Here is a 230,686-nt window from a genome sequence, read left to right on the forward strand (position 1 = left end):
TCGCCGACCTCCTCGGTCTATCTGGTGCAGGCGCCGGGGGCGAGCAATCCGCGCAGCTATAGCCCCGCCGCGCCGATCGGTGGGTTTGGCGGCGTGCGCGTGACGTTCTGACACCTGCCCGCAGGCCGGGCGCCTGTCGGCACCCGGCTGCCCGTGCCGGTGGCGGGCTGTCAGAAGAACCCCAGTTTCTGCGGGGCGTAGCTGACCAGCAGGTTCTTGGTCTGCTGGTAGTGGTCGAGCATCATCCGGTGGTTTTCGCGGCCGATGCCGGACTGTTTGTAGCCGCCGAAGGCGGCATGCGCGGGATAGGCGTGGTAGCAGTTCGTCCAGACGCGGCCCGCCTTGATGGCGCGCCCGACGCGATAGGCGCGGGTGCCGTCGCGGGTCCAGATGCCCGCACCCAGGCCGAACAGCGTGTCGTTGGCGAGTTTTACCGCTTCGGCATCGTCGCGGAAGGTGGTGACGGAGACGACGGGGCCGAAGATCTCTTCCTGGAAGATCCGCATCCGGTTGTCGCCCTTGAAGACGGTGGGCTGGATGTAGCAGCCGTTCGCCAGGCTGCCGCCCAGATCGGCCCGGCCGCCGCCGATCAGTAGTTCCGCGCCTTCCTGCCGCCCGATGTCGATATAGGACAGGATCTTGTTCACCTGGTCGACCGATGCCTGGGCGCCGACCATGGTCGTGAGGTCCAGCGGGTTGCCCTGCTTGATCGCCGCGACCCGGCGCAGCGCGCGCTCCATGAACCGGTCGTATATCGATTCATGGATCAGGGCGCGCGAGGGGCAGGTGCAGACCTCGCCCTGGTTGAAGGCGAACAGGACGAAGCCTTCGATGGCCTTGTCGAAGAAATCGTCATCTTCGGCGGCGATGTCGGAAAAGAAGATGTTGGGAGATTTGCCGCCCAGTTCCAGCGTGGCGGGGATCAGATTGTCGGCCGCCGCGTGGGCGATCATCTTGCCGGTCGGTGTCGATCCGGTGAAGGCGATCTTGGCGATCCGGGTGTTGGAGGCCAGTGCCACGCCGGCTTCGCGCCCGAAGCCGTTGACGATGTTCAGCACGCCGGCGGGCAGGATGTCGGCGATCAGTTCGGCCAGGACCAGGATCGAGGCCGGGGTCTGCTCGGCCGGCTTCATGACCACGCAATTGCCCGCCGCGAGGGCCGGTGCCAGTTTCCAGGCGGCCATCAGCAGGGGGAAATTCCAGGGGATGATCTGGCCGACCACGCCCAGCGGCTCGTGGAAATGATAGGCGACGGTGTCGTGGTCGATCTCGGACAATGCGCCTTCCTGCGCGCGGATGCAGGAGGCGAAATAACGGAAATGGTCGACGCACAGGGGCAGGTCGGCGTTCAGCGTCTCGCGCAGCGGCTTGCCGTTGTCCCAGCTTTCGGCGCGGGCCAGCAGTTCCAGATTCTCGTCGATCCGGTCGGCGATGCGGTTGAGCAGCAGCGCGCGCTGGGCCGCGCTGGTCTCGCCCCAGGCGTCACGTGCGGCGTGGGCGGCGTCGAGCGCCCGTTCGACATCCTCGGCCCTGGAGCGCGCCACCCTGCACAGGATGCGTCCGTCGACGGGTGACGGATCGTCGAAATATTCCCCGCCGAAAGGGGGAACCCAGCGTCCGCCGATGAAATTGTCGTACTGCGCCTTGAACGGTGACGACATGTCGATTCGATGGCTTTCCAGCGAGTCCATGGTCATTCTCCTTCTTGGTCGCCGCGGATGAAGCGCGGTCAACGTTCGGAAGGGTGGCGATGGGGACTGGATTTGTCAGCCGGTCGCGGTCGGTATGCCGCCCGATCTGTCGCAGTTCCGCGACAGATCGGGGGATGGCCCTGGGATGGCGGCGCCAAGGGGCCTCAGGGGGCCTCAGTGGGCCTCGTGCCGCTTCAGCCGGCGATGCAGCGTGGCACGGCTGACGCCCAGTTCCCGCGCCGCCGCCGAGATGTTTCCGTTGCAGCGTTTCAGCACCCGTTGCAGGGCGGCATGGGCGGCGCGTCCGGGATCTTCATGGCCGGTATCCGACAGCAGGTCGGGCAGCGTCACGGGTTTGCCGGCGCGCAGGCCGAACAGGGCACGGGCGGCCTTGTTGGTGCCGACGATGACCTCGTTCTCGTCCAGGGCCAGGAGGGCCTGGGCCTCGTTGCCCAGCGAGATGATGCGATGGCCGGCGAAGGCTTCGCCGAACAGGCGGGTTTCGATCCGTCGGGCGGCGTCTTCGACCACCAGCGACAGGAAGGACAATGTCGACGTGTCGCAATCATTGCGGCATGAGGAAATGTCGATCCCGCCGATCGGGCTGCCCGCAGGGTCGTGGATCGGCGCCATGGTGCAACTGAGCCCCGCGTTGCGGGAAAAGAAATGCTGGTCGCGATGGATCGTCAGCACCCTGTCCTCGGCCAGGCAGGTGCCGATGCCGTTGGTGCCCTCGTGGGCTTCGTCCCATATCGCGCCCAGGTTCAGGCCCCAGGAGCTGAAGATCTCCTCGTCGCCAGCCATGCATCGCTGTTCGAGTGCGACGCCGTGCGCATCGCTGAGCAGCATGCAGAATCCGCCGCGGCGGACCGCCGAGGCCAGCCGGTCCAGAACGGGTTGGGCCGCGTGCAGGAGCAGCGCGCTGCGTTCGCGGGCCTCGCGGTAGGCCTGGGCGTCCAGGCGGTGCGGGGGGTCGTCATGGTTCGGGTTCAGGCCGTAATGACGGAGCGAGCGCGACCATGAGGCCGCGAGCGCCGAGCGGCCGGAGGCGGATTCGTCCTTCAGCATGCTGTAGATGCGATCCGCGTGATGGACATTCACTGACGCGTGATGATGATCGTCGAGTGATCTTGTTTTCGTCACTCTTGGCCTCTGCACTTCCGGCATATGTGTTATGCTTGAACGCTAATCATTTCCGGACCATCAGGGCAATCATGCCGTGTTCACAAACGCGCGGGACCGGGTCGCCGCGCCCTGTCCGGGGGCCATCGGGAAACCCATGTGGGCGGATGCGGTTCAATCGCCGTAGCGGTGGAAAGGTTGCGATATCCATGCGTGAACACGACCATGCGGGGCCCAGGCGGCCGATGCCGACCCCGGCTCCGGGGCCGTTCGATCCGAATGACCCGATTCCCGGTGATGTCCCGGACGAAGATCCGTTCGAACCCGACGATGATGACGAGGGGCCCGTCCTGTAATCGATCCGGCCCCGAAGACTGCTGAGGAACCGGACGGGCTCTCTCAGATCATGCGGATGCCGACGACGGTGAGTACGCCGGCGAGGACCGCGCGCTGGACATTCTCGCGGACCATGCCCACGAACAGGCTGCCCAGGATGATCCCGGGGATCGAGCCGACCAGCAGGGACAGCAGCATGCCGCCGTTGACCGAACCCAGGAGCCAGTGCCCCAGGCCGGCGACCAGCGTCAGCGGCACGGCATGCGCGATGTCGGCCGCGACGATCCGGGCGGTCGACAGCCGGGGATACAGGACCAGCAGGACCGTGACCCCGATGGCGCCTGCCCCGACCGATGACAGCGAGACCAGGAGGCCGAGCAGCGCCCCGACCGCGACCGTCAGGAGGTGGGTCTGGCGGTCGGACAGGCTGGCGGAGAAGCCGGCCAGGCGCTGCATGATGGCGGCGCGAAACAGGATGCAGGGCGCGGTCAGCAACAGGGCGACGCCCAGGCTGCGGGTGATCACATGCGTGGTGATCAGGGACGGGGCGCCCATCGTGTGGAGTAAGAGGAGCGCCAGGGCGGAAGCGGGGATGCTGCCGCTGGCCAGGCGGCGCACCACTTTCCAGTCCACTCCGCCGGAAAACCCATGCACGCCCGTGCCGACCGCCTTGGTGATGGCGGCGTAGAGCAGGTCGGTGCCCACCGCCGTCTGGGGATGCACGCCGAACAGCAGGATCAGCAGGGGCGTCATCAGCGATCCGCCGCCGACGCCGGTGAGGCCAACCAGAAACCCCACGCCCAGGCCGGACAGCGAATATAACGGCTGGATCGTGTCAATAAGCGTCATTACGGGAATTCCCGAGGTTAAAATCGTCATTTACGGTCGATATGCGGCAAACAGGTCGGCCTTCGAAGTGGGGTGCATCATAATGCGGTATTTCTTTTAATCAACGATCAAATATGGTGATAATGGTCCCCTGCCGATCCGGGGCGGGCATGAGCGCATGCTTGTCCGTCTTATTGTTTCGATGCCATTATCATTTGCGGCCGGCCGGAGCAGGGGGGGGGGACCTGGCGACGGACACATGAAGGCCGTATCGTTCCGGCGCGGGGGGGGGGGGCCGTGATCATTCTGCTTCCGCTGCTGGTGTTGGGCGGCCTGTTGGTCTCGGCCTTCTTCTCCGGGCTGGAACTGCCTGCCAACGGTCCGTTATGGGATATCGCCATGGCCTGCGGCTTCATGGCCTATGTGCTGGTGGCCTTTCTGTTTCTTCTGACCGGCCGCCCTCTGCGGATTCCCTTCAATGACGGCAAGTTCTTTGCCGTTGCGCACCGCCTGTTCGGATGCCTGGCGGGTGGGCTCGTCGTTCTGCATGTCGGCTTGTCCCTGTGGGCCGAACCGCTGACGGCCCGTTACCTGCTGCCAGGTGGCCCGGGATATATGCTGGCGGGACTTGCCGGGCTGTTGCTGGCCGCTCTGGCCGTCATTCCGTCCTTCCACGCCGTGCGGGGCCGGATCTGGCGGAAGGCGGTCCGCTTTCGGCAGGCGCATGGGGTGGTGGCGCTGGGCCTGCTCGGCATGGCCAGCTTTCACATCATGGGGGCGGGGCTGCATGTGCGGGGACGGAATCAGATGGTCACCATTGCGGTGATTGCCGGCTTCTGCGCCATCCTGCCGTGGATAGGGCGCCACGGAAGGTTGCCACGGCCTTCCGGGTATCGGCGGCGCAATACCGCGCCTGTCGCCGTCCGGCTGGCGGCAATGGCCGGTGGTGCCGCGCTGGGTGTCAGCATTGCCTATGGACTCTATTTCAGCCGGTGGCTGGCGCCATGAAGGGCTGGCTCCCCGCCTGCATGCTGGCCGCGGTCCTGGGCATCGGGGGCGGGGCGGTCTGGTGGTGCGAATCGGGTGTCAGCCGGGCGATGCCAATCCCGGTCGTGTTCATGCATCGCGACCATGCGGCTTATAATTGCGTGCAGTGTCATCATGACGTGCTGGAACCGGCACTGTCATCATCCCCCAAGCGGACATGCATCGGTTGTCACCGGACGCGGCCGGATCAGGTGGGCCTGGCATTGTCGACATTTCACGATTTCTGCGAAGGCTGCCATCTGGCGCGTCGTCGGGAGCATGCTACCGCCGGCCCGATCCGGCTATGCCATGATTGCCATGTCCCGCCGCACGGCAGCAAGGGACAGGATATTTTCTGAGCCGGGTGGCCGCCACGCGGGTTGGTGGGTCGTTGTTATCGTTTTATTCCCCGTAATAACAAGCGATGCCGGTTGCTGCATGCTCTGGCATTCGGATCGCATTGTACTGAGACCGGGGGCATGGTCGGCTGATCTGATCGAATTAAAATTACTATAAAACAAAAAGATAGATTGAAGTTCGTGGTTGGCCTGACGGTGGAATTCTGGAAGCCGCTGGGGAAGGGGCCCATATCGTGCTGGCCGATGGAGGCCCGGGACCATCAGCCGCTTGTTGCAACTTTGTCACGCGCAATGGATTTTTTGTTCTTTTTTAAAAATGAGTTTGAACAATTAATGAAATTTCTGACGCTCTCTATACAGAACCAGACTATTCGGTCAGTTTCCGCGAAAAATGGCCTGGGGGGGTCATATTTCATCAATGGAGATTGTATGACAAACTATATCAGATCGACGATGTTCGCTCTGGTGTCTTCGACTGTACTGTCGTCGGGGGCGTTGGCGCAGGAGATGGGCACTTCATCGGCGACAGGACAGGCGAACCCGGCCAAGGCCAAGGTCGAAGCGCGTCCGTCAATGCTTGGTGCGACGTCGCCGACCGACGAGCAGGTGGAGGTCACGGCCCATACCTATGGCGATGGCGTGACGCGCCGTGCACTGGGCGGCGGCCTGATGGTGAACCAGGACGCGCCGAAATCGATCTCCGAGGTGACACGCGATTTCATCGCCAAGCAGAACCCGGGCCAGAACCCGATGCAGTTGATCGCCCTGCTGCCGGGCGCCAACGTGTCGGATACCGACCCGCTGGGCATGACGGGCGGCCACATCTCGGTGCGCGGCCTGACCGAAAGCCAGATGGGCTTCACGCTGGAAGGCTTTCCGATCAACGATATCGGGAACTTCGCCGTCTATCCGCAGGAAATCGTCGATTCCGAGAACCTCCAGAGCATCCGTCTGGCGCAGGGTTCGGCCGATCTGGACAGCCCGCATATCAGCGCTTCGGGCGGTGTGGTCGACATGTACATGATCGATCCGAAGAAGCAGATGGGCGGCAAGATCGACATGTCCTACGGGTCGTTCAACGCCACCCGTGGCTTTGCGCGCTTCGATACCGGCTATATCGGCCATACCAATCTGCGCGCCTATTTCTCGTATTCCCAGGGGCGGCAGGACCATTGGCGCGGCCCCGGCTATGAGAACAAGAAGCACGGCGAAATGAAGATCGTGAACGACTGGGGGCAGGGCAATCGCATCTCGCTCGCGGTCGTGGGCAACTCGCTGCAGAACGATGCCTATCCCAGCGTCACCAAGGCGAGCTGGAACCAGTGGGGCTACGGGTTCGACAACCCGGTCGGCAGCAGCGGCCTGGCGAAGACCGATGCGCCGAACACGGTCTACGAGCGGCATTTCGTGCGGGGTGACAATAACTACTACAAGCTGCATCCGAATCCGTTCACCAACATCTACGCCAGCATGCCGTCGACCTTCACGCTGACGGACCACCTGACGCTGACGGAAACGCCTTATTTCTGGTATGGTTACGGCAACGGCGGTGGCGCCTATGCGACCAGCCTGACCGGTTACCAATATGGCGCGCATAAGATCGGCGGAACGATCGGCGGCCTCTCGTCCGGTTCGCCGCTGTTGTATAACCCGTCCTTGACGGAGACTTATCGTCCGGGTGCCACGACGAAGCTGACCTGGTCCTACGGGCCGAACCGGCTGATGATCGGCTACTGGTTCGAATATTCGAAGCAGCGCCAGACGGGCCCATATGCCCAGGTCGGGCCGGATGGAACGCCGCTGGATGTCTGGGGTGGTGGTCCGAACCTGGTGCTGAACAACGGGGTTACGGCGCAGTACCGTAACACGACTACGCAGACCGAGGTCCATACACCGTTCATCGGCGACAGCCTGTCGCTGCTGCACGACCGGCTGACGATCGACGCTGGACTGAAATATTCGATCGTGACGCGTCGCGGCACCAATTATTTGCCCGACGTCTCGCAGAAATATGTCAACACCGATTATGCCAAGGCCCTGCCGACGGCGGCCGTTCGCTACAAGATCAATAACGAAAACCAGGTCTTCGTCTCGGTGGCGACCAACTACCGTATGCCGACCAATTATGCGCTGTATGATTCGGGTGCGTATAATGTGGTTACGGGTTATTCGACCAAGGCCAGTCCCAACCAGCAGCCTGAAGTCTCGATTTCCGAGGAGGCCGGCTGGCGTTACCAGGGGAGCCTGATTTCCTCGTCGCTGACCTATTTCCATTATAACTTCACGGATCGTCTGTTCACCCAGACGCTCGTCGATCCGATTTCGGGTGCGTACTGGACGAGCAACGCCAATGGCGGCGGTGAGCATTCGGACGGTTTCGATTTCGAAATCGGCACCCGGCCGTTCCATAACATCCGTCCCTATGTGTCGGCTGAGTATCTGCATGCTGTGACGGACAGCAATCTGCAGTCTTCCTCGGGCAAGATTGTCGATTATCTGCCGACCAAGGGTAAGATCGCGCCGCAGGCTCCGCCGTGGCAGGTCGGGTTCGGCCTGGATTACGACGACGGCCACCGGTTCGGCAGCTTCAACCTGAAATATGTGGCGAAGCAATATTCGACGTTCATGAACGATCAGAAGATCCCGGGTTATACCCGCATGAACATTGCGGTCGGCTATCGCTTCAGCGATTTCGGCCTGATGAAGAGCCCGAGCATCCGCCTGAACCTGCAGAACATCACCGACAGCAAGAACCTGACCTGGATCAACAGCGTCCAGACCAATGCGACGGCGATGAAGGGGATCAACGGCAACCTGATTTCGGCCAAGGCCCCGACCTATTCGATCGGCATCCCGTTCTCGGCACTGGCGACCTTCAGCAGCGATTTCTGATCGTTGCAGTCGCTTTGGGGTCATGCCGTCGGCATGACCCTATCGGGTGAGATCCGGCGTGGTGGCTTATGCCATCGCGCCGGATTGCTTTTGAGGGATGGCGGAGTGCGCTGCGAGAACGCGCAGATCGGTGCATATGCGGCGGATCGGGTCCGACCAGTCGAGGGGTGCGGCCTGCTGGTACAGGCGCAGGCTGTCATACCAGGGGGAATCGGTGCGGCCGGAAAGCCAGCGCCAGCACTGATCGTAGCGGGACAGCATCCAGACCGGTTTCCCCAGTCCGGCCGCCACGTGAGCCGTCGAGGTATCGACGGCGATCACCAGATCCAGGGCCGCAACCATCGCGGCGGTATCGCTGAAATCCCGCAGCAGGGGCGTGTGGTCGATCAGATTCATCCCGGCGGGCGGGGTTCTGGCCTGCGCGGATTTGTCCCCGATCTGGAGACTGTAGAACAGGATGCCCGCATCTATGTCGGCAAGGGGTGCGAAAGTCGAAAGATCGGTCGAGCGCCGCCGGTTGGCAAGTTCGGCCGCCTGGATCTCGGGATGAGGAGCGCCCGCCCATACGAGGCCGACACGAAGGGCGTGCCGCCCGCTCGCGGCAACATCCTGATGGAGTCGTTCGCGCCAGAATGATGTTTTTTGGGCGTTGGCCCGAAGGAAGCCGCCGGCGGAAGGAATGGTTTCCAGAGTCGTGCCCAGCGCGAAAGGGAGGCTCAGAATCGGGCATTGAAGATCGTGCGGCGGTACCTCGTCATCTTCAGAAAAAAAGATCTGTTCGGGAAAGGATTGCCGGAGCAAGGTCAGCAATTCCTTTCTTGCCCGGACGATCACGCGCCCTCCGCGTTGCGCGGAAAATGGAATGAAACGGGAGAACTGGATCATGTCACCGAAGCCGCCTTCGGTATGGATCATGAGGTTAAGGTCTTGGAAATCCTCACCTTTCCATTGTGGTACGGTCATGCCGTAGCTGCGGGAACTGTGCGTTGTCCAACGCCATTCATATTCCCGAAAACCCGCCAGATAATCGCCATGCGACAATAGCGAGATGGCATAATTGGTGCGTGTCTTTGCGTTGTCGGGTGTGAGCTGTACGGCAACCTGATGAAATTTCTGCGCCAGGTCATGCGCGCCGCGATGGTCAAGGACCACGCCGAGATTGCTCAGGGCCAGGGCATGCGCCGGGTTCTGTTGCAGGCAGTTTCTGTAGGCCGCGGTCGCGTCGTCGTAGCGTTGCAGGTGCAGAAACGTATTGCCCAGGTTGGACCATGCATCGGGCTGGCTCGGGTCGAGCGCGAGAGAACGGGAGAGGACGGCACACGCATCGTCGAAACGGCTGAACTCGTTTAACAATCCGCCGTAATTGCTCAAAGTGATGGGATCGTCCGGGGTCGCTTCCAGTCGGGTCCGATAGGCGGCTGCGGCTTCATTCAGGCGTCCGGCGAGTTGGAGTGCTTCGCCACTTTCCTGGGGATGAAGCGTCTGTTCCGCGGAAGGCCCGATTGGTTGGGACATGACGTGCAAACCCTTATCGTCTTGTGAAGGGGGAAACCCGGCCGGGGATACGCGGGATTTTTCACGAGGCCGAACGTGCGGCACGATACCCGCCGGCCAATGGGGCAGGATGTACGCCGGGGCGATGAAAGCCCACAGAATACCGGATGTGTCCGGAAGGCATTTTTATGGACGCGGCTTGAGATCGATCCGCCACGTACGGGAGGGAAAAGCAGGATAACGGGCGCCTGCGATGGCAGATACGCGCTTGCGAGGAAGGTGCTGCGCCCGGAAAGGGTCTCAGATATAATTGGCTAGCGTCATGCCCTTCATATCGGCAACCAGCTTGTAGGAGGTTTCAAGCTGCAATTTGACGGCTGCCATCTGTGTGGCGACGACCGCAGGATCGGCGTCCATCGCGCCGCTAAGCTGATCTTCCAGCGCGGACCGGACACTGGTCAGCAAGCCCGATTGTGCCGTCAGACTGTTTTGTGTGGAACCGACCGCAGATTCCAGTTCGGTAAGCTGGCTGATGGTGGTTTGCAGGGACGAATAAAGCTGCTTGGCCATGTCGGAGAAGCCCGGTGTCGAGGATGACATGCCGCCCATGGCTGACGCCATCATCATGTCGCGCATCATGTCGCGAATGGGCGAACCCGTCGATGTTGACGACGCGGCGGATGTCGTCGAGCCTTGAGTTGCGACAACGCCGACATTCGTCGTCGAATTGCTATTCGTCGCGGTGACGCGTTGAAGGCTCCGGGCGGAATCGGGAGCAACGGACTGGGACGCCGAGAATACGCTGAGGGGATTGCTGGAGGAGGAATCGTTCGTTGCGGCGGCTGTCGTGGCCTGTTGCAGGACCGATGTCGCCCCCGCCATGTCGAGCGAACTGACGATGTTCGAGATCGTCGTTGCGAGCTTGCTGTTCGCGAGCGAGTCCGTGCCGGGGATTGTCGGCGTGCTGCTATCGGTTCCGGAAAAAACGTAGGTCGATCCGCTGGTCGTATTGAGGACGGTCTTCAGTGCCGTCAGGGAGCCTTTTGCCTGTTCGGCAACGGCTGCGACCGAACTGGTATCGCTCGTGCCCGAAATGCTCAGCAGGTTCGTTGCCATGGATTGCGCCTGGGAGACGAGCTGGGCCAGGGCGCTGGCCGTGACCGACAGATCGGTCTGGGCATTCGTGATGTTGGATTGCCAGGCCTGGATCTGGGTGAGTTTCGGCGTCAGGCTGATTGCCGTCGATCGTGTCGAACCTATCCCTGCGAATGTCGAGGCCAGCGTGCCGTTGCCGGCCTGCCAGGTCAGCGTTTCCTGCTGCACGGACATGGACTTGATGCCCGCGGCAAGGATCAGTGATGCAGCGCCACCGCCATATTGATTGATTGCCGAGCTCATCTGTTCCCTATCCCTATCCTGCGTTAATTGATGGCGTTCAGAAGCGCGGTAAACATCGTCTGCACTGTGGATACGATCTTGGCGTTCGCCGTGTAGGCGTTCTGCAAGGCAACGACCTTCGCCAGTTCGTCGTTGACGTTGACGCCCGATACATCGGCAACTTTTGCCTGCAGGACGGTCTGGACCGAGGTGCTGGCTGCCAGGCTGTTGCTGTTTGCTGCAATGGTCGCACCCTGGTCCGATGTCAGCGCGGTGGCCAGTTGGAGCAGCCCTTGATTCCCGGTGTACCCGATTGAGATATTCCCGGTTGAGCCGAGATTGTCCGTCGGTGCTTCGAGATCCGAGCCGCCCGAACTTGTCGGGCCGGTGACATATTGGGCGCTGGTGCCGAATGTCTGGCTGAGTACATTCTGGATGACTGTCGTATCGCCAATCGTCGTGCCGCCGCTTGCCGTGCTCGTCGACAGGAGAGACGGGCTGCTCACATACGTTGTGTTGACGCTGACTGCCGACGAAAGGCCCACAATACCGGGAGGCGTGGCTGGAGCCGTCGATGGAGGATTGGCCGGATTTGAAAGATTGCTATGGGCGGTCGCCAGATAGCTGGATGGGTCGGTCGAGCTGGCACTGTTCGTGAACAGGGAAAGACCCGCGCTATTGAAGCGGTTGATCAGCGTATAGGAAAACGAGTCCAGCTGCGCCTGCATCTTCGGATACGTCACGTCGCGCAGGGTAATATTCGCGCCGAGCGTGCCGCCGGTCAGATGCGTGGTGATGTCCTGTCCTGCCAGCATGATGCCGGGAATCGGTGACGTGCTGCTCGTCGGATCGTAGCTCATATCCGGCGTAATGGTCACGTTGCCGGTACTCAGCGGCCAGGTGGTGGAAGGGAGCTTCCGTGTACTGTCGTTCTGTCCGATCTGGTCGGGGCGGGTCGGAAGCTCCGTGCCGTCCGCGGTCCGGACGACCATGTCGCCGTTTGGCGTCTTGGAGAACGTGACCGAAAGATTCGACGACAGGTCGGACATGACCCCGAGGCGCTGGTTTTCAAGATCGGCGGTGTCGGAGCCGAGCGCCTTGAGCTTTATGATCTGCTGCGAGAGAGCGCCAATCTGCGTCAGGTCGGAATTGATCGACGGGATGGTCGCGGCGATGCTGTCTTCCGCATTCTGGCGCTGGGTTGTGTAAGTCGATGCCAGTGTGTGGATCGTATCCGTCAGGGACTGGGCGCTCGTCACCACGGCCGTTTGCGAAATACTCTGTAGCGGTGTGGAAATCAATGACGTCAAGGCGCTTTGCACGTTGCCCAGTTGGTCGGTCAGCGTATTGGTGGTGCCGGAAACGGCGTCCGTCGAAGCCGCTGCGGTCGTGCCCTGGACCGCCGAGACCGCGGCCAGCGAATTGTCCATCGTGGTGTAGGAAGAGACCTGAGCATTCTGCGCATACAGCGCGGATTGCAATGCCTGATTGATATTGAGTTGCGTCGCGCCGATATGGACACCATTGCCCGTGCCGCTCGTGACGGCACTCGTGACGGTGGCCGTCTCGCTCACATAGCCTGCCGTGCTCTGGTTCGAAACGTTCTGGGATGTGACTGAATATTGGTATTCAATCGCATTCAGTTCGCTGGTGGCTATCGAGAGAGAGGATAACAGACTCATCGTTCCAAGTTTCCTGTACCTAGCCACCGTCCATGGAGCATACGCGTTTGCCGCCAGAAGCAGGACGGACCCCGAGACTATGTTATGGATTTGTTATCCATTAATGGTTTCTAAAAGGTTACTCGCTGTGCCGCACTTGGAACAGGAAGTGGCCTTTCTTCAAAACGGTCGGTCTCAGACTGACGGCTCGGCTGTGATCTTGTCGACCGCGTTCATGTTGCGTGTCGACTCGGTCTGTATAAGCTGGAACGTCAGGTCGTAGTCGCGCTGGATTTCGACCATTCTCGTCGTTTCCGAGACGGCATTGACGTTGCTCGATTCCAGCATGGCCTGCCGGATTTCCGGACGGGCGACCGTGTGGGTCTGGGTGGTCGGCCGAAGAAGAAAATGACCTTCGGGAATCAAGGTCTGGGTATTGTCGACCGTCACCAGTCCCATCATCCCGATGACGCCGTTCTGGGTGGATATGGTCCCGTCAGCGGAGACCGACAGCAGGTCTTCTTCGTTCTGCAGAACCAGATTCCGGCCGGTATTGTCCAGAACGGGATTGCCCGACCCGTCGACGATCGTACCGTCCATGCGGCGATGGAACGCGCCGTTGCGCGTCAGCCTGATCCCTTGCGTCGTGCGGACGGTAAAATAGCCTTCGCCGTTGATGGCGAAATCGGTCAGGTTTCCGGTCTGCCGAAGGGAACCCTGAAGCTGGTCGCGATAGGTCGCCTGATCCTGCGAGTAGGATTCCTGCTTGTCGCCCGGCAGCGTGTTCGGCCCCTTCTGTTTGACAAGATATTCGGAAAACAGCTGCCTGTTCGCCTTGTAGCCATCCGTATTGGCATTGGCGAGGTTATTGGCCGTCACGTCCAGAGCGCGCATCAATGTATCGACGCGAGACAGGGCAATATAGATCGTATTGTCCAATGTCGTTCTCCAGAAGGAACCGGGCGAGTGCGGTCAGGCCAGCGCCCATCCACTCATTTCATCAGCCTGTCCCGCCGAGGGGAAATAGCTGTAAAGCATGCATGCCCAGATTAACGAACTGTTCATGCAACAGCAACAGGCGAGACCAATCGACCGGAATGCCCTCTTCCCGCGGGGTAATGTCACCGCCGGTCCGCCCCGCCTTATTTCATCAGGTTGATCGTGCGCGTCATCATGGACCGCGTGATCTGCATGGTATTGAGGTTGGCCTCGTACGAACGTTGCGCTTCGTGTGTGTCCATGATTTCGACCATCGCGTTCACATTCGGCATCTTGACCAGGCCGTTGGTGTCGGCAGCCGGATGCGATGGATCGTACCGCGTTTCGAAAGGGGTCTGGTCCTGCCCGACCTCCTTGATGTCCACGCTGGAAACGCCGGAGGTACGATTCAGGACTTCCTTGAACGTGACCGTCTTGCGGCGATAGGGGTCCGATCCGGCTGTCGCGCCGGTGGTTTCCTTGTTGGCGAGGTTTTCGGCCGCTATCTGAAGGCGTTTTGCCTGCGCGCGCATTCCGGCGGCAGAGATGCCCACTGTGTCGGAAAAATCCATGATAGACCTCGTGCGATTAGGCTGAGGGTGAGCCGAGGGCTATCGAGAACATCGACATATAGACACTGTAGGCATTCGTCGCGAGACGTTGCTGGTCATTGGTATCCGCGATCTTTTCCAGTTCGCCTTCGATATTGACCTGGTTTCCGTCGATGGACGTATTGATCCCGGTCCGTGTCGCACTGCCGCCGCTGTTGCGGCCGGTCAGATGACCGGGCTCGGTCTGTGCCAGCGTCATGGCCATCTGGTTTTGCAGTACACCCTGAAACGACGTGGTGTCCTTGGGGACATAGCCCGGCGTGTTTGCGTTGGCGACATTGCCTGCCAGAACGGACTCGCGGTTCTGCAGCCATTGCAGGCGGCGCCCGGCCAAGTCCAGCACATCGGTGCCATTATGGGCCTGGGATATCTGGGATGACAATGCTTCCAGCATACGCTGTCTATTCCGCTGGTTTCTGTTTGCGCCCGACCTGTGGCGCATGCTCTCCGTATATAGGGCGTATCGGGGCCTGAATAGCGTGCGCTTGTGGCGCGAGCGCAGTTTTTTTTGGAGTGTGGCAATCTGCGCGACACGTGCCCGATGTAAGGCCTAGTTCGGCCTTCATGAGCGGTGGAGTGGAGGGCGACGGGCGCGAGGTAACCCGATGCCCGCCGTGGAAACTGGCCGAGCGACTGACTTTCCAGGTTGCCTTTCGGGTGCGGACCGAAACCGCGTGTCGGACTCCTGCCCGCGCACATTTTCGGCCGGGTTCTCAGAGGGGGGCGGATGTCTGCGAAGCCGTCAGCGCGGCGCCCGACGGCTTGGTCAGCAGTTTGAACATGCGTCCTCGATCCCCGTCCGAAATCCGGTCACCGACGCGATCGGCAACCCAGCCCAACAGGCGTTGATCGGATGCCTGAGAAGCATCCGATGCCAGGCGGAGGGCGAGAATCTGCTGGCTTTCCGTCAATGGGCCGGTCGGTGGGATAATGTCATCGGCCATTTTGCGTATATCGCCGGCAGCGGCCGCCCATTCCCCTTTCTCTTCATGGATGCGAGCGGTGAGGTCGAGAGCGGAAGCGTTCGGGCTATTGTGCAGAAGGGAGAGGGCCTTGGCCTGGTCGCCCGTTGCCAGGGCGACGCGGGCGGCGATCACCTGCCTTGCGGTCCTGATATCGTCAGGAAGAGAAGGATTGTCCGTGATCGCCAACGCTTGGGCCGCATCCTGGGGAAGCTTTCTTTCGATATCAGTTTCCGCCAGCGCCGCGCCTGCCATTGCGCGAAGATCGGGGGCGGTGAGCATGGGGATTGCATCGGAAAATGCCTGGGCGGCATCATCCGGCAGGCCGAGGGCGAGAAGCATCCTGCCGTAGGAGACGAGGACGTTACCCTTTTGTGCGCCCGGCGGCAGATCGGGCAGATGGACCTTCAGCATCGCCGTGTCGTGCAGAAGACTTTTCTTATCCGATCCGGGGGAAGAGGAATCGGCAAGGCCTGTGAGGGCCTGGGACACCAGCGGCGCCACCATGTTCTTCGACGCCATGTCGGGATATGTGCGAGCCGCGTCGATTGCCTGGAGTGCGTCGCTCCAATTATGCGTCTGCATATAAGCGTCGGCCTGCATCAGGCGAACCGTGGCCTCGCGCCCGGCCAATCGCGCGTCAGGCATCATGGTGTTAAAGATCTCGGCGGCCGCGTCAGGCTTGATGCGGCCATCAGCGAGTTCGAACGACGTTTTCTGTTCGAGCGCCTTCTCGGCGACCTGGGGGTTGGGGTCGTCGGCAAGTTTCTGGAATGACGCATAGGCAATGTCTCGCTTGCCGGAGCGCATCTGCCTGAATGCGTTGGCAAGCTGATAGCGTGATCCGGGGGGCAGGTCGTCCAGCACCGCGAGATCCTCCGGTGTGCCGTAACGGCCGATTTCCTCTGCGGCTGCCGGCAGAAGCGCATCACGAATCGGGGCCGGGTAGGATTTTAACCGCCCGAAATCCAAGGCCAATTGATGTGCCGCAGTCGCATCGTTCTCGCCGATGGCGGCGAGATAGAGCCCCTGCCAGAGCTGAGTTGCGCGCTTTTGGCTGCTCGGCCACGGGCCGTTGAGCATCGAGGCGCCGTCCATCGTGCCGCACAGCAGTTCCGATGCGGCCAGAAGGAACCTCACGTCGGGCAGGGCGGCCTCTTCAGGGTCGTCCTGGAGGGCGACGGTCAGGATGCCGCGGGCCTCGACAAAGGCACCGAGGTTGAAGGCGGCCTTGGCTGCGTCCAGTCGCCGCGTGAATCGATGGAACGGATCCGAGTCCGCGGCGGCGAGAAGAGAGGTGCGATAGCGCTGGATCAGGGCATCAACAGGCAGGTTCTGCAGCCCCAGCCATTTCAGATCGACATCGTTGGCATAAATGGCTCTGCCATGATCGGGAAAGGCCCTGCCGTCTTCGGTCAGGAGGATGCCGTTAGGGACGGGTTTCAGATCGATGCGCGGAGAGTGGGCCGCGATTACGATACCTTCCGTTGTCGGCCAGACGTCATAGCCATCGCCGTTCCGCAAGGAGAGAATGCCGCCATCATCCATGGCTGACGTGCCGACCAATAGCCGATCGCCGGATGCGGGGTCCGAGATTGAGAGCACGCGGCCGGACCGGCGCATCGGGTACAGGACGCCACTGTCGGTATATTGCGGATTGATGACGCGTCTATCGTCGTAATCACCGCCCGGAGGAGGTTTGTCACCCAGTACCCATCCTTCCGCCTGCTGTGAAAGATAGAGGCGCCGTGTGTCCGGAAGACGGACCTGGATCAGCGTCGCATCGGGAAGGGTATTCACGGACAGCGTCGAGAAAATGCCGTCGCCACGCAGGGCGCTGGTATCCATCGGTTCAGCATTGTCGATGACAATGATGAACCTGTCGCCGCTCTGGAAGGCGGCGATCCCCATGCGCGGCGGCACCGGGAGTAGAATACGATTGGTGGACGCCACGCCCGGCTGGGAATCCCCGCCACCTAGCTGGAGCGTGTTCGTCGATGGCACCCGGGATGCCTCTTTCATGCCATTCTTGCCGGTGGTCACGCCACTGGAGGGCGTCGCCGCAGGCGATTGGGGGGCGCCCAGGATCGTTGCCCGCCAGGAAGAGGGCAGCCCCTTGAGCAGGATCGAATCAGGCAGTTCGACGTCCCGCGACGGGTCCGGTGTTGCGTTCGCGGCCGGCGTGGGAGGAGCCGGAAGCGGTTTTGAAGGTGAAGTTGCGGTTCGGGAGGTATGGCGAGGTGCTGCCCGGTGCGATTCTGCCGCCATGGTGGACGTAATGGCGGAACAGGACAGACAAGCGAAGACTGAAAGCGTGACACAGTGTCTTACGCGGGGAGGTCTGCTGAAAGGCACGTGTCTTTAATCCTGACGGGGCTCATATCCCCGTTGTCTCGAGGTCATCGTCTCTGAACGGATCTTCATCGCTGATGTCTGCGAAGACAGGATTGCAGTGGCCATGTCGTCGGACGGGAAGCTGTGGATCGGTCGGAAAAGAAAAGAGCCGGGCAGCGCGCATCTGCCAGCAGGCCGACCATACGAACTGGCGTACGAAAAGGCATGCTTGCGGAAATGTGCCGCCCGACCGCGGTCGATCAGGCGAAGAGATCAACGGCGCTCGCGGTCGCGGATTCCTTCTTGTTCGTCGTGCCAGTGGGCACGATCTGGCCGCTGGCATCGAACTTCATGGATGAAGACGAACCATCGATACTGCTGGAGGTGATAGCGATGCCTGTCGCCGCTGCATGTCCGGGGCGGGCGCCGTGATAGGCGGCTTGAGAGGCCGCCGAGGTCATCTGACGGAGGCTGGACGCGAGAAGCGAGGCAGCCGTGGTGTCAACCATTTCGTTATCCTTCAAAACCAGAAAGCAGAATAAATAAGGGCCGAAACGTGGCCGCGGGATATTTCAATTCTGGAACCTGCCGGTTCCCCACTATCATGTCATAGAGTCCGTTCAGGACCGGCCAGGGCAGATTTCCCTGATAGGCGTTCTCTCTCAGACAAATCGCATCTTTCCCGGACCCAATCCAGATATGTGGCCGCGCCCCCCGGCTTTCGTTTCGAGGAAGCGCGGTATGAAGGCTACAGAAATGATTCCGTCATATCTTATAATATAACCGAACTATGCTCCGTTCAGTTTATGAGATAGATCCGACTTCGCCAAGGTGCTTTTTTCCTTTTCAGGTCTTGTCACCGGCCTTTAACGGATGAAGCGCCTGTGCAGGCGCCGCCGTCTGTGGCAGGTATGTAAAGACTTGAGGTCAGGGTGGCTTTCTATCGATGATAACGCTGCTATCACGGAGCGTCGGCCCTTGACACTTTCAGCCATATAGGGATTTTTAGACGCTCGATCCATTCCGGAATTGAACAGGCATCCCTTCCTGGTGGGAATAGAAAAAATAGATAGAGGACAAGTATAGTCCTGTATTCCTTCGCGATTAGCGACCATACACTTTTTGGCGGAAGTAGATATGCGCGTACTTTGCGTTGGCGAAGATTCGGGTCGGAATGACGGTCGACCCTACGAGGGATTGTCCAAGGCGGCGGTGGGCGGATCGGTCTCGATAACGACATCTGGTTCCGCTGGGGTTGTGGAAACGTTGCGGCGGTCCCATTACGATATCGTCGTCATCCAGCAGACGACGCCGGACATGAAGCTGTTGCGTCATATCCGGAACAGCCGTGTTCCGACGCCGGTCATGGTCATTGCCCGGACGTCCACCCCGTCGGAGGTGGCGGAGTTGCTGTCCACGGGTGCCGATGATTGTGTGTCGGCTTCGGTCGATCCCGCGGAGCTCCTGGCCCGGCTGCGTGCTATCGTCAGACGAGTCAGCGGACATGACAGCCTGACTCTGCATATCGGCCGCTTGACGGTTGGGGTCGACAGGCGAGAGGTCCATGTCGACTCCAAGCCTGTGCCCTTGACGCGCAGGGAATATGATCTTGTGGAATTGCTGGCCCTGCGCAAGACACAGGTTCTGAGCAAGGAGACGGTTCTGGATAGCTTGTATGCCGGAGAGAGCGAGCCCTACGGCAAGGTTATCGACGTTATGATCTGTAAGATACGTAAGAAAATGCGTAATTTCGGTATTGATGAGCCGTTTACGACGCTGTGGGGGATTGGCTATCGCCTGAATGAGGTGGCTTTTACCCCGCTGGGAGCAAAGGCAAGCGTCACCGAAAGCAGGACTGACCGGCAGGCGAAGGAATCCTGTATCCCGGTCATGTCGGGGATCAACATTCTGAATTCTTCGACGACGCTGGACCTTGTCTGATTCCATGTCCTGATCTGCCCCGGAGTGCCGGGGTCAGGTCCGGGCGGCTGGCACGATCTCAAAACCGTACTACGCAAGGCCGGAAAATCCGGCGCAGGTGCATCGCTGACGCTATGCTGCCCCAGACCGGTATCAGGGCAGGGCTGCTCCTCCTGGCCCTGATGCCGGAGGAGCAGTATTGTCAGGAACTGGCGCTGTTCGCGCTGGTGCTGCCCGTCCTCGTTCCGGAAGAGATGTTGGTAATATCGGACATCGGGATAGTGGCTTTGCCCATCTCGACTTCCATGTCGGAAGCGCCTTTTTGTATGCCGGTGATCGTGCCGGTGACAGTGAAGGGCAGGCTGGATGTGGTGCCCGAGGAACTGATCGTCTGGACAGAAACGCTATAGGCGCCATCGGACAACTGGTTGCCGTTATTGTCCGTTCCGTCCCACGTCCAGGTATTGGTGCCACTGGAGGCGGTGGCGACAACATCCTTGACAATGGTGCCGGCGGAGTTGGCCACGGCGATGGCGACGGTGGACCCGGATGTGCCCGAGAAACTGAGCGAGGCGGAGCTGCTTTGAAGCGGCAGCGTCGTTGTGTTCGCGGTTGCCTTCTGGCCGACCAGGTTGGAGTCGTTGCTCATCTGCCCGCTTTCATTCAGCGAAATCAGTGAGCCGAGCTTCGAGTTCGTCTCGACCTGCTGTTCCACCCCGGCAAATTGCGCGAGTTCCGACGTAAAGGTGTCGGTATTCATCGGGCTGCTCGGGTCCTGATTCTTCAACTGCGTGGTCAGAAGGGACAGGAAGGTGGTGTAGTTATTGGCCAGAGAGGACAGGGCCGATGTTGCGGTGCCGCTGCTTGAACTCGAACTGCCGGAAGAAGACGTGTTCGCAGCACTCTTGGCGGCGGCTTCTGCTGCCTGGATAAGCTGGGCCTCGTTGCTGACACTCGATGTCGTCGTCATTTGCCTGTTCCCTTTCTCTCCGCGACAGCCATCGGGGTCATGCGGTAATGTTGATGCCGCTTCCGGCATATGGACCGGAAGATCTTCTGGAATGTGAACCGTCTTGCGTCTCGGCATCACCTGTTGCCGGGGCGGAGATCACGCCATCGGCGCGCCAGGTGCTTCCACCATAGGTTTGCTGACCATTCTGTCCAGAACTGCTGCCGGACATGTTGCCCGAAAAATTGCTATTATAGGCTGTGCCGTCAGCATTCTGATTTTGGCCCTGGTTCTGAAAATCGTGGTTGCTGCTGCTGGCAGCGACAACGTCAATTTTCAGGTTGCTCACGTCCACACCGGCAGCGGTGAGTGCCGCGACCAGTTCATGCTTGTTGTCGGCCAGGTGGCGTGCCGTCCCAAGGTCTTCGCTTTGGAGAACCACGCCGGTTGTCAGGCCGTCCGTTCCTTCGAGGCGCACATGAACGGGTGTGGAATCGTCGGTCAGAATGGTCATGGAAAGAGATGTCGATCCGTCAGCGGATTGCGCCATGATCGAGGGTGAGACGGTCTGCCCGTCCGTTCCATGCGACGCGCCGGCCGCCTTCTGGGTCTGCTCCGCGCGGCTTGCCGATGCCGCGTCGTTCAACATGGCCGCAAAGGAACTGGACGGGGAGACGCCTGGGGCCAAATTGAGGCCGGTCGCCATCTGCAGGTCAGTCTGGGAACTCGTCCTCTCCTGATTGCCATCAGCGGAATCGGAATGTCCCATCATGCTGCCATGGGCGCCTGACTGCGCGAGGGAATCGTTTGTAGCGTCGGGGAGGGGCGCGAGGCCAGAGGTGGGGGATGCCGGCTTGTCGGTCGACAGCGCTGGCGCTGGGGGCGAGGCGCGGCGTTGATCAGTCTGATTCGCCGAAGCGGTCTGCCGGAGCGAAGGGGCCGACGTGCTGGCAGCGGACGCGGTCATGGCGGTCTCGGCCGCTTTCAGGACCGAAGGCGCGTCCTGCGACGCGTGGCTTTCGTCCTTTGCCGCTTTCGCGGTGGTCGGGAACGACGATTGCGCTGCCGCTGTTGTCGGGACTGTTCCTGTGCCTCCAGCCTGGCTGACGCCGCCTGTCCCGCCTGCCGGCGATAGCGCCACGGTGGAGGCCAGGATCTGCGTGCTGCCAGGCGTCTGTGCCGAGACGGCCGAATTGTTCTGGTCGGTCGCCGGCCCTGGCTGAGATGAGACGAACACTCGGACATGCTGGCTGTCGGACGTCTGCCCCGAGGGGGGCATGGGCGTATTCTGGCCGCGCGCCGATATCGTTCCTGCTGCTGGCTGTGAGCCGGCGCCTGCCAGGATCTGCGTGCTGCCAGGCGTCTGTGTCGAGACGACCGAATTGTTCTGGTCGGTCGCCGGCCCTGGCTGCGATGAGACGGACACTCGGACATGCTGGCTGTCGGACGTCTGCCCCGAGGGGGGCACGGGCGTATTCTGGCCGCGCGTCGATATCGTTCCTGCTGCTGGCTGTGAGCCGGCGCCTGCCAGGATCTGCGTGCTGCCAGGCGTCTGTGTCGAGACGACCGAATTGTTCTGGTCGGTCGCCGGCCCTGGCTGCGATGAGACGGACACTCGGACATGCTGGCTGTCGGGCGTCTGCCCCGAGGGGGGCATGGGCGTATTCTGGCCGCGCGCCGATATCGTTCCTGCTGCTGGCTGTGAGCCGGCGCCTGCCAGGATCTGCGTGCTGTCAGGCGTCTGTGTCGCCGTGGCCGTGGGGGTGTCCTGGCCGGCCATGGCCTGCTGGCCACCTGGGAGCTGGGTCAGGGCAGTCGCGAAGGTGTTCTGGTCGGTTGTCGTTGGGCCGCCCGGAGCCACGATGTCGGCTTGGAGAACCGACGAGGCCGTCGGTGCCTGCTGGAGTGCGGTCTCGGCCGTGGTGGAAGGCAAGGACGCCGGGTTCGCTGTTGCGGACGTGTCCGCATGGCCGACCGCACCGTCCTGGCCCTGTGACGCCAAAGAAGGAAGGCCCTGCTGAATCCCGAGGACCTGGGACAGGATATCCGTGAGCTGGCTCTGGGTTGTCAGGTCGGCTTGCGTGGTGGCATCGCTGGTTGAGGTGTCCGAACCGGATGCGGCCTTTTTTGCCGGGCTCGACGCAGAGGGATCGATCGTGGCATCGACCGTCTGGACAGTTGGTGCAGAGACCGTGTCCGTGGCCGGTGGCGGGGCGGTGTTCTGGGGCGCCGAATGTCTGGCAGGGCTGTCGGTCGGGTCCTTGGAGGCGGTTTGGGAAGCGTGCGCAGCCGCATCGTGAACGTCCGTGCGGTCGCTCCGTGAGCCGTTGGCCTGCTCGTCGTGCGCGGTCTTGAGATGGGCGTCGAAGGAGCCCTGCCTATTGGGGGGGCGCCGTGTTGCATGGGACTGTGCGGCCGCTGTTCCGGAGATCGCGGTGCCAGGGGAAACCGGCAGGAGCGAACTGGATGACGAAGAAGAGAGCGCCTGACCCGTTTTCGCCGAAACTTTCGACATTGTAATACTCATTCGGACGCCCCGTGTTTCCTGTCGCTATTCCGCTCCGTCAGGCCGCGGCAGCCGTCGATGGCTGCGACACGGATAATGCCGTATCGAGTTCGCTAAACGAAGGCATAAAAGCAGGTGGAATATCCTTACGCCCGATTTCGGCACTGACCTGAGGCGGATTGCCCTGGAGATGCGCCACTAAGACAACCCGAATGATGTCCTGGTAGCGGCCATCCTGCGTTATCACAGCCCGCATGCGGGCCGCCAGAGGGGCGACGACGCCATAAGACAGCAGCACGCCGAGAAAGGTGCCGACGAGGGCGCCGGCGATCATTTCGCCCAGGACGGCCGGCGGCTTGCTGATCGAGGACATCGTCTTGATAACGCCCAGAACTGCAGCCACGATGCCAAGCGCCGGCAGGGCGTCTGCTATGCTCGACAGGCATTCCGCGATATGCAGCTTCTCGGTCAGATTCTTCTTCAGCTCGCGGGACATGACGTCGTCAAGCTGATAGGCATCGTCGAGATTGAGGCTGACCAGCCGCAGATAGTCGCAAATCAGGTTGCGGGTTTCCAGATCGTCACGAATGGTGGGCGATTGCGCGAAAATGCTGCTTTCGGTCGGATTTTCGACATGCTCCTCGAGCGCCATGCTTCCCTTCGCATGGGCTAGGCGCATGAATCGGAACAGCGTGACCAGAAGGTCGAGATAGGCCGTCTTGTCGTAACGGGGGCCCTTCAGCGTCAGCTTCAGATCATGGGGAAGCTTTTTGAGCGCGTCGGCGGAATTTGCCATCGCGAAGATGCCGGCCGCCGAGCCCATGATGGTCAGCAATTCGAAAGGCATGGAGGCGAGCAGAGGGGCCAAGACACCCCCGGAGGCCACGAACGAGCCGAAGACGCAGAGCAGCGCAAAGACGAGGCCCCCGATGAAGAGCATTGAGTTGTCTCCGTTTTCACCCATATGTGCCGGCCGGCATGCGCCGGTCGCGGTCGTGTGCAGTTCTCTATGCCCGGCGAGAAACCGAGGTCCTTGGGGCCTGTTCTGATTTCGCCGGGGGGCGCTATTCCGGCCGTGCCGCTCCGGATGTCTGTTGGTTCATGGCGGTACCGGCAGGGCCGGCCGGCACGGTGCCGGTCGTGTTCGGCAAGGGAACGATGGGAGGTGCCGCGTCTGCGTACAGCTTGTGCATGACAATCACGATTCGTCGGTTCGCTGCCGCCGACGGAGTCGAGGGAATGGCCAGCGACCGGTCGGCTCTTCCGGATACGTCGAGGATATTGGTGTCCGGATAACCAGCCTTGACCAGTGCCTCCCTGGCGTAATCCGCACGCAGCGCGGATAGGGTCCAGTTGGACATGCTCCAGTTCCTGCCGGCGCGGTAAGTGTCGGCGTCGGTATAGCCGATGATCGAAATACGTTCCGGCATGGGGGCGAGCCATCTGGCGATTTCGGCCAGCATCTGTCGGCCCATGCGGTTGGGCGCGGGAGATCCGGAATCGAACATCGGCGTGTTGTTCGCATCCCGAAGCTCGATCCGGATGTCGTTTCGGCTGAAACTGACAGCAACGTTGGGGGTCGCGTTGTGCAAAGCGGGGTTTTGCCGGATGGCCTGCCGAAGGCTGGATGCCATATGTTCGATTTTGCCCTGTTCGTCGGCCGCATCGTTGGCGCCGACATACGCCGTGTTCTGGCCGCCACCGCTCTCGGGCCCGCCGATCGGGATGATGGTGGGGGCCTGTGGGATAAATTGTGTCCTGATCCCGTAGGTGATGTCGTCGGGAGAGCCGCCCCGCGTGGACGTGACGGGGTTCCGTTCGGCGCCGTGCTTTCCGGATTGCGGTGCGTTCAGGGATGCGTCGTCCTTGATCAGCTTGAATGACTTTCCCTCCGTGAGAGGGGAGGGCGCGGTGTCGAGCGCCCCATCCGTTGGTGGCACAATGGTCTTCGTATCCGCCATGGGATTGAAGAACTGCGCGATGCCTTTGCGTTGCTCGTCCGTTGTCGCATTGAGGAGCCACATGACAAGAAAGAACGCCATCATGGCCGTCATGAAGTCGGCGTAGGCGATCTTCCACGCTCCCCCATGATGGCTCTGCGTATCGGACTCTTCGCTACGCCTGATGAGGATGGGAGCTTTGTTGTTTCTCGCCATGAGGGATTACCGTGACCTTACAGGCCCTTGTGATGGACCATGCCGACGCGGCTGGACGGGTCTCCGCGATAGGCTGCGCGTCCTGCATGCGTCAAGGAAAGAGAGGTATCGAGCCAGACTTCTCCGCCGAGTTCGCGCCAGCGCCGGCAGAAGGTGAAATCCTCGCTGAGATAGGTTCCGGTCTCGGGATCAATGCTGGCGTCGAACAGTGCATGGTGCGGGCTGCCGTCTCCGCTGCCCGCGGCGTCGATCCGGCGGTATGCGGTTTCGGGATGGTGCTTGATCATGCGGGCGATCGCCTTCCGGCTGATCATCATGAAGCCGGTACCGGCGTAATGCGTCCGGATGAGCGGCCCTTTTTCCCATGTCTCGTGCATGGCATCGGTCTCTCCGACATAACGAAGGGAGGCCGATTCCTGCGGTTCGCCACGCAGGATGTTTTCTTGCGTGCCTTTGTCCCAGAACCGATCCTTGATCGGATACATGCCCGCGATCAGGTCCTTGTCGGCCGCGAGAAGGCGTGCCGGCGCTTCTGCGGCGAATCCGATATCGGCATCGATGAAAAGCAGATGCGAGGCGTCGGACCGCGTGAAAAACTGGTGAACCAGGGTGTTGCGTGCCCGGCTGATCATCGCATCGTCGCCGAGCAGGGAGAGAGTCATCGGCGTCCGCATGACGCCGGTGCAGGCGATAACGGACTCCATGTATTCCTGCGTTACCTGACCGCCGAAACAGGGCGTGGCAATGAATATCTTTGCGGTCTGTTGTTCTGTCTGTTCCATGCGCTTTCCTGGTCGCTTATGTCCATGGAGATGATCGTATCGTATCGTATCAGGCACCGTCATGTGCCGACCTCGATAAATAGCGATAGCGGGGGCATTCCACTTACTCAAGGATGAAACATGACAAAACCGACGATCATTTTGTTGGAATGATGCATGAACATTGAACGTCAACCTGGGGTCATGCGAACGCGGCGCGACAGATCGTCGATTTCGGCCAGTTCCCGGCGGGTGCGGATCTCTTTTTCCTCTTCCACCCGACGGTCCAGAATGGAGGTAGCCGCCTTCAGGTCCGCGTTGGCCTGCATGAGGGTTTGGCGCGCCTGGTCGGAGGTCCGGCTGGCGGCATGCAGGGCACTCCGGGCGCGTTCAACAGCTTGCTGTCCATAAGGCAGCCACTGACGGAAATCGTCCAGTGACGCGTGCCCCGACGTGGCTTCCAGCCGTTCGGTTTCGATCGCCGCCTGGCTGCTTTCCACCTGGCTGCGTGCCGCGTGCTCTCTGGCGAGTGCCTCGGCCATGATCGCCTTTGCCTGGTCGACCTTTGTCTTGTGAAGGCGGATCAGGGACCGTAATGCGCGTGTCCGGGAATTCATCGCGATGTGCCGGTGGTCGAGAGCGCGCCACGCAGGGCATCGAAGCTTTCGGCGATCGTCGCGCTTTCATTGCGTGACTGCTTCAGGATGTTTTCGATTGCGGGCGCGACGCGGATGGCCCTGTCGGTTATGGCGTCGTTTCCCGCCCGGTAGGCGCCCAGGCGAACCATGTCCTGAATATCGTCCCAGGTTGAAAGATCGGTGCGCGCTTCCAGGACCAGGGCGTTTTCCTCCGCGGCGTTGCAGCCGGGAACCGTGCGCGAGAGAGAGCGGAGGACATTGACGGCCGGATATCGTCCGCCTTCGGCGATCCGCCGTTCCAATACGACATGCCCGTCGAGAATGCCTCGGACAGCGTCAGCGACGGGCTCGTTGTGATCGTCGCCTTCGACGAGGACTGAGAACATGGCGGTGATCTGGCCGGCCTTGCCATCCGGGCCGGCCAGACCGGGGCCTGCCCGTTCCAGCAGGCGTGGCAGTTCCGCGAAGACGCTGGGCGGATAGCCCCGGGTGGCGGGTGGTTCGCCGGAAGACAGGCCGATCTCTCGCAGGGCCTGGCAAAAGCGGGTGACACTGTCCATGAGCAGCAGGACCGATTTGCCCTGATCCCTGAAATATTCAGCCACGGCCATGGCCGAATAGGCGGCTTCCCGGCGCATCAGAGGGGAGGTGTCCGAGGTGGCGACCACGACGACCGATTTGGCCAGGCCTTCAGGGCCCAGATCGTCCTCCACGAACTCGCGGACTTCTCGGCCTCGTTCCCCGACGAGCGCGATAACAGCGACGTCGCAGTCGGTATTGCGCGCCAGCATGCCCATGAGGGTCGATTTTCCGACACCGGAGCCAGCGAACAGACCGAGCCTCTGCCCCTCGCGGCACGTCGTGAACAGGTTGAGCACCCGTACGCCCAGATCGATGCGTGGCCCGAGGCGGGCCCGCAGCCCGGCTTCCGGAGGTGGAGCATGCAGTCGGCATGGTTCCCCGCCCGGGGGCAGTGGGCCCTTGCCGTCGATGGGACGCCCCATCGGGTCGATGACGCGTCCCTGCCATAGGGGATTGACGACCAGTGTGCCGCCCGCCCGACGCTTTCGCTGTTCTGGGTCGTATAGCCGGAATGCTGCACGGCAGCCGGACCCTATGCCCGCCAATGCCCCGAAAGGCATGGCAACGGCCGTGTCACCTCGGAACGCGACGATTTCCGCATCCGTCTCACGTCCGTCCAGTCCGAAAATACAGACCCTGTCCCCGACTCCGGTGAAGTCGCGCATGCCGCTGAGGGAGACGGAAAGGCCGGTCAATCCGGTCACTCGGCCTTCCAGCACGCCCACGGGAATATCGTGAAAGGGGCCGGCCACGACATTGCGGATCGCATCCAGGGTGCGGGCCATTCCGGTGCCAAGCGTATCATCGTCGGACGCTCTTGCTGTCCCGGTAGTCGATTCGGCAGGTTGCATATTGCGCTTACCCTGTCAGACAGGTTGCGCCTGCGCAAATCGCGAGGCTCGGAGACCGATGTCCTGGGAGTGGCATCGAGGTTTCTGCGTCCGACGTTCCGCGGTGCATTTTCTGTAATTCTGCGACAGCCTCCTCAAAACATGCCGGAATAAAGATTTCCGCTCGACGAGGATGACGATGTATTGACACCGAAGAGTGCGGCAATGCCCGCTTTGCTCGAATCGCCACCATACAGATCCATCATGGTTGCCGGTTTGTCCGGCGTCTGCGGAGTGATCTGGAGCATGGCCAGATAACGTTCCGCATATTGCTGGATCTGCTTTGGAGTCCGCAGCTTGGTGAAATCTACCTTGCTTTTCAGCATCCGGATCTGCTGGTCGTAATCCAATGTGCCGAATGTCGACGGATCGTAGCCGGAGACCGTTTCCGCGACTTTCAGCAAGATGGGATCGGACATCAACTGCGCCAGGGAGGTGATGCTGCTCATCTTGCGCGTGAAGTAGAGGGCGTTGCCGACCCCGTTATCCTGGAAATCGTTGCTATTTTCGTACTGACTCAATTCGAACTGCGACACGACATCTTTCATGTTGATCTTGGTCACGGTGTTCGTGACTTTACTGTCGGTCGTCAGGGTTGAATTCTGGCTCGGCGTCGAAGTCGAAAGATTGGGGGGCTGAACATCGACGGTGTAGGTGACGCCGTTCATCTTCGCTTGCAATGCGGGGATAGTATGCGAATACTGCCCGTTGACTTTTAGAAGATTGCCGGTGCTGTCGAATGAAGTCGTAAATGTCGTGCTGGTGACCTGCGCGCCGTAGGGATCGATGATATAGGCCTGCCAGGTCGAGGGCGAGGCGGAGTCCTGAACCCATTTGACGGACAGGGTGGCCCGGTTGGCGGCGGCGACGCCGTTGGCGTCGTCCGATGTTTCGTTGGGGTCGAACGGTGCCGTGACGTAGGTCTGGTTCGTGCCCGAGAGGGTACCCAGCGTAATGGAGGGAAGTGTCAGGCTGATGCTGGAGCCTGACGGTGATGTCAGGCTGGCGACCTGGCTTTTACTGATGGTGCTGGACGTGCTGGACGGAGCCATGGTGACGCCGCCGGTTCCCCCAAGCGTCCCGAGATCAAGGCTGATGGATTGATGCGTGGTGCCGGTGCTGCCGGATGGGGTGATATTCAGGGTAATGGGCAATGACACGGTGCTTCCGGCTCCGCCGGAGGTTACGGCCTTGCCGGTCGACATGTCGGTAGCGGACGCCAGGCTACCGTCCTGGTTGAAGACGACCTGATAGGCGTTCGTATCGATTGTGGCATTGCCGTCCGCGTCATAGGCATTAACGGTCCAGATCCGCGGATTGCTTGAATCCTGGGTCCATTTAAGGGCCACCTGATGGGCGTTGGATTGCGAATCATAAGTCGTGACGGGTGCCGTCGTATAGGTCTGGCCGGTCGCGTCGGCAGCGGGAAGGGTGGCGTTTACCGAAATGGTCTTCGTCGCGCTGTAGGTCTGGCTGACTACGGCGGAGGTTGCGTCGGGAGCAAAGGGTGACACGGAGGACGTGCCTTTGTTTTGCCCCCACATCTTGAAGGCATCGGCAAAGGCCAGCCATGCGGCGTTATTGGATGATTTGGCGAGGGACTTGGATGATGTCGGGTCCTGCGTCAATAAGTCCTTGATGATGGCGGTTGCGTTGGACAGGGAACTGAGCCCATAGGCGCCCAGCACCACCTGCAGGACCGAATAATCCTTCAAGAGTCCATCAACGGACGTAATCGACGCCGCATCCTTTTCGAACTTTGCGACTTCCTGCTTGGTGGTGGCGTCGGTCTTCGCGTAGGTCGCCGAGGCCGTCGCCTCGTTCTTGATCGCAGAAATGTATGTCGAAATCGGAGAGGCGTTGGAGATGGACATCAGCCCGATCCTTGATACACTGCCATGGCATGGAAGACGCGACTATGATCTTGATCGCATCTTTATAGGGCCTCCAGCCTGGCATGACCATACGTTCATTCTTGCAAGAGCGAGAAAGATTGTGGGGTGGCGTGCAATTTCTCCTGCCCCGATGTCATGTAATGGTTGCGATCGTCTTGATTCGGGCGCGTGGATATATTTCGGATTGTGCAAGGACCGATACGCTGGGTCGTACGCGTTCCACGATCGAGCGCATGGAGTCCCGGACCGGCGTCGAAACGACGATGACCGGTACCTCGCCGGTGGAAGAGACGGTATTGAAGACCTCTCGGAGGCGCGCGACGAAACGGTTCAGCAGGGACGGCGGCATGGCCAAGCGCCGTTCCTCGCCCTGTCCCGCGATGTGGTTCATGAATTCCGCCTCCCATTCCGGAGACAGGGTGATCATCGGAATATAGCCGCCCGGACCTTCCAGCGTGCTGCAGATCTGCCGGGAGAGGCGGACGCGCACATGGTTGGTCAGATTCTGGATGCCACGCAGGCCGAGGCCGCTGCCTTCCTGGATGCTTTCGAGAATGGTCGGAAGGTCGCGGATCGAAATGCGTTCGGCCAGCAACGATTGCAGGACGCGCTGGACCGTGCTGAGCGTCACCTGGGATGGAATCAGGTCGTTGACGAGCTTCTGCTGTTCGCGGGGCAGGTCGTCGAGGAGTGACTGGGTGGCGACATAGGTCAGAAGGTCGGGAAGATTTTGCCTGACCAGCTCGCTGAGATGCGTCACGATGACGCTGGCGGGGTCGACCACGGTGCATTTCAAGGCAATGGCCTTGGCCTTGAGGGAGGGGTCGATCCACACGGCGGGCAGGCCGAATGCGGGTTCGGTCGCCTTGTCGCCGACAAGGGGAGGTGTGCCGCCGGACGGGCTCATGGCCATCAGCTTGCCGGGCTTCGCCTCGCCCGAACCGATTTCGATCTCCTTGAGCTTGATGATGTATTTGTCCGACGGAAGCAGGATATTGTCCTGTATCCTGATGGGCGGCGTCACGAAGCCCATTTCGGTCGCGATCGCCCTGCGCAGCGCCTTGATCTGCTCGGTCAGTTGGGAATTCTCGCCGCTGGTCAGGGGCAGCAGGCCGAAGCCGAGTTCGAGACGCAGCAGGTCGAGCTTGAGAACGTCGGAAATCGGAGCCGTCGTCGGGGCTGGCGTGACTTCGGTCACGTCCCCGTCACTATCTTGGGTGGGCGTTTTGTGGCGCCACCAGGCTCCGGCGCCGGCCAGGGCGGCAATGGTCAGGAAGGGAAAGGCCGGCAGGCCGGGGAGCAGCGCGAAGCAGGTTGCCAGCACCGCGGCCATGGCCATTGGTTTGGGATTGCCGCCCAGTTGCCGAACCAGGGTGACGTCGGCGGACCCGTCCGTACCGCCCTTCGTGACGACGATGCCGGCTGCGGTCGAGACCAGGAGGGCGGGAATCTGCGATACGAGCCCGTCGCCCACGGTCAGGGTCGTGAAGGTGCTGGCGGCCTCGTTCACGGGCATGCCATGGCGCAGCACGCCGATGGCCAGTCCGCCGACGATATTGATGCCCGTAATGATGATCGCCGCGATCGCATCGCCGCGCACGAATTTGGCGGCGCCGTCCATGGCCCCGTAGAACGCGCTTTCTTCTTCCAGTTCCTTGCGCTTCAGGCGTGCCGTCCGGTCGTTGATCGCGCCGGAGGAGAGTTCGGCGTCGATCGCCATCTGCTTGCCCGGCATTGCGTCGAGGAAGAAGCGCGCCGCGACTTCCGCGATGCGGCCCGAGCCCTTGGTGATGACCATGAAATTCACCACCAGCAGGATGCAGAACACGATCCCGCCAATGACGACGTCCCCGCCCATCAGGAAGCCGCCGAACGCGGCCACCACATGGCCGGCGGCATATGCGCCTTCATTGCCGTGGCTGAGGATCAGCCGCGTGGTTGCGATTTCGAGTGCCAGTCGCAGGAGGGTCGTCAACAGGAGAAGGGTGGGAAAGGAGGTGAACTCGACCGGCTTCTCAAGGAACAGCGACACCATGAGGACCAGCGCGGAGGCGGTGATCGACAGCGACAGCCCCATGTCGAGGACAAAGGTTGGCAGCGGAACAATGAGGATGGACAGAAGCAGCAGGACACCGATCGCGAGGCCGATGTCCGTTCCCGGGATCAGGGACCGCCAGGAAAGCGAATTCAGGCTGCCGCGCAGCACATTGTTCGAAAGCGCCATGCCGCGGGAAAGCGACAGGAACCGCCGCACGGAGCGGTTCCTGTCGGTCAGCTTACCGTCGCCGGGCTGTGCGATTGTGCTGCCATTGACGGGGTCCAAGATGCCGCTTTTCCTTTCGTATGCCGGCTGTGGTTATGACGATCTCGGCATGATCGCCATGGCCGGGAAGCCTGGGCGGCTGTTCTGTGGCATGGAAGGGTACAGACCCGGTTTCTGGGCCTGATAAGTACCGCTATAGTCGGCTTTGAGCAAGGCGCGAAAATGGTGCCGGCGGGGAATCGGGACTCTTTCGGCCGATATATGCGCCGGGTGGCGCGAGGCAGGGGCTGGGGGGATGCGGCTCCGGACAAGGTAGGGTGGGATTTGTGACGGAAGCAGACATGAAGGTACGCACGGAGTCCGGCGCGGGGGAGGCCGGGCGGCTCCTGACGGTCGCGTTCGCGAAGGAAAGCCTGTCGCAATCGCCGACGCCGGCCAATCTGATCGAATTCTGCGATAGGCTGGCGGCCCAGGGGCAACTCGTCGAGGTCTTCCGCCTGGTTCTTGAGATGACGTCGCTGCGCATGGATGACTGGCAGCTCAGCCTGGCCGGCGCGACGGTGATCCTGCGCTACAGTTCCAATTACGATATTGTCGAAACATTGTTGCGTAACGTGCTCCGATGCGAACCGGACAATGTCGCTGCGCAGGCGTTCCTGGCGCATATCCGAGTGGCCTCTGGAGACGTCGCCGGAGGGTGCGCCCTGTTCTCCGGTATGATGCAGCGCTACCCGGCCGAGCATGCGAATATATGCGAATATATATCGATGTCTCTTCTCGAAGCCGGGTATCCGGAGGAAGCGCTGAAGATCCTGCTGTCTCATCTCCAGGGCGGGAATGTGACCGCAGCACTTCTGAACAATGTGGGGTGCGCCCTGGAACGGCTCAATCGCTCCCCTGACGCTCTGCCCTGGTATGAAAAGGCCCTGGCGCTTGCGCCGTCCTCGCCCGCGATCAGCTTCGGCTATTCCTGCACGCTGCTGAAGGCCGGGAGACTGCGTGAGGGATGGGAAGCTTATTGCAGGCGCGATTTGATTGTCAGTGACAAGTCGGCATGGTTCCTGTCCCTGCCGCGTCTGCGGCCCGGAGATGACGTGTCGGGACGGAAGGTCCTCCTGTTCGACGAACAGGGGTTGGGCGATACGATCCAGTTCATTCGCCTGGTCCCTTACCTGCTGGAAAGGGGGGCCGAGATCACCATCGTCGTGCCCGGAACGCTGGTCCGTCTTCTGACCCTGTCTTTCCCGGGTGTGTCCGTGCGGAACAAGGAGAATTTTGGCAGGGAGGACGGATATAGCTTCGCTGCACCTATTCCGGACCTGCCCTACATCGCCGGCGTGATGTCGGTACGGGATATTCCGGATGGCATTCCGTATCTTCGTGCCGATGACGGGGATGTCGCGCGGTTTGCGTCTCGCCTGCCAGGCCGGCGGCCGCGTATCGGCCTGGTCTGGGCGGGTGACCGGAGGACGCAGTCCGAGCATGTGCTTGCGGACAAGCGCCGTTCGGTCACGCTGGCGGACATGGGGAGCGCTCTGATGCCCGTCGAGGCGACGCTGGTTAGTCTTCAATTCGGCCCGCCGCGTGCAGAAATTGAGGCGTGGCACGGTCAGGCGCTATTCGACCCGATGGGCGATGTCCGGGACATGGCCGACACGGCCGCGATCGCCAAAAATCTCGACTTGGTCATTTCCGTCGATACGGCGCCGCTGCATCTCGCGGGGGCTCTCGGCTGCCCGGTGTGGCTGGTCAGCCGTTGGGATGCCTGCTGGCGATGGGGCGATGAAGGAAGGAGCTCTCCCTGGTACCCGAACATGCGCGTGTTCAGGGCGAAGGAGCGGTCGTTCACAGCTGTCCTTCAGGAGGTCGGGCTGGCCCTGCGTAACTGGCTATAGCCAGGCGCCTGTCGGGGGCAGAGGCGTCAGCCTGTCGGGCCTGCCAAGGCGATGGGGTTGGCGCGGTACGAGGCCAGGGTGCGCCCCCGCATGCCTGCAGAGGAGGGCCGGTGCATCGTGGGTTGTGTGAAATGCGCGAATCCCTGGAACGGGTGAAAGACCTTGGCCGGAGCAGGGGCCGCGCCGCCGGCGGCGTCGGGTTGCGCGTCGGCCGTGAGGGTCGGTTGCTGTATCGTCCTGGGCGCGGCGGGATGGGGGAAGAACGGGGTGGAAAGGGCGGGCGCGTGTGAGGACTGGCGTGATGGGGGCTGCTGGTCCCGTCCATCCTGCGGGATCGCCCAGGCCTCGAGCACTTTCCATTGGTAGGGTGTGCCGATGCCCGGCGTCTGGGAATGGTACGCGGCGGCGGCCCTGGGCCAGCTTCCCGTCTTGTCATACATCTGGAGCAGGAACCGGCCGGCGTAGAGCGCATTGGTCACCGGGTCGAATGCCATGTCGAGCGAGGCAAAGGCATCCGGATGCTGTTGCAAGTTGACCTGCATGCAGCCGACATCGATCGACTGGATGCCTTGCTGACGAAATGCCTCCACGGCCGCGACAGCTTTGGCGCGCGTTGAATAATAATGGCCGATTCCTGCGGCTGTGATCGTCCACGGCCATGCGGAAATGGTGCCGTCCGGACCAGGCTTGCCGCTTTCGACACGGCTCATGGCATTGAGGAAGCCATCCGGGACATGTAGATCCCGTTCCGCTTGTGCCGTTGCCGCGATGCAGAGCGATGCTTCGGGTGGTCGGGCGAGCGCCATTCGTGCCGGCAGAAGCAGGGCGATGGCGACCACTGCCACCCGACATGCCTGACGTCGCGGAGCATGGTAGAGCAAGGCCGGTGTCGGGGCTGGACCTGTCACGGGCCGTCTCTCCCTGTATCGTGGCCGCTCGGTCCTGCGTAGGAGCAGGAAAGCATCGCCGGACGTATCGAACCACGAAAGTCTATGAAGTCTATGCAGCGGTTCGGCTTTACCTCATTTCCGCGATGGTCCACAACCTGGCGGAACCTGCAAGGCAGAAGGCGAACTGCCCTTCCTATTTCGCGCCGGTGGGCCATTGAATGTCATGGTCCGGCGGCGTATTCTCCAAAACCGCCATGGTCACTTCGCGGAATGCCATGGGCCGAAGTGCAAAAGGTGACCAGTGTCTATGAGGACTTGCCTCAGGGTGGCCAGCCTCTATCGCAACCATTTCGGTAAAGGCGATGGAATGAGTGCCGCGTTTTTCAGCAGGGAGAGCAGGTGGGCGCCCCGTTTTCGACGGATTGTGGCGTTTGTTTCGACAGCGTTTCTTCTGGCAGGGCTGTTCCCGTTTCCATCGGCCAATGCCGCGATGGTCAGGGTAAAGGATATCGTCGATTATGAGGGCGTGCGTGACAACCAGCTTGTCGGCTATGGCCTTGTCGTCGGCCTGCGCGGTACGGGCGATCGTCTGACCAATACGATTTTCACGCGCGAAACGCTGATCAGCATGCTGAACCGACTCGGTGTGAATATTCGTGACCGCGAGGTGCAGCTTCAGACGCATGATGTGGCCGCCGTCATGGTGACTGCGACCCTGCCGCCTTTTTCTCATGGTGGCGGACGGATCGACGTGACAGTCTCCGCCGTCGGTGATGCGCGCGACCTGGCCGGCGGGACGTTGCTGGTTACACCGCTTCAGGCCGCGGACGGCGAGGTTTATGCCGTTGCCCAAGGATCGCTGGTTACGAACGCGTTCGCGGCTGGCGGTGCCGGGGCTGCCATGACGCAGAACATTCCGACCAGTGGCCATATCGCCAATGGCGCGGTAGTTGAACGTGAGGTGCCGGTTAATCTGGGGGCGAGCGGCATCATCCATCTCTCCTTGCATAATTCCAATTTTACGACCGCGAACAGAATTGCCGATGCGATAAACCGCCATATCGGGCGTGGCATGGCGCGGGTTGACGACCCGCGTACCGTCGCCATCGACTTGTCCGGGCGGGGTACGGCGGAAACCCTGTACCGTATCGGCGACCTGAGCATTGAACCCGATACGATGGCCAAGGTTATCGTCGACGAAGCCAGCGGAACGATCGTCATGGGGGACAATGTGCGCATCAGCACGGTCGCGATCGCGCAGGGAAATCTGACGATCCAGGTCACGGAAGCGCCTATTGCATCGCAACCCGGTCCGTTTTCCAACGGAACGACCGCTATCCTGCCGCGAACGCAGATCACCGCGAATACTGATAATTCCCACCGTCTGGGGATATTGCGCGAGGGGCCGACTCTTGCCAGTCTCGTGTCCGGCATGAACGCTCTGGGCATGGGGCCGCGGGATATGATCAGTATCCTTCAGGCGATCAAAGCCGATGGCGCTCTTCAGGCCGATCTTGAAGTAAGGTAGCGAGGCATGAGTGGTGTAGGCAGTGTCGCGTCTTCGCTGTCGGTGATCGGCCGGCAGCAGATGTCGGCTGGGCAGCCGGATTCGACCCAGACGGAGCAGGCCCGCAAAGCAGCCGTTTCGTTTGAAAGCGTGACCATCGGCGAACTGTTGCAACCGATGTTCGATACGGTCGATACCTCTGATGGCATGTTCGGAGGCGGCGCGGCGGAGAAGCAGTTCCGCTCGCTCCAGGTGCTGGAACTCGGCAAGCAGATCGCCAATAACGGCGGTATTGGCATTGCCGACAGTGTCTATCGCCAGATCCTGGCCATGCAGGAACAAGCTCAGGCCCAGAAGGAAACGAGCCAGTCATGAGCAGCGCCCCGGCCAGAACCGCGGATTCTCTCCTGGCCAGCTTCCAGGCGGTTTGCACCGTTCTCGAGGCTGAAAACGATCTTCTGAAAGTGGGCAAGCTGCAGGAGGTCGTGGACATGCTTCCAGCGAAACAGAGAGAAATGGACACGCTGGAGAGCATTCTCTCGGTCGACGGGACGGATTCACTGCTGGCCGATCAGCCGCCTGTCCTGATGACGCCGGAAACCGAAGAAGCGGCTGGTCGCTTCGGCGCATTGATCCACGCCAACCGGGCATTGCTGAAAAACGCGATCGACGCGCAGAACGTCCTGATCCGGCTGATCGTCGTGGATGCGGTGCAGGACGTAGGCGTCGGTTATGGTGCGTCGGGTCAATATATGCCGAGCACAGGCGCGCAGGCGGCACTGACATTGCGCAGCGATGTCTGACGCAGGTTGTCGTTCCTTTTTTCCGTGTCGTTGGTATGCGATCGGACGGTATGCCGCATAGAGTGAAGAGCCCACTTCAGGCCCTGGGGCGTCCAGAAAAATGGGGTTCGAATTGTTCGGCTTCTCGATACCCGGAAAAGAGAATTCATGAATCTACGACGTCATTTCGCGGCCCGGCTGCCTGATATCCGGCAGCATGCATTTCGGGTGGGTGCAGTGGTCGTGGCATCCGCCGGGTTGGCGGGCTGCCTGTCGCCGGCCAAGCCCTATCTGGATATGGGCCGGCGCCTGGCAGATGTTGGCTTCGTTGCGCATAAGGCGGACACCACGGCGCGCTATGCCATGATGAATACGCTTCCGCCCGGTGAACTCACTTATCGACCGTCTTCGGTCGGCCCGGTCTATCTTTATGCCGATCCGATCGGTTGTGGGTGTGTGTATATGGGGTCGGCGACGGCATACAGCTATTATGTGTCGCTGGTCGCTGCTGGGAAGAATAAACGGACATCGCCCTCCGCCGTGTCGGAGATCCCGGCGATGGCGGCTGAGAACAGGCGTGATACGGCTTTGTGGGACTGGAGCGCGTGGTCGCCCAATGCCGACCCCGGCCCCACCCAGCCCCGGCATGTCATTGGCGGATACTGGTAGAAGCGGGGGTTCCTACCGGGAGGGCCGGCTGAGAAAGGTGTTCTCAAACCTTTTCAACTGCTGATTTTTCTCCCGGGCTGAGCCCCTGGTTCTGACATTCTTCGATCCGTCATTTCCCTTGGTCGGGGCGGGAGTGGCGGTGCGCTGTGCCGATGGTGCGTCCGGGCTCCAATCCCGGGGTGTGTCGCCTTCTTCGCGGGTTGCCCTGAGTGGCACGTCATTGGTCGAAGACAGGGTATTTGTGGGCGCCGTGTCCTGTGGGAGTGAGAGGGCGGATTCGGAGTTGCTTTCCCCTGCGTCCACTGGAGGCGTGATGGCAGCTTCTCGCTGCGTGCCGTCGGCAGCAAGGCCGTTTCGTGCTTCGGCATTCTGCTTCAGCTCAATTTCGGATGCCTTTTCGAGCAGTCGTTCAAGCCTCTTTTCGTGGGGGGATGCCTTGATCGTTGCTGTCTCAAGGCGATCTGCCGTCGCATCCGCCTTGCCGACCATGGTGCCCAGCTCGGTGCTTGTCACCTTGGCCAGTTCGATCATGCGGTTGAGTGGGCGGCCGCTGACTTCCCCGGCCACGCGCAGTTTCTCCACGCCCTCTTCCGCACTCTTCACGCTGGCTTCGAGTTTATCGACCAGTCCCATCAGGCTTTCGCGGTCGTGCTTCAGATTGGAGAGAATCCGACTGAGATAAAAGCTGTAGATAATCCCCAGGAGAAGGAAGAACGATAAGACGATCTCGATGATCAGCTGGATCTGAGTCAGCATTTGCCAGATGTCTCCAGTCTGGCCCGATTGTGAAGCGACGGGCGGATAAAGAAGGAAGGAATTGGGGTTGTCCTGTTCTCTTATTCGCGGGATGCGAGGGAAGGGGGGGTGTGAGGATGCGGACTGTCGGGTGGCACCAGTCGTCGTTCGATTTTCACGGCTGCCTTGCCGTGCAACTGGCCGAGTCGTCCTTCGAACAAGGAGTTCTGCCCGCATTGCAGCGTGACATGAATCGGGGTGTCGCTCCGGTAGGGAAATGCGATCTGCGTACCGGGGCGCAGATTGAGGACCTGGGAGAGGGGGAGAAAATTTTCCTCGAACACGGCGGATACTTCAACATCGGTCTCGAGAATCTCGGACATCAGATGGTTTTCCCAGATCGAGTCTCGGCCGAACCGTTCGCCCATGAATTGCTGGGACAGGCGGTCACGCACTGGCTCCAGGGTTGCGTAGGGGATGATGAGGTCCAGGTTGCCGCTCTTGTCCTCCATATCGATATGCAGCTTCGTCATCACTACGGCATTGGATGCTCGCGCGATTGCCGCGAAACGGGAACTGACCTCGAGCCGTTCGAACGTGAGATCGATCGTGCAGACGGGATTGAACGCCGCCGAGAGGTCGTTGAGGGTCAACGTGATCAGTTTTTCGATCAGGGAACGTTCGATCGCCGTATGTGGGCGGCCCTCGGTCCCTGCGTGGCCTACGCCGCGGGGGCCGCCCATCAGGATATCGATAATGGAATAGGACAATCCGGAATCGACGACGACAAGGCCATAATTCTCCCATTGGACGGCCTTGAAGACCGCGAACAAGGAGGATGACGGTACGGTGTTCATGTAGTCGCCGAAACACATCGAGCGCGTGCCCTCCATGGTGATTTCGACGTTGTCGTTCGTGAAGCTGCGTAATGTGGACGACAGGAGTCTGACAAACCGATCCAATGCGATTTCCAGCATCGGCAGGCGCTCATACGCGACGAAGCCGGCCTTGATGACGCGTTCCATGCCGGTCTCTTCCCGGTCGGGAAGTCCGGCGAACGTATTGCCCAGAAGGCTGTCGATTTCAGATTGGTCCAGCATGTGACTGCTGATCATGCTGTCTTCAAACCCCGTGAACGCATCTTCCCGTGCGTCATGGCTCGTCCCTGACGCGTGGCTCTGCGCTTCGGGCGGCGCCTCGGTACTGGTTTCGTCGGACTGGCCAGCGTCCGGTGTGTCGTTTACGTCCTGCATATTGTTTTCGCCGCGGTTTGAACTGTATTTGGTCTGAATATCACGTAAAATTCTTTGATTACTGAATCAGGAATTCAACCAGATACAGATTCGTGACCTGCAAGGGCAACAATTCCGCCCGGAGACGACGCATGATCGCCTCGCGCAGCCGGTATATTCCGTCGCCCCGGATGTCCTGCGGACGTGTCTCGTGCAGGTAGGTCTGAAATATGTCCTGAACATGCGGGATCATGTTCTGGAGCGACGCCTCGTCGCGTGCGCCTGATATTTCGACCTTGGCCGTCAGCTTTACATAGACCGGCCGGCCATCGCCATTGTCGAGATTGGAAACGATCGGCGGAATGCCCAGGATGATCGGCGGATGCAGCACCTGATCCGTGCGGGTTACCACCTCGGTTCGAACCGAATGGAACAGATGGCCCCTCTTCATGAACAGGGTGCCACCGCCGACAGCGAGAAGAAGAGCCAGCAGACCGATGAAGAGGAGTTTCGTCGGGGAACGCCGGGGGGTCGTTTCCGTAGCCATGGATCGCCGCTTTTCGTCTCGGGAAGAGGGTTCGGGTACGCCGCCGGTTGCAGTTTCGCTCATATGCAGGTGGCTCCCCGGGGGTAGGTAAACGATTTATTGATAGTGTAGCTACTGGAGGGTGCATGCTCAATGGCATGGGTGGGGCGTTTGTGACGATAGAGGGAAGCCGCCGCCATCAATCGGGCCGATAAGCGGTCTCGTGTGACGTTGTCATGATATCGCGGGGCGCCTGGGCAGCTTCTCTATCGCGGGCAGGTCGGTATACGGATCGCCGATCCGTTGCTCGTGCCATCATGGAGCATGGATGAAACGCGCAGGACGTCTTGCGAGGAGGCTGGTGTGGTCGATCTGTATCGGGAGAGGCGCCCGGCCGAAGGTCGAGGCCATGATCGCCCCGGTTCGCGGGCCAGGGGACGCGCAAATGTCAGGACTGCATCCGTTCGTCTGCCGGAGAGGGACAGAAACCGGACGCCCGGCAGTCGATTTTTTCGGATCGCAATGCCGGATCGGCGGGCGGCGATTGGCAGGTCGCGCCGGCTGGCCTGTGTCTGCCACAAGCCAGCCGCGGGTCAAGCTCGTTACTGCTTCATGGCGATCGTGGTCTGCAGCAGCTGGTCTGCGGTCGTGACGATCTTGGTATTGGCGGAGTAGGCCTCCTGCGCGACGATCAGGGCGGACAGATCGCTGGTCAGATTGGTCGTGGAAGACTCGACATATCCGACCGACAGTGTGCCCGTGCCATTTTCCCCGACATTGCCGATTTTGGCGTTGCCGGATGATGCCGTGGCTGTATACGCCTGACCGTCGACGGCATTCAGCCCGTCGACGTTGGCGAAATTCGCCATGGCGATCTTGCCCACGAGCTGGGTGTCGCCGTTATCGAAAATGGCCATGATAGAGCCGTCGCTCTGGACCGACACGCCCTCGTAGGTGCCGCTGGTCACGCTATCGCTGGCCAGGGACGGAGTCGCTGTGGGGGTGGTGCCGGTCGTCATGCCGGTTGTGCCGCCGATTGTGCCCAGGTCAAGATTGACGGTCTGCTGCGAGCCATCCTGATACGACACTGTGATCGGAATGTTGGCGGTGGCACCGAACAGAGTCGAGCCGACGGGCGTGGCGCCGTTCGTGATGGAGGCGATGGAGCCGTTGGCATCGAAGGTTACGGTATATGGACCGGCATTGGTCAGCGTCGCGGTGCCAGCGCCCGCAACGGCTGTACTCTGGGCTACCACATTCCAGGTGTTGGGGGCCGTATTCGTCCATTGAAGTCGAACGCCGCCCGAATTGTGGGTCGGGTTGGCGCTGGCGTAACTGCCATCGTACACTGTTGCTGCGGCGGTGGTAACCGTGTCGCCCACGGCGGCTGTGGATGACAGCGTCCCGGTTGTCGAAAGGGTGGTGCTCTGCGTGGGACGGAAAGCGACATTCGCGACGTTGAGCTGGGTCAGGTTCGTGTTGAGCGTCCCGCTCGGATCGACCATATAGCCATCAAGATAGTAGCCGCTGGTGTTGACCAGGTAGCCGTTCTTGTTTTCATAAAATTCACCGTTTCGGGTGTAATACTGCGCGTTCTGGAACTGGGTCTGGGCAGCTGTGGACGCGCCGGTTTCCTTGGACACGACGTACAGGCCGTTGCCGGAGATCGATGTCGCCAGGCTGTCGGCGCTGCTGGCTGCCGTACCCTGGGTGTCCACATGCTGGATGGTGACGGCGGAGACGGAGTCCGAGATATCGGCCGATGCCGCGTTTCCGACGAGTGAACCGGCAACGAAATCCTGGAATGCCGTCGTGGTGGCCTTGTAGCCGACCGTCTGGCTGTTGGCGATGTTGTTGCTGAGGTTCGTAAATGCGGTCGACTGGGCGTTGATACCGCTGACAGCCGTGGTAAGGGCATTGAAAACTGACATGTGCCGTCCCTGCCTGTGCGCGCAGCTATCTGTTCCGCCTACCGTCAAGCAGGAAAATCACAACCCGATCATGGCCTGGGAGCTCATGACGTCATGCCCGTCAGACCATTTCCGGCGTGACGCGATTTCGGGTCAGTGATCTTACGGACATGGAATGGCGGCTGAAACATTCCCCGCGCGACATCTGTGCCTTGCTGGCTTTCTGAGTAGCATGCGCGGCGTGAAACGCAAGGACTTCATGTGTCGTTTTTGTACTACGGGTACATGAAAGATGTTACTGAATTGTTTCCGCCGGTGGATTCAGTGGCTACGCGGTCGATGCGGTTCCGGATGACGGACCCGCCGGGAAGGATTCCTATCCGATCACGCGATACGGAGAGGCGGCGATTACTGTCGAGGCACGCGTGAACCCGGTGTCTTGAGTTTCATGACGTAGGCGATGATCGCGGCAACGGGCTGGAAATATTCCGGCGGTATTTCGGAATCTACCGGCAGGGTATAAAGGGCGCGGGCCACGGGCGGGTTGGAGACGATCGGGATCTTTGAATCCTCGGCTGCCTCGCGGATGCGGGTGGCGAGTTCGTCCGCGCCCTTGGCGACGATTTTAGGCGCCGCGTCCGTACCGTTTTCGTAAGACAGCGCCACGGCATAATGGGTCGGGTTGGTGACGATGACGGTGGCCTTCTTCACGGCCTGGAGCATCATCTGCCGGGCGCGCCGCATGCGGATCTGCTTCTGTTTGGCCTTTACCTTGGGGTCGCCATCGTCCTGGCGCACTTCCTCCTTGATCTCCTGATGGCTCATGCGCAGCTTTTGCAGCCGATGGTATCGTGTCCATACTTCGTCGAGGACGGCGATCACGGCCTGGACCGTCAGGACGGTCAGCGTGGCGTACACGAACCACGATATGAGTTCCGAGGTCAGGTGGTGAAGGGTCCAGCGTTCGGCCTCGGGTGCGACGTGCAATGTTCCTTTTGCCACATCGTAGAGCACTGCGCCGAAGGCGACGAACTTGACCAGGCTTTTCAGCATCTCGATCAGGTTGTTCGTGCTGACCACGCGCTTGATCCCCGACAGGGGAGACAGGCGCCCGATATCGGGGATGAGGGCCTGGGGGCGGAACAGCAGACCCGTCTGAAGCATGGCGCAGGCGATGACAACCGCCACGCAGACGAGCACCAGGGGCGCCACCAGCAGGATGCCTTCGCGTACAGCCTGCTGGAAGACCAGGAAGAGCGATCCTCCATCTATCGAGATGGTATCGAAATGCTCCATCAGTCCGCGCATGTGCCGGAGAAATGTGCCGCCTGCGGAGGTCGTGGTCGCGGTGAAGACGGTCAGGAACGCGCTCAGGACCAGGAGCATCTGCGTTTCGCGGGATTGCGCGACGTTTCCGTCCGTGCGCGCCTTCTGCAGCCGTTTTCCGGTCGGGGCCTGCGACCGGTCTTCGCTGCTGGATCCTTCTTCTGCCATGGTAACTCAGTGCAGCGACGGCGGGGCGCCTACGCCGGGCAGGGCGACAAGCAGGTCGCTCATCCTTTCCTGCCAGACGCCGGTCATGATCTGGATCAGCATGGCCAGCAGGAGGACGCCACCCAATAATTGGGCCGGCATGGCAATGCCGTAGACTTGGATCGCCGGCATCAGGCGGTTCAATACTCCCAGCATGGCAGGCCACAAGGTGCCGATCAGGATAAAGGGAGCGGCTAGTTGCAGCGCCAGGACGAATGTCTGCGCCGTGGCGGTGACGATGCTTTTTGTCATGTCGCCGAGCATCGGCATATGGCCCGGGGGAAACAGGTGGTACGAGCCCGTCACCGCAGCCAGGGGGAGGACATAAAGGCCGGTCGAGAGAAAGATGACCGGCGTGAGGGAGGAGGCCATGTGGCTGATGGCCGTGCTGGATGCCCCGAGTTCCGGATCCGGCTGGAGGATGCTGGCCAGGCCCGCGAGGATGGCGATGATCTGCATCGCAATAATCATTGCCATGGAAACGAGTCGGGCCAGCAGCCCGATGAATGCACCGGATAAAAGCTCGCCCGCGATGACGGCCAGCACCATGAACGGGTGATGAAGCGCCGGCCCGGATATGGCTGCCAGATGATCCTGCACCACTGGCAGGATGGTGATGCTGATGACAAGCGCAATTCCCGCCCGGACCATCATGGGGGACGTGGTTTCGCCAAAGCCGGGGGCTGTCATCACCATGGCACTGACCCGGCACAGGGTCAGCAGGAACATCGCGGCCAGTACGGGGATGGAGCCGCCGGGAAAGGCCAGATCCCCGGTCATTCCAGAATGGTCGCCGCCAGAGTGCGGCCTGTCTTCACGAACCGCCCACCATGATCATCTGGTCGAAGATGGTCTGCGCATATGTATGGAGCGTGGCATACATGAACGAACCCGTCAGCATGAGGGCGGCTGTCGCGGCCATGAATTTCGGCACGAAAGACAATGTCGCCTCGTTCACCTGGGTTACGGCCTGAAGTAACGAAACCAGGATGCCCGCGCAGAGGGACGACAGAAGGGAAGGTGCGCCCATCTTGACTGCAACGAGCAGGGTCTGACGAAGTATTTCGTGAACATCGACCGTATGATGCATGTGCGAGGGCTTAGATCGACATCTTCATGACGTCCTGATAGGCCTGCACCATGCGGTCCCGAACCGTGGTGACGGTTTGCAGGGTCAGTTTCGCTTCTTCCACGGAGGTCGCGATATCGGTGAGGCTGCCTTTGCCGGAGAGGCCCTGGGCCGTCATCGTTTCGGCCGTCTTGCCGGTTTGAATCGCGTTTTTGAGCGCGCCGTCCAGAACATTGCCGAAGCTGGACACGCTGTCGGTGGGGAGGTCGTTCTGCGTGTCGTCGGTGGAAGGCTGCAGGGCCTTCTGTGTCTGCCCGTAGGCATTGAGCGCATCGAAGCTGCGTGTGGTGATGTCGCTGATCATCGTGTACGTGCCGCGCCCCTTCTGCCTTGCAGGATATCCCTGGCAGGCTATTGCGCCTCATTGCCTAACCCACTCTAGTCATGACGGCAAGATCGGTATTTTTACCTTTTATTAAAATATCATGACTGATCTGAACCGCTTTGACGAGGCGGAATCGCTGGTTGAACGATTGAGGGATGGGCAGATCTTCGTGGGAATCGAGACTTGTCTGGTGCTGTGCTGCGGATATGTATCGTGATAGAGGGTGTTTACGTGCGCGCCAGTATATCGTGGGGCGTCGAAGCCGTCGTGGCATGGCGACAGAAGATCGTCGGGCTGCATGTGCATGGAGTACGGCGTTGACAGGTCATATAGAGTCGATATGCGACGTTTGGTGAACGGTGCCCGCGCCGGCTCCGGCAGGGGATTGCTGGCCTGTGCGACCGCCTTGGTTGCCTTGCTGGGTGTGGGTGGTTGCGGGGCAGCCATGGCTCGGGGCAGCAGCGGTGGCAGCGCGACCGCGCATATTGGAGACGACGGTCTCCGCTGTCCATCGGGGCCGGTCCGTATCGCCGAAATTCAGGCGATTACACGACAGAATAATGAAGCGGATCCGAACCTGCCGATCGGCGCGGCCTCGGTGGAGGTCTGCTCGACGGACGCAACCAAATTTACCGATGTCGTGACGCGTGGCGCGCCCGATGAAGCGGTGACGGGCGGTTCGGTAGGACAGAAGACAGGTGTCGACGGAACGATACAGATTCGTGGCCGCACCGCGCAGATGGACGCCACCGTCTATGTTCCGCTTGCCGCGGCGGATATCGCGCAATGTACCTCAAGGGATGACGCCCCGCAGCAGGATGGCACGGGCGGACCATGCCGGCCGCATGGATTCGTGGCGAGTTTTGCCGGCACATGGGTGTTTTCGGCGGGAAAATGGCAGAGTTTTCAGACCGGCACGGATTCTGCCGGAAACCCGATCGTCCTGGCCGTCAGGATCATGAACGGACCTGTGGAATGACGGTCTGATGCCGGTCGGGAGCGCGACCGGACATGTGATGCGCGCGCTGTCCCTTTTCTCAACTGGCCCTGACAAGGCATAAATAAAAAGTGCCCCCGACGATTGCCGGGGGCACTGACCATCTTACGCCGTGAGCGTAGGACGGGATTACTGGAACATCGACAGAATGTTCTGCGACTGCGAGTTCGCGATGGTCAGCGACTTGATGGCCAACTGCTGCTTGGTCTGCAGCGAGGTCAGCTTCGCGCTGGCAGCCGCCATGTCTGCGTTGGTCAGCGCGCCGATGCCGTTGCCCAGGTTGTCGGAGATGGTCGAGCCATAGGTGCTCATGTTGGTGATGTTGTTGGTGTTCGCGCCCAGCGAAGAGGTGACGAAGGTCATCGCCTTGATGGCGGACTGGACCTGGGCGATCATGTCGGCGACCGCAGAGGTGCCGGTGAAGTTGGAGCCAAGCTTGCCGCCGATCGCTTCGAACACGTTGGAGGTCGGAGCGACGCCTGCCGTGCCGCTTGCCGTCAGACCCAGTGCGTCCGTCAGGGTCGTGCCGACTGCGCCGGTGACGGTCGTACCCGTGGTAAACGCAGATGCACCCGCGACCGCGGCACCGCCCATATAGGAGGCGATCGTCGCGTTGAAGCCGGTGATGGTCGAGCTGTCACCCTGCAGGCCCGTGATGTAGGTGAGATCGCCGGAGGTGATGCCGAGGCCGTCCGTGGTGCTGCCGCTGAGCAGGTTGACGCCGTTGAACGTCGCGTTGCGGGCAATGGTGTCGATCTGAGCGAGATAGGCTGTGATCTGAGTGCCGATCTGGTCCATGGAGGCCGGGCTGCCCTGGTTGTTGCCCAGCGAAGTCACGGCGGTCTGCACTTCCTGCAGTACGCTGATGATCTGGTTGGCGGCGCTGGCCGTCGAGCTGACGGTCTGGGCGGCGAAGGACAGGCCGTCATTCACGGCGCTCTGGCCGGACACGTTGCCCTGCATCTGCTGCGCGATGCCGAAGGCGGCGGCGTTGTCGGCGGCAGTGGAAACCTTCAGGCCCGTCGAAACGACGTTCTGTGTGTTGCTCAGGCTCTGCTGGACGGCATCCAGCGTCTCGATAGCGATTTTCGAAGAGGCGTTGTTGTTGATGGAAAGGCTCACGGCATTTTCTCCATGCTGGCTATCCTGGGGTGGACCAGGTCAACGCCAGAAAATCGGGAAATGGCTAAGAGAAGGTTACCAGCGCGACCCCGAAGAGAATTTTCACGTAAAATGTGGCAAGCCAGGGCTGGGGTTCCCTGTTCCGGCGACCCGGACGGGATGGCCCTGGACGACGGAATAGGCTAAAACGACCAGTATCGAGTATGACAAATCGCAGATGGTACGACGATGATTCATCCAGCACTTCGTGCTTATCAGACTGTGACGGAGTCCGCCCTGACGGGAAGGGAAGCCGAATCTATCTGTTTCAGAATGCTTATCGATGAGCTGGAGGCCGCCAGCCAGAGTTCTGATCTGCATGTCCGCAATCGGGCTCTGAACAGGCATCAACGCCTGTGGTCGATGATCATGAGGGCAAACATTCCGGATAATGGCCTGGCGGTCGAGGAGGATCGAAAGCTTTTTGTCAGGATGGCCGATCAGGCACAGAAATATGGCATCAGAGCCATCCTGGATTCCGGCCTGTCTCTGATGCCCCTCATCGAGATTGCGGAAAACGTCCTTGCCGGATTGGAAACGGTGTCGGGAGGAATTGAATAAAGCCCCGGTCCGCGCCTGCGCTGCTCGAAGGCAGTTGCCCGGAGGGATTCCAATACGGGTTGGCGCAGCGGTCTTGGGATATGGCGAGATTTAGAAGAGGTCTATTTTACCAGCCATCGTGGATTGATCCGGCATGTCCCCACCTTTCAGGACCTGTATGACGTCCCCCAGCGTGACTCCTTCATATAAGTGAGCCACGCTTACAGTGTCCGCGATCCCGGTCGGAGCAAGAGACATCAGGTTTCTCAGTACTGTTGCCACGGATGCGACCGTCTGCGTCGCCAGGTCCAGTTTTTGCAGGCGACACATTTCCGCGCTGGTCATCGAGGTGTCATGCATGCATTCCGCCACGACCTGCTGGGCGCCTGCCAGTTCCTCGCCGGCCATGTCCAGGAGACGCATGACCTTGAGGACGGTGTCATGCACCGTGATTTCCAGGTCTGACGGTCCTTGGGTGGCGGTGGCACGCATGGTCATCGTGGTGTCTCTCTCCATGCTCTGGTGATCAGAACAGTTCAACGCTGGAACTGGCCTCGCGCGCCCATCTGCGTTCGGCTTCGGCCTCTTGCCGGTTATAGGCTTCTTCCTGACGGACGATGGCCTGGCCATCCTGTATCAGGTTCTGCTGGGCTTTTCCGGATGTCGGCCAGAACCGCACCCGTCTGGCCTGGGTGCCGCCGAGGCTTTGTGCGATGCAGGGGATGCTTTCGTCCGCCAGATATTGCAGGACAAAGACGCTGTTTTCCTGCCCGATGCGGCCCAGGGACGGGACGATGGCCGCGCCTCCGAAAGCCTTGCAGCGCAGGCGGTCGCGTTTGCCGCCTGCCTTCAGGATGCCGTTGATGAGCTTTTCCATGGCATTGACACCGAAACGCATGGCGGTGCCGCCATGCCTCTCGCCCCCGCCGGGCAAGAGAAAATGATTCATGCCGCCAACTTCGGTCACCGGATCGAACATGCACACCGAAATGCAGGACCCCAGGAGGGTCACGAGAAGTGCGGACGGATTGTTCGAAACGATGACTTCGCCTTGTACAACTGTCGTCGGTGTCAGGGGGGGGGTCACGTGATGGGTCCGAACACCTTTTCGAGAACTTCACGCAGTTTCGCGACCGTGTAGGGCTTGGCGAGAAAATTGTTCACCCCTGCCTTGACTGCTTCCTGAACAAGGTCCCGACTGGCTTCGCCGGTCAGGATGATGAACGCGACCTTCTGCGTCTTGGGATTGCCCCGGACCGCACGCAGCAGTTCAAGTCCGTCCATGACGGGCATGTTGAAGTCCGAGATGACCAGATGCGTCGGATTCTGGCCAAGGTACTCGATGGCTTCCTTGCCGTCCTTCCTTTGCGCGACATGGGCGAAGCCCAGTTGCAGCAGGCTGTTGGCCAGAATCTGGCGAATGGAAGACTGGTCATCGACAACGAGGACCCTGATTTGTGAAGCCGCGGGCATTTTTCTTCCTCTTTCCCTTTGAGGTCCGGCGAGGCGCGCCGGTATCAGTCGTCGTGCATGGTGAGCGCGCATGGCAGCAATGCGTCATCGCGCGCTATTCGGCTCGTATTAGCGTATCTGGGCGTTCATGGCGGCAGCACTGATCTGATCAAGAGGGACGATCTGGGAGGCTGCGCCGAGTTCGGCGGCAACCCGCGGCATTCCATAGACGACCGAGGATGCCCTGTCTTGCGCAATTGTCCAGGCTCCGGCCCGGTGCATTGCAAGCAGGCCCTCGGCGCCATCCTGCCCCATGCCGGTCAGGATGATGCCCATGGCATGGTTGCCCGCATATTCCGCGACGGAGTCGAAGAGGACGTCGACAGATGGACAATGACCATTGACTGGGGCGGCTTTCAGCAATCGTGTCACATATTGGCCGTCGCGCCGTTCCACGGACATGTGGCGGTCGCCTCCGGGGGCAATGCGGACCATGCCGGGCAGCAGGACTTCGCCATTGCGGGCTTCGCTGATGGAGAGGGCCTCGATCTTCTGGTTCAGCCTGTTGGCGAAACTCGCCGTGAACAAGGCCGGCATGTGCTGGCAGACGACGATGGGCGGGCTCTGGCGCGGGAAACCCGACAGCACCTGTTCCAGGGCTTCCACCCCGCCCGTCGACGCGCCGATCGCAACCAGCCTGAAATCGTGGGACCAGGCTTTCTGGTGCTGTTGCGCGGAGGCCGGATCGTTGCGCTGGAATTTCGCGACGGGGGAATGGGCCGCCTGCCGGACGAGGCGGGCCAGGCCAGCAAAGGCGTCGCCACCGGGCGTCACGGACAAGGGTTTGGGAAAGCAATCGAACGCGCCCATCTGCAGGGCGGTGATCGCGATATCCGCTCCGCGCGCAGTCAAGCCCGACACCATCACGACGGGAATCGGGCGCAGCCGCATGATCTTGTCGAGAAACTGCAGGCCGTTCATGCTCGGCATCTCGACGTCGAGCGTGATCACGTCCGGCTGATCCTTGATGATCAGGTCCCGGGCTTCGATCGGGTTCGCCGCCTCACCGCAGATGACGATATCGGGATGCTGTGCGAAGGAGCGCCGGATCAGGGCCCTTGCCGTTCGTGAATCGTCAACCACGAGAACCTTTATCGGCTTCTCCACGCTTCAATGGTCCTTTCGGTAAATGGTCGGCGCAACCTGTATCAGACCGCACGCGCTTGCACAGGATACGCGCTCGGAATGGCCGACATACAGAAAGCCACCTGGTTCGAGCTTGTCGGCCAGGCGCTGCCAAAGGCGTTCGCGGGTGGCGTCATCGAAATAGATGACGACGTTCCGGCAGAAAATGGCTGAAAAAGACCCCTGGATTGGCCAGGAGGCATTGAGATTGAGGACGCGGAATGCGGGCAGGCGGCGAATCGGGCCGGCAAACCGGTAATCCCCGTCGTCGGACGGCTCCATGAACTGCGATTTCCTGCCGGCGGGAATGGCCTCGACCTCTTCGGCATTGTAGGCGCCTTCGGTGGCCTGGGCGACGACATTGGCGTTGATGTCGGTCGCAAGGATGCGAAAATCGTGCGAGGCCGCGTCGGGAAAGGCCGTCATGACAGACATGGCGATGCTCCAGGGCTCCTGACCCGTGGAACAGGCGGCCGACCACACGCGTCCCCGTCTGCCCGCACGAACCTGCGGGGCGAGATGGGGGATCACGACGGATTCGAGATGATCGAAATGGTTCTTTTCCCGGAAGAAACTCGTGACGTTCGTGGTCAGGGCGAAGATCAGGTTCTGCATTTCGCCCTCGCCGGCGGACGACGTCACGAAATCCAGATAGGCCTGGAATGAACCCTGCCCCCGCTCCCGCACCCGGCGGGAAACGCGCGAATAGACGAGGGCCTTCTTGGTCGTGGGAAGATGGATGCCTGCCTGCTCGCGCGCGATCTGCCGGACTCTCTGGAAATCGGCATCCGTATATTCAGACTCACTGGCCGGCATCAGGTCTTTCATTCGGAAACCGTATCCCCGACCAATTGCCCGACGACGGTGTCCAGGCGCAGGATACCGATCATCCGGTCATCGACCAGTACCAGCCCGGCCAGGCAACTGCCTTCCTCAGATACGGCCTGCACGTCCTTGAGGTCGATATCGGCCATGTCGATGACGCGATCCACCAGCAATCCGCAGACGACGCCGTCCTTCGATTCGACGATGACCGCGACCCGGCGGGGATTGTCGGGCTGTGGCGGCACGTTCAGGTAGATCGCGAGGTCGATCACCGTCAGGATGATCCCGCGCAGGTTGATGGCCCCGCAGACATAGGGGGGAGCGAAAGGCAGGGTCGTGGTCTTTTCGAACCCACGGATCTCGCGAACGCTGAGGATCGGAATGCAATATTCCTGCACACCGATGGCGAACACGATCATCTTGACGATCTTGGGATCCGTGGCCCTCTTGAGTTCGATCTGCTCCGTCATCTTGCTTCCCTGCTTAAATGTCGATTGCCGTATGGCGCGGCTAGGCTGCCAGTTCCGGGCGGGTGTTTGATGGCTTGCTGTCGATATGTCCAATGGCGGAGGCCACCAGCGCCGAGACATCGAGGATCAGGGAAACGCTGCCGTCACCGAGAATGGTTGCCGCCGATACGCCGAATATCTGCCGGTAGTTGCTCTCGATGCTCTTGATGACAACCTGGGTCTGGTCCCGGATTTCATCGACAATGAGGGCGGCGCGGGCGCCGGATTCGTTCTCGACGACAAGAATGATCGAGGCATCGAGGGAATCGCGTGGCGGTGCGTCGGACAGTTTCAGCGCCGTGGCCAGCGGAATCAGCGGCATGCAGTCGCCGCGGATGGAAATCACGTTGCTGCCGTCGGGCAGGGCATAAATATCGCTCTGTTTGACGATCATGGTTTCGATGATCGACGAGATCGGAATGACCATGGTCGATCCGCCGGCGACGATCAGCATGCCATCGAGAATGGCCAGGGTCAGAGGCAGGCTGAAACCGAATGTGGTTCCCTTGCCGGGGGTGCTGCTGATCGTGATTCTGCCGCCCAGGCTTTGAATGGCCTGTTTGACGACATCCATGCCGACGCCGCGGCCGGAGAGGTTGGAAACCGTCGCTGCCGTCGAAAAGCCCGGCATGAAGATCAGGTTGTTGATCTCGTCATCCGACAGTACCGCATTGGGCGGGATGATGCCCCGTTTGACCGCCGTTTCGAAGACGCGTTGACGGTTGATACCGGCGCCGTCGTCCTTGATGGTGATCAGGATCCTACCCGAACGGTGCTCGGCGGACAGGACGATGTGGCCTTCCGCCGGCTTGCCGGCGGCGATGCGGGCTTCCGTGCTTTCAATGCCGTGATCCACGGCGTTCCGCAGCATGTGGGTCAACGGATCGGTCAGCTTTTCGACCAGCGTCCGGTCGACTTCCGTATCCTCGCCCTCGAGCGTCAGGACGATGTCCTTGCCGGTCATGGAACAGGCTTCGCGCACCACGCGCTGCATGCGCTGGAAGACGGCGCGGACGGGCTGGGCCCGTACCGCCATGACGGCATCCTGGATATCCCGTGTCAGGGACTGCATGCTGCTGATGCTCTGGACCAGTTCATGCTGTCCCGCGGCATCGGTCCGGCGGGAGAGGGATTCGATCGCTGCCTGTGCAATCACCAGTTCGCCGACCAGATCCATCAGGTCGTCGATCCGATGCAGGTCGACACGAATCGATGCCTGCTCGGGCTTGCGGGCGGCGGCCTGCGCGGCCCCGGTGACCGGAGGCGGCGTGGCGGTGCTGCCGGGAGGGAGATCGAGCGCCGCCGCAACCGGCATGGGGAAAAGTGCTTCAACCGGAGGCGGCAACGCAGGCTCGGGAGCTGGGGGCTCTGCCGCGCGTTCTTCCTCGGGCGGGGGAGCGGCTGCGGCTTCCGTTTCCGCCGGTTCGGCCTGTCCTCCGTCCTGTTCCGGGGGGATTTCGTCCTCGGTGGATTCGCGGACGATCGAGAAATCGCAGTCTTCGCTGACCCAGTCGAAGACCGCATTGGTGCTTTCTTCCGAGACTTCGGGTGGCAGGACGATATGCCAGGTAAGGTAGGATTTGTCGGGAACCAGATCGGCGAGGGGAGGGAGTGCTGACCAGTCGCAACTGGTCTGGATCTCGCCACCGCATTCCCGGGCGATGTCGGCCAGGCCGATCAGGATGTTTCGTGCATCGTCGCCGCGTTCGTACAGCGCGTCATGAGGATGGAAGGTCACGCGCAGCGCGGCGGCGGCCGGCGCGGGTTTCTCTTCGCCGAAGTCGAAATCAAAGGGAATCGGTTCGAAATCCGCCGTGACGGGTTCGAAATCTATGGGGACAGGGGAAAAATCCACCGGAATGACGTCTTCGGTCGTCGCTGCCGAGGCGGTGCCGTCATGATCCCCTCCGGTTCTGTTGATGGCTGCCAGTTCGGCGTGGCTCTCGGCGACGCGCGTCGGATCGACCGCCGCGCCGCCACGGGCCTCGTTGACCAGATCGCTCAGGACGTCCATCGCCTTGAGGAAGGTCTTGACGACGTCGTGGGTCGGCGCGAAACGCCCCGAACGCAGGCCATCGAGAGAATTTTCGAAGACGTGCGAAAACCGCACAAGGTTATCGAGCCCGAAAGACGCTGCCCCGCCCTTGATGGAATGCACGGCGCGAAAGACAGCGTTGACGGTTTCATGCTCGGACTCGCCGTCCGACAAAGCCGAGAGCCCGCGTTCGAGCTCCTGTAGCTGCTCGTCACATTCCTGGAAGAAGATCTGGAGGATATCGTCCATATCGGAACTCATGCCGTCCCCGCTTTTTTCAGGCCGTTACCCGACGGATTGCCGCAACCAGACTGTCGGAGCTGAACGGTTTGATGATCCATCCCGTCGCCCCGGCTGCCCTGGCCCTGGCCTTCTTCTCCGGATCGCTTTCCGTGGTCAGGACGATAATCGGCAGATGCTTGAACGCGGCCATCTTTCGAACGGACTCAATCACGCCGAAACCATCCATGCGCGGCATGTTGATATCTGTAATGATTACGTCGGGAGGGGGGCTGGCGCTTTCCAGGACCTCGATGCCCTCCACGCCGTCCCCGCCCTGAATCACATCGTGGCCGGCTTCTTCCAGCGCCTTGCGCAGCATGCCTTGCATGGTTCGGGAATCATCAATCGTCAGAACACGCAAAATCTTTTTTTCCGTCATGCTGAAAGCTCGCTGGAGGAAGTGGAAGGTTCTGACAGGAACTCACTGACCCCGAAAAGGGCGAACGCTTCCCTGACTTTCTCTGACGGCGCGACCAGGGGGCGACCGCTTGCCAGAAGAACCTGAAGGCACAGGCCGCCGATATACGCAATGCCTGAGGCGTCCAGAGCGGAACCCTCCGCCTCGGCCTGCGCGACAAGATCCTTGAGCGCCTCGACCGCCGCAGTGTCCAGGCGTTCTGGCAATGGAACTGGGGCGATGGAGAGCGTGGGGCCCGCTTCGTCTTCAGCGATCATCAGAAATCTTCCCATCCCTGATCGGATGAGGTGGTCAGCAGCGGTGTGGCTGACACGCTGGCGTTGGCCGACCGCGGGGGCTTGGACGCCGGCGCCCGTCCCGAGGAAATGGTAAAGGCATTTTCGTCGAACAGGCGTTCCCGATGATCATCGTCGACCTTGAACCGGCTGATGGTCTGGGTCAGCGTTCTGGTTTCCGCCGTGAGATTATGGCTGGCGGCTGTCGTTTCCTCGACCATCGCGGCGTTCTGCTGAGTCACCTGATCCATGTCGCCGATCGACGCGGTGACTTCGGACAGACGCTGGGCCTGGTCGCGGGTGGAGACGGAAATCTCTTCAACCCGCGTCGAAATGTTCTGCGTGCTGCCGGCGAATTCGCTCAGGTACCGTCCGGTCTGCTGCACCAGGTCGACGCCCTTGTCGACCTGCTCCGCCGAGACGGAAATCAGGCGCTTGATCTCGCTGGCCGACTTGGCGGATTTTTCGGCAAGGGACCTGACTTCCTGCGCGACCACGGCGAAGCCTCGCCCGGCATCCCCGGCCCGGGCGGCCTCGACGCCTGCGTTCAGGGCCAGCACGTTGGTCTGGAAGGCAATACCGTCGATAACCGAAATGATCTCGCCGATCGCGTCGGATGATTTCTTGATGCCATCCATGGCCCGCGTCGTCTCGGTCATGATATCGGTGGCCGATTTCACCTTGTCCAGGGATTGTTTCGCTTCGGAGTTGGCCTCGGAGCTGGCTTTGGCCGTGCGCTGGACACCATCGGTAATGGTGCGGACCGAAGCCGCGGCCTGACCGAGATTGGCGGCCTGCTTCTCCGTTCGTTTCGCCAAATCGTCGGACGCGGTCGAAATCTCGGTGGCGCCGGTCGCGATCAGTTCCGAATTGCTGGCCAGGGCGCGCAGTGCATCGTTCAGGTGCGACGCCGAATTGTTAAACGCGTCGCGCAGGGGGGCGAATTCGCCGTTGAAAATCGTGGAGGTGATCCGGGTCCGCAGATCGCCGCGCGCCATGTCTGCCAAGGCGGAACCGAGGGCGTCGATCACTTCGTGGGTCTGCTTGTCGCGGGTTTGGCTGCGTTCGAGCGATTGCTGAATTTCCGCGGCCATGGCGGCCTGGCGGGCCTGCGCCGCGTTCTGCTCCTGAACGATGCGGGCGAATTCGACCATCACACGGGCCATGCGCCCGGTACCGTCCTGGTTTTCAAGAAACGGTACATTGCCGGAAATTTCGCCGCGCCCAAGCCGTTCGCCGAGATCGGTCAGCGTCTCAAGCGGCTCCGTCACTACGCGCGTCAGCATGAACCAGATCAGTTGGACGACGACCGCGCCAAAGGCGAGGGCGCACATGTTCACGAAGAACATGTGCTGGATCGGCTCATGGATGAAATATCCGAAGGCTTCTATAACGATCTGAAGCAACAGATAGGCTTCCAGACCCAGCATCACGGTTCTGATCTTGCTCCGGAACGGTGCGTCCCGATACAGCCAATTCAACATGCTGATCTAACTTTCCTTACACACCTGGCGGGGCGCCGTCATGTGGAGCTACGCGCGGTCTCGCTTCGATGGCACGCCGGATTCTGATGGTTTTTCACGGCGTCTTTCTGCCCTGCGCCGAGGATAATAGGCTGGTGCTTGTTCTCCAAGGCCCTTGGGGGCGCTTGTAAAGAGATGTTTTTATTTGAATGTCGGTCTGTGGCGCGCGATGCAGGATCGTGGCGGGCTTTCCGGTCGGCCCGCCTGGAGCCGGACGGCAGGACGTGGTCCTTGCATGAGATTGCTCGCCAACTTCGAACGCCTGCATTGCCTGTTGGCCATTCCCGCTTTGTCTGCTGCCGCCGGAACGGAGCATTTCCCGAGAGAAGGGCCAGGGAGAAGGCCTCTTTTACCCTTCAGGAGTTGATATCGGGCATGACGTAAATCAATTAATAAGTCGTTAAATCTTATCGTGAGTGGGGTGCCGCTTCTACCGGCTTCGGGTTTCGGCTGCGAGTCGCGGTGGATATGTTTTCCCGCCTGCTGAACAATCGGATGATGCGGGAACGCGTTCATTCATGCGGCCCCGACATGGCGGGACCACCATGATTCGTTCATCCGCCGAAGCTTCGGACCAAGCCGCCCGCCACCATCTGCCAGCCATCGACCATGACGAAGAAGATGAGCTTGAACGGCAGCGAGATGGTCGCCGGGGGCAGCATCATCATGCCCAGGCTCATCAGCACGCTTGCCGTGACGATATCAATGACGAGAAACGGAAGATAAAGCAGGAAACCCATTTCGAAGCCGCGACTGAGTTCACCGATCATGAAAGCCGGCATGATGACCCGCCAGGGTGTTTCGGCCGCCGTCTTCGGCGCCGGTAGATTGGCCAGATGCTGGAAGGTCGCGATGTCGGCCGGTCGGGCATTGGCAAGCATGAAGGTGCGAAAGGGTTCGGCCGTCGCCTTCAGACCATCGATCTCGCTGACTTGTCCTTCCATCATGGGGATGATGCCGTGGGTCCAGGACTGTTCAAGGACCGGCTGCATGACAAAGAAGGTGAGGAACATCGCGAGTCCGATGATCACTGTATTCGGCGGTGTTCCCTGCGCGCCAATGGCGCCGCGCAGGAGCGACAGGACTATGATGATGCGTGTGAACGCGGTGACCATCACCAGCAGGCTGGGGGCGAGGGACAGCACGGTGATGAGCGCTGTTAACTGAATGAGGCGACTCGTCGTTCCCGCGTCTCCGAGCCCCTTGCCGAGATCGAGGGTCAGAGCCTGCGCGTGGGTCAGATCCGGAATGACAGCTAGCGTCACGAAGGCCAGAGTGCCGGTGATGATGGCCCCGGAACCGGTAGGACGGCTCGTGAGCAGTCGGACTGTCAACGCGTCATGCTCCTCTGTTCATCTCGATTGCGATGAAGCTCCGAATCCGCATTCTGGGACGTTCGGCACGGTTTCATAAGATATTCCCATGGCGGCCCTCCGGTGACCGCGCAGGCTCCCGCGCTTCGGGCTGGTACGCAATCAGCCGGCATGGATATCCGAAGGCTGGGCGGCCGATGGCAGAATGGGCGGAGGGGAGGCGCCCTGCTCGTCCACCCATCCCAGGAACAGGTCGTTTCCGCCACCGGTCAGGATCAGTCCCGTTTTCCTGTTGTATCGTATGATGCTGAGCCGGCGACGCTGATCGACGGCCAGGCTTTCGACGATCGCCAGAGTGCGGGTCTGGCGCCCTTTCAGCAGATATGGCTCCAGATATTTCAGGCCGTGGCGGCTGAGGAGAATGAGTGCGATGACGATCGCGAACGACGCAAGATAGGCGAGCCATGCGAACGACCCGATACCATACGCCAGTGATCCCGTCTGGGACGTGGTAAGAAGGCCTGTCCCAGACATATTCTGCCCCTTTCAGCCCTGCGCGGTCGGAGACGAGGAAAGGATTTCCGTCATCGTCACGCCGATATGGTTATCATCGACGACCACGACTTCACCGCGCGCGATCAGGCGGTTGTTCGCATAGATGTCTACCGCTTCGCCCAGTTTCTTGTTCAGTTCCACGACCGCGCCGCGGCCCAGCCGCAGTAACTGGCTGACCGGCATCGTTGCCGTGCCGATGACGGCCGTGATTCGGACCGGGATGTCGTAGACAGCCTCCATCTGGCTGGCGCCGACGGTGCTCGCGTCCTTGTCGCCCTGTTCCGGTGCGCTGGCGGCCGGAGACGCCGCCGACGCGTTGGTGGAGAAATCCTCCAGTCCGATATGTCCGCTATCCGAGTTCATGTTTCTCTCCGCCTGGTCTAAGCTTTCGGTGTTGGCTGATCTGCGCGCTGTCCGGCCAGTGCCGTGACGGCGGTGATAATTTTTTCCGCAATTGATTTTCGCCACTGTTGCGGATCGATGACAATGTTATTCGCCGCCGAAACGATACTGATGGCGGCGGGTCCGGTATCGGGTACGGTTTCTATACGAATGCGCCCGTCTGTCCCGGCGACCTGTCCCAGAGAATGCGCATCGGCCTCCCGGCAGCGGATTGTGACATCGCCTTCGCATTCCCTGGCGAAGCACGCCGCGTCCGCGACTAGGTCGCGCTCCAGCCCGACAAGCATCGTGCTGTCCAGAGCCAGCAGGCCCCCGACGATCTCCACCACGGCAGCGACGAAGGCTCGGGTAGCGTCCTCGACGACCTGATGCCGCCGGACGTTCTCGGTTTCGAACGCCGCGGCGAGAGATGACAGACGGGATATGAATTCACTGTGCAGGGCCTCTTCCCTCTCCTTCGCACCTTGCTCGAGGCCTTCGCGGAACGCTGCTTCGCGCAGAGACGCGAGGTCGTCGCAATGCATCGTGACAAGGTTGGGATCGGGTGTGGGCTCGGCGGCAGGGATTTCGGTTGCCGCGATGCGGTCCGGGTCGAGCCCCGGGGCCGCGCCAAAATCCTCCAGGTCGATCAATGGACGGGGCGCGCGACTACTGTCGGCCGCTCGCGCGGCCTTGGGGCGGGCGTCTGCTCCCCCCATGTCAGGCACATCCGACCAGCCGGAGGAAAGTGGAGAGGTCACGGAATGATCTCGTCATTGCCGGCGGTTTCGGTCAGGTCGATTTCACCGGCGTTGGCCAGGTTCTTGATCATGCCGACGATTTCGCCCTGTGCCGTTTCGACATCTTTGACGCGGACGGGGCCTAGCGACGCGATCTCTTCGAGGAGGATGCTACCGGCACGTTTGGACATGCATTGCAGGAAGAGCTTCCGGATGGTGTCGGAGGCGCCCTTCAGGGCCAGCGGCAATTTCTCTCGGTCGATTTCGTTGATGATCCGCATGAGCGAGTCGCGCGGCAGCCGCTTGATGTCTTCGAAGGTGAACATTAACGCCTTCACTTTTTCCATATCGTCGTGATTGCGCTTGTCCATCGCCTCCATCAGGCGGGTCTCAGTCTTGCGGTCGAAATTGTTAAAGACTTCAGCTAGCAATTCGTAGCTATCCCGCCGGGCCGGCCGACCGAGGGTCGAGATGAATTCGGAACGCAGCGTGGCTTCGACGCTGTCCAGAACTTCGCGCTGCACCGTCTCCATATGCAGGATCCGCATCATGACATCGGTGGCGTAATCGTCCGGCAGTAATGTCAGGACGCGGGCGGCGTGTGCGGGCTGCAGACGGGTCAGGATGACCGCGGCGGTCTGCGGGTATTCGCTGCGCAAGTAGTTGGCTAATACGGTTTCCTGCACGTTGCCCAGCTTGTCCCACATCGTCCGGCCAGCGGGGCCACGGATTTCGTCCATGATCTTTTCAACTTGGTCGGGGGGTAACGCCCGGCGCAGGAATTCCTCGGTGGTTTCATATGTACCCACCAGCCCGTCCGGCGATTCGAAGTTCTTCGTAAATTCCTGGCAGACGCTCTCGACCGTTTCAGCCGTCACGATACCGAGGCTGGCCATCGCAATGGAAATGTCGCGGATTTCGTCTTCATGCAGCAGTTTCAGCAGATTCGCTGCTTTGTCGCGTCCGATGGCCAGCATAAGGACTGCGGCTTTCTGCTTGCCGGACAGACGGGCTACAAGGGGTGAGGGCGCCATGAGTCCCGACGTGGCTTCCATCGCGGTTTCACTCACGGTCGCGTCCTTTCTTGATATCGGGAGCCGACAGCCAGTTGCGGATAATGAAGAGGGTCTCGCGGGGGCTCTGCTCTATACGGTCCGACACTCTTGCCAGCGCGGCCATCCGCAGTTTGCCTTCGATCCCTGCAATAGAGATAGTCTCGTCTTCATCGTCCTTGGCGGCGGCCAAGGCAGGTGCGCCCTGACCCGGAAGGTCGGCAGCGGCAGCCGGTGGCCCGCCCGGCAAGGATTCCAGGTGCGTCGTCGCGAGAAGCGCCGGCAGGTCCTTGCCGCGTCGTAGCATGGGCCGGACCGCCAGAAAGATGGCGCCGACCGCCAGGAGGATGGGAACAACCCATTCGGCCACGTAAAGCATGTTATCGCGGCTGAACAGGCTGGATTTGTCCGCTGCGAAGCTGCCTTCCTGGTCCGACATGAAGCGCATGGAAACGACACTGACTTCGTCGCCACGGCTCTTGTCGTAGCCGACAGCCGTCCTGACCAAGGCTGTCAGCCTGTCGACCTCGGCGGTGTCCAGCGGCTTCCAGATATCGTTGCCGTTCTTGTCCCTGGCGTATGTGCCGTCCACCAGAACGGCCAGGCTGATCTTGGAGACTCTTGGCCGAGTCTGGTTTATGATCCGGACTCGCTTGCCGATTTCGTAATTGTCGGTCTCTTCCTCGCGGTCATCGTTGGATCCGGTGCGATTGTTCTGGTTCGCACTGGCATTAGGAAGGTTGTTCGCGACTGAGGTGTTCGGCGTCGCTTCGGTATTGACGCTCTTGTCCGATGTCGTCTGCTGCGATCTCAGGACCTGCTGATTGGGGTCGTAGCTTTCCTCGGTTTCGCGAATTTCGTCCGTATTGATGGTGACGGCCGCCCGCGCGCGGACATGGCCGCTGCCCAGCGTGGGCACCAGGATCTCTTCGGCAGCCTGTGCAAGGCGCTGTTCTTCCGCGTGGCGGAATTTGTCGAGGGAGGCTTCCTGCCCATCCGTGCTGTCCGGATCGCCAGGCTTGGCCAGGACGTCGCCGCGGGTGTCGACGATCGAGATATTCTGCGGACGCAGGCCGGGGACGGCTGCCGCCACCAGGTTCTGGATGGCCTGGATACCGTCCGGCGCGATACGGCCCGCGCGGCCGATATCGAGTACCACGCTGGCCTGGGACGGGCTGGTCTGGGTCGAGAACAGGTCGCGATGAGGAAGGACGAGGTGAACCCGAACGTTGCGCACCCCCTGGAGGAGACGAATGGATCGTTCCAGTTCGCCTTCCATGGCCCGAGTTTCGTTGATCGTCTGTTCGAACTGCGTACTGGTGAGAGTCGCGCTCTTGTCAAACAGTTCGTATCCGATGCTTCCGCCGCTCGGCAGGCCGTCCTTGGCGAGCAGCAGTCGCGCATTGGCAACCTGGTCCTGCGGCACATAGATGCTTGTGCCGTCGTTGCTCGTTCTGGTGGCGATATGGGCTTTGGTCAGGTCGTCGACCATATGGGCGGCTTCGTTGAGGTCGACACCACCATAAAGAAGGGCCATCGACTGGCCGCTGGTCCGGGAGGCAAAGATACCGATCGCCGCAAGGAGGACTGCAGCGGCAGCCCCCATCACCATCAATCGTGTACGCCCCAGCCCCTTAAGGCCGGCCAATAAATTCTGCATAAGGAAACCGCTACGTTGATACAGTGCTGGACCGGGACTTCACGCAATCCCCAGGAAGTTTGATCATTCGAAATCTCTGCAGTTCGCGTTGCCATCGCGCTGTCAGGCGCATCAAGGCGATCCGGAAGCACTGTGTCGCCATCATAGCGCAGCCCGTCTTCTCAGGAAGGGAGAAACGGCAATTCATGACGAAAACCCCAAAAAACCGGATTTCATCATGAGACGACAGGCGGATGGGGCGCCTGCCGCGCGGGGGCGCGTGTTCCGAAACTTAGCTTCTGTTTCACTGTATCAGGGAAGATAGTCGTTGGTCGGCGGGGCCTGTTTGACGTCCATGTTCAGTCGGTCTGCATTCTGGTCTTGAGTCAGGCCTGTGGGTCCTTGGGCTACCTGCCGCGCGACATTTGGCATTTGGTCCGGACGACCCCAGCAATCTACGCCATTCCAGCTTTGCGTACAGTATGGCTGCGGAACGGGTGGTCTTGCCGGCGGCGCGCACCAATCCTCGCCTTCCTGAATATAACCGGCATTGCACTCACGGCCCGTGAGGTGCTGGGTGACGGTGTCGGCGGAGCAGCCCGCGAGAAGTGCGGTCATCAGAACCATCGCCCCGCGCTTGATTGTCATGACTGCTAGTTCCTGCCCCTCAGTAACACTGCGTTCCGGTCGCGTCGCGCCTGGTCGATCCAAAATACAGCATGGATGAATGACACGGAATATGCCCGTGCACGTGCGCCTTCACAACTGGCGGCGTCGTTTTTCCCGTGCAAAACCTTCGCAAGGAAAACAACCCCTTTCGCGAAATTCTTGAACGTAATGAATCCTGGGCTTCAGCTATGATTATTTCCAATCTGGATGAGCTGTTAGGGATCCGCCTGGTCGCGCAGGAAGCGGTCACTGGCGCGACAATTTCAGTGCGTCCTTGTCGGATTCGGATTGCTTCTGGTTGGCTTTGGATTGGGACCACCAGGTCAATGTCCCCGAATCCACAGGCTGTCCGGTCGTGCCGTCGAAGGATGTGCGAAGGGGGCGGAATGTCCTGACCCCCGCCATGTATTGCGAAACGATATTGACCCGCTCGGGCATCATGTACCCCATGATGGCCGATATCTTGCGGGGAGCCATCTTGTTGGCCACGGAAACGAGGACGTGGATGTCCATGATGTTGAAGACTGCGGCGGCCTCCTTGGGAGGCATTTCCTCATAGATTCGTACCAGCCTGTCTGTCTCGGCCGACATCGTTTCGCGATGCGCGGCCTGCCGTTCGGCTAGCGCGGCTATCGAGCTATCCAGGCTCCGCATCTTTTTATTGAGTGCCGCCTGGGCGGCATCGAGGATGTGTTTCTGCTCTTCCAGGTTTTTCTGTTCATTCTCGAAGGTCGACTGTCTCGCCAGGATATTCTGGACCAGATCCGTTTCCACCCTGTCGACTTCGGGATCGGCGCCCTGTTTCGGCGTTACTGTCGCCACCGCTGCCTTCGCCACATCAGGGCAATCGCCGTCCGCGCATGCTTCAGCGCGACGGGCAACGGTTGCCTGCGCGGTTGCGGGGCGCGTCCCCGCGTCGCGATCATCGGAGGGCAGGGCGGAGATCCACCCTTCGGTGGCATTCCTCTCGGCGTTTGGATTTGGATCTGTGTTTTCTGCGGATCTGCTCTGGCGTGGCTGCGGGACTGTGTCCTGCGTGGGCGGGTCATCGGCCTCTATGGCGTCGCCTTTCAGGTGGCCGGCGAGGGCGTGCATGTTCATCGCCAGCAGCAGAGTCATCAGAATTGACGAAACATGCACAAGCTTCCCGAATGACAGGCGAGGTATCAGCATCTTAACCTGATCGGCTTTCGGATTCGTGTCGATGACATGGCGTTGGCCCAAATCGGGAATGCGGGCAATTAACTGGATTTAAACAAACAATTCGGCGCAGATTTTTGCGATCTATTCGCTGCGAGTTCTCGTAAAGTATGTAACTGTCTTGCGTTTTTGCAAGTCATAGGGTCTCCGGAGGCATTGAATGCAACGGACGTTGTAATTCGGAAACCGTAATCACATGTTTTTAATACCGCGCAATAAAAATGCTGGGAATGAAGGTTTCTGTCAAGCCGGACCATGGCCTGACGGCCTATTTTCTCCCGGCCCGGATAAAGTGTAGCCTGTGGAAAGGCAAGGGGCGATGTCAGTATGCATTTCTGATGTGCGATGCTTCAAGCCGCCAAGTGGCCGTGCGCTTGTGTCGAGTAAGCGGGGCGTGACTTAAAGGCGCTGCCCGGCTTGGCTCTGTGCAGATTGTCTGGTTATTGCAGAGGAAGATGGCGTTCTTCTGCATTTATTGTGACAATTCTGTTTACCATCTTTTCTTGAAAGAATGGTGGAAGGGGTTGGATTCGAACCAACGTAGGCGCACGCCAGCGGATTTACAGTCCGCCCCCTTTAGCCACTCGGGCACCCTTCCGTGCTGGAGAGGGTGGTTAAGGCCATCGGCCGGACGTGTCAATGGTCTTGTCGTACGTTCTCTTGCTGCATGTCGTGACGGGGGGAACGGTTCGTCCTATATCGAGGAAATGCGCACCCGTCCCCCGCGTCGTCCGGACGCCAGAATCGCTTCTCATTCGACCGATAACCGGGCGGAAACCGCCGGTCGGGAGTCTTTCCGCTCGCCCCGGCGCAGTGGCGGGACCACGCCGCGCGGAACCTACTGGCTGTATGGGCTGCACCCAGCGCTGGCGGCCCTGGCCAATCCGGAGCGGCGAATCCGCCAGATTCTGACGACCGAAGAGGGCGAGGCCGCGTTGCGCCAGCGGTTGGGCTCCTCCCTGCCGATGCAGCCCCAGCGGGCCGATCGGGCACGGTTCGAGGCGTTGTGCGGTCGTGATGCCGTGCACCAGGGCATCGCGATTCTGACCGATATCCTGCCGCCCCTGGCGATCGAGGATGCCGTGGAGCGGCCTGGTCCGCTGCTGTTGCTGGACCAGGTGACCGATCCACGCAATGTCGGGGCGATCCTGCGTTCCGCCGCCGCGTTCGGCGCCGCCGCCGTCGTGGTGATGGACCGCAATGCACCCGACGAGACTGGGGCCTTGGCCAAGGCCGCCTCGGGCGCACTGGATGTCGTGCCGCTGGTGCGCGTGGTGAATCTGGCCCGTACCTTGGATCTACTGAAGGAACAGAATTTCTGGGTCGTGGGACTGGATGCCGGCGGGGGCGTGCTGGATGGAGGAACGTTCGGGCAGCGACGCGCCGCCCTGGTCCTTGGGGCCGAAGGAGACGGGTTGCGGCGCCTGACCCGCGAGCATTGCGACGAGATCGCTGGACTGGCGATGCCGGGCGATATGGAAAGCCTGAATGTCTCGAATGCTGCGGCGGTCGCGCTGTATGAGGTGACCCGCCGACGCTGATGGTGTGGGGGAGGCGATTCTAAAATCGCCCTCATGATCCGTGAAATGCGGCCGAGAATGGCTGACGGCAGGGAGGGAATCTGGCATCCTGGACGTGACCGGTGGAGAGCGTTGCCGATGAGAGCCGCCATTCCTCTTCTATTCGCTGCATCCCTCATGCTCGCCAGTTGTGTTGAGCGGCGTACCGATGGGATCGTTGCCAGGTCCGATGTCTTGGCGGGCCCGGCGGCCGATGCCCATTTCGTCCGGGACTTCGCGGTGGCTGCTGGGCAGCCCGGCATAATCAATACATGGTTCATGCTGAATCCCGACTGCTCGGTCGGGGGCCAAATCACGGTGCGGGTGCATGAGGCGCCGACGCATGGCACGGTGACGATCGAACCGGGCGCGTATTATCCCAACTATGCGGTCGGCAGTCAGCGGCGAACCTGCAATCTGCGACCTCAGCAGGGTGTGCGGGCTATCTATCATCCGGCTCCCGGCGCGCTGGGAAAGGATCGCTTTTCCATATTGGTCGTAACGCCGCTGGGACAGTCCTGGACGACCGACATTCATGTCGTCATTCGCTGACGGGAGCGTGGGCGCTGGCCGCCCCCTGACCGGAAGCTGTCTGTGCGGCGCGGTCGTCTATCGTCCCGACGGTGCGCCGTTGGATTTCGTGCTGTGTCATTGCGGCCGCTGCCGCAAAACGACGGGGTCGGCTTTCGCCGCCAACCTGATTGCCCATCCGAAGGCTATGGTCTGGATCTCCGACGGTCCGGATGGGAGCATGCGCTGGGACCTGCTGAAGGCCAGCAGCTTTGCCACTGCGATCTGTCGTGCCTGTGGCACGCCGGTTCCGCACGCTACGCGAAACGGGCAACTGATGATCGTTCCGGCCGGCATGCGGGACGATGACCCTGGTATACGGCCGCGCCGGCAGATCTTCACCACCTCGCAGGCGGGTTGGTGCGTCGATCTTGAGGATGTGCCCGTGGAGACCTGACCATTGGCAGCGGGAGCTTGATCGATGTTCAGCCATGTAACCATCGGTGTTGACGACGTTGCCCGCGCGATCCCGTTCTATGACGCATTTCTGGCCCCGCTGGGCATTGCCCGGATCTGGACCGACGAGGACGGTGGCTTTGCCGGCTGGGGTAAGGACGAGGCGGGACCGAAGCCATACCTCACCCGCCCGTTCGATGGCCGGCCGGCGGCCCCGGGCAATGGAGGGATGTGTGCGCTGGCGGCGGACAGCCATGATTCGGTGCGCGCTGCCTGGGAGGCCGCCATGGCTCATGGCGGCAGCGACGAGGGTGCGCCGGGACTGCGCCCCAATTATAGCCCCGATTATTTTGGCGCCTATGTTCGCGATCCGGAGGGCAACAAGCTACACGTCGTCTGTCGCGGCCCATGACGGGGTGATCCACGCGATCGCCATGATGTCGCGAACATGCAAGTGGCGTGTCATTTTTGTAAAAGATTTTCCCGGGTGCGGCTTCCATCATCGCCCACGATCGCGCGTGTCGGTGCGGAGGTGAAGTCAGATCGCCATGCAGAAATTTTCCGCGTTTTCCCTGGCCCGTCAGGCAGTGGGACGTCATCTGGGGTGGCGACCTCAGTGGCGTTCGGCCGCGCCGAAGCCGAGCTATGACATTATCATCGTCGGCGGCGGTGGCCATGGGCTGGGCGCGGCCTATTACCTGGCCAAGCAGCATGGGCTGCGTAACATTGCGGTGGTCGAACGTGGATGGTTGGCGGGCGGCAATACCGCGCGCAATACCACCATCATCCGGTCGAATTACCTGTTCGAGCAGAGTTCGTCCTATTACGAACATGCGCTGAAATTGTGGGAAGGCCTCTCGGAAGAGCTGAACTACAATGTCATGTTCAGCCAGCGCGGCTGCCTGATGGTGGCGCATACGGTTCATGACGTGCAGGTCTTCAAGCGGCATGTCTATGCCAACCGGTTGAACGGCATCGATAATGAATGGCTGACGCCGGAAGAGACCAAGGCGTTCTGTCCGCCGCTGAACATCTCGCCCAACATCCGCTATCCCGTCCTGGGGGCCGCGCTGCAACGCCGCGCCGGTACCGCAAGGCATGATGCGGTGGCCTGGGGGTTCGCGCGGGCGGCCAGCGACCTGGGCGTCGACATTATCGAGAATTGCGAGGTCACGGGCATCGACCGCGACCCATCGGGCAAGGTGACGGGCGTGCAGACGACGCGGGGACCGATCCGTGCGGGCAAGATCGGCGTGTCGGCGGCGGGCCATAGTTCGGTGGTGCTGGCGATGGCCGGCATCCGCCTGCCCCTGCAGGTCAATCCGTTGCAGGCGCTGGTGTCCGAACCGGTGAAGCCGGCCTTTCCCTGCGTGGTGATGTCCAACACCATCCACGCCTATATCAGCCAGTCCGACAAGGGCGAGATGGTGATCGGTGCCGGCACCGATTCCTATGTGTCGTACACCCAGCGCGGGGGCCTGCACATTCCGGCCCACACACTGGAGGCGATCTGCGAATTGGTGCCGGATTTCCGCCGGCTGCGGATGCTGCGGTCGTGGGGCGGGATTACCGACAACACGCCCGATCGCTCGCCCATTACGGCGAAGACGTCGGTGCCGGGCCTCTATGTGAATTGCGGCTGGGGCACCGGTGGCTTCAAGGCGACGCCGGGGGCGGCGAACCTGTTCGCCTGGACGATCGCGCGCGATGAGCCGCACCCGATCAACGCGCCTTTCACCATCGAGCGTTTTCGCGACGGCACCCTTATCGACGAAGCCGCTGCGGCGGCGGTCGCGCACTGACGCGGCGGAGACTGTCATGCTTCTGATCGATTGTCCCTATTGCGGTCCCCGGGCCGAAATCGAATTCGCCTATGGGGGGGAGGCGCATATCGCCCGCCCCGCCGCCGATGTGTCCGAGGCGGAATGGGCCGCGTTCCTGTATCTGCGCGACAATACCAAGGGTGTTCTGGCCGAGCGCTGGCGCCATTCTCATGGGTGTGGCCGCTTCTTCAACGCGCTGCGCGATACGCGGACCGACCGGTTCCACGCCTTCTATGAAATCGGGACGCCTCGGCCCGACGTGGGAGACGCGGCATGAGCGGCGCTTTCCGGCTGGCCGGTCGCGGCCGCATCGATACCACGCGGCCTGTCGTCTTCCGCTTCGACGGGCGGATGGTCAGGGGGTATGCTGGCGATACAGTGGCTTCCGCCCTGCTGGCAGAGGGCCGGCATCTGATGGGGCGGTCCTTCAAATATCACCGGCCGCGCGGCCCGGTTTCCGCCGGGTCGGACGAGCCGAACGCGCTGATCGGCGTTGGCGAGGGAGGGCGGTACACGCCCAATCTGCGCGCGACCCAGGTCGAGATCCATGACGGGATGGTTGCGGTCAGCCAGAATCGCGCGCCCAGCCTGCGCTTCGATATCGGGGCGTTGAACACGCTGGCGGCGCCGCTACTGCCGGCCGGGTTCTACTACAAGACTTTCATGTGGCCGCGCGGGTTCTGGGACAAGGTTTACGAACCGCTGATCCGTCGTGCTGCCGGGCTGGGCCGCGCGCCCACGGAGCCGGACCCTGACCATTATGCGCTGCATTATGCCCATTGCGACGTGCTGGTGGCGGGCGGCGGGCCGGCCGGCCTGGCGGCGGCACTAGCGGCGGGGCAGGCTGGGGCGCGGGTTATCCTGTGCGATGAGAATGCCGAATTCGGCGGCAGCCTGCTGGCCGATACGTACAGCCTCATCGATGGCTTACCCGGTGGGGAGTGGGTGGCGCGCATCGTCGCCGAACTGGAGCGGCTGCCGAATGTGCAATTGCTGACCCGCTGTTCGGCCTTCAATTACGGTCCGCACAACATGGTGGCGCTGAACCAGCGCCTGGCCGACCATCTGGCGACGCCGCCGGCCCATATGCCGCGTGAGCGGATCTGGCAGGTGCGGGCGCGCGAGGTAGTGCTGGCGGCGGGCGCGCTGGAACGGGTGCTGGTCTTCGAGGGCAATGACCGCCCCGGCATCATGCTGGCCAGCGCCGCGCGGACCTATCTGCATCGCTACGGCGTCGCCTGTGGCCGCAAGGCGGTGGTGGTGACGGCTGACGATGCGGCCTATCGCGTAGCGCTGGATCTGGCCGAGGCCGGAGTGAAAATCGCGGCGATTGCCGATCTGCGTTCCACGCCGGGTGGCCCGTTGGTCGAGGCCGTGCGGGCACGGGGAATCGAAATTCTGCCTGCGACCACCATTCAGCGCGCGCATGGTCATCTGCGGGTGACGGGGGCCGAACTGGCGCCGGTCGGGGCGGATGGTGGGGTAGGGAAGGGACGGACTGTCTCGTGCGATCTGGTGCTGATGTCGGGTGGCTTCACGCCCAGCCTGCATCTGCATAGCCAGGCGCGCGGGGCGCTGCGTTTCGACGATGCGCTGGGAGTCTATCTCCCCGGCGAATCGATCGAGCGCGTGCGGTCGGCCGGGTCGTGCCGGGGCATGTTTGCGCTGGACGACGTCCTGCGCGACGGGGTCGCTGCCGGACTGGCGGCGACGGGTGGCAAAAGCGGGCCGGAATGGGCGGTGACGCGCCAGGACGCGCCGGGGACGGGGGGCTTCGCGGGCGCATTGCCGCGTCGTGGCCCCGGCCATCTGGCGCTGGCCTTTGTCGATTTCCAGAACGATGTCACGGCCAAGGATGTGAAACTGGCGGTGCGGGAGGGTTTCCGCTCCATCGAGCATGTCAAGCGCTACACCACCACCGGCATGGCGACCGACCAGGGCAAGGGCTCCAACGTCAACGCGCTGGCCATTGTCTCCAACGTGCTGGGGCGCAGGCCGGAGGAGATCGGGCTGACGACCTATCGACCGCCTTATACGCCGGTGACGTTCGGCGCCTTCGCCGGCCATGCGCGCGGCGACCAGTTCGATCCGCTGCGTCTGCCGCCGATGGATGCGTGGGCGCGCGCGCAGGGGGCGGTGTTCGAGGATGTCGGGCTTTGGCGTCGGGCGCGCTATTTCCCCCGCGTGGGCGAGGACATGGCGGCGGCAGTGGCGCGCGAATGCCGCGCGGTGCGTGCGGCGGCCGGCATCTTCGATGCTTCGACCCTTGGCAAGATCGAAGTGGCGGGCCCGGACGCGGCGGAATTCATGAACCGCTTCTACGTCAATGTCTGGACGAAGCTGGGCGTCGGCAAATGCCGCTACGGGCTGGTGTGTCGCGATAGCGGCTTTGTCTATGATGACGGGGTGGTCGGGCGGATTGCCGCCGACCGGTTCCATGTCACCACGACCACCGGCGGGGCGGCAGGCGTGCTGAACATGATGGAGGATTACCTCCAGACCGAGTGGGCCGACTTGGATGTATGGCTGACCTCGATCACCGAAGAATGGGCGGTGATCGCGCTTCAGGGGCCGCGCGCGCGCGACATCCTGGCGCCGCTGGTGGACGGGCTGGATATCTCGGCCGGTGCGATGCCGCACATGACGCTGCGCGAGGGCAGTATCGGCGGCGTGCCGATGCGGCTGTTCCGCGTCAGTTTCACCGGGGAATTGGGCTATGAGATCAATGTGCCGTCCAGCCAGGCGCAGGCGGTCTGGGATCGTGTCTGGCAGGCTGGGGCGTCACTGGGCCTGACGCCCTATGGTACCGAGGCAATGCATGTGCTGCGGGCCGAGAAAGGCTACCTGATCGTCGGGCAGGAAACCGATGGCACCATGACCCCCGCCGATGTCGGCTGCGGCTGGGCGGTCAGCAAGGTCAAGCCGGATTTCATCGGCAAGCGGGCCCTTGCCCTGCCGGCCATGTACGCGCCGGACCGGTTGCAGATGGTCGGCGTGCTGACCGACGACCCCCGGACGATGCTGGAAGAAGGCATGCAACTTGTCACCGCCGCCGAAACCCCGATTCCGACATCGGCGGAGGGGCATGTGACGTCCTCCTATTTCAGTCCAGCGCTGGGCCGCTCCATTGCGATTGCGATGGTGAAGGGCGGCCGTGGCCGGATGGGCGCCGCCCTGTATGCGCTGCGCCTGGATGGGCCGGCGCTGAAGGTCACGCTGGTTGATCCTGTCTTCTACGATCCCGAGGGGGCGCGCCTGAATGGTTGAGATCGCCGAAGGCTGTGCGCTTGCCGGCCTGCCCCCCATGGTCCGGCTGGTATTGCAGGGACGCGCGGCGGCGCTGGATGCCGCCGCCACATCGCTGGGGCTGGCGGCCCCGCCGCCGATGCTGCGTGCGGCATCGGGCACGGGTGGAACGGCGCTGAGGCTGGGGCCGTTCGAACTGCTGATCCTGCCTACGCCGGACGGACGCGCCGGGGTGGATACCGCGCTGGCCACGGTGCCGCACAGTCTGGTGGAAGTCAGCGACCGCAATGTCGGTTTCATGCTGGAGGGCGCACGGGCAGCCGACATTCTGGCCGGTCTCTGCCCGCTGGATTTCGCGCTGTCGTCCTTCCCGGTCGGGATGATGACGCGCACACTGCTGGACAAGGCCGGCGCGATGATCTGGCGCACGGATGCCCAGTCCTTTCACATCGAGGTCTGGCGGTCGTTCGGGCCATATGTCGAGGCGCAACTGCGCGAAGTGGCGCAGGGCATTTCTTTCTCGCTTCTGGCGGTCTGAAAAAAATGGATGACGGAAAAAGGAAATAGGGACAGCATATCGATATCGTAATGTCCTGGGTGGGGACTAGGAGGCGGATGTGCCCGTCGCCCTTCGCAACAGGACGGCCGCCGGCCGATGGAGAGCGTTGTGCCATGCCGAAATACGATGCCGAGGCGGTAAGGGCCCTGATTGCCCGTCGTCGACCGGGACATGCGCTGGAAGGCGCGTTCTACACCGACCCGGAAATCTTCCGGGCCGATATCGATGCCATTTTTCACCAGCACTGGATTTATGTGGCGGTGGAATGCGAGGTGCCGGAGCCTGGCGATGCGCTGGCGGTGGATATCGGTGCGTCGTCCGTCGTGATCGTCCGCGGCGACGACGAGCAGGTTCGTGCCTTCCACAATGTCTGCCGCCATCGCGGCGCGCGGCTGTTGCCGCCGGGACCGTCCATCGTCGGCAATCTGGTCTGCCCCTATCATGCCTGGACCTACGGGCTGGATGGCGACCTGAAATTCGCCGAACATATGGGCGACGGTTTCGATCCGTCCTGCCACGGGCTGCGCCCGGTGGCGATGCGCTCGGTCGGCGGGTTGCTGTTCATATGCCTGGCGGAAACGCCGCCCGACGATATCGACGATCTGGCGCGGCAGATCGAGCCGTATCTGGCACCGCATGATCTGCGCAACACGCGCGTCGCGCATTCGGCGGACTTGGTCGAATATGGCAACTGGAAGCTCGTGATGGAAAATAATCGCGAATGCTACCATTGCACGCCCAATCATCCGGAACTGACGATTCCGCTCTTCGCCTACGGGTTCGGCTTCGCTCCTGAGGAGTTGACGCCGGAAGGGCAGGAACAGGCGGCACGGTACGAAACGCTGCGCCAGACCTCTCATGCGGCCTGGGAGGAAGCGGGCCTGCCCTCGCGCCTGATCGAGCATCTGGACGACCGCCCCACCGGTTTTCGCACCGAACGCCTGCCGTTGGACGGCGCGGGCGAAAGCCAGACGATGGACACGATGGCGGCCTGCCGCGTTCCGCTCGGTTCGATCAGCGACAAGGCAGCCGGAGGGCTGCATTTCTGGACCCAGCCCAATTCGTGGCATCATTTCATGAGCGATCATGTCGTGACCTTCACCGCGTTGCCGCTGGATGAGGGACGCACGCTGGTCCGCACCAAATGGCTGGTCCACAAGGATGCCGTGGAAGGTGTGGATTATGATCTGGAGAAGTTGACCGACATCTGGAACGTGACCAACCGTCAGGATGCCGATCTGGTGGAGATGACGCAGCGCGGGGTCGCGGACCCGGCTTACGTGCCCGGCCCTTATTCGCCTTATACCGAAGGACTGGTCGAGAAATTCATGCTCTGGTACCTGGCGCGCCTGCGCGCACATCTGGGCTGAGCGCCGCATGACGACCGTCGAGGCCCTGCCGCCCTTCTGGGACCCGGAACAGGACGAAATGCTGGTCTGTCGCGCCGTGCGGCGGCAGACCCATGATGTGGCGACCTTTATTCTGACCGCGCCTGCGCCGCGCCGGTTCCGCTACCGGCCGGGGCAGTTCATGACCTTTACCATCATGATCGGGGATGTCGTGTATCATCGCTGCTACACGCTCTCCTCCTCACCCAGCCGGCCGGACGCGGTGGCGATCACGGTCAAGCGCGTGGCCGGCGGCCCGGTGTCGAACTGGCTGCATGATCATCTGCGGCCGGGGATGGAGATCGCGGCGCTGGGCCCGGCGGGGGATTTCGTGCTGGATGTGCCGCCGGACGGTGCGGCGGAACGATATGTGTTTCTGTCGGCGGGCAGCGGCATCACGCCGGTGATGTCGATGGCGCGGCACATGGTCGATACGCGCTTCGATGTCGATGCCGTATTCCTGCATTCCGCCCGCTCGCCGAACGACCTGATTTTCGAACGCGAACTGGCATGGATGGAAAGCCAGGCACCGTCGCTGCGGGTGCGGATGATCTGCGAGCACGATACGCCCTGGCGGCGTTGGCCGGGTGCGATGGGGCGGATCGACGCGGCGCTGCTGATGCGCGAGGTGCCCGATCTTCTCGCCCGCCGCTGGTTCGTCTGCGGGCCCGAGGGCTATCGCCAGGCAGTGCGGGCGTTGGCCACGCAAGCCGGGCTGGATATGGAGCGCTTCCACGAGGAAAGTTTCGATTTTGGCGAACTGGTGCCACAGGAGGCCGACGATTCCGAGCAGGATGTTGTGCCCGGTGGCGTGCGATATGCAGTCAGCTTCACCCGAAGCCGGCGCGAGATTGCCTGTGCCGGTGATACGCCGGTTCTGTCCGCCGCGCGGGCTGCCGGGATGCGCCTGCCGGCGTCCTGCGCGCGGGGCATGTGCGGAACGTGCAAATGCAGGTTGGTATCCGGCACGGTGGAGATGAAACATGACGGTGGCATCCGCCAGCGTGAGATCGACCAGGGCATGATCCTGATCTGTTGCGCGCGCCCCACCAGCGATCTCGTGATCGAGCGTTAGAGCGATGGCTCCACGCGCCAGCGACCTCGCCAGCCTGCGCCGTTTCGGGTTCCTGACGCTGAAGACCTATTCGCTGATCGCTGTCAGCAACGCGATCGAGGCGTTGCGCATGGCCAATCGGGTGACCGGGCGCGAGGATTATGCCTGGCGGGTGCTGAGCCTGGATGGCGCGCCGATTGCCGCCAGTAACGGATTGTCGCTGCATCCGACCGAAGCGCTGGGGGACGCCGAGGGGCTCGATGTGCTGTTCGTGTGCGGTGGGATCGATGTCCGCGGTGCCACCAGCCAGGAGCTGCGGGTGGCGCTGCGCCGGCTGGCGCGGCAGCGGATCGTGATCGGGGCGTTGTGTACCGGCACTTTTGCCCTGGCTGAAGCCGGGCTGCTGCGTGGTTATCGCTGTGCGATCCATTGGGAAAATCTGGGCGCGATCCGCGAGGAATTTCCCGAGATCGATATTGTGGACGAGATGTTCGTGATCGATCGCGATCGCATCACCTGCACTGGTGGCGCGGTGCCGTTGGATATGATGCTGCGGATCATCGCCACCCATCTCGGCCCGGCGCGCGCCCGCGAAATCGCGACGCAGTTCCTGCTGGAGCGCGACCGGGCGGGGAGCGAGGTTCAGCCCGTCACCACGCTGGACCCCTTGCCGCCATCGATGGGCCGCGCCGTGCAGCTGATGGAAAGCCGTATCGACCAGAAGCTGAGCGTAGGTGAGATCGCGCGCGCCGCCGGCCTGTCGGAACGCCAGTTGGAACGGCTGTTCCGCACCTATACCGGTGCCACGCCGGTCGCTTATCTGGCCGCGACACGGCTGGAGCGCGCACGGCGCCTGCTGCGGCAGACCGGCATGTCGATCACGGATATCGGCATTGCCTGTGGCTTCATGTCCCTGGCCCATTTCTCGACCGCCTTCCGTAACCGGTTCGGCTATGCCCCGCGCCAGGAACGTCAGCGGCAGGCAGGCTGAAGGAACGAATATGATCCCCTATGCCGACGCCCTGCTGAAGCCGTTGCGCATCAAGTCGATGGTCATCCGCAACCGGGTGATGAGCACCAGCCATGCACCGGGCTATGGCGTCGATGGCAAACCGCAGGAGCGCTACCAGCTTTATCACGCCGAGAAGGCGAAGGGCGGCATCGGGCTGACCATGTTCGGTGGTTCCTCCTCGGTCGAACTGGACAGCCCGGCCACGCCGTGGAGCCAGATCGCGGTCTCCGACGACAGCGTGATCCCGTATTTCCGCCAGTTCGCGGACCGGGTGCATGGCCATGGCGCCCGGTTGATGATCCAGTTGACCCATATGGGGCGCCGTACGCGGTGGGATACCGATGCGTGGCTGCCGGTGATCGGGCCCTCGGTCCGGCGCGAGCCGGCATCGCGGTCGATCCCCAAGGAGATGGAGCCGGAGGATATTACCCGTGTCGTCCGTGCCTTTGGTGCTGCCGCGCGGCGATGTCGCGAGGGCGGGTTGGACGGGCTCGAAATCTCGGGGGCGCATGGTCATCTGCTGGACCAGTTCTGGAGCCCATCGGTCAATCACCGGCACGATGCCTATGGTGGCAGTTTGGAACACCGGATGCGCTTCGGCATCGAGGTTCTGAGCGCGATCCGTGAGGCGACCGGGGATGATTACGTGGTCGGCATGCGCATGTCGGGCGATGAACTGATGAAGGGGGGGCTTACGCAGGAGGATTGTATTGCGATTGCCGAGGACTACGCGCGTCGAGGATTGATCGATTTCGTCAATGTCATCGGCGGGCAGGCGCGTGATGAGATGGCGCATGCGGTCTCGCTGCCTAACATGGCGTTTCCCGTCGCGCCTTTTCTCGGCTTGGCCAGCGCGATCAAGCGGGCCGTGGATATTCCCGTTTTTCACGCCCAGCGCATCACCGACCTGGCGACGGCGGCCCGCGCGGTGGCCGAGGGGCATGTCGACATGGTGGCGATGACCCGCGCGCATATCGCCGACCCGCATCTGGTCAGGAAACTGGCGGCTGGGCACGAGGACGATATCCGCCAATGTGTGGGGGCGGGCTATTGCATCGACCGGATCTATGTCGGTGGCGACGCGCTGTGCCTGCAGAATGCGGCGACGGGCCGCGAGGCGACGATGCCGCACGAGATCGCGCCGGCGCCGCTGACGCGGCGCGTGGTCATTGTCGGGGCCGGCGTGGCGGGGCTGGAGGCCGCGCGGGTCTGTGCCCAGCGTGGCCATCAGGTGACGCTGTTCGAACGAGAGGACCGCACTGGTGGGCAGGTGAACCTGGCGGCCCGCGCGACGTGGCGCGAGGCGCTGTCAGGCATTGTGCGCTGGCTGGACGGGCAGGTGCGCAAGCTGGGGGTCGACCTGCGACTGGGCGAGGACGCGACGGCGACCGACATCCTGCTGCGCGCGCCGGATGTGGTGATTGTGGCGACGGGCGGTGATGCGATCCGGGGTGACGATCCGGGCAGCGACCTGCACCATACGACGCGGGACGTGCTGGCGGGACGGGTTGCGCCGACGGGCAGCGTGCTGATCTTCGACGAAATGGGGCAGCATAATGCGTCCTCGGTAGCGGAATTGCTGGCCACGCGGGGGTGTCTGGTCGAGCTGGTGACGCATGATCGGCTGGTGGCGCAGGAGGTCGGTACCACCAATCAGCCGGTGCATCTGCGCGAATTCTATCGGCTGAACGTTGTGACGACGCCGAACATGGAGCTGACCGAGACCTGGCGCGAGGGCAACCGGCTGGTCGCCGTGCTGCGCAACACCATGACGGGTGCGGAAGAGGAGCGGGTGGTCGATCACATCGTGGTCGATCGCGGCGGGACGCCGGATACGATTGTTTATGACGGGTTGAAGGCGGCCTCGGCCAATGAAGGGCAGACCGACGTGCACGCGCTGGTCGCCGGACGGCCCCAGCCGGTGATGGAACGGATCCGGGTCGGGGAGTATGCGCTGTTCCGTATCGGCGATGCCGTGGCGGCGCGTAACGTCCATGCCGCGCTCTATGACGCGCTGCGGCTGTGCAAGGATCTCTAGCCTGATGCGCGCGCTGATCGTGGGGGAGATCGGGGGCATTGCGCTGGCGGCGGCGGTGGGTTGGCTGGTGCTGCTGGCGCGTTGGCTGAAGGGGCGCCCGGCGACCGGTTGGCTGGCCGGGCTGCGTCAGGTGCCCGGGCGCTATCTGGTGGATGTGCATCATGTCGTCGCGCGCCGTCCGGCGGCGGCGCGGATGCATGCGATGGCGGCCGGGGGCGTATTGGGTGGGTTGGCGCTGGCGCTGCTGGCGGCTCTGCTGGGTGCGGGGGGGATCGTCTGGGCGCTGGCGGCGCTGGCTTTTGGAATGGGGGGTATCGGTGCGCTGCTGGTGTGGCGGCGACGGGTGCCGAAGACGCCGCCCGCCTTGTCGGGAGGCGTATTCCTGTGGCTGCCGGCAGCTCTGGCCGCATGGTGTGTGGGCAATGGATTGGCCGCCCTGTTCATGGCGATCGGCGCGTCGGCGCTGCCGGTGATCCTGTCGGTGGTGCTGGGCGGCTTGGGCGGGGTGGCGCTGCTGCGGTTGGTGGCGCTGGGGCCGATGCGCCATGCGTTGGCGGGCGTGGCATGGCTGGCCGGTCATACGCGGCCGGGCCGCTTCAGCGGGAAGGGGCGCGATACGGGGTTACGGCCGCTCGATCTTGCGGCGCCGCGTCTGGGCGTGCTGGTGCCTGCCGATTTTTCGGGGCCGGAACTGGCTGGTTTCGATGCCTGCATCCAGTGCGGGCGGTGCGAGGAGGCGTGCCCTGCTTTCGCCGCCGGGCAGCGCCTGAACCCCAAGGCGCTGATCCAGGCCCTGTCGGGGGCGATGCGTGCCGTGCCGCCTCCTTATGCCGGGCGGCCGGCACCATCGGCGCCGGTGTTGCGGGGCAAGGGGGGAATGGAAGAGCCTATCGTCGGCAATGTGCTGCATCGCGACACGCTGTGGGCCTGTACCACTTGTCGCGCCTGTGTCGAGGAGTGTCCGATGCTGATCGAGCATGTCGACGCGGTGGTGGCGCTGCGTCGGGGACAAACCCTGATGCTGGGGGCCACGCGTGACGGCGCGGCGCAGGCATTGCGGGCTTCGCGCGAGCGGGCCGAGCCGGGCGGCCGGGATCTGGCGGCGCGGGGGGACATGATTGCGGCCCTCGATGTGCCGGTGGTGCCGCCGGGGGGCGAGACGGACATCCTGCTGTGGCTGGGTGAGGGGGCGTTCGACGCGCGCTATGGCCGCACATTGCGCGCGCTGGTCACGCTGATGCGCCGGGCCGGACTGCGCTTCGCCACCCTGGGCGGGGACGAGGTCGATTGCGGGGATCTGGCGCGCCGTCTGGGGGATGAGGCGACATTCCAGGCTCTGGCGGCGGAAGCCATCTCGGCGCTGAATGCGCGGCGCTTTACGAAGATCGTTACCGCCGATCCGCATGTGTTGCATGTGCTGCGCAACGAGTATCCGGCGCTGGGCGGCCGGTGGGAGATTCAGCACCATACCGGCCTGCTGGACGAACTGGTGCGCGACGGGCGGCTGCGCCTGGAGCGGCGGGAAGGTGCGCGCGTCGCCTATCACGATCCCTGCTATCTGGGCCGGTACAATGGCGAGATCGATGCGCCCCGCCGCCTGCTGGATGCAGCCTGCACCGACCGGGTGGAAATGGCGCGCCATGGCATGCGCGCCATGTGCTGTGGCGGCGGGGGCGGCAGTCCGGTCAGCGATGTCGATGCCGTCACCCGCATTCCGGACCTGCGGATGGAGCAGGCGCGGGCGGCGGGAGCGAGCCTGGTGGCGGTGGCCTGCCCCGGCTGCACCGCGATGCTGGAAGGCGTGACCGGCCCGCGCCCCGAGATCCGTGACGTGGCCGAACTGGTGCTGGCGGCGGTGGTGGCATGAGCAATGGTGTGATGACGGGGCGGCCCAGACGCGATCCACGTGCGGAACGGGCGCGTTGCCTGGTGCCGGGCGGTGCCCGGCCGCGTCTGGCGCGTGCCGGCCGGGATGGTATGGCGATTGCGCCGGATGCCGGGCCGCGTGAGCCCGTGATGATTCGCGTCGAAACGCCTGTCTTCTGGGTTGCGGCGGTCGTCGAGGCGCCGAATGGGCGGCTGGATCGCTGGGCGCGCCAGACTTTGGGGGCGGCGCGTGTGTTGGCGGGGGCGGATGGTGGCGTCGTTGCCTTGCTGGCTGGGAGAGATGCGGGCGAGGCAGTTGGCGAGGCGGGTGCGGACCGTGTGGTGTGGCTGGATACGGCCATTGGTCCGGACGCGATGCCGGGGGTGATGCTGGCGGCGCTGGCGCCGTTTGCGCCGCGCCATGTGGTGCTGGCGGAAACGCCGGCGGGGGGGGATTGGGCGCGCCGGCTGGCTGCGCGGTCGGGGTGGCCGATCCAGACCGGAATTGAAATGCTGAGCGCGCGCCAGGCGATCCGGCCTGTTGGGGCCGTGCGGCGCGAGCGGGCGGCCGTGCCGGCCCGAGTACTGACCCTGCCGATCGATCGTGTCGCGCCTTATGGCGGGACGCGGCGCGAAGGCCGGCCATGCCCGCCGCCGGACGTGCCGGCGATGGCGGCGCGGATGCAGGTCGGGCCGGTGATGGCGGCGCAGGCTGCCGGCATTCCCCTGGCCGAGGCGCCGTTTGTGATGGCGGCGGGGCAGGGGGTGGTTGATTTTGAAAGTTTTCATACCCTGTCTAGACTTATGGGTGCGACCGAGGGGGCGAGCCGTGTGGTGTGCGATGCCGGGCTGATGCCGCGCGCGGCGCAGGTCGGTGCGTCGGGCACGGTGCTGGACGCGCGCTGCTATCTGGCGTTCGGCATTGCCGGTGCGCCGCAGCATCTTCAGGGATTGGGCAAGGTGGAGCATGTGGTGGCGGTCAATACCGACCTGCATGCGGCGATCGTCGCGCGGGCGGGGCTGTCGATCATTGCCGATGCGCAGGCGGTCATGCCGGCGCTGATCGCGCTGCTGCGGGGGGAAGGGTGATGCGCAGCGTGGTGCTGCTCTCGGGCGGGATCGACCCTGTCTCCGGCCGTTCGGCTCCGCCGCGCGGCGAGATTGCGGCGATCGGGCTGGCGCTGTCGGCGGGCGGGGCGGTCGGTGGGTTGCATGTGGGTCTGCCGGCGGCGGCCCTGGGGCAGGCGGCCGGTCATGGGCTGGGACAGATCGCGTGTCTGCGGGGGGTGGGCGATCCCGTCGCGATTCTGGCGGCGCATCTGTCTGCCGCGCCGCCCGATCTGGTACTGGCGGGGTCGCGGGCCTGTGGTGGCGAGGATAGCGGCATGCTGCCCTATCTGCTGGCCGAGCGGCTTGGCTGGCCGCTGCTTGCCGGCGTGATGGCGATCGGTGCCGGGGCGGATGGCTGGCTGCCGGTGACGATCGGCCTGCCGTTGGGGGCGCGGCAGGACGCGCGGATCAGGCTGCCCTGCATCCTGTGCGCGCATGATGCGGCGCCGGCGCCGCCCTTTGTCTTCGACCGCGCGCGGCGGGTGGCGATGCATACGGTCGCTGTGGCGGATGCGGAGACCATCGCCCCGCTGGAAGGGACGGAGCGACCCTATCGTGCGCGCCCCCGGCTGATCGGGTCGGCCGCGCCGGCTGGTGGAGGGCGGGTGCTGGACAATCCGGACCCTGCCGAGGCGGCGCGGGTGCTGCTTGACCATCTGCGGGCGCTCGGCATGCTGGGCGCATGAGAAGGAACATCCATTGATGCGTGAAGATCTGCGTGCCCTGCTGGAGCGGCTGGATTTCCAGCCGCGCGGCGTCAGCCATCCGCCCGTCCGCACGGTGGAGGAAGCGCATCTGCATTATGCGGGGCTGGATGGGGTGCATACCAAGAATGCCTTCCTGAAGGATGCAAAGGGCGTTCTGGTGCTGGTGAGTGTGCCGGCGGACCGGCGGCTGGACATGAAGGCCCTGCCGGGGCTGATCGGGACCAAGCGCCTGTCCTTCGGTAGTCCGGAGCTGATGCGTGCGGTGCTGGATACCGAACCGGGGGCGCTGGGGCCGCTCAGCCTGGTGGCCGATACGCAGCGCCAGGTCCGCTTTGCCATCGAATCCTCGCTGCTGGAGGCCGATGCCATCACCTGTCATCCGCTGGACAATACCGAAACCTGGGTGTTTCCCCGCGCCGTGCTGATCCGCCTGCTGGCCGATCTGGGGGTGGAACCGGTGGTCTTTACCCTGCCGGCGGAGGGGTAGGGCCCGTCGCCACGTGCAGTGGCGATGCGGAAATATCGAGAAGAACCGGGGAAAATCCTTTGCGGTCGCCGTCACTCTGGATGGGAATGGCGGCGGGGGACGGGATCTGGACGGTCGAGGCGGTCAGGGTTCGCGTGCCCTTCTGCTGCTCGATTCTGCCGAGGAACAGCGAGAGAATGGTCCTGACCAGGGCCAGCTTGCCGGATGTTTCGAACAGGATGACGGAAAAATTCCTGTCCCCGTGCGCGGAGTGGCGCGTCAGCTCGTATTTTCCGGCGTAGAGCGAGCCTTTCGAGACGATGACGGTCGTGGCGCGATGGGGAATATCGTCGATCAGCGCGGTAAATTCCGTCAATTCGAACCGGAAGAGGGATGAGAGCGTGCTGACGGCATAGGCGGCGCGGCCTACCCATGCTTTCAGCCGCGTCGAGGTGCCGTGGACGATGTGGGCGTCGAACCCGATGCTGGCCATCTGTACGAAAAGCTGGCGCCCCGCCTTTGTGTGGAGATAGCCGGGCCAGATGGTCGTGAAATGGCCGGCCTGGATCAGGGCGGCGTTCCTGATCTCGTTGAAGGGGATCTTCAGCTCGTGCGCCAGCACGTTGGCCGAGCCGAGGGGGAGGATGCCCAGGATGGCGGAGGTGCCGATCATGCCCGCCGCGACTTCCGCGATCGTGCCGTCTCCGCCCGCCGCGACGATGTGGGAATAGAGCCCGCTGGCGGCGGCGTCGCGGGCAAGGATGGTCGCGTGGCCGGGATATTGTGTCCGCGCGATTGTCGTGCGCGGGCCGGCCTGCTCCAGATGGCGTACGAAGCGGGAAATTCTTGAACGACTATGATGTCCGGCCGTCGGGTTTGTAATGATAATGACTTTTTTCATCGAAAAAATTCATCTTCCGGGAAATGTCCGCGATCCTATACACGTCCCCGGGGATGAAAGACATGACCGGTCCGGTCAGTCCGGAAACACCACCGTGCGATGCCCGTTGACGATCACGCGCCGTTGCAGATGGTAATGCACGGCCTTGGACAGCACGCGCCGTTCCACGTCGCGGCCCTTGCGGATCAGGTCGTCGGGCGTGTCGGCGTGCGAGATGCGTTCGACATCCTGTTCGATGATCGGGCCTTCGTCGAGGTCTGCCGTGACGTAGTGGGCGGTGGCGCCGATGAGCTTGACGCCGCGGGCCTGGGCCTGGTGATAGGGGCGCGATCCCTTGAAGCTGGGCAGGAAGGAATGGTGGATGTTGATGCAGCGGCCGGAGAGTTTCGCCGCCATCTCGTTCGACAATACCTGCATGTAGCGGGCCAGCACGACCAGGTCGGCCCCGATTTCGGTCACCAGGCGCCATAGCTGCTCTTCCTGCGCCGCCTTGGTCATGGGGGTGACGGGCAGGTAGTGGAACGGGATGTCGTCGGTGGCGACGGCGCGGGTGGCCTCGCGCGGGTGGTTCGACACGATGGCCACCGGGTCCATCGCCAGTTCGCCGATGCGCCAGCGATAGAGCAGGTCGGCCAGGCAATGGTCGAATTTCGACACCATGATCAGCACGCGCTGCCGCGCGCCGGCCGGATAGAACTGCCAGTGCGCGTCGAACCGGGCCGCCACCCCGACCAGGATTGCCCGGTCGGGCGGGGTGGCGGCGGTGAAGGCGATGCGCATGAAGAACTGGCCCTCCGCCAGATCCGCATGCTGATGGATCTCGATGATGTTCGCGCCCGCATCGAACAGGCAGCCCGACCAGGCGGCGACCAGGCCTGTCTGGCTGGCGCAGGTGACGATGAGGATATGGGCGTCGGCATAGGCCATGGTCGGGGTGTCCTTACCGGTCGGAGAACAGCCTGATGCCGGCATGGGACAGCACGTCCGGCGCGGCGCGGCGGGCGGCGAAGTCGGGCAGGGCCGTGCGATGGCAGGCGCTGGGGCTGATGCCGAACATGTTCTTGAAATGACGGGAGAAATGCGAGCAGTCGGAAAAGCCCATCTCGATGGCGATTTCGGTCACGCTCATTTCGCCGGCTTCCAGCAGGGCGCGGGCGTGGCGCAGGCGCAATGTGCGATAGAAATCCTGCGGCTTGCGGCCCAGCGTGGTCTGGAACAGCCGTTCGAGCTGGCGGCTGGAGATCCCCAGCCGGGCGGCGAGCTGCGCGATCGGCAGCGGGCGCGCCATGTTCTGTTCCATGTGTAACACCGCGCGCCGCACCCGAGGGTCGGCGAAGCGGGTGGCCGAGGCCAGGGTCGGCGGCTGGGGTTGCAGCCTTGTCTGGTTGCCGGCGGCGCCGGCGCGTTCCATCAGCAGGATATGACTGGCCTTGAGCCCCGCCGGGCGGCCGATGCTGCGTTCGATCAGGTGCATGGCCACGTCGGCCGCCGCCCCGCCGCCGGAGCAGGTGATGCGGTCGCCATCGTCGAGGAACATCTGGTCGCTGACCGGCTCGTGGGTGGGAAAGGCCTCCTGGAAATCCTGGCGATGGTACCAGCTGACGCAGACGCGGCGATTGTCCATCAGCCCGGCGCGGCACAGGGCGAAGGTGCCGGTGCAGACGCCGATCAGGGTGATGCCCATCGCGGCGGCGCGGCGCAGCCAGGCGGTGGTGACGTAATCGATCTGCTCCTGCCCGTGCAGCAGGCCGCCGACCACGACGATATGGTCGAAGGCCCTGGGATCGCCCAACGGGGCGTCGCGCGCGATGGCCACGCCGCAACTGGAGCGCACCGGATGGACCGAGGCGGAGAGGACCTGCCAGGAACAGTGGATGGGGCGGCTGCGATCGTCCTTGTCGGCGGCGAGGCGCAGATGGTCGACGAACAGGGCGAAGGCGGACAGCGTGAAATGCTCGGCCAGAACGAAGCCGACGCGCAGGCGCGGCTTGATGCCGGCCGATGCCCCTTCTGACATGATCATTCTCCCGATCGTGGCCGGCCCGTGCCGGGCGGTTTGATTGCTTGTCCGAAACGAGGATACGGAACCATAAGCGCGTGCCTCTTGTCCCGATACGACATAAATTTCATTCGATCCGTCAGATTCATCCGCCGGGCGCGAGAAATGCCTGCATGGCGGGCAGGGACGGCGCGCCATCGCGGGTGGTCACGCCGTCCAGCCAGGCGTGCCAGGCGTCGGGATGGCCGCGCAGCCAGCGCCGGGCGACCTGGGGCGGGGGCATATGGTCGCGCTGGATGGCCAGCATCATGATGTTCTCGTCGGGGATCGTGAAGCGGATCCGGGCCAGCAGGCGCGCCGCGTTGGGGCAGTCCGTGCGGTAGCCGCGCCGGATCACGGTATTGACGGTGGCGCCGCCATCGGGGCCGAAGACCTTGTCGCCGCCGGTCAGGTAGCGCAGGGCGAAGCGCAGGTTCATGGGATGGGGTTCCCACGCCAGGAACACGATCGGGCGGTGGCTCTGGATCATGCGGTCGACCTGGCTGAGCATGCCCTGCTCGCTGCTTTCCACCAGGCGGAAGCGTTGAAGCTGGAACTGGTTGGCGCGGATCATGTCCAGCACCAGCGCGTTGCCGTCATTGCCGGCTTCTAGCCCGAAGATCATGTAGCCCAGGCGCGAGCCCCATGCCGCGATGTCGCGATAATCGCGCAGGCCCGCCTGCCAGACATAATCGGGCACCGCCAGCGTGTAATGCGCGCCCGACAGGTTGGTGGCCAGCCGTTCCACGGACCCGTCGGCCAGGAACGGCGCGATCGGGGTGCTGCCCGAGGGTTCCCAATTGCTGAGAAACGCATCCACGCGCCGGTCGCGCATGGCCACGTAGGTCATGGTCAGGGCCAGCATCGGCGTGCGGGGCGCGTAGCCGAGTGCCTCGAACAGGGTGGCGGCGACGGCGGTGACCGCTTCGGCATCCGTCCAGCCGACATTGGACAGGCGGACCGGCGCGCAGGCGGCCGGATCGCCGGATGCGGCATGCGCCCCACCCGTCGGGAGGGCCAGCAGGATCAGAATCGCGAACAGGCGGGCGGTGCGGCTGGGCATGCGGACATTCCCCTTCTGACCGGCAGGGCTCCCGGCTATCATGTCGGGCCTGTCGGCCTGTCACCCGAATGTTCGCGTCGGATGACGGTTCGGTTCCGACATGAAACACAGGAAAACCGGATCGGGTCGATTTTTTTGTGTCGCTGGGCTGGCCCCGACATTCCCTCGCCGTGGCAAGGGCCTTATCAGACTGTCGGATATCCTGCCTGACCGATCGGAGCCCGTCATGTCCATTGCCACCGCGCGCGCGGTCATCGAGAGCTATTACCGCATCTTCAATTCCGGCGACCGTGCGGCCTTTCTGGCCCTGCTGACCGATGATGTCGTACATGACATCAACCAGGGCGGCAGCGAGAACGGGGTGGCGGCGTTCCGTGCCTTTCTGCAGCGCATGGACCGCTGCTATCGCGAGGAGATCCGCGACGTGGTGGTGATGGTCAATGACGATGGCAGCCGGGCGGCGGCGGAATTCGTCGTCCATGGCACCTATCTGAGCACCGACGAGGGGCTGCCGGAGGCCGCCGGCCAGACCTATGTGCTGCCGGCGGGGGCGTTCTTTACCCTGCGCGAAGGCAAGGTGGCGCGGATTTCGAATTACTACAACCTGCCGGAATGGACGCGGCAGGTTACAGGCGGGTAGGAGCCTGCATCGCGATCCGTACAATGCGGATTTAAAAATTGCCGTTCAGCGCAGAAGGGATTGGGGAGCGTTGAGTGCCTGGCGGGCGCGGGCCGCGTCGGCCGGGGTGACGGGGGAGGCGCGGTTGCCCCAGCTGTTGCGCAGGAAGGTCGTGACGTCGGCGACCTGGGCGTCCGTCAGTTTCCAGGCGAAGGCCGGCATGCTGGTGCCGCGGTCGTTGCCGTGCGTGATCGCGGACTGGGCGCCCTGCAGGATCACGTTGAGGGCGCTGGCCGGATCGGCCGACTGGACGCGCGCGTGGCCGGCCAGGGCCGGGACCATGCCCGGGATGCCTTGCCCGTCGGCGCCGTGGCAGGCGCGGCAGCTTTCGCCGTAGAGGCGCGCGCCGGCTTCCATCGCCGCCGTAGCCGGCGGGGCGGGCGGCGTGGCCTCCTGCCCGGGTGGGGTGGGCACCGATCGCAGATAGACCGCGATTGCCCGCAGGTCGGCGTCGGTCAGGAACTGGGTCGAGCGGCTGACGATCTCGGCCATCGGGCCGGCCGCGACCGCGCGGCGGCTGGTGCCGGTGTGCAGGTAGGCGACGATGTCCTCCTCCGTCCAGCCGCCCAATCCGGTGCGGGCGGCGTCATCCAGCGCCGGGGCGAACAGGCCCTCCAGCGGCGCGCCGCCCAGATAGGCGCGCACATCGTCGGCCCCCAGGCGGTTCTTGGGCGAATGGCAGGTTGTGCAATGACCCAGGCCGGTCACCAGATAGGCGCCGCGATTCCATTGCGCGTCGCGCGTGGGATCGGCGCGGAACGGTGCCGGGTCGAAATAGAGCAGCGACCAGACGAAGGCCGACAGCAGGCGGATATTGAAGGGAAAGCGTAGCTGGTTGGTCGCCACCGCGTTGCGTACCGGCGGCTGGCTGGCGAGATAGGCCTTGATGTCCAGGATATCGCGGTCGCTGGCCCTGGCATAGGTATTGAACGGCATGGCGGCATAGAGCCGCTGGCCCCTGCCGCCGATCCCGCGTTTGACCGCGCGCAGGAACTGCGCGTCCGTCCAGCCGCCGATGCCGGTTGCGGTGTCGGGCGTGATGTTGCTGCCCAGCAGGGTGCCGAAGGCGGTACGGATGGCCCGTCCGCCCGCGAAGGGACGGCCGCCGGGTGCCGTGTGGCACGCCACGCAGTCCCCGGCCGCCGCCAGATAGGCGCCACGCGCCACCGCCCCCTGGTCGGGGGTGGTGGCCTGGCCCGTTGCGCGGGCCGGCGATGCGCCGGCCCCGATCAGCAGCAGGGCCGCGCAGGCGGCGCGGCGCGCGCGGTTGCGGCCGCCGGTCACTGTTTGGCGAACAGCTGGTCCATCGAACGGAGGGCCTTGAATTCCAGGGCATTGCCGGCCGGGTCGAAGAAGAACATCGTGGCCTGCTCGCCCGGCAGGCCCTTGAAGCGGACCTGCGGTTCCAGGACGAAGGGAATATTGTGCGCGCGCACGCGCTCGGCCAGGGCTTCCCAGCTTTCCATGTCCAGCACGACGCCGAAATGCGGGATCGGCACGTTGTGGCCATCGACCGCGCCGCTGCCCGTGCCGCCGCCATGGGGGTCGCGGGGGCCGGTGCAATGGGTGACGATCTGGTTGCCGAACAGGTCGAAATCGATCCAGCTATCGGAGCTGCGCCCCTCGGGGCAGCCCAGGACCTCGCCATAGAAATGGCGGGCGGCGTCGAGATCGTCCACGGGAAAGGCAAGATGGAACGGCGAAGACATTTTCTGTTTCTCCTGATGGTTTATGGATGATTCTGTTATTGATGCGGCGGTGTGGCGCTAGGCGCGCGCCTGGAACCATTCGGCGCGGAACGGCATGCGGTCCGGCCGTCGTCCTGTGGCGTGGAGCAATGCCTGCGAGATGGCGGGGGCCAGCGGCGCCACCATGATCTCGCCCGCGCCCTGGGGCGGCCGGTCGCTTTCGACGATGACCGGAACAATTTCGGGCATTTCGGCGATGGACAGCAGCGGATAGTCGACGAAGTTCGACTGTTCCGCCGCGCCGTCGCGGAAGGTGATTTCGCTTTTCAGCGCGGAGGTCAGGGCAAAACCGATTCCGCCCTGGATCTGGGCGTTGAAGGTATTGTGGTTGACGACCAGCCCGGCATCCATCGCGCAGACCACGCGGGCCACCTTCCAGCGGTCGCCCACGCGCTTGAGTTCCACCACCTCGGCGCACTCCGACACGAACGAGCCGCCGCGCCCGAAATAGGTGTTGAAGGCGATGCCGCGCGCGATGTCCGGGCCGGCCGGCCGGTCCCATCCCGCCGCCTGGGCGGCCGCGTCCAGGACCCGCAGCCCGGCGGGGTAGTTGCGCAGCAGGTGTCGGCGATAGGCGTACTGGTCGATGCCGGCATGATGGGCGAGATCGGTGATGAAGCTTTCCCAGAACAGCACGCCGGCGCTCGACCCGACCGAGCGCATGAAATAGACCGGGATCGGCAGCGGCGTCTGGATGACGTCCACATGGAAATTGGGGATGGCGTAGGTCTGCTGGTACAGCCCGTCGACCATGCTTTCGTCATAGTCGCCCAGCGGTGTCTTGGTCAGCCAGTTCGGCCGGGTGGTGGCGAACAGCGACTGGCCGCAGACCCGCGCGTGGACCGCCAGCGGGTAGCCCTCGGCATCCAGCACCGCGCGCAGCCGGCCCTTGTTGTTGGGCCGGAAATGATCGTGCTGGATATCCATCTCGCGCGTGCGGATCAGCTTGACCGGGCGGCCGAGCGCCTTGGCCGCCCTGGCCGCCTGCGCGACGAAGGCCGGCACGATCTTGCCGCCGAAACTGCCGCCCAGGAAGCCGACATGCAGGTGAACCTGGTCCTCGTGCATGCCGCAGATCTTGGCCACGGCCGTGACGGTGGCGTCCGTGCTCTGGATCGAGCCCCAGACATCCACCCGGTCCTTCTGCACATGGACCGTTGCGTTCATCGGCTCCATCGCGGCATGGGCCAGGTGGGGAACGCTGAAGCGGCTTTCGATCACCCGGTCCGGATGCTGGCCGATGATCTTGAGCGCGTCGCCCTGCGAGAGCGCCGGCACGCCGATTTCGGCTTCCAGCCCCGCTTCGGCCAGATTGTCGATCAGCGCGGTCGACAGGTGGCCGTTCTCGCCGGCCGAGAAGACGACATCCAGCAGGTCGATCGCGCGCTGGGCCTGCCAGTAGCGATCGGCGACGGCGATGACGGCGTCGTCCAGTTTCAGGATGTGACGCACCCCGGGCTGCTTCAGCACCTCGGCCTCGTTGCGGACGGCGACCAGCCATCCGCCGATGGCCGGCGCGATGCGGATGGCGGCGTTGAGCATGTCCGGCAGCGTGACGTCGAGCCCGAAGATGGCCGAGCCATTGGTCTTGGCCGCCGTGTCGCGGCGGGGCAGGGATTTGCCGATCAGCCGGAAGGCGCTGCGGTCCTTCAGCGGCGGATCGGACGGTACGGGCAGCTTCGCCGCGTCGGGGGCCAGCGTGCCGTAGGCCAGCTTTTCCCCCGTCACCCGGTTGTGTACCCAGCCGTCGCGCGTCTCGCACTGTCCGGGGGGCACGCCCCAGCGCGTGGCGGCGGCGCTGACCAACATGATGCGTGCCGCCGCCCCGGCCGTGCGCAGCCGGGCGTACAGCTTGGTGGTCGAGGTGGAGGCGCCTTCCTTCTGCGACGGTTTTTCGTTGCGGAACTGGATCTTGTAGGCGTCGCGCCCCATCACCCAGCGCACGGCGACGGCCGGCCAGTCGGCATCCAGCTCCTCGGCCAGGATACTGGGCAGGACGGTGTACGAGCCCTGGCCGACCTCCGGCTGGCACAGGCCGAGGGTGACGGTGCCGGCCTGGTCGATGAAGATCCAGTCCGTCAGTTCGGATTCCGCGACCTCGCCCCGCCGGGCGATGGCTGCGTCCAGCGGGACGGCCAGCACCGCGCCGAAGGCGGCCGCGACCTCAAGGAAACGGCGCCGGCCCAGCAGGACAGGGGATGGGTGGTGCGACATGACCGTGCCTCCTGTCACGCCCGCCGGGCGGCGGCGTGGATGGCCGCGCGGATGCGGATATAGGTCGCGCAGCGGCAGAGATTGGTGATGGCCTGGTCGATATCCTGATCGGTGGGGTTGGGATTGCGGGCCAGCAGGGACGTGGTGGCCATGATCATGCCCGACTGGCAGTAGCCGCATTGCGGCACGTCCAGTTCGTTCCAGGCCTGGTGCACGGGATTGGTCTCGTCGGTCGGCAATCCCTCGATCGTGGTCACGGCGCGCCCGCGCACATGGCCGACCGCCATGACGCAGGTGCGTACGGCCTCGCCGTCCAGATGCATGGTGCAGGCGCCGCACATGCCGATCCCGCAGCCGAACTTGCTGCCCGTCAGGCCGAAATGCTCGCGCACCGCCCACAGGAGGGGCACGTCGTCGGGCCCGTCGAAGGTGACGGGCTTGCCGTTGAGGCTGAAAGTGACCGACATCGATGCTCCTTCTGGAAGGCCCGGCGCAGCCGGGCGGTGTCAGAGCCTGACCGGAAATGTGGGCTGGTGAGCGAGAGCGGCCCGACAGGGCCGCGGCCGGCGTGTGTTTTCGAGCATCGCAGCGCAGCGGCCTCTATGGCCGTGAGCAGTGAAGCGCAGAAAACGCGCGTCGGATCGCCATCAGCACGCATTTACGGTCAGGCTCTCAGACGGTGGCGTAGAGCGTGGCGTATGGCCGCGCGCCATCCTGTTCGCGGCTACGCAGCAATTGCAGCACGCCGGCCGCCAGCCGGGCGTTGTGGTCGCGCATGACGGTGTAGGCGGTCTCGGGATCGCCCGCGACGATCGCCCGCATGACCGCGCCATGATCGTCATGCGACCGGGTCAGGCGTTCGCCGTTTTCCAGCGGCTGGGCCTGGCGGAACGCGGCTAGGCGGGTGCGCAGGTCGCGCATCAGTTCCGCCAGGGTATGGTTGTGGGCGCCGCGCCCGATCAGATCATGGAACTGCTGGTTGATGGCCCAGTACGCCTTGCGGTCGCCGCGCGCGGAGGCGTCCTTGCCCTGCTCGTACAGGTCCTGCAGCAGGCTCTTTTCCAGCGCGTTCATTTTCTGCGACGCCAGTCGGGCGCACAGCGCCTCGATCTCGCATTCCGCGTCCAGCATGTCGGCCAGCTGGTCGAGGCTGATCTGCGTGACCACCGCCCCGCGCCGGGGCTGGAATTCGATCAGTCCCCTTGCCGCCAGTTCCTTCAGCGCCTCGCGCACCGGGGTGCGCGACACGCCGAAGCTGGCGGCCAGGCCCTGCTCGTCCAGTTTCTGGCCGGGCTGCAGCTGGCCATGGATGATCTGTTCGGCCAGGCGGTTATATATATCTTCGGCATATGTCGACATGAAGGGCTCCTTGCGTTCAATCCCGCTTCAACTGTGTACCAGATTCGGCGGAGACTTGCCCTGCATGCAAGCAGCGATATGATTTTCCAGCGCCGAGAGCTGCGCGGCCTGCGCCTGCGGCGACCGGCCGGCCAGATGGGGTGTGAGGATGAGATTGGGCAGCGCGCGCAGCCGTGGCGGCGCGAGCGGTTCGCCCTCGAACACATCCAGCGCGGCGCCGGCGATGACGCCGTCCTCCAGCGCCGCGATCAGGGCCGTGGTATCGACCACGCTGCCGCGCCCGATATTGACTAGGAACCCCTGCGGCCCGAGTGCCCGCAGCAATGCGGCATCGACCAGATGGCGCGTCTGCGCCCCGCCGGGGCAGGCCACCACCAGATAGTCGGCGCGCGTGGCCATGGCCGTCAGGTCGGCCACATGTTCCGCGCCCCTGAAGGGACGCGGGGCGCGGGCGTGATAGAGGACGCGCATGTCGAACCCCAGCGCGCGGGTGGCGATGGCCTGGCCGATCTGCCCGAAACCCAGCAGGCCCAGCGTGCGCTCGTGCGGCGCCGGGCGCGGCTGGCGCAGATCCTCCCACCGGCCCGCGCGCACGCCCTGGTCCAGCCGGAGCAGGTCGCGCGAGATGGCCAGCAGCAGCGCCATGGCGTGATCGGCCACCGTGTGGGCGTTTGCGCCGGGGGTATTGGATACCAGCACCCCCCGCGCCTGCGCCGCACCGAGATCGACATTCTCGTGCCCCACCCCGGTACACAAGACCCATCGCAGCGCGGGCAGTGCTGCCATGTCGTCGGCCGACAGCCCGACCGAGCCGTTGGTGACGACAAGACGGACCAGCGCCCGCACCCCCTGGTCGAGCAGCGCGACCGGTGTGGCCGGCCCCGGCCATTCGACGACGTTTCCATGCCGCGCCAGCATCATCCAGGCGGGCTCGGCCAGCGGGACGCGCGTCAGGATCGCCATGGCGTCATCGGGTCCGGGCCGGGACGGGGGGTGGGACAGGCGTGTCACGGTGTCAGGCCGCGACCACGTTCTTGACCGCGCCGCGCCAGCCGCTCTCGGTCATGTCGAAGACGATGCCTTCGGGGGTCTTGTACTTGACCTCGTAGAACACGTTCGGATCGGTTTCCTTGCGGCCGGTCACATAGGCGCCGCCGGCCTCGGTCACCTTGCTGCCGGCCTCTTCCAGACTGTCGACCCAGACGCCGAAATGGATCAGGCCGTAATAGCCCTTCTGATTTTCGAAGCCCGGTACCGGCTCGTCGCCGAAATTCAGCAGCGCGATATTCACGATGCCGTCCGACATATAGATGCCCCGCATGGCGCGGCCGGCGCGCTGCATGCCGAAAGCCTGTTCGAAGAATGTCGCCGCCGCCTCGGGGTCCGGCACGGACAGGGCGATATGTCTCAGCTTGCTCGTCTCACTCATGGGTCACTCTCGTCCTTGATATACGCACGTGCCGCCTGAGCCTCATCAGGGCGGAGCTTCACTATGCATAGGAATACAATTCTGCGCTACAAAATACTTTGACAGAGAATTGTATTTTTGCCTAGCCTGCGAGCAAGGCAGGAGGGGTGCGTGTCGACGATCGGTCGAAGCCTGCCGTCAAATGGATCACATGATTGAAAAAGATGCAGATCTGTGAGGGCGGGCGATTGGTGCGTGACGATTTCCTGTGCGATCCGACGGGTTTTGCCCAGCTGACGCCGGAGCAGCGCGCTCGCATGCGGACGATCGGGGCGTGCTGGAACGACGATATCGTGGCCCATCGTGCGGAGATGGTGGCGCTGTATTCCCCGCTGGCCGCCGGCGCGCCCAAGGCCGCGAAGGTTGTCCGTGACATTGCCTACGGACCCGACGCGCGGCAGGTGCTCGACATCTTCTGCCCCGACGGTCAGGCGGGGGCGCGGCCGGTCGTCGTCTTTATCCATGGGGGGCGTTTACCCGTGGTGCCAAGAGCGCGAATGGCGAGATCTATGACAATGTCCTGCACTGGTTCGCCCGGCTGGGCTATGTCGGCGTCAATGTCGAATACCGTCTGGCGCCTGCCGTCACCTGGCCCGATGGCGCGTGGGACGTGCTGGACGCGCTGACCTGGGTGCGGGACAGCATTGCCGCCCATGGCGGCGACCCGGCGCGGGTGCATGTGATCGGCCATTCGGCGGGCGGCAGCCATCTGGCCACCGCCGCGCTGGAGCCGGGATTGGGCGGGCTGCCGGCGGGGGTTCGCAGCCTGGCGCTGGTCAGCGGCCGACTGCGTGCCGACCGGCGCCCCGACAACCCCAATGCGGGCAATGTGGCGGCCTATTTCGGCCCGGACGAAAGCCTGTATGCCGCGCGATCGCCCGTGAGCCGTGCCGCGGACTGCCCGCTGCCGGTGCTGGTGGCCGTTGCGGAATTCGAGAACCGGCACCTGGATACGTACGGCGCGGAATTTGCGCACGCCGTGGCGCGGGCAGGCCGGGTGCCTGTGCGCTGGGTCCGCCTGGCGGGCCACAACCACACGTCGATCGTCGCCCATCTCAACACCGGAGAGGAAGGATTTGGCCGCGCGCTCGATGCCTTCTTCCGCTTAAATGATTCCGTGTCCGATTCGGAACGGAACCGAACAGGAGCCTCGTAGGACAGATGCAGAAACGGATCATGATCGTCGGCGCCGGCCCTGTGGGCATGGTCTGCGCCCTGGCCCTGGGGCGGCAGGGATTCGACGTCACCGTCGTCGAACGCGAGGCCGGACCGGTGATGGACCAGCGCGCGGCGTCGCTGCACCCGACCACGCTGGCCATGCTGGGCGAGCTGGGCATTGGCGAGACGATTATCGACAAGGGGCTGATCGCGCCGAAATACCAGTTCCACGACCGTGTCAGTGGCGAGATCGTGGCGGAATTCGACCTGTCCACCATGGCCGACGAATTCCGCTATCCTTATGTGCTGCAATACGAACAATATAAATTCACCGACGATGTCAGCACCCGTTATGCCGACGAGATCGGGATTGCGGTGCTGTTCTCGACCGAAGCGACGCAGATCGTCCAGCATGCGGACGGCGTGACCGTCACGCTGGAGCATGACGGTGCGCAGGAGGTGCGGGAGTACGATTATCTGATCGGCGCCGATGGCGGACGCAGCATCGTGCGCAAGTCGCAGGACATTGCCTTCGAGGGCTTTACCTATGACGAGCGGTTCGTGAAGATCGCGACCTTCTTCGATTTCGGCGCGCAGCGGCCGGACTATGCCTTCCGCAATTATTTCTCGGACCCGAATGAGTGGTGCAACCTGTTCAAGGTGCGCGGCGCGGACGGCAAGGGGTTGTGGCGCGCGATCTTTCCCACCCGGGTCGGCGAGTCCGAGGAAGAGGCGCTGAGTCATGCCGGCATCCAGGGGCGGTTGCAGAAATTCTTCCCCAAGGCCGGCGATTACGACATTGCCTATTCCAACATGTATGCCGTCAACCAGCGTGTCGCGGCCACCTTCCGCAGGGGGCGCGTGCTGCTGGCGGGGGATTCGGCGCATGTGAACAACCCGATCGGCGGCATGGGCATGAATGGCGGCATTCATGACGCCGTCAATCTGAGCGAGAAGCTGGGCCAGGTTCTGCGCGGCGAGGCCGATGCGGCGGTGCTGGACCTGTACAGCCGGCAGCGGCGCAAGGCCGCGGTGGATTTCGTCCAGGCCCAGACCATCCAGAACAAGCGCCTGCTGGAAGAACGCGACCCTGAAATCCGCGCCCGGCATCTGCGTGACCTGCGCGACGCGGCCGCCGACCCCGAACGGGCCCGGGCCTTCATGCGGCGCGCGTCGCTGGCCGACAGCCTGAAGGCGGCGGCTTCCGTGACCTGATTTTCTGCCCGCTTCGTGCCATGCCCCCAGACAAGGATCGCAGAATGCCCCTCGCCAATGTCGAGACGTCCGCCATTCCGGCGACGTCGGCCCCCAGGACGAAGCCCGGCGCCGGTCCCCTTGGCTGGTATACGGGCCTGTCGAAGGTCGAAAAGATCACCTTCTGGAGCTGCTATGGCGGCGTGGCGCTGGATGCGATGGATCTGCGCATCTTCAGCTTCCTGATCCCTGTGCTGATGAAGGCCTGGCATGTCGCGCCCGCCCAGGCCGGGCTGCTGGGCAGCGCGGCCCTGTACGCGGCGGCGGCCGGCGGGTGGATGACCGGCCTGCTGGGCGACTGGTTCGGGCGCGTGAAGGCGATGCAGTTCACGATCGTCATCTATTCGCTGTTCACGTTCCTCAGCGGCTTCGCCACCAGCTACGAGCAATTGTTCATCTGCCGGACGATCCAGGGGTTCGGTTTCGGTGGTGAAATCACCGCCGGCGTGGTGCTGATGGCCGAGATCGTCGGGCATCGGAACCGGGGCCGCGCCGTGGGATGCCTGCAAAGCGGCGTGGCCGTGGGCTGGGCCCTGGCCGCCATCATCGCCAGCGTCGCGATTGCGCTGCTGCCGGAATCCATTGCCTGGCGCGCGGTGTTCTGGTCGGGCATCCTGCCCGGGCTGCTGCTGATCGTGATCCGGCGGCATGTGGACGAGCCCGCAATATACAAGGAATGTCGCGAGCAGGCGATCGAGCGTGCGGCGCGAATGAAGATCCATGACATTTTCCGCCCCGCCATCCTGCGGCGGACGACGCTGTCCACCGTGCTGGCCCTGGGCGTGCAGACCAGCGGCCTGGGCATTTCGACCTGGCTGCCCGCCTATCTGACGCTGTCGCGCCACCTGTCGCACGGTGCCACCGGGCTGTATGTCATCGTGCTGACGGCGGGTGCCTTCTTTGGCTATATCGGCAGCGCCTATCTGTCGGATCGCTGGGGCCGGCGGCCCAATTTCCTTGTCTATGTTACGGGCAGCATTGCCATCCTGGCCATCTATCTCTGCCTGCCGATGCCGGGTTGGGCGCTGCTGGTGGCGGGCTTTCCGCTCGGCTTCTTCTCGCAGGGGCTCTATGGCGGCATGGGCACCTTCTTTTCCGAACTGTTTCCCACGGCGATCCGTGCCAGCGGCACCAGCTTCGCCTATAGCGCCGGGCGCCTGGGTGCGGCGTCGGGCGTGGCCTTGGTGGGCGCGCTGGCCCATGGGGTGGGGATCGGCGCCGCGCTGCTGTGGGTCTGCCTGGCCAGCTATGTGCTGGTGCTGATCGCGACGATCCTGCTGCCCGAGACCGGTCGGAACGGGCGCCTCGCCCACTGACGCGTGCCCCGGCACACGGGCCGGGGATTTCGTTTCTTCCAAGAAATTTCTTTGCGCCGGCCGTGGTGCCGGTGTCCGCGATCCGCGTGAATCGCTCATCAGGCCGGCAGATGGCATGCCTGATGGGCGCGGCGGGATTTTTTACTGCTCTTATGTATACAAAACGGACGGAAAAAGTGTTTTTCCGAGTCTGTGTCTACGTAACGGCATCAAAATGATATCGACATATCGTTTCGGTATGCGGTATAATCTGGATCACATGATGATCGGGGTGAAAACATGCGTAAGACCATTTTCGGTATAACGCGCCGGAGCCTGCGGACGGTCCTGCTGATGGGTGCCGGCCCCTGCGCGCTCGCACTTCCCGCCCTGGCGGCGACGGCACAGCATCAGGTGCCGGGCCATGGCCCCCACCCGGCAACCGCCCGCCAGCCGGCCCGCTCGACGGATGCCGGCCCGGCCCGCAAGGAAGCCGCCACCACGCCGGCCAAGCCGGCGGGCCATGATGCGCAGGGGCTGGAGGAAGTGACCGTGTCGGCGACGCGGCGCACCACCAGCGTCCAGCATACGCCGATGGCGATCGATGCGATCAGCGGCCGCGTGCTGACGCAGATGCATGCCCAGGGCATTTCCGACTATGCCACGCAGATTCCGGGCCTGAGCATCCAGGACCAGGGGCCTGGCCAGAAGCGCCTTGCCATCCGCAACCTGACCGCGGCCGGCGAGCCGCAGGTGGGCATGTATCTCGACGAAATTCCGATCGTCGGCTTTACCGGCGAGAATACGGATGCGGGGTCGGCCCAGCCCGACGTGAAATTGTGGGACATGCAGCGCATCGAGGTGCTGAAGGGCCCGCAGGGCACGCTCTATGGCTCGGGCTCGGAAGGCGGCACCGTCCGCATCATCTCGGAACGGCCGGACCTGGCGAAGTTCGGCGGCCGCGTCGACACGTCGGTTTCGACCTATGCCACGGGCGGATTCAATAATTCACAGAATGGAACGATCAATATTCCGATCATAAAGGACAAGCTGGCGATTCGCCTTTCGGCCTATCGCGACAGCAACGCGGGATGGATCAAGGAATATTACCTGCAGCAGAACGGTACCAACTGGGTGCATAATGCCGGCGGGCGGCTGAACATCCGCTATCGTCCGATGGAGAACTGGACGATTGACTTTATCGGCTATCGCCAGAACACGAATACCGGCGACCTGTTCAACCTCAACCCCCAGTTCGATTCCGTCGCCCACAGCAAATGGGCAGCGGCCAATTTCGTCAAGCAGCCGATGACGGACCAGTTCCAGGCCTACAACCTCATTTCCACCAATCACATGCATTGGACGACGTTGACCGCCATTGCGTCCTGGCAGGAACGCAAGATGGAATATACGCATGATACGTCATTCAATTACGGAAATGATTGCAGTGGTGGCGATTTCTGGAACTGCTATCCGCTGGCGCAGTACCAGCAGCGTCTGGCATCGGGCCAGATCAACGCGGTGAACGACCGCCAGCGCGTCAGCGCCTGGACGGCCGAGGTGCGGCTGTCCGCGCCCAGCCATGCCCGAATCCAGTGGACGGGCGGCGTGTTCTACCAGATGCGCAAGAACATGTTCAATCTGTACTATGGCGGGGTGGATTCCGCCGGCTTCTTCGACCGGATGTCGGACGGTTATGCCCCGACCACCAAATATGCCCGGGCGAACTGGGACGACACGCAGCAGATCGCGGAATTCGGCGAACTGACCTATCCCATCACCTCGAAGCTGAAAGTCACTGGCGGGGTACGCGTCTTCCAGGTTTCGCGCACCTTGAACACGCTGTCGATCATGCCCTTCATGGATTTCAGCGCCGTGCCCACCTACTACCCGAAGCTGTCGGCGAAGGAGAATTCCGCGACAGGAAAGTTCCTGGTGTCGTATGACATCACGCCGAACGCGATGGTCTATGCCGAGGCGGCGGAAGGCTATCGCATCGGCGGGCCCAACCTGCCGATCGGCTTTACCGTGCAGCAGGCCCCGCCCTATCAGCCGGATACGGTGTGGGACTATGAATTCGGCTGGAAGACCGGCTGGTGGAACAACCGCGTGACCTTCAACGGCGCCTTCTACCGGATGAACTGGTCGAACGTGCAGCAGCAGGGTACAGACCCGACGGGTGCCTTCGATTATATCGTCAATGCCGGGTCGGCCGCCGCGACGGGGTTCGAGGCCGAACTGGCAGCCCGGCCGATCCGCGCGCTGCAACTGGGGCTGGGTACCAACTATGCCGACGCCCAGCTGGTCGGGCGCCAGCCCTATCAGCCGCTGGCGGTCAACCAGACGCATGCCGGCGACCCGCTGCCCTACGTGCCGCGCTGGACGCTGAATGCCAACGCCACCTACACGTTCGACGTACTGGGCCACGAGACCTATCTGCGCGGCGATATCGCCTACCAGAGCGGGCGCAGCACGGCCTTCAACCGCGCCAATCCCGACTATATCTATCTGGGCGGCTGGTTTCTGGCGAACGTCAATCTGGGCATGAAATTCGGCCGCTACAGTGCGCAGATCTTCGCCAGCAATATCCTGAACCGGCAGACGCGCGTGTCGGGCCACGTCAATTCGGTGATGCCGGTCTATTATAACTCCTCGCCGCCGGCGACGGTCGGGCTCGACCTGTCCGCGACGTTCTGACGGCATAGCGCCGGACCGTCCGGTCCGGGAATGGCGGGCCGGCGCGGGGGAAATTCCGCGCCGGTCTTGCTGTTGGTTTTTCCCATTTTCGGAGTCCCGTCCATGCATTTTGCCCCCTATGCCCGGTCGCGCCCCCTGCGGATCGGGCTGGCTGGCCTCGGCTCGATCGGCATTCAGGTGGCGCGCCTGCTGGATGCGGGGATTCCCGGCCTGGAACTGGCCGCCGTGGCGGCGGGGGACCAGGATCGGGCCCGCGCGCGGCTGGCCGGCCTGGCGAATCCGCCGCCCGTGGGCGACCTGGCCATGCTGGGGGAATGCGATATGGTGGTCGAGATGCTGCCTTCGCGCCTGTTCGTGGATATCGCGCGGCCGACCCTGGCGCGAGGGGCGACGCTGATCGTGGCCTCGGTCGGCGCGCTTTTGTCCAACATGGAGCTGATCGACCTGGCCCGTGCCGGCGGGGGGCGGATATTGGTGCCCAGTGGCGCCATCCTGGGGCTGGATGCGATCAAGGCCGCCTGTGAAAGCCGGGTGGCGTCGATCCGGATCGACACCCGCAAATCGCCCGCCAGCCTGGCCGGTGCGCCGCATATCGTCGCGAATGCGATCGATATCCATGCCATTGCCGCGCCCACCGTGATTTTTACCGGCACGGCGGATGAGGCCGCCATCGCCTTTCCGGCCAATACCAATGTCGCCGCCGCCCTGGCGCTGGCCGGGCTGGGGCCCGCGCGCACGGATGTTCGCGTGATTGCCGACCCGGCGGTGGACCGCAATATCCACACGATTACGGTCGAGGCCGATTCCGCGCGCTTTACCGCGACGATCGAGATCGTGCCCAATGCGGAAAATCCCCGCAGCGGGCAGTTGACTCCGCGTTCGATCGTCGCCTGCCTGCGCGATCTGGTCTCGCCGATCCGCATCGGCAGTTGAGCGGGCCGTCGGGCAGCGGGGGGACGATCAGCATTCCGGGAAATTGACCGCCAGGCCGCCCAGCGCCGTTTCCTTGTAGCGGTGGTTCATGTCGCGGCCGGTTTCCGCCATGGTGCGGATGACCTGATCGAGCGAGACATGATGGGCGCCGTCGCCATGCATGGCCAGCGAGGCGGCGTTGATGGCCTTGACCGCGCCGAAGGCGTTGCGTTCGATGCAGGGGATCTGCACCAGGCCGGCGACCGGGTCGCAGGTCATGCCCAGATGATGTTCCATGCCGATCTCGGCGGCGTTTTCGATCTGGAGCGGGGTCGCGCCCAGCGCCGCCGCCAGGCCCGCCGCCGCCATGGACGAGGCTACACCGACCTCGCCCTGGCAGCCGACCTCGGCGCCGGAGATCGAGGCGTTGAGCTTGAACAATCCGCCGACCGCCGCTGCCGTCAGCAGGAAATCATGCATGCCCTGGCGCGAGGCGTCGGGGCAGAAATCGCGGTAATAGCGCAGTACGGCCGGGATCACCCCCGCCGCGCCGTTGGTGGGCGCGGTGACGACGCGGCCGCCGGCGGCGTTTTCCTCGTTGACTGCGATGGCGAACAGGCTGACCCAGTCCATCGCCTCGTGCGGGGGGCGCTGGTTGAGGCGGGCGCGTTCCTGAAGGCGTTCGTGCAGTGCCGCCGCGCGGCGGCGGACCTTGATCCGGCCGGGCAGCGTGCCGTGCTGGACCAGGCCGCGTTCGACGCAGGCCATCATGGTGTCGATGATCCGGTCCAGATAGGCCGTGATTTCGGCATGGGGGCGTTCGGCATGGGGGCGGAGGCTTGCCTCGTTGGCCAGGACGATTTCCGCGATGCTCAACCCGCTTTCGCGCGTGCGGTCCAGCAGTTCGATGCCGCTGGTGAAATCCAGCTTCATGTCGGGCTGGGCGTAGCCGGCCTGTTTCGTCGCGTCCTCGGGCACGATGAAGCCGCCGCCGACCGAACAGAAGCGTGCGGTGTCCAGCACCGTGCCGTCGGCGGAAAGGGCCTGGAACTGCATTGTGTTGGGATGGACGGGCGGGGTCGTGTCGCGGTCCAGCACGATGTCGTGGGCGGGGTCGAAGGCGACGGCGCGGCCATGGACCGGCACCGTGCGGTCGGCGCCGATCGTGCGCACGATGTCGTCGGCGGCGTCGGGATCGACGCTCTCCGGCGTTTCGCCTGCCAGGCCGAGGATGACGGCCTTGTCGGTGGCGTGGCCGCTGGCGGTCCATGCCAGCGAGCCGTAGAGCGTGACGCGCAGGCGTGCGACGGGCATCGCGGGATCGAGATGCGCGATAAAGCGCCGGGCGGCGCGCATCGGCCCGACCGTATGGGACGAGGAGGGGCCGATGCCGATCTTGAAGAGGTCGAAGAGGCTGATCATGGGCGGTGATGGTGCGCCTGCCAGCGGCACGGCACAAGGAGGCGCGCGCCATCTGTACGGCGGAAAACGACAGAGGGCGCGCCGGAGGTCAGGCTTTGCCGAGGCGCTGCCGGGTCTGCCAGTTCGGGGCTTCGAAGAACGGGGCGTTGGAGGCGGGCAGGGGGGGCAGGCCCCTGATGTGATCGGCGGCTTTTTCCGCGATCATGATGGTCGGGCCGTTCAGGTTGCCGTTGGTGACGCGGGGCATGATCGAGGAATCGACCACGCGGAGGCCCTCGACCCCGATCACGCGGGTCTCGGGATCGACCACGGCCATCGGGTCGTCCGTGGCCCCCATCCTGCAGGTGCAGGAGGGGTGCAGCGCGCTTTCGACCTTCCGGCGGATGAAGGCGTCGATCCGGTCGTCGCTCGTGCAGTCGGTGCCGGGTTGCAGTTCCTGGCCCCGGAACGGGTCGAAGGCGGGCTGGGCAAAGATCTCGCGCGTCAGGCGCACGCAGGCGCGCATGTCGGTCCAGTCGTCCGGATGGCTCATGTAGTTGAACTGGATCTTCGGCTTTTCCGCCGGGTCGGCCGAGCGCAGGCGGACCCGGCCCCGGCTTTTCGAGCGCATCGGGCCGACATGGGCCTGGTAGCCATGGCCCTGCGCCAGGCCCTTGCCGTCATAGGTGACGGCAAGGGGCAGGAAATGGAACTGGATGTCGGGATAGCGGATGCCGGCGCGGCTGCGGATGAAGCCGCAGCTTTCGAAATGGTTGGTGGCGCCCAGCCCGTCCTTGAACAGCAGCCAGCGCAGGCCGATCCGGGCGCGGGCCCAGGGCGACATGGCGGAATAGAGCGTGACCGGCTGGCGGCAGGCGACCTGGAAGTAGAATTCCAGATGGTCCTGGAGATTTTCCCCCACGCCCGGCCGGTCGGCCAGGACCGTGATGCCGTGATCGCGCAGTTCCGCCGCCGGGCCGATTCCCGACAGTTTGAGAAGCTGCGGGGAGTTGATGGGACCGCCGCAGAGAATGATTTCGCGGATCGCGCGAACGGTATGGGACACGCCATGGCGCGTATAGGCCAGGCCGGTGGCGCGCCGGCCGTCGAAGAGGAGGCGCGTGACGCGGGCATGGGTTTCCAGCGTCAGGTTGGGGCGTTTGAGCGCCGGGCGCAGATAGGCGTTCGCGGTGCTCCAGCGCCGGCCGCGATACACCGTCATGCTCATCCGGTCGAAGCCTTCCTGGCGGAAGCCGTTATAATCGCCGGTGCGGCCGTAGCCGGCCTGTTCGCCCGCCTTCATCCAGGCGTCGTGCAGGGGATTGTCCAGCGTGCCGTATTGCGTGTGCAGCAGGCCACCGCGTCCGCGATAGGAATCCTCGCCCTCCGCGCAATCCTCGGCGCGGCGGAAATAGGGCAGGACGTGGCGATAGCCCCAGCCGGCAGCACCACTTTCCTCCCATTCCTGGTAATCCAGCGCGTGGCCGCGCACATAGACCATGCCGTTGATGGAGGAGGAGCCGCCGAGCCCCTTGCCGCGCGGGGTGTGCATGCGGCGATTGTCCAGATGCGGCTCCGGCTCGCTTTCGTAGAACCAGTTGAAGCGTTTCGAATGCATGGGCATGGCCAGGGCGCTGGGCATCTGCACGATGATCGAGCGGTCGCTGCCGCCGAATTCCAGCAGCAGGACGCGGCTGCGCCCGTCCTCGGTCAGGCGGTTGGCCAGCACGCAGCCGGCCGAGCCGGCGCCGACGATGATATAATCATAGTCCCGCATCAATAGGGTGCCTCGACATCGCCCAGCGCCACGTAGACGCTCTTGATCTGGGTGTAGTGATCGAGCGCCGCGCGGCTGTTCTCGCGGCCCAGGCCCGATTGCTTGTAGCCGCCGAAGGGGAGCTCGATCGGCGTGACGTTATACTGGTTGATCCAGCAGGTGCCGGCCTCCAGCCGCGCGATGACCCGGTGTGCACGGGCCAGGTCGCGGGTGAAGATGCCGGCGGCCAGGCCGAACGGGGTGGCGTTGGCGCGGGCGATCGCCTCCTCCTCGTCGGTGAAATCCAGGACCGCCATCACGGGGCCGAAGATTTCCTCGCGCACGATCGTCATTCCGTCATGGCAGTTGACGAACACGGTCGGCTCGACGAAGGCGCCCTGACGCAGGGCGCCGCGCGTGGCCCGCCGGCCACCGATCAGGAGTTCGGCGCCCTCCTTCTTCCCGGCGGCGATGTAGGACAGGACCTTGCGCATGTGATCGTCGGAGATCAGCGCGCCGACATCGGTTTTCGGGTCGAGCGGATCGCCGATCGTCATGGCCTGCACCCGTGCCTTCAGCCGTTCGAGGAACCGGTCGCGGATGCCGGATTGGACGAAGACGCGCGTTGCGTTGGAACAGACCTCGCCGGCCGAATAGAAATTGCCCAGCAGGGCGGCCGACACCGCATTGTCCAGGTCGGCATCGTCGAAGATGATCAGCGGCGATTTTCCGCCCAGTTCCAATGTGACATATTTCAGGGTGGCGGCGGCGTCCGCCATGACGCGGCGGCCGGTGCCGACCTCGCCGGTGAGGGATATTTTTCGGATCTGCGGTGCGCGGGTCAGCAATTGCCCGGTTTGCCGCGTACCCTGCACGACGTTGAACACGCCGTCGGGCAGGCCGGCCTCGCGGAATATGGCCGCCAGGCGCACGGCCGTGAGCGGGGTGAGTTCGGCGGGTTTGAAGATCATCGCGTTGCCGCAGGCCAGGGCCGGTGCGGCCTTCCAGCAGGCGATCTGGATCGGGTAGTTCCAGGCGCCGATCCCGGCCACGATGCCCAGCGGTTCGCGCCGTGTGTAGCCGAACGCCGTCGGCCCCAGATCGACGCAATCGCCGGTCATCGTCGCGGCAAGGGCGGCGAAATATTCCAACGCGTCGGCGCCGGACAGCACGTCGACGCTGGATGTCTCGGCGATCGGCTTGCCGGTGTCCAGCGTTTCGATCCGGGCCAGATCCGCATTGTCGCGGCGCAGCAGGTCGGCCGCGCGGCGCAGGATGCGGGCCCGTTCGGCGCCGGTGTGGGTGGCCCATGCGGCCTGCCCGCGCGTCGCGGCCTCGATGGCCTGTGCGACCATTGCCTCGCCGGCTTCCTCGACTTCCGCCAGCACATTGTTGGTTGCCGGATTGCGGGTTTCGAACCGTGCGCCGTTGCCGGTGGCGGGGCGGCCGTCGATCCAGCTTGTACACAGCCCCTCCGGCGGGCCGTGCAGGATCGCGGGGGGTGGGGAGAGTGACGGGGCGGCGTCGATCTGGCTGTCGAGAAAGGCGAGGACCTGCTGGCGGGGCATGCGGCTGTCGAACGCCGCCGGTGGGGCCAGGGCCGCGCGCAGCCATGTGCCGTCGATCAGCGAGGCCAGCGTGTCGGCCGTGGCATGGGCGCGTATCCGGGGCAGCAGGTGGCCGAGATCGTGCCGCAGGTTCGAGAGCATGCGGGCCTGGTAGGCGCGCTGGATGCGGCCCAGCGTCGGGCTATGGACGGCCTGCCCCCATAGGGCCAGCCAGATGGCGACCTGGCGGGTGGTGAACTGTTCGCCCCCCAGGCAGACGCCGATCAGGGCCTCCAGCCGGGCCCGTGGCCCCCGCGCGTCGCGGAGCGCGCGCGCGACGTCGGCCGACAGGGCGGCGGCGGTGCCGCGGAATGCCAGGCCGAGCAGCGCGTCCTTGTCGCCGAAATAATGGACCAGGAGCGGAGGAGAAACGCCGGCATGACGGGCGATGCGTGCCACCGTGGCGCCGGCGAAGCCGTGATCGACCAGCACGTCGCGCGTCGCGGCCACGAGTTCCCTGCGGCGCTTCAGTTCGACCGGCGTAAGAGCGGGAGGGGGCTGTTTCATGTGCGGAATGTGGCATGTATTGAACGTCTGTTCAATGTCGATTTCGTTCCTGTAAAAGTCGGAATTCTCTCTATCACTTTCCGATTTCATTTCGTTATATGTTCATTCAGTTCGCAGGGGTATCGACGTCCGCGATATCGAACACCGACAGACGGGAGCTGCGCGGATCATGGCGCCGGAACAATGGATCGCGGAGCACAAGATTCCGGTGGGTGCCGTCATGGCGGCCGTGGTGGATGTGGTCCGGAAGCATGGCCTGGGTGTCTTCGACGTGATCACCGATAGCGTCGGCTTCTGTGCCGATGGTCTGACCACGCTGCTGCTGGATCTGCCGCCCCTGCTGCTGGTGGTGGCCGCCATGGCGGGGGCGTGGTTCCTCCGCCGGTCGGTGGGGCTGGCGGCCCTGGTCGCGCTGGGGCTGCTGTTCATCATCAATCAGGGATACTGGAACGAGACGATGGCGACGCTGTCGCTTATCCTGTTCTCGACCGTCTTCTGCATGGCGGTCGGTGTTCCGCTGGGGATCGCCTGTGCGCATCGTCCCCGGCTGGCGCAGGCGTTGCAGCCGCTTCTGGACCTGATGCAGACCCTGCCGACCTTCGTCTATCTGATCCCGACGCTGATCCTGTTCGGCCTGGGCACCGTGCCGGGCATGATCTCCACCATCATCTTCGCCGTTCCCGCGCCGATCCGCATGACGCAGATGGGGATTGCCCGGGTGCCCCGGTCGCTGATCGAGGCCGGCGAGGCTTTCGGCGCCACCGGGCGGCAGATCCTGTGGAAGATCGAACTGCCTGCCGCACTCCCGATGATCCAGGCGGGGCTGACGCAATGCATCATGCTCAGCCTGTCGATGGTGGTGATCGCGGCGCTGGTCGGGGCCGGGGGGCTGGGGGTGCCGGTGGTGCGGGCGCTGAATACCGTGCAGGTCGATGCCGGGTTCGAGTCCGGATTCGTCATCGTGCTGCTGGCGATCATGCTCGATCGGGTCTGTCGTCCGAAGGATTCGGCTTCGTGAGCGAAGGGATCAACGCGGCGCTGGAGTTCCGCAATGTCGATATCCTGTTCGATCGCGGCAATCGTCGCGGCGCGATCGAGGCTGCGCTGGCCCGGCTTGATGCCGGCGAGACGCGCGAGGAGATCGGTCGCGCCCTGAAGGTGACCGTGGGGGTGGCGGGGGCGAACCTCGCGGTGGCGCGGGGCGAGATCAGCGTGCTGATGGGGCTGTCCGGCTCGGGCAAATCGACCCTGCTGCGGGCGGCCAACCGGTTGAACAGGCCGATACGGGGCGAAGTGCGGATCGGCAACGGCCTGGCGTGGCTGGATATCGCGCGTTGTGATGACGATACGCTGCGCACCCTGCGCAAGACGCGCATCGCGATGGTGTTTCAGCAGTTCGGCCTGCTGCCGTGGCGGACCGTGCGCGACAATGTGGGGTTCGGGCTGGAACTGCGCGGCATGGCGCCGTCGATCCGGCGGGACATCGTTGCCGAAAAGCTGGAACTGGTTGGTCTGGCGAACTGGGCCGATGCCCATGTCCATGAACTGTCGGGTGGCATGCAGCAGCGTGTCGGTCTGGCGCGCGCGTTTGCGACCGATGCCGACATCCTGCTGATGGACGAGCCGTTTTCAGCGCTCGACCCGCTGATCCGCCGGAAATTGCAGGACGAGCTTCTGGACCTCCAGAAACGGCTGAAGAAGACGATCCTGTTCGTCAGCCATGATATCGACGAGGCGCTGAAGATCGGCAGCCGTATCACGATCATGCGCGAGGGGCGGATCGTCCAGACCGGCACGCCGGATGATATCGCCTTGCGGCCGGTGGATGACTATGTCGCGGAATTCATCCGGCACATGAATCCGCTGCCGACCATTGTGGCTGCTGCCGTCATGCGGCGCTTCCAGGACCTGCCGCGCCGGCCGGACGGGATGCTGGATGGCGGGCGCATCGCCATAGCGCCGGACGCCGCGACCGCGACGATCGCCGATCGGGCCCTGGCCATCCGGCCGCATGGCGCGTGGACGCAGGGGGCGCTCTGCGTGGTTCCGGCCCAATTGAGCCTGGGCGAAATCATCGCCTTGCGCCAGCGCAGCGGCCTGCCCGTGCTGGTCGAGGTCGAAGGGCGGCTTGTCGGGCTGTGTGACGATGCGGACATTCTTCAGGCCCTGTGCGGGGAAGCCCGCTTTCGAGCAGGATAGCGCGCGTCGGGCCCCATTTCGGGTGGGTCGCTTTTCTTCAAGTGTCTGACGGATTCATCATTCCGAAATGACAATGATTGAACGAACATTCAGCTCTCCGCTTGGTTCCGTCGGACCGGCCGCCTGAACAATGGGACAGCCAACAATGAGACATGCCTCGTGTCTTCCGAGATGTCCGCTGCCGACCGGCATGGTCTCGCGAACATTCCTATCCTTTCTCTTGTTGACCTCCTGCATCGTCACGAGTCCGGATGCGGCGTTTTCGGCCGAGGCGGGGAATGGGGCCGGCAAGGCAGGCGGGTCACGGCATCGTCATGCGTCGAAGACCGATGCGCCCGCGTCCGGCCCGGCTGCGAGCCATACGGATGCCCGTTCGCGCGCGGGGGAAGACCTCATGGTGACGTCCATGCGGCATCATGCCAATGGGGCGACGGAAAGCATGACCCGCACCGAGATGGACAGGTTCGTCCAAGGCAGCAGCCCGATGATGATGCTGTCGCGCAAGCCGGGTATCAATTTCGTGGCCAACGATCCGCTGGGGGTCGATAGCTGGGGCTCCAGCCTGTATATGCGCGGGTTCCAGCAGGATCAGCTTGGCGTCACGCTGGATGGCGTGCCGCTGGGCGCGCAGACATACCTTCCCTATAACGGCCAGAGCATCAACTTCTCGATCCTGTCGGACAATATCGAGCGCATGGATGTCTCCGAGGGTGGTGGCGATGTGGCATTGCCTGCCACGACGAATCTGGGTGGCGCGATTCAGATCGTCTCGCGCGATCCGGCGGACAAGTTCGGCGGCAGGATTTCGCAGATGTTCGGCAGCTACAATGCTTTTCGTACTTTTGGACGCGTTGACAGCGGCAGGTTGAACGCATCGGGTACCAAATTCACGGTGTCTTACGCCCGATCCGACGGCAATAAATGGAAGGGGGATGGCGAGCAGTTTGATCAGCAGGTGAATGCCAAGCTTGTCCAGCCCATCGGGCAGGACAGCAATGTGAAGGTGTTTTTCAACTGGAACGATGCCACCCAGTTCAACTACGCCGACCAGACGATCGACATGCTGAACACGCTTGGTCATCGGAACGATTATTACTACCCTGATTATACGCGCGCCTATCTCGCTGCCGTCGGGGAATTCAGTGGTGCCCTGGCGGCTTACGACGCGGCAGGTGGGGATGCCCTGGATGCATCCTATTTTGACGGCGTGACGCATTCGTCGAGTTATCTGGGTGGCGTGAATGCTCATCTGGTGCTGAACCGGCGTCTGGCGTGGAATTCCGTGGTCTATGGGCAGGCTGCGAACCAGTGGGGTACCTGGACGACCCCCTATGTCAGTTCTCCCAATGGTGTGCCGCTTTCCGAGCAGATCAATTTTTCCGGAAACCAGAAGTTCGGCTTTACGACCGCGCTGGAATACAAGTTCAGGAAACATACGATCGATGCGGGTGTCTGGTACGAAAACAACCGTTACCATGTTGTACAGGATATGTTCCAGCAACCAGTGCCCGGTGAGGGTATTCCTGTCAGCGGTGTGCTGGGCAATTTTGGTACGCCGTTTCAGCGTAACTGGGGTGAGAATTTCAATACCAACAGTTTTCAGTTCCACCTCGAGGATAGCTATCGGCCGATTTCCAGCCTGACCTTCAGGGCCGGGTTCAAATCCATGCTGGTGACGACGGTCGGGGGAGCCACGGCGAACGACGCCGCCTATACCGGGCAGGAGCAGCTTGCCAATGGCAGCCTGACCAGCGCGAAGGCATTCCTGCCTCATGTCAATGGAGTATGGCATTTCCTGCCGGGGCATGAAGTCTATTTCGACGTCGCCCGCAATATGCGCGCTTACAGTTATGGCGGATATCAGCTGGGATCGACCTTTGGAGGGTTCGCCAATCAGGCAACGTTCGACAGTATCAGGAATACCCTGCGCCCGGAGACGGCCTGGGTCTACGATGTTGGATATCGCTATATTTCACAGATCGTTGGGGGTTCGCTCAACCTGTATCATGCGGATTTTTCCAATCGTATCCAGAACCTGACATCGGGCCCGATTACCGACCCGGTTTCCACGCCCATAGACGTAGGTGGCGTCAGCATGTACGGCGTCGACGCCGCGCTCACGCTTCGCCCGGTCAGGAATCTCTCGATTACGAATAGTATCAGCTATAATCATTCGACCTACGACGACAATATCATATCGGAAGGCGTGACCTATGCGCTGGCGGGCAAGAGGGTGGTCGCTTTTCCGCAATTGATGTACAAAGCCGATATTTCCTATAATTGGGGTCCGGCAAGTATTTATGCCAATGCCAATTACATGTCGAAGCGCTATTTCAGTTACGTCAACGATATGTCGGTGCCGGGTTACTGGCTGACGTCTTTGGGGGCAAGCTACCGATTCGGAAAGATCGGCCCACTGCATGATCTTAAATTCGATCTGAATATCTATAATCTTACGAACATATCGTACATTTCCCAGATTGGCGAAAATGGCCTTCCGCTCTCGGGCGATTATCAGTCGGCTCTGGCGGGCTCCCCGCGCACATATTATGGCACCGTCAGCGTCGCATTCTAGGCCTGATGCTTCAGGAGGCCATTGCCTGGATGGCATGTGGGCACCGCCGATGATCCGCGCTGCGACGAGCGGTCAGAACGGCAGGACGCTATCGAGAATCTGCTGCCCGTAGCGCGGTGTCTGGATCTTGCTGAGCTGGCCACGGCCGCCGTAGGAAATCCGCGCTTCGGCAATCCTGTCGTGGGTCACGATATTGTCTTCGGTGATGTCCTGCGGACGGACGACGCCGCTGACCATCAACTGGCGCAGTTCGCCATTCACGCGGACTTCCTGACGGGCCACCACGACGAAATTGCCGTTGGGCAGGACCTGGGTGATTGTACCTGCCAGGGCGAGCGTGACCGATTCGTTGCGCCGGATCGAGCCGGTGCCCGTGTTGGCGCTGGCGCTGCTGGTGTCGAGGGCCGACGAGCTGGACAGGGTCTTGCCCTGGGCGCCGAAGAAGCTCGGGATGCCGAAGGTCTGCGAGCCGCTGCCGGCGGCGCTGGTATTGTTGGTCACGGCCGCATTGTCGGCGATATTGACGTTGATCGTGAGCAGGTCGCCGACCTGCGATGCCCGCTGGTCCCTGAAAAAGGCGCGGCTACCGGGCCGCCACAGGCTTCCGACTTCCGTCGGCGGGGGCTGGAGCGGGGGCATGGGCATCGTGATCGGTCGGTAATCGGGCGCCTGGGTCGGGTCCGACGTCTTCGTCATGCGGGGAGGATGGCCGATCTCGCTCATATCGGCCAGCCCGGTGCATCCGGACACGCACAGCAATCCGGCCAGAGCTGCCCGGGACAGAGGACGTTTCATCGCAGACAGGCTCCAGCGCATAAGCGGCGGCTATCGAAGGGACAGGTCCGCGCGCGAGGCGTCGCGCGAGGATGTCGTCAGGTGCCGCAGGGTATTCGAGTCGGAGGGGACCGGGTTGCTCCCGGCTTCGACTTCGATTTCGGATGCGCTGACCACCCGGCCTGTGACGATCATGCTGCTCGACAGGTTGAGGATGTGCACGTACTGGCCTGCCCCGCCATCTTCCAGTGCGCGGCCGGTCGCCGTCAGGTGAACGCCTGGTGCGGCGAACGTGATGACTGCCGGGTCTCCCTTATGCATCAGCACTGTCCGATGCAGGTCCTGGTCGAGGACGGCGGAACCGGCGACCACGCCGCGCGTCACGGTCATGCCGTCGATATCGGCTTCGTTCGTGAATGCCCTGGAGCCAATGTGTCCGGCATAGGATTCGTCGAGCTGGACGTCGGAGGCCGAAATCACGCTGCCGGCGGGGAGGGCATGCGCATAGACGAGCAGCCGGCGCGCCGCGTGGATCACGCCGGTCAGCATGAAGGAATCCCGCGTGATATCGCCCGTGGGCTGGCCACGATAGGCTGTCGCGGAAAACCATCCGCTGCGCTGGTCCCATTTGACGTCGGACAGGACGACCGGCTTCGGGTCGTCCGGCGCGACCATCATGGGATGGAAATCGCGAAGGTCGATGGAGACGGGGCCGTTGCCGAGATCCGGCAGGTTCTGCCTGATAAGATCGGCGAAATAGGCCTGGTCCAGTATCCGGCTGGCCCGGGTGATCGTTGCCATGGCCGACGGCGATTGATCGAGCCAGTCGACGCCATATTCGTCGGCGATGGCGATCAATTGCGCGCCGCCCACCTGGATGCTTGCCCCGGGGGCAGGGCCGGGGCCGAGGGGGCGGTCCTGGCCCGGTTCGAGATCGGCGAAGAGGTCGGACAGCCGGACGGTGCCCGACGTAATGATTGCGGCATTCCGAAGTGTTGCCGCCCGGGCATGCGTGGCGCCCGCTGCCATCAGGGCGAGCGCGAACACTCCCGCAATTGCCACCCGTGCCGACATGCTATCTCAGGTTCGTCAGCGTCTGCAGCATCTCGTCGGAAGCGGTGATGACTTTGCTGTTCATTTCGTAGGCGCGCTGCGCGGTGATCAGGTCGGTGATTTCGGTCACCACGTTGACCGATGATTCTTCCACGAAACCCTGCCTGACCGATCCGTAGCCTTCGCTCTGGGGCGTGCTGAGATTGGCGGTGCCCGACGACGTGGTTTCGGTGAACAGGTTCTGCCCCATCGCCGCCAGGCCGTTTTCGTTCTGGAAGGTCGCGAGCTGGATCTGGCCCGCGACCTGGGCCGTCGTCTGGCCGGACAGGGTGTACTGGACCTGGCCGGACTGGTCGATGGTGATGTTCTCGGCGTTGTTCGGCAGGGAAATGTTGGGTGACAGCGGATAGCCGTCGGCCGACACGATGGTGCCGTCCTGCGACAGGGAGAACGTGCCGTCGCGCGTGTAGGCATATTCACCCGACGGCAGCGTGACCCGGAAATAGCCGCGCCCCTCGATGGCGAGGTCGAGCGAATTGCCGGTCTGTTCCAGCGTGCCCTGTTCGTTGATGCGGTAGATGCCGGCGGTGCGGACGCCCAGGCCGACCTGCGCGCCGGCCGGGACGAGGTCGCCGGTGTCGGAGCTCATGGTGCCGGCGCGTCGCAGGTCCTGATAGATCAGATCCTGGAATTCGGCGCGGCGGCGCTTGTAGCCCGTCGTGGTCATGTTGGCAATGTTGTTGGAAATCGTCTCGACATTCGTCGTCTGGGCCTGCATGCCCGTATTGGCGATATCAAGCGAACGCATCATGGGATGATAGTCCTCCGGGTGTGCCGCGCCGGGCGGTTACCCACTATAACGAATGTAAGTCCATAATATTCGCAGAGGCCATGGTCCGGCGAAGTGCGTCCATTTCTGCATTGCCACCGACAGAGCTACGATCATGCGGCGTTCATGGCAAGGTCTTTCCCCGGTCGCGTTCCGTTAAATTTCTCTGTCGGGCGACCCTGTTGCGGGGTGGGACCGATGGAACGCGCCGTGACCGGGGGCCTGTCCTGCGGGAGCTTCGTTGCGCCGGGGAGGAAAGTGGCGGAGAGGGTGGGATTCGAACCCACGGTACGCTTGCACGCACGGCGGTTTTCAAGACCGCTGCCTTAAACCACTCGGCCACCTCTCCGGTCGGATATTGGCGTTTTATTTCAGTGGCTTGGTGCCATATTTCCAAAAATAAACCGCTGCCTGACCTTATACCCTGAGCCCGACTTTTGTGCCAGCATTGGCAAGCATGTCAAGCTCTGCCCCGCAAGGTGCTGACGGATGGATTCCGTGGTCCTCGCGGATGTCCGTTCAGGATGCCGGTTCGGGCGATGGACGTCACTTCCCGATTTCAGCCATCGAATCGCAACTGCGTGGGGCAGGGCGTGGATACGCTGTCGATGGCGGGGATGATCGGCCGCCAGCATCGTTCCTTCCCCGAGCGGGGGCTTCGGCGAAAGTGGGAGCCAGTGTCTCCGCCGGGCGTCTTCCATGCGATGGCGCGGGCCTGATCCGTCTTCGTGCTGTTGTGGTACGAGGACATGTCGATTCGGTGGAAAAACGCGAACATATCGGTCGATTTCCGGTCATTCGGCATGGGATCGGGCAGGCGCGAAGAGCGGAGAAAGACCGTTCGGAACGACGCGTCGGGGAGCCGGGTGGTTAGCCTGCGGTTATAGGGAGACAATCTTTTAAAAATGGACGCATTCGATACGATATAGAGACAATATCGGAGTGAAACACAACCCGTCGCCAGGAACGCAGGGCATGGCAAAAACAGGAATGTCCGCGGGTCGGCGGTTTCTGGCGCCCATGACCGGTGCCGCAGCGTCCCATGCTGCCCCGCGCATCGTCTCGATCGATGCGATGCGGGGGGCGACGATCGCGTTCATGATCGTCGTCAATACGCCCGGTGACTGGAACCATGTCTGGCCGTTCCTGGAACATGCCCCCTGGAACGGCTGTCGGCCGGCGGACTTCGTCTTTCCGTTCTTCCTGTTCCTGATGGGCTGCGTCATTCCGTTCGCGCTCGACCGCCGCCTTGCCGCCGGCGAAAGCCGGGCCATGCTGGCCGGGCATATCGCACGGCGGGTTCTGCTGCTGATTGCGCTCAAGCTCCTGCTCAGCGCCTATCCCCATTTCCATCTCGGCCATCTGCGCCTGTTCGGCGTTCTGACGCGCATCGCGCTGTGCTACGGCCTTGTGGCGCTGCTCTATATGACGATCCGTCAATCCCTGCCCCTGCTTGCCGTAACCTGCGGCATCCTGCTGGGCTGGTGGCTGATGCTTTGTGCGATTCCCATACCGGGCCTGGGCCTGCCGGGGCGCGATGTTCCGCTGTTCGACCCCCAGGCCAATCTGGCGGCATGGCTGGATCGTATCGTATCGGGCTGGACGCTGCGTACGCTGCATACGGGCGTGCTGTACGAAAAGACCTGGGACCCGGAAGGGCTGCTCGGCACGCTGCCGGCCTGTGCCTCGGTGCTGGCTGGCGTGCTGGCGGGGCAGGTATTCCGGAACCGCAGCCTGCCCGTGCAACGCAGGCCTTTGCTGTTTCTGGTGGCCGGTATCGTCAGCCTTGCGGCCGGTCTGGCCTGGGGCACGGTCCTGCCGATCAACAAGGCATTGTGGAGCAGTTCCTTCGTGCTGGTCACATCCGGCGCGGCCCTGCTGATGCTGGCGGCATTCGATTGGGCGTTCGACATCCGGCGGGTGCAGGACGGCAGCCGGGTTGCGTCCCGCACGCTGCTCTTCCTGCGCGTGTTCGGCACCAACGCCATCGTCGCCTTCCTGCTCAACGGATTCGTCGTCAAGACACTGATGCTCTTCCCGGCCCCTTCCGGTACCGACCGCTCGGTCTATGCCTGGCTCTATGCGCGGTTCTTCGCATTCCGGATTCCATCACCGGACCTGGCCTCGTTCCTCTTCGCGCTGGCCTTCATGGTTGCAATGGCCCTGCCCCTTGCGGTTCTCTACCGTCGCAACATCGTCATCAGACTCTGACCCCGGATCGGAGGCCGGCGCCTTCGAAAGACCGCGTCTGGAAACATCATGATGTCGGGAATGGAGATGTGGGAGCGGCTGCAGGCGCGCGCGACATCCAGGATCGTGTCGATCGCCGCCGCGCCGACGCCCGGGGTGAGCGGAACGGGAAACGACCCACAGTCATCTGCAAACCGTTTTGCAAACCTGCAAACCTCTTGGGCGCTAACCTATTGAAAATGGCGCGCCCTGCTGGATTCGAACCAGCGACCCACAGCTTAGAAGGCTGTTGCTCTATCCAACTGAGCTAAGGGCGCATGCGCAGTGGCGTTTCTTCTGCCAGAGCGCGGTCAGTGCGTCCAGTTCTGGACCCGGTCGTGGCGGAAATTGTCGGCGTAGAGTTTCGGCTTGCGCACCCGGGCCACCGGCAGTTCCAGATCGTAGGGGACCGCATGCCGGTCGGCATAGGCGACGGCGCTCTCGCGGTCGGGGAACTGCAGGCGGAGCTGGGAGCGGGTATCGCGGCTGCCGGTCCAGCCCATCAGCGGGTCCTGCTGGCGGGCCTGGGCCTGGCCGTATTCGAGAATCCAGTCATGGGTATTCGCCTGGCCGGACTGGGTCGCCGTCTTTGCCTGCCTGTAGATTCGGGCCCGCATGGAACGAAACTCCCTTTAATTCTCTTCTGGTCGGGGCGCCCGGACTCGAACCGGGGGCCTCGTGTACCCAAAACACGCGCGCTACCAGGCTGCGCCACGCCCCGAACCTGGGCGCGAAGCTATGAGTCCTTGAGGGCGCTGGCAAGCGCCCCACGAAATTTTTCCTTGGCCCGGGCCCGTATCAGCCTGCCGTGCTGCCCTTGCGGGCCAGGGGCGGGATGAACAGCGGTGCGGTGTCCCACGGGAACAGCACCCAGGTTTCCTGCGGGACTTCGACCACGAACAGGTCGGTCAGCGGCTTGCCGGACGGTTTGGCGTACAGGCAGGCGAACACGGCCTTGGGCAGGAGCTGGCGCACGATCTGGGCGGTGACGCCGGAATCGACCAGATCGTCGATGATCAGGAACCCTTCGCCGTCGCCGGCGGCGGCGGGCGCCTTCAGCACCGTGGGCTGGCCCTGTTCTTCCTCGTCATAGGTCACGACGGAGACCGTTTCGATCAGCCGGCAATCGATTTCGCGGGCGATGATGGCCGCGGGGATCAGGCCGCCACGGGTGACCGCCACGATCCCCTTGAACGGGCCGCGCGGGATCAGGATTTCGGCCAGTTGGCGGGCGTCGCGGTGAAGCTGGTCCCAGGTTACGGTTGCGTAGTTGGTGGCCATCAGAACAGCTTTCCTCCATCTGGCACGGTCAGGTCGGGTCTGATCAGGACGACGTCGCCCTTCGTGTCGGGCATGCCCAGGGTCAGGACTTCGCTCAGGAACGGGCCGATCTGGCGTACCGGGAAGTTGACCACCGCGCAGACCTGCCGCCCGACCAGCGTGTCGGGGGTGTAGTGGACGGTGATCTGGGCCGACGAACGCTTGACGCCGATCTGCGGCCCGAAATCGATCCATAGCTGGTAGGCCGGCTTGCGGGCTGCCGGGAAGGGGCGGGCTTCCACGATCGTGCCGACGCGGATGTCGAGGCGTGCGAAGGTCTCGAAATCCGTGGGGGGAAGCGGCGCGGATGGGACGGTCTCTGTCATGGAACGGTTTTGCCCGCGCGGCGGCGGATTTGCAAACGGTCCCGTGGGCGTGATGGCGGACACGAGAGACAATGGATGGTAAAAGACGTCCGTCCGGCTATTGTCCGCCCATCATGCCAGATCATTCCGAGCAGGCGGACGAAACGCGGGAGCGGTCCGCCCCGACGCCAGTGCCGGCACGTCTGTTCAGCCATCGGGGCTTTGCCGTCTTCCTGACGGCCCGGACCCTGTCCTCGTTCTCGTCGCAGGTGCAGGCCGTCGCGGTCGGGTGGCAGATCTACATGCTGACCCATAGTGCGAGCGCGCTCGGCTGGGTCGGGCTGGCGCAGTTCATGCCGATGTTCTGCTTTACGCTGGTCGCGGGGCATGTGGCCGATCATTTCGACCGGCGTTTCATAACGGCGGCCTGCCAGGCGCTGGAAGCCTGCGGGGCGCTGGTCATGGCGGTCGGCTCGCTGGGTGGCTGGCTGACCCCTGGCATGATCTGTGGCATGGTCGCGCTGTTCGGTACGGCGCGCGCGTTCGAAATGCCCAGCCAGCAGACATTCCTGCCCGCGCTGGTACCGCCCGCCCTGTTCGCGCGTGCGGCGGCGCTGTCCTCGTCGCTGTTCCAGGTGGCCTCGATCATGGGGCCGTCGGTTGGTGGCCTGCTGTACGGCGTGGGGGCCGGGATCTGCTACTGCGTCTGCACGGTCGGGTTCGGGCTGGCGTCGGTGGCGACCCTGTGCATGCGGCTGGAAGCGCCGGCGCGGGTGCGGCGGCCCATGACGCTGGAAACGGTCATGGGGGGGCTCCATTTCATCCGCGCGCATCCCGAGATGATGGGGGCGATCTCGCTCGACCTGTTTGCCGTGCTGCTGGGCGGCGCGACCGCGATGCTGCCGCTTTATGCGGACTCGATCCTGCATGCCGGGCCGACCGGGTTGGGCGTGTTGCGGATGGCGCCGGCGCTGGGGGCGCTGCTGGTTGCCGTGATCTTCGCCCGCTGGCCGCTGAAGCACCGGGCCGGAGAGGCGATGTTCGCGGCTGTCGCCGTCTTTGGCGTGGCGACGATCATCTTCGGTCTTTCGCGTTCGCTGGTGCTGTCGGTGGTGGCGCTGGCCGTGCTGGGGGGCGCTGATGTCATCAGCGTGGTCGTGCGCGGGGCGCTGGTGCAGTTGCGCACGCCTGACGACATGCGCGGCCGGGTGTCGGCGGTGAACATGCTGTTCATCGGGTCGTCGAACCAGTTGGGCGAGTTCGAAAGCGGCATGCTGGCCAGCCTGATCGGCCCGGTGGAGGCCGTGGTACTGGGCGGGATCGGAACGATTGCGGTCACGCTTCTGTGGATGCGCCTGTTCCCTGACCTGCGGCGGCTGGATCGCCTGGACGATATCGGCCCGGCGCGGTGACCCGCAGGCTGCGTGCCGCCGGGCAGGCTCCGTGACCTGAGGGCAGGGTGCGGGACGGGTGTGGCAGGCAGGACCGGATCGCGGTATGATGACGCCTCGAAATGGATCGGGGTATCCGTTTTTATGCCCACTTCCACGCTGCCCGCCGGTCCCGCCATCGCGCTTGTCTGCCTGTTGATCGGCTTTCTCTGCCACGTTGCCCGTCGCTATCGTCCTGACCCGGCTTTGCGCCTGCTGGAAATCGCGACGGTTAGCGCGGCCATAGGGATTCCGCTGGTGGTGATGCGTCCGCCGGTCCCGGATTTTCTGGCGGTTCCGGTGGGGAACAGTGCGCTGATGTTCTCGCTGGCGCTGTTCTGGCAGGCCGCCTGCCAGCTCAATGGCCGGCCGCTTTCCCGTATCGGGCTGGTGGTTCCGGTTCTGACATGGCTGGGCTTGTGCGCGTTGCCGCTGTTCCGGCATTCGTTCGTCATGCGGGTGGAAATCGCGATGGCCATGGCGATCACCCTCGTGGTGCTGGTACGGCGTCAATTGATCCGGCTTCCGTGTGAAACCCGCGCGCGTCGGATACTGATCCTCATTTCCGGCCTGCATATCCTCAGTTGCGTCGGGCGGGGCATCCTGGTTGCATTGCCGTCTCTGGCGGGCTGGGTGCCGCTGATGCTGGCGAGCATTCCCTTCGAGATGCTGATCTATATTGTCCTGTGGCCGGGCCTGATGCTGACGCTGGTTGCCGAACGGGCCATTCTTGAGGCGCGGGCGGCGGCATTGCGGGACGATATGACCGGTGTGCTGAACCGGCGGGGATTCTGGCAGATGGCGGAGGCCGTGCCGGAGCGCGGCGTGCTGCTGTTCGATATCGACCATTTCAAGCGCGTCAACGATACGTTCGGTCACGCCACAGGCGACTGGGTGATCAGGCATTTCAGCATGGTGGCGACGGCGGTGGTGGGGGGCGATGCCGTCTTCGGACGGATCGGCGGCGAGGAATTCGCCGTCGCGGTCAGTGGTTTGTCACCCGACGCATTGGGAGCCCTGGCCGAGCGCGTGCGCGCCGCCTTCGAGCGGACGCCTCTGTCCGACGATCTGCTGGCGACCGTCAGCGTCGGTTATGCCCCTGCCACGATCCCCGACAGGCCGCTGGGCGAACAGATGGCGCTGGCGGATGCTGCCCTCTATTGCGCCAAGCAGCGGGGGCGCAACCGCGTGGAAGCGGCCCCTCCGGAAGGTGCTTCCGTCGCGGGCGTGCCTGTTGGTATCGGTCGAAGGGCTGGTGAATCGGAGGAAAGCCGTCTCGTCGCCCTGAATGCGGTCATGGCCGATCCACAGGGGCGTGCGTGACGGTTGCGGAAGGTGGAGTGGCCGCCCATCATGCCAGAGCGGCAATGACGGAATCCTGCATCGCTTTTGCCGAGAAATGATCCTGGGCAAAGCGGGTCTGGGCATGCGAGCGCGCCAGCCATGCCGCGTCGTCATTCAGCATGTGCAGCAGGTCGTCCGCGATCTCTCGGGGCGAACGGACGATCGGCAGGATATCGGCCAGCCCCGCGATTCCTTCGGCGCCGATCGGGGTGACGGTCAGCGGGACCCCTTGGTACAGGGCCTCGACCACCTTGCCCTTGACGCCGGCGCCGAAACGCAGCGGTACCACCGCTGCCCGGCTGGTATCGTAATGTTCGTGGAGCTGCGCGTCGCTGACCCAGCCCGTTACGGTGACGGTGGGGCCGGCCAGCGCCTTGACCCCAGCCGCGGGATGCGACCCCACGAGCAACACGCGGGCATCCGGTCGTTCGGCCAGGATCAGGGGCAGGATCTCGCGGACCAGGAAGATTGCCGCGTCGACATTGGGTGGATGGGCGAACCCCGCCACGAACAGGATCGTACTGTCTGCGGTCGGCCGCTCGCGACGGCGGAAATCACGGAAGCAATAGGGGACGACGACGCGGAAATCACAATAGGGCTCAAGCTGCCGGGCGGTAAGGGCTTCGTCCTGCGAAAGGTAGATGCTGGTGTCGAACATCCGCCATAACTGGCGTTCCTGCGCCTTCATGCTCTCCGCGGCCCGCATCAGGTCGGCATCGCCGGTGAGGGCTGCCTCACGCTGCATCCGTTCGAAATGCAGGTCGTGGCCGTAGAAGCACATACGTGCCTTTTTGTGCGTGAAGAGCATGGGGAGCAGGTCATTCGCCACGGATGGACGGCTGACCAGCACGCAATCGAGCGCATTGCCCCGTTCGGCGAGCCAGGCCCGCAGGTCGCCGGGCCAGCGATGGTCCAGGACCTCGATGCCCATATCCTGGAGGAGAGGGGTATAGATTGGGGAATAGAATCGATTCTGCGGCCAGAATTTCACGACCCAGCCGGCATCGACCAGGCTGGAGAGGACCCCCATGATGGTGCGGGAGCCGGCATCGCGATCGGGTTCGGGGACATAATGATCGACGACGAGGATGATCTTGCGGTCATGCGCCTGATCGGACGCCCGCAGGAGATCGGCTGAATCGCGGAAATGCAGGCGGTCCAGTACCGATGCCCAGCGGGTCCGCATCAATTTTGCATTGACGGCCTGGTGCGCCTTTACCCCTGTCGCGATGTCCGTTCCGTGCGAGATGCCTTCATAATGGACGACGACGGAGCGGGGCTCATAGACCACCTTGGCCCCGGTTTCGCGCACGCGGAAGGCCAGATCGGTATCCTCGTAATAAGCCGGCGAGAATGCGGTATCGAAACCGCCCAGCGTTTCGAACAGGTCGCGGCGGATCATGATGGCGGCGCCGGAGATATAATCGACAGACCGTCGATAATTATATTCCGGGCGCGACGGGTCCTGGTTGCGCCCCCAGTTCCAGCCGCTGGCATCCTGCCAGATGATGCCGCCGGCCTCCTGCAACTGTCCGTTGGGATAGACCAGTTTTGACCCGGTCATGCCGATGTCGGGCCGCTGGGCCAGCAGGTCCGCCAGCGCATCGATGGCGCCCGGCATGAGTTCGGTGTCGTTGTTGAGGAAAAAGAGATAATCGCCGCGCGCCTGCCGGGCGGCCGCGTTGCAGGTTTTCAGGAACCCCAGATTTTCCGGATTGCGGATGATGTGCGCGCCTTCCACGCGATCCTGCAAAAAGGAATGGTCCTGCCGCGTGGGATAGGCATCGTCCATCACGATCACTTCGATGGATGTTTGCGGTTGCCGCATGGCGATGGAGGCGAGGCAGCGCAGCGTGTAATCGTCCTGCCCATAGGTGGGGATAATCACCGACACGCGTGGCGTCGCGCTTGTGACCAGACGAATGGGGAAATCGGGCATTGCCGTGAGGAGTGGCAGGGCCTTTGCCTGATCGGCACTGTGATCCGAAAGGTGACGCATCGCACGATGGCGGCGCCATGCGCCCAGCCGGGCCGCCAATTGGCCCGTGATCGTCCACCATGCGGCCTTCAGCAGGATACGCGTTGCCCGAGCGAATCTGGGGCTGCGGCCGAACAAATGACGGACGGGCGCGCTGCCTCGCCAGATGGAACTGCTCTCGATCGCCTGCAACCGTCCCTCTGCCATGGCCAGTGATCGGGAGAGATCGTCTATGATACGCTGTCGTGCAGCGATTTCCGCCTCGTGGCTGGCACGGGCTGCTTCGGCAGCCTCCAGGTGGGACGGGCTTTCAGAGGGATTCAGGTTGGCGCGGAGTTGGGAAAGTTCTTCCTGCGCGTGGCGTAGTGCATGTTCATATTCCGCAATGGTCGCCCGTGCCGCCATCTGGGCGGCATGTTCGCGCGCGGCGGCTTCCCTTATCGCGGTTCGTGCCCGATCGGCCTCGGCCCGTTCGCGCAGGGTGGCGTCGGCCTGTGCGGCGACCGCGCGATCGCGATCCTGCCGCGCGCTTTCCAGTTCCCCGCGCATATGGACCATCGCGCTTTCGGCTGCGGCCCGCATGTCCCGATCGGTATCAAGATCGCTGCGATCGATATAAAGCGAATTCGGTAGATCCGGTAGCGGCCCCGCAGATGCGAAAGCGATGAGGTAGGGTGCTGCGGGGAGATGATCCGTTGCCTCGAAATGCGTTTTTCCCTGTCGTTCGAAGACAAGCGGCACGCCGCTCTCCTGCGAGAGGATTGCGGACCCGATGACCGGCTTTTGTGCCAGGAGCGCCATGTTCGGGAAATAGCCGGCGAGGATTTGCCTGAATTCGACCGTGCTCAATTCGGCGACGTGATACGGGTTGGGCGGGGCCCCCGGCGGTGAATAGACATTCCGGTCGGGCGTGCTGATCACCAGCAGCCCGTCGGGGCGCAGCACCCGTTTCAATTCGCCCAGGAAACGGTGCTGATCGGCCAGATGTTCCAGCGTTTCGAAGGAAACCGCGACGTCGATGCTTCCGTCGGGCAGCGGTAGGGCGCGGGCATCGCCCTGCAGATAGGCAAGATTGGCGTGGCGGTATTCCCGGGTCGCGTGAATGACGGATGCGGCGTCGATTTCCACGCCCGTGACCGAGGATGCCACTTGGGCGAGGAGCGCCGACCCGTATCCCTCGCCGGATGCGACGTCGAGCACCGCCTTCCCATGACACAAGGTCCGCGCCAGCAGATAGCGGTGGTAATGTTCCGTCTCGATCTGTCCTGCTATGGCGGAAGAGAATCGTTCCCCGCTGAACGCAATTGAATTTTCAGGGGTTTCCAGACGAATCAGCTCGCCCATCTCGTCTCTCATAGTCATTTCGCCTTAGTAGCGCACTCAATCGTGCCAGATATATGGCGCGTGGCAACCACCTGATCTCAGAGCGGAGCCGGACGTTGAGCCTGATTCGGTCGCCAGGCGAGGCCGGACCATCGGATGCCGGGGAAGGGGCGGACAGCGACCGGACCCGTCATGATGCCGCGTTTCTCTGAGCATGTATCCACGCACCTCGTATGGAGAAGGTGGGATAACACGGTCGTGACGGACCGGTTCCCATTTGTCGTCAGGTAAGGGGCGGGTATGTAACGCGTCGGAAACATTGGCAATGGATAAAAATCAGGATATGACTTTGAAAGGATGAATATAAAAACGACATGTTCCCTGAGAAAGCGCCATATGAGCCGAATTTTTTTTCCTGAGCATGGCAGGAAATTGAAGAAAGAAAGCGGAGCATTTTTTTATGAGGGAACTGCACCCGATCTTGTGCGGTTTTTCCTGTTTTGTTTTGGTTCCTATGTGGGAATATTATTATATTATGTCATTGTCGCAAAAGCCTTTAGCGGCTTTTCCTATTCGGCGTGCGAGTGGGATTGCGGCTGGTATATCAGCATTGCGTCTGGCGGGTACGATCTGCGGCCTCATGTGGGGGGCGCCGACAATGGGCAGGCCAACTGGGCCTTCTTTCCGCTGTTTCCCTTGCTCCTGCGGGCCATCCATGCCGTAACAGGCTTCAGTTACCAGCTTTCCGGCGTTCTTCTGAACAATGCCCTCTTTCCCGTGATGGCCGGGTCGGCTGCCTTGTATCTCAAGGCAAGGCGACCTGAGACGAACGCGTATGTGACCGTTCTGGTCTTCTTTGCGTCACCATTCAGCCTGTATTTCCGGGTTCCATTCACTGAAACGCTCTATGGGATTCTTCTGGTCGCTCTGCTGTTTCTGCTCCGCAGCGAGAGAATCTGGCTGGCATCCGTGGTGGCTGCCTTTTTTACCGCCAGTCGTCCCACGGCCGCGCCGTTACTGGCCGTCATGGGGGGCACGCGCATGATCGCCCAATGCCTGCACGCCCGCCTTGCGGGGGGAGATGTCAGGCGGCTGATAGTGCGTGCCGTCATGCAATGTATTGCGCTGGGACTGGTGGGTGGGGTCGGGCTTGTGGCCTATATGCTCTATCTTCGTGGCCATGTCGGAGATGCGCTGGCTTTCCAGCATATTGAGGTCGCCTGGGGGCGCCATCCCGGCAATCCTCTGGCGAATATCTGGCACGGGCTGCGAGCCCGCGACCTGAGCGTCGCGTCGTTCCTGCCCGGTCACGAGGAAAGCCTGACATATTTCGCGCTGGCCTGCGTCGTGGCAGCCGGACTCATCCTGTGGGCATTCTGGTCGGGCCTGATCCTGGAGGCTGGCCTCGTCGCGGTCACGCTTCTGCTTTCGACATCCACAGGCTTGTGGTCCAGCACGCGATATCTTTACGCAAATCCGGTGACATTGATGCTGGTGGCCGCGTTGATGCAGAAAATGCCTCGGGCTACCTGCACGCTCATTCTCTGCCTCTTTTCCATGGTGCAGGCTCTTTTCGTCATTCTCTGGTACCAGGGCTCCCGGTTTCTGATGTGACGGGCCCTTCACGCATTATCCCTTGAATGCCCCTGCCATGCGGACCACCCCTATGATCCCTTATAATCTAGATGTCGTCATACCGTGTTATAACGAAGAGGAGGCTTTACCCGTCACATTGCCGCGCATTCTTTCCTATCTCGAGGGTCTGCAATCCGATCCGCGCTTTGCGCTGCGACATTGGCGCGTCATTCTCGTCGATGACGGCAGCAGGGATCGGACCTGGACGATCATCGAGGATCACGGCAAGGCGGAGCGGGTCGTTGGCGTGAAATTATCCCGTAATTTCGGCCATCAGAATGCGATGCTTGCCGGACTGACATATGCCAGTGCCGATGCCGTCATTACGATGGACTGTGATCTGCAGGACGATATCAACACGATCGAGGCGATGCTGCTGTCCTATCAGAGCGGATTCGACCTGGCCCTGGGTGTGAGATCTTCCCGCGCGTCCGATACGTTTTTCAAGAAAGGCACCGCACGCCTCTATTACAGCCTGCTGACGCTTTTCGGGGTCAATATCATCGAAGATCATGCCGATTACCGATTGATGTCGCAGCGGGCGCTCCGTGCGCTGCTGGCGCATCACGAGGTCAATCTTTTCCTGCGCGGCATCATTCCGGCCATCGGATTCAAGACGTCGATCATTCCCTACGTGCGACAGGCCCGGGAATTGGGATGCAGCAAATATACGCTGGGAAAGATGCTCTCTCTCGCGATCGACGGCATTACATCCTTTTCGGTCCTTCCGCTCAGGATGATCGCCTTGTTCGGTATCGTGGTCTTCCTCGTATCGTCAATCACGGGCCTGTGGGTTCTTGTGGAGCGGTTTGTCCATAGTGCCTCCGTCGTCAGCGGCTGGGCATCGACGATGCTGCCGTTGCTGGCACTGGGCGGCCTCCAGATTCTCTCCATCGGTATCCTGGGCGAATATATCGGCAAGATTTATCTGGAAACGAAGCGCCGGCCCAGGTTCATCGTCGAAACCACGACGGATCAGACGCGCTGACAGGCTATCGGTTCGTCGCGGGCGCGGTGCGATAGCGCGGTTGGCGTCGGGGAGGGGAAGCGAGGGTGCAGTCCGCGTTCTCCAGAGTATAATTCGGGCTGTAATATGGGTCGTTCAACAGAATGTCGCCCCAGCGGGCGACCATGATGTCTGCCTCGCGCTGGAAGCGCGCCGCGTTCGGACCCATCCTGTCATGTCCGCGCGATGCGCTTTCATGATGATAGAGTTCCGCGAACGGGGTCCAGACGATACGCAGGCCGAGTTTGCGGATTTTCAGGCAGAGATCGACATCGTTGAAGGCGATGGCCAGGTTGGTCTCGTCCATGCCGCCGACCTGCTGCCAGACGGCACGCCGTACGGCGAGGCAGGCGGCGGTGACGGCGCTGGCGCTGCGCAGCAGGTTCAGAACCCCGAACGGACCCGGTTCCTCGCGGTGCGCGCCGACCAGGAAATGCCCGCCGATGCGGCCGATACCCAGGACGGTCCCGCCATGTTGCAGCCGGCCATTCGGGTACAGCAGCCGGCAACCCACGGCACCGATATCGGGCCTGATCGCGTGCGATACCATTTCACGCAGCCAGCCGGAATCGATGATTTCGATATCGTTGTTGAGCAGCAGCAGGATGTCTCCGCGTGCCTCGGCGGCGGCCTGATTGGTGAGATGCGCGAAATTGAACGGGCCGGGCAGGGCGAGGACGCGCACGCGTGGATCGGACTGGACGGCTTGCAGCAGGGCCAGCGCATCGGGCTCGGTGCTGCCATTATCGGCGATCAGGACTTCGATGGCCGGATAATCCGTCCGCTTCAGCAATCCGTCGAGACAGACGCGCAGCAGGTCTGCCCGGTTGCGCGTGGGGATCAGGATCGATACCAGGGGGGCGGGTTCCGGCACTGGAAAGACGATCCGGTGATAGATCCCTGCGGTGGGAAGGATGTCGGCCGCGACGTCGCGTGCCCGCAGATGGTCGGCGATGGCGCGACCGGCCACGGCGACGCACCGGGCCATCGCGGTTTCCGAAAAGGATTGCGTGCCTGTCTGCTGGCGCCAGTGATAGAGGATGCGCGGGATATGGCGCACGGCGTCCGGTCCGCAGGCGGCCGTCGCGCGCAAGGCGAGGTCGTGGTCCTGGGCGCCCTCGAACCCTTCGCGGAAGCCGCCGACGGACTGGATGAGATCGCGCCGATAGGCTGTGAGGTGGTTCAGCAGATTCTGGCCCAGCAACAGGTCGGGATCGAAGTCCGGCTTGAAATAGGGGCTGTAGCGCCGGTCCTGGCCGTCGATCTTGTCCTCGTCGGTGTAGATGATCCGTGCTTCGGGATGATCGACGATCTCGGCGGCCAGTTCGTACAGCGCATCGCGCGGCAGCAGGTCGTCATGGTCCATCAGGACCACCCACGCGCCTTGCGCCAGGCCCAGCGCGGAGTTGGAGGCCGCCGAGATATGGCCGCGCACGGGGCGCCTGATGACATGCACGCGCGGATCGGATGCCGCGATCTCGTCGAGTATCCGGGTTACATGGGGAGCGCTTGAACCGTCGTCGGCCACGCAGAGTTCCCAATCCGCATAGATCTGGGACTGGAGCGATGCGATCGCGGCGCGTAGATAGGGTTCGGGCGTTTCATAGGTGGCCATGACGACCGAAAGCAGCGGACGGTATGGGAAACGGGCGATATCGGCACGGATGGCCGCTTCGTCCGCTGCCGTGATCGTTCCCTGTTCGGCCACCCAGCGTTCGTAATCGGCACGTGCGATATGCCCGGAGCGGAACGGCATGATCGACGGCAGGACAAGATGGGTGACGGGACGCAGGGCGCGTTTCAACCGCGGATGCTGCCGCACGAAGCGATGCGCCGCATTGACGACCTGATGGACGCTGTCGGCGGCCAGCCTGCGGATTGCTGGCGGCACCCATCCGGTGGATCGGGTCATGGATCGCTTTCCCTGGGGTTCGACCAAATCGGCAGGTGGCGGCAGCGTGTCTGTCTCCGCCCGCTGGCAGGGTTGCGCGAGCGGCAGGAGGCGGCCTGGATGGGACGTTTCCGCATGCCGCTTTTCTCAAGCCGGGATAATGACGCGGAAAGCGCCTGCCGGTTCGATGGTGCCTTATGGCACTGGATCAAGTTTTGCCAGTTCCCTGAATGCCGAAGGGGGCAGATAGCGTTCGAGAATATCCATCGGGTGTCCGTCCCCCTTGATCTGTCCGTTCTCGATCCAGAGCAGTCGATTGCACCATTCGACCAGGATCGAAGGAGAGTGGCTGGCCAGCACCAGGATGTCGGCGTGGCGTACCATGCCTTCCACGCGTTTCTTCGCTTTTTCCATGAAGACGGCGTCACCGGCGAGAATCCACTCGTCCATCAGCAGGATCTCGGGCGGGAATGCGGTTGCCATGGCGAAGGCAAGCCGAATGGTCATTCCGGAGGAATAGTTGCGGACCGGAAGGTCGAGGAAATGCCCGAGTTCGGAAAAATCCTCGACATCCTTGATCAGTTCCAGCGTTTCCGAGGGGGACAGGCCAAGATAAAGGCCACGGAGCCGGATGTTTTCCCGCCCGGTGAGCTGGTGGTTCATGCCCTGTCCCGGGTCCAGCAGCGCCGTCAGCCGTCCTTCTGCCGACAGGACGCCGCCCGTTGGCTGGTAGATGCCTGAAAGAACGCGCAGGAGGGTCGTCTTTCCCGAGCCGTTCGACCCGATCAGCCCGAGACGGTCGCCGGAATTCAGGGAAAAGGAGATGTCCTGAAGGGCCTGGACGACGGGGCGGTTGCTGGTGTCGCGTCCAAAGCGGGCCGAGGCCTGTCCGAGAATGGTCTTCTTCAGGGATCGGCTGTCGCTGTGATAGAGCGGAAAGGAAATCGTGACATTGGATGCTGTGAGGTTTGCCATTGTATTCAGACCCAGAAGGCGATCCGGCCGCGCGTTCGCGCAAAGGCGATCCATGAGAAGAGGATAAGGGCACCGGAGATGATCAGGGCCCAGGCCCAGACGTCGGCGGTCAGGGGCGTGCCCAGGAGAGGGGCCCTGAGAATTTCGAACAGATAATAGAACGGATTGAAGCGGATCAGGAAAAGGGCCTCGCGATGACCGGTCAGGATCGTGGTGTTCCACATGACCGGCGTGACGAAGAACGCGATCTGCATGACGGCGGAGATGATCTGCGGCACGTCGCGAAACCGGGCGCACAGGGCCCCGAAGAGCAGCGAGAAGGCGAAGGCGTCGACAAGCCAGAGGGCGAATGCCGGCACCGCCATGAAGGAATGAAGGGATTGGTGGATGCCCATGATCGCGAAGACCGCGATGATGATGACGATATTATGGCCGAGGATGATCGTGTTTCGCACGATGCTGCGTGCCGCATGCACCGTGAAGGGCATGCGCATGCCCTTGATGACCGTGTCGGATTCAATGAAGCAGGCGCAGCCGTCGGTCACCAGCGCGTTCAGGTAATTCCATGCGATCAGGGAGAGGGACAGGAACGGCAGGTAGCTGTGGATGTCGGTATGGAACAGGTCGGCATAGATGAAGGCCATGGCCGCCACCTGCACGCCCATCGAGATGGTCAGCCAGAACGGGCCGAGCGCGGAGCCGCGATATCGGAGCTTGATGTCGAGAAAGCCGAGGACCGCGATGAGTCTCCAGAGATGCATCCCTTCGCGCAGGTCTGTCCATGCCAGATGAAACCGTTGCTTCCATCCGCGATCGGCGGACAGATGGAAATGGATCGGTTTTCGAAAGGCTCCGTCGCGCTGCATCGTGGGGGCTGCTTTTGTCATGATGATGGAGCCTTTGATACCCTTATATCCGCCAGGGGGGCGACCATACGCGGATCGAAGCTTGGGAGGCAAACCGGTTCCGGCCGGTGAGCCGGCCTCACCCCAGGACGAACCAGAGGCGGAAGATCATCTGCTCGGCCGGGGTGACCCGTTGCATCTCCGGCGTCCGCCGCAGGAGCCGGGAGCGTGCCAGCCAGCCGGCCGGGCCCGGGATATCCAGCGCCTGACGGAGCCTGGCAAGGAGGGCTGCATTCTGCGCCGTCAGCAGGTCGGCATGGTGGAGAAGCTGTGCCACGTTGGCGCGGAAGGTGGACATGAAGAGGGCCGGCCCCCGCCGCAGGGCTGCCAGCGCGCGGGCCGCGACATGCGCGGGCGCGCCGACGGCGTTGCTCTGATGCTGGCGGTAATAAAGGGTGGGCTGGTTGTCCGTGACCACCTGGCCGCCGGCGCCGCTGACCAGCAGGTAGCTCCACCAGTCATGCAGGGTGCCGGCCGGTGGCGGCATGGCCGCCCGCACCAGCCGGATCGCCGCGGGCGAGAGCATGACGGTGCAGCCCGTGGCGATATTCTGGGTCAGTGCCATGGAAAAAGCGGGCTCGGGCGGCAATGCGGGTGACGGGCCGAGTCGCGCGAGCGCCGAATCCGTCAGGATCTGGCGGGAGCAGTACAGGGCCGGCCTGTCCGCCTCATGGAACGGCGACAGGGCGCGCGCGGCGCGGTCCAGCTTGTCGGGAAACCAGACATCGTCCTGGTCGCAGAAGGCAGCCGCGTGGCCGGCCGGCACATGGTCCAGCAGGAGGCCGAAGGATCCGGCCACGCCCAGGCGGCCCGCGTTCTGTGTGATCTGCACGCAGCGTCCGGCGGGCTGGCTGTCGGCGAAGCGCTGCATGATCCGGGTGCTGTCGTCGGTCGAGCCGTCGTCCCGCCAGAGGAGGCGCCAGTCCGCATGCGTCTGCTGCCCGAGTGAGCGCAGCAGATCTTCGAGGAACGCGACGCCGTTATGGACAGACAGCAGGATGCAGACCGGCATGGTGCCGCGCGGAGGATGGCTGTCGGAACTGTTCACGCGGAGATCCCGTGCTGGAACGTTGGTGTCAGGGATGGATGGGATGGGCCGACAGCCTGCTGGAGGGGGCTGCCTCGATGGGCGGCTGCGATTTGAAAACGCTGCCTGCGTCCCTCATATATCCTGCGTCGCTATGTTTACGAAGAAGATTGGGGCGTCATCATGACGGACGGACAATTTGAAACGAAGCTGGAAGAAGGGGTCGGCCGGCTTCAGGATGGGCTGGGCGGATTGTTGGGCGATCCCGCGCTCCAGGTGAAGGGCAAGGGGCGGGTATTGTGTGCCAAGGCCCGTTCCGCCTGTTTCGTAGCGGGTGATGCCGTGCGTGATCTGACGGTGGATCAGCCGCTGGTGGCGGTGGTGACGGCCGGTCTGGCGGGGTTTGCCCTGGCCATGGCGTGGGTGCGCCGCTGAGGAACCGGCGGGGCGACCCCGCGTTCGACCTGCAAGCACTAAGGATGGAGCGTGAATGATGTTGAAGCTGGCACTCTTTTTTCTGGTGATTTCGATTATCGCCGGCCTGTTCGGATTTACCGGAATTTCCGCGGCATCCGCTGGTATCGCGAAAATCCTGTTCTTCCTCTTCATTCTCGCCTTTGTCGTTTTCCTGCTGATCGCGTTGCTGACCGCCAAGACGATCCTGTGACGCGGCACCCCGGGCCGGCTGGCGGCCCGGGGTGTTGTTCTTCGGCCAGGCGGGAGAGTGCGGGCCCTACTGGTTCTTGTCCTTCTGGATGAAGGACGGCAGGAACGGATTGTCGGTCTGCAGCGATGCCTTCGATGGCAGGCGCGCTGCGTTCCATCCGCCCCCCAGAGCCTGAATCAGGGACACGCTGTCGACCATGCGCTGCTGCTGGATCGACAGGGTTGTCTCGGCAATGCCCAGGGCCGTGTTCACGTTGGTGATGACGGTGGTGTAGATCTGCGTCCCGGCTTCATACTGGTTCATCGAGACCTGGACGGCCTTGTTGGCGTAGTCCAGCGCGATGTCCTGCTGTGCGGCCTGCTGGGCGAGGATGCGCAGGTTGGACAACTGGTCCTCGGTGCCCTGCAGCGCTGTCAGCACGGTCTGGCGGTAGGTGGCCACCGCGCTGTCGTACTGGGCGTCGGCCGAATGGACGGCGGCGGTGCGCGATCCGCCGCTGAACAGGGTTTCGGTTGCCGACGCGCCCAGCGACCAGACGCGGTTGGCGACGCTCATCAGCGAGGTCACGGGATCGCCGCCGCTCTGTGAATAGCTGGCATTGATCGTGACGCTGGGGAAGAAGGCGGCGATGGCGGCGCCGATCTGGGCGTTGTACTGCTCCATCGCGCGTTCGGCGGCGGCGATGTCCGGGCGGCGTTGCAGCAGGTTGGCCGGCACGCCGACCGGAATGGGCGGGATCGCGCGGCTGAGTTCGCCCGGCTTGATCGTGAGTTCGGCGGGGGAGCGGCCGACCAGGACGGCGATGGCATGTTCGTACTGGGCACGGGCGATGCCGGCCTGGATCAGCGATGCGCGGTTCTGTTCCAGCTGGGTGCGGGCCTGCATCACCGCGGTCGGGTCGGACACGCCGGCATCGAACTGGTTCTGGGCGATTTCCAGCGCCCGGGTATTGAACGCGACGTAGCGGCGCAGCAGGTCCTGCAGCGAATCCTGGTAGCGCAGGTTGAAATAGGCCGTCGCGAGCTGTGCCTGGTAGGACAGGGTCGCGTTGGCCAGGTCGGCGGCGCTGGCCTGGGCGGCGGTGACCTGGCTCTGGATATTGCGGCGGATCTTGCCCCACAGGTCGAGGTCCCAACTGGCGCTGGGGCCGATGCTGTAGGAATTGTACTGGGTGCCGGAATTGGCAAAGGAGCTGCCGGAGGACGAGACGGACGAGCCGCCATGGGCATTGCGGTTGAAGCCGATGCTGCCGCTGATGGTCGGGAACAGCTGCGCGCGCACGCTGTCGATCGTGGCGCGGGCCTGGCGGTAATTCGCCTCGTACATCTTGACGTTCTGGTTCGAGATCGCGACCCGCGATTCCAGATCGTTCAGGATGGGGTCGTTATAGATCGTCCACCAGGCATCCTTGGGCAGTTCCGCCATGGCCGGCTGGGCCTTTTCCCACCCGGGGGCCGGCACCAGCTCCTTGAACCGGGCGGAAACCTGGGCGGTGGGGCGGTGGTAGGACGGGCCGACCATGCAGCCTGCCAGCACCAGCGGGGACAGGACGGCGCCCAGCAGAAGGGCATGCCGGCGCGGCGCGCGGGCGCCGGGGCGGGATGAGGGGGCGATCGATGGGGAGCGCGGCAGGGACATCCGGGTCAGGCATCCTGTTGGGAAAGGGGACCCCGCCGGCCCTTCAGGGCGTTGGCCAGGGAACGATAATGGCGTCGGCACCACAGGCCGAAACGGTCGAGATACAGATAGACGACAGGGGTGGTGTAGAGCGTCAGCGCCTGGCTGACGACCAGCCCGCCGACGATGGCGATTCCGAGTGGGCGCCGCAGTTCCGAACCGTATCCCTGGCCCAGGATCAGCGGCAGCGCCCCCAGGGCGGCGGCCAGCGTCGTCATCATGATCGGCCGGAAGCGCAGCAGGCAGGCGGCATGGATGGCGTCCGCCGCCGGCTGGCCGCGCCGTTCGGCCTCGATCGCGAAATCGACCAGCATGATGGCGTTCTTCTTCACGATGCCGATCAGCAGGATCACCCCGATCATCGCGATCAGCGAGAAATCCTCGCCTGCCAGATCCAGCGCGAGAAGCGCGCCGACGCCGGCCGAGGGCAGGGTGGAGAGGATGGTCAGGGGGTGGACGTAGCTTTCGTACAGGATGCCCAGCACCATATAGACCGCCGCCAGCGCGGCCAGGATCAGCAGCGGCTCGTTATTGACCGATTTCTGGAGCTGGCCGGCATTGCCGGCGAAGCTGCCATGGATGGTCGCGGGCATGTGCAGGCGCACCATTTCGGCGCCGACGATCTGGATCGCCTGCTGCAGGGGCACGCCGGTCGCGACGTTGAAGGAGACGGTCGCGGCGACCGACTGGCCCTGGTGATTGACGGAAAGCGGCGTCAGTTGCGACGCGACGGTCGAGACGATGCCGATCGGGACCATCGTCTCGGAATTGGTCGAAACCGCCGATCCGTTGGATGCCGAGGTGCCGCCGGCCAGGCTGTTGGCGATCTGGTTGCGGAAGGACTGGCTGCTGAGGCTGGTGGCCTGGCTGGACGCGGACGAGGCGGGGACCCGGATCGTGTTCGACCGTGTCCCGCCTCCGGCGGACCCGCCGGCGGTGCTGATCCAGGCCTGCTGGAGGCTGGCGGGGTCCTTCCAGAATCTCGGTTCGACCTCCATCACCACATGATACTGGTTCAGCGCGTTATAGATGGTCGATGCCGAGCGCTGCCCGTAAGCGTCGTACAGCGTATTGGCCACGAGTTGCGGCGTGATCAGCGTGCGCGCCGCCGTTTCGCGGTCGAGGGCCACATTGAGGGCCGAGCCGCCCTGCTGTACGTCCGACGAGACATCGGTCAGTTCGGTATGTTTCTGGAGTGCGGCGACCAGCTTGGGCATCCACGCATAGAGTTCGGTCGGCGAGTCGGATTGCAGCGTGTACTGGTACGCGGCATTGGACTGGCGCGCGCCCATCCGCAGCGTGCCGGGTGCCGTCGTGTAGAAATGCGCGCCCACCATGTTGCGCAGGCGGGCGCCGATGCGGGCGATCGTGGTGCTGGGCGGCCCGGCGCGCTGCGATTTGTCCTTGAGCACGATGAACATGTTGGCCTGGTTGGAGGAACCGCGACCGCCGGTGAAGCCGGTGATGGAGACGACATCGCGATCCGTCATCACGGCCTTCTGGACCTCGTCGATCTTGCCGACCAGGGCCTGGAACGAGATCGACTGGTCGCCCTGCAGATGGCCCATCAGCATGCCGGTGTCGCTGTCGGGAAAGAAGCCCTTGGGCATGTGGATGAACAGCGCCACCATCAGCACGACGGTGCAGGGCAGCGACAGCAGCACCATGCGCGGATGGGCCAGCGCGGCATCCAGCGTGCGGCCGTAACCCTGCTGCATGGCGTGCAGCATGCGTTCCAGCACGGCGGCGATGCGCCCCCAGAGGCGTTCCCAGGGGCCGGTGGCGGTCCGCGTCGTATCGTGCGCGGGCAGGAACAGTGCCGCCATCATGGGGGTGAGGGTCAGCGACAGGATCATCGAGATGAGGATCGTGACTGACATCGTCATCGCGAATTCGTGGAACAGCCGCCCCGCGACCCCGCCCAGCAGCAGGATCGGCAGGAAGACCGCGATCAGGGACATCGTGATCGAGAAGACGGTGAACGCGACTTCCTGCGCACCCAGCAATGTGGCTTCCAGCCGGCCCTTGCCCTCTTCCAGGTAGCGGCTGATATTCTCGATCACCACGATCGCGTCATCGACGACGAAGCCGGTGGAGACCGTCAGCGCCATCAGCGACAGGTTGTCCAGCGAATAGCCCAGGAGCTGCATGGCCCCGAAGGTGGCGATGATCGATGTCGGCACGACGATGGCGGGGATCAGCGTCGTGCGTAGCGATCGCAGGAAGACCAGCACCACCAGCACCACCAGTAAGACCGAAATGACCAGGGTATACTGGGTGTCGGCCAGGGCGGCGCGGATGGTGACGGAGCGGTCCAGGATACTATGCAGCTGGACATTGGGCGGAAGGGCGGCGCGCAGGGCGGGGATTTCAGCCTTGATCTGGTCGATGGTGCGAATGACGTTGGCGCCCGACTGGGCGAAGATGATCGCCAGGACCGCCGGCTGGCGGTTGTAATAGCCGGCGTTGCGCAGATCTTCGACGCCGTCATTGACGGTTGCCACGTCCGACAGGCGCACCGGCCGGCTGTTGTGATAGGCGATGATCAGGTCGCGATAGGCCTGGGCGTTGTGGGCCTGGTCGTTGGTATCGAGCGTGTAGCGCGTGCCCTGATGGTCGATGAAGCCCTTGGGCGTATGGGCGTTGGCCGAGGCCAGGGCCGCGCGGACGTCCTCGAATCCGATCCCGAACTTGTACAGCGGCAGCGGATTCATCTCGACGCGCACCGCCGGCAGCGAGCTGCCGCCGACCTCGACCTCGCCGACGCCGCGGATCTGCGACAGATGCTGCTGCAGGACGTTGGATGTCAGGTCGTAGAGCTGTGACATCGTGCGGGTTTTCGATGTCAGCGCCAGGATCATGATCGGCGCGCCGTTGGGGTTCGCCTTGAAATAGCTCGGATTCTGGCGCAGCGACGTCGGCAGGTCGGCGCGGGCGGCCTGCAATGCGGCCTCGACATCGCGGGCGGCGCCGTTGATGTCGCGGTTCAGCGCGAATTGCAGCGTGATCCGGACCTGGTTCTGCGTCGACTGGGACGTCATTTCCGTCAGGTCGGCTATCGCACCCAGGCGCCGCTCCAGCGGGGCGGCGACGGAGCTTGCGATTTCCTCGGGCGATCCGCCGGCCTGGCGGGCCTGGACCTGGATGACCGGGAAATCGACATTCGGCAGGTCGGCCACCGGCAGCGCCTGATAGCCGATGATGCCTGCGATCAGCAGCGCGATCGTCAGCAGCGTCGTCGCGACCGGCCGAAGGACGAAGAGCCGGACCGGATTCATATCGCGGTCTGTTGCGATGGCGGTACGTTACGCGTCGTCGAACCGAAACGCCGCCGCAGGTCGAGGCTGATCCGATCCATCAGCAGGTAGATGACCGGGGTGGTGAACAGGGTCAGCAACTGGCTGAGCAGCAGGCCGCCGACGATGGCGATGCCCAGCGGACGGCGCAGTTCCGATCCGGTGCCGGTGCCGATGACCATCGGCAGCGCGCCCAGCATGGCGGCCAGCGTGGTCATCAGGATCGGCCGGAAGCGCAGCAGGGCGGCGTGGTGGATGGCCTTGATCGGCTCCATGCCCTCGATCCGCTCCGCTTCCAGCGCGAAGTCGATCATCATGATCGCGTTCTTCTTCACGATGCCGATCAGCAGGACCAGGCCGATGATGCCCATCACGCCCAGGCCGGCGCCGCTCAGCTGCAGGGCCAGCAGGGCGCCCACGCCCGCCGACGGCAGGGTGGAGAGGATGGTGATGGGGTGGATGAAGCTCTCGTACAGGATGCCCAGCACGATATAGACCGCGACCAGGGCCGCCAGGACCAGCCACATCTCGTTGCCCAGGCTGTTGCGGAAGGCCGCCGCCGTGCCCTGGAACGAGGTCTGGAAGCTGGCCGGCAGGTGCAGGCTGCTCTCGACCCGGTCGATCGCATTCGTGGCCTCGCCCAGCGAATAGCCCGGCGCGACGTTGAACGAGATGGTGGTGGCCGGGAACTGGCCGACATGGGTGATCAGCAGCGGCGCGGTGCTGCGGGTGACGGTGGTGACGGCGCGCATCGGGACCAGGCCCGAGGTCGGCGCGCGGGTCGGGCCCGAGGTGCTGCTGCCCGAATTGCCGCCGATGCCCGGCAGGTACAGCTTGTCGAGCGACGCGAGGTCTTTCTGGAAGGCCGGATCGGCCTCCAGGATCACGCGATACTGGTTGGACTGCGTGTAGATGGTCGAGATCTGGCGCTGGCCGAACGAATCGTACAGCACGTTGTCGATCGTCTGCGGGGTGATCGAGTACCGCGCGCCGGTGGTGCGGTCGAGCGTCACATGGGCCACCAGCCCTTCGGCCTGGAGGTCCGACGTGACGTCTGACAGGGCCGGTTCGCGGCGGAGGGCGGCGATGACCGTGGGAACCCAGGTGCGGAACTGGTCGTAATCGGGATTTTCCAGCAGGAACTGATACTGGGTGGCCGAGACCGTCGTATCCAGCGACAGGTCCTGCACCGGCTGGAGATACAGGCTGGCGCCGGGGATGTCGGCGGTTTCCTGCTGGATGCGGGCGGCGATCCGGGCGGCGGTTTCGGACCGGTCGTCATGCGGGCGCAGGTTGATCAGGAACCGTCCCTGGTTCAGCGTCACGTTCTGCCCGTCGACGCCGATGAAGGAGGACAGGCTGACGACATCCTTGTCCTGCAGGATGCGCTGGCCCAGCTCCTGCTGGTGGGCCGCCATCGCGTCGAAGGAGGTGGATTGCGCCATGACCGAGATGCCCTGGATCACCCCGGTATCCTGCACCGGGAAGAAGCCCTTGGGGATCGACCAGGCCAGCAGGCCGGTCAGGCCCAGCGTGGCGACGAAGATGGCCAGCGTCAGCTTCTGGTGGCGCAGCACGACCGTCAGCGCCCGTCCGTAGGACGCGATGACCGATTCCGTCCAGCGCTCGACCGCGGCCGACCAGCCGCGCGCATCCGGCCCGTGCGGGCGCTCGCTGAGCAGGCGGGCGCACATCATCGGCACCAGGGTCAGCGACACCACCGCCGACAGCACGATCGTCACCGACAGGGTGATGGCGAATTCATGGAACAGGCGGCCCACCACGTCGCCCATGAACAGCAGCGGGATCAGCACCGCGATCAGCGAGACGGTCAGCGAGATGATGGTGAAGCCGATTTCACCGGCGCCCTTGAGGGACGCCGTCATCCGGTCGTCGCCCATTTCGATGTAGCGGGCGATGTTCTCGATCATCACGATGGCGTCGTCGACGACGAAGCCGGTCGCGATGGTGAGGGACATCAGCGACAGATTGTCCAGCGAGAAGCCCATCAGATACATGATCGCCAGCGTGCCGATCAGTGACAGCGGGACCGACAGGCTGGGGATGATCGTCGCGGGGATGTTGCGCAGGAAGACGAAGATCACCGCGACCACCAGCACCATCGCCAGCACCAGCTCGAACTCGACATCGGCCACCGAGGCGCGGATGGTGGTCGTGCGGTCGGTCAGCGGCGTGATGGTGATGCCCGGCGGCAGCGCCTGGCGCAGTTGCGGCAGGGCGTATTTGATATTGTCGACCACCGAGATGACGTTGGCGCCCGGCTGGCGCTGCACGTTCAGGATCAGGGCCGGCGTGGTGTTGGACCAGGCGGCGAGCTGGGTGTTCTCGGGACCCTGGACGACGGTGGCGACGTCACGGATGCGGATCGGGCCGCTGTTCTGGTAGGCGATGACCTGGTTGAGCAACTGGTCGACGCTGGCGATCTGGCCGTCGACGCGCAGGGTGGAGGCGCGCTGCGCGCCGTCGAACGTGCCGGTGGGCGAATTGACGTTGACGTTGCCGATCGTGGTGCGGAGCGTGTCCATGTCCAGGCCGAACGAGGTCAGCTTGGGCACGTTGACGCGCACGCGGATGGCCTTGCGGTTGCCGCCCGACAGCGTGACCAGGCCGACGCCCGAGACCTGGCTGATCTTCTGCGCCAGGCGGGTGTAGACATAATCCTCGACCTCGGTCAGCGGCATCGTCTTCGAGGTGATGCCCAGCGTGAGGACCGGGGTGTCGGCCGGGTTGACCTTGGCGTAGATCGGGGGGGCCGGCAGGTCGGTGGGCAGCAGCATCTGCGCCTGGTTGATCGCCGCCTGGACTTCCTGCTCCGCCACGTCCATCGACATGGTCAGGCCGAAGCGCAGCGTGACGATCGAGGCGCCGCCGGAGGATTGCGACGTCATCTGGTCCAGGCCCGGCATCTGGCCGAACTGGGTTTCCAGCGGCGCGGTCACCGACGTGGCCATGACGTCGGGCCCGGCGCCGGGATAGAAGGTCTGGACCGTGATGGTCGGATATTCGACCTGCGGCAGTGCCGAGACCGGCAGGAAATGATAGCCCAGCAGACCCGCCAGCATGATGGCGAGCATCAGCAGCGTGGTGGCGACCGGGCGTTCGATGAACAGGCGGGACGGATTCACGCACGGCTCTCCGGCTGAAGGCGACGGGTCTGATGTCGGGCCGGAGTCACGGCTGGGGCTGCCCGCCGGATGTGCCGCCAGAGGGGCTGCCGGTGGTGCTGCCGGTGGTATCGCCCTGTCCCGCCGTATCGTGGCGGCGGTGACGGCGGCCCTGTCCGGCCTCCGGGGCGGCCGTGTCGCCGCCCTGGGTGGCGGTGGCGTCGCTTGCGGTCGGGATCGTGACCTTCGCGCCGGCATGCAGGTGGTCGGTGCCGTCGGTCACGACGGACTCGCCTTCCTTCAGCCCGCTGGTCACGACCACGCTGTCGCCGTGCGAGGTGCCGGTCCTGATGTCGCGGACCTCGACGGTGCTGTCGGACTTGACGACATAGACGAACGATCCGTTCGGCCCGGTCTGCACCGCGTTGGTCGGGAGCAGCAGCACGTCATGCTCGGTATTGACCAGCAGGTGCGCGTTGACGAACTGGTTCGGGAACAGGGTCTCGTCCTGGTTGGGGAAGATCGAGCGCATCTTGATCGTGCCCGTCGCGGTGTCGATCTGGCTGTCCAGCACGCTGACGGCGCCATCGGCGATCTTGCGCGTGTTGGTGCTGTCCCAGGCTTCGACCGGCAGGGAAACGCCGCTGTGCAGGCGGTCGGCCACCCGGCCCAGTTCGGTTTCCGGCAGGGTGAAGATCACGGAGATCGGCTGCATCTGGGTCAGGATGACCAGGCCGTTGGTCTGGCCGGCGGTGATGTAGTTGCCCATGTCCACCTGGCGGATGCCGACGCGGCCATCCACCGGGGCGATGACATGGCAGTAAGTGATCTGCAGCTTCTCGTTGTCGACCTGGGCCTGGTCGACCTTCACGGTGCCTTCGAGCTGCGCGACCTTGTATTGCTGGTCGACGGCGGTCTGGGCCGCGATGCTGTTCTGGCGGATCAGGCGCTGATAGCGGGCATTATCCACCCTTGCCTGCTGTAGCTGCGCCATGTCGGACGCCAGTTGCCCCTCGTACTGGGCCAGCAGCACTTCGTAGGGCCTGGTGTCGATCAGTGCCAGGAGGTCGCCCTTCCTGACGTGCTGGCCCTCGGTGAACAGCACCTGCATCAGATAGCCGTCGACCCGCGACTGGACCGTGACGTTGGTGATCGGGATCACGGTGCCGAGCTCGGTCAGTTCGACCGGCATGTCGCCCTTGCGCACGGTGGCGACCGCGACCGGCTGGACATCCGCCGCCATCTGGCGGGCGTGGCGCCCGCCGCTGCCGCTCTGGCCGTGTGGCCTGAGGAAGGCCGCCGCGATGACGGCGGCGCCGACCAGCGCCGTGCCCCACAGCAGGAGGCGGCGGCGCGATTTCTTCCCGGCGCTGCCCTGCCGGCCGGGCCCTGTCGATTGCTGAGCGGGCAGGTCGGACGGGTCCAGAGTCGGTTTGTCCATGGTCGTCGGGTCTTCCTCAATCCAATGACGTCGGGCACGTCAGGCGTGCGATTTGTGGGGCAGTGTTAGCAGCTACGCGAAAAAAATGTGCCTAAATCCTTGCTTAGGAAACCGTCTAGAAATGTAACAATTTTCGACGCTCGCCAACCGTCTGCCGTGTGTTTTCGGCGGATGGCGCCGTCTATTCCATCGGTGGCGGGATCGTGATGCCCGCGATAGCGTGCCATCCGGGCCGGATGATCCGGCCCGCCCGGGGGCGGGGTGCGCAACCGGGGTGCATTCGATCCGTTTCCATAAGACAGGCCCCCCGCGCGGGGCGGGTCCGTTTGGAGGAGTAAAAGGCATGACGGAATCCGGTAACGAAACGTTTGTCGAGAAGGCAAAGGGCACCATCGAGGAAGGGACCGGCCGCCTGAAGGACGCGGCGGGTGGCCTGACGGGCGATCTGGGCATGCAGGCGGAAGGCAAGGTCGATCAGCTGAGCGGCATGGCGCGTCGCGAATTCGCCGAGCTGTACGAAGAGGGCGAAGGCAAGGTGGAGAAGGCCGTGCTGTTCGTGCAGGACCGGCCTTTGCTGTCGGTGGCGATCGCGGCTGTCGTCGGGCTTCTGGCCGGGTTGATCCTGCTGCCGCGCCGGGCGGCGAAGGGCTGAAATCCCGCCGGCCCGAGTCCCTGACGGGACGAGTTTTTTCCGTTTGAAAGGACTCGGCATGGAATCAGCATCTTGCGCAACATGACGTAAAGATGGTTTCCATCCCTTCAGGACGTGATTCGGTGTACGAATCGGGCGACAGGCGCCCGGCTCGGCCCGGTTCGGGATGGGGTGGATGCCGGATTACACGCGCGAGGCGCAGCATGGGGGCCGGGTCGCCGGAGTGGATGAAGTGGGCCGTGGCCCGCTGGCGGGCCCGGTCGTGGCGGCCGCGGTGATCTTCGACGGCGGCGTGCCGGACCGGCTGGCCACTCTGCTGGACGATTCGAAGAAGCTGTCTTCCGTGGCACGGCAGCGCGCCTATGTCGCGCTGCGTGGCGCCCGGGGAGTGCATGTCGCGGTTGCCGCGGCCTCGGTCGCCGAGATCGCGCGCCTGAATATCCTGCATGCCGCCTTTCTGGCGATGCGGCGCGCTGTCGCGCGCCTGCCTGTGCGGCCGGACCTGGTGCTGGTGGATGGAAACGCCGCCCCCGATTTCGGGTGCCGGACGGAATGTGTCGTGGGTGGGGACGGCGAAAGCCTGTCGATCGCGGCGGCGTCGATCGTGGCCAAGGTGGTGCGCGACCGGCTGATGGAGCGTCTGGCCGTCCGCTGGCCCGCTTATGGGTGGGAGCGCAATGCCGGTTACGGCACCGCCGAGCATCGTGCGGCGCTGTGCGATGTCGGCACCACACCGCATCATCGCGCGGCGTTCGGCACCGTCCGGCAATTGTCGCTGGGCCTGCCCGTCGATGGCAGCGAAGCAGCCTGGGGTGTGTCATGAGCGGCGCGGTGATGATGGAACTGCCCCTCGACCAGATCCTGCGCGGGGATTGCATCGAGCTGATGCAGACCCTGCCGAGCGGGTCGATCGACTGTATCTTCGCCGATCCGCCCTACAACCTCCAATTGCGTGGAGAGCTGCGCCGACCCGATGACAGCATCGTGGATGGGGTGGACGATGATTGGGACAAATTCAGCGATCTTGCGGAATATGACCGCTTTACCCGGGCCTGGCTGGGCGAGGCGCGCCGCCTGCTGCGCAAGGACGGCACGATCTGGGTGATCGGGTCGTATCACAATATCTTCCGGATCGGTGCGATCCTGCAGGATCTGGGGTTCTGGATCCTGAACGACGTGATCTGGCGCAAGTCGAACCCGATGCCGAATTTCCGGGGCCGGCGCTTCACCAATGCCCATGAGACGCTGATCTGGGCGGCGCGGGGGGCCGACAGCCGCTATCGCTTCAACTACCAGGCGATGAAGGCGCTGAACGACGACGTGCAGATGCGCTCGGACTGGTACCTGCCGCTGTGCACGGGTGGCGAGCGGCTGCGCAATGCCCATGGGCTGAAGCTGCATCCGACCCAGAAGCCCGAAAGCCTGCTGCATCGGGTGCTGGTTGCCTCGACCAATGTGGACGACATCATCCTCGACCCGTTTGCCGGCACGGGCACGACGACGGCGATGGCGCGGCGTCTGCGCCGCCGCTTTATCGGGATCGAGCGCCATCCGGACTATGCGGAAGCCGCGATCGGCCGTGCCCGGCGCGAGCGCCCCGTGCCCCTGGATAGTGTGCTGACGACGCCTGCCCGGCGCGAGACGCCGCGTGTGCCCTTCGGCAGTCTGGTCGAACGGGGCCTGCTGCCGGCTGGAACGATGGTGTATGACCGGCATCAGCGCGTATCCGCCACCGTGGCGCCCGATGGCACGCTTGTCAGCGGCACGCAGCGCGGGTCGATCCACAAGCTGGGGGCGCTGCTGACCAATGCCCCGTCCTGCAACGGCTGGACGTTCTGGCATCTGTTGCGCGACGGCCAGATGGTTCCGCTGGACGTCTTGCGGACCGAGATCCTGTCGCAGGATAGCGCGGCCGGATGAGGGCCTGACCGGACGCGCGCCCCGGATTCAGTCGCCCCTTCGGATCAATCGATCCGAAGGGGCGAGGCAGCCCTGATAACGGAGCGTCAGCCGCCGCCGAAGCCCAGGAAGCCGATTTCGGGGCGGGGGGTGCCGTTGTCGCGGGGGGCGGTGCGGCTGGTCGCCACCATCACGCCCGATCGGGACCCGTGGCTGGTGCCGTCGATGGTCAGGTGGCCGCTGCCATTCCGCATGGTGATGCCGGAATGGGTGGTCGAGGCCGCGATGACGTGCTCGTCGTCCAGCGTGCGGAGCGACAGCAGCAGGAAGGTGATGTCGTTGCGGTTCAGGTCGATCGCCATGTCCAGCGGCGTCTGACCCAGAACATTATGGCCTTCCATGTCGGCGCCACGATTCAGGGCTTCCTTGGCCGCGCCGAGGCTGCCGCGATTGATGGCGTCGAACAGGGCGGCGGTCGGGTTCAGGTCGCCATTGGCATGGCCGCTGACGTCCTCGTTCGCCTCGGCGCCGGGGAGGGCGGCCGGCGGGGCGGCCGCGCGTGCGGTGCGCCTTGCCTCGGCCTGCTTCGCCGCGTCGGCGGCTTCGGCTTCGGCCTCATCGTCATCCGATTGGGCATAGGCGAAATGCGTCGGGGCCATGATGACCGCGCTGCCGGTCAGCAGCGCGAGGAAGAGAAGGCGGATACCTGTTCTGACAATCATTATTCGTCTCAGTAACATTCGTCTCGATCACAGGCGCGACCTGTTCGGGGCGGATGCGGACCGCCCGATATGGACCGGCTTGCCGGACGCGTACCCGGCCCCCTTTCATAATCCAGATCAGGCCGCGATGCGATGGAAATCGCAGGATCGCGAGTCATGTGGCCGTCGGGCTGCATGGCAACGCGTTTCAGCGGCCCTCGCGCCACCAGCCCGTCAGCAGGAGTGAGGCGGCCAGCGCCAGCACCAGCCAGACCGGCAGGAGCGGGCTTGCGGTTCGGCCGGTGATCAGGCGGGCGTCGCGCTGGGGAAAGCCTATCCAGTCGGATCCCGCCATGCGGCCCGAAGCCGGGGGATGCAGCGCGGGCAATTGGAGATGGTCCGGATCGTCCCCAAGCCAGAACATGCCGCCGCCCGTCTGGCCGGCGAGCGGAGCCGTGACCGTCGCCGTGGCCCGCAGGTCCGCCCATTCCACCGGATCGTCCTGGGCGGGGGCGGCGAAGGCGCGGTGCGTGCCGTCATCGGCCATCCAGATGCCCTGCCGGGTTGCCGGCGCATCGGCCTGGGACAGGCCGATGCCGGTGGCATGCAGCGGCACCTGGCGCGTGGTGCCGTCGGGCGCGGTGATGGTGACCGCGCGCGGAGCGATGGGGGCGGCGGTGCGGCGGGTCACGACGATCCGGCCGTCGGTGATGGTGGCCGTGAGTTGTTCCTCCTCCAGCTCCGGCTCCTTCATCAGCCAGTGCGAGACGTGGCGCAGCAGTTCGGATTGTGGGCCGCCGCCGCCCTCGCCATGCGACCAGAGCCAGATCTGGTCGGACAGGAGGAAGGCGACGCGGCCCCGATCCACCCGGTCCAGCACCAGCAGCGGGGTGTGGTTCGGGCCGTCCATCAGGACCTGTCCGTGGACGGAATCGGTCCGCAGGACCCGGTACCATGGTCCCCATTCGGCATCGTGCCCATCCGGCGCGCTGCCGGCGCCCGGCAGGCCCGCCGTGACGGGGTGGCGGTGGCCGTCTGCCGTGAGGGCGGGGCGGAAGCGCTGTTCCGTCAGCCCGCCCTCGGCCGGGACATGGGCCGGCAGGATGTCGCCCAGCGGCGTATCCTGCAAAGATCCGGGGCCCAGGAATTCCGGGCCGCCGATCAGCAGCAGGCCGCCACCGTCGCGCACATACCGGGCGATGTTCTCCAGATAGGCGCGGGGCAGGATGGCGCGGTTCTCGAACCCGTCCAGGATGATCAGGTCGAACTGACTGATCTTTTCCTGGAACAGTTCGCGCACCGGGAAGGCGATCAGCGCGAGGTCGGACAGCGGCGTGCCGTCATCCTTGTCGGGCGGGCGCAGGATGGTGAAGTGCACCAGATCGACCGACGGGTCGGCCTTCAGCAGGCGGCGCCAGACCCGCTCGCCCTGGTTGGGGGTGCCCGAGACCAGCAGCACGCGCAGCCGGTCGCGCACCCCGTTGATCCGCACCACATCCTGATTGTTGGCGGTCGAGACTTCACCCGCGAGGGCCGAGACCGACAGGCCGACCAGCATGGGGCCGGGATGGGTGACGGGCAGGGTGATGTCCTGCGGCTGGCCGACGCGGACGGTCTTGTGCAACGGGGGTTCGCCGCCGCGATCCAGCGTCAGCTCGACCTCGGCGCCGGTGTCGGGGTGGGGGCCCAGATCGTCCACCTGCACCCGCAGCGTCGCGGTCTGGCCGACGATGGCGTAGGGGGGCGCCTGGAGGATGCGCAGCCGGCGGTCCGTTTCCTCGCCCTTTGCCGCCAGCAGTACATGCAGCGGAAGAATTGTGTGCCGGCCGCCGGAATCGGCGGGGCGCAGCCGTTCGGGCGCGTGGGCCGGGGTGTCGTGAACCTGTCCGTCGGTCAGCAGGATGGCGCCGGCCAGGCGGGCCGGTGGAATGTCGGCTGCCGCCTGGTCCAGGGCCGCGAACAGGCGGGTGCCCTGGCCATGGCCGTCGCGCACGGTGACGGTGCGCAGGGTCAGCCCCGGCACATGCGCGGCCTCGGCCTGGAGGCGTTCGGCCGCCTGATGGGCGATGGTGGCGCGCTGTCCCACGCCCATGGAGGAGGACTGGTCGACCACCAGAATGGCGGTTTCGGGCAGGGCCTGCCCGGTTTCGCTGATGCGTTCGGGGCCGGCCAGCCACAGCAGGACGATGGCCGCCGCCGCCGCGCGCCACAGCGTGCCGCGCGCCCGGCGCAGCAGGCCGGCCAGCAGGACGAGCGTGGCCAGGAGCGCCAGCGTGTAGAGCAGCCAGGAAGGCAGCAGCGGCGAGAAGGAGATCATGTGCCGCAGGGTGGTCAGGTCGGGCATGGTCATTCCCCCAGCCGCCGCAGCAGGGCGGGGACATGGACCTGATCCGCCTTGTAATTGCCCGTCAGGGCATAAAGCACGGCATTGACGCCGAACCGGTAGGCCGTGATGCGCTGGGTGGCCCCGTCCGGCACCGTGGCGTAGGGCGTGTCGCCCTGGGCGTCGACGGCCCAGGCATGGACCCAGTCGCTGGAGCCGATGATGACCGGGCTGACGCCGTCATTGGCACTGTCGTCCTCGCGCGCCACCCAGACGGGCAGCCCGTCATAACGGCCGGGGAAACTGTGCAGCAGGTAGAAGGTGTGGGCCAGCACGTGCCGGTCGGTCAGCCGGGTGAGGGGGGGCACGTCCAGCCCCCTGGTCATGCGGCGCAGCGCGGCCGCCGTGCCGGGAGCCTGGGCGGCGAAGCCGGCGACTTGCGGGGCGTCGGTGCCGGGTGCTGTGGGATCGACGCCCTGGCTGTCGATCAGCAGGATGCCGCCATGGCGCATATAGGCGTTCAGCGCTGCCGTGCGCGCCGGGTCGATCGTCGCGTCGGCCGCGACCGGCCAGTAGAGCATCGGATAATAGGACAGATCGTCGCGGCCCGGCACCACGCCGTCCGGATGGCCCAGCACCGCCGAGGTCCGGGCGTTGGTGTAATCCGACAGGCCTTGCAGCCCCTCGCGCGACACGGCGTCGAGATCGGCATGGCCGGTCAGGATATAGCCCAGCCTGGTTTCAAGGGCCGCGCCGGGGACGCCGTCCGGCGCGGGTTGGGCGCGGGCGGGGGAGGACAGGGTGGCCAGCAGCAGGGCGCCCGTCAGGGCTGCCCGTCCGGCCGGGAGGCGGCCGGCCCGCAGCAGCAGGGTCAGCACCGCGTCCAGCGCCAGCAGCAGCAGGGCGGCGGCGACCAGCCAGGGGCCCAGCGCGCGGTCGCGGGGCTGGCCACCCAGAGTGACTTCGTGGCCGATCGTGGCCTGGGCGGCGAGCGGGCCGATCGCGTCGCCCAGATTCAGGGCGCGGCGGCTGGCGCGCGGGCCGTACAGGCCGGGCGGATGGGCGGGAGAGGGGGGCGTGGCCCCGAATGCGTCGGCCGGGAGGGCCCGCGCGGCGGGTGGGGGCGGGCTGAGGACCGCGTCGGCATCCAGTGTCATGTAGGGGGCGAGCAGGCTGTGGTCGGCCGGGGCGTCGACGCCGACCGAGCGTTCGGCCAGCCGGCGCAGCATGTCGACGAACAGGCCGGAGAGCGGCAGGTTCGACCATTCGGCCGTGCTGGTGACGTGGAAGAGCACGATTTCGCCCGCGCCCAGTGCGGCATGGGTGACCAGGGGCGTGCCGTCGGTCAGGCGGGCCCAGCTATGGGTGGCCAGATCGGCCGCCGGGCGGGCCAGGACCTGGCGCGAGACGGTGACGTCGGTGGGAACGGTCAGGCCGTGGAAGGGGGAATCGTTGGGGAATGGGGCCAGATGTTCCGGCTTGCCCCAGGACATCGCGCCGCCGAGCTGGCGTTCGCCCGACATCAGGGGCACGGGCAGCAGGGCGTCGGGCAGGGGGGATGAGGGGACATCCGCATCCGCGGTGCTGTCGGAAGCGATGGGATCGTGGTCCGGGCTGCCGTTCAGGAGGGGGCCGGCGAAGCGGATCAGCATGCCGCCCTTGCGCACCCATTCGGTGACGGCACGGCGGGTTTCGGGACTGTCCAGCGCGCCGTCGGGTGCGATCAGGATCGAGAGCGGACGGGTCAGCAGCGTGGCGGCCGGGCCCTCGCGCAGTTCGGCGGTCGGGGACAGGGCGCGGCGGAGGTAGAACAGCGTGCCCATCAGGGGCGTATCGGTGCCGGCGACGCCGATCAGCCCCACCGGGCGGCGCCGGTCGCCCTCGTCCAGCAGGCGCACGCCGGCCGGGCCTTGCATGTCGCGCAGGACCAGCCGGCCGATCCGGTTGCGCAGTTCGGCGGGCAGCGCCACCTCGGCCGTGCCCTGCCGGGCGCCGGCCGCGACGGGTACCGGTACCAGCGACAGCACGCCGCCATCGGTGGCTTCGGCCCGCACCGTCAACTGGCGCGGATGGGGCGAGGGCAGGGTGCTGACGGCGACGTGCAGGTGCTGGTCGCCGGCTACGGGGGCGGGCGTCAGGACCGCGATCGTCGCATCGCGGTCGATCAGGGTTTCGGCCGGACCGAGTGTGGCCAATGCGGCGGCGAAGGCGGGGTCTTCCGTGCCGGCCAGCCCGTCGGAGACGTAAGCCACCCGCCCGTGCCACCCGCTGGCGGCCAGGTCGCGCAGGGCCTGTGCCGCGGCGGCGCGGTCGGTCGGCCAGGGCATGGGGCGGGAGGAATCCAGCATGCCGCGCAGCATGGACGGTGGCGTCGGCGCGCCGATGGACGGGGCCTCGCCGGCCGGTCCCGGTGCGGTTGTCAGCAGGCGGACGGGGTGGGTTGCGCGATCCAGCAGGGCGTCGATGGCCGCCAGGCGCCGGGGCCAGTCCGGCACGGCGGCCCAGCCATTGTCGAAGACCACGAGCAGGTCGGTATCCGCGCTGCCGGGCGTGGGTTGGCCGGCGCGGTCTTGGCGGAGGACCGGGCCGGCCAGCCCGACGATCAGCGCCGCGAGTGCCGCGCAGCGCAGCAGCAGCAGCCAGAGCGGGGCGGTGGCGGCCTGCGTGACCCGGGCCCGCAGGCCGCGCAGCAGCATGATGGCGGGGAAGGCGCGGCGCTGGGGCGGCGGCGGCAGGGTGCGCAGGAGCAGCCACAGAACCGGCAGGATGGCCAGCGCCGCCAGCAGCCAGGGAAGCTGGAAGATCATGGGCGCTCTCCCCGCCCCGACAGGGCGGCGTGCAGGGCCAGCAGGGCCTCCTCCGGCCGCTGGTCGGTCGCGTGGCGGATCAGCAGATGGCCGTTGGTGCGGCACAGATCGGCCAGGGCCGCCTGATGGCGGGCATAGGCATCGCGATAGGCGCCGCGCACCTGTTCGACGCCGGAAAGGGTCAGCGTGTCCTCGCCTTCCAGGCCGGAAAAGCGGACATGTCCCGCGTAAGGGAGGTCGGCCTCGGCCGGATCGTTGACCAGCAGGAGCAGGGCCCGGGCCGGACGCGCCGTCAGGCCGCGCAGCAGCGCCCCCATGGCCGGCAGCCCGCACAGCCCGTCGCCCACCAGCACCGCCCGCGCGTGACGGGGCACCTGCTGCGGATGCGGCAGGCTGGTGTTCTCCGGGTCATGCGCCATGGTCCGCATCAGGGCGACCGCCAGCCGGTCCAGCGCCGCCCGGCCGCCGGGGGGGATGTCGACCGGTTCGCCCGGCGTCAGCAGGCGTACGCGTTCGCCCTGGCGCAGCAGCAGCGCGCCCAGCGCCAGGGTCAGCAGGATGGCGGACTCCGATTTCAGCGGGAGTGCCGGGGCGGAGCGCCAGCGCATCGAGGCGCTGGGGTCGCACCACAGGCAGACGGTCTGGGCGGCCTCGGCCTCGGTTTCCCGGACATAGGCGCGGCTGCTGCGGGCCGACTGGCGCCAGTCGATGCGCGTGACCGGCTCGCCGGGCTGGGCGGGGCGGAACTGCCAGAAATCCTCGCCCGGGCCGGCCTGGCGGCGTCCATGGTGGCCGGCCGCCACGGTCGCGGCGATGCGCTGGGCCGACAGGATCAGCGAGGGCATGCGTGCGGCCAGGTTTTCCGCCGCCGCCAGCGGGACGGCGGCCGCGCTCATGCCGGCGTCGGGCGTGTCCGTTGCCGGGACGTGCCGTACCAGCGCGCGGCCCAGGGCGTGGCGCATAATAAAGGCGGCCGCGCGGCCGGGCAGGGAGGGGGGCCGCGTCATCGCGACGGTCAGTCCAGCGTGCGGAGCAGGCCGTCGATCAGGTCCGGCAGGCGCCGGTTTTCGGCCCGGGCGGTGAAGGTCAGGGACATGCGGTGGGCCAGGACCGGCTGGGCCAGGGCGGCGATATCGTCGATGCTGGGCGACAGGCGGCCGTCGAGCAGCGCGCGGGCCCGGGTGGCCAGCATCAGCGCCTGCGCGGCGCGCGGGCCGGGGCCCCAGGCCACGGAGTCGCGGATGGTGGCATCCTGCGTCGTCTCCGGCCGGGCGGCGCGGACCAGGCGCACGATGGCGTCCACCACACGGTCGCCGACCGGCAGGGCGCGGACCAGGCGCTGGGCCTCGACCAGGTCGCGGTCGGTCAGCACGGGGCGGGGCACCACGTCCTGGCTGCCGGTGGTGGCCAGCAGCATCGCGCGTTCGGCGGCCTCGTCGGGGAAGCCGAGCGGGATCTGGAGCATGAAGCGGTCGAGCTGGGCTTCGGGCAGCGGATAGGTGCCTTCCTGCTCGATCGGGTTCTGGGTGGCGAGGACGTGGAACGGATGGGGCAGCCTGTGGTCGGTGCCCGCGATGGCGACCCGGTGTTCCTGCATGGCCTGGAGCAGGGCGGACTGGGTGCGGGGGCTGGCGCGGTTGATTTCGTCGGCCATCAGCAACTGGCAGAAGACGGGGCCGGGGACGAAGCGGAAGCTGCGGCGGCCGTGCTCGTCCTCGTCCAGGATCTCGCTGCCGGTGATGTCGGACGGCATCAGGTCGGGCGTGAACTGCACGCGGCGGGCTTCCAGGCCCAGCACCGTTCCCAATGTCGTGACCAGCAGGGTCTTGCCCAGCCCGGGCGCGCCGACCAGCAGCGTATGGCCGCCGGCCAGGATGCTGGTCAGGGTCTGGTCGATGACCGTGCGCTGGCCATGGATGACGCGGCCGATTTCGGCCCGCGCCGCCTGGAGCAGCCCGCCCAGGCGTTCGGCCTGCGCGAGGTCGGCGGTGGCATCCGATGCCGCAAAGGGGGGCAGGCCCGGCGCGGTGCCGGAGGCTGAGGGCAGGGCGTCCGATATCGTCATGCGTTCAATCTGACAGGTCTGGGGGTTTCATCAAGTCGGGGATGATCCCTATATCGGGTGTCGGATGATTCAACTGGCGTGGGTTATGCATTTGGCTGACGATCTGAACAGGCACGCCGTGGCGTCTTTCGAGGCTGTCGGATGTTCCCCGCGGCGTGCCGTCGCGTCCGCGCCGTCGTCATGCGGGGCGTTGCCGTTCCGGATACAGCGCGACGGGACGTGGCTTTATCGCGGCACGCCGATCCGTCGCAAGCCGATGGTCTGCCTGTTCGCGTCGGTGCTGACCCGTGATGCCGAGGGGGCGTACTGGCTGCAGATGCCGACCGAGCGCGGCACGATCGAGGTCGAGGATGTTCCGTTCGTGGCGATGGAGCTGCATTGGAGCGGCTGCGGGCGTGATCAGGTCCTGTCCTTTCGCACCAATGTCGACCTGGTGGTGTGTGCCGGGCCGGACCACGCGATCCTGGCCGAATGGGATGTTCCCTGCGAGGAATGCGGCGCCGGCCCGGTTCCCTATCTGCATGTACGCGACGGCGCCGGGGCTTATCCGATCCGGGCCCGGATCGCCCGTTCGGTCTATTACGAACTGGCGGCCCTGGCGGTTCCCGGCACCTGTCGCGGCGCGCCGTGCCTGGGCGTATGGAGCCAGAATGTCTTCTTTCCCCTCTCGTGCCTGCCGGCCGGAGAGGGGAGCTGACGCGCGGCGAGGAGCCGGCCGGCGAACTGGCGGACCGGCTGGCGGCGCTGCCGCCGGACATACGCCATGGGCTGGGGCGGCTGTGGGGGCTGCTGCCGGAGGCGCGGCTGGTCGGCGGGGTTGTGCGCGACCTGCTGGCCGGACGGACGGTGGCCGATATCGACATGGCCACGCCGGAACCGCCCGGGCGCGTGCAGGCCATCCTGACCGCGGCCGGGATCAAGGTCGTGGCCACCGGACTGGCCCATGGCACGGTGACGGCCGTGATCGGCGGCCGGCCGTACGAGATCACGACCCTGCGCCGGGATGAACGGACGGATGGGCGGCACGCGGTCGTGGCCTGGACGGGCGACTGGAGGGAAGACGCGGCCCGGCGGGATTTCACGATCAATGCGATGTCCTGCGACCGTTACGGCGTGGTGCATGATGATTTCGGCGGGCGGGTGGATCTGGCGGCCGGGCGGGTGCGTTTTGTCGGGGACGCGTCGGCGCGCATTCGCGAGGATGCGTTGCGGGTGCTGCGCTTTTTTCGTTTCCATGCCCGCTATGGGCGGGGTGCGCCGGATGCGGAGGCGATGGGCGCGATTGCGGCGCTGCGCGAGCATCTGTCCCGGCTTTCGGCGGAGCGGGTGTGGTCGGAACTGCGGCGCATTCTGGTCGGCCCCGGTGTGGTGGCGACCCTGGGGCTGATGGATACATGTGGCGTGCTGGCCTGCCTGCTGCCGGAAGGGTGCGACCTGCCTGCGCTGGGGCGGCTGATCGGGACCGGTGCGCCGGATGATTCGGTGCTGCGGCTGGCGGTGCTGGCGCGGGCGGCGCCGGACGTGCTGGCCGGCCGCCTGCGCCTGTCGCGGGCCGAGACGGCGGCGCTGGCGGCGATCCGGTCGGGACCGCTGCCGGACCCGGCGATGGATGAGGATGGACGCCGCCGCCTGCTGGCCGATGAGCCCGCCCAGGCCCTGGTCGGGCGGAGCTGGCGGGTTCAGGCGGAGCGGCTGGGGACGCGATCGCCCGCGTGGGACGCGTTGCGTGCCGACCTGCTGGACCGCGCGCGGCCGGTCTTTCCGCTTGCGGGGCGGGACCTGATGCAGGCCGGCATGGCGCCCGGCCCCCGTATGGGGCAGGTGCTGGAGCAGGTTCGCGCATGGTGGCTGGCGGGCGGATGCCGCGCCGGGCGGCGGGACTGTCTGGCCTATCTGGAGCGGCTGGTGGCCGGCCCTGCCTGATCCCGGGCACTGGGCGTTGCTTTCTTTGTCACCCATGGCTTGGTAAAGGGCTGCATGAACGTCGTTTCGTCCCGGACCCCGGTTTCTGCCCCGCCTGTGCCGCCGCCGGCCCGGCCCCCGGGTGCTGATGTGCGTGAGCGGGGCATGGACCTGCTGCGGCGGGTGTGGCGCGAGGATGTGCGCCGCCATCGCGGCCGGATCGCGGCGGTGATCGGGCTGACCGTTTTGATGGCGTCGCTGACCGGCCTGTATCCGCTGGTCATCCAGCGGGCGCTGGACATGTTTGCCGACCATGATCCGCGCATCCTCTACCAGGTGCCGGCGCTGGTGATCCTGATCACCGCCGCCAAGGCGCTGTCGCAATATGGCCAGACCGTCGCGGTACAGAATCTTGTGCTGGTGGTGATCCGTGGGTTGCAGGAGCGGATGTTCGCCCATCTGCTCCATGCCGACATCGCCCGTGTGGAGCGCGAGGCGCCGGCGCAGCTTGCGGCCCGGTTTACCACCGATGCCGTCTCGATCCGCGAGGCGATGATCCGCGTCGTCAATTCGCTGGGCGATGTCGTCACCGTCGCCGGGCTGGTGGTGTCGATGTTCTATATGGACTGGGAGCTGAGCCTGATCGCGGCGGTGCTGTATCCGATCGCGGCGGTGCCGATCCAGCGCCTGGGCAAGAAGGTGCGGCGGGCATCGGGCGGGATGCAGGAGCGGATGGGCGAGACCTCGGCGCTGCTGACCGAGAGCTTTTCCCAGGCACGGACGGTGCGGGTCTATCGTCTGGAACAGGCGGAAGCGAAGCGGGTCGATCATGCGTTCGATCAGTTGCATGCCGCCCTTCTGCGCATTGCGCGGGGGCGGGCGCGGGTCGATCCGGTGCTGGAAGTGCTGGGTGGGGCCGCGGTGGCGGCCGTGCTGGGCTTTGCCGGCTGGCGCGCGGCGCTGGGGGGCGCGACCCTGGGCGATTTTTCGGGCTTCGTGGCGGCGCTGCTGCTGGCGTCGCGTCCGCTGCGGGCGCTGGGGTCGCTGAATGCCGCCATGCAGGAAGGGTTTGCGGGGCTGGAGCGGATCTTCGCCGTGATCGACGAGCCGGCCGATATCGTCGAGGCGCCCGATGCAAGGCCCCTGCCCGAGGGTAATGGCCATCTGCGTTTCGAGGCGGCGTCGTTCGTCTATCCCGATGGGCGGGTGGGGCTGGACGGGCTGAGTTTCGATGCAAGGCCGGGCCTGACGGTGGCGCTGGTCGGCCCGTCGGGGGCTGGAAAATCGACCGCGCTGTCGCTGATCCCGCGCCTGCATGATGTCAGTGGCGGGCGGATCGTGCTGGACGGGATGGATCTGCGCGCCGTGCGGCTGGCCGACCTGCGCGATGCCATTGCCTATGTCAGCCAGGATACGCTGCTGTTCGACCTGTCGGTGGCGGACAATATCCGGGTGGGCCGGCCGAGGGCGACGGATGCCGACATTCGGGCGGCGGCGCGGGCGGCGGCGGCGGAGCCCTTTATCGATGCGTTGCCTGAGGGGTTTGCCACCCGCGTCGGCCCCGGCGGCCAGCGCTTGTCGGGCGGGCAGCGCCAGCGCGTGGCCCTGGCCCGGGCCCTGCTGCGCGATCCGCGCGTGCTGCTGCTGGACGAGGCGACCAGCGCCCTGGACAGCGAGAGCGAGGCGCTGGTGCAGGAGGCGCTGGGCCAGTTGCGCCATGGGCGGACGACCATTGTGGTGGCCCACCGGCTGTCGACCGTGCGCTCGGCCGACCTGGTGGTGGTGCTGGCCGACGGGCAGGGCGTGGAATGCGGCACCCATGCCGACCTGATGGCGGCCGACGGGCTGTATGCCCGCATGGTACGGACCCAGGCTTTCGGTCTCTGAGCTGCCGGTGATGGGACGCTTGTAAATGTACCGACAGGCGTACATTTATGAGTCGAAGGAGATCGGATCATGCAGGTTCTGACCTATTCGGAAGTCCGGACCCGGCTGAAGGACGTCATGGAGCAGGTGACGGACAATCATGACGAGGTGATTGTCACCCGCAAGAACGGCAAGCCGGTGGTCATGGTCTCTCTGGAAGAATGGAATGCCATCCAGGAAACGATGCACCTGCTGGCGTCACCGGCCAACGCGCAGAGCCTGCGGGCGTCGATTGCCCAGCTTGAGGCCGGGCATGGCGGGGAGCGGGCGCTGATCGAACCGTGAAACTCGTTTTCTCGGATCTTTCATGGGAACAATATCTCTATTGGCATGAGACCGATCCGAAGGTCTTTGCCCGGCTCAATGCCCTTATCAGGGAATGTCGACGCCTGCCCTTTCAGGGGACCGGGAAACCCGAGCCGCTGAAGGGTGAGTTATCGGGATGGTGGTCGCGTCGTCTGACCCAGCAGGATCGGCTTGTCTATCGTGTTTCCGGCCGGGGTGAGGGGCAGGCGCTGGAGATCGCCCAGTGCCGCTATCATTACTGAGCGGGCCTGTTCGGGGCTTTCATTGCGCTTGTCGAAGCAGGGCGGTTGATGGATCGGGTTCTTCGTGCCATGGATTGACCGACCGGTTCGGTCATTCGATCGCGTCGGCGCCATGAGCTGGAAGTCAAGAGGAACCGTATGGCCGAGCAAGACGGCGCAGGGTCGGGCGACACGCCGGAAGAATCGCGCAAAAAGAAATCGAACCCGCTGATCCGTGTCGGCCTGATCGCCTTCGTCGCGGTCATCGCCATCGGGGCGGGGGTCTACTGGTTCCTGACCCGCCACGACATCGAGACGGATGATGCGTTTACCGCCGGGCGGGCGGTGACGATCGCGCCGCATGTGCGCGGCTACGTGACGGAACTGCTGGTGAACGACAACCAGTTCGTCCGGGCCGGCCAGCTTCTGGCGCGGATCGACGACCGCGACTATCGCGCGGCGCGGGACAATGCGGCGGCGACGCTGCAGATCGCGCAGGCGCAGGCGGCCGGGGCGCAGTTCGGCCTGGCGGTGGCGCAGAAGGATTTCCCGGGTCGCCTGCTGATGGCGCAGGGCCAGTTGCAGGCCGCCCAGGCGCAGCAGTTCAGGGCCGAGACCGATTATCGCCGCCAGCATGCGGTGGCGCGTGCCGCCACCACGCAGCAGGATGTCGATTATGCCACGGCGGCGCTTCAGGCCGCGAAGGCCCAGGTGACGCAGGCCGAGGGCAATCTGCGGATCGCCGAGCCGGTGGAGGCCAATATCTCGACCACCCAGACGCGGATCAGCCAGTATGACGCGCAGATCGCGCAGGCGCGGGCGCAACTGGCGCAGGCCGAGCTGAATCTGGGCTGGACGGACATCCGCGCCCCGCACGATGGCTGGATTTCGCAGCGCAATATCGAGCGCGGCAGCTTTGTCAGCGAGGGGCAGTCGATCTTCTCGGTCGTCGAGCCGGAGGTCTGGGTGATCGCCAACTACAAGGAAACCCAACTGGCCCATATGCGGCCGGGACAGAAGGTGGACATTGCGGTGGATGCCTATCCGTTCCTGGACCTGAAGGGGCATGTGGATTCGATCCAGCTCGGCACCGGTGCGACCTTCAGCGCCTTTCCGCCCGAGAACGCGACCGGCAATTATGTGAAGATCGTGCAGCGCGTGCCGGTGAAGATCATGATCGACCAGGGCATGCGGCCCGACCTGCCGCTGACGCTGGGCCTGTCGGTCGTGCCGACGGTGCATACGGAATGAGCGGCGGCCCGGCGGCCGGTGCGTCCGCCCCGGCGGGGACGCCCCCAGCGGAACAGCCATGGAAGCCCCGTGCCAATCCATGGCTGATCGCGATCGTCGTGACGGTGGCCGCGTTCATGGAAATCCTGGACACGACCATCGTCAACGTCTCGCTGCCGCATATCGCCGGCAGCCTGTCCTCGACCTATGACGACGCGACCTGGACCCTGACATCCTATCTGGTGGCCAACGGCATCGTGCTGACCATCTCGGGGTGGCTGGGCAAGCTGCTGGGCCGAAAACGCTATTTCCTGATCTGTATCTTCATGTTCACCGTGTCGTCGTTCCTGTGCGGCATGGCGACCAGCCTGCCGGAACTGATCGTGTTCCGGCTGATGCAGGGTTTCTTCGGCGGGGGGCTGCAGCCCAACCAGCAATCGATCATCCTCGATACGTTCCCGCCCGAGCGGCGGGCGGCGGCGTTCGGGCTGACGGCGATCGCCACTATCGTGGCGCCCGTGATCGGGCCGGCGCTGGGTGGGTGGATCACCGACAATTATTCCTGGCGCTGGATCTTCTTCATCAACGTGCCCGTGGGGCTGGCGGCGACCTTCGCCGTGTCGATGATCGTGGAGGACCCGCCCTGGGCGAGGAAGCAGAAGGCGCCGCTGGACATTGTGGGGATCGGGCTGATCGCCATCGGGTTCGGCTGCCTGGAGGTTGCGGTCGATCGCGGTGAGGATGAGGACTGGTTCGGGTCGTCGATGATCCGGACCATGGCGGTGCTGGCGGTACTGGGGATTGGCGGCGCGGTGGTCTGGCTGCTGCGGACCAAAAGGCCGGCGGTGGACCTGCGCGTGTTCAGGGACCGCAATTTCGCGACCGGCACGCTGCTGATCGGGGCGGTGGGGGCGCTGCTCTATTCGGCCGCGATCGTCGTGCCGCAATTCGCGCAGCAGGTGATGGGCTATAACGCCACCCTGTCGGGGCTGATCCTGTCGCCTGGCGGTGTCGCGGTGATCGTGCTGATTCCGCTGGTCGGGCGGTCGATGAAATATCTCAGCCTGCGGATGCTGATCGCCATGGGCTTCTTCTTCATGGGCGTATCGCTGTTCTGGTCGGCGCATCTGGTGCCGTTGCTGGATTTCCGCCATCTGGTGCTGTTCCGCATGAGCCAGACGGCCAGCCTGGCCTTTCTGTTCGTGCCGATTTCGACCATCACCTTCGCCACCCTGCCGCGCGAGCTGAATGCCGATGCCTCGGCGCTGTTCAGCATGGCGCGCAACGTGATGGGGTCGATCGCGATTTCGGGCTCGACCGCCATGCTGACCGAAATCCGCCAGGCGCATCAGACGCAGATGGTGCATTGGATGACGCCGTTCCATCAGCCCTATAACGATTATCTGGCGCGTGCGCGGCAGGTCGCTTCGGGGCATGGGATCGCGCAGGGGGCGGTCAATGCTGTGGCCCAGCATCGCCTGTTCGTGGAGTTCACGCGGCAGATCGCGATCCTGGCTTACAACGAGGTCTTCATGATCCTGGGGATAGGGGCGTTTCTGGTGGTGCCGCTCTGCTTCCTGCTGTCGCCGATCAAGGGAGGCGGCAAGCGGCCGTCGGCGGGACATTGAGTGCCGGCCACGACGTGCGGGGGCGGGTGATCAGCGTCGTCTCGGCCGCGATCGTGCGGGAGGGGGCGTTGCTGGTGGTGCGCAAGCGCGGCACGGACAGTTTCATGCTGCCGGGCGGCAAGGCCGAGCCGGGCGAGACCGAGGCCGAGACCCTGCAACGCGAGCTGTACGAGGAGCTGGGTTGCCGGCTGCATGCCGAGGGGCTGATGCTGCTGGGGCATTTCGAGGCGCCGGCGGCCAATGAGCCCGGATGCATCGTGCGGGCGGCGATCTACTGCGGGGATCTGGATGGCAGACCCGCCATCGCGGCGGAGATCGCGGAGATGCTGTGGCTGGACGTGGTGGGCGCGGACGATCCGCCCATCCGTCTGGCCCCGCTGTTGAGCCGGCATGTGCTGCCGGCATTGTGCCGCTAGAGGCTGCTGCAAAAGCCGCCGCTGGCGGCGGCCTGACGGCGGTTTCCTGCACTTCGCGGCGGGCGGCCCATAAGGCCGCTCCGCTCCGATGCTCGGAAACCACCGCCAGACGCGTGGCTGGTGCCACGCTTCCACTCACCATCGGAGCTTTTGCAACAGCCTCTCTTAGGGTCGCGGCTGCGCGTAGGCAGCGAAATCGCCGGTCAGGATGCGGTAGATGGGGCGCTTGAAGCCGACATTGCGTTCGGGCAGCGTGGCCAGGTCGACCCATTGCCAGGCATCGAATTCCGCCGGCTGGTGGGCATCCAGCCGGATGTCGGCATCGGTGCCGGTGAAGCGCAGGGCGAACCATTTCTGGGTCTGGCCGCGATAGCGGCCGCCGAGCGCCTTGCCGATCAGGGCAGCGGGCAGGTCGTAGGTCAGCCAGCGGGGGTGGGCGGCGATGATTTCGGCCCGGTCGGTTCCGATTTCCTCGAGCAGTTCGCGCAGTACGGCCTGTTCGGGGTCTTCGTCGGCGTCGATGCCGCCCTGGGGGCATTGCCAGACACCGTCTTCCATGGGGCCGCCTGCGCCCTGCATGTCGGTGCGGCGGCCGATCAGGACTTGTCCGCGGTCGTTGAACAGCATGGCCCCGACATTGCGGCGATAAGGCAGATCTGCCGCGTCAGTCATGACGCGGCAGGTTTGCCGGCGAGGCATCGGCCGTGTGCGGGCCGGTCGTCATGGCGCGGACGATCTTGAGCCCCTGCTGCAACTGGAAGTCGGTTGCGGGTTTCGTGAGGTCGAAGGTGGGCCAGTTGGCCGGCGGCTCGCCGGGGATGGACGAGACGATCGGTGGCAGGTCGACGCGCGACGGCGGCTTGGCGGTGTTGCCGCCCTGGTTCTTGATGATGTGGCTGAGATCGGCCTCGCGGATGCTGTAGCCCGGGTCCTCGCGGGTTTCGCGCACCGTCACGTCGGGGACGATGCCCAGGCCCTGGATGGAGCGGCCCGACGGCGTGTAGTAGCGTGCCGTGGTCAGGCGCAGCGCGCCGTCGCCGGGGATGGGCAGGATGGTCTGCACCGATCCCTTGCCGAAGGATTTCTCGCCGATCAGGACGGCGCGCTGATGGTCCTGCAGGGCGCCGGCGACGATTTCGCTGGCCGAGGCCGAACCGCCATTGATCAGGACCACCATCGGCAGGCCGTCGGTGATGTCGGTGCCGTGGGCATCCCAGCGCTGGCTTTCCTGCGCGTGGCGGGCGCGGGTCGAGACGATTTCGCCATTGCGGATGAAATCGGAACTGACGGCGATGGCCTGGTTCAGCAGGCCGCCCGGATCGGAGCGCAGGTCCAGCACCAGGCCGGTCAGGTGGCCATGGGCGTCGGCTTTCAGCTTGCGGTAGGCGGCTTCCAGCCCCGGCGAGGTTTCCTCGTTGAATTCCGACACCCGGATATAGCCGGTCGAATCGTACAGGGCCGACTTGATCACCTGGATATGGATGACCGCCCGCGTCATGGTCACGATGAGCGGCTTGGGCGTCTTTTCGCGGATCAGGGTCAGGGAGATCGTGGTATCGGGCTTGCCGCGCATCCGCTGCACGGCCTCGTCCAGCGGCAGGCCGTCGATATTCTTGCCGTCGATGGCGACGATATAGTCGCCGGGCTTGATGCCGGCCTTGGCGGCGGGCGTGTCGTCGATCGGCGAGACGACGCGGATGTGGCTGTCATCGGCCTGGACTTCCAGCCCCAGCCCGCCGAACTCGCCCTTCGTGCGGGTTTGCAGGTCGGCGTACTGTTTTTCGGTCATGTAGGAACTGTGCGGGTCGAGGCCGCTCAGCATGCCGTTCAGCGCGTTGATGATGAGTTCGCGGTTCGACACCTGGTCGACGTAATTCGCCTTCACCTGTTCCAGCACATGGCCGAACAGCGACAGAAGGCGGAAATTCTCGGCCGGAGAATCCGAATCGCTGTCCTTGGTCAGGCTGGCGGCCAGCGCGTTGGATGTCAGGCTGCTCCCTGCCGGCAGGGAGAGGTGGGCGATCTGTGGCCCCGCCGCGATGCCTGCCAGAAAGGCGCAGCCAAGCAGCAGGCCGGTGCGGAACGTCATGCCATGCGTCTCCTGAGTGAAACCGCCCCTGTCGTGGACGGTGGGGCTCCATGCCGTTCGGAAACGGCATGTATCGTCGTCATTGCCGCGATCTTATACCGAACTCGTGTCGGGCGGAAACCGCCGAGAAGGGGGCTATAGAAACGGGGCGGGGTCGACCGCGCCGCCGCCGTGCCGCAACTGCACGAACAGGGTCGGCCGGGCGCCCTGGCCGCTCCAGTCGGGCATGCGGCCGACCGGGGCGCCACGGGCCAGTGCCTGGCCGGTCGAGACGGCCAGCCCCCCCAGCCCCGCCATGACGAAACGATAATGGCGCCCGCAATTGAGGATGACCATCTGGCCGTAGGAGCGGAATGCGCCCGCGAAATCGACCTGGCCCGCGCAGGGGGTGCGCACGGCGGCGCCGGAGGGCGGGGCGTAGGTGATGCCGGTGGCCGGTCCGGCCTCGGTCGCGGCCCCCCAGGCGGTGACGATCGTGCCCGGGACGGGGGCGCCGCGCCCGGCCGGCGTGCCGGGTGGGGTGGCGTTCAGCCCCGGGCCCGGCCCCTGGGCAATGGCGGCGGCTCGGGCGCGCGCGGCTGCGGCCTCGTCGGCGCGGTGGGCTCGGGCGGCGGCCTGGGCCGCCTGTTCCAACTGGTCCTCGGCGGCTTTTTCCAGCGCCTCGATCCGGTTGACGGCGTCTTGCAGGCTGCTGGCCCTGCGGGTCGCGTCCTCGACCTGGCGGGCGGCCTGGGTGGCGGCGCTGTTCGAGCGCTGCTGGGCCTGGCGGGCGGCCTCGGCGGCGCGGGCGACGCTGTCGCGCTGGGCCGCCTGCTGCTGCTGGAGGTCCGACAGCCGCGCACCTTCGCGCGCCAGGTCGGCGTCCAGCCCGGCCAGGACGGCATGACGGGCGCGGATGGCACCGGCCCGTTGTTCGAGCTGCGCGGACAGGCCCTGGATGACCAGCAACCCGGCGATGGCGCGGTCGGGCGGGACCGGGGCGGCCAGCAGCGTGTCGGCCGGGTAGCGCGCCAGCCGCGCCGCCAGCGGCAGCATTGGGGTGACGGAGGCCGAATCGCGCGCGAGTTCCGTGCGGAGCCGGGTCTGTTCGGCGCGCAGGGCGGCGATGCGGTCGCCGAGTTCGGCGGTCTGCTGTTCGGTCTGCTGCAACTGGGCGGTGGCGTCGACCGTCGCGTCCGACAGGGCGGCGGCCCGGGCGGTGTCCTGGCGCGCCTGGGCCCGGGCGGCGTCGCGGGCGGCGGTGCGGGCCGCCAGGTCGCGGGCCTGAAGCTGCTGGCGGGCGATCAGGGCCTGCTGGGCGGCGCGGGCCTGCGCCACCGCGCGGCGCGCGGCGGCTGCTGCGTTATCGGCGGCCGCGCCCTGGCTGGAATGCCGGGAGGCATGGTGATGCGGGCTGTTCTGGGTTGGGTGGGGCGAGGCTGCGTGGGACGGGCCGGGGACTAGCCCGGCGAGCAGGCCCATGAGCCCCATCGCTGCCACCGAGCTTTGGCAGGCTGGTGGGGAATGTCTGTCCGGAAACGTGGGCTGGTGAGCGAGAGCGGCCCAAGGGGCCGCGCCCGTCGTGTGTTTCCGAGCATCGAAGCGGAGCGGCCATATGGGCCGTGAGCATCGGAGCGCAGGAAACGCGCGTCGGATCGCCGCCAGCGCGCGTTTACGGGCAGACATTTCAGAAGCCGTGTTTGGGGATCATCAGCGAATTGCCCGTCATCGCTTCCGGCTTCGGCAGGCCCATCAGGGCCAGCAGGGTGGGGGCGAGGTCGGCCAGGCGGCCGTCATGCAGTTCCACTTCGCGCACGCCGGACAGTACCACCGGAACCACGTTGAGCGTGTGGGCCGTGTGCGGGCCGCCGGTTTCCGGGTCGAACATGGTTTCCGCATTGCCGTGATCGGCGGTGACCAGGATGGCGCCGCGCTGGCGGTGGATGGCCTCGACCAGTTGCTTCAGCCCCCGGTCCACGGCCTCGATCGCCTTGACCGCCGCGCTGAAGATTCCGGTATGCCCGACCATGTCGGGGTTGGCGTAATTGAGGATGATGAGGTCGTAGGTGCCGCTGTTGATGGCCTGGACGGCCTTTTCGGTCAGTTCGGGCGCGGACATTTCCGGCTGGAGGTCATAGGTCGCGACCTTGGGGGAGGGGACCATGATCCGGTCCTCGCCCGGCAGTTCCCCTTCCTTGCCGCCATTGAGGAAGTAGGTGACGTGGGGGTATTTCTCGGTTTCGGCCATGCGGAGCTGGCGCAGGCCGGCCTTCGAGACCACGTCGCCCAGCAGATCGTCCAGCGATTGCGGCGGGAACAGCACGCCGATCAACTCCGCCAGGCGGTCGCTGTAGCGGGTCATGCCGACGGCGGCGGAGACATGGACCACGCGCGAGCGGGGGAAGCCCTGGAAGTCCTTCTCCAGCACCGCGTCCAGCAGTTGGCGGATGCGGTCCGCGCGGAAATTGAAGGACAGGACGGCGTCGCCGTCCTTCATGCCCTTATAGCCGCCGAGGACGGTCGGCGGCAGGAATTCGTCGGTGGTGCCGGCCTTGTAGGCAGCTTCGAGCACTGCCAGCGGGTCGTCGCCGTGGGGTCCCTGGGCCGAGACGATGGCGTTGTACGCTTTTTCCACCCGGTCCCAGCGGCGGTCGCGGTCCATGGCGAAATAGCGGCCCGAGATGGTGGCGATGGTGACAGTGGGCGGCAGGTCGGCGATCAGGCGGGCGACATAGTCGCGGCCGGAATGGGGCGGGGTGTCGCGCCCGTCGGTAAAGATGTGGAAGGCGACCGCCACGCCGTTATTGGCGAGGATCTTCGCCAGGGCCACGGCGTGGTCCTGGTGGGAGTGGACGCCGCCGGCGGAGACCAGGCCCATGAGGTGGCAGGTGCCGCCGGTCTTCTTCACGGCCGCGATCAGGTCGGCCAGGGCCGGGTTGGCTGCCAGGCTGCCGTCACGGATGGCGGCGAAGATGCGCGGCAGTTCCTGCATGACGACGCGGCCGGCACCGATATTGAGATGGCCGACCTCGGAATTGCCCATCTGCCCTTCCGGAAGGCCGACATCCTCGCCACATGTCTTGAGGAAGGCGCGCGGTCCCTCCTGCCACAGGCGGTCGAAGGTGGGGGTATAGGCCGCGCGCACGGCGTTGTCGGCCACGTCCTCGCGCCAGCCGAACCCGTCGAGGATGACGAGCATGACGGGACGGCGGGGGGGAAGCTGGGTCTGGTCGGCCATGGGTATTCTCTCCCGTTATTTTGTCGTCCATGATGGCACCAATTGCCGGGATTGCGAATGGCCCGGAATGGGGCCGGCCCCGGTGATGTCGGCGCCCCCCGGATGGAGGAAGCGTGATGACAGCGAATGAAGCGGACCCGACGGAGGGACCGGCCTGCGGCAGCGGCTGCGGCCCGCTGACGCCGGAGCAGATCCGGGTGATGCGCGACCACGGAACGGAGCGTGCCGGATCGAGCCCCCTGAACCATGAAAAGCGGGCGGGGTTGTATCGTTGCGCGGCCTGCGGGACGCACCTGTTCCGCTCGGAGACCAAATATGACAGCGGCAGCGGCTGGCCGTCTTATTATGACGTGCTGCCCGACGCGGTGGAAAGCCGAACCGATGTCAGTCACGGGATGGTCAGGACCGAGATCCATTGTGCCTCCTGCAAGGGGCATCTGGGGCATCTCTTTCCCGACGGGCCGAGGCCGACGGGGCTGCGCTACTGCATCAACGGGCTTGCACTGAATTTTGTGCCCGATGCCGCCTGAGTGGGCGGGTAGCCCTTTCGATTCCGCCACGATCTGCCGTAAAAGGGCACTATGAGCGAGAATGCGATAACCCCCCCGTCCCCGCCCGTGGTGGTGCTGGATCATCCGCTGGTCCAGCACAAGCTGACCCGGCTGCGCCAGGCGAGCACGTCCACCGCCGGTTTCCGCCGCCTGACGCGCGAGATCAGCCTGCTGATGGCCTATGAAGCGACGCGTGAACTGCCGCTGGAGACGGTGGAGATCGAGACGCCGCTGGAGCACATGGAAGGGCGGCTGCTGTCTGGCAAGAAGCTCTGCCTGGTGTCGATCCTGCGGGCGGGCAACGGCATCCTGGACGGCATGCTCGACCTGCTGCCGGCGGCCCGGGTAGGGCATATCGGCCTGTTCCGCGACCCGGAATCGCTGGAGCCGGTCGAATATTACATGAAGCTGCCCGAGGATATCGATGCGCGGTTCTGCATCGTCGTCGATCCGATGCTGGCGACCGGGCACAGTGCGTCCGCCGCGATCGACCGGCTGAAGGCGGCGGGCGTGCGGCAACTGGTCTTTGTCTGCCTGCTGGCGGCACCCGAAGGGGTGGCGTTTCTGTCGGCGGCGCATCCGGACGTGAAGATCGTCACCTGTGCGATCGACCGCGAACTGGACGACCATGGCTATATCCGGCCCGGCCTGGGCGATGCCGGCGACCGGCTGTTCGGCACCCGGTAGGAACCCCGGCGGGCGGGCATCGTTGTTCCTCCATACAGGCAGGGAGGAACATCATGTCCGAGCATGTCTATAAAGTGGTCGAGCTGGTCGGGTCGTCGCCCGACACCATCGAAGCCGCGATCGGCAGCGCGCTGTCGCGGGCGTCGGACAGCGTGCATGCCATCCGCTGGTTCGAGGTGGTGAATACGCGCGGCCACGTCGTCAACGGCCAGGTCGGCCATTATCAGGTCACGCTGAAGGTCGGCTTTACCATCGACGAGACGTAGGGGCGCTCAACCGCCAGAGGCTGCTTTAAAAGGGTCGGTGCTGAGCAGGAGCGGCCCGGTACGGGCCGCGGCCGGCGTGTGTTTCCGAGCACCGGAGCGGCCTTGATGGTCGTGTTGGGGTGGACGGCCCCACGGCATCATGTGCCAAGGTGCAGGGGGTCATCACACTGAACCCAGGAACCGCCTAGGACTGAGTTTAGACTCAAGCGCGCAAGGCGACAGTGGCCATTTTCGCAGTCGACTACGAGTTTATGAAAGATTTCCCGAGGCAGACGGTGCTCGCGCTCAGATACACAGCCCGCCGGAGACCTCGATCCGTTGCGCATTGACCCAGCGATTGTCCTCGGACAGCAGCGAGGCGATCATCGGACCGATATCGTCCGGCAGTCCCGGCCGCCCGAGCGCGGTCGCTTCCGCGATGTGCCGGGCAATCTCCGGATTGTCCCGGACAACGCCCCCCGAGAAATCTGTCTGGATGGCGCCGGGTGCGACCGTATTGACGGTGATGCGGCGATGACCGAGTTCCTTGGCCATGTAATGTGTCATGACTTCCACAGCCCCTTTCATGGAAGCGTAGGCGATCCGGCCGGGATATGTAAAACGGGTCAGCCCTGAAGATATGTTCACGATCCGACCTCCATCCGCGACCAGAGGCAGTAACGTCTGCGTCAGGAAGAACGGGCCTTTGACGTGAACGCGATAGGCGGCGTCGAAGTCCTCCTCCGTCACCTCGCCGAACAGGCCGCTATGTGACGTTCCCGCCATGTTGACCAGATAATCGAAACGCTCGACGCCCCATTCGCCCAGCACATTTCGAACCTCTTCGAAAAATATCGGAAAGGCAGAGATGTCACCGGTGTCGAGTTGCAGGGCCACGGCGCGGGCTCCACTGTGTTCGACACTGCCGACAACCTCGTCGGCAGCAGACTTGTTGACGTGATAGGTGAAGATTGATGGCACGCCGCGTCGGGCAAGAGCTTCGACAGTCGAGCGACCGAGGCCACGGCTTCCGCCAGTGACGAGGGCAATGGTCTTTGCCACGAACATGGGATCCTCCGTTTGATGGTGGCCCCATGTTGGTCACACCCTGGTCCATTCGATAAGGTCGCCCTTTCCGACAGCATTGTTTTGCGCCATGGAATAATCCCATGGACAGGCTCGCGACACTCGATCTTTTCATCCGCATTGTCGATCGCGGCAGCTTCAGTGCCGCGGCGGCAGCCTGCGGTGTTTCGCGGCCTGCTGCGACCGCCGCGATCAAGGCGTTGGAGAGCCGGTTGGGAACCCGGCTGCTGCACCGCTCAACCCGCCACGTCCGGCCCACGACGGAGGGGGCCGCTTATTATCGGCGGTGCATCGCGATCCTGGCCGACCTTGAGGACGCGGATCGTAACGCAGGTGGCGCCGTTTCCGGCATATTGCGGGTCGACGTCGTCGGTTATCTGGCCCGCACGATCCTACTGCCGGCGCTGCCCGACTTCCTCGCGCGGCATCCTGCCCTGACTGTCCATCTTGGAGAAGGTGAACGGTTCGTCGATCTGGTCCGCGAGGGTGTGGATTGCGTCGTGCGGGCCGGGGTGCTCGCCGACAGCGACATGGTGGCGCGGCCTCTGGGGGTCATGGAAGAAGCTACCGTGGCCAGCCCGGACTATCTTGCGCGGCATGGAATGCCCGCGACACCGGAGGCACTTGAGGGCCATCAGATGGTCGGCTTCGTATCGTCGCGCACCGGCCAGTCCCTGCCGCTTGAGTTCACACGCGGACACGAAGTGATCGAGGTGACGTTGCCGACACGGTTGTTGGTAAGTGGCGCTGAAACCAGTGCCGCCGCAGCGCGGCAAGGCTTCGGTCTCGTGCAGGCACCACGTTACCGCTTTACGGATGATCTCATGAATGGCACGCTGATCGAGGTTCTGGCCGATTTCCCACCGACGCCTACACCGCTTTCCGTGCTTTATCCAAGCAACAGGAAGCTTTCTCCGCGTGTGCGCGTCTTCGTCGACTGGCTGGTGGAGATTATCGGCCCGATGCTTCATCCGGGCGCGTGAGGCCTGTCGCACGAAGGCCCGTCAGGCAGGCGCTTCGAAACTGCCGGGGCGATCCTGACCCTGCCTCCGACATGCCTGTCTTATGCATCCGTGTCGCTGCGTGCGACAAAGGACTGATTTTTCCGGGGTGGCCACCCCGGAAAAATCAGGAAGGGGACGGGTCGGTGACAGGCAGACGGCCAGACCGCGCTCCTGCGCTGGATCGCCGCCAGTGCGCATTTCCGGTCAGACACTCAGACGCGGCGGACGATGTAGGTCTTGGCCAGCTCTTCCATGATCTGCTGGGCGTGGAGGGGGTCGCGGGCCTCGATCATCACTTCCAGCTCGGCCGCCTGGACGCTGGCGGCGGTGAACAGGCGCTGGTGCGAGACCTCGATGATGTTGCCGCCGGCATCGCCGATCGTGCGGGAGATGTCGGCCAGCACGCCGGGCCGGTCGGGGATCTCCATCTTGAGGCACAGCAGCCGGCCGTCGCGCAGCAGCGTGCGCAGCAGCGTGTTGGCCAGGATGCGGCTGTCGATATTGCCGCCGGTGACGGGGAGTGCGACCCGCTTGCCGCGGAACAGCTCGGGGTAGGTCAGCACCGCCGCCAATGCTGCGGCGCCCGCGCCCTCGCTGACCTGCTTGGCGCCTTCGGCCATCAGGGTGATCGCGTCCTCGACCGCGCGCTCGGGCACCACCAGCACGCGCGAGACATGGTCGCGGATGACCGAAAGCGGCTGGCGGCCGATTTGCAGCACCGCGATGCCCTCGGCGATCGTGGCCCCGCCCGGCGGCATCAGTTCGTCGCCGGGGAAGGCGGACAGGGAGGAATAGGCCTCGACCTGCACGCCGATAATGTCCATTTCGGGCCGCAGGGCGGAAGCGGCCACGGCGCAGCCCGAGAGCAGGCCGCCGCCGCCGATGGGACCGACGAAGACATCCAGCGGCCCCGCATCCTCGAACAGTTCGAGCGCGAAGGTGCCCTGGCCGGCCATGACCGCCGGGTCGTCGTACGGGTGGACGAAGACGCGCCCTTCCGCCGCGCAGAGCGCGTCGGCATGGGCGGTGGCTTCGGCGAAATTATTGCCTTCCAGCACCACGCGCGCGCCCCAGGCGGCGGTGCGCGTGACCTTGGCGGCGGGGGTGAAGCGCGGCATGACGATGACCGCGTCGATCCCCAGCAGCGAGGCGTGGCGGGCGACGCCCTGGGCATGGTTGCCGGCCGAGACGGTGATGACGCCGCGGCTGCGTTCCTCCGGCGTCAGCAGCGCCAGCTTGTTGGCGGCGCCACGCTCCTTGAACGACCCCACGGCCTGGAGATTGTCCAGCTTCAGCACGATCTCCGCGCCGGTCGCCTTCGACAAAGCGTGCGAAGGGACCGTGGGCGTGCGCAGGACGCGCCCCTCGATCCGGGCGGCGGCGGCCCGGAGGTCGTCGAGCGTGATCATCGGCGGAGCCTCAGCCGTAGGTGACGGCCAGGATTTCGTATGTGCGGTCGCCGCCGGGGGCGGGGACCGACACCGAATCGCCGATCTTCTTGCCGATCAGCGACTTGGCGAGCGGGGAGGAAATGGACAGCAGGCCCTGCTTGATGTCGGCCTCGTGCACGCCGACGATCTGGTAGGTGGCTTCCTTGTCGGTTTCCTCGTCCACCAGGCTGACCTGGGCGCCGAATTTCACCTGGTCGCCCGACAGGGTGGAGGGGTCGATCACCTCGGCCGAGGAGACGATTTCTTCCAGCTCGATGATCCGGCCCTCGATGAAGGACTGGCGTTCGCGCGCGGCGTGGTATTCGGCGTTTTCCGACAGGTCGCCGTGGCTGCGGGCCTCGGCGATCGCGCGGATCACGGCCGGGCGTTCTTCACTCTTGAGTTTGCGAAGTTCATCTTCCAGCCGTTGCAGGCCCTTGCCTGTCATCGGAAATTTCTGCAAGGCGCGTCCCCAGCGTGAAGGTCGGTCAGGTGGCCGACATGGCAAATTGCGACAAGAGCATCCCACAAGACCGACAGCGCCGGAAACGGGGCCAGCGGAGGCTGCCCTGTTCCCGGCGTCGGTATGGTACGCTCAGAACGATCCGTTAAAGTAGGATTGAAGAGGCGCGACTTCAAGCGGTCCTTCCCGCATCGCCGCGATCGCGTGCGTGGCGGCCCGTGCGCCGGCGATCGTGGTGAAGTGGGGAATGCCCGAAGTCAGGGCCGAACGGCGGATGTCGAAACTGTCCGCGACCGACTGCGCGCCGTGGGCGGTGTTGATGATCATCTGCACGTCGCCCGAGCGGATGGCGTCCACGCAGTTCGGCCGCCCTTCCAGCACCTTGTTCACCACCTGGACGGCGATGCCGGCCTCGCGCAGATGCTGCGCGGTGCCGCGGGTGGCCAGGATGGTGAAGCCCATATCGACCAGGCGGCGAGCCAGCGCCGGCACCGTCGGCTTGTCGCTGCGGCGCACCGACAGGAAGACCGCGCCCGACAGGGGCAGCCGCACGCCGGCGGCGAGCTGCGACTTGGCGAAGGCGCGCTCGAACGAGGCGTCCAGGCCCATCACCTCGCCGGTCGAGCGCATTTCCGGGCCCAGGATCGTATCCACGTTGGGGAAGCGGTTGAAGGGGAAGACGGCTTCCTTGACCGCGACATGCGGGGCCACCGCGCGATCGTCGAGGCGGAATTCCGCCAGCCTGGCGCCGGCCATCACCCGTGCGCCGATCTTGGCCACCGGCACGCCGGTCGCCTTGGCGACGAAGGGCACGGTGCGCGAGGCGCGGGGATTGACCTCCAGGACGAAGATCTCCTGGTCCTTGATCGCGTACTGGACGTTCATCAGCCCGACGATGCCCAGTTCGCGGGCCATGGCCTCGGTCTGGGCCTTCAGTTCGGTGACGATGGCCGGGGAGAGCGTATAGGGCGGGAGCGAGCAGGCGCTGTCGCCGGAATGGATGCCCGCTTCCTCGATATGCTCCATGACGCCGGCGACATAGACTTCCTGCCCGTCGGCGATGCAGTCGACATCGGCCTCGATCGCGTCGTTCAGGTAGCGGTCGATCAGCACCGGGCCGGAGGCGATGTCCTGGCCGGCCAGTTGCAGGGCCACGCGCATGTAGCGCTGGAGGCTGGCGCGGTCATGGACGATTTCCATCGCCCGGCCGCCCAGCACGTAGGAGGGGCGGATCACCACCGGATAGCCGATACGCTCGGCCACGTCCTCGGCCTCGGCCGGGGTGCGGGCGATGCCGTTGGCGGGCTGGCGCAGGCCCAGCCGGTGCAGCATGGCCTGGAACCGCTCGCGGTCCTCGGCGCGGTCGATCGCGTCGGCGGGCGTGCCCAGGAGCGGAATGCCGGCGGCTTCCAGAGCGTGGGACAGTTTCAGCGGCGTCTGGCCGCCATATTGCACGATGCAGCCCAGCACGGTGCCGCTTTCCTGCTCGCGGCGGATCAGGGCGATCACGTCCTCGGCGGTCAGGGGCTCGAAATACAGCCGGTCCGAGGTGTCGTAGTCGGTCGAGACGGTTTCGGGGTTGCAGTTGACCATGATGGTCTCGAACCCGGCCTCGCGCAGCGCATAGGCGGCGTGGACGCAGCAATAGTCGAATTCGATACCCTGGCCGATGCGGTTGGGGCCGCCGCCGAGGATCACGACCTTCTGCCGGTCGGTGGGGCGGCTTTCGCATTCCGGCGTGCCGAACCCGCCTTCATAGGTCGAGTACATGTAGGGCGTGCTGGAGGCGAATTCGCCGGCGCAGGTGTCGATGCGCTTGTAGACCGGTGTGACCGCCAGGCGGGTGCGCAGGGTCGCGATTTCGGCCGCCGCCGTGCCCGACAGGCGGGCGAGCTGGACGTCGGAGAAGCCCATCGCCTTCAGGCGGCGCATGTCCTGGGCGTCGCGCGGCAGGCCGTCGCGGATCACGTTGTGTTCCGCCGCCACGATCTTGGCCAGTTCGCGCAGGAACCAGGGCTCGAACTTGCAGGCGGCGTGGATGTCTTCGATGCTCAGCCCGGCGCGCAGGGCCTGGGCGGCCATGAGAATCCGTTCCGGCCGGGGCTGCGACAGCGCGGCGCGGAAGGCGTCGGGGCCGCCGTCGCCGGGGGCTTCCACCGGGTCCAGCCCGGCCAGGCCGGTTTCCATCGAGCGCAGGCCCTTTTGCAGGGCCTCGGGGAAGGAACGGCCGATGGCCATCGCCTCGCCTACCGATTTCATGCTGGTGGAGAGCAGGGCCGGGGTGCCGGGGAACTTCTCGAAGGTGAAGCGCGGGATCTTGACCACGACATAGTCGATGGTCGGCTCGAACGAGGCGGGGGTGGAGCCGGTGATGTCGTTGGCCAGTTCGTCCAGCGTGTAGCCGACCGCGAGCTTGGCCGCGATCTTGGCGATCGGGAAGCCGGTGGCCTTCGATGCCAAGGCGGAGGAGCGCGAGACGCGGGGGTTCATCTCGATGACCACCATGCGCCCGTCGGCCGGGTTGACGCCGAACTGGACGTTGGAGCCGCCGGTCTCGACGCCGATGGCGCGCAGGCAGGCCAGCGATGCGTCGCGCATGCGCTGATACTCTTTGTCCGTCAGGGTCAGGGCCGGCGCGACGGTGATCGAGTCGCCGGTATGCACGCCCATCGGGTCGATATTCTCGATCGAGCAGACGATGATGCAATTGTCCGCGCGGTCGCGGACGACTTCCATCTCGAACTCCTTCCAGCCCAGCACCGATTCCTCGATCAGGACTTCGGTGGTGGGCGAGGCGTCGAGGCCCGAGGCCACGATCTGGTCGAATTCCTCGCGGTTATAGGCGATGCCGCCGCCCGAGCCGCCCATGGTGAAGGAGGGACGGATCACGGCCGGCAGGCCGACCTGCTCCAGCGCCGCGCGGGCTTCGTCGAGCGTGTGGGCGATGGTGCTGCGCGGGCTTTCGATGCCGATCGCATCCATCGCCTCGCGGAATTTCTGCCGGTCTTCGGCGCGGTCGATCACCTCGGCGTCCGCGCCGATCAGCTCCACGCCGTGCTTCTTGAGGAAGCCGGACTTGTCGAGTGCCATCGCGGTATTCAGCGCCGTCTGGCCGCCCATGGTGGGCAGCACCGCGTCGGGCTTTTCGCGCAGGATGATGCGTTCGACGAATTCGGGGGTGATCGGCTCGATATAGGTGGCATCCGCCAGGCCCGGATCGGTCATGATCGTGGCCGGGTTGGAGTTGACCAGGATGACCCGATAGCCTTCCTCGCGCAGGGCTTTGCAGGCCTGGGCGCCGGAATAGTCGAATTCACAGGCCTGGCCGATGACGATCGGGCCGGCGCCGATGATCAGGATCGAGCGTATGTCTGTCCGTTTGGGCATGGGGGCGCGACTTTCAGGCGGGCTGATTGGTGCGGTCGATCAGGGCGACGAAGCGGTCGAACAGATAATGGCTGTCCGACGGGCCGGGGCTGGCCTCGGGGTGGTACTGGACCGAGAAGGCGGCGTAGCGCGTGGAGGCGATGCCCTCGTTCGAGCCGTCGAACAGGCTGCTGTGCGTGACGCGGACATCGTCGGGCAGGCTGGACTCGTCCACCGCGAAGCCGTGATTCTGGCTGGTGATCTCGACCTTGCCGGTGCTGAGGTCCTTGACCGGCTGGTTGGCGCCGCGATGGCCGCGCGCCAGCTTGTAGGTGCGGGCACCCAGCGCCTGAGCCAGCAATTGGTGGCCCAGGCAGATGCCGAAGATCGGCTTGCCGGCGTCGAGCACGCCACGGATTGCGGGGACCGCATATTCGGCGGTCGCGGCCGGGTCGCCCGGGCCGTTGGAGAGGAACACGCCGGCGGGATCGAGGGCCAGGATCTCTTCCGCCGTGGCGGTGGCGGGCACGACCGTGACGTCGCAGCCCGCATTGGCCAGACAGCACAGGATGTTGCGCTTGGCGCCGTAATCGACGGCGACGACGCGGCGGCGCTTCAGCGGGAGCGGGAGGGTGCCGCCGGGCCAGGTCCACACGCCCTCGTCCCAGCCATAGGCCTTGGTGCAGGTGACGTCGCGCGCCAGGTCCATGCCTTCCAGGCCGGGCCAGGCGGCGGCCTGCGCGCGGAGCGCGTCGAGGTCGAAAGCGCCGTCGGCCGGGTAGGCCAGGATGGCGGTCTGCGGGCCGCCATCGCGGATGCGCAGCGTGATGGCGCGGGTATCGACGCCGCAGATGCCGGGCACGTTGCGCGCTTTCAGCCAGCCTTCCAGGTCCTGCGTGGCGCGCCAGTTGGCGGGTTCGGTCAGGTCCTGCTTCACGACCAGGCCGCGGGCCGCGACGCGGGCGGCTTCGTCATCGGCCGCGTTGGTGCCGACATTGCCGATATGCGGGAACGTGAAGGTGATGATCTGGCCGGCGAAGGACGGGTCGGTCAGCGTTTCCTGATAGCCGGTCATGCCGGTGGAGAAGCACAGTTCGCCGATGGCGGCGCCGGTGGCCGGCGTATGGGCGCCGAAGCCGCGCCCCCACAGGATGGTGCCGTCGGCCAGCACCAGGGCGGCGGTGGCGCCCGTGGGAATGGCGGCGGGGGGCGAGGCGGGAACCTGGCGCTCGGTCATCTGGGTCTCCGGTCCATCGTACGCTTTGTCGGGGGGCACGCTATCGGGTTGCAGGTCGGAAAGGCTGAGGCCGGTATGGCGCAGGATCACCGTCCAGTGCTTGGGCGGGATCGCGCCGGCCTGACGCCATTTGCGGATGGCCTCGGTCCCGACGCCGGTCAGGCGGGCGGCATTGTCGGCCCCGCCCAGACGTTCGATGATGTGGTCGATCGATGACGGCATGGAGAATTCTTCCTTCCGGGGTTATCTCCTACCAGCCTCCCGCGAGGCTGGGAAGAAAATTCCCACCCTGATTGTTTTTCATTGGGTGGGAAAAAACTTCCGGATATTGACCGGAAGCGCCCTGCGCGATGGGGCGCTTCATATCAGGAGTACGGGATCATGAGCCTGCGCGCACGTTTCATGGAAGACCTCAAGGCCGCGATGAAGGCCGGGCAGAGCGGGCAGGTTGCGACCCTGCGCATGGTCAATGCGAAGCTGAAGGACGCCGATATCGTCGCCCGCGCGCGTGGGGCGGAGGTGTCGGAAGACGAGATCGTGTCGATGCTGCGGGGGATGATCAAGTCGCGGACCGAGTCGGCCGCGATGTATCATCAGGGTGGCCGGCCCGAGCTGGCCGAGAAGGAAGAGGCCGAGATCGCGATCATCCGCGCCTATCTGCCCGCCGAGCTGGACGCGGCGACGCTGGAGGCCGCCGCGCGTGAGGCGATTGCCGAACTGGGGGCCGCGTCGATGAAGGACATGGGCAAGGTGATGGCGGCGCTGAAGGCGCGCTTCGGCGCGGCGCTGGATGCCGGCCAGGCCAGTGGCATGGTCAAGTCGCTGCTGTCTGCCTGACGCGGTGGCGCTCGACCCCGCCTTTCTGGAAGAGCTTCGGGCCCGCACGCCGATCGCCGCCGTGATCGGGCGGCGGACCCGGCTGATCCGTTCGGGACGGAACTGGAAGGCGTGCTGCCCCTTCCATGGTGAAAAGACGCCGTCCTTCTACGTCTATGACGATCATTTCCATTGTTTCGGATGTGGCGCGCATGGCGATGTGATCACGTTCGTGATGCAGAGCGAGGGGCGGGGCTTTCCCGAAGTGGTTGCCGAACTGGCGGCCGAGGCCGGGCTGGAGGTGCCGCGCGCCAGCCCCCAGCAACGCGAGAACGAGCAGCGTATCCGCGATCTGGCGGAAGTGCTGGAGCTGGTCCAGGCCGCCTGGGTACGGCGGCTGCATGCGCCGGAAGGGCGGGGCGGGCTGGCTTATCTGCGCGGGCGCGGCCTGTCCGACGAGACGATTGCCGGTTTCGGGCTGGGCTGGTCGGGCGACGGCAGGGGCGGTCTGCTGGAGGAATTGCGCCCGAAGGGGGTGACGCAGGACCTGCTGCTCAGGGCCGGGCTGATGCGGATGGACGATGAGGGGCGGCCGAAGGGCGAGCTGTTCTTCAACCGCGTCACCTTTCCGATCCGGGACCGCAAGGGGATGCTGGTGTCGTTCGGTGGGCGCATCCTGGGGGATGGGCAGCCGAAATATCTCAACGGGCCGGAAACCGAGCTGTTCTCCAAGCGGCGGGTGCTGTTCGGCATGGATCGTGCCCGCAGTGCCCTGCGGATGGCGCGGCCGCGCGGGGCGCCGCCGGTCGAGTTGCTGGTGGTCGAGGGGTATATGGATGTCATTGCCCTGCACCAGGCCGGATTCCCGGGTGCGGTGGCCCCGCTGGGCACGGCCCTGACGCCTGAGCAGATGGAGGCGTTGTGGCGTCTGGCGCCGGCGCCGATCCTGTGTTTCGACGGGGACGCGGCCGGGCAGCGCGCGGCGGTGAAGGCGGCCGAGACGGCGCTGCCGCTGCTGTCGATCGAGCGGACGGTCCGGTTTTGCTCCCTGCCTGAGGGGGAGGATCCCGACAGCCTGCTGCGCGCGCGGGGCACCGGTGCGGTTGCTTCCCTGGTGGAAGGCGCGCGGCCGCTGAGTGCGGTTCTGTTCGAATTGCTGACCCAGGGGGTGCGCGATCCGGGGCCCGAGCAGCGGGCGGCGTTGCGCCGGCGGCTGACCGACGCGGCGGCGATGATTGCCGACAAGGGGCTGGCCGCGGAATATCGTTCGACCCTGATCGATCGGTTTTTCGAGACCTATCGGCGCCGGCCGGGTGGTGGGCCGCGACGTGAGGGGGCGGTCCGGTCCTCCGTCGCGTCGGTGGCTGCGGCGCCATTCGATGCCCTGGCGGCGACGGAGGAGCGCATGCGGATTCTGACTGCGATCCTGCTGCGTCATCCCGCGCTGCTGCCGGAGGTCGAGGATGCCTATTGCCGGCTGGACCTGCCGCCGGCGCTGGGCCGGGTCCGGGCGGGGCTGATGGATGCGGCCTCGGAAGATGCCCTGACGGATGCTGGCGCGCTGGCCGCCCGGCTGGACGAGGCCGGTCTGACGGAGGAACGGACCGCCGTGCTGTCTGCCCGGCCGCTGCCGATGGCGCTGAGCGCGCCGGACGACCTGATGGCGGTCGATGTGGCGCAGGAATGGTGGCATTTCTATGCGCTGATGAATGTCCGCCAGTTCGGCGAGGATCTGCGGATGGATACCGAACGGATGTGTGCCGGCACGCTGGACGAGCGGGCGTGGGCCAGCCTGCGCCCCCGGCTGCTGGCCTGGGAGGCCCTGCGGCGAGGAGAAATATCCTCCGACGATGGATGAAGTTATGGGGCCTGACACATGCCGGGCCTTGACTTTGGCGGGTGAATCGACCACCTGCACACCACTTGTAATTTGTCAGATGCGATAGAATGGCCGTTTCGTATCCGGAGGTTTGCATCCCACGCGCTATGGTGGGACCGGATAGGGGGCAGGGCCGGCGATGCCGTGGCGCGGCGAAAGCGTGGCGGCGGGTTAGCGCTTAGGGATAGGGCAGGCGATGGCTACAAAGACAGCCGCGGGTTCGGAAGCGACTGCTGGCGACCAGGATAACGACACCACTCTGCTGGATACGCAATCCGGAGCTGTCAAGAGGCTGATCGCCCGCGGGAAGGAGCGGGGGTACATCACCTTCGACGAACTGAACGCCGTCCTGCCGCAGGACCAGATGTCCTCGGAGCAGATCGAGGACGTGATGGCGGTGCTGTCGGAGATGGGTATCCAGGTCGTCGAGAACGAGGATAACGACGACGCCGAGGCGAACCGCGAGGAAAAGGCCGAGGAAGCCGAGGCCGAGGAGGAATCCGGCAGCGGCAACGTCGACACTGAGAGCCTGGGCCGTACCGACGATCCGGTGCGGATGTACCTGCGCGAGATGGGCTCGGTCGAACTGCTGTCGCGCGAGGGCGAGATCGCCATCGCCAAGCGGATCGAGGCCGGCCGCGACGAGATGATCGGCGGGCTGTGCGAAAGCCCGCTGACCTTCAGCGCCATCATCTCCTGGCATGAGCGGCTGAAGGCCGGCGAAATGCTGCTGCGCGACATCGTGGACCTGGAAGCCATGCAGGCGGGCGGCGCCGAGGAGGAGGGTGTCGAGTCGCCGCAGGAAGACGGGGCCTTCGAGGCGCCGGCCGAGAACGAGGAAGGGGAGGAAGGCGACGGCGCCGGCCTGTCCCTCTCGGCGCTGGAAGAAAAGCTGAAGCCGGAGATCCTGGCGCAGTTCGAGGAGATCGAGGAGCTCTATTCGCGGCTGCAGAAACTGCAGTCCAAGCGGCTGGAGACCCTGACCTCGGGCGCCGAGATGTCGGACAAGTCCGAGAAATCGTACGAGAAGCTGCGCGAGGAACTGGTCGGCAAGGTGCAGCAGGTGCATCTGCACAATACCCGGATCGAGTATCTGGTGCAGCATATGAAGGAGATCTTCCAGCGGCTGAACGGGCTGGAAGGGCGGATGCTGCGCCTGGCCGAGAGCACCAAGGTCTCGCGCGAGGACTTCCTGATCAAATATCGCGGCAGCGAGCTGGACCCGGGCTGGATGGACATGGTGTCCGCCCTGCCGGGCAAGAGCTGGAAGAACTTCGTCGCCAAGCACACCGTGACCGTGCTGGAACTGCGCGGCCAGGTGGCCGCGCTGTCGCAGGAAACCGGCCTGCCGGTGGGCGAGTTCCGTCGCGTCTATGCCACCATCTCGCGCGGGGAGCGGGATTCGGCCCGCGCGAAGAAGGAGATGATCGAGGCGAACCTGCGCCTGGTGATCTCGATCGCCAAGAAATACACCAATCGCGGCCTGCAGTTCCTGGACCTGATCCAGGAGGGCAATATCGGCCTGATGAAGGCCGTGGATAAGTTCGAGTACCGTCGCGGGTACAAATTCTCGACCTATGCCACCTGGTGGATCCGGCAGGCGATCACGCGCTCGATCGCCGACCAGGCGCGGACCATCCGTATCCCGGTGCATATGATCGAGACGATCAACAAGCTGGTCCGGACCTCGCGCCAGATGCTGCATGAGATCGGGCGCGAGCCGGCGCCCGAGGAACTGGCGGAAAAGCTGGGCATGCCGCTGGAGAAGGTGCGCAAGGTCCTGAAGATCGCCAAGGAACCGATCTCGCTGGAAACGCCGATCGGCGACGAGGAAGACAGCCATCTGGGCGACTTCATCGAGGACAAGACGGCCGTCATTCCGCTGGATGCCGCGATCCAGACCAACCTGCGCGAGGCCACGACGCGGGTGCTGTCCTCGCTGACGCCGCGCGAGGAGCGGGTGCTGCGCATGCGCTTCGGCATCGGCATGAACACCGACCATACGCTGGAAGAGGTCGGCCAGCAGTTCAACGTGACGCGCGAGCGTATCCGCCAGATCGAGGCCAAGGCGCTGCGCAAGCTCAAGCACCCCAGCCGCAGCCGCAAGCTGCGCTCGTTCCTCGACGATAACTGAGAGCCTGACCGAAAATGTGGGCTGGTGAGCGAGAGCGGGCCGCTGGGGCCGCGCCCGGCGTGTGTTTCCGAGCATCGGAGCGGAGCGGCCTTGACGGCCGTGAGCACCGAAGCACAGGAAATGCGCGTCGGATCGCCATCAGCGCGCATTTCCGGTCAGGCTCTGAGGGCCGGGTGTCGTGAATGCGATGATCGGGTCCGGGCCGACGACCCGGATCGTCGTCGACGTGACGTTCCTGTGCATGGACGCGCCGCCTGCGGGCGTCGCGCCCGTGCTGCCGGATGCGTATCGGATCGTGCGTCAGCCGGCGCCGGACTTCGCCTTCTACCGGCTTCTCTATGACGGTGTGGGGCAGGATTATTGCTGGTGGATGCGCCGGGTCATGCCCGAGCGGGAGCTGACCGCCCTGCTGCGCGATCCGCGCGTCGAGGTGCATGTCCTGTGGCGGGGCGAGGAGATCTGCGGGTTCTTCGAGCTGGATCGGCAGGTGCCCGACGAGGTCAATCTGGCCTATTTCGGCCTGATGCCGGGGCAGATCGGGTTGGGGATCGGGTGGATTTTCCTGCGGGCCGCCCTTGACGTCGCGTGGGCGGCGCGGCCCCAGAGCGTGCGGGTGAATACCTGCTCGGCCGATCATCCCAGGGCGCTGGAGACCTATCTGCAGGCCGGATTCCGCCAGGTACGCACGGTACGCGAGGTGTGGGATATTCCCGACCGGCTGGGGATGAGCGTGCCGTCCTGGCTGCGTGTGTAGTTTTTCCTTGTGATCGGGTGGGGTTTGTGCTTCACACCCCTCCTTCCCTGCTCGGGCGCGGCATCGCCCCGGCTATACCCATGCCCCCCGGGAGGGGCGCCGTGCGGACCGTGTCCGAGGCGGCCGGGTTGACCTTATCCGAAGGGAGTTCCCATGCCGTTATATGAGACCGTGTTCATCGCACGGAATGACGTGTCGCAGCAGCAGGTCGAAGCCGTCGCCGACGGAATCGCCACCCTGCTGGAGACTGACGGCGGCGCCGTCAAGAAGCGCGAATATTGGGGCCTGCGCAGCCTGGCTTATCGCATCAAGAAGAACCGCAAGGGGCACTACATGCTCCTGGGTCTGGATGCGAAGCCGGAGACGATCAAGGAGATCGAGCGCCAGCTGAGCCTCAACGAGGACGTGATGCGCGTCCTGACCCTGCGCGTCGAAGAGATCGACGAGGCGCCGTCCGTGATCCTGTCCCGCAAGGGCGACGAGCGCGAGCGCGGTTTCCGTGGTCCGAAGCCGGCCGGCCGGTTCGAGAGCGGCCGCGGCGGTCCCCGTCGCAGCTATGACGACCGCGAGGAATTCCGCGCCCGCAATGACGAGCCGCGCGATACCGACGGCGAAGCGGAGTAAGAATCCATGTCCGACACCACCGAAATCAATCCCGCCGCCCGTCGCACGGCTGTGGGCGCCCGTCGGCCGTTCTATCGCCGTCGCAAGTCCTGCCCGTTCTCCGGCCCCAACGCGCCGAAGATCGACTACAAGGACGTGCGTCTGCTCAGCCGCTTCCTGTCCGAGCGCGGCAAGATCGTGCCGAGCCGCATTACCGCCGTTTCGGCGAAGAAGCAGCGCGAGCTGGCCCAGGCGATCAAGCGGGCCCGCTTCCTGGCCCTGCTGCCCTACATCGTCGGTTGAGGGAGGCAGATCATGTCCGCAGTAGAACTGATCCTGCTCCAGCGCGTCGAGAATCTGGGGCAGATGGGCGAGATCGTGAAGGTGAAGCCGGGTTATGCCCGTAACTTCCTTCTGCCCCAGGGCAAGGCGATCCGTGCCAACGGCATGAACCGCGAGCGCTTCGAGCGCGAGCGCGTGCAGCTGGAGGCGCTGAACCTGAAGCGTCGCGAGGAGGCCGAGCGCCTGTCCGAGCGCATGCATGGCCTGTCCGTCATCCTGATCCGTCAGGCCGGCGACAGCGGCAGCCTGTATGGCTCGGTCACGACCCGTGACGTGGCTGACGCCACCACGGCTGCCGGGCTGACGATCGCGCGCACCCAGGTGGTCCTGGAGCACCCGATCAAGCAGTTGGGCCTGTACACCGTGCGCGTGGCGCTGCACCCGGAAGTCTCGATCCCCGTCACGGTCAACGTGGCGCGTTCGGAAGAGGAAGCCGAGCGCCAGGCACGCGGCGAGGCCATCGGCGTCGAAGACGAGCCTGCCGGTTTCGTCGAGGAAGCGCTGATCGAAGAGACGGAAGAGGCCCCGGCCGAAGCCTGATCGACCTGCGCGGCGCAGACGCGCCAGAGCTGCGAAAGGCCCGGAAGAGTTCGCTCTTCCGGGCCTTTTGTCGTTGAAAAGGCACCGAAAGCATCTTCGCCCGTTCTTTACGAATGGCGCCGCAGACTCCATGCTGTCCGGCGGACGGAAGGGAGCTGAATGATGACGCCCGTGATCGACCGGATCTTTCGCAGCTTCATCACGCAGGGACGGCTGGATATCGTCTTTTCGGACGGGTCGCGGCGGACCTATGTCGGGACGCCAGGTCCGGTCGCGGCCATGCGGATTCTCGCGCCTTCGGTGGAGCGGCGGCTGATCGCCAATCCCGGACTGGCCTTTGGCGAAGCCTATATGGACGGGCTGGTCGAGCCGGTGGGCTGCACGCTGTACGACCTGCTGGATCTGCTGATGACCAACAGCATGAACGCCGGCCATATCGGCGAAGCCGTGGCGGCGGTGATTCGCTATGGCAAGCGGACCTGGACCCAGTTCAACCCGGCATGGCGGTCGCGGCGGAACGTCGCGCATCATTACGACCTGAACGGGGCGTTGTACGACCTGTTCCTGGATAGCGACAGGCAATATTCCTGCGCCTATTTCCCGCGGGGGGACGAGACGCTGGAAGAAGCGCAGGTGGCCAAGAAGCGGCATATCGCAGCCAAGCTGCGCCTGGACCGGCCGGACCTGGAGGTGCTGGATATCGGCAGTGGCTGGGGCGGCATGGCGCTGACGCTGGCGCGGGAGTATGGCGCGCGGGTCACGGGCATTACCCTGTCGGAAGAGCAGCTTGCCGTGTCGCGCCGCCGGGCCATGGAAGAAGGGCTGGCGGACCGGGTCCGGTTCGAACTGGTGGATTATCGGGACGTGACGCGACGCTTCGACCGCATCGTGTCGGTCGGCATGTTCGAGCATGTCGGGGTTGGTCATTACCGACAGTTTTTCGACCTGGTGCGGACGATCCTGGCGCCGGACGGGGTGATGCTGCTGCATTCCATCGGGCGCAATGACGGGCCGGGATCGACCAATCCGTGGATCGACCGCTACATCTTTCCCGGCGGCTATTCGCCGGCGCTGAGCGAGACCTTTGCCGCGATCGAGACGGCGGGGCTATGGGTGACGGATTGCGAAATCCTGCGCCTGCATTACGCGCAGACCATCGCCCACTGGCGGGAGCGTTTCGCCGCCAACCGCCACCGCGTGGCCGCGCTGTATGACGAACGGTTCTGCCGGATGTTCGAATTCTATCTGGCCGGGGCGGAGCTGTCGTTCCGTGTCCAGGGCCATCTGAATTTCCAGTTGCAGATTACCCGCTCGATCGATGCGGTGCCGTTGACCCGCGATTACATGTTCGAGGTCGAGCGGGAAGCTGCCGCCCCGCCGGGCCGCCGGGGGCTTGCCCGCAAGGCTCGGACATCGGGGTAGGGGGGCGCCCGTTCCGGCTCGTCAGGCGGTGCGGGAGGCGTGGCAGCGTGCCAGCCGGTCGAATTCGGCGATCGACAGGGTTTCCGCCCGCCGTTCGCCGCGGATGCCGGCCTTGTCCAGCAGGGTTTCGCCGCCGATCCCGCGCAGGGAGCCGCGCAGCATCTTGCGCCGCTGGCCGAAGGCTGCGGCCGTGACCTGTTCCATGGCCCGGAACAGGGCGGGTTCGGGCTGGATGTCGTGCGGGGTCAGGCTGACGACGGCCGAATGGACCTTGGGCGGTGGGGAGAAGGCGCCGGGGGGGATGCGCATGACCATGCTGGCCTGGCTGGTCCATTGGGCCAGCACCGCCAGGCGGCCATAATGGCTGGTGTCGGGCGCGGCGCAGATCCGCTCGGCCACTTCCATCTGGAACATCAGGGTCAGCCGTTCCCACGATGCGGCCTGGCGCAGCCAGCCGACCAGCAGTGGGGTGCCGACATTATAGGGCAGGTTGGCGATGATCTGGCGCGGTGCGGGGCAGAGTTCCGTCAGGTCGCGCGTCGTCGCGTCGGCTTCCACCAGCCGTAACCGGTCGGGGAAATGGGCGACCAGCTCCTCGATGACGGCGACGGCCCTGCGGTCGATTTCCACCGCCGTCACGCTTGCGGCCGGGGTGGCCAGCAGGGAGCGGGTCAGGCCGCCGGGACCGGGGCCGACCTCGACCACATGCCGGCCGGTCAGGTCGCCGGCCAGGGCGGCGATCCGCGCGGTGATACCGGGATCGAGCAGGAAATGCTGGCCCAGCGCCTTGCGGGCGTCCAGCCCGTGGCGGGAGATGACGTCGCGCAGCGGCTCATGGGACGGATCGGGGACGGACATGGCCGGGTCGTCGGTGCTGGTCACACTTTCGACCGGATGTCGATGACCGCGCGGCGGCGCAGGTCGCGGTTCAACTGCCGCGATGTCTGTTCCACCCGCTCGTTCATCAACTGGTCCGCGATTTCGCTGGGCGTCTGCTGGGCGAAATTCTTCTGCTGGCGCGCGCAGACCATCAGCACGGCGATACCGTCGCCCGAGACCAGGGGATGGCTGGCCTGGCCGGGGGGCAGGTTGGCCAGAATCTGCTGCATCTGCGGATTGATGCGCTCCAGTTGCAGCTCGCCGGGGTTGGCGGGGCGCTTGTCGCCGTACCGGTGGTTCGCCGCCTCGAGATCGGCGCAGGAATGCGTGCTGGCGACAAGCTGCTGGGCCTGTTGCAGCATCGCGCGCTGCTGCTCCGAAGGGGCCTGGGGATTGAGCGGCGTGGTAAAGGGCAGGTAGGCCTGACGCAGCGTCAGCAGCGTGCCCATCTGATGGCCGATGACGCGGCGGCCGTTCAGCGTGGCGATGACATAGCCGCCGGCGACGCGGATCGGGTTTGAGATGGCGCCTTCCGGCATGGCGCGTGCGACGGCGACCACTTCCGGGTCCAGGCTGTCTTCCTGCACCCAGCCCATCATGCCGCCTTCCAGCGCCGTCTGGCTCTGAGAGAACTGGGCGGCGACGATGGGGAAGGGCGCGCCGTTGCGCAGTTCCTGGATGATCGTCTGGGTGAATTTGAGCTCGTCCTCGGAATGACGGGCGTCATCGACCGGGATGAAGATCTCGCTCATCAGATATTGCGACTTGCCGTCTTCGCGGCGCAGCGCTTCCTCGCGCTGCGCGATCTCGGCGGCGGTGGTGCGGCCGCGCGATCCCATTTCCTCGCGCAGGACCTGGGTCCAGCCCAGCTGCACCCGGATCTGGTCGATCATGGTGGTCAGGGAAATGCCGTCGGCGGCCAGATGGTCGCGCAGGGCATTGTGGGGCATGTTGTTGCGGCGCTCGATATCGGCGATCGAGGCGGCGATCTGCTCGGGCGGCACGTTGATGTGGCGCGAGAGCATTTCCTGCTGGCGCAGGCGCTCGTCGATCAGCTGGCGGACGATCTGCGGGCGCAGGCGGGCCATCAGGTCGTCGGTCAGGTCCAGGCCGGCGGACAGGGCGAACAGGCGGCCGCGATTGTCCACGTCACGCCGCGTCAGCACCGTGCCGTTGATGACGGCGACGATCGAATCCTGGGGGATCGAGCCGTCCGAGGCCTCGGCGGCTGGTTTCGGTGCCAGCGCATGCGCGGCATCTGCCGGCACGATCGCACCTGCCGTCCAGGCCGCCAGCCCGGCGGCCGCGATACGGGCCATGAGGTTCGATGGAAATCCGGTCGGGGAAGGGCGGCGTCGCATTCTGTTCGGTCTCTCGCGCGTCGTCGGGTCAGCCATGGATACCAAAGGCCCCGATGGTCTTGAAGGTCAGGGTGAACATGATGGTCGAATTGCGCTGTTCGCCGCCGATGGAGGTATATTGCTTGATATACATGATATTGAAGGCGAAGCAGTCGTTCTGGTAGCCGGCATTGCCGCCCATGCTGACGAACTCCTGGCGGGACAGGCTGCGCCGGACGAAGCCGGAGAGGCTGTAGCCGCTCCAGTTCGTCGTGGCGCCGAGCGTCAGTTCGTTGGTGCGGACGAAGTAGGCGGAGGTCGGGCTGCCGGTCTGGAGGTTGGTGGCGTAGTAATAATAGGGCGTCACCGGCTCGTAGACATAGCCGCCCGTGACGCGGAAATGCTGGACCCCGGTGGAGAACAGCGCGTCGCCGAAATCGATGCGTCCGGCATAGGGGTCGATGCGGGTGCGGCCGGTGAAGTCGACATACCGGTTGGGGGCGATGCGCGCCCGGGCCACCACATCGGACAGGTGATGGTTCAGCCCCGAATAGGGGATGCGGTTGTGGTCGATATGTTCCTGGACGCTTTCGCCGACCAGCGTGTCGATTTCATGTCCGTCCCATGTCCAGTTGGCATGGACGCCGAAATTGCCGCGCAGGCCGCCGTCCAGCCTGTCGGTTCCCGGGTAGCGGTTCAGGGAGAACAGGGTCGAGTCGGTGAACTCGTAGGACAGGCTGTCCTCGTTGGGCATGTTTCGGGTGGCGCTGTTGCCCGTATTGGGGGCCGCGATGATCTGGGCGATGGGCTCCAGGATCTGGGTGCCGCCGCCATGCTGGAACGTGCGCAGGAACGGCCAGTTCATCTTCAGCGCCACGGTCGGCAGGACCTGGCCGGTGACCACCGCGCCGCGGGCCGTCGTCGGGGCATAGAGCGGTTGCTGGTTCAGGTTGGTGGCGCGATGGATGGCCGATTCCAGATGCAGGGTCAGCGTCCAGAGCTGACCCAGCCGGTTGTGGAACGGCCGGTCCCAGTTGGCCGAGAGCTGGGCGCGCTGGTCCGACACGCCGTCATTGCGGTAGACGTAGAAATCGTTGGTATCCAGCGCCAGGCGGCCGCCCCAGGCGTCGGGCTGGCCGAAATAGCTGAAATTATAGTGCGGCAGCACCCAGGGCAGGTCGTTGTTGCGGATGACGCCCTGGTTCAGGCCCTGATAGGCCTGAGCGTCGAGGCGCGAATAGGAACCGGTGCCGAACCCTTCGAGGAAGACGTTCGACGTCAGCATTTCCTGCCCGTAGCCGGTCACCCGGTAGTCGCGCATATAGTTGGCGGAGGTGGCGAGGTTGATGTTTATCCCCGTTCGCCATTCCCGCGAGAGCGAGGCCTTGCCCTGGGCGAAGATGTAGCCCTGCACCCCGTGCTCGTTGGCCGAGCCGACGGTATTGCCGAACGTGTTGATATACGCGCCCTGGCGGTGGGTGTCGTAGGCCAGGCCGGCCAGGATGTTCAGCGTGCCCCAGTTGAAGATGTTGCGGTACTGGCTGCTGACCTGCGGGCCGGTACGGGTGGAGAACAGGCCCTGGACGGTCAGGTCGGACTGGCCGTCGATCACCCAGTAATAGGGAATGGTGGCGTAGGCGCCCAGATAGCGGTCGTGCGGCGTGATGCCGGGGGTGAGGAAGCCGCTCTGCCGCCGGACCGAGGGGTCCGACATCGAGAAGACCGGCAGGTACATGACCGGAATCCCGAACATGTCGAGATAGGCATCACGGAATTCGATGCGCTTGTGCTCGGTATCGTCGATCGCATCATAGGCCCGCAACTGCCAGAATGGCGGGCGGGTGGGGTGTTTGGCGCAGATCTCGCAGGCGGTATAGACGGCGCGGGTCATGTCGTTGACGCGCCCGCCGGTCCGGCGCATGCCGTTGGCGGCAAGCTTGGCGTTGTCGGCCATCAGCGCGTGCAGGCGCGTCATGATGCCGTCGCGCATGCCGTTGCTGAGTTCGGCATAGTCGCTGAACAGCACGGTGCCGTCCGCCTCGACGATCGCGACATTGCCCCGTGCCGCCGCGATGCCGGTATTGCGGTCATAGGTGACCGTATCGGCCCGCAGCACATGGTCGTTCTGCCAGATCTGGACGTTGCCCGACCAGGTGACGGTGCCCTGGGCGTTGTCGTACGACACCTTGTCGGCCTGGAACGTCACCGGGGCGTTCTGGGAAAGCGGTGTGCCGGCGTCGACGTGCAGCGGGTGGACCTGCGCATGGGCATGGTGGATCTGGATCGCGGCCCCCAGCAGCGTGCCGCCAAGCATGGTGGCAGCCAGCAGCGTGCCGCGTGCCTGCGCGGATTGGCCCCCCACGGGGCGGAGTTGGCGGCGAGGCAGGAGAAAGGGCATCATCCATCTTCTAAATGAAGCAGAAGAGAAACTGCAAGGCAGAGACCGGCCCCGGTCGGAGCCCAGGCGGCCAGAATCGGGGGCATGGCGCCGGATTCCCCGAATTGTGCCGCCACCTTGGATACCGTGAACAGCGCGAAGCCTGCCGCCACCCCGCCGCCGATCATGCGCGCCACGCCGCCGCGCCGGGTCGGGCGCATCGAAAACCCGGCCGCGACCAGCGCCATGGTGCCTGCCAGGATCGGCAACGTGAGCAGCGACTGGAAATGCAGCCGGTGCCGGATGGACGAGAAGCCCGAGCGCTCGAGAAGCGAGATGAAGCCCGGCAATGCCCAGACCGACAGCGTGTCGGGCGAGGCGAAGCTTTCCTGGACACGTGCGAGCGTGAGGTCGGTCGGCAGGGTGAAGCGTCCTACCTGGACGGGCAGGCGGTCGGGCCGGATGGTGTGGGTGTCGTCAAGCACCCATTCCCCGTGGCCCAGATGCCCGCTGGGGGCTTCCACGCGGACGATCATACGGTCGGAATCGTCCAGCCGGAACAGGCTGATGCCGCTGATCCGCAGCACGCCGTCCTGCAGATGCACGCCACGGGCATGCAGGATCGCCACCCCGTGGGGGGTCAGGGCGTTGTCGGCCTGACGAATCCACAATGCGCCGTCGGCGAGATTCAGCGGGCCGCCGCTGCGCAGATAGACATGATCCAGCGTTTCCGCCCGCCGGTACATGAGCGAGGACAGCGGCGACAGCGCCCCGGTGGCCAGTGCGCCGATCAGCAGGGCGCAGGCCAGCGGGCCGGTCAGGAACTGCCATGCCGAAATGCCGGCGGCCCGCGCCACGATCAGCTCGGACGAGCGGGTGAGACGCCAGAAGCAGACGAGCCCGCCCAGCAGCACGCCGAAGGGCAGGATTTCGATCGTGAAATAGGGGATGTGCAGGAGTGCGATCTCGCTGACCAGGCGGGTGGGCACGTTGGGACGCGTTGCGACCCGCCGCAGCAGGTCGATGAAATCGAACAGCGAGACCAGCCCGGTCAGCGACAGGATCATCGCCAGGACCGCCAGCGTGAACTGCCGCGCGATGTAGAAGGAGAGGGTGACCGAGACGGTCATGGGCGGGGCGCCTGGCCGGACGGGATGGATGCGGGAAGCGGCGGCCCCGCCATCGGCTGCTGCCGCTGGCGCCATTCGGGCAGGAAGAGCGTGATGGCGCACACGGCGCCTGGCAGGATCGCCTCGACCCACATCAGGGGCACCAGCCCGGGATTGCGGCCGGCCAGGTTCTGCACCATCAGGCTGAGGGCCAGCAGGCACACCACGCTCATGATCGCGGTGAAGGGCCGCAGGATGTTGCCGTGCCGCGAGAAGGTGCCGCCCAGCACGCTGACCAGCCCGATCATCGCGAAGGAAAAGGCGGTGAAGGGCGAGGTCAGGCGCCGCCAGGCTTCGACCGCGAACTTGCCGCGATCGCGGTCCGAGACCTGGTGCGGGTCGGGATGCAGCAATTCGTGCAGTGCCATCTCGCTGGCGTCGCGATAGCGGGTCTGCTCGCCCCGGGGGGTGGTCAGGTCGATGGTGTTGCGCGCGAAGGTCAGCACGTTCAAGCGGCCGGTCCGGCGGTCGATTTCCTGCCGCGAGCCGTCGAAGAGGACCACGCGGGGCTGGTCGTTGATGACCAGCATGGTACCGCGCTCGGCCAGGATGGTCGAGGGACTGTCGGGCTGGCGGCCGTCCTCGACCATGATGCCGTGGAGCGTGCCGTCATGATCGCGGGAGCGGACATAGACGGTCATGGTGTCCGACAAGGGTGTGAAGACGCCGTCCTGCAGCATGAAGGCCGCAATGCGGTTGCGGATCTGGAATTCGTACTGTTTGAACGCGTGAAAGGCCTGCGGGACGATCCACACATTCAGGAGCAGGCAGAGCAGCATCGACGCGCCGGCGCACAGCAGGCCGGGCCGCGCCACGTGGAAGGGCGACAGGCCCGCCGCGCGCATGACCGTCAGTTCGCGATCGCTGGCCAGGCGCTGATAGATGAACTGCACCACCACGAAGGTCGTGATCGGCAGGATGATGGCGACGAAGGACGGCACGAGCAGGCTGGTCAGTCCGATGAAGACCCGCAGGGAGAGGCCGCGTTCGACCACCAGGGAGACGAAGCGCAGGGACTGGGTGAGCCAGATCAGGGCCGCCAGGCCGCCCGTGGTTGCCGCCAGTGCCATGAGGAGCTGCCGCAGCACGTAGCGGTCGAGCATCGGCAGGCGCGCCCTTGACGGACGTCGGATTGCGGATCGGGCGAACGACATAGGCCTGTGTAGCTCCCCGGAGGATGTGGTGAAAAGCCCTGCGTCCAAGGGTGGTGCGACCGTTACGGCTGGTCGCCCCACCGGTTCCCGGCCGTCATCATGTGCCGGCCGGCTGAAGCAGATCCCGTCCCGATGGTTTTATTGGGGCGGGCAAGGATGCCAGTGGAAAGTCGAGGAACCGGAAAGATGTCCGTGGGCCGCCCCGCGCGGGACACGCGGACGGTATGCTAGCCTGCCGGGGGAAACAGCGTGCCGGGATTCATCAGCCCGTGCGGATCGATTGCGTCCTTGATCCGGCGCATGGTGGCCAGTTCGGCGCCCCCGCGCCAATCGGGCATCATGTAGGGCTTCAGGCGTCCGACCCCATGTTCGGCCGAGAAGGAGCCGTCCAGGTCGCGCACGATGGCGGCGACCGTGTCCATGATCCGGTGATCCTGTGCCAGGAATGCGGCCGGGTCCATGCCCTCGGGCTGCACCAGGTTGAAATGGATGTTGCCGTCGCCGATATGGCCGAACGGCGCGGGGCGGATGCCCGGGATCAGGGCCGCGCAGGCGGCGCTGGCGCGGTCGATCAGTTCCGGCACGCGCGAGACGGGGACCGAGACGTCGTTCTTGACGCTGGCGCCGGCGCGGCGCTGGGCCTCGGCATGCTCTTCGCGCAGTTTCCACAGCGCCAGGCGCTGGCCCTCGCTTTCGGCGATCACGGCGTCGCTGACCGTGCCGGCCTCGAACATGCCGGCCAGGACGTCTTCCAGCACCGTGCGCAGGTCGGCATCGCGGCGCGGGGTCGCCAGTTCCACCAGCACATAGGCCGGGGCGGGTTCGGCCAGCGGCAGGCTGGTGCCGGGCACCAGCCGCGTGACCAGGTCCATCCCGGCGCCCGACATATATTCGAAGGCCTGGATCAGCGCCGGGTCCTGGGCGCGGAAGGCGCTGAACAGCGCCAGCGCCGCGCCGGCGCCGGCGACCGCGCACAGCGCGGCCTCGACCGCGCGCGGCTGGGGCTGCAATTGCAGGATGGCCGAGGTGATGAAGCCCAGCGTACCCTCGGACCCCACGAAGAGCTGGCGCAGCGCATAGCCCGTATTGTCCTTGCGCAGCCGGCGCAGCCCGTTGAAGACGCTGCCGTCGGGCAGCACGACCTCCAGCCCCAGCACCAGTTCCCGCGCATTGCCGTAGCGCACGGTGTTGTTGCCGCCGGCATTAGTGGCCAGCACGCCGCCGATCTGGGCCGAGCCTTCCGACGAGATCGAGAGCGGCAGCATCAGGCCGGCTTCGCGCGCCGCATCCTGCGCCGCCTTCAGCGTGACGCCGGCTTCAAGTTCCATCGTGTGGTCCAGCGGGTCGATCCGCCGCACGCGGTTCATCCGCGACAGGCACACCACGATGTCCCGCCCGCTTTCGTCGGGCGTGGCGCCGCCGACCATGCTGGTATTGCCGCCCTGCGGCACCATCGCGACCCCGGCCGCGGCGCACAGCGAGACGGCCTGGGCCAGTTCGGCGGTGCTGGCCGGGCGCAGGACGGCTGCCGCGCGCCCGTGATAGAGCGAGCGCCAGTCGGTGCAGTATGGCGCGACGTCCGAGGTCTCGGTGAGGATGCCCGACGGTCCCAGCAGATCCGCCAGACGGGCCAGCAGGTCGGCGGTCGGGGGAGCGGAGGAGGGGGTGGCGGTCATGGCGGGTTTCCGGTGGCGATGGATGATCGGCGCGGGGGACGGCGCCTGTCTTGGGACAGAATGACCGGCAAGGCAATGTCCGGCCCCAGGTCTGGCCCTGGTGCCGCTGGTTCCGTCAGTTGAGGGCCGTCGTTCGGAACGGGACGGAAGGCACGTCCATGGCGCGCACCATGCCCATGCCGATCGCGCCCACCAGGGCGCCGACGGCGACGGCCAGGGCGACGACCGAGCGGCGGCGCGGCGTGGGGCGCGCCCGCATCACGGACAGGGCGGCCTGCGTTTCGGCGCGGGCCTGCTGGGTCAGGTAGAGCTGCGACCGCAGTTCCTCATTGCGGGCGCGTGCGCTGCGCAGGTCGAGATCGAGCCGGTTGACGCTTTCGGTCAGCTGCATGATCCGCGTGCGCGCGGCCTGCATTTCCTCGGTGGCGGCAGCGCCGGATGCGACGCGGGAGGCGCGGGGGCGGGGCGGGGGGCGCTGCGGCGGGTTCGGCGCGATGGCCGTGAACAGATTCTTCAGGGCCCCGCCGGTCATGCCGTTGCGGCGGGCACGGTTGCGGATGGCGTCCAGCGCATTGGCGGACTGTCCCGGATGGTCCTCCAGGACCAGTGCCAGGATATCCGCCAGAATCTTCAGTTCCTTGGGATCGAGTTTGTCGCTCATGGCGGCGGATCACGATGTTCGGGGCAGGCGGTTGTGGCGGGATGCGGCATCATGCGGGACGGGGGGAGGCCGCGCGGCGCAGGCGGTCGCGGATGGCCAGCCCCAGCCCGGCGCGGGGGATCGGCATGGCGGCGATACGGGTCAGGCCGCGCCGCGCGCCCTCGCTGTCCAGGAAGCGCAGCCCGGCGAACAGGCGGGCCGCGGCTTCGTCCACCGTGCCGGAGGGGCTGAGATTCCAGACCAGCCCGGCCCCCGGCAGTTCCGGCCCGAAGGCCAGCAGGGCCTCGTCGGCGCCGACCTCCTGCGCGTCCAGGCGGACCGGCAGGGAGGGGGCGTAGTGCGATTCCATCCGGCCGGGCGAGACCGGCAGGGTGTCGGCATAATCGTCGGGATGGGAGATCGGGCCGCAGATCTCGGCGAGGGCCTCGATCGTGACGCCGCCGGGGCGCAGCAGCATGGGCGCGGTGCCCGTCAGGTCGAGGACCGTGCTTTCCACCCCGACCTGGCACGGGCCGGAATCCAGCACCGCGTCGATGCGGCCGTTCAGGCCGCGCATGACGTGATAGGCGTCCGACGGGCTGACCTTGCCGGACAGATTGGCCGACGGGGCCGCGACCGGGCGGCCGGTGGCGCGCAGCAGGGCCGCCGTGACCGCGCCGCGCGGCACGCGGACCGCCACCGAGGGCAAGCCGGCGGCGGCGAGGTCCGAGATCGTGCCGCCCGGCTGGCGCGGCAGGACCAGCGTCAGCGGGCCGGGCCAGAACCGCTCGGCCAGGCGCCGCGCGAGCTCGTTGGGCACGGCCTCGGTGAAGGCGGCCTCGGCATCGGGGAAATGGCTGATCAGCGGGTTGAAGCGCGGGCGCTCCTTGGCGGCGAAGATGCGGGCCACGGCGGTATCATTGGTCGCGTCGGCGCCAAGCCCGTAGACGGTTTCCGTCCCGAACGCCACCAGGCCGCCTGCCCGCAGCAGCTCGGCCGCGCGGGCGATGCCCGCGTCGTTTGCTTCCAGGCGTTCCGTCATCTCCCCTCTACCCGTCCGTTCGTGGCCGATCATGTCGTTGATCATAACGCGTCACGCGCCTGATTGCTCCCGCTTTCCGGCGCAGATGAAGTGCGGGTTGCGCCAGTCGGGCTTGCCGTAGCGCAGGGGTTCGCCATCCATTGTGGTGACGCTGCCGCCGGCGGCCTCGACAATAACCTGCGGGGCGGCGGTATCCCATTCCATCGTCGTGCCCAGGCGGGGATAGAGGTCGGCCGCGCCTTCGGCCACGCGGATGAATTTCGCGGCGGAGCCGATATTGCCCAGATGGGCGATCTGCCGGCCGCCCAGGAACGATGCCAGGCGCGGGTCGTCGGCATAATGGCGCGAGGCCAGCACCGTCAGCCCCTCCGGCGGAACAAGGCGGGCGTGGATGGCATGCGTGCCGGCCGCGTCGATACGGTGCGCGCCGGTGGCGACATGGCCGGCATAGAGCTGGTGATAGGCCGGCAGGGCGACCGCCCCCAGAACGGCGCTTCCGTCACGGACCAGGCCGATATTGACGGTGAAATCGTCCCGGCCCGCCGCGAATTCGCGCGTGCCGTCCAGCGGGTCGACCAGCCAGAATGTGTGACCGGCCTCGACGCGCACGCCGGCGGCGGCTTCTTCCTCGGCGATCACGGGAATTTCGGGCGCGGCGGCGCGCAGCCCGGCCAGGATATGGGCCTCGGCGGCGTGATCGGCCTCGGTCACCGGGGACGAATCGGATTTCGTCACGGTTTCGAACCCGCGCGCACGGATCGCGCGGATCAGTTCGGCGGCCTCGGAGGCCAGGCGGGTCGCCAGGTCCAGCAACGCGTCGTCGCCGGGATGGAGCAGGGAGGAACGATTCATGGGTTCATAGGATTAGCTTACTCGCGGCCGCGCGTCATGCGCCTTTCTCGAATCTTCGGGGTTTCGGCGGGCCGGCTTTGGACAGATGCGCCCGCATGCGGCATGCTGGCGCACCTGTTCCAGGGTCCGGGGCGCGACCCTGACCGACCGATCGTTGCGGAGTATCAGCGCCATGTTGCAGACCGGTTTTTCCGATGCCGTCCTTCCCGCCGATGGCGTCCTGGCCATTCTGGTGTCCGAGGACGGGCCACGTCCGGCCACCTATCTTGCCGCCGACCGGGCGACCGGCGGCGCGCTGGAGCGTGCGGTCGGGGCTGCGTCGTTCACGTTCGGTGCCGGCCGGACCTGCATGTTGCTGGCTCCCGGCGGCGGGTTCGACCGTATTCTGCTGGTCGGGCTGGGCAAGGTGGCCGAGATCGGTGCCCGCACCGTCGAGAACGCGGCCGGCGCCGCCGTCACGGCGCTGGGCAAGCTGGCTGCTGCGGCGCGGATCGCGGCCGATGGCGTGCCACCCGCGCTGGTGGCCCATGTCGCCCAGGGTGCGACGCTCGCCGCCTTTCGCTTTGACAGTTACCATACCCGCCTGCCCGAAGATGCGCGCTGGCGGCTGGCGGAGATCACGATCCTGACCCCGGCCGCCGCCCAGGCGGAGGCGGCGTGGGCGGACCTGTCCGCCGTGGCGCGGGGTGTCTATCTGGCGCGCGACCTGGTCAGCGAGCCGGCGAACGTCCTGCGTCCGCCCGAATTCGCGACCCGGATCGAGGCGCTGCGCGAACTGGGGGTGGCGGTCGAGATACTGGATCGGGATACGATGGCCGAGCTGGGCTTCGGCGCGCTGCTGGGGGTGGCGCAGGCCAGCGATGCCCCGCCGCGCACGGTGCTGATGCGCTGGAACGGCGCCGGCGACGATTCCGCGCCGCTGGCCTTTATCGGCAAGGGCGTGACCTTCGATTCCGGCGGGATCTCGATCAAGCCGGCGGCCGGCATGGAGGAGATGAAGACCGACATGGCCGGCGCTGCCGCCGTGGTGGGGCTGATGGCGGCGCTGGCCGGCCGCAAGGCGCGGGTCAATGTCGTGGGCGCGGTCGGGCTGGTGGAGAACATGCTGGCCGGCAATGCCCAGCGGCCGGGCGACGTGGTGCGGACCTATTCCGGCCAGACGGTCGAGGTGATCAATACCGATGCCGAGGGGCGGCTCGTGCTGGCCGACGTGCTGTGGTACGTGCAGGAGCGGTTCAAGCCGCGCCTGATGGTCGATCTGGCCACGCTGACGGGCGCGATCGTCGTCGGGCTGGGGCATGAATATGCCGGGCTGTTCTCGAACGATGACGCGCTGGCCGGGCGGCTGGCCGCGGCGGGCGAGGAAACGGGCGAGCTTCTGTGGCGCATGCCGCTGTCCGATGCCTATCGCGACGCGCTGCGCTCGGACATCGCGGATTTCAAGAATGTCGGCGGGCGGCCGGGCGGGTCGATCACGGCGGCCAAGTTCCTGGAACATTTCGTCAATCAGGTGCCGTGGGCGCATCTGGACATTGCCGGCACCGCCTGGGCCCGGAAGACCGTGCATTGCACGCCCAAGGGGGCCACGGGCTTCGGCGTGCGTCTGCTGGAGCGCTTCGTACGGGAAAACCACGAGGGTTGAGGCGGGATCGCGGCGCGCCATGGCGGAAATCGGCTTCTATCACCTGACGCGGACCAGCGTTGACCAGGCGCTGCCGGCCCTGCTGGGCCGGACGTTGGAGGCCGGGCGGCGCGCCGTGCTGCGCTGTGGCGACGCGCAGCGGGTCAAGGCGATGGACGAGGCCCTGTGGCGTGCCACCGATCCGGTCTGGCTGCCGCATGGCAGTGCCGCGATGGGGCACGGGCCGTTGCAGCCCATCTGGCTGACGGCCGGGGACGATGTGCCGAACGGGGCGACCTACCTGTTCCTGATCGACGGGGTGAACTGTCCGGACGTCGCCGCGTTCGAGCGGGTGTTCGACCTGTTCGATGGGGGCGACCCGGAGGCCGTGGAAGCGGCCCGCCGGCGGTGGACCAGTGCCCGCGAGGCCGGGCACACGCTTGTCTACTGGCGTCAGCAGGCAAAAGGATGGACCCGAGGGGCGCGCTGAGCCTGACCGCAAATGCGCGCTGGTGGCAATCCAATGCGCGGTCGGACTCCGTAGGGTGGCTTTCGCGCATGGCAGCACAGAATCTGCGAGGAGGACCGCGCGGCATGGTCAATTCCGTCATGTTTCCGGGGGGTGCGCGCGTGCCGGCGCTGGGCATGGGGACCTGGGCGCTGGGCGACAGTGCCGAGCGCCGGACGCAGGAGATCGCCAGCCTGCGGCTGGGCCTGGATCTGGGGTTGCGGGTGGTCGATACCGCCGAGATGTACGGGGCCGGGCGGTCGGAGCGGCTGGTGGGCGAGGCGATCGCCGGCCGGCGGGATGAGGTCTTTCTGGTCACGAAGGTGCTGCCGTCCAATGCCTCGCGCGCCGGGGTGGCGGCGAGTTGCCGGGCGTCGCTTCGGCGGCTGGGCACCGATCGGATCGATCTGTACCTGTTGCACTGGCGGGGGGCCGTGCCGCTGGGCGAGACGATCGGGGCCTTCGAGCGGCTGAAGCGGGAAGGGCTGATCGGCGCTTGGGGTGTATCGAATTTCGATGTCGGGGATCTGGATGACCTGGCGCGCGTCGCCTCGCCCGATCCCTGTGCCGCCAACCAGATCCTCTACAGCCTGGATTATCGCGGGGTGGAATTCGATCTGCTGGAGGCGGACCGGCGCCGGTCGATCGTGACCATGGCCTATTCCCCGCTGGGACAGGGCGGGGACCTGCTGCACCAGCCGGTGCTGGAGCGGATCGCGGATCGGCACGAGACCAGCCTGGGGCCGGCGACGCCCGCCCAGGTGGCGCTGGCCTGGGTGCTGCGGCAGCCGGGCATGCTGGCAATTCCCAAGGCGGGCAGCCCGCAGCACCAGCGCGAGAACGTGGCGGCCACCGAGCTGGTGCTGACATCGGAGGATCTGGCGGCGATCGACCGGTCGATCCCGCCGCCGCGACGCAAGGTCCCCCTCGCCATGATCTGAGCGGCGTGGTTTGATGGCGGTTCGATCGGACCCGTGATTCGGGGATGGGGCCATCCTGCCGCTGTTTCTCATGCTTGTGCTGTCGGTGCTGCTGCTGGACGGCCTGATGCCCCGGTTCGCGGTGCCGCAGGCGGCCCGCGCGGGGTGGGGGCTGGCCCTTGTGCTGGCACTGGCGATGGCCGTCCTTCCTCCGGGCCCGGTGACGGTTCCTGAAGCGGGGGCGATGGCCCTGTTGCGCGTCGATGCGCTGTCCTTGCCGTTCGTGCTGATCCTGTCGGTGGCCGGCCTGGCCTCGGGCGAGCGGACGCCGGTGCTGGCCGGCGCGGCGCTGACGGTGGGCACCGGCAATCCCCTCCTGTTTGCGATCGGCGCGGCGGCCTTGTTGCCGTTTCTGCGGGGCCGGGGCGCCGTGCCGCGTGCCATGGTGGGCTGGGGGAGTGTCGGGGTGGCGACGGCGACTGCCCTGCTGGCGGGGTCGGGCGGCTGGCGGCTGGTCGTGCTGCCGGTTCCGGCACTGGTGGCGGCCACGGCGCTGATGGGGCTGTCGGTGCGGCCGCTGTCTGGCGCGCGGCATGGCGCGCCTGTCGGGGTCGCGCATCTGGCGGGGATGGTGGCCGGGCTCTGCCTTGCCGTGCGCATGCTGGTCGATTGGCCCGGGGGGGCGGTCGGCGTCTTCTGGGGGGGCGCGCTGGTCGTTGTGGGGTTGATGCTGGCCCTGGTGGCGTGTGGACGCGCCCTGGGCGCGCGCGATGCGGGCCGTGTGATGGCCGGCATGCTGGGGGGCTGGGGTGGCCTGGGGCTACTGCTGGTCGGGCTGGTGGTGACCGGGCGAGCGGATGACCTGCCCTTGCTGGCGCTGGGGGCGTTCCGTGCCCTGATGCTGCTGATGGGTGGGGTCGGGTTGGCGTTTCTGGCCGCGATCCTGACATTGGCATGGATTGCCGAGGCGGCGGGTTCGCTGGGGCTGATGCGCGCCGGGGGGCTGGCGGCCCTGATGCCGAAGACGTCGGGCATGCTGGCCCTGGCGCTGGCCGGGGTGTGCGCCCTGCCGCCGTCGGGCGGGTTTGCGGTGGCGTGGCTGCTGGTACAGTCGTTGCTGGCGCTGCCGCGTGCCGAAGGGCTGGCGGGCGCGATGCCGTTGCTGGCATCGTTGGCCGGGGTCGGGCTGGTATGCGGTCTGTTGATCCTGGCGGCGGTGCGCCTGTTATCCTGCCTGGTCCTGGGGCGGCCGCGCACGCCGCGTGCTGCCGGGGCGACCGACCCCGCGACGGGAAAGCTGGCGGCGCCGGCCGTGTGCCTGGGGGGGAGTGCGGTCATGGTGCTCGTGCCCGGAATCTTGCTGTGGCTGACGCGCGGCGCGGGGTGGGACATTGCCGGCCTGCGCGGGACGATTCCGTCGGGTGCGCGGCCGGACTGGCTGGCTCTGGCGGCGCCGGGTGGCGGCGGAGTGCTGTATCCGATCGGCATTGTGGTGTTGTTGGGGCTGGCGGGAGCCGGGGTGCTGGCATTGTCGCGTCTGGCCGGCACGGTGGCGTCGCGCCCGGTGGCGGCCTGGACCGAGGGGGCGCCCCCCTCGCCGCCGTGGATGCCGTTCGGCGAGCCGGCGGCGCAGGCCGGGCCGGCGCAGTTTGCCGGTGCGCTGGCGTGGGGTCTGGGGGGGGGATGGCCCCTGCGGCGCATCGCATGGCGGATGGCGCGCAGGGTACGGGATGCGGGTCGTCGCATGCTGGCGCTGACGGAGGGGGGCGTGGCCTGGGCGTCGCGCCATGCCATGGGGCTGGTGCTGCTGTGGCTGGCCATGGCGGCGCTGGTCCGGATGTGGGGCCGTTCGTGATGGTGTCGTGGGCGATGATGTCGGCCGGGATCGTGGGATGCGTGCTGCTGGCGGTGCATCTGGTGCTGATGGTCGCCTGCGCGCCGCTGGCACGGGGGCTGCTGGCGGCCGGCATGGCCTGGGCGGGCGGTGCCGAGCGTGTCCCTGTGCTGGCGCGCTGGCGGCTGATCCGGTCCTGCGCGCGCCGGCATGGGGTGCGCGCTGCCGGCGTGGCCGAGATTGCGCCGGCGATGGCGCTGGCGACCGCGCTGGCCGCCTGTGCGCTGGTGCCGTCCTTCGCGCTCGGTCTGCCGGGAAGCGGGCTTTCGGACCTGCTGACGGTCTCGGGACTGCTGGTGCTGGCGCGCCTGCTGCCATTGCTGGCGGCGTTGGCGCCGGGGGGCGCACGGGCCGGATTGGCGTCGGCCGGAGGTGTCGGCGCCCTGGCGGCGATGCAGGCGGTCTTTCCGCTGGCGGTGGCGGCGGCGGTCATGGCGACCGGGCATGGGGGGATCGATGCCCTGCTGGCGCGGCTGCGCGACCCCGATCCGGGGGGCGGGCGGGTGTCGGCGATGTTGCTGGCCGTCGCCCTGCTGCTGGCCGGGCCGGATATCGGCCCCGGCGATGATGCGCGCGCGGCGGACATGATGGTCGATCTGGGCGGACGCGGCCGTGCCGCCATGGAACTGGCGCGGGATCTGGGGCTGATCGCCTGGGTCACGCTGGCGGGGGATCTGGCCTGGCCGGGTGGGCTGGCGATGCCGCGGGACGGGGCGCTGTTGCCGGCGGCCGCATCGCTGCCGGGCGCCGTGGCGGCATGGCTGGCGCGGATGGGGATGATCTGTGCCGGCATCGTCGCCGCGCGGGTGGTGGTGATGGGCTCGGCGCGCGCGGTGCGCGGCCGGCTGGTGCTGGCGCTGCTGTTCGCGGCGCTGGCGGTCGTGGTGCTGTTCGCGGATCAGGAGGTCGCGTGATGGGGTCGCCGCTTCCCGGCCTGCTGATTGCCGCCTCGGTCGTGCTGTCGGGCCTGCGCTGGGCGTTACCCTGGCAGGCCGGGCTGGTGGTGCTGACATTGCTGGCGGCGGCGCTGGATGTCGAGGCGCCGGTGCGTCCCTGTCTGGCGGCCCTGTTCGTGGTGGCGGGGACGGCGCCGCTGGTATGGGGGCTGGCGCGGCTGGAGGATCGGCCGCCAGTGCCGACGGAGCGGATATCAGGGGTGGGCGGTGGCCTGATGCTGACGATCCTGGCCGTGCTGGCGGTGCCGCGCGGCCTGATCGACGCCGTGACGCGGCCGGACCTGATTGCGGCGCTGGTGGCCATCCTGAGTGGTGTGCTGGCTGCCGCGGTCCGCCGTTCGGTGGTGGGGCAGTGCGCGGGGCTGGCGGCGGCCCTGAACGGATTGATGCTGCTCGCCGGCCTGGCCGGGCGGGACGCGGTGCTGGCGGGGGCTGTGGCATTGCAGGCGGCGCTGCTGGTGGTGGCTTTTGTCTGCCTGCGCCGGATCGCCTGGGGGCGGGAACCGACGTGAGCATTCCGCCTGTTTCGCTGCCGGTGCTGATGCCGCTGGCGCTGTGCTGGCCGTTCCTGTCGATGGGGGTGCTGGCGGCCTGCTCGCCGGCTTCGGCGCGGGCGGCGGGGGTGGGTCTGTCGGCGGTCGGGCTGGGGCTGGCTGCCCTGGCGGTGGCGTTGCGGAGCGTCTGGCCGGGGACGCCCTTTGCCGTGCCGCCCGGCGCGTTGGGACTTCTGCTGCCGCTGCCGCTGCTGGCGCTGTTCCTGGCCTGTCTGTCGGCCGACATGGCGCCGGGACGGCGGGGGACGGGCGTGCTGATGCATGGGCTGGCCGGTGGCGCGGCCGTTGCCACCGCCTGCGCCGATCCGCTGTCGGGCGCGGTCGCGGTTGGCGGGGTGGCGATGCTGGTGGCGCTGGCGACCGCCGTGACGCGTGGCGCGGCACGGGCGGGGTGGGATCTTTTTCGCCTCAGCCTGTCCGGCATCCTGCTGGCCGTGCCCGGTGCCGCACTGTTGGCGGCGTCCGACGCGGCGGGGCGGCTGGAAGGGCTGGGGGGGCTGTTGCTGACGGTCGGGCTGGGGACTGTCGCGGGGCTGGGGCCAGCCGCCCCGGTCGTGCTGGCGGCAGGGGATGCGGTGGCGCCCATGGCCCTGGCGCCGGTCATGACCGCGATCCCGGTGCTGCGTCATCTGGCGCAGGGCCAGGACCGGATAGGGGTGATGGCGCTGGGGCTGGTGACGCTGTGGCTGATGGCGCTTTCCATCCGCGTGGCGCCCCCGGAGCGGCGGGGCCGGCTGTCGGTCGGGTTGATGATCGGCCTGGCGGCGGTAGCGGCCGGAGCGGGTGGTGGTGCCGGTCTGGCGGGATTGGTGGCGTTGCTGCTGTCGGTCGCGCTGATGGGGCCGCTGGCGCGGCAGGCGGGGCCCGACCGGCATGGGCCGTGGGATGGGAGCCTTGCGCCCTTGATCCATTCGCCGTTCCTGCCGTTCGGGGGGGTGGTGCTGACGCTGGTTGCGCTGTGCGATGTGGCGCCGATGCTGGTGCTGCCGATGGCGGTCGGGGTGGTGGTCGGCAGCCCGCTGCCTGTCGGTGGCGCGGTCCGGACGGGCTGGCTGGGACGGGGCGTGACCGCCATGCTGCTGGGCGGTCTGGTGGTGCTGGTGCTGCGAGGGTGGCGATGATCCGCGCCGAGCCCGATCCGGCCCCGCGTACGGCCGCCGCGCTGATCCGGCGCGGGGAGGCTGAAGCCGGCGGGTGGCGCTTCCGGCTGGAGGAGGAAGGCTGGCACGATCTGGCCGAGGCGCTGCGGCATGACCCGCTGCCGTTCGTGACCCTGTGGGCCGATGGGCGGGATGTGCATGCCCTGTTCCTGGAGGGGGGCGAGCGCCCGCTGGTGGCGAGCGTCGAACCCTATGGCGGGCGCTATCTGGGCCTGTCCCCGGCGCGTCCGGCGGCGGCACCGTTCGAGCGTTGCGTGCAGGATCTGTGGGGGTTTTCGGCGATGGAGGCGCGGGATGTGCGTCCATGGCTGGACCATGGGCTCTGGACCGCGACCTGGCCGCTGAGTGCGCGTCCGGGGCCGGCCGCCTGGCCGCCCGACCCGCCGGATTTTCGGCCGGTGCCGGGCGAATGCATGATCCTGGGCAGCGGGCCGGCCGATGGCGGGCACCATACGCCGGCCCATCTGCGTCTGGCGGTGGATGGCGGGGGCGTGGTCGGGCAGGCCGAATGGCGGTTGGGCTATGCGCATCGTGGGGTGGTGGCCCGGCTGGTGGGGCTGGATGCCGATGGTGCGGTGCGGTTGGCCGGGCGGGCCGTCGCCGGGGCGTCGGTCGCCCATCAATCGGCGCTGTGCCGGGCGATCGAGGCGGCGACAGGGCAGGCTGCCGATGCCGCCACCGTGCGCACACGCGTGCTGCTGACGGAAATCGAGCGGGCGGCGACGCATCTGCATGATCTGTCGCGCGCGGCGCGGGCGGCCGGAGGGGCGGGTCTGGCGGCGGAATGCGAGCGGCTGCGCGAGGCGATCCTGGACCAGTGCGGCCGAATCGGCGGCCACCGGCTGCTGATGGACCGGGTTTGCCCCGGTGGAGCGGGCGAACCGGCGATGGATGACGCGGCCGTTGCCATCGGCGACCGGGTGGTGGATCTGCTGGAGGCCGGCCGGGCCGCGCTGGTGCGTTGTCGGGGGTGGCCGGGGCTGGAGGCGCGCATTGCCGGAGTGGGCGTGCTGGACCAGTCGGCGGCGCGGGCGCTGGGCGTGGGGGGCGTCGTGGGCCGGGCGTCGGCGCGCGAGGAGGATCTGCGGCGGCTGGTGCCGGGCTATCGGCGCGAATGGCTGGATAGCGGCGTGCGGCGCGGTGGTGATGTGGCGGCGCGCACCGACCTTCGGCTGACGGAGCTGGGCGGCGTCGCGCGGCTGTTGCGGGCGGCGGCCGGCAGCATGCCGGATGCCGGGTGGAGGCAGCAGGCTGTCGGTGAGGGAGTTGGCTTTGCCGAGGGACCGCGCGGCGCGGTGTGGTATTGGGTTCGTATGGTCGATGGCCGTGTTGCGGCGGCGCATGCGTGCGACCCCGCGCTGGCCCAGGCCTGTGCGTTGGAGCATGTGCTGGTTGGGGCGCAGGCCGAGGATGTGGCGATGATCGTGCGTTCGTTCGGCTTCTCGGCCGCCGGGGCGGACCTGTAGGGAGGCGATTCTTGGCGCTGTTGCGTGCGATTCTGGCGCGTGGATCTGCCATCCGCCTGCCGGCCGTGGGGCCGATGGCGGTGTTTCACGTGGATACAGGCGGGTGCGAGGGATGCGCGATGGAGGTCTCGGCGCTGGACGGGGCGGCCTATGCGCTGTCGGCGACGGGCCTGCGTTTCGTGACGACGCCGCGCCTGGCCGATGTGCTGCTGGTGACCGGGCCGCTGACCCGCGCCATGGCCCCGGTGCTGGAGGCGACATGGCATGCCATGCCCGATCCGAGGGCGCTGGTGGCGGTTGGGGCCTGCGCGATCGATGGCGGCCCGTTTGGGGAGAATTATGCCGTTCTGGGCGGGCTGGAGGGTCGGGCGCCGCTGGATGCGTCGATCCCCGGCTGTCCGCCTTCGCCGGCTTCCATCGTCGCCGGGCTGGCGGCGTTGCTGGAGGCCTCCGGATTGTCTTCCTCGGCCTGAAGGGCCAGGGCCTCCTGCTTCAGGCGGTGGAAGCTGCGGCGGCTGAGGGGCAGCAGGGCGATATAGATCACGCCTGCGGCGGCCAGCGCGCCCCACGGGTCGGCGACCAGGACGGCGGCATAGGCGCCGGTGCCCAGCATCAGCGGTAGCACATAGGCCGACGGGACCTTGAAATTCTTGAACGACCAGACGGGCAGTGTGCAGACCAGCAGGAACGCGGTGCCGCTGAGCGTCAGCGCCGGCAGGATGGGCAGGCGGGTCAGGGCATAGACCTGATTCCAGCCCAGCTTGTGGGCCTCCAGCCCGAGGAACAGCGGAAACAGCGCCAGCCCTGCCCCGGCGGGGGCCGGGACGCCGGTGAAGAAATTGCTGGCGTATTTGGGCTTTTCGGTATCGTCCAGGCTGGCGTTGAAGCGCGCCAGGCGGAGCGCCATGCAGACCGTGAACATGATGCAGGGCAGGTAGCCGTAGCGCCCGGCATCGCGCAGCGCCCACAGATACAGGACGAAGCCCGGTGCCACGCCGAAACACAGGAAATCGGACAGGCTGTCGAATTCCGCGCCGAAGCGGCTGGTGCCGCGCAGCAGGCGGGCGATGCGCCCGTCCAGCCCGTCGATGCAGGCGGCGATCAGCAATGCCACCGCCGCGTCGCCGAAGCGTCCGTCGAGCGCGAAGCGCATGCCCGTCAGCCCCGCGCACAGGCCCAGCATCGTCATGATGTTGGGGATCAGCCGGTTGAAGGACGGGCCGCGAACGCGGGGCCGTCGCCTGCGAATCAGCCGGCGCCGCCGCCGCGGCGCGGCCGGGGCGGAGGAGGGGGGCATGTCGGGCAGGGCCATCGGGGTCAGAGACGCGCCATGACCGTTTCGCCGCCGATCATGGTCTGGCCGGTCGAGACCAGCGGTTCCACGCCCGGCGGCAGGTACAGGTCGGTGCGCGAGCCGAAGCGGATCAGGCCGAAGCGCTCGCCGGCCTCATAGGTCATGCCTTCCTCGGCATCGCACAGGATGCGCCGGGCGATCAGGCCCGCGATCTGCACCACCGCCAGGTTGCGCCCGTCTTCCAGCGTCAGGCGCAGGGCATTGCGTTCGTTGAGGTCGGACGCCTTGTCCAGGCTGGCGTTGAGGAACTGGCCGGGGTGATAGGCCACGCGCGTCACGGTTCCGGCGGCGGGCATGCGGTTTACATGCACGTCCAGCACCGACAGGAAGGTGGCGATGCGCCAGACGGGTGCGTCGCCCATGTCCAGCGATGCGGGGGGGGAGATTTTTTCCACCGACACCACGCGGCCATCGGCGGGGGCCACCGCCAGATGCGGGTCGGCCGGCGGCACGCGCTCCGGATCGCGGAAGAAATAGAGGCAGAAGCCGAAGAACAGCCCCGCCGCGTTGCTGAGCCAGCGGGCCGGGCGCCAGGGCAGGAGCCGGCCTGCCAGCGCGGTGGCGCCCGACGCCAGGAGGAAGGGACGGGCGGCCGGATGCGGCCGCGCGAGGACGAGCTTGATGGACTGGATCAGGGACATGGATCGAGCTTCATGGGGTTTGCGGGGGGATGGGTCAAGCGTGGCGCCGGTGTGACGCCAGTGTGGCATGGATCGGGGGGCCGGTCAGCCGGGTTCGTAGATCCGTCGGGGCGCGCAGATCAGGGCTGGCGCGCTCAGGGCCGGGACGCCGGAATAGACGTCCTTGACCGCTTCGATGACGAAGACGCCGCCCAGTTGCGGCAGCAGCATGTGGCCGGCAGTTTCGGCCAGCGCGCCGGCGCGCCGGTGCCCGGCCCCAGGCGGGGGCATGAACAGCGCGCCGTCATGCCGTTCGGCGCGCAGGAAGGCCTGTGACAGGCGCCGCGCGATCTGGCGGGCGGAAAAGGGCTCGCCCTGGCCGAAGGGCGTGCCGTCGGAATGCGCCCACCAGCCGGCGCGGTTGGGCACGACCAGCAGCAGGCGGCCGTGATCCTTCATGACCTTCCATACCGAGCGGACGAGTGCGTCGGGTCGCTGGGTGATTTCCAGCGCGTGGACCAGCAGCACCCGGTCGAAGGACAGGTCGGGGAAGGGCAGGCGGTCTTCGGCCACCAGGCAGTCGCGCACGCCCTCCGGCGTGAAGGGGGGGGCGTCGCGGGTGACGGGCGTGTCCATCCGCGCCGAGATGCAGGGCGTGCCGTCCGGCCGGGCCCAGAGCGGCAGGAAGGGCAGCGTGTAGCCCAGCCCCAATATCCGGTCGTTGCCGGTGTGAGGCCAGAATGCATGCAGGCGATGCCGCAGCAGCCGGGCGGTGTTCTCGCCCGCGCGGCCGGCATAGAATCTGGCTGCTGTGCAGATATCGTCTTGCATCAGGCCCGATTAGCACAAACTGTTGGAGAATGCCGGGCCGCCCCGGAGCCGCGTACGAGACGGAGAGAGATCATGGTGCTTGCCATTCACCCGGTGCCGATCCTGGCCGACAATTACGCCTGGCTGCTGCGCGACGAGGAAAGCGGCGCCACGGCGCTGGTCGATCCGGCCGAGGAGGCGCCCCTGGTCGCGGCGGTGGAGCAGGCCGGCGGCCGGCTGGACCAGATTTTCCTGACGCATCATCATGCCGATCATGTGGCGGCGACCGATGCCCTGCGCAAGCGCTACGGTGCGATTGTGACCGGGGCGGCGGCCGATGCCTACCGGCTGCCGATGCTGGACCAGGCGGTGAATGACGGCGACGGCGTGACGCTGGGCGGGGCCATCGGCACCGTGATGGAGACGCCGGGCCATACGCGCGGGCATGTCGCCTACTATTTTCCGCTGACCCCGGCGCTGTTCTGTGGCGACACGCTGTTCAGCCTGGGCTGCGGGCGGCTGTTCGAAGGCTCGGCGGAGGAGATGTTCCAGTCCCTGCGCCGGATCGCCGCCCTGCCGGATGCGACGCTGGTCTGCTGCGGGCATGAATATACGCAGTCCAACGCGCGCTTCGCGCTGGCGGTCGATCCCGACAATGGGGCGTTGCGCGAACGCGCGGCCGAGATCGAGAGAATGCGGGCCGAGGGGCAGCCGACCGTGCCGGTTCGGCTGGGGCTGGAAAAGCGCACCAATCCGTTCCTGCGCGCCCCCGACGCGGCGACGTTCGCGCGGCTGCGGCGGGAAAAGGATGTCTTTCGTTGAGAAACGGCGTGCAAAGGCGCGTTGACTATCCGGGCGTGTTGTCCCCTGTCACGGGGTGAATGCCGGTTCGATCCGGCCTTCCGCATCGACGCGGAAGGCCGCCCGCCCCGTACTCAGCAGGACACGGCTGCATTCCACGGCACCCCGGCCGGTGCAGAATGTCACGCGGGTGATGCTCATCAACGCCGCGTCGGGCACCATGTCCAGCCGCCGGGCGGTTTCGCCGTCGGTCTTCTGCATGCCGATGGTCACGTCGGCGTGGTCGATCGACAGGCCCAGGTGACGGATCAGGATCATGGCTGACGAGAGGGAGCGCGCGGTGTCCTGCTGGATCTGGCCGATGAATTCCGGCGGGTACCAGACTTCCGTGATGGCCACCGGCTTGCCGTTGACCACGAATCTGCGCCGCAGGAACAGGGCCCGATCCGTTACGCCAAGGGCCGCGCGCACGTCCGGCGGCGGCGAAACTTCGCCGAATGCCAGCAATTCCGTTTCCGGTGTCAGCCCCTGTGCCGCCAGGACCTCGCCAAGGGAATAGATCGCGTCCTGTCGTCCCGGCCGCCGGACTTCGCTGACGAAGGTGCCGCGCCCGTGGCGCCGCACCACCAGGCCCCGTTCGGCGAGATGCGACAGCGCCTGCCGCACTGTGATGCGGCTGACGTCATACAGGCGGCATAGCTCGGCTTCCGACGGCAGGCGATCCATGAAGCGCGGGTCGTGCCCGATCCGCCGGTCGATATCGGCCGCGAGTTGCAGGTACAGCGATGTCGGCGCGGCGGCGTCGAGCGTCGCGGCAAGCGTGTCTCCCATCCCGGTCATTTCGCATCATCTCTCGTTACAAAATCGCATTGACTCGTCAGTCAATGAGGTTATAGGACGACATATAACAACTTAGGACATCCCGTGCCGAGACAGACCGTCCCGGGCGGGGCGTGTCAACACGAAATCCGCAACGCCGCACCATCGTCAAGGAACCCGGCCATGAGGCGATCCCTCCTCCTGCTCACGATTCTGTCCAATGGTGTCGTCCTGGCGGGCGCCAGGGGCGCGGAAACGCTGCGTCGTGAGCCGGTCGCGCAAGGTCACGCCACGGCGGGCGCGTCCGGGGGGCAGTCCACGCGCAACCGGCCGGCCGGCAAGCCGCAGCCGTCCGCCCATGTGGAAGCCAGCCATGCCGAAATGGTCGCGATCGTCGGGCAATCCTTCGGCGGGGGACATATGGTTCCCCAGAGCGGGACCAGGAGCCGGTCGGAGGTCACGCGGGATTATATCGCCAAGCAGGCGCCGACCCCCAATGTCTTCCGGCTGCTTTCCACCCTGCCGGGCGCGAACGTGGCCAGCGCCGACCCGTACGGCATGGTGAGCGGCAACATGACCGTGCGCGGCATGAACAGCGACCAGATCGGCTTTACCCTGGAAGGCGCGCCGCTCAACGATATCGGGTCCTACATGGCTTTTCCCACCGAATGGGTGGATTCGGAAAACCTCGAGGAAGTGACCATGCAGCAGGGGTCGGCGAATCTCGATTCGCCGGTCATCGGCGCATCGGGCGGCATTACCAGCATGCGGCTGATCGATCCCTCGACACGCTTCGGTGGAACCGCGGCCGCCTCGTACGGCTCGTACCATACCCATCGCGAATTCGCGCGTCTCAACAGCGGCCTGATCGGCAACACCGGATTGCGCGCATTCGTCGCCTGGTCGCATCTTGAGGAGCCGCATTTCCGTGGCATGGGCAACGACCACAAGCAGCATGTCGATTTCAAGATGCTGAAGGACTGGGAGAACGGCAGCCGCAGCAGCTTCGTCCTGACCTTCGACGATTCGATGAAGGTGGCCTATCTGTCGCCGTCGCTGGCGGCCTGGCAGCAATATGGGCGGAAGGCGAACTATGCCGAGGACTACCGGCCGAACGATCCGAGCTACTGGAAGCTGCATCAGAGCCCCTATCGCGTAATCGTCATCAGCGCGCCGCAGAACATCGTCGTCAACGATCGTCTCGGTTTCGACTTCACGCCCTATTTCTACTGGAATTCGGGAACGATCGCGTCCTCGTCGGTCATAAACGAAAGTGCCGTCTATGCCGGCACGCAGAAATACGCGGTCGACCTGAACCATAACGGCGTGATCGGCGACAAGGTGCTGATGTATACGGGGATCGGCACGCCTTATGTCTACCGGCCCGGCCTGGTGTCCAAGGTGCATTATGCGATCGGTCATCATACCCTCGTCTTCGGCGACTGGTTCGACTGGTCGCGCGAGCGCAACGTCACGGCCTATTCCGCGATCGGCGGGAATGGCGGCCCGCAGAACGTATGGGGATACAAGGACGATATCACGCTGTCCGATGGCAAGCGCCTTGCCAATTATGACAATCTGACCGTAACGAAGGTCAATTCGCTGTTTTTCGGGGATACCTATTCGGCCATGGACGACCGGCTGCATCTGGAGGCCGGCATCAAGGAAACGATGGTCAACCGCAAGGCCTACAATTACCTGCCCGGCGCCAGATACCAGACGGGCAACAATGCGACCGTTACGACCCCGAATCTCGGTGGCCGGTATCGCTTCGATTCCCATCACCAGATCTTTGGCGGCGTCGCGACCAATTTCCGCACGCCGACGCTGAATACGCTTTACGATACCTATAGTGCCAGCACGGGAAAGATCACGACCTACGCCAACCCGGCCCAGAAGACCGAATATTCGATCGAAGAGGAAATCGGCTACCGGTACCAGGACGACATGCTGAATGCGTCCGTCACCTTCTTCAATTACAATTTCACCAATCGCCAGGTTTCGACCCAGGTCATCATCAACAATGCCCAGGTCACGCAGAACATCAATGCCGGTGGCCAGACGACCCGTGGCGTGGATGTCGAACTCGGCACCCGTCCGTGGCATCATGTGCGGTCCTATCTGTCGGCCGAATATCTGAATGCCCGTATCGACAGCAATTACCAGGTCGGCACCGACTATCTGCCGACGAAGGGAAAGCAGGCCGTTCGCAGCCCCAACGTGCAGGCATCGGTTGGCGTGGATTATGACGACGGCACTTTTTTCGCCGGTTTCCAGGTCAAGTATGTCGGACGTCAGTTCTCGACCTTCATGAACGACCAGGCGATGCCGGGCTATGTCAACGCCGACATGAATTTCGGCTATCGTGCTCCGAAAATCTGGCGCACACGCCCGGAATTCCGGCTGAACCTGATGAATGTCGGCGACAATAAATATCTGTCCGGCCCGGCCGGGATCGCGGCGTCGTCCCGCGCGACCCGAGGGGTACGCGGAACGATGATCGCCGCGACCGGGACGCCGACCTATTATGTTGCCGGCGGATTTGCCGCCATGATCACCGGCAGCGTCGGGTTCTGACGAGATGAGGGGCGCTTCCGTCTGGCTGGAGCGGTTGTTCGGGTTGCGCCGCGCCGGGACGACGGCGGGGCGGGAGGTCGTTGCCGGCCTGACCACGTTCGCGGCCATGGTCTATTGCGTTGCGGTCAACCCGATGATCCTGGCCGCGACCGGCATGGACAGGGCCAGCGTCCTGACGGCCACCTGCCTGATCGCCATCCTCTCGACGGGCATGGTCGGCCTGCTGGCCAACCTGCCGCTCGGCCTGGCGCCGGCCATGGGGTCCAACGTGATCTTCGCATGGGTGTTGGTGGTGCAGATGCAGGTGCCCTGGCCGGCGGCGCTGGCCGTCGTTTCGCTGACCGGCATCATTTTTCTGATCCTGACCCTGACCAGGGTACGGGAGCGGATCGCCCATGAACTGCCCGACCCGCTGCGTGTCGGCATACAGATCGCCGTCGGGCTGGTGATCATGTTCATCGGCATGCGCAATGCCGGCTTCGTGGTTGCCAGCAAGAATACGTTCATCACCATGGGATCGCTCCGCGATCCGGGGGTCGTTCTCACGCTTGTCGGGTTCATCCTGACCCCGGTGCTCGTCGCCCGGCGCGTACCAGGCGCGCTGATCCTGTCGATCATGGTCATGACCGTTACCGGATTGTTCGTGCCGGACGGCCATGGCGGGACGATCACGCGCTGGCCCACGCGGCTGGCGGCGCTGCCCGTCTGGCCTCGCGAGACGGCCTTCAGGCTCGATTTCGCCTATGTCGCCCACCATCTGGCCTATCTGTTGCCGATGATCTTCTTTTTTCTCTGCACGGAGCTTTTCGGCACGCTGGCCAATCTGCTGGGCGTCGTCGGCGCGGCGGGACTGCTGGGGAGAACGGGAGCCATCCCGCGGGCAACGGAGGTTTTCGCGACGGATGCGATCGGAACCATCGTCGGGCCGATGCTGGGCACGGCGGTGGTCACGGTTTATTCCGAATCCGTCACCGGCGTGCAGGCCGGCGGCAGGACCGGCCTGACGGCCCTGGTCATCGCGGCCGGCTTCGTTGTCTCGCTGTTTCTGTGGCCACTCTTCATGATCATTCCGCCGCAGGCGACGGCGCCCGCGCTGCTGATGGTGGGCATATTGATGTTCGGCGGTATTGCCCGGCTCGACCTGACGGATCAGACGCAGACCATTCCGGCGGTGCTGACGTTCACGATCGCCCTGCTGACCAGCAACCTGATCAACGGCATGGCGCTGGGTACGTTCAGCTATATGCTCATGATGCTGGCCGGCGGTCGGCGGGTTTCGCCCGTGCTGTGGATGCTGGGTGGCATCTTCATCCTGTTCTTCGTCGTCTCCGCCCATCTTCACTGAAGGGATTTCCATGCCCGCCGTCCCTGTCACCGTCCTGCGTCGCCTGTTCGGTTCGGCATGCCTGGCCTGCGCTCTCGCGGTCGCGCCGTTGACGGGCGCGCGGGCGGCCGCGCCGTCCGGCCAACCGCAATTCGTGATTCTGGACAATGATTTCCATGGTCCCGGCGGTTCGAACATACAATCGGTGATTCCGCTGCTCGGCCTGCCGGATGTGACGATTCTCGGTTTTACCGTCACGGTCGGCGATGCGTGGGAAAATGCCGCCGTCGCGCATCTTCTGCGCTTTCTGGAGATCGCGGGCGTCCGTGACGTGCCGGTGGTGCCCGGCGCGACGCTTCCGCTGGTCAATTCCAGACCGCGCTTGCTGGCCTGGGAAAAAGCGAATGGGGCGATGCCGTGGCTGGGGGCATGGCGCAAGGACGCGCCCGATACGCAGCCCGTCGTGCCCCCGTTGAAGGAGGGCGAGCCGTCGCTTCGGCCCGCCACCGAGACGGCGGCGCTGTTCCTGATCCGGCAGGTTCATGCCCATCCGCACCAGGTGACGATCATCGCCGCCGGGCCGATGACCAATATCGCCCTGGCCATCCGGCTGGACCCCGCATTCGCCGGCCTGTGCAGGCGGCTTGTCTTCATGGGCGGGATCGTTGACGGCAATCTCGGCCAAGTGACGGACAGTGCCGATTACTATACCGATTTCAACCTGATGTTCGATCCCGAGGCGGCCGACATCACCCTGACGGCGCCGTTTCCGTCCATCATGTCCATCGGCGGCGTCGCCAATCCGATCCGCATGAACCGGGAGCTGCTGGCGCGCCTGACGGTGGCGGATACGCCGCTTTCCGCCTATCTGAAGCGGTATTTCAAGGCGCAACCCATGTGGGACGAGCTTGCGGCGGCGATTGCCGTCGATCCCGCGATCGTGAAAAAGACCGTGTCCGCTTACATGGGTGTCGATTTGAGCCACGGCCCCAACCGGGGATATGCGCATGTCTGGCCGGAACAGACACGGCCGCATACCGGCGAGCGGGTGGTCGAGATCGTGACGGATGTCGATGCAGCCCGCTTTTATGACGATCTTGTCCGCGCGGTTGGGAGAGTGAAGCCATGACCGATACCTTTCGCCCCTCCACCGGGACCGACCTGAACGACCGGGCGCTGCGTGACAGGGCGGTTCTGGCCGCGCGGGGCAAGGCGCCATTCGACATTCTGCTGTCGGGTGGAATGGTGGCCGATGTGGCAACCGGCGAAATGCGCGCGGCGGATGTCGGCCTGGTGGGGTCCCTGATCGCCAGCGTTCATCCGCGCGGCGCGCGCGGGGATGCCGGCAGGGTTATCGACCTGGCGGGCGCCGTCGTCGCGCCCGGCCTGATCGACACGCATCTGCATATCGAAAGTTCGATGATGACGCCGCGTTCCTATGCCGGGGTGGTCGTGCCGCAAGGTACCACCACGATCTGCTGGGACCCGCACGAACTCGGCAACGTCGCCGGCCTTGCCGGCGTGCGCTGGGCGGTGGAGGCGGCGCGCGACCTGCCGCTGCGTATCCTGATCGAAGCGCCGTCCTGCGTGCCGTCGGCACCGGGGCTGGAACGGTGCGGTGCCGATTTCGACGCCGATGCGATGGCCGAGATGCTGTCCTGGCCGGATATCATCGGCGTGGCGGAAGTCATGGACATGCGGGGGGTGCTGGAGCGCAGCCCGCGCATGAGCGGCATCGTCCAGGCGGGCCTGGAGTCCGGCAAGCTGGTCTGCGGCCATGCGCGCGGCCTGGAAGGCCCCGCGCTCCAGGGTTTCGTCGCGGGCGGTATCGAATCCGATCACGAACTGACGGACCGGCAGGATATTCTTGCGAAACTGCGCGCCGGCATGACGCTGGAATTGCGCGTCTCGCACGAAACCGTGCTGCCGGAGGCCGTCGCGGCCTTCCGCGAACTGGGGCGGGTGCCGCAGACCGTCACGCTCTGCACCGACGACGTCTTTCCCGACGACCTGGTCCGGCAGGGGGGCATGGTGCATCTGCTGCGGCGCCTGGTGCATCATGGCATGGACGGGCTGGAGGCGTTGCGCTGCGCGACGTTGAACGCGGCGCAGCGGATCGGCCGGCGCGACCTCGGGCTCGTTGCGCCGGGCCGGCGCGCCGACCTGGTCGTCTTCGGGGACCTGGTGACGTTCGGGGTGCGGGAGGTCTTCGTGTCCGGCACGCATGCGGCCCATGATGGCGCCCTGACGATGGCCATGCGGCCGGACAGGGTATCGCCGCCGGGCGGGACGATGCGCCTTTCGCCTGTCTCGCCGGCCCAGTTCGCCATTCCGGCCGTGGGAATGCGCGCCACGATCCGCACCGTGGAGAAGCCGCGCTTCACCCGCTGGGGGAAGCGCGAAGTGGATGTCCGGAACGGTCAGGTGGTCATTCCGCCGGACGCCGCGCTGATGGCGGTGTTCAATCGCTACGGTGCGTCGACCGGGCCGGGGCTGGGCGTGATCGAGGGATGGGGGGCGTGGAATGGCGCGATTGCCACGACCGTCCTGCATGACAGTCATAATCTCGCAGTCTATGGCCGCGATCCGGACGACATGGCGTTGGCTGCGAATACGCTCATCGCGTCGGGCGGGGGCATGGTGGTGACGCGGGGGGGGCGCGTTCTGGCCGAACTGCGCCTGCCGATCTGCGGCCTTCTGTCGGCGGATGCGCCGGAGGCTGTCGGGCGGTGGTTCGTCGCGGTGCGCGACGCGGCGTCCGACGTGTCGACCTGGAATGGCTTGCCGGTCATGATCAAGCTGGTCATCGGTGCCAGTCTGGCCTGCAACGCTGGCCCGCATGTGACCGATATCGGCATTACCGACGGCATGAGCGGCGAGATCGTCACCGACTGCGTAGTGGCCTCGTGAGATGTTCATGGCCACGGTGAGGGGATTCCCGCACGATGTGATCGGCATGCGGCGTGCCTTGCATCGCTTTCCCGAATGCGGATTCCTGGAATATCGCACGGCGGCCTGTGTCGCCGAACGACTGGCCGAACTGGGATACGATCTGCGGATCGGGCCCGAAGTCATGCGGGCGGACGCGATGCTGGCCCCTCCCACGGCGGCGGCAATCGCCCAGGCACAGCAGGCGGCCCTGGACATGGGGGCCGGGCCGGAATGGATCGCTCGCATGCCGGAAGGCCAGACCGCCGTCGTCGCCGACATGCGGCGCGGCGCGGGCCCGGTCACGGCGCTGCGTTTCGATATCGATGCCCTGCCTGTTGCCGAGGCCGAAAGTGACGCCCACCGTCCGTTTCGCGAGGGTTTCGCCTCCATCCGGCCGGGGAGGATGCATGCCTGCGGTCATGACGGCCACACCGCGATCGGCCTGGCCGTCGCTGCTGCCCTGGCTTCGCCGGAATCCCGCTGGAGGGGGACGCTACGGCTGATTTTCCAGCCCGCCGAAGAAGGAGGACGTGGCGCGCTGCCCCTCGTCGAGGCTGGCGTCGTCGACGATGTCGACCTGTTCTTCGCCGGCCACCTGGGCTGCCTGCTGCCCTCGGGGCAGGTTGCCACGGCGGCGAATGGCTTTCTCTGGGCCGTCAAGCAGGATGTGATCTTTCGCGGGGCGCCGGCTCATGCGGCCATGGCACCGCAACTGGGGCGCAATGCGCTGCTCGCGGCTGCCGCGGCGGCGTTGGGGCTGCATGCCATGCCGCGCGACGGCGACGGTGTCACGCATGTCAATGTCGGGACGGTACGGGCCGGGACGGCCCGCAACGTCATTGCCGATCACGCGGTGATCGAAATGGAATATCGCGGGGAAACCGAGGAGATTCTCGCCTCGCTCGCCAAAAGGGTGGACGATATCGTGCAGGGGGCGGCGAGAATGCAGGATGTCGCGGTCGAAACCATTCCGTGTGGCCGCAGCATCGGGATTGCCCCGGACCGCGAGGCCATGCGGCGCGTGGCCGAAGCTGCCGGCAGGATCGGGGTCGGCAGCGTCGTCGAGGAATGGCCGATCGGCGGGGGGGACGATGCGACCTATTTCATGCGGCGCGTCCGCGAACGCGGCGGTCATGCCGGTTACTGCCTGATCGGCGCGGATCTTTCCGCCGGGCATCATGCCGGGACGTTCGATTTCGACGAGGCGGCGTTGCCTGTCGCGGTCAGGCTGTTCACCGCCCTGGTCGAAGGCGCATGAGCACGCTTGCGTTCTGGCAGGATTTCGTGGCCGAACGTGCACCCGGCCCGCCCTATCGGTCGCGATACACTGTCGGGGTCGGAGCGCGCTGGTTCGACCTGCCCCTGCGCCCCTTGCCGGACGGCCAGCATGCGGTTGCGTCCTTTCTTGCGAACCAGGCCTCGTTCACCGTTCTGGATGCGATCGTCGATGAGATGACGCGGGCCGCGCGGGCGTTCGCGCCGGACGTCATTGTCGCGCTGCCCACGCTCGGCCTGTCGGTCGGCCCCGGTGTCGCCCGGGGATGTGGGCATGATCGCTTCGTTCCGTTGGGGACGTCGCGGAAATTCTGGTATGACGACGCACTGTCGGTTTCCCTCAGTTCGATCACGAGCCCAGGTGGCGGCAAACGCCTCTATCTCGATCCCAATATTCTGGATCTGCTCCGGGGACGACGGATTCTGGTCGTCGACGATGTCGTCAGCACCGGAGCCTCTCTCGCGGCGGCATTGGCCCTGCTGGATCGTGCGGGGTGTCCGGCCGGGGGCGGGTTGAGCGTCATGTGCCAGACCCGGCGGTGGATGGACGTGATCGGGATACCCGTCGCCTCGGTCTTCCGTACGCCGTTGTTCGCCCGGGAAGGGGAGGGATGGCGGCCTGTCGACGGCACGATGCCGCCCGATGATGCGGGGGCGGGAGCTTGGACCGTCCCGTGATGGGGCGGTTTGACGTTTTGCGGCGGATTGCCAATGGTATCGCGAGACCGGATTGGCGAGGGACTGCCGAAGGATGTCGTCTCGATGAAGCTCTATCACGCCCCGCTCAGCCCCTATGCGCGCAAGGTGCGGGCTGCCGTGATCCTGCTTGGGCTGGAGGCGCGCGTGACCGAAATTGCGGTGCGGGTCTCGGACTCGCCGCCTGAGGTGCTGGCGGCGAACCCGCTGTGCAAGATCCCGGCCCTGGAGCTGCCGGATGGTGAGGGCGTGTACGACAGCCGGGTGATCGTGGATTATCTGGACGGGCTGGCCGGAGGCGGACGGCTGGTCCCTGCCGGGGGCGAGGCGCGCCGGCGGGTGCTGCGGATGCAGGCGCTGGGCGATGGGCTGGCCGATGCGGCGATCCTGGTCCGGACGCTGATTCCGGCCGGGCTGGCCCATGACCATCCGCTGGTCCAGCGCCAGCTTGCGGCGGTCAGGCGCAGCCTGGACCGGCTGGAAAGCGAGCCGCCCGCGTTGGAGCCGATCGATATCGGCGGCCTGTCGGTGGCGTGTGCGCTGGGATATCTGGATGTGCGCTTCGCGGATGATCCGTGGCGGCTGGACCGTCCGGCACTGGCAGCCTGGTACGAGGCGGCCTGCCGGCTGCCGTGCCTGGCCCGGACGGCGGTCACCTTATAGTCCGATCGGGGCGGGCACCGCCGGGCCGCCGGCGCGTTAGGCGTTGCGGGGGCGGCCTGTGCATTGGATAGGCGGTCATGCTAGGGTTTTCGACCCTGTTGCCGATATCCGGGTGGTCGTCCTGCGACTGCCCTGGGTGGATGTCATTTTCGTGTTGTCTCGCCGGAGCTTGCACGGCGGTTCGTTTCATGCCCCGGCCACCCGCCGGCCTAGAGCATTTTCACCGAACACAGGTTCGGTGAAATGCTCTAGTTTATTGTTTTTACGAGCATCTTCACCTGTTTGAACGCACACGTTCAAACAGGATCTGCTCTAGCCGTTGATGGAGGGTATATTGCCGGATGCCAGCCGCCCGTGCGCCCCGGTCGTCATCAAGAAATATGCTAACCGACGTTTGTACGACACCGAACGGTCGATCTATGTTACGCTCGACGCGCTGGCCGACATGGTCCGTTCCGGCAGGGATTTCGTGGTTTTCGATGCCCGTACGGGTGACGATATCACCCGCGCCGTGCTGACCCAGATCATCATGGAGGAAGAGACCAAGGGGCGCGCCATGCTGCCCGCGAGCTTCCTACGGCAGATCATCCGTTTCTATGGCGACAGCATGCAGGGGCTGGTGCCGGACTATCTGGACCAGATGATGGAGCGTTTCGCGGCCAACCATCACCCGGTCCGCACCACCATGCAGCGGACGATGGCGGCGTTCCTGCCGCCGGAAATGGAGAGTCTGGGCCGCCAGGACATCGAGATGATGGACCGGGCGATGTCGGTGTTCGCCTCGTTCCGCGAGCCGGCGGCGTCGCATGAGGATGGGAACGGTAACGCGGTGGCGGTGGCCGAGGGCGTGGCCGGGAGCGGCGAGAGCATGGAAGGGGAAGTGCTGCGCCTGCGCCGCGAGGTTGCGGCCCTGCGGGCCGCACTGGCCGCGTCGTCCGGCGCGGGCTGAGGCGGATGAGCTCAGTTGAGCCAGTCTGTCAGGTGGCCTAGCGGAATTGTGCCGACGAACAGCGTGCCGGCGCTCAGGTGCAGCGGCAGGCTCAAAGGGCGGTCGGTGGGGGCTGGGGCCTCGGGTGTGGCGGGTATCGTGCCGCCCGGATAGCGGGCGGCCAGCCGGTCGATCGTCGTGACGGCCCGGGCCAGGTCCGGGGACAATATGCCGGCCTGGTCCAGCGTGCGGACGGTCTGGCCGATCCCTGCCACGGAGAGGGTGAACGTGCCCTCCGGGCCATTTTGCGCCGAGAGACGGGCGCTTCCTATCACCGACAGGGACAGGTGCGTCCAGCGCGCATGCAGGTCCTGCACCAGCAGGGCGGGCTCCGTGCCGCCCGGGAGCGCGAGGGTCAGGCCGGCATCCGACAGGCGGTGCGCGTCCGTCGGCGCGGGCGGCAGGGGCAGGGTTGGCGGCAGGTCGATCGCGGCGGCATGGCTGCTCAGGGCGATGCGGCTGGCGTCGGGGCCGGCGCGGTCGTTCCATAATCCGTGGCCGCGCAGATCGTGCAGTGTCAGATCGGTCGTGCGGCCATCCGGTTGCAGAATCTGGAGGGTGAGCGCGCGGGCGCCCCATGCGGCCTGACCGGTCATGGCCCCCGGCGGCAGGCCGAGCGGGACGAAGATGCGGGCATTCTCTCCCTGGACCCTGATGGCCCGGATGGTGTCGGGGCCGGTCATGCGGGCGGCCTGCGTGCCGTCGAGGCCGATCCGGATGGTCAGCGGGTGCAGCAGGGACAGCGACAGCGTGACGCCCTGCGCGCCCCAGGCGATGGTCCGGCCGCCGGCCTGACCGTCCAGGCGAGGGTTGCGCAGGGTGAGCCGGGCCGTCAGGGGGGAGCCGCCCCTGGTAGGGAGGCCGGGCTGCACGGTCCAGCCCTGCTGGCGCAAGCGGGTGCTCCAGCCTGCCGCCATCCTGTCCAGCGCGTGCTGCGCGGCCTGCCAGGCGAGGCCGTCGATGGCCGCAACCCCAAGCAGGGTCAGCGCGGCGCGGCGGAGCCACGGGTGGCGGCCGGATGGGCGATGGCGCACGGGCCGGGGGGGGTGCTGCGGCATGTCGTTCTTGATAAGGCACCTTGCGGAAGGCCGGGAACAGATTGATTCACAAATCTTTCACATGCCACGCCCGGCTGGGAAAAAGAGCGGGGGATCGAACTTATCCACAGTTTTGGCGAAAGAGCGGTGTGCGGCGGCCCGCGCGGGGGACGCCGGCAGGCCCGGTGCCGGGTCTGTCGGGAAAATGCATCAAAAACGGGTGTAAATTTAATATGTTATTGCGCGTTTTTCGAGCGTCCGCCGGATGATGGTGCGGCGTGGAGGCCGCCGGTAGAGGAGGGGCGCCAGCCTGTGGGCAAACGGACAGTCACAGGCCCGCCGGATGACCGGTCTGACTGCCCACAGAGTTATCCACAGGCTTCTCCGCGCCCTCGATTCTGCCGAACCGGCTGGACAATTCCTGCCATCGTGCGGTGATTTCGCTCAGGATGCGGGCCTTGCCCACATCGGCGGGCAGGGCGGGACCGATGGCGATGTGAATCGGTCCGGGGTGTTTGACGAAGGCGTTGCGCGACCAGCGCAGGCCGGAATCGGTCGCCACGGGGATGATGGGCAGGCCGGCATGGGTGGCCATGGCGACGATGCCGGGATGCAGGCGCCTGGTCTCGCCGGCCTGGGTGCGGGTGCCCTCGGGGAAGATGACGATCTGGCGCCCGTCGGCGGCCGCCTGTCCGGTGGCGGTCAGCAGGGCGCGCAGGGCGCGGGCACCGTCGGCGCGGCGGACCGGGATCATGCCGGCCAGCAGCAGCATCGGGCCGACCAGCGGGATGCGGGTCAGTTCCTCCTTCATCACATAGGCCGGGCGATCGACCAGGTTCATCCACACCAGCGTGTCGAAGGCCGACTGGTGCTGCGAGGCGAGAAGGCAGGGCCCCGCGGGCAGGTGTTCGCGGCCCGTCACCACGACCCGGATGCCGCAGATATGGCACAATCCCGCCACCGAAAGCCGGGTCCACAGCTTGGCGTACGGCAGTGCGAGGTGCCGGGCGAACAGGCGGATGGGCAGTGCGGCGATGCCCATCAAGACCGTCAGCAGGACGAAATAGAGATTGAACAGGCACGCGCGGACGAAAATCATGACGGGCGGGGGCATTCCGGACAGGTCAGGCACGACTGGCGTGCGACGGGGCGGCGTACATCAGAAAAACGGCCGCGAGACAAGAGCTGGTCGCGGTCGTCAGTTCTGTGTCCGGACCGTCATGTTGCGGGTGAGGCCCAGGCTGGCCATCAGCCATTTGTCGTATTCCATCGCCAGCAGCCGCAGCGAGGAGCCGCGCAGCGGCGCGCGCAGGGCCGGGGGGCGGACGGCATAGGGATGGAGAGTCACGTCGGGCAGGGTGCGATGGATTTCCATGATCGCGCGGCGGATATGGTAGCCGGCGGTGACCACGATCAGCGAGCGCAGCCAGTTGGCGCGGGCCCATTGCGCGGTTTCGTCCGCATTGCCGATGGTCGAGGTGGCGTGGCGGCCCAGCGTGACCTGCCGCCACAGTTCGGGTGGCAGGCTGGCCGCGAGGTCCGGCGGGAGGGCGCCGGCGATGCTGGTGGTGGTGGCGTGGGGGGCGACGCCGGAGATGAGCAACTGGTGCGCCTGGCCGCTGGCCAGCAGCCGCAGCGACGCCTCGATCCGGCCCTGGCCGCCGGTGAGGGCCACGATGCCGTCCGCGACCGGGGGGCGGCCGGGCGATTTCAGTGCGTCGTGGACGAACCAGGCGAAGCCCGTGCCCCACAGGAGCATGCAGCCCAGCAGGCCGGCCAGCGTGCCGTGGAGGAATCGTCCGGCCGCGCCGCCCCGGTTCATTGCGGGAGTCATTACGGCAGGTTTCGCAGCCAAGCGCGCACCGTGGCCTGGGTCGTCAGCCAGCCGATCAGCGCCGCCGCCGGGGCGAGGGCCAGCAGGGTGGCGACCAGGGGGGTGGGCAATGTGGCGAGCAGCGTGTGGGCCAGCATGGTCCAGTCGGCTGAAGATGCGGGCGTGGGCGCCGGGGTTGCCGCCGCGAAGGGGGCCGCCACGCGGGACAGCAGCACCAGGATCGGCAGGGCCAGCCCGCTGCCGGCCAGCCCGCCGATGAAGGCCAGCAGGGCGGTGCGGCGGGCGAAGCGCCCGGCGATATAGCCGTCGGTCGCGCCCATGGCGTGGATCAGTTCGATCGGCAGGCGCCGGGCCGCCAGCCCGGCGCGGGTGGTGGCCGCGATCAGCACCACCGCGATGCCGGCCACGATCGCCACCGCCAGCAATGCGCAACTGTGCAGGCTGTCGGCCAGCCGGCCCAGCCGCTCGCCCCATTCGGCATTGCGTTCGACCAATGTGCCGGGGGCGATGGCGGCCAGGCGGCGGGCGAGTGCCGTGGCGTCGGTTTGCGTGCCGGCTGCCATGTGCAGTTCGATGATGGCGGGCAGGGTCAGGGCGAAATCATGGTCCTGCCCCAGCCAGGGGGCCAGCAGGGCGCCCAGTTCCGCCTTGTCCAGCCGGTGGACGCGCGAGGCGCCGGGACTGTCGGCCAGGGCGGCCAGGACGGCGTCGGAGCGCGTGAGATGGGTGGTGGTGCCTGCTGTCGTTGTCGGGGTGTCCGGATCGGGGACCTGGATGGTCAGCATCGATGCGGCGCCGTTCGACCAGCGGGCGGAGAGGATCTGCGCGCCGGTGGCACCCGCCAGCGCCAGTGCGGCGAGGACCGTCATGGCGGCGACCAGAAGCGGCAGCAGCCGGTCGGGCAGGGCGCGGCGCAGGGCCAGCCCGTCCGCGCGCCTTGCCTGGTTCCAGCGGGTGAAGAGGCCCGGCCGCTCAGCCATCGCGCAGCAGCCTGCCCTGGGCCAGTTCCAGCTCATGGGCCGGATAGCGGCGGATCAGCGCGTCGTTATGGGTGGCGACCAGGATCGTGGTGCCCAGCCCCGACAGGTCGCGGAACAGTTCCATCAGCCGGTTGGCCTGGTATTCGTCCAGCGCGTTGGTGGGTTCGTCGGCCAGCAGCAGGGCCGGGCGGTGAATCACGGCGCGGGCGATGGCCACGCGCTGCTGCTCGCCGCCCGAAAGCTGGGGTGGGCGGGCCGTGGCGCGGGAGGCGAGGCCGACCCAGTCGAGGATGGAATGGACCTCGTCGCGCACTTCGTCCTCCGGCCGGTGTTGCAGGCGCAGGGGCAGGGCGATGTTGTCGAAGACCGGCAGGTCGGGCAGCAGCCGGAAATCCTGATGCACGACGCCGATGCGCCGCCGCAGCCGCGCCAGTGCCGCGCGGCGTGCCTGGGCGACGCTGCTGCCCAGGATTTCCAGCGTGCCGGAGGTCGGGCGCGCGGTCAGCGCCAGCAGGCGCAGCAGGCTGGATTTTCCGGCGCCCGAGGGGCCGAGCAGCCAGCGGAAACCGCCCTGCGGTACCTCGAACGAGATCTGGCGCAGGGCGACAGGGGCCGAGGCGCCGGAAGCGCCGGCGGCATCATAGCGGAAACCGACGTCGCGGAGCCTGATCACGGGTGAGGGTCGGGCAGTGTGTGCGTCACATCTCGCGCGCCGCGACGGCGGCGAGGGTGGCGCAGACCGCCGCCGCCGCCATCATCAGCAGCCCGTCGACCACCAGCGAATCGGCCGTCACGACATGAGAGCCGATGACGATCTGGTGCGGGATGGTGCCGGCGACATGCGTGACGATATCGCGGGTCTGCGGATCGGCGGAGGCGGCGCTGGTGCCGATGGCGCCGACGATATGGGGCAGTGCGCCCCAGCCCACGCCCAGGATCAGGACCAGCGGGGCCAGCAGTTCGGTGACCTGCTGGACGAAATAGAAAAGCCCGTAGAATACGGCGCAGATCGCCACGCGGGCGATGCGGGCGACGGGAAAGCGCTGCGATCCGCCCGCGCGGGGCGGGAGGAACCGGTCGGTGGCGCGGTCCGAATTGAAACTGTCCATGACGGTCGGATCTCCGGCGGCGGCTGCGGCGCGCCCGATCTGCCGGGTACGCATCCCTGCCGGAGGTAGCCGTCACTTGTCATAAATGCAATCTTCGGGGAGAAAAGCAGGTAGGAAACGCGCCGGCAAGCCATTGCCGGGCCGGCTCGGGTGGAAGGCAGCAAAGCCCCGGTGTCAGTGGCCGTCGTCATCTTCCGTCTTGTGGATACGTGTTACGGCCTGCCCGCGCCCGCGGTGCGGGAATGCATGCCCATGCCGGCGCTTGTCCGCCCGGCCGGGACGCCCGCGCCGGTGCTGGGATTCTTTCGCCTGGGTGCGGAACGCGTGGTTGCCATCGATCTTGCCGTCCTGCTGGGGCTGCGGGCGTGGAGCGCGCCGGACGACGATGCGATGCTGTATCGCCCGCTGCTGCTATGCGATCCCGGTGCCGGAATGAAGGTGGCCTTCATGGTCGACAGCGTGCTGGATGTGCGGCAGAGGACGGGGGCGGTGATGGCGCTGCCCGCCGATGGCATGCCGGCCGGCGGCTGGCTGGCGGGGGAGGTCGAACTGGCCGGAGGAATGACCGCGTTGCTGATGGACCCCGACCGGCTGCTGATGGAGCGCGAGCGGCAGCGGATCGAGGCCCTGGCCCTGGATGCGGCGTTGCGCGATGCGCTATGGGAGCGCGCGGATGGCTGACCGGCAACATGCCCTGGAACGGCTGGCTACCCGGATCGTCGCGCGGACCGGGTTGCATTATTATGCCGACAAGATGGACCTGCTGGAGATGGTGCTGCGGCGGCGCATGGATGCCTGCGGCTGTGACTGCCCGATGGAGTATCTGTCGCGGCTTTCGGACGATGCGGCGGGCGAGGCCGAATGGCGGGCGCTGGAATCGGCCGTGACGATCGGCGAGACGTTCTTCTTCCGCTATGCCGAGCAGTTCCATGCGCTGGAACGCACGATCCTGCCCGACCTGATCACCCGGCTGCGCCCGCTGCGGACCATCCGGATCTGGAGTGTCGGGTGCTCCAACGGTGCCGAGCCCTATTCGCTGGCCATTCTGCTGCACCGGCTGCTGCGGGCGCGGGGCGAGCAGGACTGGACCGTCGATATCCTGGGCACCGACATCAGCGATCTGGCGCTGGAGCGGGCCCGGCGCGCGGAATATGGGGCGTGGTCGCTGCGCGATGTCAGTGCCTCGGAACGGCGGCAATGGTTCCGCCCCGCCGCCAGCGGGCGGCACTGGGCCCTGCGCGATGTCTATCGGCGCATGGTGCGCTTCGAATACGGAAACATCATGGACCTGCCGTCGGGCGGGGGGCCGGCCGGGCCGTTCGACCTGATCCTGTGCCGCAATGTGCTGCTGTATTTCGAGCCGAAGCGGGCGTTGGAGCTGGTGCGGGCGCTGGCGGACCGGCTGTCGCCGCCCGGATGGCTGCTGCTGGGCCATTCCGACCCGATCGGCGAATGCGGCGATTTTCTCGAGACCGTGACGTTTGCGGGTACGGTGGCGTTTCGCGCCGCGGGCTCGCGCCAGGGGCCGGCCGTGCCGCGCCGGGGCGCGCTGTCCTGCCTGCCGGATACGCCGCTTGCCGCGCCGCCGCCGTTTCGCCCGGCGCTGGAGCGGGCGCCCGATATCCACGCCCACGCCCACGCCCACGCCCACGCCCACGCCGATGCCGGGCTGGCGCGGGCCGAGGCCCGGGCGCTGGCCGATCGCGGTGCGCTGGCCGAGGCGCGGGCCTGCTGCGGCGCGGCGCTGGCCCTGCATCCGCTGGATGCCGGGCTGCATTTCCTCTCGGCCGTTCTGGCGGAGGATTCCGTGGCCGCCGAGGACGGGTTCCGGCGCACGCTCTATCTGGATCGCGAGCATGTCATGGCGCATGTGCATCTGGCCCGGCTGCTGCGGGATGCCGGAGAGACGGACGATGCCGAACGGATGCTGCGGCAGGCCCGGACCCTGCTGCGCCGGCTGCCCGTTGACGCGCCGGTCGCGGATGGGGGCGGGCTGACCGTGGCCGGACTGTTGCGGCTGGTTGGCGGGGACGGGGCGGCGGATGCCGATGACGTGCGCGAGGATGGTTCGCCGATGCTGGCGCGGAGCGTGTCCTGACCGGTCAGGGCGGCATGCCGGGGGCGGCGGGGCCGCGCGACGCGCCCGCCGGGGGTGCCGGCGGCTATGCCCGCCGGGTGATGGCGGAGCGTGCGCGGCAGCTGGCGGCGCGCGGGCAGGCGCCGGCCGATGATGCGGGGCGCCGCGCGGCGGTGATCCTGGACGTTGGCGGGCAGATCTATGCCATCGACCTGCATCATGTGCTGCGCATGGCCGAGCCGGCCTGGAGCGTCATGCCCCGTCGGCCGGACTGCCCGGCTTCGGTGCGGGGTGTCTATGGCTATGTCGGCCATCTGTATACGGTGATCGATCTGTCGGTTCTGCTGGGCGGGGCGCCGATGGATCGTGCCGGGGCCATGGCGCTGCTGCGCCCGGTGGCCGGCCTGCCGGTGGCGCGGATTGCGCTGCTGGCCGGGCGGACGCTGGGTGTGGACGACGTGGTGGTTGCGCCGGCCGCCGCACCGGTATCGGCCCACCCGATGGCGGCCCTGCCGGATGGGCGGCTGGTCGCGGTGCTGGACCCCGCCCGCCTGTTCGCCGCGCGTCAATTCGGAGTCTGACCTGTCGTGACAATTGCCAATCGTCTTCTGTTCGGGTTCCTGGTCGGCGTCATGCTGATGGTGTCGATCGGCGTCTATGCGCTGGGGCAGATCCGCAATGTCCGCGACGAGATGACGGTGATTGTGACCCGGGACCTGCTGGTCTATCGCCACCTGAACCATCTGCGGGTGCTGGAGAACGACCTGGTGGCGCGGCGGCTGTCGATCCTGTCGCATTATTATGCGCGGGATTACCAGAAGGACCCGGCGATGCTGGACGCGGCGGTCACCGACTGGACCGGGGTGGACCGGCAGGCGGAGGATACGCTGGTGCAGGCGATGGCCGCCGCCAGCCAGGCCGATGACGAGGCGCGGATCGACGCGCGGCGCGCCATGTTCGCCGCCATTTCGGCCCGCCTGCACGAGGCGCTGGACCAGGCGCGCCAGAATGCCGAGGCGGCGTCGGACCTGTTCGCGGCCATCCGCCAGGGCGATGATGCGGCGGTACGCCAGCAATCGGTGCGGTCGGACACGCGCGACCAGACCATCGACCGGCTGATCTCCGACGCCGGGACCACGCTGGATGGCGGGGTGCAGGCGGGCGAGATGCAGAGCAGCGCGCTGTATGAATTCAGCCGCCGGTCGCTGATCCTGGGGCTGGCGGTGGCGGTGATCGTCGCGCTGATCGTCACCTTCTGGACCCGGCGGTCGATCCTGGCCCCGCTGGCGGCGCTGATGCGGGTGATGGAGCGGGTGGGGCAGGGGGACCTGTCGACCCATGTGACGGTCGGCGGCTCGGGCGGCGGACGGGATGAGTTCGAACGCCTGGCCGACGGGCTGAACCGGATGATCGACGGCCTGCGCGAGATCGCGCAGCAGAGCCGCGAGGCCACACGCAACCTGGATGCGGCGGTGGCCGATATCCGTGCCTCCGCCCAGCAGCAGGCGGCGAGCGTGGAGGAACAGTTCGCGGCGGTGCAGGAGACGGCGGCGACGGTGGACCAGATCACCCATTCCGGCGCGCAGATCAGCAAGCGCGCGCGGGAAGTGATCTCGTCGGCCGAGACCATCGTCCACAGTTCGGCCAGCGGGCTGGAGGCGGTGGAGGAGACCGCGCGGGCCATGGAGCGCACGCAGGAAGGTGCGGAGGCCGTGGCATCGAACATCGTCGCACTGTCCGAGCGGACGGATGCGATCAGCGAGATCATCACCGCCGTCAACGATCTGTCGGAGCGTTCGCACCTGCTGGCGCTGAATGCCGCGATCGAGGCCGCCGCCGCCGGCGAGCATGGGCGCTCCTTCGCCGTGGTCGCGGCGGAGATGAAGATCCTGGCCGACCAGTCGCGCGATGCCACCCAGCATGTGCGCGCGATCCTGGGCGACATCCAGCGCGGCATCAATACGTCGGTCATGCTGACCGAGGAGGCGGTGAAGCGCGTCTCGGCCGGCAAGGAGCGGACCGATATCGCCTATCGCACCATCGAGCGCATGACGGGCGGCATCGAGGAGGGGGTGAACGCGTTCCAGCAGATCGTGGCCTCGACCAACCAGCAGCAGATCGGCATCGAGCAGGTGATGACCGCGTTGCAGAGCATTCGCCAGGCCAGCCAGCAGACGGCGGCGGGGACCCGCAATCTGGAGGCCTCGGCCAGCAATCTGGGCAGCCTGTCGCACCAGCTCCTGGCCATTTCCGCGCGTTACCGGACCTGACGGCCGGCCGTGGAGGCTCTGCGACAGGAACTGCTGGCGGTCTTCGACGCCGAATATCGCGACCATCTGCGCGTCGTGCGCGACATTCTGGCCGCCGGCCCGGTGGATGGGCGCGGGATCGGCGAGATCTTCCGGCGCGTTCATTCGCTGAAGGGTGCGGCCCGCGTCGTCGAGCGGGCCGATATCGAGACCATCGCCCATGCGCTGGAGGGGCGGCTGTTCGGGCTGCTGGACGGGCAGCAGCCCGTGACGGCGGAGGATATCGCCGCCATCGGCACCGCCATGGACCAGATCGACGCCCGCATGCAGGATCTGGCGGAGGCGCCGGCCGGCCCTGACGGGGGCGAGGCGGGGCCGCCCGGGCGCGAGGAGGCGGCCGACAGCTACGTGCAGGTGCCCGTGTCGCGCCTGGATGCGCTGGTCGGCGTCATGCACGACATGATGGGCATTGCCGAGCGGCAGGAACGGCTATGGGCCGATCTGGAGGACCTGACCGCCGCCGCGGCGCGGCGGACGGGGTCGGCCGCCGACCCGGCGGCGGAATTGTCGCGCCTGACCCGCGCCCTGTTTGCCCTGTCGCGCGAGCGCGGGCGGATTGCGGGGCAGGCCGACCGGGCCATGATGCGGCTGGACGAGGAAGTGCGGGCGGTGACGCTGGTGCCGGCCGGGACGGTCTTTGGCTCGCTGACCGGCATGGTGCGGCAGATCGCGCGCGAGCATGGCAGCGGCGAGGTGACGGTGCGCCTGCTGGGCATGGATGTGCGGGCCGACCGGCGGGTGATGCAGGCGCTGCGCGACCCGGTGATCCATCTGCTGCGCAATGCCATCGTCCATGGGCTGGAGAGCCCGGCCCGGCGGCAGGCGGAGGGCAAGCCGGCGGAGCCGGTCCTGACCCTGTCGGTGCGGATGCTGGGCGTGCGCCTGCTGGTGTCGGTGAGCGATGACGGGCGCGGTCCGGACCTGGAGGCGATCGCCGCGCGCGCCATCCGCCAGGGGCTGATGCAGCCGGATGATCCGGGCCTGCCCGAAACCCTGCTGAGCCTGGTGTTCGCACCCGGTTTTTCCACGCGGGCCGAGGCCGACCGGCTGTCCGGCCGGGGCATGGGCCTGTCGGTGGTGGCGGAGGCCGCGCGTGCCCTGCAGGGGTCGGTCCGCATGGAGGCGGGCAGCCCCTGGGGGACGGTGGTGACGATGGCGGTGCCGGTCTCGCGCCGGCAGCGCACCACGCTGGTGGTCGAGGCCGGCGACATGACCATCGGCCTGCCCGGGCGGGTGATCGAGCGGCTGGCGCGGGTGCGGCAGGCCGATATCCGCATGGTCGACGGCCGGGCCTGTTTCGCCCTCGACCGGCGGCGCGCGCCGGAGAGCGGACAGGAGGCGGGGGCCGCCCTGGTGCCGGTGGTGCCGCTGGCCGCCTTTCTTGGCCGGCCGGATGCGGCGTTGCCGGTCCATGACGGGGCGCTGTCGGTCGTCGTGCTGGGCATGGCGGATGGCGGGTGCTGCGGCTTTGCCGTCGACCGGATGCGCGAAGTCCGTATCCTGCATATTTCCGATGCCGAGGCGGCGGGACTGGACAGCGAGCTGATCCCCGGTGTGGGCTGGCCGCGCGGTGACCGGCCGGTCTTCGTCCTCAATCCCGATACGCTGCTGGAACGGTGGCGGATGGCGGGGGCCACGGGGGGGCATTTCGACGGTGCCGGCGATGCGGGGCCGGACGGCGGGGCGCCGGTGGCCCGCCGGGTGCCCGCCGTGCTGGTGGTTGACGATTCGATTACCACACGGACTCTCCAGAAGACGATCCTGCAGACCCACGGCTATGATGTGCTGCTGGCGACGGACGGGGTCGAGGCCCTGGCGCTGCTGCACCGGTCGCCACGTCGGATCGACGTGATCGTGACGGACGTGGAGATGCCCCGGATGGATGGTTTCGCATTGCTCGACGCGGTCAGGTCGGACCCGCGCCTGTCCCGGATTCCGGTGGTGCTGATGACGTCGCGCAACGAGGAAGCCGATATCAGGCGCGGGCTGGAGGGTGGCGCCCGGGCCTATGTGACCAAGCAGGGGTTCGAACAGGGCGAATTGCTGGACATTATCCGAGGCGTGCTGTGACCGGCCTGGCCGGGCCGCGCGTCCGGGTGCTGGTCGTCGAGGATTCGGCGGTGGTCCGGCATGTGCTGGTGCGGCTGATCCGCGACGACCCGCGGCTGGAACTGCTGGAGGCGGTGGAAACGGCCGAGGAGGCGCTGCGCCTGGTGCCGATGCTGCGGCCCGACGTGATTTCGATGGATGTGCGGCTGCCCGGCATGGACGGGCTGGAGGCCACGCGGCGCATCATGGCCGAATGCCCGACGCCGATCGTGATCGTCAGCGACTCCTCGACCGATCCGGCGCTGCGGATCTCGATGAACGCGCTGCGCTCCGGCGCGCTGTCGGTGGTGCAGAAGCCGGCCGGCTGGCCGGTCGATGCCGCCGGGGGGGCCGCGATCGCGACCCAGCTCTACATCATGAGCCAGGTGCCGGTGATCCGCCACCGGCTGCATTATGGGGCGGTGCCGGTTCAGGATGTGGGGGCCCCGCCGCCGCCGCGTCTGCGCCCGCGCCTGGTCGGCATGGCGGCGTCGACCGGCGGGCCGCAGGCCTTTGCGCATATCATGGGGGCGCTGCCCGCCGGCTTTCCGTGGCCGATCCTGCTGGTGCAGCATATGGGCACGGGGTTCATGGAAGGGTTCGCCGCCTGGCTCGATACCCAGACCCGGCTGCCGGTCGCGCTGGCCCGGCAGGGGGAGATCATGCGGCCGGGGCATGTCTATGTCGCGCCGGCCGAGGCGCATCTGACCCTCGGGCTGAGTGATGAAATCCGATTGTCGAACGCGCCGCCGCTGGGCGGGCAGCGGCCGTCGGCCACCGCCCTGTTCGCCTCGATGGCGCGCGTGGGGGCTGGGGCGATCGGCATTCTGCTGACCGGCATGGGCGAGGACGGGGCCGTGGGGCTGCGCGACATGCGCCGGGCGGGCGGATACACGATCGTCGAGGACCGGAGCACGTCGATCGTGCATGGGATGCCCGGTGCGGCCGAGCGGATCGGCGGGGCTTCGATCAGCCTGCCCCTGGGACAGATCGCGCCGCATCTGGTGGCCGTGGCTTCGGCCGCCGCACCCTTGCCGATGGTGGTCGGGATGGAAGGACGGGGGCCATGACCGACGCCTCCGCCGAGGGGCAGGTGCCGCCGACGCTGCTGCTGGTCGAGGATTCCGACACCCAGGCGCTGCGCATACGCCGGATGCTGGAAAGCCATGGTTTCGCGGTGACGCGGGTGGCCAGTGGCGAGGCCGCGCTGGATACGCTGGATACGCGGATTCCGGATCTGGTGGTCGCCGACTATCATCTGCCGGGCATGAATGG

Annotated in this window: 202 protein-coding genes, 4 tRNA genes and 1 pseudogene (1 of these 207 cut by a window edge); 93 read left to right on the forward strand and 114 right to left on the reverse strand. The window is 65.5% G+C overall.

Annotated features, from left to right (window positions below; genetic code table 11):
- Positions 1-170: 170 nt before the first annotated feature.
- The 3 genes from exaC to HLH29_RS01410 form a co-directional block, all read right to left on the reverse strand.
- Positions 171-1,697: an acetaldehyde dehydrogenase ExaC gene (exaC, locus tag HLH29_RS01400; RefSeq protein ID WP_456305425.1), complete on the reverse strand. Its 1,527-nt coding sequence runs from the start codon at positions 1,695-1,697 to the stop codon at positions 171-173.
- 168 nt (positions 1,698-1,865) lie between these two features.
- A complete protein-coding gene (locus HLH29_RS01405) occupies positions 1,866-2,759 on the reverse strand; it encodes a helix-turn-helix domain-containing protein (protein WP_246373614.1) in 894 nt (297 codons plus the stop codon).
- A 453-nt stretch (positions 2,760-3,212) separates the two neighbouring features.
- Positions 3,213-3,998 carry a sulfite exporter TauE/SafE family protein gene (locus HLH29_RS01410; RefSeq protein ID WP_182964239.1) on the reverse strand — a complete coding sequence of 262 codons (786 nt, stop codon included), beginning with the start codon at positions 3,996-3,998 and terminating at the stop codon, positions 3,213-3,215.
- 276 nt (positions 3,999-4,274) lie between these two features.
- On the opposite strand from HLH29_RS01410, the gene HLH29_RS01415 reads away from it, so the two are divergent.
- From HLH29_RS01415 to HLH29_RS01425, 3 genes are all read left to right on the forward strand, one after another.
- On the forward strand, positions 4,275-4,985 hold the full coding sequence (locus HLH29_RS01415) for a ferric reductase-like transmembrane domain-containing protein (RefSeq protein WP_182964240.1): 711 nt from the start codon (positions 4,275-4,277) through the stop codon (positions 4,983-4,985).
- Positions 4,982-5,362, forward strand: coding sequence for a cytochrome c3 family protein (locus HLH29_RS01420; RefSeq protein ID WP_182964241.1), 381 nt, complete (start codon positions 4,982-4,984; stop codon positions 5,360-5,362). Before HLH29_RS01415 ends, HLH29_RS01420 begins: the two co-directional genes overlap by 4 nt.
- Positions 5,363-5,791: 429 nt before the next feature.
- The gene (locus tag HLH29_RS01425; RefSeq protein ID WP_246373616.1) at positions 5,792-8,254 is read left to right on the forward strand and encodes a TonB-dependent receptor; all 2,463 of its coding nucleotides are present in this window, start codon (positions 5,792-5,794) and stop codon (positions 8,252-8,254) included.
- A gap of 66 nt (positions 8,255-8,320) precedes the next feature.
- Here the strand turns inward: HLH29_RS01425 and HLH29_RS01430 are convergent, their stop codons facing one another.
- From HLH29_RS01430 to HLH29_RS01465, 8 genes are all read right to left on the reverse strand, one after another.
- Positions 8,321-9,853: a tetratricopeptide repeat-containing glycosyltransferase family protein gene (locus tag HLH29_RS01430; RefSeq protein WP_338030152.1), complete on the reverse strand. Its 1,533-nt coding sequence runs from the start codon at positions 9,851-9,853 to the stop codon at positions 8,321-8,323.
- Between the two features lie 195 nt (positions 9,854-10,048).
- Positions 10,049-11,146 carry a flagellin gene (locus tag HLH29_RS01435; protein WP_182964242.1) on the reverse strand — a complete coding sequence of 366 codons (1,098 nt, stop codon included), beginning with the start codon at positions 11,144-11,146 and terminating at the stop codon, positions 10,049-10,051.
- A 23-nt stretch (positions 11,147-11,169) separates the two neighbouring features.
- Complete coding sequence (flgK, locus tag HLH29_RS01440) at positions 11,170-12,807, reverse strand: flagellar hook-associated protein FlgK (protein WP_182964243.1); 1,638 nt, start codon at positions 12,805-12,807, stop codon at positions 11,170-11,172.
- A 174-nt stretch (positions 12,808-12,981) separates the two neighbouring features.
- Positions 12,982-13,725 carry a flagellar hook-basal body complex protein gene (locus HLH29_RS01445; protein ID WP_182964244.1) on the reverse strand — a complete coding sequence of 248 codons (744 nt, stop codon included), beginning with the start codon at positions 13,723-13,725 and terminating at the stop codon, positions 12,982-12,984.
- 203 nt (positions 13,726-13,928) lie between these two features.
- Positions 13,929-14,336 carry a flagellar basal body rod protein FlgC gene (gene flgC, locus HLH29_RS01450; protein ID WP_182964245.1) on the reverse strand — a complete coding sequence of 136 codons (408 nt, stop codon included), beginning with the start codon at positions 14,334-14,336 and terminating at the stop codon, positions 13,929-13,931.
- Between the two features lie 16 nt (positions 14,337-14,352).
- Entirely contained in the window at positions 14,353-14,769 is a 417-nt protein-coding gene (locus tag HLH29_RS01455) for a flagellar basal body rod protein FlgB (protein ID WP_182964246.1), read from the reverse strand.
- 319 nt (positions 14,770-15,088) lie between these two features.
- Positions 15,089-17,380, reverse strand: a complete 2,292-nt coding sequence (locus tag HLH29_RS01460) for a hypothetical protein (RefSeq protein ID WP_338030153.1) — start codon at positions 17,378-17,380, stop codon at positions 15,089-15,091.
- A 551-nt stretch (positions 17,381-17,931) separates the two neighbouring features.
- Entirely contained in the window at positions 17,932-18,180 is a 249-nt protein-coding gene (locus HLH29_RS01465; RefSeq protein ID WP_182964248.1) for a hypothetical protein, read from the reverse strand.
- Positions 18,181-18,808: 628 nt separating this feature from the next.
- Here HLH29_RS01465 and HLH29_RS01470 point away from each other — a divergent pair.
- A complete protein-coding gene (locus HLH29_RS01470) occupies positions 18,809-19,612 on the forward strand; it encodes a response regulator transcription factor (RefSeq protein WP_182964249.1) in 804 nt (267 codons plus the stop codon).
- Positions 19,613-19,793: 181 nt separating this feature from the next.
- Here the strand turns inward: HLH29_RS01470 and HLH29_RS01475 are convergent, their stop codons facing one another.
- The 9 genes from HLH29_RS01475 to flhA all read right to left on the reverse strand — a co-directional run bounded on the left by HLH29_RS01475 (position 19,794) and on the right by flhA (position 32,192).
- Positions 19,794-20,561, reverse strand: coding sequence for a flagellar hook assembly protein FlgD (locus HLH29_RS01475; protein WP_182964250.1), 768 nt, complete (start codon positions 20,559-20,561; stop codon positions 19,794-19,796).
- A 37-nt stretch (positions 20,562-20,598) separates the two neighbouring features.
- Complete coding sequence (locus HLH29_RS19395) at positions 20,599-23,055, reverse strand: hypothetical protein (protein WP_220791326.1); 2,457 nt, start codon at positions 23,053-23,055, stop codon at positions 20,599-20,601.
- Between the two features lie 49 nt (positions 23,056-23,104).
- Positions 23,105-23,986 carry a flagellar motor stator protein MotA gene (gene motA / locus HLH29_RS01495; RefSeq protein WP_182964254.1) on the reverse strand — a complete coding sequence of 294 codons (882 nt, stop codon included), beginning with the start codon at positions 23,984-23,986 and terminating at the stop codon, positions 23,105-23,107.
- A gap of 124 nt (positions 23,987-24,110) precedes the next feature.
- The gene (locus HLH29_RS01500; RefSeq protein WP_182964255.1) at positions 24,111-25,202 is read right to left on the reverse strand and encodes a flagellar motor protein MotB; all 1,092 of its coding nucleotides are present in this window, start codon (positions 25,200-25,202) and stop codon (positions 24,111-24,113) included.
- A 17-nt stretch (positions 25,203-25,219) separates the two neighbouring features.
- A complete protein-coding gene (locus tag HLH29_RS01505; protein ID WP_182964256.1) occupies positions 25,220-25,984 on the reverse strand; it encodes a hypothetical protein in 765 nt (254 codons plus the stop codon).
- 170 nt (positions 25,985-26,154) lie between these two features.
- Positions 26,155-26,580, reverse strand: coding sequence for a flagellar FliJ family protein (locus HLH29_RS01510; protein WP_182964257.1), 426 nt, complete (start codon positions 26,578-26,580; stop codon positions 26,155-26,157).
- Positions 26,577-27,968 carry a flagellar protein export ATPase FliI gene (gene fliI / locus HLH29_RS01515; protein ID WP_182964258.1) on the reverse strand — a complete coding sequence of 464 codons (1,392 nt, stop codon included), beginning with the start codon at positions 27,966-27,968 and terminating at the stop codon, positions 26,577-26,579. Before fliI ends, HLH29_RS01510 begins: the two co-directional genes overlap by 4 nt.
- A gap of 200 nt (positions 27,969-28,168) precedes the next feature.
- Positions 28,169-29,947: a DUF1217 domain-containing protein gene (locus tag HLH29_RS01520; RefSeq protein WP_182964259.1), complete on the reverse strand. Its 1,779-nt coding sequence runs from the start codon at positions 29,945-29,947 to the stop codon at positions 28,169-28,171.
- 154 nt (positions 29,948-30,101) lie between these two features.
- Entirely contained in the window at positions 30,102-32,192 is a 2,091-nt protein-coding gene (gene flhA / locus HLH29_RS01525) for a flagellar biosynthesis protein FlhA (protein ID WP_182964434.1), read from the reverse strand.
- Positions 32,193-32,572: 380 nt separating this feature from the next.
- Here flhA and HLH29_RS01530 point away from each other — a divergent pair, with 380 nt between their 5' ends.
- Positions 32,573-34,126, forward strand: coding sequence for a tetratricopeptide repeat-containing glycosyltransferase family protein (locus tag HLH29_RS01530; protein WP_246373622.1), 1,554 nt, complete (start codon positions 32,573-32,575; stop codon positions 34,124-34,126).
- A gap of 26 nt (positions 34,127-34,152) precedes the next feature.
- On the opposite strand, the gene HLH29_RS01535 is transcribed toward HLH29_RS01530, so the two are convergent.
- Positions 34,153-35,034, reverse strand: coding sequence for a transglycosylase SLT domain-containing protein (locus tag HLH29_RS01535; RefSeq protein ID WP_338030154.1), 882 nt, complete (start codon positions 35,032-35,034; stop codon positions 34,153-34,155).
- A gap of 349 nt (positions 35,035-35,383) precedes the next feature.
- On the opposite strand from HLH29_RS01535, the gene HLH29_RS01540 reads away from it, so the two are divergent.
- The 4 genes from HLH29_RS01540 (at position 35,384) to HLH29_RS01555 (ending at position 37,974) form a co-directional block, all read left to right on the forward strand.
- Positions 35,384-36,544: a flagellar basal body P-ring protein FlgI gene (locus tag HLH29_RS01540; RefSeq protein WP_182964437.1), complete on the forward strand. Its 1,161-nt coding sequence runs from the start codon at positions 35,384-35,386 to the stop codon at positions 36,542-36,544.
- 6 nt (positions 36,545-36,550) lie between these two features.
- Positions 36,551-36,898, forward strand: coding sequence for a rod-binding protein (locus tag HLH29_RS01545; RefSeq protein WP_182964260.1), 348 nt, complete (start codon positions 36,551-36,553; stop codon positions 36,896-36,898).
- Positions 36,895-37,326 carry a hypothetical protein gene (locus tag HLH29_RS01550; RefSeq protein WP_182964261.1) on the forward strand — a complete coding sequence of 144 codons (432 nt, stop codon included), beginning with the start codon at positions 36,895-36,897 and terminating at the stop codon, positions 37,324-37,326. Before HLH29_RS01545 ends, HLH29_RS01550 begins: the two co-directional genes overlap by 4 nt.
- Positions 37,327-37,473: 147 nt before the next feature.
- Entirely contained in the window at positions 37,474-37,974 is a 501-nt protein-coding gene (locus tag HLH29_RS01555) for a hypothetical protein (RefSeq protein ID WP_182964262.1), read from the forward strand.
- Between the two features lie 12 nt (positions 37,975-37,986).
- On the opposite strand, the gene HLH29_RS01560 is transcribed toward HLH29_RS01555, so the two are convergent.
- The 8 genes from HLH29_RS01560 to HLH29_RS01595 all read right to left on the reverse strand — a co-directional run bounded on the left by HLH29_RS01560 (position 37,987) and on the right by HLH29_RS01595 (position 45,343).
- Positions 37,987-38,730 carry a DUF6468 domain-containing protein gene (locus HLH29_RS01560; RefSeq protein ID WP_182964263.1) on the reverse strand — a complete coding sequence of 248 codons (744 nt, stop codon included), beginning with the start codon at positions 38,728-38,730 and terminating at the stop codon, positions 37,987-37,989.
- A gap of 80 nt (positions 38,731-38,810) precedes the next feature.
- Positions 38,811-39,962 carry a flagellar motor switch protein FliM gene (gene fliM, locus HLH29_RS01565; RefSeq protein WP_182964264.1) on the reverse strand — a complete coding sequence of 384 codons (1,152 nt, stop codon included), beginning with the start codon at positions 39,960-39,962 and terminating at the stop codon, positions 38,811-38,813.
- Between the two features lie 58 nt (positions 39,963-40,020).
- Positions 40,021-40,488, reverse strand: a complete 468-nt coding sequence (locus HLH29_RS01570) for a flagellar basal body-associated FliL family protein (RefSeq protein WP_246373624.1) — start codon at positions 40,486-40,488, stop codon at positions 40,021-40,023.
- 581 nt (positions 40,489-41,069) lie between these two features.
- On the reverse strand, positions 41,070-42,398 hold the full coding sequence (locus HLH29_RS01575; RefSeq protein WP_182964266.1) for a flagellar hook protein FlgE: 1,329 nt from the start codon (positions 42,396-42,398) through the stop codon (positions 41,070-41,072).
- A gap of 387 nt (positions 42,399-42,785) precedes the next feature.
- Positions 42,786-43,871: an EscU/YscU/HrcU family type III secretion system export apparatus switch protein gene (locus tag HLH29_RS01580; protein WP_182964267.1), complete on the reverse strand. Its 1,086-nt coding sequence runs from the start codon at positions 43,869-43,871 to the stop codon at positions 42,786-42,788.
- 6 nt (positions 43,872-43,877) lie between these two features.
- The gene (locus HLH29_RS01585; protein WP_246373626.1) at positions 43,878-44,639 is read right to left on the reverse strand and encodes a flagellar biosynthetic protein FliR; all 762 of its coding nucleotides are present in this window, start codon (positions 44,637-44,639) and stop codon (positions 43,878-43,880) included.
- An 85-nt stretch (positions 44,640-44,724) separates the two neighbouring features.
- On the reverse strand, positions 44,725-45,000 hold the full coding sequence (locus HLH29_RS01590; protein WP_182964269.1) for a flagellar biosynthetic protein FliQ: 276 nt from the start codon (positions 44,998-45,000) through the stop codon (positions 44,725-44,727).
- 10 nt (positions 45,001-45,010) lie between these two features.
- Positions 45,011-45,343, reverse strand: a complete 333-nt coding sequence (locus HLH29_RS01595) for a flagellar hook-basal body complex protein FliE (RefSeq protein ID WP_182964270.1) — start codon at positions 45,341-45,343, stop codon at positions 45,011-45,013.
- Between the two features lie 325 nt (positions 45,344-45,668).
- Here HLH29_RS01595 and HLH29_RS01600 point away from each other — a divergent pair, with 325 nt between their 5' ends.
- A complete protein-coding gene (locus tag HLH29_RS01600; protein ID WP_182964271.1) occupies positions 45,669-46,343 on the forward strand; it encodes a hypothetical protein in 675 nt (224 codons plus the stop codon).
- 147 nt (positions 46,344-46,490) lie between these two features.
- On the opposite strand, the gene HLH29_RS19960 is transcribed toward HLH29_RS01600, so the two are convergent.
- Positions 46,491-47,483, reverse strand: a complete 993-nt coding sequence (locus HLH29_RS19960; RefSeq protein ID WP_182964272.1) for a flagellin N-terminal helical domain-containing protein — start codon at positions 47,481-47,483, stop codon at positions 46,491-46,493.
- A gap of 228 nt (positions 47,484-47,711) precedes the next feature.
- On the opposite strand from HLH29_RS19960, the gene HLH29_RS01610 reads away from it, so the two are divergent.
- On the forward strand, positions 47,712-48,083 hold the full coding sequence (locus HLH29_RS01610) for a flagellar biosynthesis regulator FlaF (RefSeq protein WP_182964273.1): 372 nt from the start codon (positions 47,712-47,714) through the stop codon (positions 48,081-48,083).
- A gap of 90 nt (positions 48,084-48,173) precedes the next feature.
- Here HLH29_RS01610 and HLH29_RS01615 read toward each other — a convergent pair whose 3' ends face one another.
- The 19 genes from HLH29_RS01615 to HLH29_RS01705 all read right to left on the reverse strand — a co-directional run bounded on the left by HLH29_RS01615 (position 48,174) and on the right by HLH29_RS01705 (position 64,713).
- Positions 48,174-48,560, reverse strand: a complete 387-nt coding sequence (locus tag HLH29_RS01615; protein WP_182964274.1) for a hypothetical protein — start codon at positions 48,558-48,560, stop codon at positions 48,174-48,176.
- A gap of 28 nt (positions 48,561-48,588) precedes the next feature.
- Positions 48,589-49,149, reverse strand: coding sequence for a chemotaxis protein CheD (locus HLH29_RS01620; RefSeq protein ID WP_338030155.1), 561 nt, complete (start codon positions 49,147-49,149; stop codon positions 48,589-48,591).
- Positions 49,146-49,535, reverse strand: a complete 390-nt coding sequence (locus HLH29_RS01625; protein ID WP_182964275.1) for a response regulator — start codon at positions 49,533-49,535, stop codon at positions 49,146-49,148. The genes HLH29_RS01620 and HLH29_RS01625 overlap by 4 nt, the downstream gene beginning before the upstream one ends.
- A 108-nt stretch (positions 49,536-49,643) precedes the next feature.
- Positions 49,644-50,681 carry a chemotaxis-specific protein-glutamate methyltransferase CheB gene (locus HLH29_RS01630; RefSeq protein WP_182964276.1) on the reverse strand — a complete coding sequence of 346 codons (1,038 nt, stop codon included), beginning with the start codon at positions 50,679-50,681 and terminating at the stop codon, positions 49,644-49,646.
- A 3-nt stretch (positions 50,682-50,684) separates the two neighbouring features.
- A complete protein-coding gene (locus HLH29_RS01635; protein WP_246373630.1) occupies positions 50,685-51,515 on the reverse strand; it encodes a CheR family methyltransferase in 831 nt (276 codons plus the stop codon).
- A gap of 8 nt (positions 51,516-51,523) precedes the next feature.
- A complete protein-coding gene (locus HLH29_RS01640) occupies positions 51,524-51,994 on the reverse strand; it encodes a chemotaxis protein CheW (protein WP_182964278.1) in 471 nt (156 codons plus the stop codon).
- A gap of 40 nt (positions 51,995-52,034) precedes the next feature.
- Complete coding sequence (locus tag HLH29_RS01645) at positions 52,035-54,317, reverse strand: chemotaxis protein CheA (protein ID WP_246373632.1); 2,283 nt, start codon at positions 54,315-54,317, stop codon at positions 52,035-52,037.
- Positions 54,318-54,345: 28 nt separating this feature from the next.
- Positions 54,346-54,729 carry a response regulator gene (locus HLH29_RS01650; protein ID WP_182964280.1) on the reverse strand — a complete coding sequence of 128 codons (384 nt, stop codon included), beginning with the start codon at positions 54,727-54,729 and terminating at the stop codon, positions 54,346-54,348.
- Positions 54,726-55,025 (reverse strand): hypothetical protein, encoded by a 300-nt coding sequence (locus tag HLH29_RS01655; RefSeq protein ID WP_182964281.1) that lies wholly within the window; start codon positions 55,023-55,025, stop codon positions 54,726-54,728. The genes HLH29_RS01650 and HLH29_RS01655 overlap by 4 nt, the downstream gene beginning before the upstream one ends.
- A complete protein-coding gene (locus HLH29_RS01660) occupies positions 55,025-56,527 on the reverse strand; it encodes a methyl-accepting chemotaxis protein (protein WP_182964282.1) in 1,503 nt (500 codons plus the stop codon). The genes HLH29_RS01655 and HLH29_RS01660 overlap by 1 nt, the downstream gene beginning before the upstream one ends.
- 593 nt (positions 56,528-57,120) lie before the next feature.
- Positions 57,121-57,855, reverse strand: coding sequence for a flagellar type III secretion system pore protein FliP (gene fliP, locus HLH29_RS01665; protein ID WP_182964439.1), 735 nt, complete (start codon positions 57,853-57,855; stop codon positions 57,121-57,123).
- Between the two features lie 186 nt (positions 57,856-58,041).
- Complete coding sequence (locus HLH29_RS01670; protein ID WP_182964283.1) at positions 58,042-58,413, reverse strand: hypothetical protein; 372 nt, start codon at positions 58,411-58,413, stop codon at positions 58,042-58,044.
- Positions 58,414-58,425: 12 nt separating this feature from the next.
- Positions 58,426-58,797: a flagellar motor switch protein FliN gene (gene fliN / locus HLH29_RS01675; protein WP_182964284.1), complete on the reverse strand. Its 372-nt coding sequence runs from the start codon at positions 58,795-58,797 to the stop codon at positions 58,426-58,428.
- A gap of 17 nt (positions 58,798-58,814) precedes the next feature.
- Positions 58,815-59,468, reverse strand: coding sequence for a FliH/SctL family protein (locus HLH29_RS01680; RefSeq protein WP_182964285.1), 654 nt, complete (start codon positions 59,466-59,468; stop codon positions 58,815-58,817).
- 104 nt (positions 59,469-59,572) lie between these two features.
- Positions 59,573-60,589 (reverse strand): flagellar motor switch protein FliG, encoded by a 1,017-nt coding sequence (fliG, locus tag HLH29_RS01685; RefSeq protein WP_182964440.1) that lies wholly within the window; start codon positions 60,587-60,589, stop codon positions 59,573-59,575.
- Positions 60,590-60,617: 28 nt separating this feature from the next.
- Positions 60,618-62,267 (reverse strand): flagellar basal-body MS-ring/collar protein FliF, encoded by a 1,650-nt coding sequence (fliF, locus tag HLH29_RS01690; protein ID WP_182964286.1) that lies wholly within the window; start codon positions 62,265-62,267, stop codon positions 60,618-60,620.
- 291 nt (positions 62,268-62,558) lie between these two features.
- A complete protein-coding gene (locus HLH29_RS01695) occupies positions 62,559-62,894 on the reverse strand; it encodes a hypothetical protein (protein ID WP_182964287.1) in 336 nt (111 codons plus the stop codon).
- Positions 62,895-63,161: 267 nt separating this feature from the next.
- A complete protein-coding gene (locus HLH29_RS01700; RefSeq protein ID WP_246373634.1) occupies positions 63,162-64,034 on the reverse strand; it encodes a MotE family protein in 873 nt (290 codons plus the stop codon).
- Positions 64,035-64,627: 593 nt separating this feature from the next.
- Positions 64,628-64,713, reverse strand: a tRNA-Tyr gene (locus HLH29_RS01705).
- 109 nt (positions 64,714-64,822) lie between these two features.
- On the opposite strand from HLH29_RS01705, the gene HLH29_RS01710 reads away from it, so the two are divergent.
- The 16 genes from HLH29_RS01710 to HLH29_RS01785 all read left to right on the forward strand — a co-directional run bounded on the left by HLH29_RS01710 (position 64,823) and on the right by HLH29_RS01785 (position 81,930).
- Complete coding sequence (locus HLH29_RS01710; RefSeq protein WP_182964289.1) at positions 64,823-65,656, forward strand: TrmH family RNA methyltransferase; 834 nt, start codon at positions 64,823-64,825, stop codon at positions 65,654-65,656.
- A gap of 117 nt (positions 65,657-65,773) precedes the next feature.
- Entirely contained in the window at positions 65,774-66,226 is a 453-nt protein-coding gene (locus tag HLH29_RS01715) for a hypothetical protein (RefSeq protein ID WP_182964290.1), read from the forward strand.
- A complete protein-coding gene (locus tag HLH29_RS01720; RefSeq protein WP_182964291.1) occupies positions 66,210-66,641 on the forward strand; it encodes a GFA family protein in 432 nt (143 codons plus the stop codon). Before HLH29_RS01715 ends, HLH29_RS01720 begins: the two co-directional genes overlap by 17 nt.
- Before the next feature lie 24 nt (positions 66,642-66,665).
- Positions 66,666-67,052 (forward strand): VOC family protein, encoded by a 387-nt coding sequence (locus HLH29_RS01725; RefSeq protein WP_182964292.1) that lies wholly within the window; start codon positions 66,666-66,668, stop codon positions 67,050-67,052.
- A gap of 136 nt (positions 67,053-67,188) precedes the next feature.
- Positions 67,189-68,442, forward strand: coding sequence for a sarcosine oxidase subunit beta family protein (locus HLH29_RS01730; RefSeq protein ID WP_182964293.1), 1,254 nt, complete (start codon positions 67,189-67,191; stop codon positions 68,440-68,442).
- Positions 68,443-68,458: 16 nt separating this feature from the next.
- A complete protein-coding gene (locus tag HLH29_RS01735; protein WP_182964294.1) occupies positions 68,459-68,740 on the forward strand; it encodes a sarcosine oxidase subunit delta in 282 nt (93 codons plus the stop codon).
- Positions 68,737-71,730 carry a sarcosine oxidase subunit alpha family protein gene (locus tag HLH29_RS01740; RefSeq protein WP_182964295.1) on the forward strand — a complete coding sequence of 998 codons (2,994 nt, stop codon included), beginning with the start codon at positions 68,737-68,739 and terminating at the stop codon, positions 71,728-71,730. The genes HLH29_RS01735 and HLH29_RS01740 overlap by 4 nt, the downstream gene beginning before the upstream one ends.
- Entirely contained in the window at positions 71,723-72,247 is a 525-nt protein-coding gene (locus HLH29_RS01745; RefSeq protein WP_182964296.1) for a sarcosine oxidase subunit gamma, read from the forward strand. The genes HLH29_RS01740 and HLH29_RS01745 overlap by 8 nt, the downstream gene beginning before the upstream one ends.
- A 134-nt stretch (positions 72,248-72,381) precedes the next feature.
- A complete protein-coding gene (locus HLH29_RS01750) occupies positions 72,382-73,638 on the forward strand; it encodes an aromatic ring-hydroxylating oxygenase subunit alpha (protein WP_182964297.1) in 1,257 nt (418 codons plus the stop codon).
- 7 nt (positions 73,639-73,645) lie between these two features.
- Complete coding sequence (locus tag HLH29_RS01755; RefSeq protein ID WP_182964298.1) at positions 73,646-74,731, forward strand: hybrid-cluster NAD(P)-dependent oxidoreductase; 1,086 nt, start codon at positions 73,646-73,648, stop codon at positions 74,729-74,731.
- A gap of 4 nt (positions 74,732-74,735) precedes the next feature.
- Positions 74,736-75,701 carry a GlxA family transcriptional regulator gene (locus HLH29_RS01760; protein ID WP_182964299.1) on the forward strand — a complete coding sequence of 322 codons (966 nt, stop codon included), beginning with the start codon at positions 74,736-74,738 and terminating at the stop codon, positions 75,699-75,701.
- 10 nt (positions 75,702-75,711) lie between these two features.
- Positions 75,712-77,760 carry an NADH:flavin oxidoreductase gene (locus HLH29_RS01765; protein ID WP_182964300.1) on the forward strand — a complete coding sequence of 683 codons (2,049 nt, stop codon included), beginning with the start codon at positions 75,712-75,714 and terminating at the stop codon, positions 77,758-77,760.
- 4 nt (positions 77,761-77,764) lie between these two features.
- The gene (locus tag HLH29_RS01770; RefSeq protein WP_182964301.1) at positions 77,765-79,627 is read left to right on the forward strand and encodes a DUF3483 domain-containing protein; all 1,863 of its coding nucleotides are present in this window, start codon (positions 77,765-77,767) and stop codon (positions 79,625-79,627) included.
- Positions 79,624-80,715 (forward strand): electron transfer flavoprotein subunit alpha/FixB family protein, encoded by a 1,092-nt coding sequence (locus tag HLH29_RS01775; protein ID WP_182964302.1) that lies wholly within the window; start codon positions 79,624-79,626, stop codon positions 80,713-80,715. Before HLH29_RS01770 ends, HLH29_RS01775 begins: the two co-directional genes overlap by 4 nt.
- Positions 80,715-81,422, forward strand: a complete 708-nt coding sequence (locus tag HLH29_RS01780; RefSeq protein WP_182964303.1) for an electron transfer flavoprotein subunit beta — start codon at positions 80,715-80,717, stop codon at positions 81,420-81,422. The genes HLH29_RS01775 and HLH29_RS01780 overlap by 1 nt, the downstream gene beginning before the upstream one ends.
- Before the next feature lie 16 nt (positions 81,423-81,438).
- Positions 81,439-81,930, forward strand: a complete 492-nt coding sequence (locus tag HLH29_RS01785; protein WP_182964304.1) for a prolyl-tRNA synthetase associated domain-containing protein — start codon at positions 81,439-81,441, stop codon at positions 81,928-81,930.
- On the opposite strand, the gene HLH29_RS01790 is transcribed toward HLH29_RS01785, so the two are convergent.
- The 4 genes from HLH29_RS01790 to HLH29_RS01805 form a co-directional block, all read right to left on the reverse strand.
- Positions 81,908-82,810, reverse strand: a complete 903-nt coding sequence (locus HLH29_RS01790; protein WP_182964305.1) for a diacylglycerol/lipid kinase family protein — start codon at positions 82,808-82,810, stop codon at positions 81,908-81,910. The two genes, HLH29_RS01785 and HLH29_RS01790, sit on opposite strands and share 23 nt — an antisense overlap.
- A gap of 75 nt (positions 82,811-82,885) precedes the next feature.
- Positions 82,886-83,737 (reverse strand): formyltetrahydrofolate deformylase, encoded by an 852-nt coding sequence (gene purU, locus HLH29_RS01795; RefSeq protein ID WP_182964306.1) that lies wholly within the window; start codon positions 83,735-83,737, stop codon positions 82,886-82,888.
- 13 nt (positions 83,738-83,750) lie between these two features.
- The gene (locus tag HLH29_RS01800) at positions 83,751-84,827 is read right to left on the reverse strand and encodes a GlxA family transcriptional regulator (protein WP_182964307.1); all 1,077 of its coding nucleotides are present in this window, start codon (positions 84,825-84,827) and stop codon (positions 83,751-83,753) included.
- 127 nt (positions 84,828-84,954) lie between these two features.
- A complete protein-coding gene (locus HLH29_RS01805) occupies positions 84,955-85,911 on the reverse strand; it encodes a glycine betaine ABC transporter substrate-binding protein (protein WP_182964308.1) in 957 nt (318 codons plus the stop codon).
- 226 nt (positions 85,912-86,137) lie between these two features.
- Between HLH29_RS01805 and HLH29_RS01810 the strand changes: the two genes are divergently transcribed.
- Positions 86,138-86,551 (forward strand): ketosteroid isomerase-related protein, encoded by a 414-nt coding sequence (locus HLH29_RS01810; protein WP_182964309.1) that lies wholly within the window; start codon positions 86,138-86,140, stop codon positions 86,549-86,551.
- A gap of 45 nt (positions 86,552-86,596) precedes the next feature.
- Here HLH29_RS01810 and HLH29_RS01815 read toward each other — a convergent pair whose 3' ends face one another.
- From HLH29_RS01815 to HLH29_RS01845, 7 genes are all read right to left on the reverse strand, one after another.
- On the reverse strand, positions 86,597-87,874 hold the full coding sequence (locus tag HLH29_RS01815; protein WP_182964310.1) for a c-type cytochrome: 1,278 nt from the start codon (positions 87,872-87,874) through the stop codon (positions 86,597-86,599).
- Positions 87,871-88,299, reverse strand: coding sequence for a VOC family protein (locus HLH29_RS01820; RefSeq protein ID WP_182964311.1), 429 nt, complete (start codon positions 88,297-88,299; stop codon positions 87,871-87,873). The genes HLH29_RS01815 and HLH29_RS01820 overlap by 4 nt, the downstream gene beginning before the upstream one ends.
- Positions 88,300-88,356: 57 nt before the next feature.
- Positions 88,357-90,552 carry a xanthine dehydrogenase family protein molybdopterin-binding subunit gene (locus tag HLH29_RS01825; protein ID WP_182964312.1) on the reverse strand — a complete coding sequence of 732 codons (2,196 nt, stop codon included), beginning with the start codon at positions 90,550-90,552 and terminating at the stop codon, positions 88,357-88,359.
- 14 nt (positions 90,553-90,566) lie between these two features.
- On the reverse strand, positions 90,567-91,019 hold the full coding sequence (locus HLH29_RS01830) for a (2Fe-2S)-binding protein (protein WP_182964313.1): 453 nt from the start codon (positions 91,017-91,019) through the stop codon (positions 90,567-90,569).
- 205 nt (positions 91,020-91,224) lie between these two features.
- A complete protein-coding gene (locus tag HLH29_RS01835; protein ID WP_182964314.1) occupies positions 91,225-91,911 on the reverse strand; it encodes a GntR family transcriptional regulator in 687 nt (228 codons plus the stop codon).
- Positions 91,912-91,938: 27 nt separating this feature from the next.
- Entirely contained in the window at positions 91,939-92,874 is a 936-nt protein-coding gene (locus tag HLH29_RS01840; protein WP_220791327.1) for an NAD(P)-dependent oxidoreductase, read from the reverse strand.
- A 52-nt stretch (positions 92,875-92,926) separates the two neighbouring features.
- Positions 92,927-93,340, reverse strand: coding sequence for a VOC family protein (locus HLH29_RS01845; RefSeq protein ID WP_182964315.1), 414 nt, complete (start codon positions 93,338-93,340; stop codon positions 92,927-92,929).
- Positions 93,341-93,543: 203 nt separating this feature from the next.
- Here HLH29_RS01845 and HLH29_RS19520 point away from each other — a divergent pair, with 203 nt between their 5' ends.
- From HLH29_RS19520 to HLH29_RS01870, 6 genes are all read left to right on the forward strand, one after another.
- Positions 93,544-94,005, forward strand: coding sequence for a hypothetical protein (locus tag HLH29_RS19520; RefSeq protein WP_246373639.1), 462 nt, complete (start codon positions 93,544-93,546; stop codon positions 94,003-94,005).
- On the forward strand, positions 93,900-94,535 hold the full coding sequence (locus HLH29_RS01850) for an alpha/beta hydrolase (RefSeq protein WP_338030159.1): 636 nt from the start codon (positions 93,900-93,902) through the stop codon (positions 94,533-94,535). The genes HLH29_RS19520 and HLH29_RS01850 overlap by 106 nt, the downstream gene beginning before the upstream one ends.
- A 5-nt stretch (positions 94,536-94,540) precedes the next feature.
- Positions 94,541-95,752 (forward strand): FAD-dependent oxidoreductase, encoded by a 1,212-nt coding sequence (locus HLH29_RS01855; protein ID WP_182964316.1) that lies wholly within the window; start codon positions 94,541-94,543, stop codon positions 95,750-95,752.
- A 44-nt stretch (positions 95,753-95,796) separates the two neighbouring features.
- Positions 95,797-97,107: an MFS transporter gene (locus HLH29_RS01860; RefSeq protein WP_182964317.1), complete on the forward strand. Its 1,311-nt coding sequence runs from the start codon at positions 95,797-95,799 to the stop codon at positions 97,105-97,107.
- A 279-nt stretch (positions 97,108-97,386) separates the two neighbouring features.
- Positions 97,387-99,783 (forward strand): TonB-dependent receptor, encoded by a 2,397-nt coding sequence (locus HLH29_RS01865; RefSeq protein WP_182964318.1) that lies wholly within the window; start codon positions 97,387-97,389, stop codon positions 99,781-99,783.
- Between the two features lie 102 nt (positions 99,784-99,885).
- Positions 99,886-100,716 (forward strand): aspartate dehydrogenase, encoded by an 831-nt coding sequence (locus HLH29_RS01870; protein ID WP_182964319.1) that lies wholly within the window; start codon positions 99,886-99,888, stop codon positions 100,714-100,716.
- A gap of 27 nt (positions 100,717-100,743) precedes the next feature.
- On the opposite strand, the gene HLH29_RS01875 is transcribed toward HLH29_RS01870, so the two are convergent.
- The 3 genes from HLH29_RS01875 to betB form a co-directional block, all read right to left on the reverse strand.
- Positions 100,744-102,117 (reverse strand): L-serine ammonia-lyase, encoded by a 1,374-nt coding sequence (locus tag HLH29_RS01875; protein ID WP_182964320.1) that lies wholly within the window; start codon positions 102,115-102,117, stop codon positions 100,744-100,746.
- 88 nt (positions 102,118-102,205) lie between these two features.
- Positions 102,206-103,873: a choline dehydrogenase gene (gene betA / locus HLH29_RS01880; protein WP_456305426.1), complete on the reverse strand. Its 1,668-nt coding sequence runs from the start codon at positions 103,871-103,873 to the stop codon at positions 102,206-102,208.
- Positions 103,873-105,966, reverse strand: coding sequence for a betaine-aldehyde dehydrogenase (gene betB, locus HLH29_RS01885; RefSeq protein WP_182964322.1), 2,094 nt, complete (start codon positions 105,964-105,966; stop codon positions 103,873-103,875). The genes betA and betB overlap by 1 nt, the downstream gene beginning before the upstream one ends.
- 169 nt (positions 105,967-106,135) lie before the next feature.
- Between betB and choW the strand changes: the two genes are divergently transcribed.
- From choW to HLH29_RS01900, 3 genes are all read left to right on the forward strand, one after another.
- Positions 106,136-106,984 (forward strand): choline ABC transporter permease subunit, encoded by an 849-nt coding sequence (gene choW, locus HLH29_RS01890; RefSeq protein WP_182964323.1) that lies wholly within the window; start codon positions 106,136-106,138, stop codon positions 106,982-106,984.
- Entirely contained in the window at positions 106,981-108,165 is a 1,185-nt protein-coding gene (locus HLH29_RS01895) for an ATP-binding cassette domain-containing protein (protein ID WP_182964324.1), read from the forward strand. Before choW ends, HLH29_RS01895 begins: the two co-directional genes overlap by 4 nt.
- Positions 108,166-108,571: 406 nt before the next feature.
- Positions 108,572-110,740 (forward strand): TonB-dependent receptor domain-containing protein, encoded by a 2,169-nt coding sequence (locus HLH29_RS01900; protein WP_275944130.1) that lies wholly within the window; start codon positions 108,572-108,574, stop codon positions 110,738-110,740.
- 72 nt (positions 110,741-110,812) lie between these two features.
- Here HLH29_RS01900 and flgH read toward each other — a convergent pair whose 3' ends face one another.
- The 4 genes from flgH to HLH29_RS01920 form a co-directional block, all read right to left on the reverse strand.
- Positions 110,813-111,535 (reverse strand): flagellar basal body L-ring protein FlgH, encoded by a 723-nt coding sequence (flgH, locus tag HLH29_RS01905; protein ID WP_246373641.1) that lies wholly within the window; start codon positions 111,533-111,535, stop codon positions 110,813-110,815.
- Between the two features lie 30 nt (positions 111,536-111,565).
- Positions 111,566-112,588 carry a flagellar basal body P-ring formation chaperone FlgA gene (flgA, locus tag HLH29_RS01910; RefSeq protein WP_246373642.1) on the reverse strand — a complete coding sequence of 341 codons (1,023 nt, stop codon included), beginning with the start codon at positions 112,586-112,588 and terminating at the stop codon, positions 111,566-111,568.
- A 1-nt stretch (position 112,589) separates the two neighbouring features.
- Positions 112,590-113,375 (reverse strand): flagellar basal-body rod protein FlgG, encoded by a 786-nt coding sequence (flgG, locus tag HLH29_RS01915; protein WP_182964443.1) that lies wholly within the window; start codon positions 113,373-113,375, stop codon positions 112,590-112,592.
- Positions 113,376-113,655: 280 nt separating this feature from the next.
- Positions 113,656-113,745 (reverse strand) — tRNA-Ser (locus tag HLH29_RS01920).
- Positions 113,746-114,371: 626 nt separating this feature from the next.
- On the opposite strand from HLH29_RS01920, the gene HLH29_RS01925 reads away from it, so the two are divergent.
- Entirely contained in the window at positions 114,372-115,607 is a 1,236-nt protein-coding gene (locus tag HLH29_RS01925; RefSeq protein WP_182964327.1) for an acyltransferase family protein, read from the forward strand.
- Positions 115,608-115,655: 48 nt separating this feature from the next.
- Positions 115,656-115,823, forward strand: coding sequence for a hypothetical protein (locus HLH29_RS19400; RefSeq protein WP_220791328.1), 168 nt, complete (start codon positions 115,656-115,658; stop codon positions 115,821-115,823).
- A 3-nt stretch (positions 115,824-115,826) separates the two neighbouring features.
- Here the strand turns inward: HLH29_RS19400 and HLH29_RS01930 are convergent.
- From HLH29_RS01930 to HLH29_RS01950, 5 genes are all read right to left on the reverse strand, one after another.
- A tRNA-Arg gene (locus tag HLH29_RS01930) sits at positions 115,827-115,903 on the reverse strand.
- A 33-nt stretch (positions 115,904-115,936) separates the two neighbouring features.
- Positions 115,937-116,242 (reverse strand): ETC complex I subunit, encoded by a 306-nt coding sequence (locus HLH29_RS01935; RefSeq protein ID WP_182964328.1) that lies wholly within the window; start codon positions 116,240-116,242, stop codon positions 115,937-115,939.
- A 27-nt stretch (positions 116,243-116,269) separates the two neighbouring features.
- A tRNA-Pro gene (locus HLH29_RS01940) sits at positions 116,270-116,346 on the reverse strand.
- A gap of 77 nt (positions 116,347-116,423) precedes the next feature.
- Positions 116,424-116,906, reverse strand: a complete 483-nt coding sequence (gpt, locus tag HLH29_RS01945) for a xanthine phosphoribosyltransferase (protein WP_182964329.1) — start codon at positions 116,904-116,906, stop codon at positions 116,424-116,426.
- On the reverse strand, positions 116,906-117,271 hold the full coding sequence (locus tag HLH29_RS01950) for a tRNA-binding protein (RefSeq protein ID WP_182964330.1): 366 nt from the start codon (positions 117,269-117,271) through the stop codon (positions 116,906-116,908). Before HLH29_RS01950 ends, gpt begins: the two co-directional genes overlap by 1 nt.
- A gap of 113 nt (positions 117,272-117,384) precedes the next feature.
- Between HLH29_RS01950 and HLH29_RS01955 the strand changes: the two genes are divergently transcribed.
- Positions 117,385-118,662 (forward strand): MFS transporter, encoded by a 1,278-nt coding sequence (locus HLH29_RS01955; RefSeq protein WP_182964331.1) that lies wholly within the window; start codon positions 117,385-117,387, stop codon positions 118,660-118,662.
- 123 nt (positions 118,663-118,785) lie between these two features.
- Positions 118,786-120,003 (forward strand): GGDEF domain-containing protein, encoded by a 1,218-nt coding sequence (locus tag HLH29_RS01960; protein WP_182964332.1) that lies wholly within the window; start codon positions 118,786-118,788, stop codon positions 120,001-120,003.
- Between the two features lie 28 nt (positions 120,004-120,031).
- On the opposite strand, the gene HLH29_RS01965 is transcribed toward HLH29_RS01960, so the two are convergent.
- Positions 120,032-123,358: a methyltransferase domain-containing protein gene (locus tag HLH29_RS01965; protein WP_182964333.1), complete on the reverse strand. Its 3,327-nt coding sequence runs from the start codon at positions 123,356-123,358 to the stop codon at positions 120,032-120,034.
- A gap of 324 nt (positions 123,359-123,682) precedes the next feature.
- On the opposite strand from HLH29_RS01965, the gene HLH29_RS01970 reads away from it, so the two are divergent.
- Complete coding sequence (locus tag HLH29_RS01970; protein WP_182964334.1) at positions 123,683-124,939, forward strand: hypothetical protein; 1,257 nt, start codon at positions 123,683-123,685, stop codon at positions 124,937-124,939.
- A 52-nt stretch (positions 124,940-124,991) separates the two neighbouring features.
- Entirely contained in the window at positions 124,992-125,948 is a 957-nt protein-coding gene (locus tag HLH29_RS01975) for a glycosyltransferase family 2 protein (RefSeq protein WP_182964444.1), read from the forward strand.
- A gap of 4 nt (positions 125,949-125,952) precedes the next feature.
- Here HLH29_RS01975 and HLH29_RS01980 read toward each other — a convergent pair whose 3' ends face one another.
- The 4 genes from HLH29_RS01980 to HLH29_RS01995 form a co-directional block, all read right to left on the reverse strand.
- The gene (locus HLH29_RS01980) at positions 125,953-127,878 is read right to left on the reverse strand and encodes a glycosyltransferase family 2 protein (RefSeq protein ID WP_182964335.1); all 1,926 of its coding nucleotides are present in this window, start codon (positions 127,876-127,878) and stop codon (positions 125,953-125,955) included.
- A 174-nt stretch (positions 127,879-128,052) separates the two neighbouring features.
- The gene (locus tag HLH29_RS01985) at positions 128,053-128,832 is read right to left on the reverse strand and encodes an ABC transporter ATP-binding protein (RefSeq protein WP_182964336.1); all 780 of its coding nucleotides are present in this window, start codon (positions 128,830-128,832) and stop codon (positions 128,053-128,055) included.
- A 5-nt stretch (positions 128,833-128,837) separates the two neighbouring features.
- On the reverse strand, positions 128,838-129,719 hold the full coding sequence (locus HLH29_RS01990; protein WP_182964337.1) for an ABC transporter permease: 882 nt from the start codon (positions 129,717-129,719) through the stop codon (positions 128,838-128,840).
- Between the two features lie 97 nt (positions 129,720-129,816).
- Positions 129,817-130,785 (reverse strand): glycosyltransferase, encoded by a 969-nt coding sequence (locus tag HLH29_RS01995; protein WP_338030156.1) that lies wholly within the window; start codon positions 130,783-130,785, stop codon positions 129,817-129,819.
- Positions 130,786-130,947: 162 nt separating this feature from the next.
- Between HLH29_RS01995 and HLH29_RS02000 the strand changes: the two genes are divergently transcribed.
- A complete protein-coding gene (locus HLH29_RS02000; RefSeq protein WP_182964338.1) occupies positions 130,948-131,199 on the forward strand; it encodes a hypothetical protein in 252 nt (83 codons plus the stop codon).
- A 58-nt stretch (positions 131,200-131,257) separates the two neighbouring features.
- On the forward strand, positions 131,258-131,431 hold the full coding sequence (locus HLH29_RS02005) for a DUF1328 domain-containing protein (protein WP_182947497.1): 174 nt from the start codon (positions 131,258-131,260) through the stop codon (positions 131,429-131,431).
- A 66-nt stretch (positions 131,432-131,497) separates the two neighbouring features.
- On the opposite strand, the gene HLH29_RS02010 is transcribed toward HLH29_RS02005, so the two are convergent.
- The 4 genes from HLH29_RS02010 to HLH29_RS02025 are packed head-to-tail and all read right to left on the reverse strand — an operon-like array spanning position 131,498 to position 140,970.
- Entirely contained in the window at positions 131,498-133,069 is a 1,572-nt protein-coding gene (locus tag HLH29_RS02010) for an efflux transporter outer membrane subunit (RefSeq protein WP_182964339.1), read from the reverse strand.
- Between the two features lie 5 nt (positions 133,070-133,074).
- On the reverse strand, positions 133,075-136,386 hold the full coding sequence (locus HLH29_RS02015) for an efflux RND transporter permease subunit (protein ID WP_182964340.1): 3,312 nt from the start codon (positions 136,384-136,386) through the stop codon (positions 133,075-133,077).
- Positions 136,383-139,550, reverse strand: a complete 3,168-nt coding sequence (locus HLH29_RS02020; protein ID WP_182964341.1) for an efflux RND transporter permease subunit — start codon at positions 139,548-139,550, stop codon at positions 136,383-136,385. Before HLH29_RS02020 ends, HLH29_RS02015 begins: the two co-directional genes overlap by 4 nt.
- A 46-nt stretch (positions 139,551-139,596) precedes the next feature.
- Positions 139,597-140,970 carry an MdtA/MuxA family multidrug efflux RND transporter periplasmic adaptor subunit gene (locus tag HLH29_RS02025; protein WP_182964342.1) on the reverse strand — a complete coding sequence of 458 codons (1,374 nt, stop codon included), beginning with the start codon at positions 140,968-140,970 and terminating at the stop codon, positions 139,597-139,599.
- A 343-nt stretch (positions 140,971-141,313) separates the two neighbouring features.
- On the opposite strand from HLH29_RS02025, the gene HLH29_RS02030 reads away from it, so the two are divergent.
- The 3 genes from HLH29_RS02030 to HLH29_RS02040 all read left to right on the forward strand — a co-directional run bounded on the left by HLH29_RS02030 (position 141,314) and on the right by HLH29_RS02040 (position 143,542).
- Entirely contained in the window at positions 141,314-141,622 is a 309-nt protein-coding gene (locus tag HLH29_RS02030) for a CsbD family protein (protein WP_182964343.1), read from the forward strand.
- A 175-nt stretch (positions 141,623-141,797) separates the two neighbouring features.
- Positions 141,798-142,445, forward strand: a complete 648-nt coding sequence (locus tag HLH29_RS02035; RefSeq protein ID WP_182964344.1) for a ribonuclease HII — start codon at positions 141,798-141,800, stop codon at positions 142,443-142,445.
- On the forward strand, positions 142,442-143,542 hold the full coding sequence (locus HLH29_RS02040) for a site-specific DNA-methyltransferase (protein ID WP_182964345.1): 1,101 nt from the start codon (positions 142,442-142,444) through the stop codon (positions 143,540-143,542). The genes HLH29_RS02035 and HLH29_RS02040 overlap by 4 nt, the downstream gene beginning before the upstream one ends.
- A gap of 86 nt (positions 143,543-143,628) precedes the next feature.
- Here the strand turns inward: HLH29_RS02040 and HLH29_RS02045 are convergent, their stop codons facing one another.
- From HLH29_RS02045 to HLH29_RS02065, 5 genes are all read right to left on the reverse strand, one after another.
- Positions 143,629-144,243: an ankyrin repeat domain-containing protein gene (locus tag HLH29_RS02045; protein ID WP_182964346.1), complete on the reverse strand. Its 615-nt coding sequence runs from the start codon at positions 144,241-144,243 to the stop codon at positions 143,629-143,631.
- A 187-nt stretch (positions 144,244-144,430) separates the two neighbouring features.
- The gene (locus HLH29_RS02050; protein ID WP_182964347.1) at positions 144,431-146,566 is read right to left on the reverse strand and encodes a VWA domain-containing protein; all 2,136 of its coding nucleotides are present in this window, start codon (positions 146,564-146,566) and stop codon (positions 144,431-144,433) included.
- Positions 146,567-146,568: 2 nt separating this feature from the next.
- Positions 146,569-149,352: a DUF4159 domain-containing protein gene (locus tag HLH29_RS02055; protein ID WP_182964348.1), complete on the reverse strand. Its 2,784-nt coding sequence runs from the start codon at positions 149,350-149,352 to the stop codon at positions 146,569-146,571.
- Positions 149,349-150,359 (reverse strand): DUF58 domain-containing protein, encoded by a 1,011-nt coding sequence (locus tag HLH29_RS02060; protein ID WP_246373652.1) that lies wholly within the window; start codon positions 150,357-150,359, stop codon positions 149,349-149,351. Before HLH29_RS02060 ends, HLH29_RS02055 begins: the two co-directional genes overlap by 4 nt.
- Positions 150,360-150,367: 8 nt before the next feature.
- On the reverse strand, positions 150,368-151,417 hold the full coding sequence (locus tag HLH29_RS02065; protein ID WP_182964349.1) for an AAA family ATPase: 1,050 nt from the start codon (positions 151,415-151,417) through the stop codon (positions 150,368-150,370).
- 85 nt (positions 151,418-151,502) lie between these two features.
- Here HLH29_RS02065 and HLH29_RS02070 point away from each other — a divergent pair, with 85 nt between their 5' ends.
- The 8 genes from HLH29_RS02070 to HLH29_RS02105 all read left to right on the forward strand — a co-directional run bounded on the left by HLH29_RS02070 (position 151,503) and on the right by HLH29_RS02105 (position 159,046).
- Complete coding sequence (locus tag HLH29_RS02070) at positions 151,503-152,114, forward strand: DUF1285 domain-containing protein (RefSeq protein WP_408871932.1); 612 nt, start codon at positions 151,503-151,505, stop codon at positions 152,112-152,114.
- 26 nt (positions 152,115-152,140) lie between these two features.
- Complete coding sequence (locus HLH29_RS02075; RefSeq protein ID WP_246373675.1) at positions 152,141-153,340, forward strand: CCA tRNA nucleotidyltransferase; 1,200 nt, start codon at positions 152,141-152,143, stop codon at positions 153,338-153,340.
- 144 nt (positions 153,341-153,484) lie between these two features.
- Positions 153,485-155,206, forward strand: a complete 1,722-nt coding sequence (locus HLH29_RS02080; RefSeq protein ID WP_246373654.1) for an ABC transporter ATP-binding protein — start codon at positions 153,485-153,487, stop codon at positions 155,204-155,206.
- Between the two features lie 69 nt (positions 155,207-155,275).
- Positions 155,276-155,530, forward strand: coding sequence for a type II toxin-antitoxin system Phd/YefM family antitoxin (locus HLH29_RS02085; protein ID WP_182964353.1), 255 nt, complete (start codon positions 155,276-155,278; stop codon positions 155,528-155,530).
- Positions 155,527-155,793 (forward strand): Txe/YoeB family addiction module toxin, encoded by a 267-nt coding sequence (locus HLH29_RS02090; RefSeq protein WP_182964354.1) that lies wholly within the window; start codon positions 155,527-155,529, stop codon positions 155,791-155,793. The genes HLH29_RS02085 and HLH29_RS02090 overlap by 4 nt, the downstream gene beginning before the upstream one ends.
- 138 nt (positions 155,794-155,931) lie before the next feature.
- Complete coding sequence (locus HLH29_RS02095; protein WP_182964355.1) at positions 155,932-157,023, forward strand: HlyD family secretion protein; 1,092 nt, start codon at positions 155,932-155,934, stop codon at positions 157,021-157,023.
- A complete protein-coding gene (locus HLH29_RS02100) occupies positions 157,020-158,630 on the forward strand; it encodes a DHA2 family efflux MFS transporter permease subunit (RefSeq protein WP_275944126.1) in 1,611 nt (536 codons plus the stop codon). The genes HLH29_RS02095 and HLH29_RS02100 overlap by 4 nt, the downstream gene beginning before the upstream one ends.
- A complete protein-coding gene (locus tag HLH29_RS02105) occupies positions 158,627-159,046 on the forward strand; it encodes an NUDIX hydrolase (protein WP_182964356.1) in 420 nt (139 codons plus the stop codon). Before HLH29_RS02100 ends, HLH29_RS02105 begins: the two co-directional genes overlap by 4 nt.
- Before the next feature lie 165 nt (positions 159,047-159,211).
- Here HLH29_RS02105 and HLH29_RS02110 read toward each other — a convergent pair whose 3' ends face one another.
- The 4 genes from HLH29_RS02110 to gpmI form a co-directional block, all read right to left on the reverse strand.
- On the reverse strand, positions 159,212-159,718 hold the full coding sequence (locus HLH29_RS02110; protein ID WP_182964357.1) for an RNA pyrophosphohydrolase: 507 nt from the start codon (positions 159,716-159,718) through the stop codon (positions 159,212-159,214).
- A complete protein-coding gene (locus tag HLH29_RS02115; RefSeq protein WP_182964358.1) occupies positions 159,711-161,135 on the reverse strand; it encodes a S41 family peptidase in 1,425 nt (474 codons plus the stop codon). The genes HLH29_RS02110 and HLH29_RS02115 overlap by 8 nt, the downstream gene beginning before the upstream one ends.
- 135 nt (positions 161,136-161,270) lie before the next feature.
- Complete coding sequence (locus HLH29_RS02120; protein WP_246373656.1) at positions 161,271-162,596, reverse strand: murein hydrolase activator EnvC family protein; 1,326 nt, start codon at positions 162,594-162,596, stop codon at positions 161,271-161,273.
- Positions 162,597-162,801: 205 nt separating this feature from the next.
- Positions 162,802-164,352, reverse strand: coding sequence for a 2,3-bisphosphoglycerate-independent phosphoglycerate mutase (gpmI, locus tag HLH29_RS02125; protein WP_182964360.1), 1,551 nt, complete (start codon positions 164,350-164,352; stop codon positions 162,802-162,804).
- 116 nt (positions 164,353-164,468) lie between these two features.
- Here gpmI and msrB point away from each other — a divergent pair, with 116 nt between their 5' ends.
- From msrB to HLH29_RS02140, 3 genes are read left to right on the forward strand one after another with little or no spacing between them, the layout of a single operon-like run.
- Positions 164,469-164,882 carry a peptide-methionine (R)-S-oxide reductase MsrB gene (msrB, locus tag HLH29_RS02130; RefSeq protein WP_182964361.1) on the forward strand — a complete coding sequence of 138 codons (414 nt, stop codon included), beginning with the start codon at positions 164,469-164,471 and terminating at the stop codon, positions 164,880-164,882.
- A gap of 51 nt (positions 164,883-164,933) precedes the next feature.
- Positions 164,934-165,590, forward strand: coding sequence for a uracil phosphoribosyltransferase (upp, locus tag HLH29_RS02135; protein ID WP_182964362.1), 657 nt, complete (start codon positions 164,934-164,936; stop codon positions 165,588-165,590).
- A 53-nt stretch (positions 165,591-165,643) separates the two neighbouring features.
- Positions 165,644-165,856, forward strand: coding sequence for a dodecin (locus HLH29_RS02140; protein WP_182964363.1), 213 nt, complete (start codon positions 165,644-165,646; stop codon positions 165,854-165,856).
- A gap of 285 nt (positions 165,857-166,141) precedes the next feature.
- Here the strand turns inward: HLH29_RS02140 and HLH29_RS02145 are convergent, their stop codons facing one another.
- Complete coding sequence (locus HLH29_RS02145) at positions 166,142-166,903, reverse strand: SDR family oxidoreductase (RefSeq protein ID WP_182964364.1); 762 nt, start codon at positions 166,901-166,903, stop codon at positions 166,142-166,144.
- Between the two features lie 101 nt (positions 166,904-167,004).
- On the opposite strand from HLH29_RS02145, the gene HLH29_RS02150 reads away from it, so the two are divergent.
- A complete protein-coding gene (locus HLH29_RS02150; protein WP_182964365.1) occupies positions 167,005-167,904 on the forward strand; it encodes a LysR family transcriptional regulator in 900 nt (299 codons plus the stop codon).
- 233 nt (positions 167,905-168,137) lie between these two features.
- Here the strand turns inward: HLH29_RS02150 and HLH29_RS02155 are convergent, their stop codons facing one another.
- The 4 genes from HLH29_RS02155 to carA form a co-directional block, all read right to left on the reverse strand.
- A complete protein-coding gene (locus HLH29_RS02155) occupies positions 168,138-169,334 on the reverse strand; it encodes a threonine ammonia-lyase (RefSeq protein ID WP_182964366.1) in 1,197 nt (398 codons plus the stop codon).
- A gap of 10 nt (positions 169,335-169,344) precedes the next feature.
- The gene (greA, locus tag HLH29_RS02160; protein ID WP_182964367.1) at positions 169,345-169,818 is read right to left on the reverse strand and encodes a transcription elongation factor GreA; all 474 of its coding nucleotides are present in this window, start codon (positions 169,816-169,818) and stop codon (positions 169,345-169,347) included.
- Between the two features lie 132 nt (positions 169,819-169,950).
- Complete coding sequence (carB, locus tag HLH29_RS02165; protein WP_182964368.1) at positions 169,951-173,205, reverse strand: carbamoyl-phosphate synthase large subunit; 3,255 nt, start codon at positions 173,203-173,205, stop codon at positions 169,951-169,953.
- 13 nt (positions 173,206-173,218) lie between these two features.
- Positions 173,219-174,643: a glutamine-hydrolyzing carbamoyl-phosphate synthase small subunit gene (gene carA, locus HLH29_RS02170; protein WP_182964369.1), complete on the reverse strand. Its 1,425-nt coding sequence runs from the start codon at positions 174,641-174,643 to the stop codon at positions 173,219-173,221.
- A 159-nt stretch (positions 174,644-174,802) separates the two neighbouring features.
- Between carA and HLH29_RS02175 the strand changes: the two genes are divergently transcribed.
- The 8 genes from HLH29_RS02175 to HLH29_RS02210 all read left to right on the forward strand — a co-directional run bounded on the left by HLH29_RS02175 (position 174,803) and on the right by HLH29_RS02210 (position 182,911).
- Positions 174,803-175,258 carry a GatB/YqeY domain-containing protein gene (locus HLH29_RS02175; RefSeq protein WP_182964370.1) on the forward strand — a complete coding sequence of 152 codons (456 nt, stop codon included), beginning with the start codon at positions 174,803-174,805 and terminating at the stop codon, positions 175,256-175,258.
- Positions 175,259-175,262: 4 nt separating this feature from the next.
- A complete protein-coding gene (gene dnaG / locus HLH29_RS02180) occupies positions 175,263-177,095 on the forward strand; it encodes a DNA primase (protein ID WP_182964371.1) in 1,833 nt (610 codons plus the stop codon).
- 217 nt (positions 177,096-177,312) lie between these two features.
- Positions 177,313-179,250: an RNA polymerase sigma factor RpoD gene (gene rpoD, locus HLH29_RS02185; RefSeq protein WP_182964372.1), complete on the forward strand. Its 1,938-nt coding sequence runs from the start codon at positions 177,313-177,315 to the stop codon at positions 179,248-179,250.
- A 187-nt stretch (positions 179,251-179,437) separates the two neighbouring features.
- Positions 179,438-180,004, forward strand: coding sequence for a GNAT family N-acetyltransferase (locus tag HLH29_RS02190; RefSeq protein ID WP_182964448.1), 567 nt, complete (start codon positions 179,438-179,440; stop codon positions 180,002-180,004).
- A 153-nt stretch (positions 180,005-180,157) separates the two neighbouring features.
- Positions 180,158-180,628 carry a 30S ribosomal protein S6 gene (gene rpsF, locus HLH29_RS02195; protein ID WP_182964373.1) on the forward strand — a complete coding sequence of 157 codons (471 nt, stop codon included), beginning with the start codon at positions 180,158-180,160 and terminating at the stop codon, positions 180,626-180,628.
- A gap of 6 nt (positions 180,629-180,634) precedes the next feature.
- Positions 180,635-180,910 (forward strand): 30S ribosomal protein S18, encoded by a 276-nt coding sequence (gene rpsR, locus HLH29_RS02200; protein WP_114726487.1) that lies wholly within the window; start codon positions 180,635-180,637, stop codon positions 180,908-180,910.
- Between the two features lie 12 nt (positions 180,911-180,922).
- Positions 180,923-181,489, forward strand: a complete 567-nt coding sequence (rplI, locus tag HLH29_RS02205; protein WP_182964374.1) for a 50S ribosomal protein L9 — start codon at positions 180,923-180,925, stop codon at positions 181,487-181,489.
- A gap of 162 nt (positions 181,490-181,651) precedes the next feature.
- Positions 181,652-182,911, forward strand: coding sequence for an SAM-dependent methyltransferase (locus HLH29_RS02210; RefSeq protein ID WP_182964449.1), 1,260 nt, complete (start codon positions 181,652-181,654; stop codon positions 182,909-182,911).
- A gap of 21 nt (positions 182,912-182,932) precedes the next feature.
- Here HLH29_RS02210 and rsmA read toward each other — a convergent pair whose 3' ends face one another.
- From rsmA to cysQ, 9 genes are all read right to left on the reverse strand, one after another.
- A complete protein-coding gene (gene rsmA, locus HLH29_RS02215; RefSeq protein ID WP_182964450.1) occupies positions 182,933-183,769 on the reverse strand; it encodes a 16S rRNA (adenine(1518)-N(6)/adenine(1519)-N(6))-dimethyltransferase RsmA in 837 nt (278 codons plus the stop codon).
- 20 nt (positions 183,770-183,789) lie between these two features.
- Entirely contained in the window at positions 183,790-185,109 is a 1,320-nt protein-coding gene (locus HLH29_RS02220; RefSeq protein ID WP_246373658.1) for a peptidylprolyl isomerase, read from the reverse strand.
- A 70-nt stretch (positions 185,110-185,179) separates the two neighbouring features.
- Positions 185,180-187,531 carry an LPS-assembly protein LptD gene (locus tag HLH29_RS02225; RefSeq protein ID WP_182964376.1) on the reverse strand — a complete coding sequence of 784 codons (2,352 nt, stop codon included), beginning with the start codon at positions 187,529-187,531 and terminating at the stop codon, positions 185,180-185,182.
- Positions 187,528-188,637, reverse strand: a complete 1,110-nt coding sequence (gene lptG, locus HLH29_RS02230) for an LPS export ABC transporter permease LptG (RefSeq protein ID WP_182964377.1) — start codon at positions 188,635-188,637, stop codon at positions 187,528-187,530. The genes HLH29_RS02225 and lptG overlap by 4 nt, the downstream gene beginning before the upstream one ends.
- Entirely contained in the window at positions 188,634-189,779 is a 1,146-nt protein-coding gene (gene lptF / locus HLH29_RS02235; protein ID WP_246373659.1) for an LPS export ABC transporter permease LptF, read from the reverse strand. The genes lptG and lptF overlap by 4 nt, the downstream gene beginning before the upstream one ends.
- 278 nt (positions 189,780-190,057) lie before the next feature.
- A complete protein-coding gene (locus tag HLH29_RS02240; protein WP_182964379.1) occupies positions 190,058-191,506 on the reverse strand; it encodes an FAD-binding oxidoreductase in 1,449 nt (482 codons plus the stop codon).
- A 115-nt stretch (positions 191,507-191,621) separates the two neighbouring features.
- Entirely contained in the window at positions 191,622-192,167 is a 546-nt protein-coding gene (locus tag HLH29_RS02245) for a hypothetical protein (RefSeq protein WP_182964380.1), read from the reverse strand.
- Positions 192,168-192,216: 49 nt separating this feature from the next.
- Positions 192,217-193,188, reverse strand: coding sequence for an L-threonylcarbamoyladenylate synthase (locus tag HLH29_RS02250; RefSeq protein WP_182964451.1), 972 nt, complete (start codon positions 193,186-193,188; stop codon positions 192,217-192,219).
- Positions 193,189-193,239: 51 nt separating this feature from the next.
- Positions 193,240-194,040 carry a 3'(2'),5'-bisphosphate nucleotidase CysQ gene (gene cysQ, locus HLH29_RS02255; RefSeq protein WP_182964381.1) on the reverse strand — a complete coding sequence of 267 codons (801 nt, stop codon included), beginning with the start codon at positions 194,038-194,040 and terminating at the stop codon, positions 193,240-193,242.
- Between the two features lie 172 nt (positions 194,041-194,212).
- On the opposite strand from cysQ, the gene HLH29_RS02260 reads away from it, so the two are divergent.
- The 9 genes and pseudogenes from HLH29_RS02260 to HLH29_RS02300 all read left to right on the forward strand — a co-directional run.
- On the forward strand, positions 194,213-195,682 hold the full coding sequence (locus tag HLH29_RS02260) for a leucyl aminopeptidase (RefSeq protein ID WP_182964382.1): 1,470 nt from the start codon (positions 194,213-194,215) through the stop codon (positions 195,680-195,682).
- Between the two features lie 19 nt (positions 195,683-195,701).
- The gene (locus HLH29_RS02265) at positions 195,702-196,151 is read left to right on the forward strand and encodes a DNA polymerase III subunit chi (protein ID WP_182964383.1); all 450 of its coding nucleotides are present in this window, start codon (positions 195,702-195,704) and stop codon (positions 196,149-196,151) included.
- A gap of 104 nt (positions 196,152-196,255) precedes the next feature.
- On the forward strand, positions 196,256-197,110 hold the full coding sequence (locus HLH29_RS02270; protein WP_182964384.1) for an aldo/keto reductase: 855 nt from the start codon (positions 196,256-196,258) through the stop codon (positions 197,108-197,110).
- Between the two features lie 70 nt (positions 197,111-197,180).
- A complete protein-coding gene (locus tag HLH29_RS02275; RefSeq protein WP_182964385.1) occupies positions 197,181-198,944 on the forward strand; it encodes a hypothetical protein in 1,764 nt (587 codons plus the stop codon).
- The gene (locus HLH29_RS02280; protein ID WP_182964386.1) at positions 198,941-199,897 is read left to right on the forward strand and encodes a hypothetical protein; all 957 of its coding nucleotides are present in this window, start codon (positions 198,941-198,943) and stop codon (positions 199,895-199,897) included. The genes HLH29_RS02275 and HLH29_RS02280 overlap by 4 nt, the downstream gene beginning before the upstream one ends.
- Complete coding sequence (locus HLH29_RS02285) at positions 199,897-200,451, forward strand: hypothetical protein (protein WP_182964387.1); 555 nt, start codon at positions 199,897-199,899, stop codon at positions 200,449-200,451. The genes HLH29_RS02280 and HLH29_RS02285 overlap by 1 nt, the downstream gene beginning before the upstream one ends.
- A complete protein-coding gene (locus HLH29_RS02290) occupies positions 200,448-201,614 on the forward strand; it encodes a hypothetical protein (protein WP_246373696.1) in 1,167 nt (388 codons plus the stop codon). The genes HLH29_RS02285 and HLH29_RS02290 overlap by 4 nt, the downstream gene beginning before the upstream one ends.
- Positions 201,611-203,119, forward strand: coding sequence for an NADH-quinone oxidoreductase subunit D-related protein (locus tag HLH29_RS02295; protein ID WP_182964452.1), 1,509 nt, complete (start codon positions 201,611-201,613; stop codon positions 203,117-203,119). Before HLH29_RS02290 ends, HLH29_RS02295 begins: the two co-directional genes overlap by 4 nt.
- An 11-nt stretch (positions 203,120-203,130) precedes the next feature.
- Positions 203,131-203,559, forward strand: a pseudogene (locus tag HLH29_RS02300) (NADH-quinone oxidoreductase subunit B family protein); the annotation flags it as partial.
- Here HLH29_RS02300 and HLH29_RS02305 read toward each other — a convergent pair.
- The 3 genes from HLH29_RS02305 to HLH29_RS02315 all read right to left on the reverse strand — a co-directional run bounded on the left by HLH29_RS02305 (position 203,457) and on the right by HLH29_RS02315 (position 205,924).
- The gene (locus HLH29_RS02305) at positions 203,457-204,416 is read right to left on the reverse strand and encodes a CDP-alcohol phosphatidyltransferase family protein (protein ID WP_408871933.1); all 960 of its coding nucleotides are present in this window, start codon (positions 204,414-204,416) and stop codon (positions 203,457-203,459) included. The pseudogene HLH29_RS02300 and the gene HLH29_RS02305 sit on opposite strands and share 103 nt — an antisense overlap.
- A 20-nt stretch (positions 204,417-204,436) precedes the next feature.
- On the reverse strand, positions 204,437-205,114 hold the full coding sequence (locus HLH29_RS02310) for a phosphatidylserine decarboxylase (RefSeq protein ID WP_246373661.1): 678 nt from the start codon (positions 205,112-205,114) through the stop codon (positions 204,437-204,439).
- Between the two features lie 84 nt (positions 205,115-205,198).
- The gene (locus HLH29_RS02315; protein ID WP_182964389.1) at positions 205,199-205,924 is read right to left on the reverse strand and encodes a methyltransferase domain-containing protein; all 726 of its coding nucleotides are present in this window, start codon (positions 205,922-205,924) and stop codon (positions 205,199-205,201) included.
- 72 nt (positions 205,925-205,996) lie between these two features.
- On the opposite strand from HLH29_RS02315, the gene gloB reads away from it, so the two are divergent.
- Positions 205,997-206,725, forward strand: a complete 729-nt coding sequence (gene gloB, locus HLH29_RS02320; RefSeq protein ID WP_182964390.1) for a hydroxyacylglutathione hydrolase — start codon at positions 205,997-205,999, stop codon at positions 206,723-206,725.
- A 48-nt stretch (positions 206,726-206,773) separates the two neighbouring features.
- Here the strand turns inward: gloB and HLH29_RS02325 are convergent, their stop codons facing one another.
- A complete protein-coding gene (locus HLH29_RS02325; RefSeq protein ID WP_182964391.1) occupies positions 206,774-207,544 on the reverse strand; it encodes a GntR family transcriptional regulator in 771 nt (256 codons plus the stop codon).
- Between the two features lie 162 nt (positions 207,545-207,706).
- Between HLH29_RS02325 and HLH29_RS02330 the strand changes: the two genes are divergently transcribed.
- From HLH29_RS02330 to phaR, 8 genes are all read left to right on the forward strand, one after another.
- On the forward strand, positions 207,707-210,100 hold the full coding sequence (locus tag HLH29_RS02330; protein ID WP_182964392.1) for a TonB-dependent receptor: 2,394 nt from the start codon (positions 207,707-207,709) through the stop codon (positions 210,098-210,100).
- A gap of 4 nt (positions 210,101-210,104) precedes the next feature.
- Positions 210,105-211,445 (forward strand): NCS2 family permease, encoded by a 1,341-nt coding sequence (locus tag HLH29_RS02335; RefSeq protein WP_182964393.1) that lies wholly within the window; start codon positions 210,105-210,107, stop codon positions 211,443-211,445.
- Between the two features lie 10 nt (positions 211,446-211,455).
- Complete coding sequence (locus HLH29_RS02340) at positions 211,456-212,553, forward strand: nucleoside hydrolase (protein WP_182964394.1); 1,098 nt, start codon at positions 211,456-211,458, stop codon at positions 212,551-212,553.
- Positions 212,550-214,334 (forward strand): adenine deaminase, encoded by a 1,785-nt coding sequence (locus HLH29_RS02345; protein WP_182964395.1) that lies wholly within the window; start codon positions 212,550-212,552, stop codon positions 214,332-214,334. The genes HLH29_RS02340 and HLH29_RS02345 overlap by 4 nt, the downstream gene beginning before the upstream one ends.
- A gap of 7 nt (positions 214,335-214,341) precedes the next feature.
- Entirely contained in the window at positions 214,342-215,613 is a 1,272-nt protein-coding gene (locus HLH29_RS02350) for an amidohydrolase (RefSeq protein ID WP_182964396.1), read from the forward strand.
- The gene (locus tag HLH29_RS02355) at positions 215,610-216,308 is read left to right on the forward strand and encodes a phosphoribosyltransferase (protein WP_182964397.1); all 699 of its coding nucleotides are present in this window, start codon (positions 215,610-215,612) and stop codon (positions 216,306-216,308) included. Before HLH29_RS02350 ends, HLH29_RS02355 begins: the two co-directional genes overlap by 4 nt.
- A 33-nt stretch (positions 216,309-216,341) precedes the next feature.
- Positions 216,342-216,989, forward strand: coding sequence for a glutathione S-transferase family protein (locus HLH29_RS02360; protein WP_246373662.1), 648 nt, complete (start codon positions 216,342-216,344; stop codon positions 216,987-216,989).
- A gap of 322 nt (positions 216,990-217,311) precedes the next feature.
- Complete coding sequence (gene phaR, locus HLH29_RS02365) at positions 217,312-217,938, forward strand: polyhydroxyalkanoate synthesis repressor PhaR (RefSeq protein WP_182964455.1); 627 nt, start codon at positions 217,312-217,314, stop codon at positions 217,936-217,938.
- An 11-nt stretch (positions 217,939-217,949) separates the two neighbouring features.
- Here phaR and HLH29_RS02370 read toward each other — a convergent pair whose 3' ends face one another.
- From HLH29_RS02370 to HLH29_RS02395, 6 genes are all read right to left on the reverse strand, one after another.
- Positions 217,950-219,035 carry a DUF2125 domain-containing protein gene (locus HLH29_RS02370; RefSeq protein WP_182964398.1) on the reverse strand — a complete coding sequence of 362 codons (1,086 nt, stop codon included), beginning with the start codon at positions 219,033-219,035 and terminating at the stop codon, positions 217,950-217,952.
- A 307-nt stretch (positions 219,036-219,342) separates the two neighbouring features.
- The gene (locus HLH29_RS02375; protein WP_182964399.1) at positions 219,343-220,113 is read right to left on the reverse strand and encodes a lysophospholipid acyltransferase family protein; all 771 of its coding nucleotides are present in this window, start codon (positions 220,111-220,113) and stop codon (positions 219,343-219,345) included.
- Positions 220,114-220,212: 99 nt separating this feature from the next.
- Entirely contained in the window at positions 220,213-220,836 is a 624-nt protein-coding gene (locus HLH29_RS02380; protein WP_182964400.1) for a YdcF family protein, read from the reverse strand.
- An 11-nt stretch (positions 220,837-220,847) separates the two neighbouring features.
- The gene (locus HLH29_RS02385) at positions 220,848-221,828 is read right to left on the reverse strand and encodes a cell division protein FtsX (protein WP_182964401.1); all 981 of its coding nucleotides are present in this window, start codon (positions 221,826-221,828) and stop codon (positions 220,848-220,850) included.
- Positions 221,821-222,501 (reverse strand): ATP-binding cassette domain-containing protein, encoded by a 681-nt coding sequence (locus HLH29_RS02390; protein WP_182964402.1) that lies wholly within the window; start codon positions 222,499-222,501, stop codon positions 221,821-221,823. Before HLH29_RS02390 ends, HLH29_RS02385 begins: the two co-directional genes overlap by 8 nt.
- Before the next feature lie 25 nt (positions 222,502-222,526).
- Entirely contained in the window at positions 222,527-222,937 is a 411-nt protein-coding gene (locus tag HLH29_RS02395) for a hypothetical protein (protein ID WP_182964456.1), read from the reverse strand.
- Between the two features lie 177 nt (positions 222,938-223,114).
- Between HLH29_RS02395 and HLH29_RS02400 the strand changes: the two genes are divergently transcribed.
- The 7 genes in view from HLH29_RS02400 to HLH29_RS02430 are tightly spaced (at most 14 nt apart) and all read left to right on the forward strand, a layout consistent with a single transcriptional unit that may run on beyond the window.
- Complete coding sequence (locus HLH29_RS02400) at positions 223,115-223,618, forward strand: chemotaxis protein CheW (RefSeq protein WP_338030160.1); 504 nt, start codon at positions 223,115-223,117, stop codon at positions 223,616-223,618.
- Positions 223,611-225,035 (forward strand): CheR family methyltransferase, encoded by a 1,425-nt coding sequence (locus HLH29_RS02405; protein ID WP_182964404.1) that lies wholly within the window; start codon positions 223,611-223,613, stop codon positions 225,033-225,035. The genes HLH29_RS02400 and HLH29_RS02405 overlap by 8 nt, the downstream gene beginning before the upstream one ends.
- Positions 225,036-225,049: 14 nt before the next feature.
- Complete coding sequence (locus HLH29_RS02410; protein WP_182964405.1) at positions 225,050-225,595, forward strand: chemotaxis protein CheW; 546 nt, start codon at positions 225,050-225,052, stop codon at positions 225,593-225,595.
- A 6-nt stretch (positions 225,596-225,601) separates the two neighbouring features.
- Positions 225,602-227,284: a methyl-accepting chemotaxis protein gene (locus HLH29_RS02415; protein ID WP_182964406.1), complete on the forward strand. Its 1,683-nt coding sequence runs from the start codon at positions 225,602-225,604 to the stop codon at positions 227,282-227,284.
- Between the two features lie 9 nt (positions 227,285-227,293).
- On the forward strand, positions 227,294-229,393 hold the full coding sequence (locus HLH29_RS02420) for a response regulator (RefSeq protein WP_182964407.1): 2,100 nt from the start codon (positions 227,294-227,296) through the stop codon (positions 229,391-229,393).
- The gene (locus HLH29_RS02425; RefSeq protein ID WP_338030157.1) at positions 229,390-230,481 is read left to right on the forward strand and encodes a chemotaxis protein CheB; all 1,092 of its coding nucleotides are present in this window, start codon (positions 229,390-229,392) and stop codon (positions 230,479-230,481) included. The genes HLH29_RS02420 and HLH29_RS02425 overlap by 4 nt, the downstream gene beginning before the upstream one ends.
- A protein-coding gene (locus HLH29_RS02430) for a response regulator (protein ID WP_182964408.1) crosses the window boundary here: on the forward strand, positions 230,478-230,686 show its beginning. It continues 1,693 nt past the right edge of the window; 209 of the gene's 1,902 nt are visible here — the first part of the coding sequence; it begins with the start codon at positions 230,478-230,480; its stop codon lies off the right edge, out of view. The genes HLH29_RS02425 and HLH29_RS02430 overlap by 4 nt, the downstream gene beginning before the upstream one ends.

The sequence above is a fragment of the Gluconacetobacter tumulicola genome, from assembly GCF_014174215.1.
Lineage (GTDB): Bacteria > Pseudomonadota > Alphaproteobacteria > Acetobacterales > Acetobacteraceae > Gluconacetobacter > Gluconacetobacter tumulicola.

Coding starts and splice junctions, on each gene's coding strand:
- HLH29_RS02345 (WP_182964395.1), top strand. CDS start 212,550: ATGACCGATACCTTTCGCCCCTCCACCGGGACCGACCTGAACGACCGG.
- HLH29_RS01760 (WP_182964299.1), top strand. CDS start 74,736: ATGGCTCCACGCGCCAGCGACCTCGCCAGCCTGCGCCGTTTCGGGTTC.
- HLH29_RS02045 (WP_182964346.1), bottom strand. CDS start 144,243: ATGATTGTCAGAACAGGTATCCGCCTTCTCTTCCTCGCGCTGCTGACC.
- HLH29_RS02285 (WP_182964387.1), top strand. CDS start 199,897: ATGGGGTCGCCGCTTCCCGGCCTGCTGATTGCCGCCTCGGTCGTGCTG.
- HLH29_RS01635 (WP_246373630.1), bottom strand. CDS start 51,515: ATGCCGGCCAGTGAGTCTGAATATACGGATGCCGATTTCCAGAGAGTC.
- HLH29_RS02080 (WP_246373654.1), top strand. CDS start 153,485: ATGGACCTGCTGCGGCGGGTGTGGCGCGAGGATGTGCGCCGCCATCGC.
- HLH29_RS01420 (WP_182964241.1), top strand. CDS start 4,982: ATGAAGGGCTGGCTCCCCGCCTGCATGCTGGCCGCGGTCCTGGGCATC.
- HLH29_RS01785 (WP_182964304.1), top strand. CDS start 81,439: ATGCGTGAAGATCTGCGTGCCCTGCTGGAGCGGCTGGATTTCCAGCCG.
- HLH29_RS01435 (WP_182964242.1), bottom strand. CDS start 11,146: ATGAGCTCGGCAATCAATCAATATGGCGGTGGCGCTGCATCACTGATC.
- HLH29_RS01925 (WP_182964327.1), top strand. CDS start 114,372: ATGGCAAAAACAGGAATGTCCGCGGGTCGGCGGTTTCTGGCGCCCATG.
- lptF (WP_246373659.1), bottom strand. CDS start 189,779: ATGCTCGACCGCTACGTGCTGCGGCAGCTCCTCATGGCACTGGCGGCA.
- HLH29_RS02370 (WP_182964398.1), bottom strand. CDS start 219,035: ATGCCGCAGCACCCCCCCCGGCCCGTGCGCCATCGCCCATCCGGCCGC.
- carA (WP_182964369.1), bottom strand. CDS start 174,643: ATGCCGTCATCGATCGACCACATCATCGAACGTCTGGGCGGGGCCGAC.
- HLH29_RS01405 (WP_246373614.1), bottom strand. CDS start 2,759: ATGCTGAAGGACGAATCCGCCTCCGGCCGCTCGGCGCTCGCGGCCTCA.
- HLH29_RS02120 (WP_246373656.1), bottom strand. CDS start 162,596: ATGGGCCTGCTCGCCGGGCTAGTCCCCGGCCCGTCCCACGCAGCCTCG.
- HLH29_RS01745 (WP_182964296.1), top strand. CDS start 71,723: ATGGTTGAGATCGCCGAAGGCTGTGCGCTTGCCGGCCTGCCCCCCATG.
- flgA (WP_246373642.1), bottom strand. CDS start 112,588: ATGTCGGCACGGGTGGCAATTGCGGGAGTGTTCGCGCTCGCCCTGATG.
- HLH29_RS01755 (WP_182964298.1), top strand. CDS start 73,646: ATGACGACCGTCGAGGCCCTGCCGCCCTTCTGGGACCCGGAACAGGAC.
- cysQ (WP_182964381.1), bottom strand. CDS start 194,040: ATGAATCGTTCCTCCCTGCTCCATCCCGGCGACGACGCGTTGCTGGAC.
- HLH29_RS02375 (WP_182964399.1), bottom strand. CDS start 220,113: ATGATTTTCGTCCGCGCGTGCCTGTTCAATCTCTATTTCGTCCTGCTG.
- HLH29_RS01660 (WP_182964282.1), bottom strand. CDS start 56,527: ATGTTGAATTGGCTGTATCGGGACGCACCGTTCCGGAGCAAGATCAGA.
- HLH29_RS01865 (WP_182964318.1), top strand. CDS start 97,387: ATGCGTAAGACCATTTTCGGTATAACGCGCCGGAGCCTGCGGACGGTC.
- HLH29_RS02115 (WP_182964358.1), bottom strand. CDS start 161,135: ATGACGTTCCGCACCGGCCTGCTGCTTGGCTGCGCCTTTCTGGCAGGC.
- betA (WP_456305426.1), bottom strand. CDS start 103,873: ATGCGGGACTATGATTATATCATCGTCGGCGCCGGCTCGGCCGGCTGC.
- HLH29_RS02335 (WP_182964393.1), top strand. CDS start 210,105: ATGAGGGGCGCTTCCGTCTGGCTGGAGCGGTTGTTCGGGTTGCGCCGC.
- HLH29_RS01985 (WP_182964336.1), bottom strand. CDS start 128,832: ATGGCAAACCTCACAGCATCCAATGTCACGATTTCCTTTCCGCTCTAT.
- HLH29_RS02210 (WP_182964449.1), top strand. CDS start 181,652: ATGACGCCCGTGATCGACCGGATCTTTCGCAGCTTCATCACGCAGGGA.
- HLH29_RS02150 (WP_182964365.1), top strand. CDS start 167,005: ATGGACAGGCTCGCGACACTCGATCTTTTCATCCGCATTGTCGATCGC.
- HLH29_RS01570 (WP_246373624.1), bottom strand. CDS start 40,488: ATGGCTACGGAAACGACCCCCCGGCGTTCCCCGACGAAACTCCTCTTC.
- HLH29_RS01655 (WP_182964281.1), bottom strand. CDS start 55,025: ATGATCGCTGAAGACGAAGCGGGCCCCACGCTCTCCATCGCCCCAGTT.
- HLH29_RS02410 (WP_182964405.1), top strand. CDS start 225,050: ATGCCGGGGGCGGCGGGGCCGCGCGACGCGCCCGCCGGGGGTGCCGGC.
- HLH29_RS01965 (WP_182964333.1), bottom strand. CDS start 123,358: ATGAGAGACGAGATGGGCGAGCTGATTCGTCTGGAAACCCCTGAAAAT.
- HLH29_RS01520 (WP_182964259.1), bottom strand. CDS start 29,947: ATGTCCATCTCCAACGCCTCTCCGATTTCGACATACATTTCTGCGATC.
- HLH29_RS01645 (WP_246373632.1), bottom strand. CDS start 54,317: ATGGACGATATCCTCCAGATCTTCTTCCAGGAATGTGACGAGCAGCTA.
- HLH29_RS01625 (WP_182964275.1), bottom strand. CDS start 49,535: ATGCCCGCGGCTTCACAAATCAGGGTCCTCGTTGTCGATGACCAGTCT.
- HLH29_RS01720 (WP_182964291.1), top strand. CDS start 66,210: ATGTCGTCATTCGCTGACGGGAGCGTGGGCGCTGGCCGCCCCCTGACC.
- HLH29_RS01470 (WP_182964249.1), top strand. CDS start 18,809: ATGCGCGTACTTTGCGTTGGCGAAGATTCGGGTCGGAATGACGGTCGA.
- carB (WP_182964368.1), bottom strand. CDS start 173,205: ATGCCCAAACGGACAGACATACGCTCGATCCTGATCATCGGCGCCGGC.
- HLH29_RS02220 (WP_246373658.1), bottom strand. CDS start 185,109: ATGGCCCGTATCGCGGCCGCCGGGCTGGCGGCCTGGACGGCAGGTGCG.
- HLH29_RS02035 (WP_182964344.1), top strand. CDS start 141,798: ATGCCGGATTACACGCGCGAGGCGCAGCATGGGGGCCGGGTCGCCGGA.
- HLH29_RS02065 (WP_182964349.1), bottom strand. CDS start 151,417: ATGACGATATCGGACGCCCTGCCCTCAGCCTCCGGCACCGCGCCGGGC.
- flgG (WP_182964443.1), bottom strand. CDS start 113,375: ATGCGTTCGCTTGATATCGCCAATACGGGCATGCAGGCCCAGACGACG.
- HLH29_RS01710 (WP_182964289.1), top strand. CDS start 64,823: ATGCGCACCCGTCCCCCGCGTCGTCCGGACGCCAGAATCGCTTCTCAT.
- HLH29_RS02030 (WP_182964343.1), top strand. CDS start 141,314: ATGACGGAATCCGGTAACGAAACGTTTGTCGAGAAGGCAAAGGGCACC.
- HLH29_RS01805 (WP_182964308.1), bottom strand. CDS start 85,911: ATGCCCAGCCGCACCGCCCGCCTGTTCGCGATTCTGATCCTGCTGGCC.
- HLH29_RS02305 (WP_408871933.1), bottom strand. CDS start 204,416: ATGCCCCCCTCCTCCGCCCCGGCCGCGCCGCGGCGGCGGCGCCGGCTG.
- HLH29_RS19395 (WP_220791326.1), bottom strand. CDS start 23,055: ATGTCGAAAGTTTCGGCGAAAACGGGTCAGGCGCTCTCTTCTTCGTCA.
- HLH29_RS02295 (WP_182964452.1), top strand. CDS start 201,611: ATGATCCGCGCCGAGCCCGATCCGGCCCCGCGTACGGCCGCCGCGCTG.
- HLH29_RS02350 (WP_182964396.1), top strand. CDS start 214,342: ATGGCCACGGTGAGGGGATTCCCGCACGATGTGATCGGCATGCGGCGT.
- purU (WP_182964306.1), bottom strand. CDS start 83,737: ATGGCCTATGCCGACGCCCATATCCTCATCGTCACCTGCGCCAGCCAG.
- HLH29_RS02175 (WP_182964370.1), top strand. CDS start 174,803: ATGAGCCTGCGCGCACGTTTCATGGAAGACCTCAAGGCCGCGATGAAG.
- HLH29_RS01560 (WP_182964263.1), bottom strand. CDS start 38,730: ATGCTGACTCAGATCCAGCTGATCATCGAGATCGTCTTATCGTTCTTC.
- HLH29_RS02145 (WP_182964364.1), bottom strand. CDS start 166,903: ATGTTCGTGGCAAAGACCATTGCCCTCGTCACTGGCGGAAGCCGTGGC.
- rsmA (WP_182964450.1), bottom strand. CDS start 183,769: ATGTCCGTCCCCGATCCGTCCCATGAGCCGCTGCGCGACGTCATCTCC.
- HLH29_RS01765 (WP_182964300.1), top strand. CDS start 75,712: ATGATCCCCTATGCCGACGCCCTGCTGAAGCCGTTGCGCATCAAGTCG.
- HLH29_RS19520 (WP_246373639.1), top strand. CDS start 93,544: ATGCAGATCTGTGAGGGCGGGCGATTGGTGCGTGACGATTTCCTGTGC.
- HLH29_RS02275 (WP_182964385.1), top strand. CDS start 197,181: ATGCTTGTGCTGTCGGTGCTGCTGCTGGACGGCCTGATGCCCCGGTTC.
- fliG (WP_182964440.1), bottom strand. CDS start 60,589: ATGGCGCCCTCACCCCTTGTAGCCCGTCTGTCCGGCAAGCAGAAAGCC.
- gpt (WP_182964329.1), bottom strand. CDS start 116,906: ATGGCCACCAACTACGCAACCGTAACCTGGGACCAGCTTCACCGCGAC.
- fliM (WP_182964264.1), bottom strand. CDS start 39,962: ATGCAGGACGTAAACGACACACCGGACGCTGGCCAGTCCGACGAAACC.
- HLH29_RS01845 (WP_182964315.1), bottom strand. CDS start 93,340: ATGAGTGAGACGAGCAAGCTGAGACATATCGCCCTGTCCGTGCCGGAC.
- HLH29_RS01725 (WP_182964292.1), top strand. CDS start 66,666: ATGTTCAGCCATGTAACCATCGGTGTTGACGACGTTGCCCGCGCGATC.
- HLH29_RS02025 (WP_182964342.1), bottom strand. CDS start 140,970: ATGGACAAACCGACTCTGGACCCGTCCGACCTGCCCGCTCAGCAATCG.
- HLH29_RS01830 (WP_182964313.1), bottom strand. CDS start 91,019: ATGTCGGTCACTTTCAGCCTCAACGGCAAGCCCGTCACCTTCGACGGG.
- HLH29_RS01510 (WP_182964257.1), bottom strand. CDS start 26,580: ATGAATTCCCGGACACGCGCATTACGGTCCCTGATCCGCCTTCACAAG.
- HLH29_RS01580 (WP_182964267.1), bottom strand. CDS start 43,871: ATGGCAGAAGAAGGATCCAGCAGCGAAGACCGGTCGCAGGCCCCGACC.
- HLH29_RS01545 (WP_182964260.1), top strand. CDS start 36,551: ATGAGTGGTGTAGGCAGTGTCGCGTCTTCGCTGTCGGTGATCGGCCGG.
- HLH29_RS01970 (WP_182964334.1), top strand. CDS start 123,683: ATGAATATAAAAACGACATGTTCCCTGAGAAAGCGCCATATGAGCCGA.
- flhA (WP_182964434.1), bottom strand. CDS start 32,192: ATGGCGCTTTCGAACAATGTGCTGCGCGGCAGCCTGAATTCGCTTTCC.
- upp (WP_182964362.1), top strand. CDS start 164,934: ATGAGCGAGAATGCGATAACCCCCCCGTCCCCGCCCGTGGTGGTGCTG.
- HLH29_RS01425 (WP_246373616.1), top strand. CDS start 5,792: ATGACAAACTATATCAGATCGACGATGTTCGCTCTGGTGTCTTCGACT.
- flgH (WP_246373641.1), bottom strand. CDS start 111,535: ATGAAACGTCCTCTGTCCCGGGCAGCTCTGGCCGGATTGCTGTGCGTG.
- HLH29_RS01875 (WP_182964320.1), bottom strand. CDS start 102,117: ATGATCAGCCTCTTCGACCTCTTCAAGATCGGCATCGGCCCCTCCTCG.
- HLH29_RS01455 (WP_182964246.1), bottom strand. CDS start 14,769: ATGCTGGAAGCATTGTCATCCCAGATATCCCAGGCCCATAATGGCACC.
- fliI (WP_182964258.1), bottom strand. CDS start 27,968: ATGGCCCGCACCCTGGATGCGATCCGCAATGTCGTGGCCGGCCCCTTT.
- msrB (WP_182964361.1), top strand. CDS start 164,469: ATGACAGCGAATGAAGCGGACCCGACGGAGGGACCGGCCTGCGGCAGC.
- HLH29_RS02360 (WP_246373662.1), top strand. CDS start 216,342: ATGGTATCGCGAGACCGGATTGGCGAGGGACTGCCGAAGGATGTCGTC.
- HLH29_RS01950 (WP_182964330.1), bottom strand. CDS start 117,271: ATGACAGAGACCGTCCCATCCGCGCCGCTTCCCCCCACGGATTTCGAG.
- HLH29_RS01990 (WP_182964337.1), bottom strand. CDS start 129,719: ATGACAAAAGCAGCCCCCACGATGCAGCGCGACGGAGCCTTTCGAAAA.
- rpsF (WP_182964373.1), top strand. CDS start 180,158: ATGCCGTTATATGAGACCGTGTTCATCGCACGGAATGACGTGTCGCAG.
- rpoD (WP_182964372.1), top strand. CDS start 177,313: ATGGCTACAAAGACAGCCGCGGGTTCGGAAGCGACTGCTGGCGACCAG.
- HLH29_RS02050 (WP_182964347.1), bottom strand. CDS start 146,566: ATGCCCGACCTGACCACCCTGCGGCACATGATCTCCTTCTCGCCGCTG.
- flgC (WP_182964245.1), bottom strand. CDS start 14,336: ATGGATTTTTCCGACACAGTGGGCATCTCTGCCGCCGGAATGCGCGCG.
- HLH29_RS01700 (WP_246373634.1), bottom strand. CDS start 64,034: ATGACTCTGCTGCTGGCGATGAACATGCACGCCCTCGCCGGCCACCTG.
- rpsR (WP_114726487.1), top strand. CDS start 180,635: ATGTCCGACACCACCGAAATCAATCCCGCCGCCCGTCGCACGGCTGTG.
- HLH29_RS02240 (WP_182964379.1), bottom strand. CDS start 191,506: ATGACCGCCACCCCCTCCTCCGCTCCCCCGACCGCCGACCTGCTGGCC.
- HLH29_RS02190 (WP_182964448.1), top strand. CDS start 179,438: ATGATCGGGTCCGGGCCGACGACCCGGATCGTCGTCGACGTGACGTTC.
- HLH29_RS01465 (WP_182964248.1), bottom strand. CDS start 18,180: ATGGTTGACACCACGGCTGCCTCGCTTCTCGCGTCCAGCCTCCGTCAG.
- HLH29_RS02315 (WP_182964389.1), bottom strand. CDS start 205,924: ATGCAAGACGATATCTGCACAGCAGCCAGATTCTATGCCGGCCGCGCG.
- HLH29_RS01475 (WP_182964250.1), bottom strand. CDS start 20,561: ATGACGACGACATCGAGTGTCAGCAACGAGGCCCAGCTTATCCAGGCA.
- HLH29_RS02385 (WP_182964401.1), bottom strand. CDS start 221,828: ATGGCTGAGCGGCCGGGCCTCTTCACCCGCTGGAACCAGGCAAGGCGC.
- HLH29_RS02085 (WP_182964353.1), top strand. CDS start 155,276: ATGCAGGTTCTGACCTATTCGGAAGTCCGGACCCGGCTGAAGGACGTC.
- HLH29_RS01730 (WP_182964293.1), top strand. CDS start 67,189: ATGCAGAAATTTTCCGCGTTTTCCCTGGCCCGTCAGGCAGTGGGACGT.
- HLH29_RS02100 (WP_275944126.1), top strand. CDS start 157,020: ATGAGCGGCGGCCCGGCGGCCGGTGCGTCCGCCCCGGCGGGGACGCCC.
- HLH29_RS01740 (WP_182964295.1), top strand. CDS start 68,737: ATGAGCGGCGCTTTCCGGCTGGCCGGTCGCGGCCGCATCGATACCACG.
- HLH29_RS02330 (WP_182964392.1), top strand. CDS start 207,707: ATGAGGCGATCCCTCCTCCTGCTCACGATTCTGTCCAATGGTGTCGTC.
- HLH29_RS02000 (WP_182964338.1), top strand. CDS start 130,948: ATGACGGACGGACAATTTGAAACGAAGCTGGAAGAAGGGGTCGGCCGG.
- HLH29_RS01775 (WP_182964302.1), top strand. CDS start 79,624: ATGAGCAATGGTGTGATGACGGGGCGGCCCAGACGCGATCCACGTGCG.
- HLH29_RS01615 (WP_182964274.1), bottom strand. CDS start 48,560: ATGACCATGCGTGCCACCGCCACCCAAGGACCGTCAGACCTGGAAATC.
- HLH29_RS01500 (WP_182964255.1), bottom strand. CDS start 25,202: ATGGCGAGAAACAACAAAGCTCCCATCCTCATCAGGCGTAGCGAAGAG.
- HLH29_RS01590 (WP_182964269.1), bottom strand. CDS start 45,000: ATGCATCATACGGTCGATGTTCACGAAATACTTCGTCAGACCCTGCTC.
- HLH29_RS01650 (WP_182964280.1), bottom strand. CDS start 54,729: ATGACGGAAAAAAAGATTTTGCGTGTTCTGACGATTGATGATTCCCGA.
- motA (WP_182964254.1), bottom strand. CDS start 23,986: ATGCTCTTCATCGGGGGCCTCGTCTTTGCGCTGCTCTGCGTCTTCGGC.
- phaR (WP_182964455.1), top strand. CDS start 217,312: ATGGAGGGTATATTGCCGGATGCCAGCCGCCCGTGCGCCCCGGTCGTC.
- HLH29_RS01670 (WP_182964283.1), bottom strand. CDS start 58,413: ATGTCTGGGACAGGCCTTCTTACCACGTCCCAGACGGGATCACTGGCG.
- HLH29_RS01860 (WP_182964317.1), top strand. CDS start 95,797: ATGCCCCTCGCCAATGTCGAGACGTCCGCCATTCCGGCGACGTCGGCC.
- HLH29_RS02310 (WP_246373661.1), bottom strand. CDS start 205,114: ATGTCCCTGATCCAGTCCATCAAGCTCGTCCTCGCGCGGCCGCATCCG.
- HLH29_RS02380 (WP_182964400.1), bottom strand. CDS start 220,836: ATGAACCGGGGCGGCGCGGCCGGACGATTCCTCCACGGCACGCTGGCC.
- HLH29_RS02270 (WP_182964384.1), top strand. CDS start 196,256: ATGGTCAATTCCGTCATGTTTCCGGGGGGTGCGCGCGTGCCGGCGCTG.
- HLH29_RS01735 (WP_182964294.1), top strand. CDS start 68,459: ATGCTTCTGATCGATTGTCCCTATTGCGGTCCCCGGGCCGAAATCGAA.
- HLH29_RS02040 (WP_182964345.1), top strand. CDS start 142,442: ATGAGCGGCGCGGTGATGATGGAACTGCCCCTCGACCAGATCCTGCGC.
- HLH29_RS02265 (WP_182964383.1), top strand. CDS start 195,702: ATGGCGGAAATCGGCTTCTATCACCTGACGCGGACCAGCGTTGACCAG.
- choW (WP_182964323.1), top strand. CDS start 106,136: ATGGCGCCGGAACAATGGATCGCGGAGCACAAGATTCCGGTGGGTGCC.
- HLH29_RS02355 (WP_182964397.1), top strand. CDS start 215,610: ATGAGCACGCTTGCGTTCTGGCAGGATTTCGTGGCCGAACGTGCACCC.
- HLH29_RS02250 (WP_182964451.1), bottom strand. CDS start 193,188: ATGACGGAACGCCTGGAAGCAAACGACGCGGGCATCGCCCGCGCGGCC.
- HLH29_RS02005 (WP_182947497.1), top strand. CDS start 131,258: ATGTTGAAGCTGGCACTCTTTTTTCTGGTGATTTCGATTATCGCCGGC.
- betB (WP_182964322.1), bottom strand. CDS start 105,966: ATGAAACAGCCCCCTCCCGCTCTTACGCCGGTCGAACTGAAGCGCCGC.
- HLH29_RS01800 (WP_182964307.1), bottom strand. CDS start 84,827: ATGTCAGAAGGGGCATCGGCCGGCATCAAGCCGCGCCTGCGCGTCGGC.
- HLH29_RS01820 (WP_182964311.1), bottom strand. CDS start 88,299: ATGTCTTCGCCGTTCCATCTTGCCTTTCCCGTGGACGATCTCGACGCC.
- HLH29_RS01695 (WP_182964287.1), bottom strand. CDS start 62,894: ATGACAATCAAGCGCGGGGCGATGGTTCTGATGACCGCACTTCTCGCG.
- HLH29_RS01960 (WP_182964332.1), top strand. CDS start 118,786: ATGCCCACTTCCACGCTGCCCGCCGGTCCCGCCATCGCGCTTGTCTGC.
- HLH29_RS01835 (WP_182964314.1), bottom strand. CDS start 91,911: ATGTCGACATATGCCGAAGATATATATAACCGCCTGGCCGAACAGATC.
- HLH29_RS01810 (WP_182964309.1), top strand. CDS start 86,138: ATGTCCATTGCCACCGCGCGCGCGGTCATCGAGAGCTATTACCGCATC.
- HLH29_RS19400 (WP_220791328.1), top strand. CDS start 115,656: ATGATGTCGGGAATGGAGATGTGGGAGCGGCTGCAGGCGCGCGCGACA.
- HLH29_RS01600 (WP_182964271.1), top strand. CDS start 45,669: ATGGAGTACGGCGTTGACAGGTCATATAGAGTCGATATGCGACGTTTG.
- gloB (WP_182964390.1), top strand. CDS start 205,997: ATGGTGCTTGCCATTCACCCGGTGCCGATCCTGGCCGACAATTACGCC.
- fliF (WP_182964286.1), bottom strand. CDS start 62,267: ATGCAGAATTTATTGGCCGGCCTTAAGGGGCTGGGGCGTACACGATTG.
- HLH29_RS01870 (WP_182964319.1), top strand. CDS start 99,886: ATGCATTTTGCCCCCTATGCCCGGTCGCGCCCCCTGCGGATCGGGCTG.
- HLH29_RS01900 (WP_275944130.1), top strand. CDS start 108,572: ATGCGGCATCATGCCAATGGGGCGACGGAAAGCATGACCCGCACCGAG.
- HLH29_RS01575 (WP_182964266.1), bottom strand. CDS start 42,398: ATGTCAGTTTTCAATGCCCTTACCACGGCTGTCAGCGGTATCAACGCC.
- HLH29_RS02060 (WP_246373652.1), bottom strand. CDS start 150,359: ATGACGCGGCCCCCCTCCCTGCCCGGCCGCGCGGCCGCCTTTATTATG.
- rplI (WP_182964374.1), top strand. CDS start 180,923: ATGTCCGCAGTAGAACTGATCCTGCTCCAGCGCGTCGAGAATCTGGGG.
- HLH29_RS01780 (WP_182964303.1), top strand. CDS start 80,715: ATGCGCAGCGTGGTGCTGCTCTCGGGCGGGATCGACCCTGTCTCCGGC.
- HLH29_RS02110 (WP_182964357.1), bottom strand. CDS start 159,718: ATGACTGACGCGGCAGATCTGCCTTATCGCCGCAATGTCGGGGCCATG.
- HLH29_RS01855 (WP_182964316.1), top strand. CDS start 94,541: ATGCAGAAACGGATCATGATCGTCGGCGCCGGCCCTGTGGGCATGGTC.
- HLH29_RS02260 (WP_182964382.1), top strand. CDS start 194,213: ATGTTGCAGACCGGTTTTTCCGATGCCGTCCTTCCCGCCGATGGCGTC.
- HLH29_RS01715 (WP_182964290.1), top strand. CDS start 65,774: ATGAGAGCCGCCATTCCTCTTCTATTCGCTGCATCCCTCATGCTCGCC.
- HLH29_RS01825 (WP_182964312.1), bottom strand. CDS start 90,552: ATGTCGCACCACCCATCCCCTGTCCTGCTGGGCCGGCGCCGTTTCCTT.
- HLH29_RS01595 (WP_182964270.1), bottom strand. CDS start 45,343: ATGATCAGCGACATCACCACACGCAGCTTCGATGCGCTCAATGCCTAC.
- HLH29_RS02405 (WP_182964404.1), top strand. CDS start 223,611: ATGGCTGACCGGCAACATGCCCTGGAACGGCTGGCTACCCGGATCGTC.
- HLH29_RS01935 (WP_182964328.1), bottom strand. CDS start 116,242: ATGCGGGCCCGAATCTACAGGCAGGCAAAGACGGCGACCCAGTCCGGC.
- fliN (WP_182964284.1), bottom strand. CDS start 58,797: ATGAACTCGGATAGCGGACATATCGGACTGGAGGATTTCTCCACCAAC.
- HLH29_RS02225 (WP_182964376.1), bottom strand. CDS start 187,531: ATGATGCCCTTTCTCCTGCCTCGCCGCCAACTCCGCCCCGTGGGGGGC.
- HLH29_RS02015 (WP_182964340.1), bottom strand. CDS start 136,386: ATGAATCCGGTCCGGCTCTTCGTCCTTCGGCCGGTCGCGACGACGCTG.
- HLH29_RS01410 (WP_182964239.1), bottom strand. CDS start 3,998: ATGACGCTTATTGACACGATCCAGCCGTTATATTCGCTGTCCGGCCTG.
- HLH29_RS01610 (WP_182964273.1), top strand. CDS start 47,712: ATGATTCATCCAGCACTTCGTGCTTATCAGACTGTGACGGAGTCCGCC.
- HLH29_RS01640 (WP_182964278.1), bottom strand. CDS start 51,994: ATGACGGAGCAGATCGAACTCAAGAGGGCCACGGATCCCAAGATCGTC.
- HLH29_RS02055 (WP_182964348.1), bottom strand. CDS start 149,352: ATGATCTTCCAGCTTCCCTGGCTGCTGGCGGCGCTGGCCATCCTGCCG.
- HLH29_RS01505 (WP_182964256.1), bottom strand. CDS start 25,984: ATGGAACAGACAGAACAACAGACCGCAAAGATATTCATTGCCACGCCC.
- HLH29_RS01540 (WP_182964437.1), top strand. CDS start 35,384: ATGAGTGCCGCGTTTTTCAGCAGGGAGAGCAGGTGGGCGCCCCGTTTT.
- HLH29_RS02010 (WP_182964339.1), bottom strand. CDS start 133,069: ATGTCCCTGCCGCGCTCCCCATCGATCGCCCCCTCATCCCGCCCCGGC.
- HLH29_RS02395 (WP_182964456.1), bottom strand. CDS start 222,937: ATGGACAGTTTCAATTCGGACCGCGCCACCGACCGGTTCCTCCCGCCC.
- HLH29_RS02245 (WP_182964380.1), bottom strand. CDS start 192,167: ATGAGCGACAAACTCGATCCCAAGGAACTGAAGATTCTGGCGGATATC.
- HLH29_RS01840 (WP_220791327.1), bottom strand. CDS start 92,874: ATGGCGATCCTGACGCGCGTCCCGCTGGCCGAGCCCGCCTGGATGATG.
- HLH29_RS02325 (WP_182964391.1), bottom strand. CDS start 207,544: ATGACCGGGATGGGAGACACGCTTGCCGCGACGCTCGACGCCGCCGCG.
- flgK (WP_182964243.1), bottom strand. CDS start 12,807: ATGAGTCTGTTATCCTCTCTCTCGATAGCCACCAGCGAACTGAATGCG.
- lptG (WP_182964377.1), bottom strand. CDS start 188,637: ATGACCGTCTCGGTCACCCTCTCCTTCTACATCGCGCGGCAGTTCACG.
- HLH29_RS01790 (WP_182964305.1), bottom strand. CDS start 82,810: ATGAAAAAAGTCATTATCATTACAAACCCGACGGCCGGACATCATAGT.
- HLH29_RS01955 (WP_182964331.1), top strand. CDS start 117,385: ATGCCAGATCATTCCGAGCAGGCGGACGAAACGCGGGAGCGGTCCGCC.
- HLH29_RS01550 (WP_182964261.1), top strand. CDS start 36,895: ATGAGCAGCGCCCCGGCCAGAACCGCGGATTCTCTCCTGGCCAGCTTC.
- HLH29_RS02140 (WP_182964363.1), top strand. CDS start 165,644: ATGTCCGAGCATGTCTATAAAGTGGTCGAGCTGGTCGGGTCGTCGCCC.
- HLH29_RS02340 (WP_182964394.1), top strand. CDS start 211,456: ATGCCCGCCGTCCCTGTCACCGTCCTGCGTCGCCTGTTCGGTTCGGCA.
- HLH29_RS01750 (WP_182964297.1), top strand. CDS start 72,382: ATGCCGAAATACGATGCCGAGGCGGTAAGGGCCCTGATTGCCCGTCGT.
- HLH29_RS01555 (WP_182964262.1), top strand. CDS start 37,474: ATGAATCTACGACGTCATTTCGCGGCCCGGCTGCCTGATATCCGGCAG.
- gpmI (WP_182964360.1), bottom strand. CDS start 164,352: ATGGCCGACCAGACCCAGCTTCCCCCCCGCCGTCCCGTCATGCTCGTC.
- exaC (WP_456305425.1), bottom strand. CDS start 1,697: ATGACCATGGACTCGCTGGAAAGCCATCGAATCGACATGTCGTCACCG.
- HLH29_RS01975 (WP_182964444.1), top strand. CDS start 124,992: ATGATCCCTTATAATCTAGATGTCGTCATACCGTGTTATAACGAAGAG.
- HLH29_RS01530 (WP_246373622.1), top strand. CDS start 32,573: ATGAAGGTACGCACGGAGTCCGGCGCGGGGGAGGCCGGGCGGCTCCTG.
- HLH29_RS02155 (WP_182964366.1), bottom strand. CDS start 169,334: ATGATCACGCTCGACGACCTCCGGGCCGCCGCCGCCCGGATCGAGGGG.
- HLH29_RS01770 (WP_182964301.1), top strand. CDS start 77,765: ATGCGCGCGCTGATCGTGGGGGAGATCGGGGGCATTGCGCTGGCGGCG.
- HLH29_RS02070 (WP_408871932.1), top strand. CDS start 151,503: ATGCATTTGGCTGACGATCTGAACAGGCACGCCGTGGCGTCTTTCGAG.
- HLH29_RS01585 (WP_246373626.1), bottom strand. CDS start 44,639: ATGTTCCTGCTGACCCTGTGCCGGGTCAGTGCCATGGTGATGACAGCC.
- HLH29_RS02095 (WP_182964355.1), top strand. CDS start 155,932: ATGGCCGAGCAAGACGGCGCAGGGTCGGGCGACACGCCGGAAGAATCG.
- HLH29_RS01980 (WP_182964335.1), bottom strand. CDS start 127,878: ATGACCCGATCCACCGGATGGGTGCCGCCAGCAATCCGCAGGCTGGCC.